This window comes from Lonsdalea britannica (assembly GCF_002111595.1).
GTDB lineage: Bacteria > Pseudomonadota > Gammaproteobacteria > Enterobacterales > Enterobacteriaceae > Lonsdalea > Lonsdalea britannica.
Window position 1 is genome coordinate 115,344 of sequence record NZ_LUTN01000004.1, and the last position, 174,821, is coordinate 290,164.

Here is a 174,821-nt window from a genome sequence, read left to right on the forward strand (position 1 = left end):
GCGGCGCGACGATTATGGCTTCGCCGGATGTTTTTGCCGAATTCACGCGTCAGGGCGGACTCGCCGCAGACGGAAGGTGTAAAGCCTTCTCCGACGCAGCGGATGGAACCGGCTTTTCCGAAGGGGCCGGCCTCATTTTGCTGGAAAGGCTTTCTGATGCGGTGAAATCAAATCATACCGTTCTGGCCGTGATTCGAGGGAGCGCGCTCAACCAGGATGGCGCTAGCAACGGGCTAACCGCCCCCAGCAGTTCCGCGCAGGAACAGGTCATTCGCCAAGCGCTGAATAATGCGGAGCTGACCGTCTCCGAGATTGATGTCATCGAAGCTCACGGCACGGGGACTTCGCTCGGCGATCCCATTGAAGCCCACGCGCTGCTCAATACTTACGGTAAACATCGAACCGACGATCAACCGCTGTGGCTGGGATCTTTAAAATCCAACATTGGTCACGTGCAACTCGCCGCTGGCGTCGCCAGTGTCATAAAAATGGTCTTGGCTCTCCAAAATAAGCAACTCCCCAAAACGCTGCATGCTGAGACACCGTCCTCCAAAATCGACTGGTCGCGCGGCAACATAAAGTTGCTGAATAGCGCCCGCCCTTGGCCTGATAACGAACGACCAAAACGCGCAGCGATTTCGGCATTTGGATTTTCCGGCACCAATGCGCACCTTATTCTCGAAGAAGCGCCCCCTATTTCGTTTTCAGCAGAGCCCGCAGACACTGAAAATACGTTTCCCGTTCCGGGCATTTCGCTGCCGCTGTCAGCGGCCTCACCTGAAGGATTATGCGCACAGGCCAGGCAACTTCGGTCGTGGATTATCCGGGAGGAAGCCCCCGATCTTAGCGCTGTCGCCTACTCGTTAGCCACCCACCGGACTCACTTTGACTACCGCGCCGTGGTAACCGCCGACAATTGCGACGGCATCCTCGACGCTCTCCAGGGGCTCGCCGAAAATCGTTACGCTCCCGGCATCGCTCAAGGTATCCGCTCCCGGTCGGGCAACGTCGCGTTTCTCTTTACTGGACAAGGCGCCCAGTGGCCAACGATGGGGCAAGGATTGTATCGCCTGTCGCCCGTCTTCGCCCGAACGCTCGATGAAGTCTGTCATCACATCGACCCTTTGCTGCCCCAACCGCTGAAAACCGTCATGTTCGCAGAAAAGGACACCCCGGACGCGGCGCTGTTGCATCGAACTGATTTTACCCAGGCGGCTCTTTTCGCTTTCGAGGTCGCCTTATGCCGGACCGTCATGCATCTTGGCGTACTTCCGGATGTGATGGTCGGTCACTCCATCGGCGAGATCGCCGCCGCCCATATCGCCGGCGTATTCAATCTGGCTGATGCCGCGACCTTTGTCGCCACTCGGGGGAGACTGATGCAGTCTATCGCCGCCGACGGCACCATGGTGGCGATCGAAGTCAGCGAAACAGACATCGCCACGTCGCTTGAGGGACATGAAGACCACGTCGCGGTTGCCGCAGTGAATACACCATCCTCTGTCGTGATATCGGGCGACACAAATAGTGTGTTGAACATCGCCGAAGAGTGGCACGATCGCGGTTATCGCACACACCGATTGAAAACCAGCCACGCATTTCATTCCCCCCACATCGATAGCATCATCGATGATTTACACGGCATGCTTTCAACACTGACACTTCATGCGCCCGCTATTTCGATCGTCTCCACGGTGACCGGCACGCAGCTTTCCAATGAACAAGCCTGCTCCGCTGAATATTGGGCGAATCAGGCGCGTCGTGCGGTGCGCTTCGACGCCGCCATCCAATGGCTACAGACACACAATACCGTTGTCTCGCTGGAAGTCGGCCCCGACGGCGTACTGACGGCATTAGGGCGTTCCTCTGCCGCAACAACAGCATCCGATCAGCTCTCCGCCGTGGTATGGGTCGCTTCCTTGCGCAAGGATCGGGAAGAATCGCGTCCCTTTTTCGCCGCATTGGCGCAGTTGTACGCGCAGGGACAACCGCTGGACTGGACGAAATTACTTCCCCCGGCTCCGCCCGTCACGCTGCCCACTTATCCATTTCAGCAGCGCCGGTATTGGTTGCAAGCCCCACAGGGACAGGCGACATTCGACGGTGGGCTCTTCACGGTTAACCATCCGTTCCTGCATGCGGGTATCAGTCTCGCTAATCAACAAGGCTGGATTTTCACCGGTCAGCTGGATGCGGCGAAGCAGCCGTGGTTATTGGAACACGTTGTTGGCGATGTCGCCGCCGTCGCCGGTACTGTGACGGCCGAATTGATGTTGTTCATCGGGGAACGGATCGGCTGCCAGCGCATGGACGATCTCTCTCTGCACACGATTTTACCGCTGGAGAGACAAGCCCCCGCTCACATCCAATTGCAAATCGGCGAACAGGATGCAAGTGGGGGACGCCAGGCCGAGGCCTATTTCTATATTCCCGATCCCACACAACCCTCAGACCTGACGCCTGCGTGGCAACGCTATGCGACGTGCCACCTCGTGCCAGATAACACAGCGACGCCTGAATGGCCGGATTTACATTCGCCAAACTGGCCGCCAGCAAATGCCGAACCGGTTGATTTCAGCCCTTTGTATGAACAACTTGCTGAAAAAGGCGTCGTGCTCGGTGACTCTTTTCAACAGCTGACCCACGTCTGGGAATATAACGACAACCTCTATGTCGAAGCGACGCTGCCCCCGATCCAGGGCGAACAGGGAGAGGATTTCATCCTGCATCCCACCATATTAGACGCGGGCCTGCAGGCGGCATTAATCGAAAAGCTAGACGTTGAGACGGATAACCATCAGCCCCGTTTACTTTTCTTCCTGAGCGGGATACGGCCTTACGCCAAGAAAGTACAACATCTGAGGGGACACTTGGTTCGTAAACCCTCCACATCAAGCGCTTTGGGCTACCGTGAGTATTCATTACGACTCGCCGATGATACCGGGCGTGCTGTCGCCGTCGTTGACTCAATGATATTGAAATCGTCAAGTGCACAGCAGAACCGCTCACCACAACGACCTCCTTTTTATCGTCTGCTCTGGCGTGAGGTTGAACCCATGGCGTCTCCTACGACTTCGGTCAAGCCTCTGTGGATTACTCAGCAGGAGACACGACTGCCCTGTTTATCCGATATCACGAAGGAAAAATCTCCCCATGCTGTCTACGCGGATATTCATCATGCATTGGAGTCCTTCGTTCCCGAGCCGGAATATGTGGCGATATTGATCGCACCAAAAGCTGACAACGGCGATACCTTTATCGATCACAATCCGACACACCATGTGCTCAGCGCCCTGCAAGCATGGTTGAAAGACACTCGAACCACCAACACGCCTCTGGTTGTGGTGACGCAAGGCGCGGTAGCAACCCGCGAAGATGAGGGCGTCCCCCATCTCGCGCAATCTCCGATCTGGGGCTTAGTCCGCACAGCGCAGCTTGAGTATCCTGGCCGCTTCTTCCTGCTCGATATTGACGATATTGAAAGCACGCCATGGTCATTGATAAGTACGGCTATTGATGCGCTTCCCCATACGCTGCAACTCGCGTTACGCGCCGGAGAAATACGCGCTCCACGCTTGAGAAAAGCGGCTGCCGACGGCGATCTTTCCGCTCATAATCACACTGACCCGCAGGAAAGCGTCTGCCGCAACCTTAATCCGGACGGCACTGTGTTGATTACGGGCGGCACAGGCGCACTTGGCAAGACTGCCGCCAGACATTTAGTGGAGCGCCACGGCGTTCGCCATCTACTGCTGGCGAACCGGCGTGGGGCAGAAGCGCCGGGAACCGATGCATTGCTTGAAGAACTTACCGAGCTTGGCGCGCAGGTTACGCTCATCGCTTGCGATGTGGCCGACCCGAAGGCGGTGGAATCATTGCTAAACGCTATACCCGAAACGCACCCGCTGACGGCGATTATTCACACGGCCGGTACCGTGGATACCGCAACGCTAGACAACATGACGGCAGAGCAAGTCGACAGTGTTCTACAATCAAAAGCCGTTTCTGCCTGGAACCTGCACCAACTCACCCTGAATAACGATCTTTCGGCATTCGTACTCTACTCTTCCGCGGTCAGTATTCTTCCGCAAAAGGCACAGGGTAACTACGCCGCCGCCAACGCTTTTCTGGACGCCCTCGCGCATTACCGACGCCATCTCGGCTTGCCTGCATCAGCAATGGCCTGGGGAATGTGGCTGAACGCTCGGAGATGGGGGAACAACTTGGCAACGACGATATCCAACGTATTATCGACACCGGTCAAAATCCGCTCTCACGCACGCAAGGATTGGCATTCCTTGACACCGTTGTCGGCACGGACGTCATCGAACACGCACCGTTACTGATACCGGCGCGTTTGAATCTGGAAGCACTACGCGATCAAAACTCCCCCTCACTTCTCACGGAGGTGCTACCGCGTCGATCAACATCCCAGAGCTCCCCGGCTCTCTCACTGCAACTCGCTGACATGCCTGAGGCAGAAAGACTGTCTTATATGCTTAACGTGATTATTCAATACGCGGGCGAAGTCCTGAACCATCCCGACCCGAAATCCATAAGACGCGACGAGGAATTTATCTCACTCGGATTTGACTCTCTTACTTCGGTGGAAATGGGCAGTCGCCTCTCACTGTCGCTTGGGGTTCGTCTCCCAGCCACAGCAATTTTTGAGCATCCAACACCACACGCATTGGCCCAATTCTTACTCAACTTGGCGTTCAAGAAAACGCAAGAATCTTCAGAAGAACCACAAATTGAGCAGCAGAAAAACAAAGGAGGCCTCTTTGAGCTTCTGCGAAAAGCCGTAGAGCAAGGCATGACGAATGATGGGCTGAGTGTGCTGGCAGGCGCTGCGCGCCTTCGTGAGCATTTCTCGCATTTGCAGCATGACCAGTATGCCCCTGAGGGGGTATGGCTGAGTCGAGATCGAGAAAAACCGCTGCTGATTTGCCTGAACTCATTCATCCCGGCCGCCGCTAACTTAACCTACCAGCGCTTGAACTCAGCGTTGTGCGATCGGTACAGCCTATTGACTATCCCCTTACCCGGATATGATGCATTTCCCCTACCGGCAACCGACTATGCGGCGGCGGCGGCGCTCGCCACGGCGGTGGAACGAGGCGCGGAAGGTCGCGACTTTACTCTGGTCGGCTTCTCAACAGGCGGGCTCGTCGCCCACGCCGTAGCACATCAGCTGGAAGCGAGAGGTCGGCAGGCCACATCCGTCGTGTTAATCGACAGCTTCCCGCCTTCGGCCATGAGTGAGGACGCGATGGGAGATGTGCTGGAAACCTGGTTCGCTGCAAAAGGGGAATTCTGGACAGGCGAGGACAATGCGATGATGGCGATGTCTTGGTATCTCGAACTCTTCGGCCTTCAGTGGACTCCCGCTCATTTGAAAACGCCGACATTGATGCTCCAGGCCGCGAATTACCCTGCGTCTGCACAGCCCGCATTGTGGGCAAATGAATGGCCCAATCTGCTGAAAAGCGTCATCACGCCGGGAAGCCACTTCGAACTGCTGACGGAACATGTCGCCGAAACGGCTGAAAATTTGTCCGCACTGCTAAGCGATTCCACGTCAAAAACTCGTGGAAAAAAGGGGAAGGCCAACCACAAACAATAGCGAAAGAGGCGCGAGTCGAAACAGCTATCGAAATCTAGTGATATGTCGAAAATGCATTCGGTATCGCCGTGATTTTTGCAGGAGGATGACCCTAATTGAAGCGCCCGACCTTGCAGGGCGCGCTCATAAAATCGCTCCCGACGGCGATGATAAAAGGGTCTACCGGCCTGCCACCCGTCACTGCACCCGCTGTGCTGTCGCTACTCACCCCCGCCGCAATCCCTGACGCCAGCGTCGCCAATGCGCTCAGGTTGTCTTTCTGTTGCGACGTCAGCTCTTTACTGTCCGATGTGCCGTACAATACCAAAGCTATCGCAGGAGCCGCCAACTCGCCTGTCGCCGCGCCTATGGTTCCCGCAGTGCCATTGCCACCGCTCAGCTCCGCTATCACGCCTCCCAGTATCGCATGTGCCATCAGGTTGTTCAGCTTCTGCGTTTCCGTCAGCGTGCTGTAATCCGTGTTATCCGTGGAGATTTCCTTCACCTTAACCGCCACTGGAACGGCCGATTCGGGTTATTAGCCAGTTACCTAGCTGCAAGAAAAAGCCGGTATCAGAGATGCTCGGCGCCGTGATGACTCTGGCAAAAAAGGCAGGAACGAACGGTTAATAAAAGGACATGATTTTTAACGCGCCAGCAATGAGTTCTCACCTCACTGCCGACGCTCACCACAGGCAACTAAAGAGTATAGTTACTATGGCTGATGCACATCATCAGTCAGAACCCTCCCCCCCAAGCCCACAAAAGCATTGTTGGCTATTGTCCCAACGGCGGCAGACCCAACCCGCTGCCGCAACTGACCCTCAAGGGACGCTGGCTGGAGCCGCTGGGATTTACCACCGGCCAGAAGATCGAGGTGATCACCGGACCCGGACAGTTGATTATCCGACTGGATGATAAAAGATAACAAGCTGACGTATAAAGTAAAATCCCGCCAACAAGGGCGGGATTTTTCTAATTACTCAGCGAGTAAGCTTTTGAAAAATCATTGTACGCTTCATGAAGATGATAGAATTTCGCATTGGGATCATCTTTTAATTCCTCATATCTGTCCATTAGCTTTTTGAATAAACCTTCTGGTACGGGATAAGGATCTGTCTCATTTTTTGCACAGTAAAAATAGAACATCGCTTTTCCAAGCTCTGCAATAGTTATATTGTATGCATTACCTTTTAAATACTCAAAGGCGTAAGACCACTGCTCTGACAACAATAAAAAATTTAGTGCCGAACCTTTGATAAAAACACCATCAATATTATTTGAATTAATTATTTTTTTACAAAAAAACAGACAACACTCCTGGTCTTTAACGAATAAATCACTGAGACACTCTAATGCATCATCCTCTGGATCATTAAAGGAATCAGGCTCTACATAGCCATTAGTCAAGTAGTTTTCCAAACCTTCAATATTTTTTTCGGTACTATTCACCTTTATCATTTGAATGCTCCCGTATTAACAGTTGAAAGTCTTTTCGTGCCATCAGGTAATATTGTCCATGTAGCATAAACCCTTACGTTACCGTTAGATCCTGATACAACAACAGATGTTTGTCTATTTGCAGACGTAGCACCCTGCGCAGAGTCCAATAACTTATCCATTATCATGCTGTTATTACTAACAGTATTCACTATACCTGCTTGATCTAATACACGAGCCATATCTTGAGAGCGCTCAATATTATGGATTTGTTTTTCTAGCGTTTCCATCTTTTTCGCATTATTTGGGTCTTTTGCAAATTCTTTTTGGCTGCTAATTTTTACATCTTTTAAAGAATTATATTCTTTTTGCAAAGACTCAAGGTCACCAGAAGCTTTTCCACGCATATATAGTTCAATCTTATCGACAGGTATTTTCGCATCACCTTTTACAGCAGTGATGTGATTTTTCCCATTAGCATCTGGAAGTGAGCTAACCTCAAAACTATTAGACAACCGTTGTTTAGCAGCCAGAGCCTCTATCTTACTGGCCGCAGCAGAACCTATTACAGGCGTCATCGAAGCAGCAACAATCTTCATCCCGTCATAAGTCGAGACATACTGCTCTGCTGTCGCCTTGTCCACGCCTAGCTGCTGCATGGCGTAGTTCACCATCGCATCCTTCACCTGCTGCTGATTCTGCGCATCGACACTGGTGATATTCAGCAGGTTCACTATCTTGCCGTAGCGTCGGCATACTGCTGGCTGGCTCTGGAGTTATAGTTGCCGGTGTTTTCGTACTCAGCTTTAAACTGATAAGCCTCAACTCTGGACGCTGCACAGGCGGCACTCCCGGCAGCACCATTACCACATGCCGCAAGCACAGAGCCGTCCCTTGAAATATCCAGTTCGGTTAACCGGGCAATATCTTTCTCGGCCTGCTCCCGCTCTGCCGGGTCTTTGCTGTTACGGAGTTTTTGCTTCGCTATCTCAAGCTCTGATTTCTCAGATACACTCAGATAGTTATTCTCCACCGCATTCTTACCCGCCTGCGCGCCCGTCACTGCACCCGCGGTGCTATCGCTGCTTACCCCCGCCGCAATCCCCGAGGCCAGCGTCGCCAATGCGCTCAGGTTGTCTTTCTGTTGTGTCGATAACTCACTGCTGTCCGATGTCCCGTACAACGCTAATGCTATCGCCGGGGCCGCCAACTCGCCTGTCGCCGCACCGACGGCCCCCGCAGTGCTATTACCACCGCTCAGCTCCGCTATCACGCCTCCCAGTATCGCATGTGCCATCAGGTTGTTCAGCTTTTGCGTTTCCGTCAGCGTGCTGTAATCCGCATTATCCGTGGTGATTTCCTTCACAATCCCCGCCAGATATGGCGCTGCTCCCTTCGCCAGCGCCGCTTTGATATCTCCCCCCGCCAAGGCCTGCAACGCACTAACTACCGCGTTCACTCCAGTTCGCACACTGCTGTCTGTTGCAGAATGCGTCGCTTTGGTCGATTCATACGTATTGTAAATATCCAGCGCCTGATTGCCGATATCGCTCACCAGCTGCGCCTGCTGAAGTCGTTTCTGCTCTTTTTCCTTGTTGAAAATCGGGTCGATGGCACCCGCATTCGCGTTTTCTGCATCGTGATTCAGCTGAGACACATCCTGTGACTGACCAGCCTGATGGCGGATGATCAGTCCCCCTTCGCTCACCGCCGCTTTTGTCGTTCCTTCTGCATGGCCACTGCTGTCTTCTCCGCTTATCGGCAACGCGCTCATGTTACTCATCAGATTCGCGCCTATCGGTCCGCCGCTGCTAAAACCTGCGCTCTGGTGCTCGGACTCGTATTCAGCCTGATTATGGATGTCGCTCCAGCCCAGCGTCCCCGTATCCAGCAGGTTCTTGTCCTTGTCCGCCGTGCTCGCTATCACGGAGCCATCAAGCTGGGTATGGTTGCCGACCGTAATGTTATAACCCCCCTGCCCGGCAAACAGCCCAGTCTGCTCTTTCACCGAGTCAAAGTTGCTGTTCACCTTGTCTCTGGACATGTTGATGCTGCCCGAGCCCGTCATTGAGCCAAAGGTGAAGCTGGCGCCCGCGCTCACGCTCTGCTGCTTGGCGTCATAGCTGTTGCTATCCTGCTCGCTCGTAAGCGTCAGGTTACGGCCGACATCCGCCGTGATCGTTTCGCCATTGACCTGCGCGCCCTTCAGGGTTGTATCGCGTCCGCTGGTGAGATTAATACCGCTACCCGCATCCAGCGTAGTTTCGTTGTGCGACAGTCCGTTGCCATTTTCATGACCTTTGCTGCTATTCACGCTGGCGGAAACGGTGATGCCATATCCCCCAGAACCAACGCCGATGCCTACGCCGACACTGCCGCCCTGACTACTGTTCTTACTGACGGTTTTCTCCGTGTTCTGGGCTGACAACAGATTGATATCTCTGGCAGCATCCAGCGTCATATCACCCGCCGCCTTTAACTGACTGCCGGCGATGGTGATGTCGCCACTCCCCTCACCGTTGTTCTTGCCTGTCGCCGTGATCGAGAGATTACGACCTGCGTTAAGCGTACTGCCCTGCGCCTGACTGCTTTCGCTATGCGTTTCGCTTTTCGACGACTGGCTACCGTAAGACAAGGTCACGCCGATAGTATTGGTAGAACCCTGTGCGGCTTTAGGATCGTCCGAAGACACGCCTGCCGCGGCGTTTTGCGCATTGGCAGATTCAGTAATCGCATTATCGTGATCCCAGGCCTGTGCTGCCTGGACACCGCTCAATGCCGCTTTCGTGCCCTGCAGTGCGCTGAGTCGACTATCGCTTTCCTGTCTCGATTTCTGTGCTGTGCTTACCGCCGTGTTCAGCGCACTACCTACCGTTCCGGATAACGCTAACGTAAAGCCGCTTTGTTTGGATTCGAACGTTTCATCGCGATTGACGTCGTCGCGGCCAGAGTCGATATCAACGCTGTCGCCGCTCAGACTGAGGTCTTTGCCTGCCACCAGATCGGCCCCGCCGATATGCAGTTTATCGCCCGCGGTAATGCTCACGTTCCCCTGACTACTGCCCACCGTGCTGAAGCTCTGATTCTGTAACGTTCCTTTTTCGTCAACCTCGTGGCGGGTCGACTGCTTACCGACGGTAAAGCCGATGCCGCCGCCGCTCATCAAACCGCTCTTGGTCTTTTCTTCCAGCAGATAATGAGACTCGGTTTCCGTGGCGGCAGAGATATCCACGTTATGTCCCGCCTGCAGTGCAACATCTTGGTCGGCGGCAATCGCCGAGCCGCTGACGGACAAATCATTTCCCGCATTCACGCTGATGCTGTTGCCGCTCAGTAGCGAGCCTCGCTCCGTCGTGAAGCTATCATCCTGTACCGTGGAGCTGGCGCTCTTGTTCAAAAAGCCTTTTTTCTGAGAACGCTCTTCAAGATGTTCAGACTCTTTTTCGGTTGCGCTGTTTATCACCACATCGTTTTTGGCCTGTAGCGCAATCTCGCCGAGTTCGCTGTGCAGCGTACTGCCGGTGACGGAGAGGTCGCCCTCGCGCGCAATGGCGGTGACGCCATCCTGACCACTCAAGGTGCTGCCGACGACGACATCGCTGGCGCTGTCAATCGTGCGCTGGCTTTGCGTCCGTCCGTCCTTTTTGTTTTCGCTATCGAAGGCGTTCGTTAACTGATGGGCCTCTTTAATCGTCACGTTATCCGCGCCGACGCGGACCCGACCTTCCGTACTGTCGACCTGAGCGCCTTCTGCAAGCAGATCCTGACCTGCGACCAAGGTGACGCCCTTGGCGCCGCTCAATGAGCTGAGCAGCAGACGATCTTCCTCACGACTGTTGCTCACTGACGACGTGCTGCTGTTGGCCTCGAGGTGCGTGGTGTTGGTGGATTTGTCCGCCAGCAAATTGATATCGCCGCCGGCTTGCACGCCCAGCTGGCCTCCCGCGCTGGCTTGGCTGCCGCGCAGTGTAATGTCTTGCCCGGCGTTGAGCACCAGATTTCCCCCGGCTTTCAGCTCGCTGCCCAGAGCCTGTTGCCACTCCCCGCTGAGGGTCGCCATGCGCTCACCGGCTTCTTCCATCCCGTCGCTGGTTCGATTGCCCATCGCGCCGGAAATGACCTGCAATCCATCAGACTTGAAGCTGCTTTTCGCCGCGCTGATATCCAGATTATCGCGGGCGCTCAGACTAAGGTTATTCGTCGCATCCAGCTTGGCGCCCTGCAAGTGAATATCGTTGCCGCTGAGGCTGATGTCGCTGGCGCTCATGGTGGCCTGACGCAAGGCGTCCTGAAGATTCGTGCTCAGGGTCAGGCTGTCCGCCTGAACATTAATGCTGTCCGCCTTGATATCACCGCCCTGATGCAGGAATTGCCCGGCATCAATGCTTAGCGCTTTATCGGCAAACAGATTGCCCGCATTCGTGATGCTGTCTGCGGAGAGCTGTAGCTCTCCACCGGCAATCAGTGCGCCATCGCCCGTCAGGCGCAGCGTAGATTGAGCGAGGTAAACCTTAGGCACCAGAACGGTTTGCGGACCAGCAGCCGTCTCCACCGTCTCGTCAACCATCCAGACAATATCTTGCTGCAGCGACGCAATCTGTTCCGGCGTCAGCGCCACGCCGGTGACCAGATGAAAGTCCTCCGCCACTTTGACGCCGTTGTTCATCAGGTTTTGGTACTGCGCCATCGCGTCTTCACCCTGAACGGACTGACGTCCTGTCAGGCTCAGAACCTGATCGCGCACCAAGCGCTGCTCATAGAATCCGTCGCCCAAACGCTTGTGGATCGTTGAAGGGTCGTACCCGACCTGCGAAAGCAGATAATCACTGCTGATAAACTGCGTGCGGCTAGTGAAACGTTCGTCGGTGACCACCAGATAAGGGCTGCCCGTCGCCGGATTCTGACGGAACAGACCATTGTCCGGAATCGACGTAGCGACGCTGCCGACGTGTTGCATGGCCGTTAGCGCCTGCTCGGCAGGAAGTAACGGTCGGCCCAATGAAGACGGACTACCGGCGGTCGCCTTGCCGCCAGGATCAAGCGCCACGTTAGCCTGCTGCCCGTCGACACCCTCAACGCTAAACGCCAGCGGGTTACGTTCCCACTCGGCCCTTTCCGCCTCGGCCGCTTTTAGCGCTGCTTCCACGCTGCTGATCTGCGCCTGATTCACGGTGGTATTGGTGATGTTCGCTGCGGTGATCGCGACCTCTCCATGACCGGAAATGATGCCGTCGATCGTCGTGAGCGCCGTGGTGGCATCGTAGTTCGTGGTGGGATACCAGTGCCGCGTGTCTCTGTCGTAGTGGTCGGCGATGACCTCGGTGCGATGTTCGTTGACGGAGTATCCCCGGTTATCAACATTCCCACTCCCTTCAATGCCCAGATTGCCATTTGCAGTAATCACGCTGGCGTCATTGAGCAAGGTGCCGTTGATGCGCAGCGACATGTCGCCGCCCGCCAGAATCCGGGCGCCGGTCCCTTCCGCAATCAGTCTGTCACGCGTGAGCGAGCCGGTCACCGTGCGCTCACGCAGGTTGTTGTAGTCCGTCACGTTCGGCGCGCTGTAAATATCGATGTGCTTTTCCGGATCCCACTGCTCCAGGCGGCCTCGGTTGAATTCACGCCACACGGTATTTTGGTAAGGCGTCGGCACCGCGCGCTGCCAGAACCCCGTGGTTTGATAAAACGTCATGGCATAGCTGCCATCCGTGTTCGGCTGCAGGGCAAGGTAATTGACCCACATGTCCGTTAACGTTCCAGAGGTGTTTTTCACGCGGACCTGCGCACGCTTTCCAGCCGCGTCAATCGCCAGAATGGTGCCGTAAGGGTTGCTTTGTGCCTCCGCGTCATTTTGATAAGACAGCGACTGTGTGACGGGCGCGACGGTGTTCTTGTCGGGATTGACCGTTAAGTCGTAGGAACGCCAGAAATAGTTATAGCGCTGCCATTTGTAATTACTGGACTCCGCATCGCGCTCAATGCTCAGCCCCACGCGCTCATTGGTTAACCGCTGAGCATCAATCGTCACATCGCCATCCGCCTCGATCGCGCTGGCCCGGTTCTCGATAAGATCGTTACTGCCCAACTGTAAGCTGCCGCCGCTGAAAATCAGCGCGCCATCGCGGTTAGTCAGACGTTCATTACCGCGTAGATTAAGCGACTGAGTCGCCGCCAGCACCGCCCCCGAACCGTAGTTATCAATGACGCGGCCGCGCAGGGTCACGTTATCGCCCATCACCGCATTCGGGTTATCCAACGTGTCGAAATCAAGCGTCATCGCGTCCGCTTCAATCCGTCCACGGTTGGTCAATTGCCCGGTCATGATCTGCAGTGACTTGCCGACCAGAGCGCCTTGGTTATTAAAGTGGGTGCTGTTGAGGGTCAGATCGCCGGGAAGCAGCCAGTCCGTCAAATTGGTTAAAACGCCACCAACGGAGAACGTAAGCGCGCCGTTGCTGCTTAACGTGTCGCCTGCACGCTGGGTATAGTCCTGCTGTACGCTGAGGCTTAACGCCTGCTGGCTCTGCAACGTACCGCCCTGATTGTTCAGTGACAAGGCATCGAGAACCATCGATGCCCCGCTCTGCATCACACCGCTTGGGTTCAAAACCGACAGCGCCGACGCCGAGCGCGACAGACGGTTGCCGATCGCGTTAATGCTGAGCGGCCCGTTCGCGATAACCCGCCCCTGACTGTTATCTAACTGGGTGAGTCCCATCAGCGTCAGCGCCCCGGCGCTTTGCAGGCGACCGGCCGTGTTATCCGCTTCACGCGCGGTCACCCCTGTACGCGTTGTCCCCAGGATCAGCCCGCCATCGCGGTTATTCACCGTGTCACTTTGAATATCCAGCGCGCCCTGACTGCTGATGGTGCCTTGTCCGCTATTGTTCAGCTGTGGGGCGTTGAGCGTAAAGTCTTGCGTGGAAACCAGCTGTCCCGCAGAGTTATTGACCTGATTGGCGGTCAACGTCAGCGCATTGCCGCTGTGGACTTTACCCTGCTGGTTATTCAGCGTATCGACGCGGTATGTCCCCGCGCCCTGGCTGATGAGCGTTCCGCCCGCGTTGTCCAACAGCGGCGCATTGACCGTCAGTCCGCCTTGGCTGCTGACGACCCCGTTCTGGTTGTTCAGATGTTGGGCGGTAATGCGCTGATCGCCGTTGCTGCGCAGTGCTCCGCCCTGATTGCTGAGCTCTCCCGACGCGTTCAGCACCAGCTGTTGCTGACTGTCTAATGTGCCGCCATCGTTTTGAAGGGATTGCGCATTCAGCGTCAGCGTTTCACCGCTTTGCAGCTTGCCTTGCTGATTATCGAGCTGTGTTCCCACATTGAGATCAAGCTGCTTCTGGCTATACAGCACACCGCCCTGCGTGTTATCCAGCTTTTGCGCCGCCAGACTGAAGCCTTCGCCTGCCAGCCAGTGACCGCCCGCATTATTCACAGCGCCGGTGCTCTCGTCCGCCGTATTGCCCCGCACATTCAGCTGATTCTGCGCGCTGACCTTACCCGCACGGTTATCGATATCGCCCGCCACCCTTAAGGCCATGTCTGAGGCTGACTGCAATGTCCCCTGATGGTTAGTCAACGCCGCTGCCGTCAGCTGTGCATTCTGCTGCGTCTGTACGCTGCCTTGCGTATTGTCGAAACGAGCGGCATTGGCGCGCCATTCCCCCTGACTACCCATCCACCCCTGATCGTTCAGGATGTCTTGTGCCGCCAGCGTTTGAGAGGATTGACTGAAAATGCGTCCGCTGCCGTTATCCAGCGTCTCCGTCAGTTGCATGTCCAAACTGCCCAACGCGTTGACCGCTCCCTGCGCGTTGTACAGATTAGCGGCGCGCGCCACGGTAGATCCCTGACTGGTTAACTGACCGCCCTGATTATCCCAGTCTGATGACAAATCGAAGGAAAGCGCTTGCTGCCCCAGCACCACGCCCTGCTGACGGTTAGTTACCCGTCCGCCGTTTAGCGCCAGATCGCCGCTACTTTGCAGTGAGCCGCCGTCGTTGTTCAATAAGCTGGTCGACGCTCCCTGCCAGTTGAGGTCGCCCTGAGCGGTCAACATCCCCGCCTGGTTGGTGACATCGGCCGTCGTGTTCAGTGATAACCCGCCGCCTGACTGAAGCCGCCCCTCGGTGTTATCGAGATTGCGGGCCGTGGCGACCACTCGGCTGCCGCCTTGCGCGATCCCGCCCTGATTGTTCCAGTCGCCTTCGGTCTGAACTTCAAGCTTATCGGCGGCTTCAAGCAGTCCGGCGCTATTATCCAATCCGCCCTGTACCTGCAAATTCAGATTTTGGCCCGCGATAACCTTGCCCTGCGCGTTATCGAGCTGTTTGGCCGTGACGTCCAGCCCGGCCGCGCTGGCTTCCCCGCCCCGATTGGTCAACAGACCGTCGGTATGAAGAACCAGTTTCTCACCTGAGGACAGCAGTCCCTGCGTATTATTCAACGCCTGCGCCGCATTCACCGCCAGCGAGCGCTGGCCTATCACCGACCCTTTTTCATTCGACAGACTCGCCGCGTCGACGTTAAGCGTCGTCGCGCTGATTTCCCCCGCCTGATTGTTGACTGCGCCTGCGGCGTCCAACGATAGACGATCGCCGGAAAGAAGCTTGCCGCTCCCGTTGTTCAGGTTATTGGCCGTCGCACTCAGCAACGTTTCGCTTTGCGCGGTACCGCCCTCGTTGTTCCAGTCACCCTCGGTCTGAATATTCAGATCCTGCCCGGCCCCAATAAAGCCCTGCTGGTTATCGAGCCCCTGCTGCGCGGTCAGTTGCAGATTCTGCTGACTGATAACCCGCCCAAGGTTGTTATTCAAACGTTGGGCCGTGAGCTGTAACTGTTCGCCGCCAAGAACCCCAGCGTCGTTATCGATATGTCCTGCCGACAGGCTGAGATCCTGGCTCGCCAGCAGCGTGCCGTGGTCGTTATCGACATCGCCCGCGCTGTCGATATGCAGCGCCGATTGGCTTTTAAGCGATCCAGCCTGATTCTTCAGCGCCCCGACATTGAGCGTCAGATCGCCATTGCTGCCCAGCACCCCGTCGCTATTATTCAGCAATCCTTCGACACCCCACGCCCGTGCCTGAGTGTCTAATGACACCAGTCGGCCACTTTGGTTATCGAGCGTGCCGGCAAAGAGGCTTAGGTTGTTCGCCTCAATGTTACCGCCAGTATTATCAAGTGCTCCGTTTAACTTAAATCGGCTTTCTCCGGTATCAGCCTGTACCCAGACCGCCTGCTGGTTGGACATATTGTTGCCGTCCACCGCCCAGGTCCCACCTTGACCTGCGCCTGCCGGGCATCAATATCTCCCGAGGTATCAATAGTGAACTGCTGGCTGTCGACTTTGGCTTGCTGCAATCCGACGCCGCCACTTTGTGCGGTAACCGTCGCACGCTTGGCGGCAAGCTGCGCCTGACTGATATCGACGCGCTTTCCGGTCAACGCGACATTTTTCTGACTCAACAGGCTACCGCTGCTGCGCACGTCGCCCTGGCTGGTCAGCGTGAGATCGGCATCATTGACCAACGTACTGTTGGCATCACTCCCTGCCAGCAGGTGCCCGGTATTTTCAATTCCCCCGGCAGCAGAAAGCTGAACATCTCCGGCCGCCGCCAGCGTACCGGACTGTTTAATCGAGCCCGCGCGGCTCTGAACATTCAGCGTGCCGCCGCTGTGTAATTTGCCGTCGTGCTCAATATCGTTGTTGGCCGTGAGGCTGATGGACTCTCCCGCCTGCGTCACCGCGTCCTGCTGAGCAGGCTGCCAGACCAATCGGCCTTCACTGCTGACGGTCAGCGTTTTTCCTGCCTGCAGTTGACCGCCCTGATTGCGGACGCCGACGCCCGCTTCCGTGCCGATCATATGAATCTGGCCGCTGTACATGCCCCCCATCTGGCCCATATCGATAGCCAGCTCGGGTTTAGCCTCGTCCGACGCCGCAGAAGGCTCGACGGTTCCACCGTCTGCGCTGACACGGTTGCGACCGGCGACAACGTTGATTTTCTCTTTGGCCCAGACGCCCGCATTCACCTCGAACGCACGGGCCAGAACATCGACATATTCCGTATCATGCCGGGAATCGCCATTCAGCCCGCCGCCTTCAATACGCACAACGCCGCGCTCAACCTGATAACCGGCCAGGCTGCCATCCGCATTGAGTTGGGGTTTACCGGTCGTCAGGGTCATGCGCCCCGCGTTGATCGTCCCACAACCGTCGCAGACGATCCCTGCGGGGTTAGCCACGATGACCTGAGCGCGTCCTCCCGCGACTTCCATATAGCCGCGAAGCTGGCTGGGATTGGTGCTACTGACTTCATTCAGGATGACTTTGGCGGGCGCGCTACCGCCATTCAGGTTGGGGTTGCCCTGAATCATCCCCGCCATCTGGGTAGAGGTCATTGCCGACGAGTTATTGAGAATCGCCCCTTTTTGATCGACATCGAACTGGCTGTACTGGTTGTGGGAAATCCCGGCCTGATTCGGCGCGGTGATATTAACCTGAGGAAGACCATTCTGCGTGGCGATGACGTCAGGTCGTTGACCCGCCGCCGCACCGTTATCCGCCACAATGCCCGCCGCCAGCGTCGGACCGGCGAACAACGCCAGCCCCAGCATCCATACCGCACGACGAACCGTCACCCACAGACGCGCGGAGCCCGGACCGCGGGTCTGACCCGGCTCGCTGCTGCAACTGCGCGCCAGTTCAGAAACAACGCGTAACTCGCCGTGCGTACGGCTAAAAATAAGACGGTAACAATGCTTGTTCATGACTTCCTTCCGTGAAAAAGGTTAATCCCTGGAATAACAACAAAAAAATGGCAGCGAACCTGATAGCGAGGATCACATTTCAACGTTGATGCTGAAGCCCGCCGTCGCGCCTGATGTGTGGAAAGCGTCTGGCTTCACGAGCGGTACGCCCGCGAAAAGGTCATAGCTGATATGCTGCCAAAGGGCGCCGCGGATCCCCACGGCCGAGCCAGCCAACTGATGCCCGACCAGATCGCGAGCGCCGGGACCGCCCACGCGCCCATAATCCAGCGCCAGATAGAGTTCATGTCCCCGAGAACCGATGTTCCAGCCTAATTCGTTACGCCAGACAATCCCCCGCTCACCAGACAGCATCTGCTCGCCATCAAAGCCGCGCACCGTGTAACGCCCGGCGATAGCCAGACGTTCCTGCGGGGTTAAGGCGTTCGCGCTCCACTGTCCGCGCACGCTGGTGTAGTAACGCAGAGGCTGATCGATAAAGGAGAACGGTTGATTGATACTCACGTCGCCCAGCAGCAATCCTGTCCGCGCACTGCCGCTATGCGTTTTCTCTTCAGGCGCAGGCGTCGCGCCATACGCGCCCGTCCCACGACGCCAGCTGACATTGGCGTCGACCGTGGTATCGCCGAAATAACTGCGCTGATTGACGCCCAGCTCCCAGCCCGCGGTGCGACGGCGCTGCTGTTCAATCTCAACGCCATTGACGGCGTTTGTGGCGTGTTTGCGGTAGGTCCGCAGGTTGAGCGTGGTTTTATGTGACTGATTGCGGAAGAGCAATCGTGAAACGGTCGCGACGACGTTGTCGCTTTTTCCGTTATAGCTCAGCACTTCATTCGCATTGGGAATATTTTGATGGTAGGTATAGTCGCTATAGTTCGCTGAAAACGCCCAGTAGCCCACCGGGAAGAAGTAATTCAGCGTATGCGAGCGATTGCCGTACGGCCCCTGAGCAAACATGTCCCTACCCATATTGGCGTAAAACAAATCGTTTTGTGCGAAAGGCGCATCGATAGCGAGCGTGGCGTTTCCCAGATAACGGCCTGTACTTTCAGAACCGCTGTCATCCAGCCCAAGACTCAGACGAATCGGACGCTTCCCTTGCCAATTGACCAACAAATCACTGGAGCCCTCCTTCTCTCCTGGCACAATCTGAATATCTGCACTGGCACTGGGGACGCGCTTGAAGTTTTCCAGTCCTTGCTCGACATCCCGCAAATTGAGAATATCGCCGCGCGATGCCGGGATGGCATTCCATAACCGCCCACGCCACGACGTCGGTTGACCGAAACGAATATCGCCGATGTGACCCGGCTGAAGGGTCAGTGTCAGAGTCCCTTGGGTTAAGTCCTGCTCCTGCGCCATCACTCGGGTGGTGACGTAACCTTCAGCAAGAATGGCATTCTGCACTTTGTTGATGGCAAGCATGATCCCCTGACTACCAAGACAACGGCCTTTGGCGTCATCGGCAGACGCCAACGCCCACTGGAACTGTTCGGAAGATTCACCCTGTAACGCGATGTGATTAATGGCAAAACAGGGAGTTTCGTGTGCCGGGTAGCCCGGTAACACGGCGTCAGGCATGCTAAGACGGACATCTGCCTGCGGGGTGTTCTGCTCTCGCAGCGCACGCTCTCGCTCTTGCTGGCGGAGCTGCTCGCGAGCATCAATAGCGGCGGTCCCTTGCATGGGCGCCTCGGTGATGCCTGCCGCCATCACCGAGGAAGCATAGGCAAGCACCGTTGCAGCTAACACTGGGGAGATTGACTTTGAATAAGAAAAACACATCAGAAAAATCCCTTTAATGAAAAGATTTCATCCATTAATCGTAAGATTGTGTAAATTTCGACGTATTATTCATTCGGCGGTATTAAAAGCAAGCATATTATGTGCGTCATACAGTCAATACCCGATGGTGTTTTTTTTATCCCCCTGAAAATCAGTAAGATCTTCTGATTCCCCTCAACGCAGCCCTTCCCCTCAGAACTCGCCTCTCGCTTTCCACCAAACTAATGTGAAGAAAATCACAAAAGCAGCATCCGATTTTCTGAGCAAAACCGCCTCGCCTGTTCGTCAAACGTTCTATAAACAAAACATATGTAAAACAAATAATTACTCGTCGTCATTAAAAGGCTTGAGTCAAAATAGCGTGACATCCATCACAAAATCAGAGGCTAAAACAGCCTGTCAAGCCTCGCCACCCGAGTGAAATGTTGCATAAGTGTGACATGCTCCAAAAAAATTAATCCCCCCGTCTCTACTATCGATCCCACAGTCACTGAGGAATATTCATCCGAGGTCAACCATGAGAATAGGATTGGTACTAAGCGGCGGCGATGTCAGCGGTATGAATAATTTTCTATTCCAGATCAACCGGATGACCGAATCTGACATGGTCATTTACGACGGCGGAATTAATGGGCTGATCGAAAATCGCTGCAAAGACATCGCGCGTCGCGATCTGATCGATCTGTCCCTCTCGTCAGTACCGCTGGTGGCGTCAGGACGAAAAGAGGATAAGTGCCGGAAATCCGACTACGAGAAAATCGCAAAGAACATTCGCCATAAAAAACTGGATTGTCTGATTATGGGCGGCGGCGATGGTTCTTTTCAGTTTTTGAAGACATTGAGCCGCTACGGCATCTGCTGCTACGGCGTGGGAATGACGATAGATAACGATATCGACGGTGACAGTTACACCATCGGATTTTCCACCGCCTGCGAACAGGTCATTAGTGAAGTCGCCAAATTGCGGAATACCGGGCGAGGCCTGCCGGGACGCATATTCATTATCGAACTGCTCGGCGGCTACTGCGGCGAACTGACATTGCAGGCGGCGTTAAAAAGTAATGCGGACATTGCGCTTATTCCAGAGTCCCTTTGGGATATTAATGTACTGGCGGAAACGATAAAGCAAAAAATCAAAATTCAGAACAGCGTCATTATTTTATGTTCTGAAGGATATACCAAAGAGTATACCCCCGGATTTCAGGGGGCGATTGATACCATGATTGGAAAAATAGAACACAAGGTAGGAATACGAATTCGAAAAACGATTCTGGGATACGGTTTAAGGAATGGCACGCCGACGGGAGAGGAGATCATTCAGGGCGCTATTCTCGCAGAAGAGGTCGTCAGATGTATTCACAGCGGCCTGACCAATAAAATTGTTGTCATCAACAATAACAATAAAGCCATACCGATAGATCTTGAAAACATTAAAAAACGATTGGTGGACGAAGATAGTTATCTCTACAAGCTCGCTAAAATAAATCACCTTATCTGAGGTAATATTATGCTGAATGTACTCTGCGTATGTGGCTGCGGTCTCGGTTCCAGTTTCGCTATTGAAATGAGCGCCAAGTCCGTATTACAAAAACTCGCCATTGATGCGAATATCGATCACACCACGGTATCGGAAGCATCATCCTACAAATACGACATTATTCTTACCCAAAAAATGTTCGCGGACATTTTAACTTCAGATGCCAGCGAAGAGGATAAGAAGAAAGTCATCATATTAAACAAACTCACCGACAAAAAAGAAATTGAAGAAAAAATCCTCGCATATCTGAAATCTATCTAAAAATGAGGTGACCTGTGGACGCTATTATTCATTTTATTGTGACTGATTTTTTAGGCCAGGCTTCGATATTAATTGCGTTAATCGCGATGATCGGTCTTATTCTGCAAAAAAAATCCATCGGTAAAACCGTGGAGGGTACGTTTAAAACCTTGCTGGGGTTTCTGATCATGATGGCGGGTATCAATATTATTGTAGCCGCCCTGACGTTCCTCAACGATATTTTCACCCACGGATTCGGTATGCAGGGCTATATCACGGATGTCGCGGCCATTGCCGGCGTCGCTAACCGTGAGCTGGGCTCCGAAGTCGCGCTCACGCTGCTGGTGATTTTCGCCGTCAACATCCTGATTGCGCGGATCACGCCATTCAAATATATCTTCCTCACCGGGCAGGCGTTGCTCTGGATGGCGACGATCGGCACCGTCATTGGCTACAAAGCGGGGCTGACGGGCGCAACGTTGATTCTGACCGGCGGGATTTTCGGCGGCATTATGGCCGTGCTGATGCCCGCCATCGCCCAACCGATCGTACGCAAGATTACAGACTCGGACGACGTCGCGCTCGGGCACTTCTGCACTATCGGCTACCTCGTTCAGGCCGCGGTGGCGCGGGCGATCGGTAAAAACTCGCGCTCCACGGAAGATCTGGAATTGCCCGATAACTTCAAGTTCCTGCAAGACACCTACCTGTCGATGGCCGTCATCATGGTGCCGATGTACCTCATTCCGGCCATCTTTGCCGGGTCGGCGTATATCGCGCAGTTCGCGGGCGAAACCAACTACATCATGTATTCGTTTATGCAGTCCATGCAGTTCGTGGCCGGGGTTTTCGTCCTCTACAGCGGCGTCCGCCTGTTGCTGAATGAGCTGGTGCCCGCCTTCCGCGGCATCGCCATGCGGTTAGTGCCTAACGCCAAACCCGCGCTCGACTGCCCGGTGCTATTCCCCTACGCCCCCAATGCCGTCATCGTCGGCTTCCTGGCCACCACCGTCGGGTCGATTATTGGGATGCTGGTCTTCCCACTGTTCGGGCTCGCCATGATCCTGCCCGGCCTGCTGACCAACTTTTTCGCAGGCGGCGCCGCCGGGGTCTTCGGTAACGCCATGGGCGGCAGAAAAGGCGCGATTATCGGCGGCGTGGTTCACGGTCTGTTCATTACCTTTCTACCGGCGATATTGGTGCCGCTGCTTGAAACCTTCGGCTTCAAAGGCGTGACGTTCAGCGATTCAGACGTCATCAGTACCGGCCTGGTGCTCGGGCATGCCTTCCAGCATGACTGGCCGTTCGTCATCGGCTTCATCGCCTTCGTCATCATCATCGTCTGGCTGGCGAACCGAAAACTGGGCAAGTAAGCGGTTAAATACGCGGGTTATCCCATCACGATGTGAGGAGGAACTATGTTCGCGAAATTAAAGCATCTCTTTCAGTCAGAAAAGACGCCGGAGAGACCGGTAAATGAAAACAGCGAAGAAGCGGAAAGTTTGCAGGCGGAAATCACCCGGCTGGAATCCGGACTACAGAACAACCCCGCGGATACCGGAATTCAAAAACAGCTGATGGTGAAATATACCCAGGCGGTGAAAATCTTCTCAGCCTATAAGCCATATCGACATCGGGTTGACGATATTTTCATGAGAATGGATGAGTTAAGAAATACGATCCGTAAAAATATATGAGGCCATATGACGATTAAATTATTTCTTGCTCAAAATCCCTATATTCAGGTCGCGTCAACGTTGACGCCTGGCAGGAGATTATCGAAAAAGCCGCAAAGCCATTAATTAAGGGTGGCTTTGTCACCGCGGAATACCCTAAAGCGGTCATCGATAATACGTTGGAATATGGTGCCTATTATGTTTTTGATGAAGGTATCGCCATCCCACATGCCAGACCGGAATGCGGCGTCATTAGAGACTGTTTCAGTATGATGACGCTCGCGACGCCCATATCAATTAACGGCAGCGAACCGGTCGATATTATCGTGATGTTTGGCGGAGTGAATGGAGACTCTCATATTACGGAAGGCATCGCCTCTATTGTCGGCCTTTTGGATCACGAGGACACATTAAGCCGCATCAGACACGCCACCACCGTCGATGAAATACTTGGATTACTATGAAAACACTGATTTTGGTTAATGGCATACCGGCATCAGGAAAAAGTCATGTTGCCAACCAGATTGCCGACTTTTTCAATTTACCAGTCTTAAGCATCGATGAAATTAAAGAACCCTTCATGGTGCAATTTGCCGACAGAATTGACAGGCCACTGAATCGCCAACTGGGTTATTCCGCTTATGCGGCGATGTTTAATATCGTAAAAGGTTCGCCATCGAATACGGTATTTATTTTAGATGCCTGGTTTGGATTTCGGGATAAATCTGTTTTAGCCGAATACCTTTCTTTGTGCGGCTGCGAATCCGTCATGGAAATATGGAATCAAATTTCCCCCGCACGAGTGGCGGCGCGTTATTCGCAGCGCTGTCACTGCCGCGTAAAAGGACACCCCGGCGAAGAATATATCCCCGAATTAACCGCATTAGCCGAAAAGGCGCAGCCCATGGCGTTCGGCCCGGTATTCACCGTGGATCAGGATGAAGACATCGAGACAGAACGTCTCATTTCCTGGGTCGACGAGCGCCTTAACCATCCTGAACCCTACTTCTTATCTCCTACGAGGAATTAATCCATGAACAAAATGACAACAGCAGAACGTCGTGGTTACCAAATGATTTGCGATAACACTGGCGCCATGATGGTGGTCGCCTGCGATCAGCGCGGCGGAATGAGAACGCTATTAGCCGATACGCCGGAAGAACAGGCGAACATCACCAATGAGACGCTGGGCAAAACCAAATACGACATTACGCAATATCTGGCTTCGGAGGCGGGCTGCGTACTGGTCGATCCGCTCTGCGCCGTTCCCGGCATCATCGATGAAGGCGTCGTGCCACGCAATACGGGCCTGCTGATCGGCCTCGACGCCTCCGGCTGGGACACCTCACCGGAAGGCTATCGCATTTCAAAAATGGTGGACGGCATCACCGCCCGGAAAGTCCGCGAACTGGGAGCGACCGGCGGAAAAATCATGATCTATCTGCGTATGGACACGCCGGAGGCCAACACCGCCAATCTGGCGACACTCCGCCACGTCATCGCCGATTTCGCTCGCGAAGACCTGTTTTTGGTCGTCGAATTCCTCACCTACCCGCTGGAAAATGAAAGCAAGGAAGCGTACCAGCGCAAGATTCCTCAACTGATCCAGGAAGGCTGTCGCGCCTGTATCGACTGTGGTTCAAAGGTGCTGAAAATCCCTTATCCGGGGACAGAAGAAGCCTGCGCCGCCGTCACAGAGATATGCGGAGACGTTCCTTGGGCCGTCTTGTCCGCCGGCGTCGACCACGAAACGTTCCTGCAACAGGTCGACGTTGCGCTGCGCAATGGCGCGTCCGGCGTAATCGCGGGTCGTTCACTCTGGAAAGACTGTATCTCTCTCGACCGCAGCGTCACTCGCGAAAAATTGACGACCATCGCCGTGCCCCGTTTACGGGACATCCAGCGGCTGCTGGTGAAATATCGGCCGCAGCGCATTAGCGCCTGATCGCCATTTTCAACGGCTGGCCGACGCCGAGAACGGTGTTCGGCCGCTTTTTGGAGAAGAAATCATGAAAGACAGAATGCCATTGATTATTTTCGACTGTGACGGCGTCTCGTCGACTCGGAGATTATCGGTATTGAGCTGACGGTCTCTTTGCTGAATGAGCAGGGGGTGGATATTGGGCGTGATGAGTTTACACATCGTTACAGCGGGCTGGCCTGGGATGAACTGATCGATCAGATCCGCACGGACAAAGGCGTCACTATCGCGCCCCATTTTCGTCAGGCATTCCATCCATTGCTGATGAATGCTTTCGCCGACAGATTGGTCAGTATTGCTGGCGTGCGGGAGACCCTATCCCAGATCGCCCTTCCCCGCTGTATCTGCTCCAATTCAAGTGCGGAACAGCTGGATTTTATGCTAACGAAAGTCGACTTAAAGTCGCTTTTCACGCCGCATATTTTCTCCGCGGTCGATGTGGGGCCGGGACGCGGCAAACCCTGGCCTGATATTTTTCTGCATGCCGCTCAAGTCATGAATATTGCACCGTCACATACGCTCGTCATTGAGGATTCCGTCCACGGCGTAACGGCGGCGAAAAAAGCGGGGATGTTTGTGGTGGGGTTTACCGGCGGTGCGCATACTACTCCGAGCCACCGAACACGGCTGTTCGACGCTGGCGCCGATCGGGTGATCGACGCCATGCCGCAACTGATTGCGGAGATACGCCGTTTCGAGCATTGTTCAACAAAGCGCCACGGCCGCCTTTAGGGACATATAACGCGCTTTACGAGATAAACGTCTCGTTTCCCCACGGGATAAGGAACGCTCCCGTTGGCCCTTGAAGAAACTGGGCGACATGGCTATTAGGCTGACGACACGATCAATATCAATCGATGTAGTGAATAAACGCTAATCGTTCCTCCAATATTTCCTTTTTTAGGAACTGATTAAGCGCAATTAATTTATCAGATTTCAAATTATTTCTTAGCCAGGAAAAATAGTAGCCCGCGCCCGTTTTGACCGCATAATTAAAGGGAAGGACTAATGTGCCGTTTTTAAGCTCTTTTTTCACCATGTTAATATCAACGATGGCGACCCCTAACCCTTGAAGTGCGGCACTTATCGCCAAATCCATCGAATTAAAATCTTGACGCTTTATAGCCGTAAGATGAATATCTTCGGGGACTTTTTCGTTCCATAACGACAGTTTTTCATCTGTTGTTGTGTAGCCTAACAACTCGATGTCCATCTTTGGTTTTCCGATATGCGGCGTTAATAGACCTGCGGCGCAAACTGGAACCACCCACTCATCCAGTAATAAAGTCGTCTCATGCTTATCGGAACGTTCCTCGCGATATAAATATTGAACTATTCCGTCAAAACCCTCTCTTTTTAAATCTTTAACATCGATGAAATCATCCCCGAACCTATGGCTATCCAGCACAATTCGAGGATAGTTTTTATCCAAATCCAATTTCCTTAATACGGCTATAAAGTAGCGGAGTGAAAAGGTCACTGGCGCACTGACTTTTAAAATTTCTTCGGTACTCGAAAATTGCTCACAAGCATGACATAGCGAATTAAACGCTTCATGAACTTCTCTGGCAAAACCGAGTCCATCAGAAGTAAGAACCACTTTGGGCCCATTGCGTTCAAATAATCGACGACCAAAAAAGTATTCGATCGTTTGAACATGCTTACTGACCGCGCTTTGACTTATGGACAGTTCGTCAGCCGCCAAGGTAAATGATTGATACCTGGCGGCTGATTCGAAGGCCTTCAAAGCGTATAGCGGAGGGGTTTTCAACCAATCCATAGTCTTATACCACCGTGTTATACAAAAAGAGTTCATCCCAAGCACAGGGGGACGATTGCACGAAAAATTTATTTCAAACGCACTGAAACTACAACAATAAAAATTCATAAAAGTCACTTAAGAGATAAATCTCTAATTCGTCAGTGATTACCTTGTCTCCTTCCCCATCATGATAAAGAATCATATTCCGAAAACTATTTTCCCTTTTCTCTAAAGCCACATCTACGATATAAAAAATCATTGTTAGCTTTCATCGACCCTATCACACTATGACAAATCATTTCGTTTTGTTTTTCTTAATGATTCTTAGTGGTTCCGAGTGGTATTGAATTAACGCTATTGTTTATTTCATGTCTTTTTATTAAACGTTTAAAAAAGAAGAGTATATTCCATAGCAGGAATAAAGAAACAACCGTAATCGAGCCCCGGCAGGCTCAATCATCAATATTACAAGAGATGATTTACAAAACATGACCACCAGGCTCCTCATCGATGAATATAAAGAGCCCTATAAAATAAACGGCTAACTTCACGTGAATGGATAACCATTCAGAACCTTAGCGTCATTTCCCCAAAATTAGTTGTATTAGTGAAATAAAAAGTATCAAACAATAAGTATTACCTCAGGATTATTATTTCTTTTTCAAGTTTGCGCCAAACACCATCGGGTTATCCGTATTAAGTCTTTTTGGTTTTATCAGGACGTCACCGCGACGTCCTGCTTATTCACACTGAACGTCATCTGTTAATCGGCTATATGGAGATACCACTTTGAACATTGAAGACACCCTGATCGGCATTCTGGTCGACGACCTTTTCATCAGTACTCCCCGCTCGGATATTGACCCGAACATCAACCTGCGAGACGGCCTCGGGCTGGACTCTCTGGGGTTCAGCGAACTCAGAGCGCAGTGCGAATACGCCTTCAACATCAAGATTGAAGATGAATACTTTACGCCGGAACACTTCCACTCCGTCAACACGCTAACGCAACTGGTCAAGCGCCTCACCTCTTCCTCTGTACAAGGGGAAAATGCCCAATGAACGAGATGACAACTCAACCGACAACGCCGTCTTCACGCGTCATGGGATTCACTGAACTGAAGCGCTGGCTGCGGCATCGCCATCCGATGATTTTCCTTGACCGCGTCACGGATTATCAGCCAGGGAAAAGTCTGACGGCCCTGATGGCCGTTTCCGGCCAGACCGACGCCATCGCCGGACATTTCCCTGAACGGGCCGTCTTTCCGGCCAGCCACATGATGCAGGCCATTTCCCAGGCCGGGATCATCCTGTTTCAAGTCTCGACCTCGCCGCTGCGGCAGGACGAAATCACGCTCGTCGGCTCGGTGAAGGCGAGATTCACCCGAGTCGTGGTCCCCGGCGACGTCCTGATCTTCAACATGCACTGCGACAGCTTGCGTGACGACTTCATGACGTTTACCTGCCAGGCCGAGGTTTCCGGCCAGGTGGTCGGCACGCTGAAAGGCTCTCTCGTCCGTAAAGACATTTCAGTGTTGGGAGAACAGCTATGGTAGACACGAGCTCGCCTGTCTGGGTCACCGGGATGGCGTGGTCAACGGCGCTCGGCTCAGAGCTGTACGCCGCGTGGGAATCTCTGCTCGCCGGCGAGTCCGGCATCGTGGAGATCGCTTCGCCGCTGCCTTTACGCACCAACTACGCCGCCGTTGTGCCCGAACTGCCGTTACATTGGCCGCCGGACAAACGTCAGGATTGCCTGACGCGCGCCACGCTGGCGCGCGCCGTCGAGGACGCCGGACTTTCTGCGGACGATCCCGGTCTACTGCCCGTGATCGGCACCAGCTTCGGCGCCCATCTCGACCAGCCGGAGCATACCGTTTCACTATCCGCGTGGTCCAACAGGGCGGCCTACGAAGCGGGCTGCATCAACGCCCCAGTGACGGTTTCCACCGCCTGCTCCGCCGGTGCTGACGCCATCCAGGCAGGACTGGCTCTGCTAAAGAGCGGCATGACGGAAATCTGCGTCTGCGGCGGCGCAGACACGCTCACGCTGGGCAAACGGCTTAGTCATTCACGACTCGGCACGCTGTCACCCGACCATCTGAATGCGTTCGACGTCAGCCACAACGGCACGCTACTCGGAGAAGGCGCCGCGTTTCTGGTGCTTGAAACCGCAGCGCATGCGCAAGCCAGAGGGGCGCAGCCTTACGGCATCCTCGCGGGCGCCGGTTCCTCGAATGACGCCGCCAGCGCCGTTGCACCGGATATATCGGGCCGAAACGTCGTATTGGCGGTCGAGCGGGCGCTGCAAAGCGCAGGGATCGCGCCGTCGGACGTTTCCATCATTAATGCGCATGCCACCGGCACGGCGACCAACGATCTGGTGGAAGCCCGCGCCTACGCCCAACTGTTCTCCGACGTGCCTCATCCCCCCACCCTTTTTGCGACCAAGGGCGCGCTCGGACACGCGCTGGGGGCGACGGGCGCTATCGAAGCCGTCGCAGTGTTGAAGGCGCTGGAAACCGGTCATGTACCACCGATTCAGGGGCTGAAAACGCCGATGCCTGAAGTCACGCTGCCGATGCCTGCGGGCGCCCCGATGCCGATACGTTATGGCTACGGGATCAGCGTGACGCTGGGCTTCGGCGGCTTCAATACCTGCCTCGTTTTCCAGAAATGGGAGGGTGCGACAGTATGAACGAACAGGATGTTATCGCCACATGCGGACTGCCCGCCGTCGGCTTTGGTCGCGCCGTTGCAGAGGATTTAGCCGCCATGAAAACCGGGCGGAAAGCATCGCTCTACGCCGATCCGTTGGCATGGCTGGTCTATGACGCGGTCGAACTTGCTCTGGAAGAGGACAGAGAGGCGATTTGCGCCGCCAAGCGCACCGTGGACATATCGCAATCAGCGACCAGTGTACGGCGCATACCCTGAGAGAGATCGGTGCCGTCATCGCGTCGGGGCGCATCTCTCCACTGCGCTTCTCCGGCGCCTGTCCTGGGCTGGTCTGCGCCCTTCCGGGCCAATTCCTCGGCTTTAACGGCCCGAGCATGGTGCTCTCGATGCCTGCGGAACAAGGACTTCCCGCCGCCGCTGCGATCGCCAAAACCTGGCTCAGTGAACACGCGGCCAGCCATGTGATCGTCACCTGTCACGAGGCGGACGCCGCCGGACATACGGTCACTAGCGTCATCTTCACCCACCAGGACGAGGGAGGAACTTACTGATGACGATCAAAAATATGACGCCTGAGGCGGCGCAACGCTTCTTGGATACGCTGGTGCAGGTGGATCGGTCTGAGGCCGTCCCCAACTTCTCCGAGGTGCTGGATAACATGCAGGATCTGGGGTTACAGCCCGGCGAGCCGGTGATGATCACCATCCCAAACAGCATCGAGTTCGTGACCATCGTCTTCGCCCTGCTAACGCTGGGCGCCGTTCCGGTACTGCTGCCCTCTTCCGCGCCGCCGTCTCGTATTTATCGTATCGCCGCCGTGCTTGGCGCCAATGCGCTGATTTCGCTGAATACCCCCAAGGGACTACCGCAGATCAGCGCCTACCCGCTGTCTGAACGCATCAAACTCAACTATCTGGACGATTTGAGCGTCCGATACTATCAGCCGGGAGAGGTGATCCTGCTGACGTCCGGCACCTCCGGCATCTTCAGCGGCTGTCTGTTCAGCCTCGACGCACTGTTACTCAACGGGTTACGCCACGCCGAAGCGATCGGACAAACGGCCGAAGACCGGGTACTCATTAATCTGCCCATGTACTACTCCTATGCCTTCGTCGCGCAGTTGCTGACGACGTTTTCACTCGGCGGCACCGCCATTATCGCCGGTCCGCCGTTCACGCCTTTGCACTATGAACGGACGATCCGCGACTACCAGATAGCGCAGTCCTCGCTGACACCGCTGATGGTGAATGCCTGGCTGCAATCTGAATCCGGCAAACTCCCGTCCCCCTTGCGTCGACTGACCGTCGGCGGCGATGCGCTCGCGCCATCCTCAGTGGAAGCACTCCTGACGCGTAATCCCGGCCTTGAGGTTTACCTAACCTATGGTCTGACTCAGGCCGGCCCTCGGGTAGCGACGCTGGCCGCCCACCTGGAGTCGCCCGAACGCTACGCCTCAGTCGGCGTACCGATGGAAGGCGTGAACATTTCATTGAAGAAAGAGCATCCCGACGACACGGTAGGTGAACTGATCGTCGAAACCGCCACAGGGATGAAACAGCGGTTAGGTCAGCACACTGAAGAAACGGAAACCAACGACGACGGTAAGCGCGTGATCCACACCGGCGATCTGTTCGAGATCGACCACGCAGGCTACCTCTTCTTCCGCCAACGGCAACCCAGCTATGTGATGAGCCGGCGGGGAGAAAGTATGCATGAAATCCATCTGCGAAATCGCCGAAACCCTTCCCGGCGTGGTGAGAGCGGAAGCCTGGGTACAGAACGGCGACGGCGAGGACGCGGCATTTACGCTCGACGTTTACTGCGAAGATGCGTCGCTGAAGGAAAACGACATTCGACGACAGCTCGGTAGCGTATTGCTGCGTAGCGAACAGCCGACGCATCTGGTGCTACATCCCGCCTCCAGCACCGGCTGGAGAAAAACAGCGCCCTAACCGGCCCCCGCCTCGACAAAAGGATGAGTCACATGAATTTGATGAATTTACCCCTGATCGTATCAGGCAACTCCCCCGATGCCCTGTCAGCCGCGGCCGACAGTCTGCTGACCGAGGTGAAAAAGGCCTCTTCCACCCAGGATCTGCACGCCCTTTGCGTCCGGCAACTTTCGCAGACGCATGGGCATCATCGAGGGGCCGTCTTCGCGAAGGATCACAACGAGGCGGAAAAAGGCCTTACGGCCCTGGTTTTGGGACGCGCCGCGCGCAATGTCATTAAAGGCGTCGCCGACGATCGCTGCCGCCCCGTCTTCGTCTTCCCCGGACAAGGGCCTCTCTGGCCGGGCATGACGGCGGAACTGATGGAACGTTACCCCGCTTATCGGGAACGTCTTCAGCACTATGCCCAAGCGGTACGCCGGCATACCGACTGGGATTTGGCGGCCGCCATCGTCGCCGAAGAACCGTTCACCCGGTTAGTACAAATTCAACCGCTTCAATTCGCACTCGCCTCGGCGCTGGCGGATGTGTGGCGCTCATTCGGCGTACAAGAAACGGCGGTCGTGGGTCACTCCGTCGGCGAAGCGGCCGCAGCCTACGCCTCCGGCTACCTGAGCAGCGCCGATGCCGCCCAGGTCACCTGCCTGTGGGGCAAGACGCTGACCCAGATCGAAGGCCAGGGCGCGATGGTGTCCATCGCCGCATCCGTCGACCGCATAAAACCGCTGCTGTCGCGTTGGGAAGGTCGGCTCAACATCGCTGCCATCAACAGTCCCCGAAGCGTGACCGCCAGCGGCGATCTCGCCGCCGTGGAGGAGTTGCTCGACGTCCTCAAGACGGAAGGCCTGTGGGCATGGAAAGTGCCGGGCGGCGAAGTGGCGGGCCACAGCCACCATGTCGACATTTTGCGCGACGCGGTGGTGGAGCAGGCTCCGAAAGCTTTCACCTCGCCGCGCATTCCCTTTTACTCGTCCGTCCTCGGTGAACCGTTGGCCAATAATCAGATGACGCCTGAATATTGGTTCAGCATTCTGCGTGAAACCGTCATGTTCGAGAAAAGTTTGCGCGCGATGATTCGTGACGGCTATCGCCTCTTTATCGAAGTCAGCCCTCATCCCGTCCTCACGGCGGTCATTGAAGAGCTGCTGCGCGAAGAAGGCGTCGCGGGCGCGGCGATCTCAACGTTGGAGCGCAGGAAAGGGGATGAACAGAGCGTCATCTTCGCGCTTACACATGCCTACCTCAACGGCGCATCGCTCGACTGGCCAGCCGTCTGCGAACGTTTTTTCCCTGACGTCACACTCACGCCCGACGCTCAGCATGCGCCCGCACATACCGATGTCGTAGTAGGAGAAACCCTCTCGCGTCCTTCTCCGCAGTCGGATGACATGATCGATAGCGCGGCATTGTTCGACCGCTCCCCGGCGGAGCAGAGGGAAGCCCTTCTGGAACTCATTGCCGCTAAAACCGAACTGCTGACGGAACAGCGCTTCGTCTCCGAGACGCAGGCCTTCCGCGACATCGGTTTTACCTCGCTGACCGTGGTGGAACTGGCTCGAGAGCTCTCCTCCGCGACGGGCCTCGAACTGCCCTCCACGCTGGTTTACGACCACCCCACGCCCCGCGCAGTCGCCGAGCATCTTCGTCAGGCGTTGGGCCTGTCCTCGGGTGAGGACGATCTGGAAGACTACGCGAAGGACGGCCATAACGACGAGCCTATCGCCATCATCGGGATCAGCTGCCGTTATCCCGGCGGAGTGAGCGATCCGGAATCCTTGTGGCGTCTCGTCGCCGAAGGCCGCGATGCGGTCGGTGATTACCCGTCTGACCGCGGCTGGGATACGGCCAATCTTTATAATCCGGAACCGGGCAAACTCGGCAAGATCTCTGCTCGCACCAGCAATTTCCTGTATGGCGCTACTGGATTCGATGCCGGTTTCTTCGGTATCTCTCCGCGTGAAGCCGTCACGATCGAGCCGCAGCAGCGCATGCTGCTGGAAGTGTCGTGGGAAGCGATCGAGCGCGCAGGCATCGATCCATCGACGTTGCACGGCACCCGCACCGGCGTCTTCGCGGGCGTGATGGGCACCGAGTACGGTCCGCACCTCCAGCAGGCCTCGGAAGACGTTTCCGGTTATGGCTACATGGGCACTGCCACCTGCGTGGCTTCCGGCCGCGTGGCGTATAGCCTGGGACTGAATGGTCCAGCCGTCACCCTCGATACCGCCTGCTCCTCCTCGCTGGTGGCGATCCACACGGCCTGCGAAGCGCTGCGCAGCAACGATTGCAAGCTGGCGCTGGCGGGCGGAGTAACGGTGATGCCCACGCCGGGCGTTCTGATCGACTTCTCCCAGCAGCGCGTGCTGGCTCCCGACGGCCGTTGTAAGGCATTTTCGGCATCGGCCGACGGCGTCGGGTTGTCCGAAGGCGTCGGTATGCTCCTGCTGCAACCGCTGTCGCAGGCGCAGGCCGACGGCCATACGATTTTAGGCATCATCCGCGGCAGCGCCGTCAATCAGGACGGCGCATCCAACGGACTGACCGCGCCCAACGGCTCGGCGCAGCAGCAGGTCATCCGCCATGCGCTGGCCAATGCCGGATTGCAGCCGGAGGACGTCGACGTCGTCGAAGCCCACGGCACAGGGACGCGTCTCGGCGATCCGATCGAAGCCAACGCGCTGCTGGCTACCTACGGACAGCGCCCGGCGGAACGCCCTTTACGGCTGGGGTCGATTAAATCGAACATCGGCCATACGCAGGCCGCCGCCGGGGTGGCCGGGCTGATCAAGATGGTGATGGCCTTTCAACATCAGCAATTGCCCCGCACGCTGCACGTCACCGCGCCTCAGAGGAGGTCGCCTGGTCGACCGGTTCGGTCGAACTGCTCACTGAAGCGCAGCCCTGGCCCCGCAGCGACGAACGTCCCCGCCGCGCGGCGATCTCCTCGTTCGGGGTCTCCGGCACTAACGGTCATCTGATCGTCGAGGAGCCGCCATTGGCACCGACCGTGCCGACGGAGCATCCCGTCGCGCCCGCCGAGATGATGTGGCCGCTGGCCGCGAAAACAGAGTCCGCGCTGCGCGATCAGGCTGCGCGCCTGCATGAATTGCTCCTGTCCCAGCCTGAGCTGGATCCGATTGACGTCGGCTACACGCTGGGCGTCTCCCGCAGCCGCTTCCCCTACCGTTCAGCCGTATGGGGCCCGACGCGCGACAGCCTGCTCAATGGCCTGTCGGCGCTGGCGGAAGGCGGCGATCATTCGTCGGTGCTCAAAAACACCGTGCCGCCGGCTGGCGCGGGAAAACGTGTCTTTGTCTTTCCGGGTCAAGGCTCACAGTGGCCGGGCATGGGCATGGAACTCTACGACGCGTTTTCCGTCTATCGCCAGGCCATCGATCAGGTCGCCGAGGCGCTGAAGCCTTATACCGACTGGTCGTTGATCGAGGTCCTGCGGGCGTCGCCGGACGCGCCGACGCTCGAGCGCGTCGATGTCGTGCAACCCGCGCTGTTCGCCGTCATGATCGCGCTGGCGCGACTGTGGCAGTCTTTTGGCATCGAACCTCATGTCGTGGTCGGGCACTCCCAGGGAGAAATCGCCGCCGCGTACATCGCTGGCGCGCTCACTCTGGATGACGCCGTGAAGATTGTCGCCCTGCGCTCCCAGCTAATGCTGACGATGTCCGGCAGCGGTGCCATGGCGATGATCGGCCTGTGTGGGGATGACGCGCGGACATTCGTCGAGAAGCTCGACGATACGCTGACGCTCGCCGTCTTTAACAGCCCCAGCGCCACCGTGGTCTCCGGTGGTACTGAAGCGATTGCCCGTCTCCTGCAACGCTGTAAGAAAGAGGGCATCCGGGCGAAGCGGATCGCCGTTGACGTCGCCGGACACTCGCCGGGCATGGATAAACTGCGTCCGATGCTGATGTCCTTATTTTCCGCCATAACGCCGCGCCCTACGCGTATCGCCTTCTACAGCACCGTCGAAGGTTATCTCGATGATACCCCGCTTGACGGCTCGCGGATGGACGCCAAATACTGGTGCGACAATCTCTGCCATCCCGTCCACTTCGTCGATCGCATCCAGTCGCTGACCCGCGCCGGCGCCATAACGTTCCTCGAGTGCAGCCCGCATTCCGTCTTGCTGCCGCCGATGGAAGAAACCGTCGATGACGCCGCCGCAGTAATCGGCACAATGAAGAAGAACCAGCCGTCCGTTGCCTGTCTGACTCAGGCGATGGCGAAGCTTTACGTCAACGGTCACGACATCAACTGGCGCGCCCTGCATCCCGGCGCGCGCGTCGTCGACATCCCTACCTACCCGTTTGAACACCGCTACTACTGGCTCAATCTGCTTGCCACCGGCGATGTCGCCACGGCGGGCCAGCGAACGGCAGAACACGCGTTGCTCAGCGCCGCTATCGACCTGCCGGACGATGAGGGCGTGTTGCTGACCGGCCGTATCGGCCTGTCTACGCACGCGTGGCTGGCGGATCATGCGGCGGCAGGCGTCGTGCTGCTTCCCGGCACCGCCTATCTGGATATGGTGCGGCACGCCGCGCTCATGGTCGGGTCTCCTCACATTCTTGAGCTGACGCTGCAGTCGCCCCTGATCCTGCCTGAACAAGGTAATCTGGACCTGCATCTGCGTGTGGGCGCGGAAGAAGAAGGCCGCCGCACCGTCACGCTACATGCCCGCCCCTCCTCGGAAAACGATGCCGAACCAGCGCCCTGGACGCTCCACGCGCAGGCACAGCTGGCCTCGGCGGCACCTTCCGCTTGGCCGACATTCGATACGGAGACTTGGCCGCCAGCCGGTGCCAAATCAATAAATCTGGCGCAATTGCGCAGCCGTCTTGTAGACGCAGGCTATGAATACGGCCCGGCCTTTAGCGGGTTGCAGTCAGCGTGGAGAAAGGGCAACGATATCTACGTGGATGCGCAACTGCCCGACGAGCTTGCGATCGCCGGCCACATTCTGCACCCGGCGCTGCTGGATGCCGTACTGCATGTCATCGCGTTGCCCGCAACAGACGACGGCGACGACAAGTTGCGCCTGCCCTTCGCGTTCAGCGACGTTATGCTCCACGACGTTCCGGCACGTCAACTGCGCGCGCGCCTGCGATCCACCGCCGCCGATACCCTTGCCATCACCGCCGTTGATGAGACGGGAACACCGGTATTGGCTGTCTCGGCGCTCACCCTGCGGGAAACCACCCGCGACCGTCTGCGGCAGTTGCTGAGCGAGCCGCCTCATCACGATCTGCTACGCACGACCTGGAGCCGCCTGCCCGACGCCATCGCCGCCGTACGCACTGCGCCCCCCGTGACAGACTGGGCGTTGCTGGACACGTCATCCGACGTCACTCAGGCGTTGTCCACGCTATCCGCTTATCCGGATCTATCCGCACTGACGGCAGCGACGACGGACACGCCGCCCGACGTCATTATCTGGCCGCTGCCGGTGCCCGAGCATGTCGACGACACGCCCGCCGCCGTGCGCGCGTTGACCGAGGACGTCACCACTTTCGTGCAAAGCTGGCTTAACAGCGAGCCGTTATCTCAAAGCACGCTGGTGGTCGTAACGAAACGCGCCGTCTCCACCGACGACCACGCGGCCCCCGATCTGATGCAAAGTACGATCTGGGGCCTGCTGCATACGGCCCAGAACGAATACCCCGGACGCATTGTCTTGCTGGATACCGATAGTCCGCTGCATAAGACGGAGTGGATTACCGCAGCGCTGGCCAGCGAGCGGTCGCAGTTAGCCGTGCGGGACGAGCAACTTTTCTACCCGATGCTGACCCGCAGCAGCACGGACGATCTACTGACGCCGCCGTCCGATGCGCCACTCTGGCGTATGGATATTTCGAACGCGGGACGCATCGACAACCTGATCCTCAAGCCTGCGCCAGAGGCCGCGGCACCGCTGGCCGCCGGGCAAATCCGCCTGAACGTACGGGCCGCAGGCGTCAACTTTTATGACGTGGTATGCGCGTTGGGACTGATCCCGCCGCAGCATGAATTCGGCACCGAAGCAGCCGGCGTGGTGGCGGAAATCGCCCCAGACGTCGATCGTTTCGCCGTCGGCGACAGGGTCATGGTGATGACGGAAGGCGCTTTCGGTCCGGTGACGATCGTCGATCAACGCACCGCCGTACCGATGCCAGATACGTGGTCGTTCGCCCAGGCGGCGAGCGTCCCCGTGTCGTTCCTCACCGCCTATCATGCGCTCGTCAATCTGGCGGATCTGCGGGCGGGAGATAAAGTCCTCATCCACGCGGCCGCGGGCGGCGTGGGTCAGGCGGCGCTCCAGCTGGCTCGCCATCTGGGGGCGGAGATCTTTGCGACCGCCCATCCGGACAAGTGGGACATTCTGCGCGGTTTCGATATTCCTGACGACCATATCGCCAGCTCCCGCAACCTCGACTTCGCCGAACATTTTCACGCGACTATGGGCGGCAACGGCCTCAACGTCGTGCTGAACTCGCTGACCGGCGAATTCATTGATGCATCCATGGCGTTGATGGCGGATCAAGGCCGCTTTATCGAAATCGGTAAAACCGATGTTCGCGACGAGCAGCGAGTGAACACCCAATATCCGGGGATCGGCTATCACTATCTCGAACGCCCCGACAGCAGCCCGGAAGCCACCGCGAAAATGTTGGGCGAGCTGCTGGAACTGATGCGGACCGGCGCGCTGCAACCGCTGCCCGTCACAGCCTACGGCATCCGCGAAGCCATACCGGCGTTCCGACTGATGCAGCAAGGGCGTCACACCGGAAAGGTCGTACTCACCTTTCCGCATCAGCTCGACCCTGAGGGGACGGTGCTGGTCACCGGCGGCACCGGGACGCTAGCCGCGATTCTGGCGGAGCATCTGGTCACCACCTATCACGTGCGCCATCTGCTGCTTGCGAGTCGCGGGGGCGAAACTTCCGCCAACGCGGCGCCGTTGAAGGCACGATTGGAAAGCCTCGGCGCGACGCCGCACATCGTCGCCTGCGACATCGCCAATCCGCTCGCGCTACGCGCCATGCTGGACGCCATTCCGGCCGAACGTCCGCTGACGGGCGTGTTCCACACGGCCGGGCTGCTGGCGGACTCCACGATGGCAGGGCTGACGCCGGAAGCCATCCAAAAAGTCTTCGCGCCCAAGGTCGATGCCGCCTGGCATCTTCATGAGCAAACGCGTCATCACGATCTGGCCGCCTTCGTGCTGTACTCCTCTAGCGCCGGTACGCTGGGGAGTCCGGGACAGGCAAACTACGCCGCCGCCAACGTCTTCCTCGACAGTCTGGCGCAACACCGCCACCGTCAGGGCTTGCCCGCCACCTCGCTTGCCTGGGGCTGGTGGCAACCGGTCACCGGCATGTCCAGCGCACTGAGCGACACCGACAACGCCCGAATCGCCCGCACCGGTTTTGCGCCGATTACGCCCGAACACGGCAACGCGCTGGTCGATGCGGCGCTGGATCTGCCGTATGCCGCGCTGGCCGCCGTACCGCTCAATCTACAAACCCTGCGCAACAACAGCCGTTCCGGCACGTTGCATCCGCTGCTGGAGCGTCTGGCCGGTCTGAGCGCCACACGTCGGTCCCGCGCCACGGCTGATGGCCCAGATCTGCGCAAAGAGCTCGCCGCCCTGGAGTCGGGCGCGCGTCTCAAGTATCTGCAATCCGCTATCGCGAAAAGTATCGCGGCCATTCTCGGCAAGGAGGACGCGACGCACATCGCGTTGGATGTCTCGTTCAAGGAAAGCGGACTGGACTCCCTGCTGGCGTTGGAGCTGCGCAACCGTCTGACGGCGGCTAGCGGTCTGCGGCTTCCCGCCACGCTGACCTACGACTATCCGACGCCCGAAGCACTCGCCGCCTTCCTGGGCGAACAGTTGCTCCCCGAAGTGGACGAGGCCCCGACGCCCGACGCCGCCGGAGACGACGACGAGCGGATCAGAGAGGCGATCAACGCCATCCCTATCGCACGACTGCGCAGCAGCGATTTGCTTGATGCGCTATTAAGGCTCGCTCATGACGACGAACCGCCCGCCGAACACGGTCACCCGGACAGCCCCGATGAGGACATCAGGTCGGCCAGTATTGACGAGCTGGTCGCCATGGCGCTGAACCCCGAGGAGGATTAAACCCTCAGGGAAAACGAAGACGTGCGGCAATAACCTCAGGCGCGACCTCGCCGTTAACCGCGGCGAGGTCGCTAAATAGGCTCAATTACGGGAAGGCATCGTCATGGTGAAGCCGTCATGGGTAGGCGGCGCTTATGACCACAAAGATGTCCTCTGACGTACCACTCAGAGAGAGGATGAATGGTGACCGCTCAAGGTTTACAGGTGTTTAACGATTCGCCGTTGTTCAAAGCGCTAGGGTTTCGCGTCATCGACTGCGATGAGCAACATCTCGTGTTGGAAGTCGGTGACAACAACCCCTGCCATCAGGGTGGGTTCGGTACTTTAAAGACGGTCGGTATCAACGGAGCCGTCATCAGCGCGGCGCTGGAGTGCGCCATCGGTCTGTGCGGATTTCACTCCTTCGGCGGTAGACCGGCAGGTGTGGTAGAGCTTTCGGTGAAGATGCTGCGGGTCATCCGGAAAAAACCCTGCCGCATCGATGCCGTAATCGACAAAAAGAGTCGTGATATCGCTTTTGTCTCGGCCGTGTTGTACAGCGCGCACGGGGGAAAATGCGCCACCGCGACCGGGATAGTTATGACCAGTCAGCGCGAAGAGAGCGTGAGCGAAGGCCAGTAACCCTCCCGCGCGGACATCACGGGTCACTGAAATGCACCAATAGGAACAATATCGTCCAACGGACTGTCCGCAAGGCGCTCACGCGACAGACGCGAGCCGGCCGACAATGCCTGCCGTGCAGGGCAGCCGTAGAGCAGTCAACAGGGAGTGAAGAAAATGGACCAGCATTTTGATATTCCGGAAACGATGAACGCTTACATTATCCGGCCCGAACGCTATGGCGAACCTCTCCATGCGATTCAACGGGAGATCGTCGCGATTCCGACGCTGTCGCCGAAACAGGTCCTGATTCATGTGATGGCGGCGGGACTTAACTACAACAATGTTTGGGCGGCGCTGGGCAAACCGGTGGATATCATCGCCGCCCGCAAGAAAAAGTCTAAAGACGCAGAGCCTTTCCATATCGGTGGTTCCGAGGCCGCCGGGATCGTCTGCGCCGTCGGTGCTGAAGTGACGAACGTCAAACCCGGCGATGCGGTCGTCGTCTCCTGTTCGGTTTACGACGCCACGTCGCTGGAATCCCGTCTCGCGCCCGATCCCATGTTTGTGCGCAGTCAGGAAATTTACGGTTACGAGAGAAACTTTGGCTCGTTTGCGGAATATACCCGCGTCGAAGACTACCAGTGTTTCCCCAAACCGGCGTTTCTTACCTGGGAAGAGAGCGCCACGCTGATGTTGAACGGCCCTACCGCCTACAAGCAGCTGACCCACTGGGTTCCAAACCACGTGAAGCCCGGCGATCCCGTCCTCATCTGGGGAGCCGCCGGTGGGCTGGGATCGATGTCGGTGCAGATCGTCAACGCGCTGGGAGGGCTTGCCATCGGCGTGGTGTCGAGCGCAGAAAAAGGAGACTACATTCGCTCACTCGGCGCGGTGGGCTATCTTTTGCGCAATCACTATAACTATCTGGGCCGCTTGCCCAATCTGGACTCCAGCGAGTACGCCGCCTGGAGCCGCGGTTTCGCGCAATTCCGACGCGACTATTTCAAAGCGCTCGGCAAAAAAGATCTGCCGAAACTGGTGATCGAGCATTCCGGTCAGGACACGTTTCCTACCTCGCTGCAGATTTGCGATCACTCCGGCATGATTGTCACCGTCGGCGGCACCTCCGGGTACAACTGCGATTTTGATGTCCGCCACCTGTGGATGCATCAAAAACGCATTCAGGGTTCTCACTACGCCAACATCAGGGAATGTGGCGAATTCCTGCATCTGGTCAATCAGAAACGGCTCTCCCCCACGCTGAATCGAGTCTTTGCATTCGACGATATCCCCCGCGCCCATCAGGAGTTGATGGAGGGCAAACTTCACGGCAATGCCGCGATATTGGTCAATGCGCCTTCAGCAGGGCTGGGAGCCGTGAAGGAACAAGAACAAAGAAGGAAGGCCAAGCCGCAAGCGGCCACATTGTGAACGCGTCATACCGTTTGGAGAGAAAACGCCAATTTATGACGCGCTTCAAACTTAAGGGAAGTTTGCCGATTTTTGATAGTGACATTCACTGAAGCGTCGCAACATGCCCATAGCCCGCGAGCGACAGCAGCGCCAAAACGCGGACAGATTCACGCGATTAATCTGTCCGCGGTGCGACCGATAAGAGTGCGGCCGCACAGGTGATCGCCGCCCCAACGCTCGCAGGGAAAACGATTCCGCATGTCTATCGCTATGCAGATGGGGTCTGAACTTATCCTGGAGGATTCACGTATGGAACAGTCAATATTCGAGCCCGATGCTCCGGTATGCCCGGCGCCTAAATTCGATATGCAATACGGTGTTTTTGCCTCATTGGATGAGGCGGTGAATGCAGCCGCGCAAGCGCAGAAGCAGCTGGATAATGTAGTGTTGCGGCAAAGAGTGATTGCGGCGATCCGCGAGGCCGGCGAGCGCTACGCTCAGGTGCTGGCGGAAATGGCCGTGGCCGAAACGGGTATGGGCCGCGTCACCGACAAATATGCCAAAAACGTCTCCCAGGCGCGCAGCACGCCGGGAACGGAAAGTCTGGCGGCCAGGTGCTCACCGGCGACAACGGGATGACGCTGATCGAAAACGCCCCCTGGGGCGTAGTGGCGTCGGTCACCCCTTCAACCAACCCGGCCGCGACCGTGATCAATAACGCCATCAGCATGATCGCCGCAGGCAATAGCATCGTGTTTGCGCCCCATCCCTCGGCGAAGAAGGTCTCTTTGCACACCATCAGCCTGCTGAACAGAGCGATAGTGGCCGCAGGCGGCCCCGAGAATCTGCTGGTCACCGTCGAAGACCCGAATATCGAAACCGCTCAGCGCCTGTTTTGTCATCCGGGCATTAGCCTATTGGTCGTGACCGGCGGCGAAGCCGTGGTGGAAGCCGCCCGCAAACATACGGACAAGCGTCTGATCGCCGCTGGCGCAGGCAACCCGCCCGTCGTGGTGGATGAAACCGCGGACATTGCCCGCGCCGCCCGCGATATCGTGCGCGGCGCGTCCTTCGACAACAATATTATCTGCGTCGATGAGAAAGTGGCGATCGTCGTCGACAGCGTGGCCGATGCGTTGCTGGCCGATATGCAGCGGCACCACGCGGTATTGCTGACCAACGAGCAAGTGGAGCAGCTACTGCCGCTGCTGCTGACCGATATCGACGAACACGGCAAAGGCCGCCCCAGCCGCGACTGGGTAGGGCGCGATGCCGCGAAGATCGCCGCGGCAATTGGTCTGGACGTTAGCGATAGCACACGGCTGCTGCTGGCGGAAACCCCGGCGGACCACCCTTTCGCCGTGACGGAGATGATGATGCCGGTGCTGCCCGTCGTGCGCGTGGCTGACGTGAACGACGCCATCGAACTGGCGGTGCGGCTGGAGGGCGGATGTCGCCATACGGCGGCGATGCACTCAACCAACATCACCCACCTGCACAAGATGGCCAACCGCATCAACACCAGCATTTTCGTGAAGAACGGCCCCTGTATCGCCGGGCTGGGATTCGGGGGCGAGGGCTGTACGTCCATGACCATTTCCACGCCGACCGGCGAAGGGGTGACGTCAGCTCATACTTTCGTCCGTATCCGCCGTTGTGTGATGGTGGATATGTTTCGCATCGTCTAGTTTTCGTATGCTAAATGCCTCTGCCGCTGGCACCCAGCGGCAGGGACGCTTGCCCATCGGATCATTGCGCCCTGCGCGGCGCAAAGGTTTTACCGGAGGAAACGACAGATGAAAACAGGCAATCACCTTCATCCGCATCAGCTCGACACCCAGCCGACACCTCCTGAAGCCGTCCAGGCGTTACTGAGTCAAACTCACCCGATGCACCAGCGTTACACGCAGGACGTTTACGCCCAGTCTCGCACCATCACCGCCTGGCAGCAGCTCTACGATCAGGTTTCCCCCGGTCATTTTCGCGGCGAGCTACAGGAACTGCTGTTGGACGGCATGCAGCTCTGTCACGAATACACCAACCTTGCTTTACGGCAATCCTGCATGACCTGGGCGGGCTCGGTGTGGTTCGGTATTCCCTCCACGCAGGAGAACATGGGATTTATCAACGCGCAGCCGCTGGACAAGTACGGCATTGCCGTCAGCCCCGGAGGGAAAGAGTTCGAGCTGTCGACGCCGGACGACTTTTCCATTCTCGGCGTCGTGATCTCGCACGAGGTGCTCCAGCAATACATCGGCGCGCTCAGCGATCCGCAGTGGCTGACCGAACGGCTAACACAGGGCTCCACGCTACAGATGGATCTCAGCAACAAGGAACAGCTGTGCGAGTACATCCGCCACGCGCTGTGGTACAGCGGCCATTTTCCGCAGGTGATGAAACAGCGCAACACGCAGAAGCTGTTAAACCATAATCTGCTCACGATGCTGATGTCGTTTCTGGAAAACGTCCAGCCGCCCACAGAACCGGCGCAGAATCACCATCACCGCAAGCTGATCGCCTTTGCGCGGGAGTATGTGCTGAGCCAAACCTCGGAGCCGGTCACCGTTCTGGATCTGTGCAACCGGCTGCACGTCAGCCGTCGTACCCTGCAAAACGCCTTCCAGAATGTATTAGGCATCGCCCCCAACGCCTGGCTTAAAATTATTCGCCTCAACGCGGTGCGGCGTGAATTGGTCGACCCCGACACCCCGCACCGTACGGTGCAAGATGCCGCGATGCAGTGGGGGTTCTGGCATTTGAGCCAGTTCGCCAGCGACTATCAGAAATTGTTTAACGAAAAACCTTCGCTGACCTTGCGGCGCCACTCCCCACACTGACGGCTGGCCGGGAGGCTCTAAGCCGCCCTCAAGAGGGGTCGCATCGGGGCGGCCCTCTCAGCGAGCCATCGATACAATGCGCTCGCCCCCTAATACGCGGCCTGAATGCCAGACTCTCTGACATCCGCCGTCACCGCATTTTCCACTCGCTTGGGCATCTCAACCTCGAACGTCCCGCGACATTCGCGGCAAAAGCCAGCGTGTTTCGCTGCTTTTCGGCCGTCAAAAAGAGAAAAAACTGACATGAACTATACTCTGACGACGTGAATGATGACGCGCCTTGTCGGGAGGAGCGCCTACCCGCATCAGGGTCCGTCGTCGGTGATAAAAAGCCGCAGCGTGGCGACGCATCCGCCGATTGTCCTGAGGCAAAAGCGCCCTCTTCCTGGTTCCACGGCGACGCGGCAGCGACATTGCGCTCCCGGCGTTGACCGCGCCATCCCCTATACCACCGGCTTGACACCCCTGGGTGTATAGCGACGTGTAAAAAACAGTACAAACACACTCTCACTGTGAGGAAAGTTAATATGTTCAATGATTTACAGGGTAAGGTGGCGATTGTCACTGGTGCATCGAAAGGCATTGGCGCGGCGATTGCCAAGCGTTTCGGGGCAGAAAAAGTCAACGTGGTCGTGTGTTACCGCTCGGACGATGACGGGGCGAATGAGGTGGCAAAATCTATCGAACAGAGCGGTGGGAAAGCCGTCCTCTTCAAAGGCGATATTAGTCTGGAAGCGCATACGCAAAAGGTACTTGAAACAGCCATCGACACCTTCGGACGTCTTGATATTCTGGTGAATAACGCCGGTATCGAGAAACAGATGCCCTCGCATGAAGCGACGCTGGATGACTGGAATCAGGTGATCTCCGTCAACCTGACCAGCTATTTTCTGACCGCCAAAATCGCCATCCAGTATTTCCTGAAAAATAACATTCAGGGCACCGTCATCAACATGTCTTCCGTACACGAGCAGATCCCGTGGCCAACCTTCGCCAGCTACGCAGCCAGCAAAGGGGGCGTGAAGCTGCTGACGCAGACGCTGGCGCTGGAATATGCGGACAAAGGTATTCGCATCAACGGGATCGGCCCGGGCGCCATCAATACCCCCATCAATAAAGAAAAAATGAACGATCCAGAGAAGCGCGCGGCGCTGGAAAAAATGATCCCGATGAAACGCGCGGGCGAACCCGAAGAGATCGCCAACATCACGGCCTGGCTCGCCTCTGAGCAAGCCTCCTACGTCACCGGCATTACGCTGTTCGCCGACGGCGGCATGACGCTCTACCCCTCTTTCCAAGGCGGACAGGGATAATTTTTCCGCGCCATCCGCCAACTCAGCTCCTTTTCTCTCCGCGCCACCGGCCGGAGGGAGGAGGAGATGTCGTTAATCCCCAAAGAGAGACATAGGCATGAACATAATGATCGCGCTGATCCCGGCGCTATTCTGGGGGATCCTCCCACTCGTGGTGTCCTCGATTGGCGGCTCGCCCAACAACCAGATCATTGGCACTACGCTGGGCGCTTTCGTCGTCGCTCTCGCCGTCGCGATCTTCGTGCCAGCGAATCTGGTATGGCCGGTGGTCATCGGGGGCGCCGGTTCGGGAATGTGCTGGGCCTTTGGTCAATATTTGCAGTACGTCTCCTTCACGAAAATCGATGTGTCGAAAGCCATGCCCGTGTCTACCGGGCTGCAACTGATTGGGACGTCCCTGTTCAGCGTATGCTTTTTCGGCGAGTGGAAAACCACCAAAATGCTGGGCTTTTTCGCCATCTTTCTGGTGATCGTCGGCGTGTATATGACCACCTACACCTCAAAGAAAAGCGCCTCGCAAGATCAGCATCTGCTGACCGGGGTAGGTATTCTGATCGTGTCGATGTTCGGCTACGTCGGCTATTCCGCCCTGCCCCGTATGTTTAATCTCAGCGGGTGGGACGCCTTTCTGCCGCAAACGGCGGGCATGGTGGTGATGTCGCTTCTGCTCTCAATCAAGCAGCTCGGCCGTTCACTCAAAGAGAAACAGACCTACTTGAGTATGCTGCCCGGGTTCATCTTTGCGGCAGCCGCGTTGGGGTATTTAATCTCCGCACAACGTAACGGGGTCGCAACCGGATTTACGCTGTCGCAGATGAGCGTGATTATTTCCACGCTGGGCGGGATTTTTATCCTGAAGGAACATAAAACCCGCCTGGAGCTGATCCTGACCCTTATCGGTCTGGCGCTGGTTTTGAGCGGCGGGATTATCATCAGTCAGATTTGACGCGTGCCATTGCGCCTGCGACCGCACTATCAGGAAGCGGGCCTGACGGTCGCCGGGAATATGAAGCCCAAAAAAGAGGGGGCGATGCCCCTCAGATGTGCGTGTTACGGTTTCTGCGTGACAACCTGTTCACGCTGGCTGCGGGGATAAAAACGCCCTTCTTTCAGAGAAGTTTCGATCTCTTCCAGACTGCGCCCTTTCGTTTCCGGCATCATGAAGTAGATGAAGACGAACCCCAGCAGATTCAGCAACGCGTAGAACCACATGGCGCCGCCGATGCCCAGCAGATTCACCATCGACAACGCGGTAGAGGTGAGCAGCAGGTTAGAGCCCCACAGCGTGGCCGCATGCAGGCTGCTGGCCTTTTCACGTACGCCTAACGGGTAAACCTCCGAGCCGACCAGCCAGCCGATGACCTGAATCCCGCCCGAGTTGAACACCATAAAGGCGAACAGACAGGCCACAATCAGCCAGCCGTGCTGACCGCCGTTGGCGTTCAATCGGAACATCAGCCCCAGCAAGGCCAGGCTAATGACAGCGCCGGGGATCATATAAAGCGTCAGCGTACGGCGGCCGATACGGTCGACCAACAGCTTACCCACGATAGTCAGCACCAGATAAATAGCCGCCACACCCAGCGCGGAATGCAGCGCCGTGTCCCGGCTGAAACCTGCGCCGGTCAGGAAAGTCGGCGTGTAGTAAATCATCATTTCGATGCCGGAGAGCTGGGTAAACGCGGCAATGCCCAATCCGACGATCAGCGCCGGGCGCAGCCACGGCTGCTTCAGGTCTTTCCAACTGCCGGTCGATTTGCGTTTGGCGCGTTCATGGACTCGCTGAATGGCCTTGATCTCGCGGCGCACTTCCCGTGCAGTCTCTCGCACCGTGTCCAGCGCGACGTGGGCTTCCTTCATGCGCTTCTTACCCACCAGCCAGCGCGGACTTTCCGGCAGCGGTAGCATGCCGATCAGTAGGATCACCGCGGGGATCGCCGCGACGGCGAACATCATGCGCCAGGACCACAGATCCTGTAGGAACGTCCCGACCAGCGCCGCGGTGAGAATGCCGATCCCGATTGAAATATTGAAGAACGTGACCAGACGACCGCGTTTCTCCGGCGGGGCCAGCTCGGCAATATAGACCGGTACAATCTGCGACGCGCCCCCGACGGCGAACCCCAGCACCAGCCGCGCGGCACCGAGATAATAGGCATTGGCGGACAAACCGGAGCCGATGACCCCCAGTGCGAAGATCGCGGCGACGATCATCACCGTGTACCGCCGCCCCAGCACGCTGGAAAGTTTACCGCAAGACAGGGCGCCGACGACGGCGCCGACTAATATGGCGCTGGTGACCAGCTCCTGAGCATGGGAAGAAAGCGAAAAGTCATGGGTGATTTGCAGCAGAGCGCCGGAAATAATCCCGGTATCATAGCCATATAAGAATCCCGCAATGGCGGCTATGGCAGTTGCTGTCAATAAAAAGGCATCAGCGCTTAAAAAGCTGTTATTTTCACTATCGGACGTGTCGGATAACTTTTCATTGTCAGCCGGTAATACCACCGGTGGTTTATCACTATATTTGTCGCTGTCGTCGTGTACATCAGACATAAATTTCCTTTATTTCAAGTGAGTGTTAATCGTGGCATATATATTTTTTCGAAAGGTGGTTGTTGATGATATATTCGGACATACCGTCTGGTGACGATATTATCGACCGTGAGATGCAGTATTTATAGATATAGCATAACATCCCGTGACTGTCACCCCTGAATAAAAATACACTTTACTGAAAAATTATTTCGTATCAGATCGATATATCACAAACACCTAAGCAGGAATAACGCCCACAGGAAATAAGGGTGATTTCATATATAAGCAATAGTTATGCGGCAGGTAAGGAAATATAATTTACCCTCCGAGAAATAGCGAAAAACCGACAAAAAACAACACGAAAAAAATAAAGCGTAACGTAGCAAAACGCGGCGCAATAAATATCACTCATAAGCGGCCAAGAATAACCAGAGTTAATGGAAGATCATTCACCCGCCAATGAGACATCATTGCAGACCACACAGACAAGGTGGTCTGCAGAGCGCGCACCGCGCTATGGACGGCGGGGAGGCGTCACCCCAAAATTAAAACGGTTGCAGTTGCTACACAGCCTTTTCAACGCCTGCGATCCGTCCATTTCCGTCAGCCTGACTTCAATCAACGTGAGTGACTTCGCATGCTCGGCGAGTTCCAGCGCGGCATCAAGCTGGGCGCCATTTTCGACTACCGTGCCGACGACATCCTCTCCGCCGCCCATAGCATGAAGCAGCTCGGTGTAGCGCATTGACGGTATCGTGTTGTAGAACGAGTTCTCCCCCAGGATATAACGCTCAATCGTGTCGCCGTTGTTGTTGAGCAGAAAAATAACGGGAGCCAGACCGAGACGCATTAACGTCGCCAGCTCATGACAGGAAATCTGAAAAGCCCCGTCACCGATGAAAAGCGGATGCCGCCGCTGCGGCGAACCGGTCAAATAAAGATATCCTGCTAAGCTGAAAAGTATCGTCTGCGTCGCTCCAAACCGGCACCGAGCGGGTCTGGAATACGCATTCGTCTTCCTATTCGCAACGTTTCAGAGGTGTTACGCATGAGCACGTTCAGAACGAAAGACGGTACTCAGCTGTATTACAAGGATTGGGGGAAAGGTAAGCCGCTGCTGTTCAGCCACGGCTGGCCGCTGGATGCGGATATGTGGGACAGTCAGCTGCATTTCTTCGCCGAACACGGCTTCAGGGCCATCGCCTTTGACCGCCGCGGCTTCGGGCGTTCCGACCAGCCGTGGAACGGATACCACTATGATACGCTGGCCGACGATATCCACGAATTGGTCGAACATCTACAGTTGGACGAGATAACGCTGATCGGCTTTTCGATGGGCGGCGGCGACGTTTCCCGCTACCTCCACCGCCACGGTTCTCATCGCGTCAGCGCACTGGCGTTACTCAGCGCAGTCACCCCGAAGCTGATGAAGTCGGGTGATTATCCGGAGGGCGTGGACCCACAGGTTATTGACGGTATCCGAGAGGGGATCGTGCATGACCGCGCGCAATTTATCAGTGATTTTGCGACACCGTTTTACGGCCTCAACAAAGGGATGCAGGTCTCAGACGGTGTGCTGACTCAAACGCTGAATATCGCCCTGCTGGCCTCTCTCAAGAGTACGCTCGACTGCGTCACCGCGTTCTCTGAAACAGACTTCCGCCCGGATATGCACAGCATCAACGTTCCCACGCTGGTTATCCACGGCGACGCCGACCAGGTCGTGCCGTTCGAGTCTACGGGCAAGGTGGCCGCAGAGATGATCAAAAACGCCCAACTTAAGGTCTATGAAGGTGCGCCACACGCCATTACCCAGACCCACCGAGATCGGTTGAATCAAGATCTGCTGGAGTTTATTCGGTCGGTCGACTAATGCCCCTCTCATTCGAGTCTCCGTCTGGGAGGCTCGTTTTCCCTGAAATAGGATGTCGCTTAATATTATAAATACACTGTATACGAACGATTATTATTTATTTTTTTCATTGAAAATAAATACATTCACAACTTATGCCCACCTAGCATTAATCCCCATCCGATAAGAATATATTTCCCTGGTGATGACACAAAGAGGATACAGCTAATAGTTTGCCTAGAAGCGTATTTAAGCTTTCGTTTTCCTTGCATAAAACCCGAATTAACCTAACCGATTCCCCCGAACGATGAATGAGTAAAAACCGCTCTTGTCACAAAAATTAATTTATGCTAAAGATCAGCGCTCGCCCGGATGCGACATAACCTTTATTAAAAAGCAGGAGCATAACAATAATGAAGTTAAATATTACCGACACTCCCAACCCTCAGGATGAGGAATTTGTTATTCAAAGTTTATTGCAACACAATAAACAATTTCAGGAAGGAGATATTCATCCTCTCTTTTTAACGTTCACCAACGACAATAATGAAATTATCGCCGGGCTGGTGGCAAGCACCTGGTGGGACGCGCTGGAAATCAAATTTCTGTGGGTCGGCGAGGCGTATCGTCAGGCCGGTTTAGGTCGCCAAATGATGCAGCAGGCCGAGGCGGAAGCGAAAAAACGCGGCTGTTATATGGCCTATGTCGATACTTTCAGTTTTCAGGCCAAGGGATTTTACGAGAAGCTCGGTTATCGGGAGTACGGCCACCTCCCCGGCTACGCTCACCAATTTACGCGTCATTATCTCCACAAGGAATTTCAATAAGTTATCAATTCGTCTTGAAAGGAGGCCAGGATGCCACCAGAAACAGAGGATATTAGTCGCTATATCGGCGGTCTGATTACCGTGATGGAAGCATTGCACGAACCCTGGGGAATCAAAGACCTGGCTTCGCGACATATTTATATGAATAAAGCCGCCCTGACGTATACCAATACGCCCGCCCATTTTGAGTTTGAGGGGAAACTGGATGCCGAATTCCCCGCCGAATGGGCGGAAATGTCGGAAGACTTTATAGAGCACGATCGACGAACAGAGCACAGCAAGAAAAGCGTCGCCGTCATCGAAACGCACTATTGGAATGGCGACCCGTTTCTCTCGCCGTTCGTCAGCGAAAAAATCCCTATTTTCGACGTCAAGAAACGCTGTATTGGCACCATGTGGAACGCCAAGCCCCTGACGACGCTCTCCCCTCTGGTTTATATCGATAAGAAGGCACCTTCCACGCTCATTACCCACGTCGAAAACAGTTTATTTACGCCCTCGGAACTGGAAATGATTTTTCTAATCCTACAGGGGTTTTCGGGAAAGGAGATCGCCAGAAAAACCAACCTCGCCTACAAAACTGTTGAAAATAGAATATATAGCATTTACCAAAAAGCCGACGTGCATTCACTGCATCAATTTAAAGCGTTTTGTTATCACACGGGATTGGATAAATACATTCCGCCCAGCCTGCTCGTGAAAGGCATCCAATATATTTAGCGCCAGACCGCATGGGGCGAGTTCACCGCTCGTGTAGCCCGGGATATGTAGATTGTCTCAGAGCGGAATGTCCCCCCACAACCGTTCGACGAGTCGGGACTCGTGTGTGACATTCGCTGACGTTAACCCGGACGCGCCTGCGGGAATGGGCGATTAACCACAAGGACCAAGGAAGACATGGAAAAAATAGACGATTACCCGGTGAGCCGGGTTCCCCTCTCGGCAAGACTGCCTTTTTTCAATATCGCGCTGGTGCACATCGGTATGCTGACCGCACTGGACCAGTTCATGCTCGGCGCCGTGCTAGGCCACTCAATGACGCTGGGGCAAGCCTTTACCGCTATCGCCATCGGCAGCCTCATTTTCGGTATTGTCACCGTCGGTCTGGGCTACGCAGGTATGCAGGAGGGACTGTCCGGCAGCCTGCTGGCGCGGTGGTGCGGATTCGGCCGATTGGGAGCGGTACTGATGGGCGTGGTCATTGCCATCAGCCTGCTCGGCTGGTTCGGCGTACAGAACGCGGTGTTTGCGCGGGCGCTCAACTTCGCGCTTAACGACAAGCTGGGCTTCGTCGGATCCGCCACCCTGTCGGGCGTAGCGCTGACGCTGCTGGTCGCCTTCGGTTTCAAAGCCCTGCGCTATACCGCCCGTATCGCCGTCCCGCTGTTTATTGGTATTGTCGCCTACATCTCCACCCAAACGCTGGCGGGCCATTCGCTTTACGCGCTGATTGACTCTATCCCTTCCGAGTCCGTCTCCATAAACGCCGGGGCGACGATGGTCGTCGGGGGATGTATCGTCGCCAGCCTGATTACGCCGGATATGACCCGCTATTCGCAGAAAGGCCGCCACGTTTTCTGGATGACCCTCCTGTCGATTATCGTCGGCGAATTTATCGTTAACGGTCTCGCGATTCTGATCGCCAGAGCGCTGAATACGGCAGATGTCGTGACCATTATGTCGCAGATGGCCGGTGGGATTGGGCTGATCGCCGTCGTGTTCTCCACGCTGAGAATCAACGATATCAATCTCTACTCCTCTTCGCTGGGGCTGGCGAACGCCATTGAAGGGATCACCGGCAAAAAGCTCAGCTACATGTCCATCACGCTGGTCATTGGCCTGATCGGCACGCTGCTGTCGGTGCTCGGTATTCTGGACCGTTTTGTCGATTTTCTGACGCTGTTAGGCGTGGTTTTCCCGCCGATTATCGGCGTCATGCTGGTGGACTATTATCTGCTGCGCAGCCATAGAACGCTGCTGGATGCCAGCCGCAAAGCGGGTCGGTTGCCGGATGCGGCCGCCACGCCAGCGGTCGGTTGGGCGGCTATCATCGCCAGTATTATCGGCAGCGGCGTGGGCCTGAACGTTGAATGGGGCGTGCCCGCCTTTAATTCACTCGTCGTCGCCAGCGTGCTTTACATCGTACTTAAGAAGGCGACGCGCCTGCCTTAAGCGCAATAGCTGATCTATTCTGCCGACGGCAAAAATAACGCCACGCCGTCGGTAGAATGACAATCTCTTCATCATGAGATAAATAGCATTTTATTTTATAGGAGCATATTGACTTCTCTCTTATCTAATAAAATTTCATTTCATTGTCCAGGCGATAAATAACATTCATTTTTATGTCATGTCGCATCCCTATATTCGCAGCACTTTTAGCACAAACGGCGATGATTAATGTTTTTACGTCATATTTTATTCATACCTTTATGCGTGATGCCTTTTCAATCTCAGGCGGTCTCTCTTTTCTGGAAACATGAATTCAGCGATGTCTCCCGAACCCGCAGCGATAAATGGGGTATTGAACATCGTTTCAGTCAGGGACTGGGGCTGTCCGCGGAGTGGGAAACGCATCCGCGTGAGTCGTCGGAGGTTCAGCCGGCAAGGCATTCAACCACTTGCGTAAAGATAAAACGGAGTTCGGCGTCGATTACGCGTTTGCGGTTTCCCCTTCGGTGACATTGACACCCGGCCTGACGTCGAGCATTTACGATGACAAACAAACCTGGAAACCGTCATTAAGCGCGGAATGGATTGTGGTCGATAATATTGCGCTTGCGACGCGTTATCGCTACGAAATAACAGATTACGATGACAAACCGACCAAGCACACTCACCGGATCGATGTCGGCGCAAAATATAAATTCAGCCGAGCGGCACTCTCCTATAAATATTCTCGTTATTTTAGCGATCAGCCTATTTTCGCTAAACGAAACACCGACTACGAACATGAGGTCGAAATGAAAATCAAATTCTTGACCCACTGGCAATACGTTCTTGAGGTGACCAATGAATCCGTGTCAAAAAGCAGCGATAAACGGCAAACGACTTACGCGACCGGATTTAAATACACGTTTTAATCATAAGGTTCATGATTCGCTATGACTATTTTCAAATGGGGCGCCGCCACGCTGGCGCTGATGACCACCTTTCCGTTGATGGCCGAACCCAAGACGCCATTTACGCTGGAGCATGTCGTTACACTAAGCCGTCACGGCGTCCGTCCGCAGACGGACACCGATGCCTTGAACAAAGCGACCGGTAAAACGTGGCCCGAATGGACGGTACAGGACGGTCATCTTTCCGGCCACGGTTATGCCGGTCTTCTCCATCAGGGCGCCTATCAGATCGCCCGCTGGCGTGAAGCCGGTCTGCCCATTGGTGCGCCATGTCCGCCGCCGGAACAGGTCTTTGCCTGGTCCAGCCCGTTACAAAGAACGCGCGCCACGGCGCAAGCGCTGCTCGACGGCATGTTTCCGGGGTGTGGACTCGCGGCGGGCAGCACACAGGAGAAGCGCGATCCGCTGTTTCAAAGCGTGGATATGGGCCTGAGCCAGCCAAATAAAGAGATCGTCAAACAGCAGATCACGACGCGAACCGGCGGTGCAGACGATCTGAATAAACGCTATCAGCCCGCCATCGCGCTGCTACGCGCGGCAGTCTGCGCGGACACGCCGTCGTCCTGCGAATTCCTCAACGCCCCGTGGAAGCTGGTGGAGAAAGAGCACGGCGTGTCGCTCAAAGGCCCACTGTCGCCGGGATCGACGATAGGAGAAACTATCCGATTGCAGTATAGCGAAGGGCTGCCGCTGTCCCAGGTGGCGTTCGGCCACGCTCGTAATGCCCGCGAGGTCGCGGCGTTGATGGCGCTGCACGCGGCTAAATACGATTTGGTCAGCGATACCCCCGAGCTGGCGCGACACGGCGGGACGCTGCTGATGTCTCAGTTGGCCGCGGCGATCACCGCGGGAACAACGGCATCCGCCCCCGAAAACCCTAGCCTGAAAGCGCCGCTGGTCATGTTCGTCGGCCATGACACCAATATCGCGCAGATCCAGACCATGTTGCAGATGAACTGGCAGTTGGGCGACTATCCGCGCAACGATATCCCGCCGGGGGGCAGCCTGGCGTTCGAGCGCTACCGAGACACCCACAGCGGTGAGCGTTATGTGCGGCTGACGTTTAGCGCCATGTCGCTGGATCAGTGGCGTCATCTCAGCCCGCTGACGCCAGACGCGCCGCCGCTCATCGAGGAGTATCACGATAGTCACTGCCAGCAAACCGCCGTCGGTTGGCTCTGCCCGCTGGACCACATCGTCGAGAAAATGACGCGCTCTCAGGTCGCGGGTATAACGTCTCCGCAACCGCTGTTCCACTAGGTTTGCACTCATCACGGGTGCTTTTCTCACCCGTGATCTCATCATTCTGGCTCTCTATCATCTCGTCATCACGACGAGGGGCTGAACGGCTCGGTATTAACTGCGCGGCGCGAGCTTACGACGCAGCTTTGCCAACTGAGTTCGAATGCGGTTACGTTTCAGATCGGACAGCTCATCGATCAGCGACAGACCGTCCAGATGATCGATTTCATGCTGGAGACACACGGCCAACGCCCCACCCGCCTCTATCGCCTGACGCACGCCATCCAGATCGGTATAAGCCACGCGTACGCGCTGAGCCCGTTCCGCAGGCAGCGGATGCTGCGGGATGGAGGAACAGAGTTCGAGATGCGAGGTCGTTTCCTCCGACCGTTCCACCACCTCCGGGTTGATCAGCGCCAAACGCTGGCGCACGCCGTGTTCGTCATCCATATCGATCACCACGATGCGCTGCGGGATCCCCAACTGAATCGCCGCCAGCCCTGAATCGTTCATGCTTTCGATAACGGCGAACATTCGCTCCACCAGCGCGTTGACGGAAGCATCGATGACCTCGACGTTCTGAGACACCTTTTTCATGCGCGGATCGTCAATCCACACCAGTTCATTGGCAGACATGATTTTCTCCATTGGTTGCCGCTTCACGCTGTAAAAGAAGCAGTTGGCGACGCAGTTCCGCGTCGTGAGCGTAAATATAGAGTCCATCAATCGCACGGGTCATCAGCACGTTGATGGCGTTGAGCATGATACGCACTTTTACCGCCTCGGCATCGTCGAGACGCCCGGTTCCCTGAAACGCCGCGCCGTCCTCATAACGGGACGGGTCGATGGCGATGTCACGGCGTTCTGCATCCCAGGATACCGACGGTCCCAGAATCAGCCCAACATAGTTGAGATCAAAGCCCTGCACCGTGTATACCGAGCCCACTTCGTCGATGGTATCTTGCCGCTCCGCCCACGGCTGGCGCTCGTTCGGCTTCGAGCGATCCCAGCGCAGCCGGAAAGCGCCCTCTTCGATGAAGTGATCCTGCCCGTCCAACCGATAGGGGTAATCATAGGTCGATAGCATTCGCGACAGTCCGCTGTCGGCGTTACGCTGCCGGATCGCCGTGTACATCGCCTGCGCGTCGTCGAAGATCTTTAGCTCAAACGGCGGCTCGCCGGGCGCAGCCACGGGTAAAGGCCGCAGTTCTCGCTGACAGAATTGGCCAATCCAGCGCTGCACCGACGTGGCGGCCTTCATCCTGAACTGATGCCGTAACAGATGGACTTCGTGCGGGCCGTGGGCGATCAGTCGCTCAAGATCGCCTTCTCGCCACAGACTTTTGGATTTCAGTACCTGCTGTTCGTCGAAAATCAGCACCACGCAGCGGGCGAGGCGCAAAATCTCTTCCAGATGATTGTCCTGAACAAAGTGGTTGTAGCGATCGCTGCGCGTCAGCAGCAAATGGGCTTCATCCACCAGCACGATATCCACCTTGTCTTCGCGTTTATGCAGGCGATTGATGAACGTCGTCGGGCGCTCATAATCTTTTTTGCGAAGGGCGGATTGCCCCTCTGACGCGTTTTTATAGGCTTTGAGCATTTCGGGATGATTGACGAGCAACACATTTTCGCTGCCGTACAACGGATGGTCTGGCCGCTGGCGCGCGTCACGCTGTAGATCGGCGAATAGCGCGTGCAGAAACACACTTTTGCCGGTACCCGCCTCCCCCTGAATCACGAAGCATGCCTGAGAGGCGCGACGATGCTGACAGAGAAAGGCTTCCACGCGCTGCTTGAGCGCAAGCTGCTCATCCGACAGCGTTTTTTCTGGCGAGAGCTTAAAGCTCGCCCGATTCATCTGAGACATAACGTTGGAATAACCTGAGAGTAAGTCGGCTCTTCACCCCGCGAAAAGCGGCAGAGGAGCGCCCGTCACTGGCATTGCCTAATTTCCAAAAGGAATAGAGCACGCTTGCCGTTGACGTCTAATGAAAACATGCTGGCAAAGGGGTGACAACCTCGAAGACGTCCGCCCCCGTTTCATCTCCCCCTTTCGAGGGAGCGTACGCTCAGCAACCGTTGTTAAGCGCGTCGCCGACAGCGTTCGCTGGCAAGGTGGAGGAGAACAGCAGGATCGCAAACAGGAACAGTAGCATGCCCGAGGCCGCCAGCAGCCCGGGCCGCAGCTTGGCAAACAACGGATGGCGCGCGCGCTGATACAAGGACGATGCCCGATCGCGCGAACGAATGACCCACGTCGCCAGCGCGCAAATCGCCAACGCCGTTCCCAGGGCCATCGCCATCACGCGCCCACGCCCCAGTTGAAGCAGCCGACCGCATTGGCAAACGCCAGAATCATTATCGCGCCGGTGCAGGGCCGAATGCCGATGGCTGCAATCATGGCCAGCGCCGACGGCAGGTCACGCGGCACCGCCGTCGAGTTAACGGCATGATGTCCGCAGCAGGCCGCAGGCTCGGCAGACAGGCGCGCATGAGGCCGCGCCAGCACGGACGACTCCCCCGAGGGCACAGGCGTACAACGATGGATGGTCGGACGAATTCGCCTTCCGCGTACGGCTTTTACGACCATCAAAACCGCAATCACCCCTATGTACAGCGCGCTGATTTTTTCCATATACCAGCGGCTTAGGCTGAGGTCGCCCATCGACACGTTCAGGAAAATCACCAACAAATACACGAAAAAGATAGCCACGAGGCCCTGCGTCATCGCGCCAAGAAAGGCAATGGTTCTGGCGGAAGAGGCGTTTTCATGAGAGACGCTGAGGTAGGTGGTGATGATGAATTTGCCATGGCCGGGGCCGACCGCATGCAGTACGCCGTAGGTGAAGCTGGCGGCCAGCAACAATACGCCATAGCCCACGTGTTGGTTCCCAAGCTGCAGTAGATATCCCACCAGATAGCGATGAAGAGAGATCTGTATCGCCAACATCGCGGAAAGGAAATCGGACCAATAACTCACGATCGTCGCGATCACTGCAATAAACAAAATGGCGGCGATACCGCACATCACCCGCTGTTTTCCTGACATCCTTATCAGCCTCCGCCTGAATTTTCCCGACGGGATCATAGGCCGATCGCCGCAAGAAATCACGTCAGAGGCAAAAAAGGCATGTCAAGACGGGGGCGGTCAGGCGTGCCGTTCTCGCGGCGGTGACCCGTTCGAAAACCGCGTGGCCATCACGACCGGGCCGGTCGCGATAGGAAACGGCACAGTATGGCGGACAGCGTGGTCCGACGATGACGTGACCTCATCACCGAGGTCTCGCCTTATTTATGACACTCGATGTTTTTATCTTCGATGACCTGTTTCAATGTCCCGTTATCGCCCTTGGTCCACCATTCGTAGACGTTGCCGACATAGCGGGCTCCGCTGGCCGCAGGCACGTTAACCATCAAGATTTTGCCTTTATCCGGGATATTAACCAGCGCCGCATGATTGGGCTCGTTACTGTAATACATCACCCCCAGTTTTGAACCGTCGTCACAGACATACATCTGTTTCGACACTTCCATCTGCTCATTGCCGGGCACCATGAACTCAGCGGGATCGTTGGAGTGGCAGGCGGTTAACGCCGCGCCGCCGACCAATGCCAAAATAATTGATTTTTTCATCATAAATTCCTTAGGAAGCCTGCAAAAAATATAGCAATTCCCAGGAAATACGCACAAAAAAGGCCGGATGACACAAGGACCCGATCGGCCACCGTCATCCGGCCAGAGCGACCGTATCCCGCCTTACGCAGCTAAGGCGTTAGAAGCTGAAGATAGAGGCACCCTGCTCGGCGCTGGATACCACCTGACGGAACACCGAGAACAGCTCGCGGCCAGACCCCAGATGCTCAGGCGCCAGCTCCGGATGCGTTTCCGAGCGCGCGGACAGATCGGCCTGAACGTCGATACGCCCCGCCTCCGCATCGACCCGAATAACGTCGCCATTGCTGATTCGGCACAGCGGGCCGCCACGTTGGGCCTCCGGCGAAAGATGGATCACCGCAGGCACTTTACCGGATGCGCCGGACAGACGACCGTCCGTCACCAGCGCAACACGCAGTCCAGACTTCATCAGGTTGCCCATCACCGGCATCAGCTTATGCAGCTCCGGCATACCATTAGCGGCAGGACCGTTATGGCGCACGACAATCACGACGTCTTGCGTAAACTCGCCGGCGTGGTAAGCCTTTTCCACATCGTGCTGAGATTCAAAGACACGGGCCGGGGCCTCGATGAAGCGATATTCCGGCGCAACGGCGCTGACTTTGATGACGCCACGCCCCAGGTTGCCATCCAAGACTTTCAGGCCGCCCTGTGCGCTGAAGTGAGTGCCAGGCAGGGAAATGACGTTGGGGTTGGAGGAGTCTGCCGCAGGTTCGAAAACCACTTCGCCATTCTGCAATCGCGGCGTTGAAAGGTAGTCTTCCATATGGCCATAGACCGGCGTGGCGTCCATATTCAGCAGACCGCGCTCCGCCAGCGCTTTCATCAGCGTTGGGACGCCGCCCGCCTGCTGGAATTCATTGATATCAGCCGGACCGTTCGGGTACATCTTCGCCAGCAGCGGCACGACCTGAGACAGTTCTTCGATGTCATCCCAGGTCAGGATGTAACCGGCCGCCGCGGCCACCGCCACCAGATGGATGGAGTGGTTGGTACTTCCGCCGGAAGCCAGCAGAGCGACCAATCCGTTAACAATGGATTTTTCGTCCACGACGCGCGACAGCGGTCGGTATTGAGTACCGTTGTCGGCCTGAGTGACGATATGCGCGGTAATTTTATCCGTCAGGGCCGCTCGCAGCGGATCGTTCGGCGCGACAAAAGAAGAACCGGGCAACATCAGCCCCATCGCTTCAAACACCAGCTGGTTCGTGTTGGCCGTGCCGTAGAACGTGCAGGTGCCCGGCGAGTGATATGCGTTGCACTCCATGTCCTGCAACGCGGCCTTACCGACTTCACCCGCGGCGTACTGCTGGCGTACTTTCACTTTCTCATCGTTGCTGATGCCCGCGGACATCGGACCGGATGGGACGAAAGCCGAAGGCAAATGGCCAAACGACAGCGCGCCGATCAGCTGGCCGGGCGCGATTTTGTCGCAGATGCCTAACAGCAGCGTCGCATCAAAGGTGTTGTGGCTCAGCGAAACGGCCGTCGCCTGAGCGATCAGATCGCGCGAGAACAGTGACAGATCCATACCATCCTGTCCCTGCGTCACACCATCACACATCGCTGGAACACCGCCGGCGATTTGCGCGCTGTGGCCCATTTCAGCCAGCGTTTTCTTCATCTTGTCGGGATAGTGCCGTATGGCTGATGGGCGCTCAACATGTCGTTATAGGCGGTGATGATGCCGACATTGACGCGGGTAAAATCCAGAATCGCGCCTTTCTGGCTGGTGGGGCAAGCGGCGACCGTATGCGCAAGATTGCCGCAGGACAGGTGGCTACGGGTTTTACCTTGCGCCGCCTGAGCTTCCGTTTTCGCCAGATAGCGGCGGCGAGACGCCTCGCTGCGCTCCAAAATACGACGTGTGACTTGCTCAATAACTTTATTGTTATTCATTCATTCCTCCGTTTAAGCACGGCACGCTCTCCCACGTACCGCCATGACGCAGCGCTTCACTACGTCATCAAAACTGCCATCTATACTGACCGTGATCACATCGGGTTCGTTGTTCCCCGGTACTTCCAAAGTATCGAACTGGCTCTTTAAGAGCGCCGCAGGCATAAAATGGCCTTCGCGGGCCATCATGCGAGCCAGAACCAGTTCGAAGGAGCCGGAAAGATGGATAAAGGTGACATGCTCGTTACCCGAGCGGATTTGATCACGATATTTCTTTTTCAGGGCCGAACAGACGATAACGCCGGTTTCATTTTTTCGTTCAAGGCTGAAGGCCGCATCGCGGATACGCTCCAGCCACGGGGCGCGATCATCATCATTTAGCGGGTCTCCCCCCGCCATTTTCAGGATATTATTGCGCGGGTGCAAATCATCGCCGTCGATAAACTTGGCGCCGATAGCCTTCGCCAGCGCTTCGCCGACTGATGATTTCCCCGTACTGGACACGCCCATCAGAATAAAGCTTTGACCCGCCATACTTCCTCTCCACCCATCGAATAAAAACGGTTATGTCAATAATCGTAGCACCGTTACCGGTAACATGTTACCGGTAACAATATAGAGTTGTGACAAAACGCTCAAAATGACCTGGAGAGGACTCGCGCGCCACAGAGGCGGTCCGCCGCGGCGAACGCGCCTGACCCTGTGGACGAGGGCTTGCGTGACGGTCAAACGTTGGCGCGCCAGGGGTTAGTGGTCTTTGTCCCGGCGCGACAGCTGGTCCAAATAGCCCATCACGAATGCGGACAGCACAAAAGTCAGATGGATAATTACGTACCACATCAGCTTGTTGTCGGCGACATTGCGGGCATCCATAAACACGCGCAGTAAATGGATAGAAGAGATTGCGACGATAGAGGCCGCCACTTTGTTTTTCAGTGAACCGGAGTCCATCTTGCCGAGCCAGTTCAGTTTCTCTTTGCCCTCGTCAATATCGAGGGCCGAGACGAAGTTTTCATAGCCTGAAAACATCACCATGACCAGTAAACCACCCACCAGTGTCATATCCACCAGCGACAGTAGCGTCAGGACCAGATCAGATTCCGCCACGGAAAAAATGTTGGGCAGAACATGCCAGATCTCCTGAAAAAACTTGATGGTCAGCGCCAGCAGTCCCAGCGATAAACCAAGATAAACCGGAGCCAACAGCCACCGGGCGGCGTACATCGTATTCTCAAGAAAACGTTCCATAGTACTCATCAGTCGCAGGTAGAAAGGAAGCATGATAGCGAAAATTCGCGTTTCGGTGTTACTTCCTTGTGAACGAATGTGCGCCTCTTGGGTGACCGGCGAATCACGATAGAGCGGCGCACCACTGGCATCCACCCTGGACTTCGCAGAATTAAGGCTAACAGAGAGAAGACGAGGGAGGAAAGGATAAGCGTTGAGCGACGAACAATCATGTTGCCGCGCCGCCAGATGTTTACGGCAACGCGGCAATATGATTGGCATGGCTAATGATATCGGGTCAATGGATCTTGAATGATATTTCCTTCATTCATTCCTACCTAAGTTCCCTGGTGTTGGAATTAGAATGACTCTGTCTCGAATAAAGAAATCACGGCAATAGTTATTTAATCAATAATGACTATCATAAATACATAACAGCATTATGCATCGTGAGTATCTATCTGAGCTTTTTAAACATTAACGCAGCAAAAAACGTTTAGTCAACAGATAAGTTGACGTAAAACGAGCTTTAGTGTTCACTTTTCAACAAACCAAAAATAATGACAGGGAGAGTGTGTCGATTAAGGCTTTTGTATGATGATTTAACCGCTGAATTCGACAAGAAATTACGCCCCTCTGGATGCGGACAAATGCTGTTTTAGCGTAAGATAAACGGGTAAGAGGTGTTATTGCGTAAAGGATGTCTATGAAAACAACGAATGCTCAACGTAAAACCAACATCATCAAGAATATTGAATATTTGATGCGGACTCGCGGGGAAACCAAAGCCTCATTTTCAAACCGTACCGGTGTGACCCGCACGACTATCTACAAAATTCTCGATGGGCGCGTGAACAACGTACAGCAATCTACCGTGAATCGTATTTCCGATTTTTTCGGCCTGTCGTGTGAAGAAATAGAAGATTACGATCTGGAAAAGATCGAACAGCTTAATAATACCATTTCCTACGAGGGTAATAAAAATCCGGCTGCGATTCCTATTATTCCTCAATCTGATTTATTAGCATCACAAGATAAGAAAATAGGTCAACTGGCGATTCAATATCCGCTCACTTATTTCTTTGGCGAAGAGTCAAATATGTTAGCGGTCAGGATTGAATCCGCTATCAATGACCAATTCTCACCGAACGATGTCATTATTATCAAGCGTCCGCCGGCCCTGGTAGTTAATACCCCCTCATTGTGCTATTCGCAGGCAGAAGGTTTTATTATTCAGCCACCAGAGGGAAACATATCCTTTGAAAGGAAAAGATCCAGCCATATAGAACTGCTGGGCTATATCATAGAGGAAAGACTGTAAATGGAATCCAACAGAAAGTTTAAACTACTGGGATTTAACCATAGCGGCGAATTGTCAGCCAATATCATGGTGCTGGCCACAGGCAAAACCATCAGCATGGATTTAAAAGAGCTCGTGGACAACGAAATCTCAGATGATTTCAGCCGTCATGAGCTCAATGCTTTATATAAAAAGCTCTACAACAGCAAAGACATCACGACCGTTTACGACATCAGCGACCGCAACGATCGCTCATGGCACGCCTATCTGCTGATCAGCATCGCGCTGAGCGTTATTTATATTTTCTCGACCATTGCCGGGGTGAAGCCGGTCTTCGTGCCCGCACTCAACATGGTGGTGCCGCCCGCCGTTTTCGTCTATCCCATTACGTTTATTCTCGTGGATATCCTTAACGAATTTTATGGGCTGAAGTTGGCGAGGCGAACGATCCTCATCACTTTTTTCGCCAACCTCGCGTTCGTTCTCGGCTTGTGGGTGACCAGCCTGATCCCGGGGCTGCCGCAGTGGGAATACGATCATACTTACAACGGTATCGTGCACAGCATCATGGCGGTGCTGGTGGCGTCTTCGCTCGCCTATCTGGTTTCTGAAAACGTTAACGCCTACGTTCTGTACAAAATCAAAATCATGACGAAGTCGCGCTATCTGTTCATTCGCGTCATCACCAGTACAATTACCGCATCAGCGGTGGACAGCGTTATTTTCTGCACCGTGGCATTCTATAATGTGCTGAGTTTTGACGTGATCAAAACCATGATCCTGTCTCAATTCATGATTAAAGTTGTTTATGCAGTGCTGGGCGTCGGCCCGATTTACGGCACGCGGAAACTGTTCAGAAGCTATATCAACGCCGCTCCGGCAAGGAAATGATCTTATGCATATCATGGAAAAAGATAAAATTACCCATCTTGGCGTTCGCTCCAGCTATCCCGATCAATACGATCCGGAACTGTTGGAAGCGCTGCCTCGTGCCAATGGGCGGGAGCTGGTCGGCCTGACCGACGCCGAGCTGCCTTTCACGGGCTATGACCTCTGGACGGCCTTTGAGCTGTCGTGGCTCAACAAGAAAGGCAAACCGATGGTTGGCGTTGCCGAATTCCACGTTCCCGCCTCTTCGGTAAACCTGATCGAATCCAAGTCGTTCAAGCTGTACCTCAACAGCTTTAACCAGACGCGCATGCGCGATATCGAAACGCTGTTGTCCACGCTGGTGACCGATCTTTCCGCCGCCGCGCAAGGCCAAGTTAAAGTCAATATTTATCCTGGGCTGACTGGCTATCCGGCGCAAATCGACGGTCTTCCGGGCACCGTCATTGACGATCTGGATATCGAAGTGAACGACTATTCATTCAACCCGGATTATCTGAAATACGCCGTTGCCGAAAATGCGCCGACGGTGAGCGAAACGCTGAGCTCCAACCTGCTCAAATCCAACTGTCTGGTGACCTACCAACCGGACTGGGGCAGCGTAGTGATAAAATATGAAGGAAAAAAAATCGATCCGGAATGCCTGCTGCGCTATCTGATCTCGTTCCGCCAGCACAATGAGTTCCATGAGCAATGTGTCGAGCGTATCTTTAATGATATTCAGCGCTACTGCCAGCCGCAGAAGTTGACGGTTTTCGCGCGCTATACGCGACGCGGCGGTCTGGATATCAACCCATTCCGCAGTAACTTCGAAGATAGCCATACGGTAGGCCGATTGGTCCGTCAGTGAGGCTCCTCGCCGCCTATCCTGACCGGAGAGGCGGCGTCATCATTTCCTATTCGCTTCCTCCTGGTTCGTGCTTCCTTCCTCCTGCCTGTTATTCTTTGATATACAAAAACCATTTCACGTTGTGGGTAAAACAGCCATACTGACTATTCACAGTCTAAGTAACTTCATGTCCTGACCTTATGGAAAAATGGAAACTTAACCTCTTCTCCGCTTGGGTAGGGTGCTTTTTTACCGGCATGGCCATGAGCCAGATCCTGCCGTTTTTGCCGCTGTATATCGAGCAACTCGGCGTTCACGATCATGCGTCTCTGAATCTGTGGTCTGGGCTGATTTTCAGCTCTTCCTTCATGATTTCCGCCATCGTCGCCCCCCTGTGGGGCAGTCTGGCCGACCGCAAAGGGCGCAGGCTGATGCTACTGCGCGCCGCCCTCGGCATGTCGATCGTCATGGGGCTGCAAGGGATGGCGACCAGCGTCTGGCATCTGTTCCTGCTTCGCGCCTTGATGGGGCTCACTTCCGGCTATATCCCTAACGCGATGGCGTTGATCGCCTCTCAGGTTCCTCGTGCCCGAAGCGGTTGGGCTTTGGGGACACTGTCGACCGGACAAGTCTCCGGCGTGCTGATAGGACCAATGCTGGGGGGATTCATGGCGGACCACTTGGGGTTGCGAACGGTATTTTTCGTGACGTCCGGCCTGCTATTTATCTCTTTCCTGATTACGCTGTTCGCCATTAAAGAGAATTTCGTCAAAGTCAGCAAAGCCGACCGACTGTCCGGCAAGGCGGTCTTCGCGTCTCTGCCCTATCCGATGCTGATTGTCAGCCTTTGTATCACCACCATGATGATACAGATGGCCAATGGTTCGATTAGCCCGATACTGACGCTGTTCATCCGTGAGCTGTCGCCCAACATTGAGAATATCGCCTTTATCAGCGGGGTCATTGCCGCCGTTCCAGGGGTATCGGCGTTAATGTCTGCGCCCCGACTGGGCAAGCTGGGTGACCGCATCGGTTCTCAGCGCATCCTTATCGTCGCGCTGTTGTTCAGTGCACTGCTGTTTTTCCTGATGTCGACCATTCAAAGCGCAACCCAGTTGGGGATCCTGCGCTTTATCCTGGGCTTTGCCGATGGTGCGCTATTGCCCGCAGTGCAGGCGCTGCTGGTGAAATACAGCAGCCAGCAGGTCACCGGACGCATTTTTGGCTACAACCAGTCCTGTATGTATCTGGGGAATGTCGTCGGCCCCCTGCTCGGCTCCGGCATTTCGGCCACCTTGGGATACCGCTGGGTCTTTTTGGTGACATCGCTACTGATTGTCATTAACGCAATTCAATTGATCTTCAGCTTCAAACGGCTGCCTAAAAACGCGAACTCCTGATGACCGACAGAACAAACGCCACTCATGTGCGTTCGTTCTGCCGTTTTTAACGCGTCCCGTCACAAACCCTTGGATTAATAGAGCAATTAATCATAACCATACTAATATCATGGTCTATCCCCATACCTAGCAGTAGGATCAGTTGCGTTGTCTGTCATCAAAAGGAGGCAAAAAATGTACACCGCATATGATCGATACAGAAACCCGCTCAGCACCGGTTGCCGAGTCATGCAAGATGGCTCCCGCACGGTCGGTACCATCGCCGCAATCCATGCGGAGAACTTAAAACGTGAAGACGTCCGTCAGGCCAAATGCGTTGAACTACAGGGCGTAAATGGCTTTTTTGCACCGGAAGAACTGATGCGACTGGGGCGTACCTGATCGTTCTCCATCGGGCGCATTTGACGCCCGATGATCGTTTAAAACTATCCCAACATGTATTCGCCCTCCGTTCAGCGAACTCTGCGAAACGTCAGGTTAAACCGATATTCTCCCGGCATGTCACTGGGTAATGGCCCCGGCTTCAGCGGCTGAATCGCGTGGTAAAATAACCGTGACTCCCCACCCCAGACCACCGCATCGCCATGAGAAAGTAGAACTCGCTGGCAGGGATCGCTACGCTCTCGTCCCCCAAACAGAAAAACGGCATTCAACCCCAATGAAAACGAGACGATAGGCTGCTCAAGATCGCGCTCGTCCTTATCCTGATGAAGCGATAAACGCGCGCCCAATGAGTATCGATTGATCAGACACGCATCGGGTTGAAATCCCGGGAAACCCGCCTCTTCGGCAGCGGCCGTCGCTAACGGATAAAAGAGAGGCGGCATATCGGGCCAAGGGTGGCCAGAAAGCGGATCGTACGCATCGTAACGATAACCTCGATCATCGCTCACCCATCCTAAGGGACCGCAATTGCTCATCGCCACAGACATGCTGTAGCCGCCCGGGGTGATCAGGTGTCTGAAAGGCGCGGAATCGCTCACCTGCTGGATACCGTCTAATAACGTGCGGGCTTCGTCCCAGACATAACCGCGCAGCACCACGGCTCCCGGCGCCAGTTTCTCCGTACGGCGCTCAGGTTGTTCATCAGCAAACAGATCGAAGTTCATGCGTATTCCTCTGTGAGTACAGCGTGGCTCTGCCCGACCTCCCGAGGACTAATAGAATCAGGCTTGAAATGAAGCGTAGACGTTAGCGCAGCACACGTGTTTTCAATGCCGGATGCACGCCACTACGATCATTTTATAGAAGAAAAAAGAAGATGTTAGGGGATAAGTAATAATGAAAATGCAGGGCTATAATGCGTATTTTTATTTTCTGGCGCATGTTCTCGCTTGATTTTATTTATTTAAATTAAACAAATTAATTAACTTAAATATTATTTTTCAGAGTACATCCGACTGAATTCTCGCCGAATGAAACAAGCCTATCGCTATTTTCCATGAAAACATGACGGAGATTAATAATAATGTGCCCCGCATACGTAGCACTCGTGGAAATAAAACCATAACATTGTAGCGTCTATTACTTTTGTCGCAGCACGAAACGCACCGCTCTAATGATAAAGACTGCGCAAAACACGCCGCCAGGGCGATAAAACTGAATGAATTCATAAACTATACGGCCTTAAGTGAGAAACCAATGTCGAATAAAACTTTTCATTACCAAGAGCCTTTTCCCCTCGGTAAAGATAAAACCGAGTATCGTTTGCTTTCCAAGGACTATGTTTCCGTCACGCAGTTCGACGGTCAGGACATGCTGAAAATCGCGCCGGAAGGACTGACGCTGCTCGCACAGCAAGCCTTCCACGATGCTTCGTTCATGTTGCGTCCCGACCACCAGCAGCAGGTCGCCGATATCCTGAGCGATCCGGAAGCGAGTGAAAACGACAAATATGTCGCACTGCAATTCCTGCGCAACTCGGAAATCGCCGCCAAGGGCATTTTGCCGACCTGTCAGGATACCGGAACCGCAATCATTGTCGGCAAGAAAGGCCAGAACGTCTGGACCGGTGTCAACGATGCGGAAGCGCTGTCGCATGGCGTTTACAACACCTTTATCGAAGACAACCTGCGCTATTCCCAGAACGCACCGTTGGACATGTATAAAGAGGTTAACACCGGAACTAACCTGCCGGCGCAGATCGATCTCTACAGCACGGAAGGCGAAGAGTACAAGTTCCTGTTCGTCACCAAGGGCGGCGGCTCTGCCAACAAAACCTACCTGTATCAGGAAACCAAAGCGCTACTGGCCCCAGGAAAACTGAAAAACTTTCTGGTAGAAAAAATGCGCACGCTGGGCACCGCAGCTTGCCCGCCGTATCACATTGCTTTCGTCATCGGCGGCACTTCAGCGGAAACCACCCTGAAAACGGTCAAGCTGGCCTCCACGCACTACTACGATGAACTACCGACTGAAGGCAACGAACACGGTCAGGCTTTCCGTGACACCGCGCTGGAGCAGGAATTGTTGGAAGAAGCCCGTAATCTGGGTCTTGGCGCACAATTCGGCGGTAAATACTTCGCGCATGACATTCGCGTGATTCGTCTTCCGCGCCACGGCGCATCATGTCCGGTCGGTATGGGCGTATCTTGCTCCGCAGACCGTAACATCAAAGGCAAAATCAACCGCGACGGTATTTGGCTGGAACAGCTGGAGCAGAATCCAGGCAAATACATCCCGGCACATCTGCGTCAGGCTGGCGAAGGCGAAGCGGTCCGCATCGACCTTAACCGGCCGATGGATGACATCCTCACCGAACTGTCTCAGTATCCGGTCTCTACGCGCCTGTCTCTGACCGGTACGATCATCGTAGGACGTGATATTGCTCATGCTAAGCTGAAAGAACGTATCGACAACGGCGAAGGCCTGCCTCAGTACGTTAAAGACCATCCAATTTACTACGCAGGCCCGGCCAAAACACCGACTGGCTACGCCTCCGGTTCTTTGGGGCCAACCACCGCGGGTCGTATGGACTCCTACGTCGACCTGCTGCAGTCTCACGGCGGCAGCAAGATCATGCTGGCCAAAGGCAACCGTAGCCAACAGGTCACTGACGCGTGTAAAAAACACGGTGGTTTCTACCTCGGCAGCATTGGCGGTCCTGCCGCAATCCTTGCGCAAAACAGCATTAAAAGCCTGACCTGCGTCGAATACCCAGAACTGGGTATGGAAGCGATTTGGAAGATCGAAGTAGAGAATTTCCCGGCATTCATCTTGGTGGATGACAAGGGCAACGATTTCTTCCAGCAGATTCAAGCTAAAGCCTGTAATCGCTGCGGCTGATAGTACTTTATCCTGACGCTGAGACAGGTCAGGCATTTCGGGGGGAAGCGTCTTGCTTCCCCTTATTCATCTTTTAGCGCTTATTGCTTCCTTTCCTTCTCTCACCTTCCTCTCCCTTGTTTTGACACTCTTTCTTCCGGCCTTATTCACAACCCAATCAATTAACGCATTCAAAATGCAACTTTATATTTTTCAATGTATCCCCCCCGATGTCATGGGGAATTCGCTATGTAATTGAGATCACTATGAACGCATTGAAATGCGACACGCAAACGCCGGAATGGCATATTGTCAGACGCAACCGACCACCTTCGAGCAAGAACATCTCGGCGATATTCGGGCCAGTGAGCATGATATCAATCTCGCCGACATTGATGATGCCGCGATATGATTTTGTCGACCGTCGTGTTTATGCTTATCGATCGTTACCTCATTCCGGCCATTATTCGGAATATGCAGCAGTATACTGTCGACAGGGGATAAAACCTGATTGTCGCAACGATGTCGACCGATGATTATTCCTGCCCTCAGCCCTTTTCATTGACGTTTAAAGAGGAAGAACTACGCCGCCATGACGAAGTATGGGAGATGGTGAAATAGCATCGGGATTCGGGGAGTTGCATAAAATGGGTGCGGATGAGAAGCATATCAAACTGCGTTTCGCCACGCTGCTCGGTCGCAAACCACATTGAAGACACTGCCGGGGACCCGCCCCGGCATAGCACAGACGCGATTAGCTGGCTTTCAGCTCGGTCGCTTTGCGGTAAGCCACCAGATCTTCGATAGTCAGAACCGGCATATCGTGCTGCTGACCAAAGGCGATCACCTCCGGCGCGCGCGCCATGGAACCGTCGTCATTAGTCAGCTCGCATAGCACCCCAAACGGCTTTAGACCCGCCAGCGTCATCAAATCGACTGTCGCTTCAGTATGGCCACCGCGAACCAGTACGCCGCCAGGCTGAGCACGCAAAGGGAAAACGTGACCGGGGCGATTCAGATCGCTGGCGCGGGCATCGTCGGCCGTCGCGGCACGCACGGTGGTCAGGCGGTCTGCGGCAGATACGCCGGTCGTCACGCCTTCAGCCGCTTCGATTGTGACCGTAAACGCCGTTTGATAATGGCTGGAGTTGTGCTCAACCATCATCGGCAATTCCAGTTTTTGTCTGCGCTCGTCAGTCAGGCACAGGCAAACAATCCCACTGCCGTGGCGAATGGTCAGCGCCATCTGCTGGACGGTCATATGTTCGGCGGAAAAAATCATGTCGCCTTCATTTTCACGATCTTCATCGTCAAGCACCATGACGCCACGCCCTTGACGCAGCGCTTCAAGCGCACGTTCAACGCGTTCAGTCGGTGTACCGTATTGAGAAAGCAAAGTCTGATTCATGGTAAAAAACCCTCACTATTTTCTATGGATTACCAGAATCAGGGCTAACTTGAGGAGTGGCATCGAAGGCATGGAAATACGATCAATGCTAAAAAAATAACGCGGGCAGGCTCAGCCTGACGGATACCGTTACTCTCTCCCATCCGGACTTTAACCGTCGGCCCCGGAATTTCACCGGATCTGCTGACCTCAAACCAAATATGACAGCCTGAGCGCTCGCGGGCTTCCAACCTCATACGTTGTATGGACTGGTTTACCGCCGGTGGGGAATTACGCCCCGCCCTGAGAATAAGCGGGTTTACTATAACGCTAACGATTTTGCAGGGCAACGGGTATAAGGGCTCTCATGAGCAATAACCGCTGCGCTGGCGCAGTTTAGGTTTATACAATGCCTGGCAGGCATTACACTTAGCTATTAGCAGCACTCTTTCCGTCTAACCCATCAGGAAAATCATCATGATTGACCCTAAAAAGATAGAGCAAATCGCCCGTCAGATGCACGAATCCATGCCCAAAGGGATTCGGGAACTTGGCGAGGATATGGAGAAAAAGATCCGTCAGGTTCTGCAGTCGCAGCTATCCCGTCTGGATCTCGTCAACCGGGAAGAATTTGATGTCCAGACACAGGTTCTGCTACGCACGCGTGAAAAGCTGACGCGACTGGAACAGCGACTGGACGAACTGGAAGCCAAATCCGCATCGACCGTAGAACCCAAAGCAGAGCCGCCGGTCGCGCAAGGTCAAGAATAGCTGCTCACCCCAAGCTTGAGAAAGAAACCAGAGTCGGTTTAGTTTTCCTGCTAACAACTGGCTGTCATGCGACCCAGGCAGATCCGACGCAAAGAAAAAGCCTCCGCAGGCGGAGGCTTTTAACTGTGTTTTTTAGCCAACACGGCAACGCTGAACCGTTAGTTGAGCACTTCGCGGATACGTGACTTATACACTTCAACCTTTTGCGGCGTCATCATTCGACGCTCATCGTCCAGCACCACGCCACCAACATCGTCCGCGATACGCTGCGCTGATTGCAGCATCAGTTTGAAGTTCTGATTGGCATCACCATATGACGGCACCATCATAAAGATGGACACGCCCGGCGTCGAAAACTCAGACATGTCGTCAGGATTGAAAGAGCCGGGTTTCACCATATTGGCCAGGCTGAACAGCACCGGTCCGCCGCCAGCTGGATTCACGTGGCGATGGAAAATATTCATCTCGCCAAACTGGAAACCCGACTGAAGAACGCTTTGCAACAGCAATTCGCCGCCGATAACGCCGCCCTGATGGGCCGCGACATGAACCACCAGAACCGCTTCTTTAGCCGCTGGCTCGTCATTGGCAGGAGCTGATTCTTCTTGCTCTTCCTGCAGGCTGGCCATTTTGGCTTCACGCTCTGCCACCGTTTCCGAATCGGAATGCGAGTCTGCCGCCAGCTCACGCTCGGCCACATCAATCCGCGACGGCTCAGCAGAGTTCGTTTCGCCCAGTAGCGGATCGTAATTTCCTGAAGCTGATTCCGGCTCATGAGACGTCAATGGAGGCTCGTCCACCGCGCGTCCTTGAACGCTCGCTGTCGGACGAGCCGCAGGAGGCGTACTTTTAGGGCGCACGGGCTTAACCCGTACTTCGCCAACGCCTTCATCCAGCGTTTCGAAAGGCGTTTCGTCCGGATCCTGCTTCAAACGCTTCACAGGACGATCGCGAAAAAGGGACGAACGCTCTTTACGGCTGGTCCACAGGCCGTGCAGCAGCAGTGCTATAATAGCGATCGCGCCAACAACGATTAATATCAGACGCAAGTCCTGCATCATTGCTATCCCAGTTATTCCAATACATTGCCACTATGGCATATACATATATCACTAACTGTATTTGCCCGTGTACACAAGTGCAAGTCTGGCCGACAGTTTATGACAATAAAGATGGCAAGTGCGCACTTTTTTGCTGTTTTTTCATGCAAAAACGGGCTAGCCAGCACAATATCGTCCCGATATGATGCCGCCATCTTCAAAGAACAATGAGAATAAGAGTATGCCTTACGCCCAAGAACGCCAGAACCTTCGCAGCGGTTTCCACTATTTCGTGCGAGGCTGGAAATTGCTTTCGCTGCCGGGAATCCGTCGATTCGTGGTCTTGCCGATGCTGGTCAACATTTTGCTGATGGGCGGCGCCTTCTGGTGGTTGTTCCAGCAATTAAACAGCTGGATTCCTCAATTGATGAGCCATGTCCCTAACTGGCTGCAGTGGCTGAGCTATCTGCTCTGGCCTGTAGCGGTCATTTCCATCCTATTGGTCTTTGGCTACTTTTTTAGCACAGTGACCAATTTTATCGCGGCGCCGTTTAACGGTCTGCTGGCGGAACAACTGGAAGCCAGGTTAACCGGCGTCGCGCTACCGGATAGCGGCATCTGGGGCATCGCTAAAGACACCCCGCGCATTATGCGACGTGAAGTACAGAAACTCGGCTATTATTTACCGCGAGCGCTGGTGCTGTTTTTACTCTATTTCGTACCGGGCATCGGTCAAACGGTAGCGCCTATCCTCTGGTTTATCTTTAGCGCCTGGATGCTAGCGGTGCAGTATTGCGATTATCCGTTCGATAACCATAAAGTCAGCTTCCCGGTCATGCGCCAGACTCTGCGGCAGCACAAAATCAGCAACCTGCAGTTCGGCGCGTTGGTCAACCTGTGCACAATTGTCCCAGTGCTCAATCTGATCATCATGCCCGTCGCTGTATGCGGGGCAACGGCGCTATGGGTAGATCGTTACCAGCATTTATCCAACGTGTTGAAAGCAAAATAAACCGCGCGGAACCGGGACAGGAAATAATGAAAATATATTTCCTAAGAACATAACGATATAGCGATTGCTTACTTCACTGGCTGTGTTGAAAAGGTATTCTCTCTAGCGTTCACAAAAATTACATACAGCTATTTAAAGGACGGGCTATGAGCAAGATCTACGAAGACAATTCTTTCACAATCGGCCATACGCCGCTGGTTCGGCTGAATCGCATTGGTAATGGACGCATCCTCGCCAAAGTGGAGTCTCGCAACCCTAGTTTCAGTGTTAAATGCCGTATTGGTTCTAACCTGATTTGGGATGCGGAGAAACGCGGTGTTCTGAAGCCCGGCGTAGAACTGGTTGAACCGACCAGCGGCAATACCGGTATCGCTCTGGCCTACGTGGCCGCCGCTCGAGGCTATAAATTAACGCTGACCATGCCTGAAACCATGAGCATCGAGCGCCGTAAACTTCTGAAAGCGTTAGGCGCCAATCTGGTGCTGACCGAAGGCGCGAAAGGCATGAAGGGCGCGATCGCAAAAGCCGAAGAAATCGTCGCCAGCGATCCTCAGCGCTACCTGCTCCTACAGCAGTTCAGTAACCCCGCGAACCCGGAAATCCATGAAAAAACAACCGGGCCCGAAATCTGGGACGATACGGACGGCGAAGTTGACGTTTTCATCGCGGGCGTTGGCACAGGCGGTACATTGACCGGCGTCAGCCGCTACATTAAAAATACCCAGGGCAAAGCTATTACGACTGTCGCGGTGGAACCCGTCGACTCTCCTGTTATTACTCAGGCCCTCGCGGGCGAAGAAATCAAGCCGGGTCCCCACAAGATTCAGGGGATTGGCGCAGGTTTCATCCCAGAGAATCTGGATCTCAAACTGGTAGACCGCGTAGAACGTATTAGCAATGAAGATGCTATCAGTACCGCACGTCGTTTGATGGAAGAAGAAGGCATCTTGGCGGGAATTTCATCTGGCGCAGCCGTCGCCGCAGCACTTAACCTGTTGAAAGAAGACGCCTTTAAAGACAAAACCATCGTGGTCATTTTGCCCTCTTCCGGCGAACGTTATCTGAGTACCGCTTTGTTCGCCGATCTCTTCACTGAGCAAGAGCTTCAGCAGTAACGGCTTGGCCTCGGATAAGTAATCGGCATGTTACAAAAAGCACTCTTCGGGGTGCTTTTTTGTGGGCCACGTCAAAGTTTGTAAGTATGGTGGATTGCATTTCCAGCCCAGGTTTAGTATTTAACCGGACAATTATTTTGATGCGTGAAATTAATATCCGTCTTCACCCCTGAAAATTTCATGATTGAGCTCAACGCGAGTCGAGTTGCCAAACGGTATTCTGATTCACCTGTGTGACAATGGTTGAAACGCTTGGGGTGGTTTACTGATATTGTATTCAAGGCAATGTTTATGCGTTCCTTGCCGCATCCCGGCCTGCCCCTGTAACATGCGCAGGGCGTTAACCAAACAGGCTAAAGTTCAGTCGATAAACTAGACTTTAGTTCCACAACATTTATCTAATCCAATAAGTTGGGGAAAACCGAATGTTCCAGCAAGAAGTAACTATTACCGCGCCAAATGGCCTCCACACCCGTCCCGCCGCTCAGTTTGTTAAAGAAGCTAAAGGCTTTGTTTCTGACATCACTGTCAACTCCAACGGTAAAAGCGCCAGTGCTAAGAGCCTGTTCAAATTACAGACCCTCGGCTTGACTCAGGGCACAGTGGTCACGATCTCCGCTGAAGGTGAAGACGAGCAAAAAGCCGTTGAACATCTGGTTAAACTGATGGCTGAGCTTGAGTAACAGTAGCCGGTCTCTTTAGTGCACATCAGTATTAAGTAAGGTAGGGTTATGATTTCAGGTATATTAGTATCACCCGGGATTGCTTTTGGTAAGGCGCTGTTACTGAAAGACGATGAGATCGTCATCAACCGGAAAAAAATCACTGCGGAACAGGTCGATCAGGAAGTCGAGCGTTTTCTGGCTGGCCGGGCGAAAGCCTCTCAGCAGTTGGAAGCGATCAAAAACAAAGCAGCGGAAACACTGGGGCCCGAGAAAGAAGCTATCTTCGAAGGTCACATCATGCTGTTGGAAGATGAAGAGTTCGAGCAGGAAATCATATCCCTGATTAAAGATGACCACGCATCTGCAGACGCGGCGGCTTCTTCTGTTATTGAAAACCAGGCCAAAGCATTGGAAGAACTGGATGACGAATACCTGAAGGAGCGCGCTGCCGACATGCGTGACATCGGCAAGCGCCTGCTGAAAAATATTCTCGGCATGAATATTGTCGACCTGGGCGATATTCAGGACGAAGTGATTCTGGTTGCTAACGATCTGACCCCGTCTGAAACCGCTCAGTTGAATCTGAAAAAGGTGCTGGGCTTCATCACCGATATCGGCGGCCGCACATCTCACACCTCCATCATGGCGCGTTCTCTTGAACTGCCCGCGATTGTCGGTACGTCCGATGCGACCAAACAGGTTAAAAGCGGTGACTTCCTGATTCTGGATGGCGTTAACAACACCATTTACCAGAACCCGAGCCAGGACATCATCGACAAGCTGAAAGAAGTTCAGCAGCAGTTCATCTCTGAAAAACAAGAGCTGGCTAAACTGAAAGATCTGCCGGCGGTCACGCTGGACGGACATCAGGTCGAAGTCTGCTCCAACATCGGTACCGTGCGCGACGTCGCAGGTGCTGAGCGTAACGGCGCGGAAGGCGTTGGTCTGTACCGTACCGAATTCCTGTTTATGGATCGCGACTCGCTGCCGACTGAAGAAGAGCAGTTCCAGGCGTACAAAGCCGTAGCAGAAGCCATGGGCGCTCAGGCAGTCATCGTTCGTACAATGGACATCGGCGGCGATAAAGATCTGCCGTACATGAACCTGCCGAAAGAAGACAACCCGTTCCTCGGCTGGCGCGCGATCCGTATCTGTCTGGACCGTAAAGAAATTCTGCATTCTCAGCTGCGCGCAATCCTGCGTGCTTCCGCCTTCGGCAAACTGCGTATCATGTTCCCGATGATTATTTCCGTCGAGGAAGTGCGTACGCTGAAAGCTGAACTGGAAATGCTGAAAGCGCAGCTGAAAGAAGAAGGTAAAGCCTTTGATGAATCCATCGAGGTCGGCGTGATGGTGGAAACACCTGCCGCAGCCACGATCGCCCATCATCTGGCTAAAGAAGTGGACTTCTTCAGTATTGGGACAAACGATTTAACCCAGTATACTCTGGCTGTAGATCGCGGTAATGAGCTGATTTCTCATCTCTACAATCCGATGTCCCCGGCAGTCTTAACCCTGATCAAGCAAGTGATTGACGCCTCTCACGCAGAAGGCAAATGGACAGGGATGTGTGGTGAGCTCGCCGGTGACGAACGTGCTACACTACTGTTATTGGGAATGGGTCTGGATGAATTCAGCATGAGCGCCATCTCAATCCCTCGTATCAAGAAAATTATCCGTAATGCCAATTACGGTGATGCGAAGGCGCTGGCGGAACAGGCATTAGCCCAACCGACGGCGGAAGAGTTAAGCAATCTGGTAAACCGGTTCATTAAAGAAAAGACGCTTTGCTGATCCGCCATGCTGGCCCAATATTAAAGCTTAGGAGAGAATCATGGGTTTGTTCGATAAACTGAAGTCTCTGGTTTCTGATGATAAAAAAGATACCGGCAGCATTGAGATCATCGCCCCGTTGTCCGGCGAAATCGTGAACATTGAAGATGTGCCTGATGTTGTTTTCGCCGAGAAAATCGTCGGTGACGGTATTGCTATCAAACCGAACGGCAACAAAATGGTTGCTCCGGTAGATGGCACCATCGGGAAAATTTTCGAAACCAACCATGCCTTTTCCATCGAATCCGACAGCGGCATTGAGCTGTTCGTTCACTTCGGTATTGATACCGTTGAACTGAAAGGCGAAGGCTTCAAACGCATCGCTGAAGAAGGCCAACGCGTCAAAAAAGGCGACACGATCATCGAATTCGATCTGCCGCTGCTGGAAGAAAAAGCGAAATCTACACTGACGCCCGTTGTGATCTCCAATATGGATGAAATCAAAGAGCTGACCAAACTGAGTGGTTCTGTTGTCGTCGGCGAAACGCCGGTGATTCGCATCAAGAAGTAATAACGACTCGGTTTATACATCAACGGCGCTTAGGCGCCGTTTTTTATTGCCTGCGATTAGGCCCCCCCTCGCCAAAGTCTTTGCCGAGGAAAATTTCCAGCAAGTCGAGCCCACCTCATTGATGCTCTCCAAAACCTGCGTTTACTTCGCCTACCGACTGCCTCTCCTCTTCATCGTATTTGATAATACCCCCTGTTCCTTTTCCGCCGTCTAAAACACGGCCGTCAGTCGGAGGCTTAGCCTCCTTCCTGTGACATTTAGCGCTCAATCGGACCACTTGATTAAGATGAAAGAAAACGGCGATGGGAAGGGATCCGCGAGGCAGCAGAATCAGGGAGTATTGGATTTCAGAGAAACGAGGCGGGCAGGAATCAGCCCCAGCAATAGCGGGGACTGATTGCCACGGCGGCAAGGAAACAGCAGCAAATAGCGTTTCTGGACGCCCCTATTTCCAGCGAGGCAGGCTGATACGAATCAGTAGCCCATTCGGCTCCCGATTCATCGCTTCAATACGACCACCGTGTGCCAGCACCGCTTTACGGGCTATCGCCAGCCCCAGTCCATAGCCTTTACCAGACTGTGGAGAGTCGATACGAATGAACGGATCGAAGATGCTGGACAGTTTGCCCTTCTCTACTCCCGGTCCGCTATCGGCAACATCGATAGACCATTCCCGCTCGCTTTGCTTCAAGGTGACGGTGACCGCCTGCCCCTGTGAAGAAAAACGAAGGGCGTTTCTGATGATGTTATCAAGCGCGCGGCGCATCAACTCCGCCATACCTTTGATGGTGTAATCTTCGTATTCTCCGGAGTGGAGAATAATCTCCACGCCCGGCACCTGCCCTTCATAGCGGGCATCGTTAACGACGGCATTCACCAGCCCCAGCAGGTCGAAGTACTCCTCATTGACGGCGGCATTTTCGGTACGCGACAAGGTCAGCAACTCGCCGATCATCTTGTCCATCCGCTCCGCCTCACGCTCAATACGTTGCAGACAGCTTTCCACATGACTGTCGTTTTGCCGCGCCAGACCGATCGCCAACTGCAGACGCGCCAACGGCGACCGCAGCTCATGCGACACGTCGTGCAGCAGTTGCTCCCTCGCGCTCACCAGCACTTCGAGACGTTCCACCATCGAGTCGAAGTCCCGCGCTACCTCGCTGATTTCGTCATGACGACGCCGCATTGCCGGCAGCAATCGCACAGAGAGGTCGCCCTGAGCGACTTGACCAAAGCCCGCGCGCAGTTGGTTCAGCGGTCTGGCCAGATTCCAGGCCATCATAGCGCTGAATAATAGCCCGCTGATGGCGCCAATCCACAATATTGGCCCCGGGATATGCAGATAGCGCTGTAGCGCGGGCGGAGCAAAGCGGAACTCTTTTCTTAGCTCTCCGATATCAAAACGCAGCAGGTAGTGTTCACCATCCGGACCGATCACCTGCTGTTCATCCATCGCTGGTTTGTCGCCCACCATCATGTCGTCCGGCAGCAGCGGTTCCGTATTATCATCTTGCGGTAACTCCGCCTCGGCATCATCCAGCGTAGAGGCAGAAATATAACCGCGTTCGCTCTCCGGCCAGCTCGACATCTCCTCATCCAGCGCGGAAACGCCCCCCCGTTGCAAAGCCTCGGACGCCAGCGTCATCTGTAAGGCGATGACGTGCTTACCCAACCTGATCTCAGGCGGTTCATTACGGTCACCGTAGAAAGAAAAGCCGACCCACAGCAATTGCGAAATCACAATCAGGGTCAGCCACAGCCCGACCAGGATCTTCCAGAAGAGTCTTCCCTGCATAATTAGCGGATCCGATAGCCGACGCTGCGCACCGTTTCTATCGTCAGGGTACTGCCCTCCAACGCGCTGAGTTTCTGACGAATATTGCTGATGTGAACGTCGACGCTGCGATCATACGCTTCGCGGCGGCGCCCCAGACATTTCTCCGACAGCTCATCTTTTGTCACCACACGGTCTGGCGAACGCATCAGCAGCTCCAGAAGATTGAACTCGGAGGCCGTCAGATCAAACGAAACGCCGCGCCATTCGCTGTCGCGGGTGGAGGTGTTCAACGTCAGTTCGCCGTAGGAGACCGAACCGGTATCGCTGATTTTTTCCGGTTTATCTTCATAACGCCGCAGGACGGCACGCAGTCTTGCGACCAATTCCCGCGGGTAACAGGGTTTGGGGACATAATCATCTGCGCCCATTTCCAGTCCGATAACGCGATCAATGTTGTCGCCTTTCGCCGTCAGCATGATGATTGGCAACTGCTGGCTACGACGAACCTGACGCAGCACGTCGATCCCGCTCATGTCCGGCAGCATGATGTCCAGAATCATGGCGGTGTACTGATTGGACATCGCGCCGTCAACGCCCTCTTTACCGGTCAGCACCTGCTCGGCGTTAAACCCTTCAGCCGTGAGGTACTCACACAGCATACTGCCCAGTTCGGCATCATCATCTACCAGTAAAATTTTCATCTTATGTTCCCGTATGTTCGTATGAAACCTATTTTCAGGTGTGCCAGTATCTTACGCAGCTGTATTTACAGATTACTTACTTTTCATTTAGACAAATATGACGTGGGGCTTTCGATAAATAGAGTAAATTGGTGACTTTACTATGCTTTATGTCTTCGGCCTTACTAAGGACACTGAAGTTTTGATGAAATTCCGTTTACGACCCGCCCGCTTAATTTTAATTATACTGCTCGCTATCCTTCTTGCCCTGCTCTCACTGTTTTTGCTACGTCCAGAAAGCAAAGTTAACTATATCACTACCCCTGTCGCCATTCGGGATCTGGAAAAAACCGTGTTGGCCGACGGCACAATTGAAGCGCAAAAGCTGGTTAGCGTCGGTGCTCAGGCATCAGGACAAATCAAAGCATTGCCGATTTCATTAGGCGATAAAGTCCAAAAAGGACAGCTACTGGCCGAAATCGACGACCTGACCCAGCAGAACGAGTTCAAGGACAGTCAGGCGGCGCTGAAAAACGTGCAGGCCCAGCGGACCGCTAAACTGGCGGCGCTAAGAAATAATCAGCTGAGCTGGCAGCGCCAGGAAATGCTGATGCGAAAAGGCGTCGGCGCGCAGGCAGACTATGACAGCGCCCGTGCGACGCTTGATGCCACTCAGGCCGAAATCACCGCATTGGACGCCCAAATCATTCAGGCGCAGATCGCCGTCAATACCGCGCAGGTCAACTTGGCCTACACCAAAATCACGTCGCCGATGGACGGCACCGTCGTCGCCATCCCGGTCGAAGCTGGGCAGACGGTCAACGCCGCGCAAAGTACGCCGACCATCGCCAAAGTCGCCAACCTGAAGACCATGACCATCCAAGCGCAGATCTCCGAAGCGGACGTAATTAAGGTCAAACCAGGCATGTCGGTGTGGTTCACGATCCTCGGCGATCCGGATAAGCGCTATCAGGCCACGCTGCGCGCTATCGAACCGGCGCCGGAATCGCTGAGTTCCGATACCTCAACCTCAAGCAGCAGCAGTTCCAGCAGCAGTAGTAGCAGCTCGTCGTCTTCCAGCACGGCGGTCTACTACAATGGCCTGTTCGATGTCGACAACCCCGAAGAAACCCTGCGCATCTCCATGACGGCACAGGTTTACATCCTGCTGGATACCGTCAAGAACGCGCTGGTTGTGCCGATGACGGCGCTGCATAACGAGGCAGGAAAAACGCAGGTGCAGGTCGTGGACGACAAAGGGGATATCCATGCCCGGCCGGTTACCACCGGCATCAGCGATAATGTCTTCGTCCAGCTCACTTCCGGCGTCATCGCCGGCGAAAAGGTCATCGTCAGCCAACAAGCCGGCACGACCGGCGGTCGGTCGGGCAGGCCGCCGATGGGGTTCTAAACCATGACAACGCCTTTATTACAGCTCAGCCACGTTTTTCGCCGTTTTGCTAACGGCGAAAAGACGGTCGACGTCCTGAAAGACATCAATCTCACGATCCAATCAGGTGAAATGGTCGCTATCGTCGGGGCCTCCGGGTCGGGAAAGTCTACCCTGATGAACATTCTTGGCTGTCTGGACAAGCCCAGTCAGGGCGACTATCTGGTGGCAGGAACCTCCACGCTGACGTTGGATAACGACAGTCTGGCCGCGCTGCGGCGAGAACACTTCGGCTTCATTTTCCAGCGTTATCATCTGCTGAGCGACCTGACGGTACAGGACAACGTGGAGATCCCAGCCGTCTATGCTGGTAAAGCGCGTAATGAACGCCAGCAACGCTCGCTCGCGCTGCTGACGCGTCTGGGGCTGGAAGAGCGTCTGAACTACTCGCCTAACCAGCTTTCCGGCGGTCAGCAGCAACGCGTCAGTATCGCCCGCGCCTGATGAACGGCGGGAACGTCATTCTGGCCGACGAGCCGACCGGCGCGCTGGATAGCACCAGCGGCAACGAAGTACTGACGATTCTGAAAGAGCTGCACCGTCAGGGGCAGACGATTATCATCGTCACACACGATATGCAGGTGGCGCAGCAGGCAGAACGCATTATTGAAATTCATGACGGTGAAATCATCGGCGACCGTCAATGCTCTCCCTCAAACGCTTCCGCCGTCCCCATTCCTGAACAGGCAACAGTCGCCGCCTACACCCCCTCGCCAGCCAGCCCTTCGTTCTCCCAGTGGTACGGACGCTTTACCGATGCGTTCAAAATGGCGCTGCGCGCGATGAGCGCCCAACGAATGCGTACCTTCCTGACGATGTTGGGCATCATCATCGGCATCGCCTCCGTCGTATCGGTCGTCGCCCTGGGGAAAGGCTCCCAGCAGCAGGTTTTGGACAGCATCAATGAGATGGGCACCAGCACGCTGGAGATTTTTCCCGGCAAAGACTTTGGCGATATGCGGTCCGGTGCGATCCAAACGCTGAGGGCCAGCGACATTAAACCGCTGTCGGCACAGCCCTACGTCCACAGCATTACCCCCTTGCTTTCCTCCAGCGTGACGCTGCGTTACCGCAATGTTTCGCTGACCACCACCGTGAACGGCGTCGGCGAACAGTTTTTTACCGTTCGCGGCTACACCCTGTCGGAGGGCGTATCATTTCCCTCCCACAGTATCGACACGCTGGCACAAGAAGTGGTGATCGATCAGAACACGCGGGATAAGCTGTTTTCGCATGGCGAAGATCCCCTGGGGCAGGTCATTCTGCTCGGCACGCTGCCGTGCCGAATTATTGGCGTGGCCACACGTCAGCAAAACGGGTTCGGGAGCGATGAAAGCCTGAATGTCTGGGTTCCTTACACCACCGCCATGTGGCGACTGGTGGGACAGTCCTATCTGCGAAGCATCACCGTCCGCGTCAAAGACAATGTCGATCTCAGCGTCGCCGAGCAAGGCATTACCCAGGAGCTGACGCGCCACCATGGCAATAAAGACTTCTTCGTAATGAACACCGACAGTATTCGGCAGGCTATTCAGAAAACCGGCGCCACGCTGACGCTGCTGGTATCGCTGATTGCGGTGATTTCACTGATTGTCGGCGGTATTGGCGTGATGAATATCATGTTGGTGTCGGTGACCGAGCGCACCCGGGAGATTGGCGTGCGCATGGCGGTAGGCGCGCGCACCAGCGATATTATGCAGCAATTCCTGATCGAAGCGGTGCTGGTGTGCCTGTGCGGCGGGCTGTTGGGCGTCGTGGTTTCGCTGCTTTGCGGCGGACTATTCGGCCTGCTGGTCAGCAGCTTTTCCCTCGTGTATTCGCCCGCGTCTATCGTCGCCGCGTTCGTCTGTTCCAGCCTGATCGGCGTGATTTTCGGCTTTTTCCCCGCCCGACGCGCCGCCAACATGCAGCCTATTTACGCGCTGGAAAGGGAATAGCCGAGAGAGAAAAGAGGCGGCGGTTAGTCGAAGACGCCGGTCGAGAGATAGCGGTCGCCGCGATCGCACACAATCGCGACGATATGACTTCCCGGCTCGGCAGCGGCGATCTTCAAAGCGCCAGCCACCGCGCCGCCGGAACTCACGCCGCACAAAAGACCTTCCTGTTGCGCCAGCAGGCGGGTCGTGGCCTCGGCCTCTTGCTGAGAAACGTCCAGAACGCGGTCAACCAGTTCAGGCGCATAAATTCCCGGCATATAGTCAGGCGACCAACGACGGATCCCCGGGATCTGACTGCCTGCCTGCGGTTGCAGGCCGACGGTGCAAATCGCGTCACGCTGACTTTTCAGATATCGGCTGACGCCGGTGATCGTCCCCGTGGTGCCCATACAAGAAACGAAGTGGGTCAGACGACCTTCAGTTTGACGCCAGATTTCAGGACCGGTGCTAGCGAAATGGGCTTGCGCATTGTCCGGATTATTGAACTGGTCGAGCACATAGCCTTCACCCGCCTCCGCCATCCGGCGCGCCCTGTCGCGTGCGCCTTCCATTCCCTCTTGCTGGCTCACCAGCAACAGTTCGGCGCCGTAAGCGCGCATGGCGGCCTGACGCTCCAGACTCATGTTTTCCGGCATCAGCAACCGCAAGCGGTATCCCTTCAACGCCGCCACCATCGCCAACGCGATGCCGGTATTACCGCTGGTCGCTTCAATCAACGTGTCGCCGGGGGTAATTGTCCCTCGCCGCTCAGCCTGACTGATCATGCTGTAAGCCGCGCGATCCTTGATCGACCCCGCCGGGTTCTGCCCTTCCAGCTTGACCCAGATTTCGCTCTCCGTGTGGCGAGCCAATCGCTGTAATTTTACCAGCGGCGTATTGCCGATGCAGTGTTCAAGCGCGTCTGTCTTCACGTCCTCTGCCTACCTTTCGTTATCGGGATCGCCTCGCGTCAGCCGTTACAATGCCTGCAACCACGTCAGCGACGGAGCGAAATAGTAGCTCCCGGTTACGGCACGGGTAAAGCGCAACATCTCGTCTCGCTTGCCGTCTCTATCGCCGAACATGCTCAGCAGTTGCTGTTCGATATTGTGCAGGCGAGAGCAGTAGGCCATGAAATAGAGTCCTTTTTTACCGCTCGCGGTGCCGTAAGGCAGGCTCTGGCGCAGAATTTTCAGCCCTTTGCCGTCCTCTTTAAGATCGACACGGCTGAGGTGAGACGTTTCCGGACGCTGATCGGACGGCAGCTCTTCGTTCTCCTGCTTAGTACGACCGATCATCTGTTCCTGTTTTTCCGTACTCATCCGCTGCAGCTGCCGCAGGTTATGCTCCCAGCGCTGTACGAAGACGTAGCTGCCGCCCGCGCCCGGCTGCCCATCGGGAATGATGGCGACGCTATGGCGATCTTCGCCCTGCGGATTTTCGGTACCGTCGACGAAGCCGCTCAGGTCCCGGTCTTCCACCCAGCGGAAACCGTGAGTTTCCTCTTCGACGTGAATGGCGCTGCCGAACGCGACCAGCGCCGCCTGAGCCAGGCTGAAGTTCACGTCATGACGCAGTGACTGAATATGGATCAACATGTCTCTCTGCGTGGCTGGCGCGAGTCCTTTCCCCAGCGGCGTAAACGGCTTAAGTTCAGCGGCGCTGTTCTCGCTATCCAACTCACGCCACACATCGTGACCAAAGGCGAGCGTCGCCCCCAGACCGGCATCAGGAAACTGCTGCTGTAACTCATTCAGAGACTGACAAAATTTCTTGCATCCCTGCCGGATGGCATCAAATTCTCCCTGAACTCTGGCTTCCATATAAATGGCAAAACGGCAATGCTCCAGCAAAATACCGCTTTGAATTGGTGTCATCACTCTCATTCCTCTTATTATTCAGTATGTTGTATCGTCATTATTGCCCTGAAGATACCCAGCGCGCTTATGATACCGGATGCAATACTGATTTTGCTTTGCTTCAACGCAAAATGTTTACGAGACCACACGGCTGCGGGGAGATAACGAGGAGAGTGAGTGTGTGGGAAACCCCACGGAAAAAGCGGAAAAGCATGGGCGGAGCCGCCCATGCTGAGGCGTGAATCAGCGACGCGGCTGAGCGTGCCAGATGATTTTGCTGACCTTCCAGCTTTGCAGAATATCGTCCGGCGGCATCAGTCCATCCGGACCACTCCAGCGACCGGTAAACAGATAGCTCACGTGCTGGCTCTGCGGCGCGACACATTCTACGTCGCGCGCGCTGTCGCCCTGACCCAGTTGGCAAGCCTCGAACGCCTTGCTGTAGAGCGAACTGAATTCATCGCCGATCTTGACGCCCCAGGCGCTGGCGGCCGATGCGTCCATCACATCCACCTGACTGACGTGACTCTTCGGCTCACCGTTGATCGTCACTTTGACCTGATCGTCTTTCAGCGCTTCATAGAACGCCACCAGCTTACCGTTATGCGTCGCCATACCGCCGCGCAGCCGGTAATTTCCGTCCAATGCTCGATCGAGCGCCGCTTCAGACATCGGCGTCCCCGCGGTAATACCGCCGACGCCCGTATCAGAGACCGTTAAAGAAGACCCGAACCAGTTCATTGGCGACAGGCTGGACCAGGATAAATGGGAAAGCGTGCCGCAGCCGGTCAGCAGCAGCGGAAGAGCCAAATATAGCGGGCGAACAGTGATCACAACCAACTCCTTAACAAAAAACGGCACCTGCCTGCATGCAGATGGCTATTGGAGTCTTCTGCGCGCAGAAAGTGCCGTAAAAATCGTTGGGGGATAACATGCCGCGCTGGCATATCATCCCGCGCTTAATACTCCTGATCTTCTATCAGGCGTTTACCGAGCGTGATGCAGTCTGCGGTTTGATAATCGAGTTTCTCGTACATGCCGATGACCGCGTCATTATCTTCGCGCACCATCAGATTGATTTTCGGGCAACCGCGCGCAATCAGCTTCTTTTCCAGTCGGCTCACCAAGGCATTGGCGATGCCGCGCCCGCGAAAGTCCGGATGCACGCCTAAGTAGTAGGCTGAACCGCGATGACCGTCATAGCCGCCCATCACTGAGCCGACAATTTCTCCGCCGACTTCCGCCACCAGGAACAGATCGGGGTCGTGATTCATCTTACGTTCGATATCCATTTCCGGATCATTCCACGGACGAAGGAGATCACAGCGGTCCCAAAGAGTGATCACTTCTTCAAAGTCATCTTGCTTGAATATGCGGATGTCCATCGCTAACGACCCATTATTGGTAAGTAAATGAGGTAAGTTCTGATTATCGCGTGATTCACGTCAGACGCAACCGTAAATTGCCCTCGCGGCTTGTGCGCCACGACGGCATTTATCAGCGCGGAAATCTCGTTATACTGACGGCTTTGCCACTGATGCCAAAAGGATCACGATGAGTTCTCCCGATATTGACGCGATTAAACGTTTTCTGCTCTCGTTGCAGGATACCCTCTGCCAACAGCTGGAACAGATGGACGGTGCGGAAACCTTCAGGGAGGACGCCTGGGAATATGCGACCGGCGGCGGAGGACGGAGCCGTGTATTGCGTCAGGGTCAGGTCTTCGAGCAAGCTGGCGTTAACTTTTCCCACGTTTCGGGCGCGTCTCTGCCGCCTTCCGCCAGCGTACATCGCCCGGAGCTGGCCGGACGCAGCTTTCAGGCCATGGGTGTCTCGCTGGTCATTCATCCGCTTAATCCGTATGTCCCGACCAGCCACGCCAACGTGCGCTTTTTTATTGCCGAAAAAGAGGGTGAAGCGCCGGTATGGTGGTTTGGCGGCGGCTTCGATCTGACGCCCTATTATGGCTTCGAAGAGGATGCCGTGCATTGGCACCAAACGGCGCACGACCTCTGTCAGCCGTTTGGCGAAGCGGTTTACCCTCGCTACAAAGCATGGTGCGACGAGTACTTCTTCCTGAAGCATCGCAACGAGGCGCGAGGGATAGGCGGCCTGTTTTTCGACGACCTGAATACGCCGGATTTCGCCACCAGCTTCGCGTTTATGCAGCGGTCGGCCAAGGTTTTGCCGAGGCCTACCTGCCGATCGTCCAACGTCGCAAAGATCTGCCTTGGGGCGAACGGGAGCGCGAGTTCCAACTCTATCGCCGCGGCCGCTACGTGGAGTTCAATCTGGTCTGGGACCGCGGTACGCTGTTCGGCCTGCAAAGCGGGGGACGCACCGAGTCCATTCTGATGTCGATGCCGCCACTGGTGCGCTGGGAATATCAGTACGCTCCGGAGTCTGACAGCCCGGAAGCCGCGCTATATCGAGACTTTCTGCCGCCGCGCGACTGGCTGGCCCCAAAAGATAGCAAGGAGAACCGCTGATGGCTGTTATCTGGGTCGATGCCGACGCATGCCCCGTCGTTATCAAGGAAGTCCTGTATCGTGCGGCAGAGCGCACGGCGACCACCGTCACCTTCGTCGCGAATCAACCGCTGAAAGTGCCGGCGTCCCCCTATCTGCGCACGCTACGCGTCGCGGCAGGATTCGACGTTGCGGACAACGAAATCGTCCGCCGTGTGACGCCCGGCGATTTGGTGATCACCAGCGATATCCCACTGGCGTCCGAAGTGCTGGAAAAACAGGGCGAGGCGCTGAACCCACGCGGAGAGCGATACACGCCAGACACCATCCGTGAACGGCTGACCCTGCGCGACTTTATGGATACCTTGCGTTCCAGCGGCATCCAGACCGGCGGACCCAACGCGCTGAGCCAGCGCGACCGCCAGCAGTTCGCCAATCAGCTGGATCAGTGGCTGCAACGACAGTCCCGCTAACTTCTGCGTCGTCCCGATCGCATCCACGCGGTCGGGTCATTCTATTACCCTATTATCTTCCTCCATCACAGTAATCAGAAAAAGCGCATGTCATTCTGTCCGGTACTGATGCAGGGTATGTCATCACCACCCTGAGTTTTCGTCGATCCGTTTCTTATCCCAGGAGTCATGCATGAACCAACTCGATGCCCTTAAGCAGTTCACCGTCGTGGTAGCTGACAGCGGCGATATCGACTCAATCCGGCATTTCGCGCCGCAGGATGCCACCACCAATCCTTCGCTGATCCTGAAAGCCGCCAGCCTGCCCTCTTATCAGTCGCTGTTTACCGATGCGCTGGACTACGCCCGCCAACAGGGCGGATCGCGCGAAACACAGCTGATTAACGCCAGCGACCAACTGGCCGTCAATATTGGCGCCGAGGTGCTGAAAAGCATTCCGGGGCGGATCTCCACTGAAGTGGACGCGCGCCTGTCATTCGACCGGGGCATGTGCGTCACCAAGGCCCGCAAGTTGATCGGACTGTATGAACAGAAGGATATTCCCCGTTCACGTATTCTGATTAAGCTGGCGGCGACCTGGGAAGGGATTCAGGCCGCTGAAGCGCTGGAGAAGGAAGGGATTAACTGCAATCTGACGCTGCTGTTCTCGTTTGCGCAAGCGCGGGCCTGCGCGGAAGCGGGCGTCTATCTGATCTCGCCGTTCGTCGGCCGAATCTACGACTGGTATCAGGCGCGGGAGCCGAACGCAGACTATTCGGCAGAACAAGATCCGGGCGTACAGTCCGTCAAACGCATCTACGACTACTACAAGCAGCACCGCTACGAGACGGTTATCATGGGCGCCAGCTTCCGCAAAATTGAACAGGTTCTGGCGCTGGCGGGGTGCGACCGGCTGACCCTATCTCCGCACTTGTTGGAGCAGTTGAAAAACAGCGACGCGCCGGTGGAACGCAAACTCAGCCCGGCGACGGAAGGCCTCTATCAGGCTTCGCCGCTCTCCGAAGCCGAATTCCGCTGGCTCCACAATCAAGATGCCATGGCGGTCGAGAAACTAGCGGAAGGGATCCGGCTGTTCGCTGCGGATCAGCAGAAGCTCGAAGACCTGCTTGCCGCACAGCTGTAACAAGAAACGATATTCTGCGGGGTGAATTCAGTGCCCCGCATTAACGTCCCATCATGACGACTCGCTGAACCAGCCTTGGATCTGAGCGTACTGCAAGAGCATGATGGTCTTGCCATCTTTGATTCGCCCGTCCTTCATCATGGCGACGGCCTCGGTAAAGGGCAGTTCGACCACTTCGATATCTTCATCATCAATCCCGCCCCCGCTGTTATCACGCAGCGACGCGTCGTACTGCGCGGCGAAGAAGTGGATGATTTCAGTCACTCCGCCCGGCGACATATAGGCTTCAAACAGTTTTTCAACATCTCTGACGACATAGCCCGTCTCTTCGATCGCTTCGTGCCGCACGCAGGCTTCAGGTGAGTGATCGTCCAGCATCCCGGCACAGGCTTCCAGCAGCATGCCGCTCTCATTGCCGTTCAGGTATGTCGGCAAACGAAACTGACGCGTCAGGACCACACTGCCCTTTTCTTGGTTGTACAACAGGATCGTTGCCCCATTACCCCGGTCATACACCTCGCGAACCTGCCGAACGGTTTCGCCATTTTTTCTTTTCAGGTCATAAACATACTTGTTCAATACGAACCAATGGTCGGACAGCAATTTCTGTTTGATGATGGTGATCGATGACGTCATGAAAGGCCCTCAGTCTTAAATTATGCCACTCTACAGCAAGACAATCTCTCATGATCCCGGCCATTAGAACATGTTGACCCAACGACCCAGACGCAGAATCATTTATCATGCGCCGAACGGTTCTTTATCACAAACTGTCTGAAGGCAGTGGATCCCCTCCCCGCCTCACGACTTTTTAGCCAAATCATCAGCGTATCGACTTCACCAATGTCGGGGTCAATAGCATGACGACGGATATCGAAACTCTGCTCGTACTGGCTGACCACGCTTTCCGGCAGGAGCGAGATCCCCATGCCCGACGCTACACAGCCAAGAATAGTCTGAAAAGATCCGAACTCCTGCGGTCCCGGCCCTTTGATGCCCTGTTGCCTGAGCCACTGCATAAAGCGGTAGCGATAATGACAGCCCACCCCCAATGCCAGCGGCCTTTTGATCCGCAGGTCGTTCGCCGTCACCACATCGGGGTGATCTTTGAACGTCACCAGCACCAACGTTTCTCGCCACACAGGAAGACTTTCCAGCAAATCTCGCGGGAGATGCTCATGGTCCGCGACAAACGCAATATCCAGTTTGCCATTCAGCACCTTATCAACCAGCTGACGCGTCGGGTGTGTTTCCAAACTCAGCTCCACCAGCGGTGTATCTAGACTAAACGAGGACAGCAAGGACGGTAAACGGACAGCCGCCGTGGTTTCCATGGAACCGAGGCGTAGCGGGCCGGAGGGGTTTTGAGCTTGCAAATTTCTCTCCGCCTCGTCCATTAACGCCAGGATTTTGTTGGCGTATCCCAATAAATATTCTCCTTCCGGCGTGATGTAGAGGCGATTTTTTTCGCGCCTGAACAGACAGACATTGAGGCTGGCCTCTAACCGCTTGAGCCGGGTAGTAACGTTTGACGAAACACAGTGCAACTGCTTTGACGCCTCTTTGACCGAGCCGCATTCGGCCACGGCTTTGAAAAGGCGTAATGAGTGACTATTCATCGCACACGCTCTCTTTTAGTGAACATTTAGCTAAATAATATTCACTTTTATTTATCATAATAACCGTCAGGATAGCTTCAACATCATTCCATTTATCTTCAGAAGAAAATGAACAATGAGTCATATTCCACCTACCCAGCCTTTTTTATCATCCGTTCGAACCGCGCTGTTCGGGACGGCGATATTGGCTTTGGGAATGGGACTCGGACGTTTTCTTTTCACCCCCATGTTGCCCGTCATGCTCAGCGAGAATCTGTTTACCTTCAATCAGCTCTCGTATCTTGCCAGCGCCAATTATGCAGGGTATCTGGTCGGCAGCCTGCTGTTTGCCTTCAGCCGTGTCATTCCTCCCGCATACACCCGCGCGACGCTGTTTGGCGCCGCTATCGCCACCGCGGCGCTGACTTTTGTAATGGCCCTGACCACGGACTTTTTGCTGACGTTATTGATACGCTTCACTGCCGGAATCGCCAGCGCAGGCATGATGATTTTCGGCTCATTAACCATTATGCGCCTCACTCATCATTTTGGAGCTATCGCTGCGCTTTATGCCGGCGTTGGCGTAGGGATTATTATGGGGAATGAGTATGTCGTCGCTGGTCAACGCTTCGCGCTGGATGCCGAGACGCTATGGTGGGGGGCTGGCCTGCTGTCCGCTCTGCTGCTGCTCGCCATGTGGCGGCTGACGCCCCGGCATTCCGCCGAATCTGTTGGCGTCGCACCCATGCCAGTCAAGCAGGAAAGTATTCTCTGGTGGCAATTGGCGCTGCTCTATGGGCTCGCCGGCTTCGGCTACATCATCATCGCCACCTATCTGCCCCTAATGGCCAAGACACTGGCGTTCCCGCTGCTGGCCAGTCACCTGTGGTCGCTGGTCGGTCTGGGCATCGTTCCCGGGTGTTTCATCTGGCTATGGGCCGCGAGCCGATGGGGGACGTTGCAATGTTTGACGGCGAACCTTTTCATGCAGGGCATTTGCGTTTTGATGACCTTGCTAAGCGACTCGCCCGTCATGTTAGTCGTCAGCAGCATCGGTTTCGGCGCGACATTTATGGGCACGACCACGCTGGTGATGCCTTTAGCCAAACGCATTCGTGTTCCACGCCACATCAATCTGCTCGGGCTGGTCACCCTGACCTACGGCATCGGACAAATCGCCGGGCCTTTACTGACCAGCATGTTGACAGCCGGTCCTCACGCGGTCGTCTCCTCCATTGTCTGCGGCGCTATCGCGTTATTTATTGCATCAGGAATGAGTTATTTCACTACAGGAAATCGTCAATGTTCGATTATTCAAAGGAGATGAGTTATGGCTCGAACTACCATCGCAATATTGGGCATGGGCCCAAGAGGATTAAGTATTCTTGAACGTGTAATTACGCTGTACCACCACTCACCCCATCCAGAAGGAATGGAAATCCTGCTCGTTGATCCCAATGAAATTGGCGCGGGCGCTCACAGTCGTCAACAACCCGACCACATGCTGGTGAATACCGTGGCCAGTCAAATCACGTTGTTCGGTGACGAGTCGGTCAAAAATACCGGCCCTGTTCGCCGCGGGCTTAATTTTTTCGAGTGGGCCAAAGCGCACGGCTACCGAAACAAGAATGGCACTGAAATTCAGGAAAACGATTATCTCCCCCGTCGCCTGCTGGGCGAATATCTTGTCTGGGGATACCATGAAATCACCCGCGATCTGCCACACGATCTGGTGATCCGCCATCGACCTCACCGCGCCACCAATCTGGCTCTACAGGACGACGGGAAAGCTCATATTTCGCTGCAAGGCGGAACAATGATTTCGGCCGATTTTGTCTTTATAACCACCGGACACGGTCGCAACATGCTGTCCATTGATGACCACGTGCTGCTGCAATTTGTGGCCGCCAATCAAACGAACAATCCCCATCTGGAGTATTTCAGCACGCCTTATCCAACCTCGATGCTGGATGACATCTCGTCGCAGTCGCGTGTGCTGATACAAGGTATGGGGCTGACCGCTTACGATGTGCTGTCGCAATTGACCTATGGCCGAGGGGGCGTTTTTACCGAAGAGGAAGGCCGGTTGCGCTACACGCCCAGCGGACGTGAACCGGCGATCGCCCTGTTTTCCCGTCAGGCACTGCCTTTCAGTAGCCGCGGCCGTAACCAGAAGGGCGTCGGAGGACAGTACCACCCCGCCTTCATTACGCTTGCCGCCTTAGATATTCTCCGGCAACAGAATCGCTCGGCTACGGGATCGTCAAAGCCGGATTTTGAAAAACAGGTTCTGCCTCTGCTGGTGAAAGAGATGTGCTACGTCTATCGCAGCACACTCGAACAGCACTGGCCGAATGCGGCGACCTATCAGGAAGATCCCGAAGATCGTCAGCGTATCCTTACGCTGTTTTATCCACATCAGGGCAGTCATTCACTTCGCTGGAGGACTACACCGCATTCTTTATGGCGCATCTGACCGACGATCTCCACGCCGCAGAGCAAGGCAATGTCGAGGGCGCGGTTAAGGCGGCCACCGATGTGATTCGAGACGTCCGCGATATCCTGCGCGGTGCGATCGATTTTGGCGGCTTGACCGGCGAGTCCCATCAGCGCCTGCTAGAACACTATTCCCCTATTTTTAACCGCATCGCGGTCGGCCCGCCGCTTGCACGTAATCGGGAATTGCTGGCGCTGATGGGGGCCGGTGTCGTCAAGCTTGCTGGGGGCCCCGCGTCAACATTGCTACTCAACGCCCGCTCAGGCTGTTTCGAGATGAACAGCACGTTTGCCGAGGCGAACAGCCGGACGGAATATGATGTGCTAATCAAAGCCAAGATCGACAGTTTCTCGGTGCTGCATGACGATTCGCTATTTATCCGCAATCTCATCGCACACGGTGTCATCCGCCCCTTCATCAACCAGGGCTATCATCCCGGTGGGATTGATATCGATCGCAACCAACATCCGATATCCAGGCAGGGAGAAACGCAGACCTCACTTTGGGCGCTGGGGATTCTGGCTGAAGGCCCGAATTTCTATACCTATGTGCTGCCGCGCCCGCAGGTTAACTCACGAGCGCTGCAAGATGCCGGGCGTTGCGTCATCGACATGTATCAGCAGTTGGAGCAGCTTTACGCTATCAATCATTCGAATGTCTTCTAGTCACTTGATGACCTGAAATGATTTTCAGGCCTGCACCGGAGGAAATCCATGCCATACGTCAATATCAAAATTACACGTGAAGGCGCGACTGCTGAGCAGAAAAAGCAGCTAATTGAAGGCGCGACCAAGTTATTGGTGGACGTTTTAAACAAGAATCCAAGTACCACCATCGTGGTCATTGAGGAAGTCGACACGGATAACTGGGGAATCGGCGGCGTCCCCGTCACCGAGCTAAGAAAAGGGAAATAACCCCCTCGTAAAGACGCGGCGCTCACAGCGCCGCGCTTTGTATCACAGGCCGAGCAGGCTTCCTATCAGCAGATAAAGATTCAGCGTCACGACCAAGGCGACGATGACCCAGCCAAAAGACTTCACCCACCGACCGTTGACTAAATCGCCCATCAGTTCGCGATCGTTCGTGAATGACAGCAACGGAACCAGCGCGAGCGCGATACCAAAGCTCAGCAGCACCTGACTCATGACGAGCACTCGGGTCGGGTCCATACCGCACAGGATGACGACAAATGACGGCAACATCGTCACCGCACGGCGCAGCCACAGCGGGATTCTGAAGCGAACAAACCCCTGCATCACTACCTGACCCGCCAGCGTTCCCACCACTGTCGAAGACAGGCCTGCAATCACCAGGCTCAGACCAAAAATCGTCGCCGCAGCCTGCCCCAGCAGGGGTTTCAGCGTTAAATACGCCTGATCCAAATCCGCGACATGGGTGTTACCGCTAAAGTGAAACGCCGCCGCTGCCGTCGCCATCATAGCCAGATTAACGAATCCAGCGATGGTCATCGCCACGGCCACATCAAACTTCGTCGAAGCATAGCGATCGCTGCGGGTATTATTTCCCTTGTGCTGCGTCAGGGACGAATGCAGATAAATGACGTGCGGCATAATAGTCGCCCCCAGCACGCCTGCGGCCAGCAGCACCGCGTCGGAAGTCGGCAGACTCGGAATGGCCATGCCACGCGCGATAGAAGCCAGTTCAGGACGAGAAAATATCAGCTCGACGATATAGGCCGCCGCGACGAACAGCAGCAATCCACCTATCACCATCTCCAGCGGCTTTTGTCCGCGCTGCTGTAACATCAGTATCAGGAACGTAGCGATACCCGTCAGCACCGCACCTTCCAGTAAAGAAACGCCCAACAGCAATTTAAATCCGATGGCGGCACCAATGAACTCAGCCAGATCGGTCGCCATGGCGATAATCTCCGCCTGCACCCAGTAGGCCCAAACGGCCGGGCGAGGAAAGCGATCGCGAATATGCTCGGCAAGATTTTTGCCGGTCGCAATACCCAGCTTGGCGGAAAGCAGCTGAATCAGCATCGCCATGAGATTAGCCCACACGACTACCCACAACAGCTGATAGCCGTATGACGCCCCGGCCTGAATATTGGTCGCGAAGTTACCGGGATCGATGTAGCCGATCGCCGCGATAAACGCGGGCCCCATCAGGGAAAGTTTGATCTTCCTAGATGTGCGGCTGACAGATGCGATAACACGACTCTCCGGCATAAAATTGACCCTTCTAAACATACTGTAATTATACTCTCGCAGACATGAGAATGGTTATCAAGTGCATTTAGGTCGGTAGGAATGATTATTCTGATAGGCAGAGATGATGATGTATTTCGACACAAAACCCTATGCGTTTCAGAAAACTAATATTAACAAAATATAAACAACATGCCGTTTTTTGGCTTAAAAAAAACCGGATCGGCATAAATCAGCCGAAAAAATGCATTTAGGCAAGGTATAGGAGAAAGGAAAAAAGGAGAGGAGATAGTCGGAGCAGGTCGTCACTTCACCTGCCCCGAAGTCAAGCCAGAAGAATTACTCTTTAGCTTTAGATACCGCAACCATGGCCGGGCGTAGCAAACGACCGTTCAGGGTGTAGCCTTTCTGCATAACCAGCATCACGTGATTAGGCTCGTGGTCGGCAGATTCCATCATCGTCATCGCCTGATGGATTTCAGGGTTGAACGGCACATTCACATCCGCCACCACTTCAATCCCGAACTTCTGCACGGCAGACAGCAAAGATTTCAGTGTCAGTTCGACCCCTTCGATCATGGCTGTCAACGCATCGTTAGACTTATCTGCTGTTTCCAGCGCACGTTCCAGATTATCGATCACCGGTAACATTTCACCGGCGAATTTTTCCAGCGCGAATTTGTGCGCTTTTTCGACATCCAGCTCCGCACGGCGGCGAATATTTTCGCTTTCGGCGCGAGAACGCAGCACGCTTTCGCGCTCACGCTGCTGTAATTCGCTCAATTGCGCTTCCAGTTCGGCGATACGTTCATCACGGGGATCAGCCGCTTCTGGCGTCTCAATAGAGGCGTCTGCTGCTTTCTTTTGATCCTGAACCTGTTCGTCCGGCGACTTCTGTTCTTTACTACTCATGAAATACTCCGCGGTTTTGGCATTCATCTCGCTTGTTCGCTTATTATGGGGATCAAAACGGGGGTTTCAAGGGAACCCTGACATATTGCTCGGCTGAAAACACGGAACGGCCTCTTCCCGTAAGGATTAACCGTCTAATGAATAAAACATTTAACTGTATCGGTATCGTCGGTCATCCGCGGCATCCTTCCGCACTGGCCACACATGAAATGCTCTACAAGTGGCTGACTGGTAAAGGATATTCCGTTATCCTCGAGCAACAGATCGCCCAAGAGCTTAACCTCTCAGAGGCCGTTACGGGCAGCCTGGCGGAAGTCGGCCAACAAGCCGATTTGGCCGTGGTCGTCGGGGGGGATGGAAATATGCTGGGCGCTGCGCGGGTGCTGTCCCGCTATGACATCAGCGTCATCGGCGTTAACCGGGGAAACCTCGGTTTTCTGACCGATCTCGACCCTGATCACGCCCAGCAGCAATTAAGCGACGTACTGGCCGGGCGATATATTCGTGAAAGCCGGTTTATGCTAGAAGCTCAGGTCTGCCGGGCCAATCATATGAACAGCAGCAGCAGCGCCATCAACGAAGTCGTGCTGCATCCCGGTAAAGTCGCGCATATGATCGAGTTTGAGGTCTACATTGACGATAGCTTCGCCTTTTCACAGCGTTCAGACGGCTTGATAATCTCGACGCCCACCGGCTCCACCGCCTATTCTCTTTCCGGCGGTGGCCCCATCCTCAGCCCATCGCTGGACGCCATCGCGCTGGTACCGATGTTTCCTCATACGCTCTCCGCCCGCCCGTTGGTCATCAGCAACAGCAGCACGATAAGGCTTAAATTTTCTCAAATAACCAATGACTTAGAGATAAGCTGCGATAGCCAGATCGCACTGCCTATCCAGGAAGGCGAAGAGGTGTTGATTCGCCGCAGTCCTCACCACCTGAATCTTATCCATCCTGAAAATTACAATTACTTCAATACATTGAGCAGTAAATTAGGCTGGTCGAAAAAATTATTTTAATAAGTCAACTCAACCACTTTACTGTATAAAAAACCAGTTTATACTGTATGCATTAACACTTGTTTTTACATACAGGAAAACATCATGCTGGCTCAACTCACTATCAGTAACTTCGCTATCGTACGCGAACTGGAGATTGATTTTCAGGCAGGTATGAGCGTCATTACCGGAGAGACCGGGGCAGGCAAATCCATTGCGATTGATGCTTTGGGTTTATGCCTCGGGAATCGCGCTGACGCCAGCATGGTCCGCCCCGGTGCGGCGCGCGCTGACATCTGCGCGCGGTTTTCACTGGCTGATACGCCTGCCGCACGAGAATGGCTGGAGCATAACCAGTTAGATGACAGCAACGAATGTCTTCTCCGCCGGGTCGTGGGGGCCGATGGGCGCTCCCGCGGGTTCATCAATGGCACTGCCGTGCCGCTTTCCCAACTCCGTGAACTGGGTCAGCATCTGATTCAACTGCACGGTCAGCACGCCCATCAGTTGCTGCTCAAACCTGAACATCAGCGGTATCTGCTGGACGCTTATGCGGACGAACCACACTTGCTGGCTGCGATGCGAGAAACTTGCCGTCAGTGGCACCAGAGCTGCCGTGAGCTGGCGCAGCACCAACAGGCGGCAATTGAGCGGGAGGCTCGGCGTGAACTGCTGCAGTACCAGTTGAAAGAGTTGAACGAGTTTGCGCCTCAAGCTGGCGAATACGAACAGATCGACGCTGAGTACAAACGTCTGGCCAACAGCGGGCAATTGCAGTCCCTGAGTCAACAGACGCTGCATATCCTGAGTGAAGGCGAAGAGCAAAACCTGCTTGGCATGTTGCACAGCGCTCGCCAGAAGCTGACCGAGCTGGTTGGGCTGGATGAATCGCTGTCAGGCATTCTGTCCTTACTCGACGAAGCCCACATCCAGATCAGCGAAGCCAGCGACGAACTGCGACATTACAGTGACCGCATGGAACTTGACCCTGTTCGTCTGTATGAACTGGAGCAACGGCTATCGCGCCAACTGTCGCTGTCCCGCAAACACCATGTGGCGCCGGAAGAACTACCGACGTTTTATCAGCAACTGCTGAATGAGCAACAGCTGTTGGACCAGCAGGAAAGCGATCATGAGGCCCTGAGTCAGGCGGTACATGAATACTACCAGCAGGCGCTGCATACTGCTGAACAGCTACATACCCGTCGTTGCCAACATGCCGAGGCGCTCTCCCGGTTAATTACTGAGAACATGCGCGAACTGGCGATGCCGCACGGTCATTTCTCCATCCATGTCATCTTTGCGGCGGAACATCTCAATATGACGGGGGCCGACCAGATCGAGTTTCGTGTCACGACGAACCCCGGACAGCCTCATCAACAATTAGCGAAGGTGGCATCAGGAGGCGAACTGTCACGAATTGCGTTAATTCTGCAGGTTATCACCGCGCGAAAAATGGATACGCCGGCGCTTATCTTCGATGAAGTGGACGTGGGGATTAGTGGACCGACTGCCGCGATCGTGGGGAAAATGTTGCGCCAACTGGGTGAGTCTACTCAGGTCATGTGCGTCACCCATTTACCGCAGGTCGCCGGTTGCGGGCACCATCATTACTTTGTTAGCAAACAGACTGACGGCTCAGAAACGGAAACGTTGATGGAGCCTCTGGGCAAACGCGCTCGCCTTCAAGAGCTAGCCCGCCTGCTCGGAGGAAGCGCCGTGACCAAGAATACGTTGGCGAATGCAAAAGAGTTACTTGCCGCATAAAAACGTTCAACTTTTTCAGGTTCCTGAGGTCTTACATGGGCCTTGCCGGTTTTCAAGACAGGCAAGGTCTATTATCATCGGCAACCTATGCCCTTAAGGAATGAACTCACTATGCGCTGTAAAACGCTAACTGTTATCGCTGCGGTAGTCGCTGTCATGTTGACCGCCGGATGCTCCACGCTGGAGAAGGTGGTTTATCGTCCGGATATCAATCAGGGGAATTACTTAGCTCCTGCAGACGTCGCCAAGATCCATAATGGTATGACAAAACAACAGGTTGCTTATTCTCTGGGAACACCGATGTTACAGGATCCGTTTGGTAGCGATACTTGGTTCTATGTATTCCGTCAGCAGCCCGGTCATGAAGCGGTGAAACAGCAAACTCTGACGCTGAATTTCGACAGCCAGGGCATCCTCACCAGCATCGATAACAAGCCAGCGCTGAACTAATTCGTTTGTGTTGTCGGATAGTCTGAAGGCTATCGGATCGAAGCCAATAAAGCCTGAGAAGCTCCCTTTTGCGAAAAAGCTTTTCAGGTTAGATCGGTTGATGAAAATCGTATGATATGAGCATGTATTTGAATGAGTCTAAACGAGCCCGACACAGATAAGCACCTAACGCAGCCGATATCGGGAAGACTCAGGAAACAAAGTTGAAGGTGAGTAGTGGCTAGCGTCTCTCGGAGTCTCAACAGCGAGTAAAACCAACTCCGTCGATGTTTTCGTCGCGATGACGATTTACCTGGCAGCCAAATTTCTCGGTCATTTTATTGGGTTACGTCGACTATCGTTTACTTTTAGAATGTTCTGCTCTTTGCCTGCGTAATTCTTTGGGATCGGCAGTTATCGGACGATAGATTTCAACGCGATCGCCCTCCTGTAGTGCTTCATCCAGCTTGGCGACGCGACTAAAAATACCCACTTTATTGCTAGTGAGGTCTATCTCCGGACGCAAGGTTAGTAACCCCGACGCTTTAATCGCTTGCTCTACAGTACTGCCCTCTTCGAGCTTTAGCGCACGGAGAAACTGACGCTCCGGTAACGCATAAACCACTGCCACTCGCATCTCAGGCACTGTAGACCTCTTTGGCTCGTTGAGTGAAAGCCTGAACCATGTTGTTCGCAAGCTCCTTAAAAACTTTTCCAAAAGCCAATTCGATCAGCGCATTTTTGAATTCGAAATCCAAGTCGAGCTCAACTTTACAGGCTTCTTCGCTTAGCGGAGTAAACCGCCAATCACCCTTTAATTCCCGGAATGGGCCATCAACCAGCCGCATTGAGATAGACTGGTTATCGGTCAGCGTATTCCGCGTCGTAAAGGTTTTGCTAATACCGGCTTTGGAAACATCAACCGCGGCGGTCATTTCCTCCGAAGAGGTCGATAAGACTCGGCTTCCTGTACAGCCCGGTAAGAAGGCAGGGTAAGACGGCACATCATTGACGAGCTTATACATTTGCTCAGCGCTGTAAGGGACTAACGCGGAGCGATTGATCTTGGGCATACCATTTTCCAAAAGTAACAAAATGCGCAAAATAATAGCATTTTAGGTCATCAGATAAAAACGCTGGGAAAGTTGCCCGAAGGCAGAACACAATGTCACTCTACACTTTGGCGGGGATTTCATTCCCTTAGACATCCAGTATAATGACGGCACTATGAAAAAGAAAAAAGCGTACAAACCCGGTTCCGCTACCATTGCGCAAAACAAGCGTGCTCGCCATGAGTACTTCATCGAAGAAGAATTTGAGGCTGGCCTTGAACTGCAAGGCTGGGAAGTCAAATCTCTGCGAGCGGGCAAAGCCAATATCAGCGACAGCTATGTGACCTTAAGAGACGGCGAAGCCTTTCTCTTTGGCGCCACCATTACACCGCTCAACGTTGCATCTTCACACGTCGTATGCGACCCCACTCGCACGCGCAAACTGTTACTCAACAAACGCGAGATAGAATCGCTCATCGGCCGAGTCAGCCGTGAGGGTTATACCGTTGTCGCCTTGTCGATGTATTGGAAAAATGCGTGGAGTAAAGTCAAAATTGGCGTCGCGAAAGGCAAACGAGATCACGACAAGCGCGATGATATCAAAGAACGCGAGTGGAAATTAGACAAAGCCCGTATCATGAAGAACGCAAACCGCTAAGCCGGTGGCTTTAGTCCGGTAAGTTCTGGTATACTGGCGAAAGTTTCTTGGGGCTGATTCTGGATTCGACGGGATTTGCAAAGCCAAGGTGCATGCCGAGGGGCGGTTGGCCTCGTAAAAAGCCGCAAAAAAATAGTCGCAAACGACGAAAACTACGCTGTAGCAGCTTAATACCCTGCGTATAGCCCTCTCTCCCTAGCCTCCGCTCTTAGGACGGGGATCAAGAGAGGTCAAACCTAAAAGAGATCGCGTGGATGCCTTGCCTGGGGTTGAAGCGCTAAATCTAATCAGGCTAGTTTGTTAGTAGCGTGTCTGTCCGCAGCTAACCGGCGAATGTAAAGATTAGACTAAGCATGTAGTACCGACGGTAGAGTAATTCCGGACGGGGGTTCAAATCCCCCCAGCTCCACCAAATTTTGTTCTATAGAACGCCAAAGAAGTCCACTAAGCCCGCATGGCACAAGCCCTGCGGGCTTTTTTACGTCTATTGGGCGCTGTGGCGATCTTGTGGCTTCCACAACTTTTAGGTACCTTCTTAGGTACCCGAAAGGCAGGTACCCATCTAGCGGGTACCTAAATGATGGAGGTACCTATGGCACGGTTAACAAAACCCCTCACCGATACGGAGATCAAAGCCGCCAAACCACAGGAGGCGGATTACACACTGCATGACGGCGACGGTCTGCAACTGCTCATCAAAAGCAGCGGCAGGAAAGTCTGGCAGATGCGCTACTACCGGCCTTTAACCAAAAAGCGCGCAAAACTGACTTTTGGGCCTTATCCCGAAGTTACTCTGGCCGACGCCCGGCAACGCCGTACAGCGGCCCGCGCCCTGCTGGTAAAAGATATTGACCCTTATGAACACCAGCTTTCATTGCGCAAGCAAGCGCTGGAAACCCAATCCAACACCTTTAAGGTCGTTGCCGAACGCTGGCTACAGCTAAAAAGGAACAGCGTCACCGCCGACTATGCCTCCGATATCCGGCGCTCCCTCGAAAAGGATATCTTCCCCGCCATCGGCGATATCAGCATCACGGATATCAAAGCGCGCACGCTGGTGCAGGCTATTCAGCCGGTACAGGCCAGAGGCGCGCTGGAAACGGTAAGACGATTATGCCAGCGGATTAACGAGGTGATGGTCTATGCCATGAACGTTGGTCTGATCGATGCGGCTCCCAGCGTCAATATCAGCAAGGCGTTCGAGAAACCGCAGAAAAAGCACATGCCCAGCATCCGCCCGGATCAACTACCGCAACTGATGCAAACAATGCGGCTGGCAAATATCGAGTTACCGACCCGCTGTCTGTTTATGTGGCAGCTTCTCACCCTCACCCGCCCTGTCGAAGCCGCTGAGACGCGCTGGCAAGAGATCGATCTGGACGCTAAAGAATGGCGCATTCCGGCCGAACGCATGAAAATGAAGCGGGTACATATCGTTCCGCTGTCAGAACAGGCGCTGGCGATTCTGGCGCTAATGAAACCCTTAAGCAGCCACCGGGAATATGTTTTCCCCAGCCGCATTAAACCGTTACAGCCAATGAATAGCCAGACGGTCAACGCCGCGCTAAAACGCGCCGGATTAGGCGGCATTCTGGTATCACACGGCATGCGATCCATTGCCAGTACCACGCTCAATGAGCAAGGCTTTCCGCCTGATGTCATCGAAGCCGCCCTCGCCCACGTAGATAAAAATGAAGTACGCCGGGCCTATAATCGCAGCGATTATCTGGAACAACGTCGCCCCATGATGCAATGGTGGGCCGACTTTGTGAAAGCGGCGGACAACGGCAGTGTGCTGGAAGGCGGGATCCGGGGACTTAAGGCAATTGGGTGATTGTATGAAGCCGTGTTTTCTCTCCCGCCTCACACCATAAGCAAGTGATGGTGTGAGGCGGGAGACGCGTTATTTTTCGCTCATCGTCAATGGACAAATCCTCAACCCCACGTCTTTAGTAACTCTTAAGATAAAGTCACTTAACGGATGCTAAAAAGGAAGAAATTAAAAATATGCCTTAGTCAGAACAAACAATTTCATCGCCTCTGACGGGCATCAACCTAGGTGACTTCGTATGATTGAACAAGACTGGCATCCGGCAGATATCATCGCTGGTTTAAAAAAGAAAGGCACAACGCTGGCTGCGGTTTCCAGAGACGCGGGACTCGCCTCTTCCACTTTGGCAAATACACTGACGCGCCATTGGCCTAAAGGAGAACGCTTAATCGCCGAAGCCTTGCATAAACGCCCTGAAGAGATCTGCCTTCGCGTTATAACAGCGGACAGCATCAACAATACCGAGATGGAACCTCGGATTAGCCACTAAAAATTTACAAAATTTTTTTCATCCTGGTAGTGGATTTAGACGCTCCTTACTGGATTTCTATGGAATAGAAATCCAGTAAGGAGCCAACAAGCGCAGCGCGTTAGCCGCTTGATATACGGATTTTGGCGCAGTAAATTATCAGTGCGATACCGCTGCTGCAAGCAGCACTCCCATGTTGCCACGACCTTGAAGGCAACGCGCAGGACTAACCTGTGTGGTCGATTCCCAACCCGCCCCGCTACCAGTTTGCGGGTGATCGCTGCGGCGATAGTAGCTACCTTATCCCAACGCCTTAGGGCTGCATCCTTTTTGCTCTTAGTGAAGCAACTGCTTTTTGTATACGCACTGATGCGTACAACAACCTTTATTGCTGGCGCAGCCGTCTGCGGTCTTTTGCTGCCTCAGTAAATGCATCCATGAGGCAGCGGCGTCACTTCATACGGCGGAAAGCCGTTGCAAGTGACGCCGCGAACAATCTCTGCGCCAGCCCTCGCGCCATAGCGCTTTGCGGCGCGACCTGTCATCTGACGCACATTTTCTGCGTCAATTCTCATCAACCCACTTATCAGAGGAGGACTGAACCGATACCTGAGGCGGGCTTTTAGCCTGAGGGGATTACCCTGCTGATGCAGGCGGCTGCACCGAGTGCATAACCGATATCCCCGCCATACCTCAACCGCTGCCGCTCCGGCGCGCAGGTATTGTTCAGTGCGGCACGGTAAATCCGTGTCGCAAATCGCCGTGCGCCGGAGAACAGAGGTTATTGAGGATGGGGGGATAACATATGTCACGATTAAGTCTGGAAATGCAGACGCTGGCCCGACAGGCCGGCGGCAGCCATAAGACGGTACATGACCGACTAAAAATTGCAGAGCGGCTTGCCAGTCACCTGCTGTCTTTGAATATTCAGATCCGCACGGTACAGCATCTGAAAGCAAAACATATCGAATGCTATATCGCCGAACGGTTAGAGCAGGGAATTACTCTGCGCACGCTGCATAATGAAATGGCGGCAGTGCGGGTAATGCTGCGCACCGCCGGGCGGGACAAGCTGGCGGATGCGGAACGGCTGAGCAATAAGACGTTAGGCCTGAGTGGCGCCAGCCGGGACGGTACGCGGCAAGCGATTACGCCGGAGCGCTATCAGGCGGCGCTGAAAGCCCTGCAACAGAAAGACGCTGGGCTGGCGCTGACGCTGCAACTGGCTCGAATGATGGGCCTACGATCACAGGAAGCGGTGCAGTGTTTGCAGTCGCTCCAGACATGGGCCAAAGCGCTGGAGCGAGGTGACGAGCAATTAACGGTGGTATTCGGCACCAAAGGTGGACGGCCCCGACAAACGCGGGTTCTGGATCGGGAAGCGTTAACGCAGGCAGTGTATCAGGCGCTGACGATTGCTGCTGCCCGCAACGGTCGGCTGATTGATAAACCGGATCTGAAAAGCGCCATTAATCGCTGGCGCTCGCAAACCGCTATGGCCGGACTAAAGGGGCAATATTCCCCGCACAGCCTGCGTTACGCATGGGCGCAAGATGCGATGCGCTATTATCGGCAGCAGGGATTCAGTAAACGGGAAGCCAGCGCGCTGGTGTCAATGGATTTAGGGCACGGGGATGGGCGTGGGCGGTATGTGGAGCGAGTTTATGGCTGATGGCCTAGATCAGGATTGGTACGAATGTCTTGGTAGGGAAAATATCTAAAGGTAAACGGTTCAGTTTGCCAGAATACTTACACGGGCAAAAAAACATTCCCAATCGGGGAAATGTCATTACCACGTTTATCTGCTGTTCAACAAAGATGCCTACTACTATTTGCGAACGATATGGAAAATTAATCTTACCTACGAACAGCCGGCACAGCTTTAAGCTAGATTCTAGATTTCATTTCCTCACTCAGTCACGTGCCTACTACTGCTGGGTAAGACCATGTCATTTATTAGAATAAAGAGAAGGATTGATGCACACAAGCTTATACGTTAAACTGACCAAGCCCTTTAGCGTTCAGACGGTTACGTCTAGTCGGGCGTTAAGCCAGACTCTAACTTATTGTGGGGTTTCGTGGTTGCGGTAGTCGTTCTTCGCATCCACTCCCCTAGTCGTGGATGCGAAGAACGACTACCGCATCCTTTAGTAAAGGGTTGTGGCAAACTGGAGCGTTCAGTTTGCCACGTTTTACTGGCTTTTTTGAATTTGCTTGAGGATTCTGCATGCGCCTTAACCTTTATGCGAAACTGATTGAAATTCAACCACGTAGTCGTAGGCAGATAGATAGATTTCTTGCCAATGCCCCCAATAAATACAAAGTATACACTATACCCAAACGAGACATTGGGGAAAGAATTATCGCCCAACCATCACGAGAGCTTAAGAAATTCCAACATTACATTATAAGTATTCTAGAATCTCTATTTGAAATACATACAAGTGCTATTGCTTATAGAAAGGGCACAGGAATTAAGCAGAATGCCAATATGCATTCTGCCAACCCTTATATACTAAAAATGGATTTCTCTAACTTCTTTAACAGCATCACGCCTGACCTCTTTTTTTTAGCATGTAAATGGAATAACTATTCCCTCAGTGCCGCCGAAGAGAGACTACTTACCAAAGCTCTTTTCTGGAATAAATCTAAAACGCAGGATGGTAGGCTCGCATTAAGCATAGGAGCCCCTAGCTCACCCCTTGTCTCCAATATTATTATGTATTTATTTGATGAGGAGTTTAATACGCTATGCAAAGACAATGGAATAGTATATTCACGATATGCCGACGACCTGACATTTTCTACCAGCCATAAAAATTTATTATTTTCCCTACCAGACAAAGTGAGAGCTTTTCTTTTCAAACATTATAATAATAGGATCACCTTGAATGAGCGAAAAACAGTATTCACTTCCAAAGCTCATAATCGCCATATTACAGGGGTGACACTAACTAACGAAGGGACTTTATCTGTCGGAAGGGAGCGTAAAAGGCTCATATCCTCTTTAGTTCATAAATATAAATTGGGTTTACTTGAACCTGATATGGTTTACTACCTTCAAGGATTATTATCTTTTGCCTCATACATTGAACCAAACTTCAGATTCAGACTGGCAAGAAAGTACTCTGCTGAAACCATTACTAAACTTATTAAACTAAGGAAAGCAGATGGAAAATTTAAAAAACAGTAAATTCAATAAGATCGAGGCAAAAGCTCGCAAGGGTGACATAGATGCAGCTTTTCAGCTATACAATTTTTATCTAAATGGTAAATATCTAGAGAAAGACTCAGAGAAAGCCCAAGAATACTTGGATTTAGTACTATCCCAATTTCGAGATCAAAAAATTAGAATTGCATCATTATCTTTGCTTAATTTTAGAATAGCCGAAAGATTATCGATAAGATTTAATAATGAACACACGCAAGTGCTTATTGGTAATAATGGTGCGGGGAAAACTACCGTACTAGACGCCATTTCACATAGCTTAAGCTGGCTTATCAGACGCATTGTCAATAGCGGAGGTAAAGGTAGGGATATTGATAAATCAGATATCACTATGGGGAATAATGATGGTTACAGCTCAATTATCACCAAGCTGACACTTTACAAAGATTATTCTCCTACTTTAGAGCTATGCGAAGTCGAAGAAGGCAGTATTGTGAAAAAGAAGAGTTATTACTCTGACTTCACACAACTGGGTAATTTATACAAGTTATCCTGTGATTCTGATGATAAATTTGAACTTCCATTATTTGCATACTACGGTGTTATGCGCTCTATGGATATTAATTCTAAAGATATGGTCGAATTTGACGAGACCACTGCAAATGAAATCCAAAATCGTTTCGATGGCTATAGTGGTTCAATAGCTGGTAAAGCTGACTTCAAAGCTTTTTTCCGTTGGTATAAGCGACTTGATGATCTGGTCAAACACGAGAATCAGAATGTTCCACAGACAGATTTGAAATTTATTTCAATGCTGGAAGAACTTGCTGATTCAGATCCTCAAGCAAAGAAAGTGCTTAATAAGTTACTTTCAAAAATGAAACCACAATCGGAACCAGAAGAAATAAGCTATGCAGCAAAAACTCAAAGAATTATAAATAAAACAATTCCTTTTTTTATGGACGGATTTAGTAATCTAAAAGTTGAGCTAAAACCTACCCTTCACCTTTCAATTGAAAAAGAAGGAATAAAAACCAATGTATTGCAGCTATCACAGGGTGAAAAATCATTACTTGCGCTAATACTTGATATCACTCGACGGCTAGCAGCGCTAAACCCTGACTCTGAAAATCCATTATTGTGTTCTGGCATAGTTTTAATCGATGAGATTGATTTACATCTTCATCCAGAGTGGCAACGAAATATCATAAAAAAACTGGAAACAGCGTTCCCAAACTGTCAGTTCATAGTTACCACTCACTCACCTCAAATTATCAGTGAAATAAAACATGATCAGATTTTTATTTTAGGGAAAGATGAAAGTGGAAATTTTAACTGTTTTTCTCCAGATCAATCTTACGGGCTGACATCAAATGATGTCCTCAATGAAATTATGAAAACTGGAGATAAAACTTTAGTTCGTTCCCCAGAGGTCCAGAATGGTATTGACGAAATTTTCTCTCTCATATCTAAAGGCGACTTAGAAAGTGCTAGCAGGAAGATTGCTGAAATGGAAAAGGAATTACATGGTGAAATCCCAGAACTGGCGAATGCCAAATTTGATATTGAGCTTCATGGCTGGGATAAAGAATGAGAGCGATTGAAAAAAGTCATGAGCCACGCTCTCTTGCACAATATCGAGTGAAAAACCGGGAATATGATGGGCCTAATTTTACCCCAATTAAAGTGGAAATTAGGACCTACCTACTAGCAGAACAGGGCTATCTATGTGCATATTGCATGAAAAGAATATCAACTGACTCAATGAAGATTGAGCATTGGGCATGCCAGCACGATCATCCAGAACTTGAATTATCATACAAAAATATGCTTGGATGTTGTATGGGTAATGAAGGCAAGCCAAAAAATCTACAGACTTGCGATACTCGCAAAGGTAGTGACTGTATAAAATTCAACCCATCCGAACCGAATCATCATGTGAATGATCTTATAAAATTTCATGGGGATGGTAAAATTTATTCAACTGATAGCGAATTTAATATTCAATTAGTCAAAGTGCTTAATCTAAACTCAGATAGACTTGTCCGTAACCGTACCCTTCTTATCGACTCCATACGTAAGGAGCTCAACGCCAAAAAAGGTAAAAGAACAAAATCAGAAATCAAAAAGCTCATTGCCGTTTATCTAGAAGTTGACACTGATGGGAAATTAAAGGAATACTATGCGTTGCCATTAATTACCTTTCAGCAAAAATTTAGAAAATTAATTATTCAACAAATTATACATAACAGCGACTCCCTAGAATTTTACTATGTTTTTTCATACAGCCTTGAGCCCCAACACTTTATACTAACATGTTAATAGGTAACATATAGTGGAAAGTTTTTCATTTTCGTAAATATGCCGTCTACTATAATATTTACTTCTATGTAATGATCATTACTGTTAATACAGTTTATTCGAAGATTAATTACCTTATCCAACAGCAAGAAGGAATCACATTTCCACAATAGCCCAGCGCAGGATATTTTTTCGAACGAGGTCAGCTGTAACACGTCAATCCTAGAAGCTAATTTCCTTAGCTTGGCATGTACTTCATTCAGGTTATCAGATGGAAGAGTAATTCCTTTAACCAGCGATAACTGTCAACAAAGTTGATAGTTATCGACCATATGAAGAAAGAAATTATTTTTCTAACTCGCCTGTAGTTGTCTCATGAAACTAAACACTTGCTAATTTGCGCTCATCAAAATGATGAAAAAATCTTAGGCACCTCATTAGGCACCAATATAAAATTAAATAAAATTTAATTATTTAAAATCAATGAATTACAACACAAATTCAACTCCCCCCAGCCCAATTTAGACATCGGTTATTACCAGATAAGGCCGATGAAGTACGAAAAGCCAGCACGGCGCAAGTCCTCCGGGCTTTTTTGCGTCTGATGGACATAGTGCAATCCTGTAACTTTCACAACGTCAGGTACCTTCTTAGGTCACACCCTCTGCGCAAAAATCCGACCAAATGTGGCCCAAAACAAACATCCTCCCCTTTCCCCCAATCCACCACCAACACATCCCTAAAAGTTATTGCGAGAGCAACCAGAGAAAACCACCGCCTGAATAATTCACTGAACTATTCGCATTTAACTAACCGTTTTTCAGCGTGATGAGCTAACATTCCAACATCCAACTTTCCCAAATTTTATGGATTTCCGATGCGTCGTCTGGTTGCTTTATTGCCCCTTATCGTGTTGCTGCAAGCCTGTAGCAGCAAGCCGGCCTCTTCCCTGCCTTCGGACACAACGATTAAGCCGTCTGGCGGTTTTTTTAATTCCCCCTCAACCGGCTTTTTAAACGGAGATTTCGCTCATAATCCGGACGTCGATCGCTTCATCGATCATATGGTGAATGAGTATGGGTTCGAGCGTGAAAATCTGCACCGCGTGCTGGGGCAAGCGCAACGGCTGGACAGCGTGATCCAACTGATGGATCGCCAGGCCCCCTCACCGACCACCGCGATTCCGTCCAACATCCCTAACGGCGCCTGGCTGCGTTATCGTAAGAAATTCATCACGCCCGACAATGTGCAAAATGGCGTGATGTTCTGGAACCAATATGAAGACGCCCTGAACCGGGCGTGGCAGATCTATGGCGTGCCGCCGGAAATCATCGTCGGGATTATTGGCGTGGAAACCCGCTGGGGCCGCATCATGGGGAAAACCCGTATTTTGGATGCGTTAGCCACCCTCTCCTTCGCCTACCCGCGCCGCGCCGCCTATTTCAAAGGCGAACTGGAACAATTTCTGTTGATGGCGCGGGAAGACGGGTTTGATCCGCTGACGCTGCGCGGTTCTTACGCCGGTGCGATGGGATATGGGCAATTCATGCCTTCCGCCTTTAAGAGCTATGCCGTGGACTTTAATGGCGATGGCATACCCAACCTGTGGGATCCCGTCGACGCCATCGGGAGTGTCGCCAACTATTTCAAAGCTCACGGTTGGGTTCGCAATGGTCAGGTGGCCGTAGCCGCCAACGGTCAGGCGTTGAGTCTGGATACCGGATTCAATACCCGCTACTCCGTGAATACGCTGTCCGCCGCAGGCCTGTCGCCGCTCGAACCACTAACCGGCAGCAAGGAAGTGAGTCTGCTGCGTCTGGATATGGGGAATCGCTACCAGTACTGGTACGGACAACCCAACTTCTACACCATCACCCGCTACAACCACAGCACCCATTACGCCATGGTGGTCTGGCAGTTGGGCGAGGAAGTGAAAATCGCCCGCAGAAGCCAACTCTGACTACGTTATCTGCCCGCCTGAGATGTTGAATCGACTGGCGGGGACTTAGGCGCTTAGGCGATAGTTTCTTCGCTTGCAACGTAAAATCGGATTTCCCGGAATGATTCCCTTGCGCCCAGTGACGTTGGCTGTTTTAGTGAGAAGCATCGATCAAGGCTGGGGCAAAGACCTCGCATAACGGAAAGAGTGATATGACTAAGATTCGAGTTGGCGTGGTGTTCGGTGGTAAATCGGCAGAACACGAAGTGTCGCTGCAATCCGCCAAAAACATCGTGGAAGCCATTGATAAGGATAAATTCGACGTCGTTCTGCTGGGTATCGACAAGCAGGGCGAATGGCATATTAATGATGCCTCCAACTATCTATTGAATGCAGACAATCCGGCGAAGATAGCTCTTAACCGTTCAAGTCAGCATGTCGCCTTGATCCCTGGTCAGGCCAACCACCAGTTAATCGATACGAAAAGTGCGGACGCCCTGTCCCAGATCGATGTGATCTTCCCGATCGTTCACGGCACATTAGGTGAAGATGGTTCTCTGCAAGGACTGCTCCGAATGGCCAATATCCCGTTCGTCGGCAGCAGCGTTCTGGGCTCGGCGGTCAGCATGGATAAAGATGTGACCAAGCGACTGCTGCGAGATGCCGGACTGCTGGTCGCCCCCTTTGTGACGCTCACCCGCGCAAATCGTCGCCGTTTCGACTTCACCACCATCACGGCTAAACTCGGCCTGCCGCTGTTTATCAAACCGGCCAATCAGGCTCTTCCGTCGGCGTTAGCAAAGTTAAAGACGAAGCGTCATTCCGACGCGCGGTCGATCTGGCGTTCAGCTATGACCATAAGGTGCTGGTGGAGTCCGCGATCGTTGGCCGTGAAATTGAATGCGCCGTCCTGGGCAACGATTTTCCGCAGGCCAGCGTGTGCGGCGAAATCGTCCTGCACGACGAGTTCTACTCTTACGATACCAAGTACATCGATGAAGACGGCGCAGGCGTCGCTATCCCGGCCCCGCTGCCGGAAGTGACCGACGAACGTATTCGGGCCGTGGCGCTGCGCGCTTTCCAGACGCTGGAGTGTCAGGGAATGGCCCGGGTCGATGTATTCCTGACGCAGGATGACGAGATCATCATCAACGAAGTCAACACGCTGCCCGGTTTCACCAATATCAGCATGTATCCCAAGCTGTGGCAGGCGAGCGGTATTGGCTATACCGCACTGATAACTCAGCTCATCGAACTGGCGCTGGAGCGCTATTCACAAGACAACGCACTACAAAGCTCAGTCCGCGACTGACGCTCATCGACATCGGGCAAGTTGATAACTCATCTTGCCCGATTCACCTTCTCGTTCCTGGCGATATCGCGCAAACAATCTCCGTTCCCCCTCATCTGGACTCAGCATTCGAGCCCCCAATGCCATCATCACGACGCTTATCCCGCAAGCGCATCATCTTGGGTCCTCTCTTCGTCGCTGGTCGCGCTCCTCAGGTAAAAAGCCACCGATTCATATTGTTGTAACTCGGCGATATACAGATGCTGACTGCCCAACAGCTCAAATCCGCTTTTCAGCAGCACCTTGCCAGAGGCGGTATTACCGTCTTTATGACAGCCATATAATCGGTCTAGGCCAAGTTGCCCAAACGCGAACTGACATATCGCCAGACAGGCTTCCGTGCTGTAGCCGTATCCCCAATATTCCGTCCCCAGCCAATAACCGACCTCCGGGTAAGCGCTATCCAGCGCCGACAGCGAAATCGCGCCTATGACCTGTCCTTCTGGTCGCAGACATAGGGCAAACGTTATGCTTTTTCCGCTTTGCCAGTTATCGTCCAGAGATGCAATCCACGATCTTATGAGTGACTGGGGGCAAGGATAAGGTATATGCACGGCCATAGCGGCGATGCACGGATCACTTTCCAGCAGTATGAACAACGTTTCAGCATCGGCATCCCGCAGCGGTCGAAGCGCCAGACGCGGTGTATCGATGAACGGCTGTGGCGGCTTTTCTTTTGTCATAATGTCTACCTTACGCGCGCTCCCCACAGAAATGAACGGGACAGTAAGGATTCAGTGGCGACACAGGAAAAAACAGTTCCCGTATTCGTCGCAAGGATGAACGTTTTCGCCGGACCTGTTATGATCCAAAAATGGTTCGTCTTGCTGTAACAATATTGCTACATACTGTCTGCAGTTGGAATTGAACAGATTTTTAAGACAACTCCGCGCGCAAACGGCTGTATAACGATCAGTCTTCGCGGTGATAAAACCCGCCCCACAAGGTAATTCGCTCAGCAATTGAAGGTTAAGTCATGATCACCACCGACGGTAATAACGCAGTCGCATCCGTGGCCTGGCGAGCTAATGAAGTTATCGCCATTTACCCCATTACGCCCAGTTCGACCATGGCGGAGCAGGCAGCAGCCTGGTCCAGCGAAAGCCGCCGCAACCTGTGGGGAGACACGCCGCGCGTGATGGAAATGCAGTCGGAAGCCGGCGCCATCGCGACCGTGCACGGCGCACTGCAAACCGGGGCCCTGGCGACCTCTTTCACATCGTCGCAGGGACTGTTGTTGATGATCCCGACGCTGTACAAACTGGCCGGTCAGTTGACCCCCTTCGTCCTGCACGTTGCCGCCCGAACGGTTGCAACCCATGCGCTGTCCATTTTCTGCGACCATTCCGATGTGATGGCCGTACGCCAAACCGGCTGTGCCATGCTGTGCGCCAGCAACGTTCAGGAAGCGCAGGACTTTGCGCTGATTTCTCAGATGGCCAGTCTGAACAGCCGCTTGCCTTTTATTCATTTCTTTGATGGTTTCCGGACCTCTCACGAAATCAACAAGATTGAACCGCTGAGCGACGAACAGATCCTGCGACTGCTGCCGCAGAAGTCGATTGATGAGCATCGTGAGCGAGCGCTCACACCAGAGCGTCCGGTCATTCGCGGAACGGCGTCCAATCCGGATACCTTCTTCCAGGCGCGTGAAGCGACCAATACCTGGTACAACGATGCCTATCAGCATGTTGAGCAGGCGATGGATGACTTCGCCGCCGCAACCGGTCGTCAGTACCATCCGTTTGAGTACTACGGACACCCGGAAGCGACCCGCATCATCATCCTGATGGGCTCCGGCGTCGGCACCAGCGAAGAAGTCATTGATACGCTGCTCACCCGTGGCGAAAAAGTTGGTGTGGTGAAAGTCCGTCTGTACCGCCCGTTCTCCGCCCAGCACCTGCTGGACGTGATCCCGCAGACCGCTCAGAACATTGCCGTACTGGACCGAACCAAAGAGCCGGGCGCGCTGGCCGAGCCGCTGTATCTGGATGTCATGACCGCCGTCGCCGAGGCTTTCTCACGAGGTGAGCGCCCACTCATGCCTCGCGTGATCGGCGGCCGCTACGGCCTGTCATCTAAAGAATTTACGCCGCAGTGCGTCGAAGCCATATTTAAAGAGTTAGCGCTCGCCAACCCGCGCCCGCGCTTCACGGTGGGTATCTACGACGACGTGACGAATCTGTCACTGCCGCTGTCCGACCTGCCGATGCCGACGCAAGCGTCGCACGAAGCGTTGTTCTATGGTCTGGGCAGCGACGGCACCGTGTCGGCCACCAAGAACTCCATCAAAATCGTCGGTAATTCCACGCCGATGTTCGTGCAAGGCTACTTCGTGTATGACTCGAAGAAAGCCGGCAGCCTGACCGTATCGCACATGCGCGTCGGCCCGACGCCGATTAATTCCGCGTACTTGATCGAACAGGCCGACTTCGTGGCCTGCCACCAGTGGCAGTTCATTGATAAATACAGCATGGTCGAACGTCTGAAACCGGGCGGAATTTTCCTGATTAACACGCCTTACAGCAGCGAAGACCTGTGGCATCGCCTGCCGCAGGAAGTGCAGGCGGGGCTGAATCAGCGTCAGGCGCGCGTCTACTGCATCAACGCGGCCAAGATCGCACGTGATTGCCAACTGGGCGCGCGCATCAATACCGTCATGCAGATGGCCTTCTTCCACCTGTCGCAGATTTTGCCGGGCGAAGATGCGCGAGAAAAACTGCGCACCGCCATCAACAACAGCTACGGCAGCAAAGGCGTGGAACTGGTCGAACGTAACTGGCGCGCGCTGGACGCCACGCTGGAAGCGCTGGCGGCCGTGCCGCTGGAGCCGGTCAACCCGAGCAGCCCGCAGCGCCCGCCGGTCGTCTCCGACGCCGCGCCCGACTTCGTCAAAACCGTGACCGCCGCCATGCTGGCCGGACTGGGCGACACCCTGCCCGTTTCCGCGCTGCCGCCGGACGGCACCTGGCCAACGGGCACCACCCGTTGGGAAAAACGCAACATCGCGGAAGAAATTCCGTTGTGGAAAGCCGACCTGTGTACCCAGTGCAACCATTGCGTCGCCGCCTGCCCACATGCCGCCATCCGGGCCAAAGTCGTCCCGGCGGAAGAGATGGAGAGCGCGCCCGCGTCCCTGCAATCGCTGGATGTGAAGGCCCGCGACATGCGCGGCCAGAAATACGTCTTGCAGGTCGCGCCCGAAGACTGCACCGGCTGTAATCTATGCGTGGAAGTGTGCCCGGCCAAAGATCGTCAGAACCCTGAGATCAAGGCCATCAACATGGAGCCGCGTCTGGAGCACGTCGAGGAAGAGAAGACGCATTACGACTTCTTCCTGAAGCTGCCGGAAATCGACCGCAACAAGCTGGAACGCATCGACATTCGTACGTCGCAGCTGATTACACCGCTGTTTGAATACTCCGGCGCCTGTTCCGGCTGCGGTGAAACGCCGTATATCAAGATACTGACCCAGCTGTACGGCGACCGTCTGCTGGTCGCCAATGCCACGGGGTGCTCGTCGATTTACGGCGGTAACCTGCCAACGACGCCGTGGACCACCGATGCCAACGGCCGCGGCCCGGCTTGGGCTAACTCGCTATTCGAAGATAACGCCGAGTTCGGTTTAGGCTTCCGTCTGAGCGTGGATCATCATCGCCAGCGCGCCCAGCGCCTGCTGAACCAGTTGGCGCCTCAGTTATCCACCGAACTGGTCGCGTCTCTGCTGGAAGAAAATATTAAAACCGACGACCGTCGCCAGCAGATCGAGCAGTTGCGCCAGCAGTTGGCCACACTGACAAGTCATGAGGCCCGTCAGCTGGCGGAAGAAGCCGATCATCTGGTCGAGAAATCTATCTGGCTGATCGGCGGCGATGGCTGGGCTTACGACATCGGCTATGGCGGTCTGGACCACGTCATGAGCCTGTCGGAAAACGTCAATGTTCTGGTGTTGGATACGCAGTGCTACTCCAACACTGGCGGCCAGCAGTCCAAGGCGACCCCGCTGGGCGCGGTGACCAAGTTTGGCGAGAACGGCAAGCGTAAAGCGCGTAAAGATCTCGGCATCAACGTCATGATGTACGGACACGTCTATGTCGCGCAGATCTCGCTGGGCGCTCAGCTCAACCAGACGATAAAAGCCATTCAGGAAGCTGAAGCATGGCCGGGTCCGTCACTGATTATCGCCTACAGCCCGTGTGAAGAGCACGGCTACGATCTGGCGTTCAGCCACGATCAGATGCGTCAGTTGACGGCGACCGGCTTCTGGCCGCTGTATCGCTTTGACCCGCGACGCACCGCGGAAGGCAAACCGGCCCTGATGACGGACTCGCGTCCGCCTTCCGCCAGCCTGAGCGATACGCTGCTCAAAGAGCAACGATTCCGCCGCCTGAATACGCAGATGCCGGAAGAAACGGCCCTGCTGTATGAAGAAGCCGAGCTGGATCTGCGCCGACGCTATGACTTCCTGAATATGATGGCGGGCAAAGCCGAGAAAAATACGCAGGAATAACAGCTAGTAAGGCAATCGCTACGCCCTGTGCCGACACTCCGGCGCAGGGCGTTTTTTATGGCGGGCAGGCTTATCGACCGCATCACCCCCATCTAACGTCATCCCGGTCAGGAAGACATCTCGGTCACTTTTTCATGCCAAAAACGAGCCGCCGCGCTTGTGGGCTTCAAAAAATGTGATTAGTTACACATGTTGTTTCCCAATTAAGACGATCTGCCCATATAATGCGCACAGGTCTCTATTGACCCCAATAACCATTTCCGCCGGTATGGCTTCACACTCAATTAAGATCCCAACATGAGTATTCGTGCGATTCTGACGTTCGTTTTGGCTGCTGCCAGCTTTAGCCAGGCAGCTCTGGCCGTAGTCTATCCTCTGCCTACCGGTAAAAGTCGGTTGGTGGGTGAAAACATTCACTTTACTATCCCCAGCGATAGCACCCAGCCTCTTGAGCATTTCGCCGCCCAGTTCCAGATGGGGCTGAGCAATATGATGGAAGCGAATCCGGGGATTGATGTTTACCTGCCCAAACCCGGCAGCGACATGACGATCCCGCAGCAGCTGATCCTCCCGGATACGCCGCGTCAGGGGATTGTTATCAACAGCGCAGAGATGCGTCTGTACTATTACCCGAAAGGCACCAATACCGTCGTTGTACTGCCGATCGGCATCGGCGAGTTAGGTAAGGATACTCCGATCAACTGGGTGACCTCAGTACAGCGTAAGAAAGATGGTCCGACATGGACACCGACTGCCGCCATGCATGCTGAGTATGCCGCACGCGGTGAGACCCTGCCTGCCGTCTACCCGGCCGGTCCGGATAACCCGATGGGCCTCTATGCGCTGTATATCGGGCGCCTGTATGCCATTCATGGTACCAATGCCAACTTCGGCATTGGCCTGCGCGTCAGCCACGGCTGCGTACGTCTGCGTGCCGACGACATCAAATACCTGTTCGATCATGTGCCAGTCGGCACCCGCGTGCAGTTCATCAATGAACCGGTGAAAGCGACGACGGAACCCGACGGCTCGCGCTACCTCGAAGTTCACCACCCGCTGTCACGCACCGTGGAAGAATTCAATGCCGACACGCCGGTTCCGCTAACGCTGACGCCTGCCGTGACCCAAATTCTGGCTGATGCCAGCGTGAACGAAAGCACGGTTAATCAGGTGATTCACGATCGCCTGGGCATCCCGCTTAAAGTGAACGGCCCGGCCAACGATCCTGTTTCACCGGCTGAGCCACAGAACGCCGCGCCAGTCGCGCCGCAGACCGTACAGCAGGCCGCGCCGGAAGCCGCGACGCCTGCCGCGCCAGAGGCCAATCCTCAGGAAGCGCAGCCGCAGTCTGAAAACGTGCAACCGGAAACGACTACGCCGGATGCGACAGCAACACCGGAAGAGAACGACACGGCAACGGCGCCTTCAGAGCAGCCAAGCCAGTCTTAATACCAACCACAGGGCGGCGCACAGCCGCCCTGTTCTTCGCGTTACCCCTTTCTCTCCTTTCAGGTTCTACTGACTCGATACAGCCAACGCTGTACGGGCTCAACAGACTGTGCACGAAGGAAAGTGCGCAAAGCGGCCATCCCTTATTGAATGGCCGGTATTCAGGATAAGCATGGTTAGATAAGCGCAGCCTGCTTCAGCTCACTCTTCAGATAGGCGTAATAGATAGGGGCGGCGATCACGCCGGATAAACCAAAAGCGGCTTCAAACACCAGCATCGCCAACAAAATTTCCCAGGCATGAGCTTTGATCCGCGTTCCGACGATCTGCGCATTCAGGAAATATTCCAGCTTGTGGATCAGCATCAGGTATAGCAGAGCGCTCAAGGCCGTCGGCAGCGAGATTGAAAGCGCGGAAATGAACACCATCGCATTAGAGATCAAATTTCCGACCACTGGCAGCAGGCCGAAAACGAACGTCAGCACGACCAGCGTTTTTGAAAACGGCAGATGGACCCCAAAGGCCGGCAGGACACCCAGTATAAAGATGGCGGAAAGGATCGTATTCACCAGCGAGATTTTCACCTGCGCGAAGACGATATTGCGGAATGACGCCGATAGGAGTGCGATCCGATGAAGCAGCTCCATTTTAAGCAATGGCTTGTCCACACGATGATCAACGTTATACAACGAGATGATCGCCCCCAGGATCATGCCTATCAGCATCGTCACGAAGCCGTGCAGGAAGCTTTTCCCTAAGTTCTGCAAAATCGCCACGTGCTGTTGTAGCCACTGGATCACCTCTTGCTGAAGTTCTTCAACGCTGACCGGCAGGTAACCTGGCAAAAATGTCATAATCTGGGATTGCACATCACCCAGAATGTACGCGATACGCGCATTGAACACGCGGGTGTCCCTCATCTCCTGCATTAACAACCCCACCAACGCAGCAAACGTGACGCTGAGCAAGCTAACAACCAGCGCGCTGATCACCGCGACAACCGCCAAACGGGCTCGCTTGCCGCTGATGACCTTCTGAAAATGAGGGGTCAGCAGGTTGATGATTTCGTACACCAGAAAACCGGCGATAAAACAAGCCAGTAAACGCAGCTGAATCAACAGCAGCAATCCTCCCATGATAAAGACAAAACTTAACAAGCGGGCTTGTTTCAAATTCAACAACTGCATGATGGCGTCCTGTGTCCGTAATGCTGCGTCAAAAGCATCGCCTTCCTCTGTTCACTGATACAGAGAACCCCCAAGAAAGAGCGACGATCTGACAATGAAATGCTTTTTCCGCAATTATTCTTAGCGTTTTACCTCAGAAACACCAGCGGCAATTTGCCGCCGTTCCTTGCCTAACGTCCGATCGAGGCTGACTACGCTGTCAATGCGGCAGACGCCTGCGCTGGCTCTCCTCGCCATCATCTTACCCTTACCGGTCACCCGCCTTATTAAGCCACTACGATAATTAATATCACTGGTAATATTAGGGTTATTAGTCTCTAGGGAATAACGATCAATTCATTAAAATATCAATTCATTTTTACACGTTGTAATAACAGGATTGCATCTCCCGGAATCATTTGACCCAATAATTAGGGATATGCCTTCGCTAACTTAATGAATAATAGAGGGGCGAGAGGGGTTAGCTCAGAAAGTATTATTCTAGACGTAGACGATAACGAATAAGAACATGAGAGATAAGTAAATATTATTTATGAGATATGGCATAGAAATGTCTAAAGGCAGCGTGGTCAACTCCCTCTACTTACTTATTAAGTTCTCTAATTAGAAATAAAATTTTCATAAAACGTAGGTATAAATTTCCCAACGGGCGGACGACAGCGATACAAAACGTATATCTGTCGTTCCCACGAGAAATGCCACGAGGAGTCTGAGTCAGGAAGCCAGACCCGGCTTCAAGAACACACCGCCATGATTAAGGATGATCAACGACAACACACGGCTTTCCACATTTAGCTTGGAGAAGGTCAGCGTGCTGATCGGCTTTTTCATAAAGCCGTCCGCAAGCAGGTCACAGCTGACATGCGTGCTCAGCATATGCTTATCGGCGATGAAGTCCTGGAAGGCAAACTGCACGTTGATAGGCAGTATTTCGTCAATCGACGCCGGATTGCTGGCATTCGGACGCAGGCCAAAATGGGCGTTAAATGCAGCATTGGCGCAGAGAACCTTGCATTTTTCGTCAATGATAGCGACCGCCCGGCGGTCATTATGGATCGGTGTACTCAATATGCCGATGATGTCATTCCGCCCAAATATCAGACTCATTGTTTCCTCTGCTCGATATCAAGCTGTATAGAAAATGATAAAGCCAGGCATCAGTTCGGCCAGACAGAGATGGTCACCCTGATGATGGCAATCCTCAACCCGTCAGAAAACTTTCCGACAGATGAAAAAACAAACCGTGCCAAAAATAGCATCAAGCCTCTGAATTATGTAGAGCGAGTTCTACCATTCATTCATTGATTCTTTGTGCTTATTTATAATGAATTAACAAATTGTTTCTGAGCTATTCCTTAAAAGAATACTCATATGTTTATTACTAAAGCGAATTGAATATAGCTATCTTGATCATCGATGAAGCCTTTTCTATAAGCCCCTACCCGACGAACCAAATATATACCACATTCCGTTAACTCGATCCGTTCATAAGTCAAGACTGCGGCACTATACCTCAATTCCTTTAAATCTAATCGGCCAAATAGGCGCGATCTTTACCCCATTTGATCGCATACGCCGATCAAATTCTTATTAAGAATAGTTTAAATCAATGATTGTTAGGCAATGTAGCTTTTTAATTACAGGAGTAAAAAAATCATCTTTGTATTCAATGAAATGTGATGTTGGTCACTATTTTTAAATCCCTTTTAACGATCTCTTTTCTATTGTCATCGATTTATTTTGGTTTCTGAAACATTAATCGTAGTTGAGTAATCCGTGATCCTCCGCCCAAAAAGCAAACAAATTCGATCCTCAAAATGCATTTAACCATTTGTTGACATATTGTTAACACAAAGACAAGGGAGATGCACGATGAGCCAGCACAAACACTATCCTGTCTCCACCCACATCGCGGACAAGGCGCTGATCGACGCTGAACGCTACCGTCAGCTGTATCAACAATCCATTGACGATCCCGATTCTTTTTGGCGCCAGCAAGGAAGGATAGTCGATTGGATTAAACCCTACCAGTCGGTTAAAAAAACCTCATTTCATCCGAGCCATGTCGATATTCGCTGGTTCGAGGACGGCACGTTGAACGTGTCAGCGAATTGTCTGGATCGCCATCTACCGCATGCCGCCGACCAAAAGGCGATTATCTGGGAGAGTGATGACGGCAAACGCACCCGAAGCCTGACCTATCGGGAGCTCCATCAGGCGGTCTGCCGATTTGCCAACGTATTGAAAGCACAGGGGATGGGTAAAGGCGATGTCATCACCCTCTATATGCCGATGGTGCCGGAGGCGGCCATCGCGATGCTGGCCTGCGCCCGCATCGGCGCGATTCATTCCGTCATCTTCGGCGGCTTCTCGCCGGAGTCCATCGCTGGACGACTGCTCGACTCCGGCAGCCGAATGGTGATCACGGCGGATGAAGGACGGCGCGCCGGTAAAACGATCCCGCTAAAACAAAACGTGACCGACGCGTTAAGCAATCCGCGGCTCAGTCAGGTAAAGCGGGTGATCGTGTTTCAGCATACCGGCAACGCCGTAGTGTGGGAGGACGATCGCGATTGCTGGTGGCACACGTTAATGGATCAGGCGGACGAGGACTGTCCCCCGGTAGAGCAGAAAGCCGAAGATCCGCTGTTTATTCTCTACACTTCCGGCTCAACCGGCACGCCCAAAGGCGTGCTGCATACCAGCGGCGGCTATCTGGTCTACGCGGCCCTCACCTTCCAATACGTGTTTGACTATCATCCCGGCGATATTTACTGGTGTACCGCCGACGTCGGATGGATCACCGGTCACAGTTATCTGGTGTACGGACCGCTGGCCTGTGGAGCTACCTCGCTGATGTTTGAAGGTATTCCCAACTGGCCAGATGCCAGCCGTATGGGACAGATCGTCGACCGGCATCAGGTCAATATTCTATATACCGCGCCCACCGCTATTCGCGCGCTGATGGCGGATGGCGATAAAGCCATACAGGGATCAACGCGCCGAACGTTGAAGACCATCGGATCCGTCGGGGAACCGATCAATCCTGAAGCCTGGGAGTGGTATTACCATAAAATTGGCAATGGCGACTGCCCGGTCGTCGACACCTGGTGGCAAACGGAGACCGGCGGCATCATGATTACCCCGCTGCCGGGCGTGACCGATCTCAAACCCGGAGCCGCCACTCAGCCTTTTTTCGGCGTCAAACCCGCGTTGGTCGATGGTCAGGGTCAGATGCTGGAAGGCGAGTGCGAAGGCAATCTGGTCATCACCGACTCCTGGCCGGGACAAGCCCGTACCCTATTCGGCGATCATGCACGCTTCGAGGAAACCTACTTTTCTACCTTCAAAGAGTGTTATTTCAGTGGGGACGGCGCACGGCGCGATGAGGACGGGGATTACTGGATCACCGGCCGCGTGGACGATGTGTTGAACGTTTCCGGCCACCGGCTGGGGACAGCGGAAATCGAATCCGCGCTGGTCTCTCATCCTAAAATTGCCGAAGCCGCCGTCGTGGGGGTGGAACATAGCGTGAAAGGACAGGCGATTTATGCCTACATCATGCTGAATCACGGCGAAAAACCGACGGCGGAACTGCATGAGGAGGTGCGCGCGTGGGTGCGTAAAGAGATTGGCACGATCGCCACTCCCGACGTTTTACACTGGGCGGAAGCCCTGCCAAAGACACGTTCCGGCAAAATCATGCGTCGCATCCTGAGAAAAATTGCCAACGGCGAAGGCAATAAGCTGGGCGATATCTCCACGCTGGCGAACCCCAGCGTCGTCGCACAGCTGCTGGAGGAAAAACCGCTCCCGGATGCGCCACTCTGATGAAACACCCCATGACGCTCGCTCTCGCGCCACGGGGATATCCGGCCTAGACCTTCTCGATCAACACCGCTTCCAGCAGATCCAGCTCACGCAGCATCTTTTGCAGCGTTTCATTGCTGATCTGCTGTGTGGCGCGCAGATGATAAAGTTCGGCGCGCTCCGCGTTGACGGCCGCCAGCCGGAAACGGCGCTCCAGATTTTCAATCGCTATACTGGCTTCCAGCTCATCATTGCCGGTCACTCGCCGACGCAGCATCCCGATGACCTGCGCACAGACCTCATTCAGCACCTGTTCATCGATATTATCCTCACGATCGGCGGCTAGACGCTCCTGCATTTTCAACAGGCTGTCGATGGCGACTTTGGCCATCGCCGTGCGAGCCAGGCGTTCCTCTTTTTTATGCGAGCTTTTGTCCGTCATGACAATGCCTTTGAGCAACAACGGCAGCGCAATGACCCCGCACATCAATGAAAACAGGATGACGCCGGTCGCGATAAAGACCAGCTGATAACGTGAGGGGAAATCACTACCGTCGCTCAGCAACAGCGGGATGGACAGAACACCGGCCAGCGTGATGGCGCCGCGCACCCCGGCAAAAGAGACAATCCATAGCTCACGAGAGGTATATTCCGCGAACACCATCGGGCGTTTGTTCTGGATATGCAGGCTGTAATGCTTCATCAGCCAGACCCAACTGAAGCGCAGCAGCAGCAATGCGCCGTAGATGATGGCAATATCGGTAAACAGCATCCAGGTTTCAATCGTCGGGTCTCTCTGCGCCTGAACGATCGACTCTTCCAGCACGCTCGGCAACTGTAACCCCAGCATCAGAAACACCATGCCGTTAAACACAAACTCCAGCATGGACCAGACGCTGTTGGCCCGCAGACGCATGTTCAACGGCGCGCTGCGCATCATGCCCGAGCGGCTGATCGTCATTCCCGAAGCGACCGCGGCCAAAATCCCCGACACGCCCAAATGTTCCGCAATCAGATAAGAGGCGAACGGCAACAGGAGCAGCAGCACAATTTGCGTCGCGGCGTCGTCATCGCTCCAGCGGCTGATCAGCCCCAGCGATTTACTGTAAACCCAGGTAATGGCGATCCCCGCCAGCAGGCCGCCGAGAGCCACCTGCAAAAATTCCAGCGTGGCGCCGTGCACGGTAAACACCATCGTGCCCATGGCGATAGCAATGGCGAATTTGAGCGAGACCAGACCGGACGCATCGTTCATCAACGCTTCGCCCTGGAGGATCCCCATCAGTTTTTTCGGGATGCGGTCCTCGCCGACGATGCCGGACAACGCCACGGCATCCGTCGGCGACAACACCGCCGCCAGCGCGAATGCGGCCACCAGCGGCATATCAGGCACCATCCAATGAATGAGATAGCCCATCCCGACGACGGTGATAATGACCAGCGCCAGCGCCAGCCCGAGGATCTCTCGCATATGGCGCAGAAATTCTCTCGTTGGCGTCTTCCAGCCGTCGGCGAACAACAGCGGCGGGATGAACAACACCATGAACAGTTCAGGATTGAAATCGACATGCAGACCAAATTTAGGCCAGGCCAACATCGCCCCAAGGGCAATCTGCATGAGTGGCAACGGTATCTGAAAGGGCAGAATACGCGTGATAACGCCGGACAAAGAAACCACCAACGTCATAATCAGGATGGTGAAAAATATTTCCATGCTTTCCTTAATGCTTGCTGTAACCGATCAACGCGCTAACACCGGTGAATTGACGTGACATGTTTCTGGCGGGGCCGCGTAAGGAACAGGCCTTAAGCGTCGTTCGAGCGATGTCGTCATCGACCTAAGAAAATAATAACAGATGGAATGCGATGAAAAGGCACCGAAAAAGAAAAAACGGAAATGAACCTGTAAAAAAGGGGAACCTCATGTTCCCCTCTGGGTATGACGTTGTCTGAAACAGTATTACAGCGCCCAACCGCCGGCGTAGAACACCACCAGTGCAATGGCGATGATCACCGTGCCGACGTTCAGCTTGCGCCATTCGCCGGAGAAAACACGGCCCAGTACCAGCGAGCCGAAGCCCAGCATGATGCCGGTCACGATATTACATGTCAGCACGATGAAGACGGCGCAGACCAAACCGGCCATCGCGTCGACGAAATCGTTGAAGTCCAGCTTGGACACGTTGCTCAGCATCAGCAGACCGACATACATCAGCGCAGGCGCGGTTGCATAGTTCGGCACCAGATAAGAGAGCGGAGACAGGAACAGCATCAGCAGGAACAGTACGCCAACCACCGTTGCCGTCAGTCCCGTACGGCCCCCCGCCGCCGTACCGGCCGCGGATTCAATGTAAACTGCCGCTGGCGAGGTCCCCATCAGGCTGGAGAAAATGCTGCTTACGGAGTCCGCCGTCAGCGCACGACCACCGCTGATAATCTGACCATCTTTATCCAGCAGGTTTGCCTGCCCCGCGACAGCGCGGATCGTACCGGTCGCGTCAAAGACCGCCGTCATCACCAGCGCCAATACACTTGGCAGGACGATAGGCTGCAACGCGCCTTTGATATCCAGATTGAAGAACAAGGACTGACCGGAGGCATCACTCAGGCTCGGCAGCGCGAACAAACCGTGGTAGGTCACGTTCGGATCAAAAATCAGGCCGAGTGCGGAGATGGCGATAATCACAATCAGAATACCGCCGGGAACGCGGCGTTTTTCCAGACCGATGGTCGCCGCCAGACCCAGCAGCGACATCGCCACCGGAAACGACGTGAACTGGCCCATCGCGACCGGCAGACCGGCGCCCGGATTTTTCACGACCAGACCGATGCCGTTGGCTGCGATGATCAACAGGAACAGGCCGATACCGATACCCGCACCGTGCGCCACGCCCTGCGGCAGGTTACGCAAGATCCAGGAACGGATCCCCGTCGCGGAGATAATGGTAAACAGCACCCCCATCATGAAGATGGCGCCCAGCGCGACGGGCACGCTGATATTCTGTCCCAGCACCAGGCTGAACGCAGTAAACGCGGTCAGAGAAATCGCGCAACCAATCGCCATCGGCAGGTTAGCCCACAGGCCCATCAACAAAGACCCTACCCCTGCGACCAGACAGGTGGAAACAAACACCGCGGCAGGCGGGAAACCGGCTTTGCCCAGCATGCCGGGGACAACGATAACCGAGTAAACCATCGCCAGAAACGTGGTAAGACCCGCCAGTATTTCCTGACGTACGCTGCTGCCTCGTTGATCGATTTTAAAGAAAGCATCGAGTGCGCCACGCGGACGGGCAGCCTCATCAGCCTGACGAGAAGAATTGGACATGGTGGTATCCCTTGCTAAGTCATTATTATTAAGCCTCTGTGCATCCAGACAACACGGTCATTCGGACCGGCCAGCATGGAAAGACGCAGAGACTGAGCCAGAATTTAGCTAACGTCATGCCGTTTATCCCTTGCCTAAGACAAACAACATGGGCCATCACCAGCGGCAGAAACGTCCCCTTGAGCCCCGACAACGGCGGGGCAACGTCTGCTACCGTAAAGTAAGCCTGCGATTATCCCGTTTTTGGGATAAGAATTTCAAAAACTATTTATTTATCGCACCGACATTCTTTCACGATCAAAGACGGGCAACCGCCATGAGCGGTTGCCCGTCTTTGTATTGATGAGGCCATTAGAGGTAGAGCGAGGCTTCTCCCACCGGTCGCGTTTTAAAACGGCGATGCAACCAGAGGTACTGTTCAGGCGCGCGCATAATCTCCTGCTCGATCACACGGTTCATGTAGCTTGCCGCCTGAGTTTCGTCGTCTTGTGGATAATCCTTCAGCTCGGGTTGAATCACCAGCTGGTATCCCTTGCACTTGGGTTTGCGGATCAAGATGGTGGTCACCATCGCCGGCTGATTAGCCAGTTTGCTAATCGTAAATGTTCCGCTGGTCGTCGCCGCCTTCGGGACGGCGAAAAACGGCGCAAATACGCTGCCGCGCGGGCCATAATCCTGATCCGGCGCGAACCAGACCGCTTCGCCGCGTTTCAACGCCTGCACCATGCCGCGTAAATCTTTGCGGTCGATCATGGCTTTATTAGAGCGGGAGCGTCCCCAGGTTTGTACCAGCTCCATCACTTTATTATTGTGAGGCCGGTACATCGCCATCATGGGTCGGCATAATCCCATCGCCCTGCCGCCCAGTTCCAGGGACATGAAATGTACGCCAATGACCATCACGCCACGCTGTTCACGCCCTGCCTGCTGCAAATTCTCCAGCCCGATAACTTCGCACCAGGCGCGTACGCGGCGATCCGACCAAAACCAGGCCATACCGGTTTCCATGAGCGCCATGCCCAGTGAAGCAAAGTTTTCTTTGACGATCGCTTCGCGCTTTTGCGGCGACATCGTGGGAAAGCACAGTTCGAGATTGCGGCGGGCGATGCGGACCCGGCGTTTCAGGAAGAAACGCGCGGCGTTGCCCATGCTGCGTCCGGTGTACATCAGCAGCGGGTACGGCAACTGTACCAGGAGATATAAAAGGGCCAGACCAAACCAGACGAGCCAATAACGGGGATGGAGTAAATCTTTGGTGAATTTTTTGGTGGTGCTCATTGCTATCATCTCGTAACGCCATACTGGAATGACAGCCGTTCTCAGCCGAACCATGCCAGAAATGACAAAAAACCGTTAATTCTTTACCACGCCGACCGGCAAATCCGATTCAAGCAGAATGGTAACAGCAGAGAAAACACTCGAACCCAGGCAGGCCAACCATTGTTGGTAAAACTATATTACCTGAAAATAGTCCGCGCCGACGCACAACTTAACGCCATAACAAAGCCTGAAACGATAGGGATATCGACTGTTAGAAGGAGAATGCGCCCTTTGGGTCACATTTACACTATGACTGCCGCAGCCAGTGTAACATGCTGACCTGACGTGACGGCGTTCATTCCTATCAGAATAATCCGCAACCTAGGAGAAGCCGGAGGCTAATGTCTTATTCTCTACCATTCACGTCCTCTCGCATAACACGTTGAGTCTAGACAAAATGACCCGACGTAATCCAACGTCATCCCCTTTTGTCCGATTCGACAACACCGCACGTTTGGGGTTCTACTTTCTTTATTTGCATATTGCTGATGCCGTCTCGGGGATGAAATCACACGGGCCGCGACATGAGGATGAAACTTCAACGTCCGGATCATCGGGTGAACTCATTCGGCATAGCCATTCCCGATAGGCGTTGTCGGCCGATCACGACCTCGTCATCAAACCGTCACTGTTCCGCCATGCGGATGCAGCATTGCCCCCTCAGGATAACCGCTCAATTTTCATCGCTGACGACGGTAAACCTCATGCGTAGTCACTGGTTGCCTTGGCTCATTCTGTTGCCTTCACTGCTGTTTCTCGCTCTATTCACCTACTTTCCCTTATTACGGTCGGTCTACGACAGCCTGTTCGACACGCGTATGACCGGCGATAACGCGCCGTTCGTGGGGTTAAGCAATTTTACGCGGCTGCTGGACGACCCCGTGTTCTGGCGCGCGCTGGGGAACAATGTGTTGTACATCCTGTTGACCGTCATCCCTGGCGTGATATTGGCGTTGATGCTCGCCCTGGCGCTATGGCAAAACACGGCGGTGAACCGCTGGCTACGCACCGCTTTTTTCTTTCCCATGATTATCCCGATGGTGAGCGCCGCTGCGCTGTGGCTGTTTATTTTCATGCCGGGAATGGGGTTGCTGGACTACCATCTGGCCAAGCTGTTCGGCCCCATGAACAACAATTATCTCGGCCGCAGCAATAGCGCGCTGCTGGCCTTGAGCCTGATTGGCATCTGGAAGTTCGCCGGCTACTACATGCTGTTCTTCCTGGCTGGTTTGCAGGGTATTCCGGCCTCCGTGCGCGAAGCTGCCGTCATGGAAGGCGCATCACCGATACAGGTGTTTTTCAACGTCACGCTGCCGCTGCTGCGCCCGACGCTGAGCTTTGTGCTCACCACCGCGCTGATTTACGCCATTACCCAGATCGATCACGTTGCCGTCATGACGCACGGCGGACCGGATAACGCCACCACGGTGCTGCTTTACTACATCCAGAATCTGGCATGGGACACCCATGACTTCGGTAAAGCCTCCGCCGCCACCTTTATCACCCTGCTCGCCCTGTTCCTCTTCTCGCTCATCAACCTGAAAGTTTTGGAAAAAGGAGCGCACTATGAGCGTTGAATTAACGCCCATCTATCAGGCGAAGACCGCCGCCCGTCCAACGTGGCTACGTTGGCGCCAAAGCGGACGCATCACCCTCAGCGCGCTGCTCATCTGCGCCGCGCTGCTTTGGATAGCGCCGTTCATTTGGATGCTGTCGGCGGCATTCAGCCCCAGCACGTTTGGCCCCGGCATGGCTTCCCTGCTGCCGAGCTGGCCGCTGACGCTGGATAATTTTCGCGACGCCTGGTACAGCGCCGACTGGCTCCGCCTGTACGCCAATACCGCCTTTTTCGCCTTCGGCACCCTGCTCGTGCAACTGCTGACGATCACCACCGCGGGCTATGTCTTCGCCTGCCATGAATTCCGCGGCAAACAGACGCTGTTCATCCTGTTTTTAGTCCAGCTGATGATTATGCCGGTCATGATGATGGTGCCCAATATGATGACGCTGCAGCAGTTCGGTCTGCTCAACACCCTCACCGGCGTCATGATGCCCTACTTCACCTCCGCCTTCGGCGTATTCCTGATGCGCCAGGCGTTTATGAACATTCCCAAAGAGATCGAAGAAGCCGCTCTGATGGAAGGCTGCCGCTGGTGGCAGGTCGTGTATCGCGTCCTGCTGCCGATGTCGTGGCCCTCCATGATGGCCTTCGCCACCGTCAGTCTGACCTACCACTGGAACGAGTATTTGTGGCCGCTGATGATGCTTAACGATCCGGACAAACAGGTACTCACGGTCGGACTGGTGTCCTTTGCGATGGGCGCGGAGTCCGGCGGTCAGTGGGGCACCATCGGCGCCGGGACGCTGATGGTTTGCCTGCCGCTGATGCTGGCTTTCATCCTGTTCCAAAAACAGTTCCTGAAAAGCTTCGGCTTCTCAGGAATAAAATAACGGAGTGACTCATGCTGTTAGCGCATATTTCAGATACGCATTTTCGTCATCAGGGACAAAAGCTGTATGGATTCATTGATGTCAATGCGGCCAACGCGGACGTGGTTTCCCAGCTCAACGCGCTGAGGGAACGACCGGACGCGGTGATCGTCAGCGGCGACATCGTCAACTGCGGCCAGGCGGCGGAATATCGCATGGCGCGCCAGACGCTGGGGGCGCTGGACTACCCGCTGTACCTCATCCCCGGCAATCACGATGACAAAACCTATTTTCAGGAATACCTGCACGCGATCTGCCCGCAGATCGGCTTCGATCCGCAAAATATCCGTTACGCCATCGACGACTACCCGCTACGCCTGCTGTTTATCGACTCGAGCCAGGCTGGATCGTCTAAAGGATGGCTGACGGAAGCGACATTGCGCTGGCTGGAAGAGCAGCTCAGCCTCGACGACAAGCCTACCGCTATTTTTATGCATCACCCGCCGCTGGCGCTGGGATCCGCTCAAATGGATCAGATCGCCTGTGAAAACGGGCACCGTCTGCTGGCGCTTATCGAGCGCTTCCCGGCCCTTGTCAGGGTTTTCTGCGGCCATAACCACTGCATGATCTTCACCCACTATCGTCAGGCGATTATCGCGACGATCCCCGGAACGGTGCATCAGGTGCCTTACCATCATGAAGATGCGCGCCCTTATTACGATATGTCGCCCGCCGCCTGTCTGATGCACCGTCTGGTGGACCATCAGCTGGTCAGCTACCTGCATCCGCTGTCGCACTATGCCGGACCGTGGCTGTATAACGCGGCCATCAGCTGCCCGATGGATGACGCGTGATGAGCCTGATACGACTACAGAACCTCGGCAAACGCTTCGAGGGTAAACCGGCGCTGAAGTCGGTCTCCTTAGAGATCGCCTCCGGCGAGTTTCTGGTGCTGGTCGGCCCTTCCGGCTGCGGAAAAAGTACGCTGCTGCGGCTGCTGGCCGGTCTGGAAAGCGCCAGCGAGGGCCATATTTGGCTTGAGGGAGAGGATGTCACCGCCACGTCGCCGCGGGAGCGTAATTTCGCCATGATTTTCCAGAACTACGCGCTGTTTCCTCATTTAACGGTCAGAGACAACATCACCTTCGGTATGCGAATACGCCGTGAGCCCAAGGCGACGCGACAGGCACGATTGGACGAAGCGGTCCGCTTGCTGCAACTGGAGGCCGTACTAGACCGAAAACCGGGCCGACTGTCGGGCGGACAACGTCAACGGGTCGCCATGGCGCGCGCTATCGTTCGCAACCCACGTCTGTTTCTGATGGATGAGCCGCTGTCGAATCTGGATGCGCGTCTGCGCACCGATGTCCGGGACGGCATCATGGCGCTGCATCGCCAGTTAAAAACCAGCACGGTTTATGTCACGCATGATCAAATCGAAGCGATGACGATGGCCGACCGCATTGCGGTGATGGATCGCGGCGAGCTACAACAGGTCGGCACCCCGGAACAGCTTTACGCTTATCCCGCCAATGTGTTTGTCGCTGGGTTTATCGGTTCTCCCGCCATGAATCTGGTCCGACTTTCCTGTCACAACGGCAACGTCGCACTGGATGAAGGCACGCTAACGCTTCCCACGCACGCCGCTCAGATCCCCGAGATCGTTTTCGGCGTACGACCGGAACACCTCACCGATCACCCCGAGCACGGCATTCATACCTTTCAGTTGGCTGGGCGTATCACGCAGCGAGAGCTGCTGGGTGGTGAGTACTTGCTTCACGTAGAGACCGCCATCGGCATGCTGCGCTACTGCCGTAAAAATCGGGGCGACGTTCCCGAACGCGGCGACCCCGTCCGTCTCGGCATCGAGTCTACCGATATTCATCTTTTTAATGCCGCTACCGGGCAAAACTTATTCCAGGAGATTCCCCATGCGTAGTTTTAAAATGCTGGCGTTCGGACTGGCGATGTCATTCACCGACGGCGCACTGGCCAAACAAAACATTGATTTCATGTTTCCTGCGCCGGTCGACGGCAAATTGACGATGGAAATGACCCGCATTATCCGGGATTTTAACCAGTCGCAGCAGGAGGTAGAGGTGCGCGGCATCTTCACTGGCAATTACGACACCACCAAAATCAAAGCGGAAGCGGCGGCTAAGGCCGGGCAACCGCCCGCGTTGGTCATCATGTCAGCCAACTTCACCACCGATCTGGCGCTGAAGCAGGAAATATTGCCGATGGACGAACTGTTCAAATTTGGCGATCGCAAAGCCTCTGCGTTCCTGCACAGCGAGTTCTGGCCCGCCATGCATCGGAATGCTCAGGTGATGGGCGTCACTTATGCCATCCCGTTCCATAACTCGACGCCGATTCTGTATTACAACAAAACCCTGTTCGAACAGGCCGGTATCAAACAACCGCCGCAGACCTGGCAGGAGATGCGGGAGATCGCTCAGAAGTTGACGGACCAGAGTAAAGGCCAATGGGGGATCATGCTGCCCTCCACCAACGACGACTACGGTGCCTGGTTACTCTCGGCGCTGACGCGCGCCAACGGCGGTCAGTACTTTAATCCGGACTACCCCGGCGAGGTTTACTACAACGCGCCCTCGACGATAGGCGCGCTCCGCTTTTGGCAGAACCTGATTTATCGCGACAAGGTGATGCCGTCCGGCGTGCTTAACTCCAAACAAATCAGTGCGGCGTTCTTCTCCGGTAAGTTGGGAATGGCGATGCTGAGCACCGGTGCGCTCGGTTTCATGCGGGACAACAGTCAGAACTTCGAACTGGGCGTGGCGATGTTGCCAGCGCACCTGCAGCGTGCGGTGCCGATCGGCGGCGGCAGTTTGGTGAGTTTCAAAGGTATTTCGGAAGAGCAGAAAAAAGCAGCCTACCAGTTCCTGACCTATCTGGTCAGTCCGCAGGTTAATGGCCGTTGGAGCCGCTTTACTGGCTACTTCTCGCCACGTAAAGCCGCCTATGAGACGCCGGAAATGAAAGCTTATCTGGCAGCAGATCCACATGCCGAAACGGCGCTGCAGCAGCTAACCTATGCTCATCCGTGGTATGCCACTTACGAAACGGTGGCGGTTCGCAAAGCCATGGAAAATCAGCTAGCGGCCGTGGTGAACAGCGAGAAGGTCACGCCGCAGGACGCCGCTAATAATGCGCAGCGGGAGGCGGATAGCCTGATGAAGCCCTACGTGGACCAAACCGCTTTAGAAGACGTGAAGTAAGCTTTTGGGCGCCAGAGCGCGGCAACCCGAGGGAGGCAACTCCGTGACGACTAACAGGTCACGGAGTTGCGGTATCAGCGCACGCGATCGCCCGCGCCTTTCCCCACCACGGTGAGGAGCAAATAGCGAAAATAGTGTTTCACCGTCATGGTCTGAATCATTCGCTGATCCCATTCTGCCAACGTCTGCGGCGTAGACATGTCGATGGCATTAATCTGCGCCAACCCGGTAATGCCGGGCAGGACCTCGAATACGCCACGAGACTGCCGTTCGTCGATGAGTTCCTGCTGGTTAAACAAACAGGGGCGAGGCCCCACCAGACTCATCTCGCCGCGAGCCACATTAATCAGCTGCGGCAGCTCGTCCAGCTTGGTTTTACGTAAAAAGGCGCCCAGACGGGTCACGGCATGACGGTTAGCCAAATGGGTGGCGACGGACTCGGTTGCGACCGCCATCGTGCGGAATTTAATCAGATTGAACGGCCGTTGGTGCCGCCCTACCCGCTGTTGTACGAACACCGGCGACCCGGTATCAAACAGCCCGATAAGATAAATAACGCCCATCACGGGCCATAAACAACAAAGTCCAACCAACGCGAGCGTGAGATCAAAAAAACGAAACATAATGTGCATTAAACCTTGGTTTATCGATTAATCCGTAGCGTTGCGCTCAGCCTGATAGGCGCTGGCGGTCAGCGCAAGCGCCTGAGGATAAGCCACAACAGGCCGCCATCCCAGACGGTCGCGCGTATGACTAATATCAACCTGCAACGATCCCAATAATCTTTCCGCCACGGGCGCTTTGCCTAACGCCCTCGCCGCCCACAGCAAACAACGCGGAGACAGCGGCCAGAGGCGGCTTGGGACGCCCAAAGCCTTCGCCATATCGGCAAGCAGCTCGGCGGTAGAGACATCATGATCGTCCGACACCAAAAACGTTTCGCCCGCCGCCTGCGGATGATGAGCGCACAGCAAGATGAGATCCACCAGATTATCGACGAAAACCAGGCTACGTTTGTTGTTCACGGCCGCGAGCGGCAGGGGTAAACCTTTGCGGATCCAATTCATCATCGTACGAAAATTCGCTCTGACTCCAGGACCATAGACCAGCGGCGGGCGAATCACCGTCACTTCAAGACCTGTCTCATGGGCGATCTGCCACAGGCCCAGCTCAGCTTCATATTTACTCAAACCGTAGGGATCTTGCGGGGACTGTGCGACATAGGGGGTGAAAGGATGGTGAACCGGGCTCGCTTCTCCGTTGACCTTGATCGAACTGAGAAATACAAAGCGTTTTACCCCGGACTCCGCCGCCTGGCGCGCCAGCGTTAATGTTCCCGCCACGTTGGTCTCGCGGTATAGCGACAGCGAATCGCGCTGCGCGTCCTGCATCTGGTGAACGCGTGCCGCGCAATGAATGACGGTATCAACCCCGTTCAGGGCCTCACGCCAGTCTGCGTCGGCCGACAGATCCTGGTAGACAGTGCCTTCCTGAACCGGAATGCCCGGCTTTTGGCTACGATGGGACAGGCATTCCATTCCCTGCACATCAGCCAGTTCAACGACACGGCGTCCAATAAACCCACTACTACCTGTCACTAATAGTTTCAAAATGTATTACCTTTCCAAGGCCGACACTCGTATGATAGCGGTCATCATCGTACACATATTAACCTCACGTTCCGAGTGGCTATACTTCCCGCTAGCTAATAAAAAATCGGGTGTCTACAATGATTGAGAATAGTAACAACAAAACCCATTTCCATCATCTGACATCCAGGCTTTAGATGTTTAACCCCATTCATGCTTTGCTTAACGCGCCAAGAAAAAACAAACGTATCGTTACCGTTCTGTATGATGTGGCCGCGATTATATTTTCGCTCTATCTGGCGGTCGCTTTTCGCCTGGGCACCTACACTTTTCATGTTGGCTTATCAGAGATAGCCAGCCTGCTGGTGACGCTGGTGATCACCATTGCGGTCTTTATTCGCTGCGGCATGTATCGCGCCGTACTGCGCTATATGATGCTACCGGCGTTGGGCAACGTGTTTTTCGCGGTGATTTTATCGACCTTGACCCTCGCCTGAGTAGCTTTTTCTTCCAGTCATTTGTGCCGCGCAGCGTACCCTTTATCTATGCGGGTCTGGCCATTCTGACGTTGGGTAGCCCACGCGTTTTTATTCGTAGCTTCTACTATCACTATTACAAACGCCAAAAGCCCAATGTCTTTATCTACGGTGCCGGAGCGACTGGGCGAGATCTTGCCTATGCCTTAACGCAAGGTGATGAATTCCATCCAGTCGTGATCCTGGATGATGATGAACGCAAAGCAGGCCAAATAATCTGTGGTATTCGCGTCCACTACAGTGGTGAATTTGATACGCTGCAAAAGTTGTATCAACCGGTCAAATTACTGTTAGCCATCAATAATATTAAGCGAGGATTGCGACTGAGACTGTTGGAGAAACTGTCTCACTGGCCTATCGAAGTGCAGTCTGTGCCCTCCATGGAAGATATCGTCGCAGGTCGAGCCCAAGCAACCGAAGTCCGAGATCTAGAGGTGGCAGACCTATTAGGACGTGCGCCCGTAGACCCAGATCTAACACTGCTGACGAAAAATATTTTTGGCAAATCCGTTATGGTCAGCGGAGCCGGCGGCTCTATCGGATCAGAACTCTGTCGCCAGATTATCGCGCTTAAACCCCGTACGCTGGTGTTGTTTGAGCTAAACGAATATAACCTCTATACCATCGATCAGGAGTTACAGAGCATCAAGCAGCGTTTGAGGCTGGAAACACGCATCGTCACCACCCTCGGCTCCATTCAAAAACAAAACCGCTTACTCAGGGTGATGCAAGATAATCGGGTAGAAACGGTCTATCACGCTGCGGCATACAAACATGTGCCATTGGTCGAAGACAATGTCATTGAAGGCATCCGCAATAATGTGTTTGGCACACTCGCCTGTGCTGAGGCCGCTATTGAGGCGGGCGTCAACAGTTTCACCCTCATTTCTACAGATAAAGCAGTGCGCCCCACCAATATTATGGGGGCGAGCAAACGCTTAGCTGAGCTGGTCCTACAAGCGCTAGCGGATAAACATAGTCAGACCATATTCACCATGGTGCGCTTCGGCAACGTACTGGGATCGTCGGGATCCGTAGTTCCATTATTCAAAAAACAAATCCGCCAGGGCGGTCCAGTGACCGTCACACATCCGGATATTATCCGCTATTTCATGCTGATTCCCGAAGCCGCCCAACTGGTGATCCAGGCAGGGGCTATGGGTAATAACGGTCAAGTTTTCGTGCTCGATATGGGAGAAGCGGTAAAAATTCTCGACCTGGCGCGCCGAATGATTCATTTGATGGGAATGAAAGAGTATATCGAAGGCTCAGGAGAAGAAGGCGATATCCCTATCAAATTTACCGGGTTGCGCCCGGGTGAGAAACTCTTTGAAGAGCTACTGATTAGTGAAAATGTGGAGGGCACTTCCCATCCAAAAATCATGACAGCCTTGGAAGACAAGTTGAGCTGGAAGGAAATGGAGGTTTTGCTAAAAGTATTAGATTTCGCATGTCACCATTTTGATGTCGAAGGGGTTAAGAAAATTTTACTAGAAGCGCCGACAGGCTATGTAAAAAGTGCGCCATAAAGAACTAGATAAAAAAATACTCCCCCAATAGCTTTTTGGGGGCTGATGACAGAGAACATAGGATTACCTATTCATCTAGCACTGTCAGAAACGTTTCTATTGTCCATCACCTCGTGGTAAAGATCTATGTAACTTTGCCCCATTCTCTCGGAGGTGAATAAACGATTAAAGCGCGCTAACGCATTTTCGCCATACTCTTTTGCTAACGAAGGATTGTCCCAAAGAGTAACCATTGCCTTTTTTAGCGCATCTGAATCTTCTGGAGGAACGACAATTCCAGTTTCATCATCAATATTTATATATGTTGTGCCTGTACCAATCTCGCACGAAATAAGAGGTTTGCCATACATAGCGCCCTCAAGCAGCGTAATACCAAAGGCTTCAGAACGAAGGTGAGAGGGAAATACAACGGCACAACAGAGTTGTAGTAGTGCAATTTTATCTTCTTCTGACAGTAACCCAAGAAAATGTGTATTCGTTAGCCCCAAATTATTGGCTTGCTGTTTAAGTTCGGATTCCAATGAGCCAATTCCGACGATAGCCAATGGATAGTTTTTTCCTTCCATTGCATTTAAAAGCACATCCAGTCCTTTATAATATCGAAAAGCGCCAACAAAGAGAAAGAAGCGTTCGCCGAGTCGATCTCGCCAATAATCCAATCGTTCGGTATTGACGGGTTGATATAGTTTTCTGTCTAATCCATAAGGTATTACTTTTACCTTAGATGAAAACTTTTGCAATGTAGAACTAGACGCCAGATAATTTGGAGATGAAGCAACAATATAATCAACAGAACTTAAAAATTTATTCATTAGCGGCGTATAAATTTTTAATGCGCTCTTCTGTTTTACGATATCAGAATGGTAACTGACTATACTGGGTTTTTTGACACCTGAAATAAAATACAGAATATCCATAAATGGATAAGGGAAATGATAATGAATAATATCAGCCTGTCTGGCTAATTCTCTAAACTTCTTTATGGCATTGAAAGAAAATGGCGTAGATGCGATTTCAAAACTTGTTTTTGAATAGTAGGATGAATGAGAACCCACCTTTCCATCATCGATGTTACCGCGGGGGCTTAAAGTCAGTGTTGTTACCGCAATATCATGCCCATTGACGGCTTCACTCAATTGAAAAATTACCTGTTCTACTCCTCCGAATGTATCCGGATAATAGGTTTTATAAAAGTGCAAAACTTTCAACATAGGAAATCTCAAATTTTCTGGTAAGCCTGAATCGTCTTTTGTGCACAACGTTGCCATGAGAACAGCGCAGCGCGTGTTAAACCATCTGATTTAGCCTGATCGCGCCACATATCATCTTCGATACTTTTTTGAATTAACTTAGTCAGTGATTCTACATCCATGGGGTCGCACATTAATGCACAATTGCCAACCACTTCAGGGAGAGATGAACTATTTGAACAGACCACTGGCACACCTGAGGCCATAGCCTCTAGCACCGGTAAACCGAATCCTTCATAAAGAGAAGGAAAAATAAAACTACGCGCGCCTGCAAATAAGTAGGGGAGATCAACAGACTTCATATAGCCTAAATAGTGTAGCCACCCTGCACGTTGCCCCTGCTCGAAACGTTGATGCAATGCATCACTGCTCCAACCCTTAAAGCCACAGACAACCAGTGGATAGCTCCGTCGCAATGAAATTGGCAGTCTTTCATAGGCATCAAGAAGCGTTTCAATATTCTTACGTGGCTCTATAGAGCCAGTGAATAGGCAATAGTTGCCCTCACTGAGCCCATATTCTCCAATCACTGTCGTGATAGCTTGTGACTCTCGTGGATAAAAGTCTCCACTACTGGCCAAATGAGCCGAGTAAACTCTATCCAAAGGAAAATTGAAATAATCCGCGAGTTCCTTACGCGTAAAATCTGAGTCAGTAATTAGAATATCCGCTCTTTTTATCGTTAACAGCAATTCTTTTTGCATAAATCGAATACGAGCTTTCGGATGGCATTGAGGCCACGTAAAAATGGAAAGATCGTGAAACGTCGCCACACTGGGGCCCACTTTGGGAGGCAAATAAAAGTTTGGGCTATGGTAGATCGCATCCGGATGCTTCTTGAGTATTTGTGATTTTAGAGAAGGCACCGTATGACGGTAGATCTCTGAAACTAATCGACTCTTCAGCAAGACTCGACGAAGGCTAAACCCTGATGATATTGTTTCTTTGGCAACAGGAATATGATGAGATAATGTCCGCCCTCGAAGAAAGAAAAGCTCAGAAATCTCTGAGCTTTTTTCTAAACAAGTCGCTAATTCGTAAGCATATCGACCAATTCCAGTTAATGGGTACCTAATCGAATCCGTACCAAATATGACTTTCATTTATTCGCTTTCCAGCATCCAACGTAGAGTTTCTTCAAGGGCCGGTGTATCCCATGCACCAATGATCGAACGTAATTTGGTGGCATCCCCACAAAGTGTTTTAACTTCATTTGCCCTAACAAAGGCGGGATTAACTGAAATCGTTAAAGTGTGACTCGTTATTTTTTCGCACAGATTGATGACGTCACGGATCGAATAGACTTTCCCAGAGCAAACATTAACCGTTTCTCCTACGGGTTTGCTCTCTAACAACCCTAAATAGGCACGGCACAGCGCACGTACGTCCGTAAAATCACGCCACACATCAATATTGCCAAGTTCTAAAGTGGATGCTCGTTGTTTAAAATGCTTAACGATTTTCGGCAAGAGAAAATTATCTGCCTGCCCCACTCCGGTATAGTTAAATGGACGAGCGATGATAATAGGTAATTTATCCACCCATAAACTTGCCATATATTCCATGGCTAATTTACTGACAGCGTAGTCATTGGCTGGATTAACCTGCGTATTCTCACTGAGCGTCCCTTCAGTGCTATTGCCATACACGTTAGCACTGCTGGCAAGCAATATTGCATCGAATTGACGGCCCGACGAATGCAAAGCCTGGAGTAAATTTCGCGTTCCCAACAGGTTAACGTTATAGAATGCATTAACGTCCCCATGCCCCACAAATGCGATAGCAGCAAGATGCACTACTACATCAGGCGCGATCTGGTCAATGGCGTTGCTTAAAGCATCGAGATCAAGCAAATCTACCTGATAGTAATCGGCTTCTTCCGATGGCATGGAACCAATGCCGAATACCCGGAATCCGGCAGCGGATAACTCCGCTGCCATGTACTGGCCAGTGAACCCATTGATCCCGGTAATCAGGCACGTTTGCCAGTACCAAACATCAGAAAGAAAACCCTTGCTGATTACGGCGCAGATCTTCCTCAACCATCATTTGGCATAACTCTTCCAGAGACGTTTTCGGCTCCCAACCTAACACTTCTTTTGCGCGCTCAGGGTTACCAATCAATAGCTCAACTTCCGCAGGACGGAAATATTTAGGATTAACGCGAACCAGTGTTTTACCAGTAGCAACATCCACACCAATCTCGTTTTCATCCTTCCCTTCGAAGCGCAAAGTATAACCCGCGGCTTTGAACGCCATTTCAACAAAATCACGCACTGTCTCGGTACGATTAGTGGCGAGAACAAATGTATCCGGTTTGTCAGCTTGCAGCATACGCCACATCCCTTCGACATACTCTTTGGCAAAGCCCCAATCGCGTTTAGCGTCCATGTTGCCGAGTTCTAAGACATCCAGTTTACCCAATTTGATTTTGGCAACAGAGTCAGTGATTTTGCGCGTCACGAACTCACGTCCTCTCAAAGGAGATTCGTGATTGAACAGAATCCCGCTGGACGCAAAGATGTCATAACTTTCGCGGTAGTTAATCGTCATCCAGTGTGCATACAACTTGGCGACACCATAAGGACTACGAGGGTAAAAAGGCGTATCTTCTTTCTGAGGAATAGCCTGAACCTTACCAAACATTTCTGAAGTGGAAGCCTGATAGAATCGAATCTTTGGATTAACGATACGAATGGCTTCGAGTAAGTTGACTGGACCAATACCCGTGATTTCGGCAGTTGTCAGTGGCTGTTCAAACGAAACACCAACAAAACTTTGGGCTGCCAGGTTATAAACCTCTGTAGCTTTGGTTTGCTGCAGCAAACGAATGCTGGCCGAGAGATCGGTCAGATCATATTCGACCAGATGTAAATTAGGATTTTTATCAATCCCCAGTTCTTCGATACGCCAAAAGTTAACTGAACTGGTGCGACGGTAAGTTCCGTATACTACATAACCTTTATCCAGCAGCAGCTCAGCAAGATAAGCGCCGTCTTGGCCTGTGATACCGGTAATTACTGCAGTTTTCATACTCAATCCTATATATTAAAAATTATTTTAATTTAGCAATGGGAAGTTGTTCCAGCAATTGTAGAGTACTTTCTTTCCACGTAAGCCAAGGAATAGCCTTCGACTGAATCGTCGTGCCGTTCTTATCCATCTTCATCCATTCTTGTATCGCCACAACGATATCTTCTGGCTCATCACCACGAAAATAAAGGGCATTTTCGGCAGCAACTTCTCTTAACACGGGAATGTCTCGAGAAATGATCGGCAAACCGTTCTGAGCAGCTTCGATAACGGGTAATCCGAAGCCCTCAGCCAGTGACGCAACAATCAGTGCCTGAGCATTAGCATAAATATCGGTCAAAAATTCATCGCTAATCCCATTCAGCCAAAAAAGTTTCTCATTGAGCTGATGATGGCCCGTTATTTTATTAATTAGGGCGTCAATGTCCCACCCTTTTTTACCAACAATGACAAGATTACAGTCAACGCCAAGTTCCCAAAGCTTGTCAAAAGCGGCAATGACTTGGGCATGACCTTTGCGTGGCTCGATAGTACTCACCATCAGAAAGGTTGTTCTCTTCCTAATTTTTGACAAAATTTCGTCAGAATCAGCCGGCCGGCCCATCGAAGGGAGGCTGGCGGAAAGATCCGCGCCTAAATGAAAATGTTTAATTTCCAGGTAGGGATTGATGGTGTATTCATCGGCATGCTCGAACAGCCATTGTTTCACCTCATTAGCCACGCTTTTTGAAATGCAGACTAAACCATCAGTGTGGCCAGCTAGCGATTCAAGCCATACGGGAAACGCGGCTTGAATCCCTTCAGAGCACCATTGGGGATTCAATAAAGGAATAATATCGTAAACAACATAATAAACTCGAGCACCGGCTTTCCGCGCATCTTCCAACTGCCTAGCAAGGAATGGGAACAAGTGAGCCGTAAGATCCAAGCCCAAGAGGATATCATCCTTTGCAAACAGAACCGGGACATCACCTTCTTCATTGTTAATACCAAATTTCTCTGCGATGAAGGTATTGGCATAGCGGAATACTCCGCCGTAAGTGCAGTAAACAGGCCTGATACGATAACCTGGAATATCTAGCTGAAGCAGGTTCGATAATACACTTCGTACCACTCGTTGAATGCCTGTAGCCGCATCCACCTCGACCAGAACCGATATATCGACCAAAAGCTCTTTATGGTGGCTTTGGTAGCAGTTCCGAGCCATCGCCCAGGCAACCCCCAGTCGATCGACCTCGTTCAACTCTTCATTCGAGAGTTCACGGACACTAGCTAATGCCTGCTGGTAAGTATTTTCAGGGGTAACTTGCTGGCGCTCTACTTGACAGTTTGACACGCTTTTTTCAAAAGCCTGTAGCGCTATTCGCGCCGTCTTGTCCCATGAAAACTCTTTGGCCTGACATAATGCATTTTCACGAAGTGCCTGGTAGAACTTGCTATCCGTCAAAGCACGCATCATCAGCCGAGTCATATCGCCAACATCTCGAGGATCAAACATAGACTCAGGCCACCCCATAACTTCAGGGAGACTGCTGGTATTAGATGCAATCGTAGCAGCACCGCAGCTCATGGCTTCAAGTGGCGGTAAACCGAACCCTTCATGAATGGAGGGGAAAACAAATAACTTACAAGTATTATAAAGCCCAACAAGCTCATCATCAGGAATAAACCCTGTAAAGACAATATGATGCTCAGGAAGATCGTATTTCGCAGCTATTCCTAATAGATGTTCTTTGTCATGAGGTTTGATTTGACACGCGAGCAAAAGAACGTATTTTTCCTTAAGATCAGCAGGCAATGAAGAATAAGCCTGGATCAAAGCCTCGATATTTTTACGAGACTCTACGATACCAATCGTCATGATAAATTCTGAAGGAATATGGTATTTTTCCCAAAGAGATTTTCTATTTTCTTCAGAAATATTTACAACTCTAAAGTTCGAACTCGACGCAGAAGATATGTTAGTGACTTTGCTATGATCTACCTGCGTATGTGTTTTAACCTCACTTGCAGCCGATTCGGAAATAGCTAACAAACCATCGGCTTTTGGCAGTTTTTCCAACAACCCCATGTAGAATTGTTTATAATCAACAGAAGTTAGATACCTATCTGGATATATAAATGGAATGAGATCGTAAATAATAGTGAAATGACGAATCGAAGTTGGGGTATCTGGATAGGATACGATGTAATCGCCATGATATCCCTCAGTGAACCCCATGTTGCATACGACATCAGGATTAATGTTAGCGATAGCTAACTCACGGCATATTTCTGCAGCTCGAGTTCGCCCTTTATTGCCATGGTCGACTTGAGCCGTTGGCCCATAAGCTGAAAACGTATATATATCTTTCTCTGCAACTAAATGTAAGAATTCTTTTTTAACTGTATTCGTTAGATCATTAGGATAGAGACCACTCAATAATAGGCTAACTTTATGTCCAGAGGCATTATTGATAATTGATTTTGCTAGCATCAAGGAATAGCGACCAATCCCTCGTAACCTACTCTCTGTCTGGCAACTTTGTAGGTCAATAAGAATATGCACGTTGTTTTTCTCCATCAAAATTTATTTTTTTATTTTTTGGTAGATCTCATTCACTTCGGGAGGGAGATCGTCTCGAACTTCCAGTTGACGTTCCAAATGTGAATGTTGCTGTATGATGTCTTGTTGACATGCTCTATGAGCAGGATTTAGTCGTTGATACACTCTCAATGCATAGGGGTACAGACCTGTTCTATGCGTAAGATTAATAGCAAATATTTTCATTCTAGGATGCGAGCGAAGGAACGAAAATATTTTATTTAAAACCCTTTTAACTAAATGTTTACCGCGTTGGGTCACACCGAATTTCCGTAGCAGGTGGATCTGCAACCCAATATAACGATAACCTGCCGTCATACGCCAAGATCGACTTGAGAGTATAGCCTGAGTTTGCTGTTGTAAAACAACATTCTCTTCTGTCAATTTATTTATTTTTCGTTCTGCTTCTTGAAGCAAAGCATTTTCAGCGGCTAGCTTCTCTAATTGCTGCTCGATCCTTTGCAATTCGCACCGCTGCAGCTCAATATTTTCTGATGTCAACCTTTGGACCTCTTCCTCAATTCGACGTAACTCACATTGCTGTAACTCTAAATTTTTTGAGGTTAAATTATTAATACGGATCTCTATTTGCTGTAATTCGGCATTTTCCGAGGTGAGATTATCGACGGTTCTTTCAGTCAAATGTAATCGCTGCTCTAATTCTTTTTTTGCCTGATCCAGCGAGGTTATTAATTGCTCGTTTAAACTCGTAATTTGTTCTGGAACACTCTGTTTTAACAAAACAAGTTTATTCTTTAACTCATCACGATAAACGTCCAGCTGCTGATTACTATGTTCCAGTGCAGTACTGAACCTATGATCCAAGTGCGTTACGGCATTGATGAGGTTATTAAGTTTAGACTCAACCTCCTTCAATTTTTCCTGCTCAAACACCATCATTTGTTCTTGTGCAGTAATCCAGCTCTCAGAGCCAGAAGCCAATTCATCAAACTCGAGTAGATTTTCTTTGTCATGAAACAAGTCATTTAGCAGGCCGAAACTCCACTCAGCTTGAGGAACCTTCCAAAATGCATAAAGCCAGTTGGCGTACAATCTTGGAAGCTTAAACGGGCTAATCATGACAGGTCGAATAAAAGCGGTGCGAGCTTGTTCGGGAAGAAATATTTCATTGACTAAGATAAAAAACGACTGAAAAATGTTCCCTGGCCATGCACAATCTTTTTTAGCATTCGATATGGAACCATAATCGATGAGATTGACCTGTTGATCATCTGAAATCATGATATTCCAACTTCTCACGTCATCATGATACAAACCAATATTTTCTAATTCAACAAGCTGTTTTAATATTTGACTAAAGAAAGACTCATAATCAATGATCTCTCTATTTTTTAAGCGCTCCATCAATAAATTGCCTGGTAAACGCTCCATAACCAACCAACTTTCAACCTCATTTTCATCACTGAGAAATAATTTAGGCGTTGTCATATTGGGCAATGAAGAACAGCTTAAGAATTCGGCCTCAGCTTTTAACTCGGCGGCGTTACGTTCACCCTCAACCTCTGTAAGTTGGCCATTGACAGATTTGTGCTGAAATATTTTACATACATATTCGTCTGAAAAATAATAACGACGACTGCCTTTATGAATGTTGCGGTCTGCCGAATAGGGATTATCGTACCATTGCAAAAAAGGTTGGCAAAAATCGCTTAATGCAACATAACTATTACTGACAAAATACATTGGACGAGATATATCAGACAAATGAGTAGGGAAGCTAGCTACCTGATGATAAAAATGGCACTGTTCTACCAGTTCCCTTGGGTCATCCGGTTGAGCTTCTCCCCAATATAAAGGCTCTTCCTTTACTGCTAATTCAAGAACAGTTACCTTAACACTCTCAGCTAGCTTAAATAGCCATTCTTTGACTTGAGGAATACCATGTTGATAAACAATATGGTGAAAAACACTTAACCCAATGACAAAATCGTAGTCATCAGGATTTAGATGCTGAATAGTATCTTCAATTCTACCAATAGTGAAAGTCACGTCTAAGCTTGAATTTTCTTGCGCCAATGCTTGGCATACATCAATATTTTCTTGCAAAAAATCAATGCCAGTTACTGTAGCACCACGACTTGCTAAATTAAGACTGAAAAAGCCTTGTGCGCAACCTAGATCTAATACACGCAACGGGCGATCAAGTGTCTTAGCTAAAGCATCATACTGCTTATTAATAATTAGCAAACGTTCATTACAATCGCGCGACGCTTCCTGGTTCCATTCAGCATGACCATAAATCGGTTGATAAACCTCTGGCAATGCCGATACAAGATCTTGCAAAGTCATACTCATGATACCTTCAATTATAACTTTCAAATTTAGATTTCAAATCGACAATACCCCAAAACTCCATGCCTTTATGCACATGAAGAATAATAGAGTCATATCGGCGATCCAGAGGAATCATTTCTGATTGAGCGCTTCCTGAAGAAATACCAAAAGAGAGCAAGTAGTCTCCTTGATTTAAATTGAGGGGGAAGCTAAATTTGAAAATGTGCATATCTCCTCGCTGGACACTCATATTACTTCGACCTTCAGAAGCCAAAAATGAGTTTGTTCCGTAAAGAAATATTCCATCCAATGTTTTTATTAATATGCCAGGAACGACATTTTCAAAGTCATATTCGAATTTTACCTTGAAGTAAAATTCAGTAAGTTTATTACTTTCAATGCTACTGGGGTAATGGGTTTCATCGACTAAAATATCATAGTCAATTATTTTTGCCCCACCTTGTCCCCATCGGTATTCTTCCGGACGATAACCCGGGTGGGTATGAAACACATCCTCGCTATTATTTAATAACAAATCACTACCTGATGAAGCTTGTTGATCATTTTTTTCAGCCGAAGAATTTTTTTCAGATTTACCGAAAAGTTCATCGAGATACCGATTCGTCACATCTCGCGCTGTTCCATCCATCGCCACTGTGCCATCTTTAAGAAAAATAGCTCTGTCACAATGTTTTACTATATCGCCCGCACTATGGGAAACCAGGAGTAATGTGGTTCCTTGCTTTTTGAACTCGGAAATTCTCGCATAACATTTAGCCTGAAAACGCGTGTCTCCGACGGAAAGCGCTTCATCGACGATCAATATGTCCGGACGCGATGCCGTTGCAACAGCGAATGCCAACCGCATTTGCATACCGCTGGAGTAAATACGCACAGGTTGTTCAATATAATCACCGATATCAGCAAACCTTTCGATATCCGGCATTAATTTGGTTATTTCTTCCCGGCTCAACCCCATCATTAAACCCGCCATGTAAACATTTTGGCGACCCGTAAAATCAGGATGAAACCCCATACCTAGCTCAAGAAGCGCGGCAATCCGCCCCTGAACTTTTATCTCCCCTTCAGTAGGTTTAGTAGTACCTGTTAATAATTTTAATAAAGTACTTTTCCCTGCGCCATTGACACCAACAATGCCAACTGACTCACCTTCCTTGATAGAAAAGTTGATATCTTTTAATACCCATTTTTTCGTATGCTTTACTGATGAGTCCGGAAGAAGCTTTTCAAGTAAACGAAGCCACTTGGAGGCGTAATATTTGTAACACTTCCCAAGTTGGTTAACTGAAATACATGTCATTACAATTCATCCACAATATCAGCCGAGTGTTTTTTAAACATCTTCCACCCAAGTATAAATAAGACAACAGCAATCAAGGTTACCGGCCAAAGCGAATTCCAATCAGGCGCACGGTGGTAGAGCATCACACTTTGGTAGCCCTCAATCAAATTAGCCATCGGATTATATTTCAGTGCATCGCGAGCCCATTCAGGAATGGTTGAACTGACATAGACTATTGGTGTAAACCAAAACCAAAATTGCAGCAATATACTGACAAACTGACCAATATCTCGGACAAAAACATTCATGACACCCAGCAGAACGCCTAACCCCACGGAGAATAACATTTGTATTATCAGTAGAGGAATAATGCTGAAAAAGATCCACCCAGGGAAATTACCCGAGAAAACCAAAAATAATAAAAATAGCGAAAATATAATCAAGAAGTTGATAAAAGCAGAGCTGGCGACAATGATAGGGAGACAGATTCTAGGAAAGCTAAGTTTCTTCAATATATTAGCATTAGCAATAAAAACATTGACTAATCCATTCAACGTCTCTGAAAACAACCCCCATGTTAATACGCCTGAGCAAAGATAAATACTGTAGGCATAGGGGCCTGACATGTCAGACATGCGCGCACGCATCAGCTCAGAAAATATCAACGTATAAACAGCGATCATCGCTATTGGTTGAAAAATTAGCCATAGCGCCCCAAGAAAACTACTTTGATAACGGGACTGAAAGTCCCGTTTGATACTATCAAGAATAAAGCCACGATAACGGGATATCGCCTTAATAAGACCGCGTAACATGAATTATTCACCACCCAAAATATCAAGGATCTCATGCGTTTTTCGGTGCATTACAGAAGCGTCCTGCTTAGATTCAACATTCAAACGCACGACAGGTTCTGTATTTGAAGTTCGTAAGTTAAAACGCCACTCAGGATATTCGATGCTGATACCATCGGTGAGATCAACATTCGCAGCGTCAGGTTCATAAATAGCACGGATTTTTGCAATCTTCTGGGTTGCATTCTCCAGCTTGCGATTGATTTCCCCTGAAGCTGGGTAAGCAAGCAGACGGTCCCCGACCTGTTGACTCAGCGTTTTACCTTTAACCGCCACCAGCTCAGCGACCAACAGCCACGGAATCATGCCGCTATCGCAGTAGGCAAAATCACGGAAATAGTGATGGGCGCTCATTTCTCCGCCGTAGATGGCATCTTCTTTGCGCATACGCTCTTTAATGAAAGCATGCCCAGTTTTCGACATCACCGGAATCCCCCCGGCTTTTTTCACCACATCAATGGTGTTCCAGGTCAAACGCGGATCATGAATAATCTTGGCGCCCGGCTGTTTTTGCAGGAACGCTTCCGCCAGAAGGCCAACGATGTAGTAACCTTCGATAAACTCAGCATGTTCATCGAACAAGAAGCAGCGATCAAAATCGCCATCAAAGGCGATGCCCATGTCTGCGCCATGCTCACGTACAGCATCAGCCGTGTCTTTACGGCATTCCGGCAACAACGGATTAGGGATGCCATTAGGGAATGTGCCGTCAGCCTCGTGGTGAACCTTGATGAATTTAACCGGCGCTCCCGCCTGCTGGAAACGCTTTTCAATTTCATCAATAACATGGCCTGCAGCACCATTGCCTGAGTTAATCACCAATTGCATCGGGCGTGTGAAGTTGGCCAGGTCGACATACTCCATCAGATGGTCGACATACTCGTTCAAAACCGAAATCTGCTTGTAACTGCCACGTCTGGATTCGTCGACCGGTGCAAAGTCATTCGCTTCGGCGAGACGCTGAACATCACGCAATCCAGTATCGCCGCTAATCGGTTTAGCGTTTTCGCGTACCAGCTTCATACCGTTATAATTCATCGGGTTATGACTCGCAGTGACTTCAATACCACCATCAATACCTAGATGAAAAGTCGCGAAGTAAATCTCTTCGGTACCGCTCATGCCAATATCCAGTACGTCCGTCCCCGCATCCTGCAGGCCTCGCGCCAACGCCTGCTTCAGCGTTTCGCTTGTCAAACGAACATCACCGCCCACGGCAATGGTCTTTGGTTTTAAAAACTCACCATAGGCTCTGCCGATGCGATAGGCGATATCTTCATTCAGCTCCTGACCTAATTCACCGCGAATATCGTAAGCTTTGAAACACGTTAATGCTGACATAAATCCCTTCTAAACGTTTCAGTTACTGGTTATTGGCTACATCAATAAAGTCATCGTCGCCCAAGTAGGAACCGGATTGAATCTCAAGGAGTTCCAGTGGTATTTTGCCTGGGTTTTCAAGCGTATGTTGTGAACCAATAGGAATAAAGGTCGATTGGTTTTCCGTTAACAGCAGCGTTTTATCTTGGATAGTCACTTTTGCCGTTCCCGAAAGAATGACCCAGTGCTCCGTGCGGTGGTAGTGCATCTGCAGCGGGAAGGACTCGCCGGGTTTGACCGTAATGCGATTAACGTTAAAACGGTCGCTCTGAACCACCAGATCGCAACGCCCCCAAGGCCAGTAAGTTTCGCGGTGGCGACGATATTCACTACGGCTATTCGCCTTCAGAAACTCCACGACGCGTTTAACGTCCTGAACTTCGTTTTTATTGGCAACCAATACGGCATCTTTTGTATTGACAATAACCAGGTTGTCCACGCCAATGGCGGCCACCAGCTGATCGTCGGTATTGATGTAACAATCCTGTGTGTTGTGCAGGAAGGTATCCCCTTGAAGGGAGTTGCCCTGTTCGTCTTTTTCATTGACTTCCCACAGCGCAGACCAAGAGCCGACATCACTCCAGCCGGCATCCAACGGGATAACCACGGCATCATCCGTCTTCTCCATGACCGCATAATCCACGGACTCGTCCGGGCAGTTCATGAAGCAGTCTTTGTCGATTTTGATGAAGTCGCTTTGTTTATCTACGCTGGAGATTGCAGCCTGACAGGCTTCCAGAATATCAGGCCGGAACTTCTCCAGTTCCTGTAAATAGCGCTTGGCATGGAACATAAACATGCCGCTATTCCAGTAGTATTCGCCGCACCGCAGATAGTCTTCCGCAGTTTTGAGGTCCGGTTTCTCTACAAAGCGCTGCACGCGGAAAGGCGCATTTTCGTCACCCGACACCTGTTCGCCACGGTGAATATAGCCATAGCCCGTCTCTGGGCCCGTAGGGATAATGCCAAAGGTGACCAAACTGCCTGCTTTAGCATGAGGAATCGCATTTTCAACCGCCGTATGAAAGGCGGCTTCATTTTCCATAATATGGTCTGCGGCAAGGACCAGCAGGATGGGATTATCGCCTGCAGAAACCGCATTCAGCGCTGCCAGCGCAATCGCTGGAGCCGTATTACGGCCCACAGGTTCCAGGATAATGTTGCTGGAGAGCTTGTTGATTTGCCGCAACTGCTCTGCAACCAGGAATCGATGTTCCTCGTTGCAGATAACCATCGGGTCGCGCGTTTGGATGCCATCGAGACGATTTACCGTCTCCTGCAGCATGGAGTTTTTCCCATGCAGGCAAATGAATTGTTTGGGGTAAAGTTCACGAGAAAGTGGCCATAAACGGCTTCCGGTTCCACCGGCCATAATCACTGGAAGTAGCATTTTGCGTTGTAACCTTTTATATATCTTGGAATTATTTATATAATTTTATGCAGAAAATAATCAAACACGCTTTCTACTCTCATTGATCTTTCTCCGCGCAGATTCCAACCTTTGCTCTTTGGATTGGCGCAACGCCCTGCGCGAACAGGGAAAGATCGTATCAACAAGCATAGTCACTACTATCCGAGACCGACAACGTCGAAAGACATTATTGGATCCTGTTTTATCAATAAATAAACACTTATAGCTTAACCTCGCGACACAGTGCACGAACAGTACAATATGAAGAGAGATTAAGGCTCTTCAACCCTATATCCACACAACAATTTCACGTCAAAACAACGATATAAAAACAACTTAATCACAAACTCTACAGCAGAACGTTTTCCTTGAGCGTTTTCGCCTGTTCATCTTTTGCGGACAACACGACATTCCCATTCTGGATTGGCCAGTCGATACCAATAGCGCTGTCATTCCACAAAATGGAATGTTCCGCGGCAGGGTTGTAGTAATCGGTGCATTTATAGACGAATTCAGCTTCCTCGCTAGTCACATAGAATCCATGCGCAAATCCTTCCGGCACCCAGAGTTGGCGTTTGTTTTCAGCGGAAAGCAAAGTGCCGACCCATTGGCCAAACGTCGGCGAGTCTTTACGGATATCGACCGCGACATCAAACACTTCCCCTGACACCACACGAACCAACTTACCTTGCGTATTCTCCGTCTGATAATGCAATCCGCGCAGGATGCCCTGTTTGGACTTGGAATGGTTGTCCTGCACAAATGGGCAAGGCCGTTTGGCGACCAGATCTTCGAATTTTTTCTGCTGCCAGGTTTCCATGAAGAATCCCCGCTCATCACCGAATACCGCGGGCTCAATAATTTTCACATCAGGTATAGCCGTATCGATTATTTTCATAAGATCACTTATACGCTTGAATGTTGTTGAGGGCGGACTGCCAGTCGCTGGGGACAATACCAAACTGTCGCTGGATCTTCTTACAATTGAGTCGGGAGTTGGCCGGGCGTTGGGCGCGAGTAGGATAGTCGGAAGTCGAAATAGAGGACAATGTTGGCAGGGCCGGGAGTAATGCCGCCTTGCCCGCCTGCTCGAAAATAGCCTGCGCGAACTCGAACCAACTGACGTACGGCATACCGGAGAAGTGGTATACGCCCCACTCAGGCGTATTGCCAGCTTCAATAAATTCCACCATACGAATCAACGCCGCGGCAATATCCCCTGCGTAAGTCGGACCGCCGACCTGATCGCCCACGATGCTGAGCGCATCGCGCGTTTCGCCCAGACGCAGCATCGTCTTGACGAAATTATTGCCATGTTCGCCAAACACCCACGCGGTACGCAGGATCAAATAGCGATCGGCCAGTTCAGCCACCGCATACTCCCCCGCGAGTTTGCTTTTGCCATAGATCCCTTGCGGCCCTACGGGCATCTCTTCACTGTAAATCTGGTCGCTTTCACCATCGAAAACATAGTCGGTGGAGATATGCAGTATTACAGCGCCGACATGTTTCGCGGCCTCAGCCAAATAGGCTGGGCCATCGCGGTTGATGGTATAGGACGGCGCGATTTCATCCTCAGCCTTATCCACTGCCGTATGTGCTGCGGCGTTGATAATGTAGTCCGGTTGAAACTGTTCCACTTTACGCATGACGGCATATTGGTCGGTAATGTCCAGTTCTTCGCGGTCGACGGCCAACAGCTCGGCCTTACCCTCTAGCTGAGCGACCAGGCTCTGCCCTACCTGTCCCCGACTGCCGGTAATCAAAACTTTCATTCTGGCTCCTGAATATCCGGTCAGTTAAGTAGGTTCATGAGGTAGCGACCGTACTGATTTTTCATCATCGGGTCCGCCAACGTCGCCAGCTGCTGATTGGAAAGCCAACCGTTGCGCCATGCAATCTCTTCCAGACAGGCCACCTGCAGGCCCTGCACATTCTCGATAGTCTGCACAAAGGACGATGCGTCGTGCAGGCTTTCATGCGTTCCCGTATCCAGCCATGCGAAACCGCGCCCGAACAGCTCGACATTCAGCGAGTCATCCTCGAGATACATCTGGTTAATCGAGGTGATTTCCAGCTCGCCGCGATGGGAAGGCTTGACCTGCTTGGCGAAATCCACCACACGGTTGTCGTAGAAATAGAGCCCGGTAATGGCGTAGTTAGATTTAGGCTGAGTCGGTTTTTCTTCGATGGAAACGGCTTTCATATTCTTATCGAACTCCACCACGCCGAAACGCTCAGGGTCTTTTACCTGATAGCCGAACACGGTCGCGCCATGTTCTTTAGCCGCGGCATTCGCCAACATGCGGCTGAAAGATTGACCGTAGAAGATATTGTCGCCCAGCACCAAGCTACAACGATCATCTCCGATAAAGGATTCACCGATGATGAACGCCTGTGCCAGGCCGTCCGGACTCGGCTGGACCGCATAGTCGATGTGGATGCCAAAATTGGAGCCGTCGCCCAGCAGGCGGCGGAAGGCCTCGTTATCTTCCGGCGTCGTGATAATCAGGATTTCCCGAATGCCCGCCAGCATCAGCGTGGAGAGCGGATAGTAGATCATCGGCTTGTTATACACCGGTAGCAGCTGCTTCGACACACCGCGCGTCAGGGGGTAAAGACGCGTGCCGGACCCGCCGGCCAGAATAATACCTTTCATGATGCCTCTCCCATACCCAAGCGCTCACGCGCATAAGAGCCATCCTGAACGCGGCTCCACCACTCCCGATGAGTCAGATACCACTCCACCGTTTTACGAATTCCGGACTCGAATGTTTCCTGCGGCTTCCAGCCCAGTTCGCGCGCGATTTTGCTTGCGTCAATGGCGTAGCGAACGTCATGACCCGGCCGATCTTTCACATAGGTAATCAGGTCCTGATACTGCTTGATGCCATCCGGTTTGTTCGGCACGCGTTCTTCCAACAGGGCGCAGATAGTCTTCACCACGTCGATGTTGGCTTTCTCGTTATGGCCCCCGATGTTGTAGGTCTCCCCTACTTCACCGGTGGTCACGACGGTGTAAAGCGCTCGGGCATGGTCTTCCACAAACAGCCAGTCACGGATCTGCATACCGTTGCCATAAACTGGCAGCGGTTTGCCTTCCAAGGCGTTGAGAATCATCAGCGGGATGAGTTTCTCTGGGAAGTGATAGGGACCGTAGTTGTTGGAACAATTCGTGACGATAGTCGGGAAGCCGTAGGTCCGCTGCCAGGCCCGCACCAAATGATCGCTGGAAGCCTTCGAGGCGGAATATGGCTGCTAGGCGCATACGACGTCGTTTCGGTAAACAGATCGTCCACGCCTTCCAGATCGCCATACACCTCATCGGTAGAAATATGATGGAAACGGAAACGAGATTTTTTCGCTTCGTCGAGCGACAGCCAGTAAGCGCGGGCAGCTTCAAGCAGCGTGTACGTCCCGACGATGTTCGTTTCAATGAACGCCGCCGGACCGTCGATAGAGCGGTCAACGTGCGATTCTGCCGCCAGGTGCATGACCGCATCAGGGCGGTGGGTCTGAAAAATATCGTCCAGCGCGGCGCGATCGCAGATATCCGCTTGAACAAAGACATAACGCTCGTGATCTTCAACGTCTGATAACGATTCCAGATTCCCAGCGTAGGTCAGCTTATCGACATTAACCACGGCATCGGAGGTGTTGCTGATGATGTGGCGAACGACGGCAGAACCGATAAAGCCTGCACCGCCTGTAACCAATATTTTCATAGTAAGAAATCCCAAAAAGAAATGACTAACCTTAGCGATTGCAAGGCTATGAAGCCGACGATCCATGAATTTTAGGCACGCTACCGCCCTTAGGCTTTCCCCTAAAAGACATCACTTGCCGCTCGACTGTTTTCTTCCTGAGACTCTTTTTCGCGCAATATGACGAGTAAAAGAGTGGTCGCATTCTACATGCCCTAATACCCAAGGTGTAGTAGCTCCCGCAGGAAGACCGCCAAAAACAGTCAATTTTTTATCTCCTTCACATTCACCCTTCTGTTGGCAAGAATCGACTCTAGCAATGAATGGCAAAGGCAATAAATAAGCATTCTCTGTAATTGCATACCAAGGGAATATTAACGCGCCTCAGCCATCTACAGGCGGCCTGTGCAGAAGATCCACCATACATCATAGTGGATAGAGAGAAAGGGCCGCTGAAAGGACATTTACCAGGGGAAACCCGGCGTTCGTCGGGTTGACAACCGCGGACATCATCCCCAGCGAGCGCGGGCAGCCGTCTTGGAACCACGACGAAGAGAAAAGGATAAGCAGGAAATGCCCGCCCGATGAAACAGACCTTCGGGCGGGCCGGGCAACAAAAGCGACTATCGGCGTAGCACCTCGCTCAGCGCCTGAACGCAGGGCGACTCAAGCAGCGTAATATGATTGCCCTCGCCATAGCCTCCCTGCAGCGTCGGCACCACCGCCTGCCACTCCGACAGTTGCTGTGGGGAAGCCTCCTTCTCCATCACCAAATAGGGCGCTATCGAAGGCAACGCCGTGGGGCGATAGGCGGTACGGATATTGGTGGAAAAGACACGATAAATACTCGCCAGCGCCTCCACCTTCGTCTGTTGCGGGAATATTTCCTGAGCGATCAGACGCTCCAGCATGACCTCTAACCGACGAGGCAACGTCAGGCTGGCGAGGTACTCCTCGGTGAGTCCCAGAGAACTTCCCCTCATTTCGAAGAGCCTGATCAATAACATCAGCGCCTGCACGTCCGTATGTTCTCGCGCCGCGGGCGCGGGGGCATCGGAATCAACCAGCACCAGCGATGTGAGCAGGGTTCCCGCGCTCTCCAGTCTGGCCGCCATTTCCAATGCGACCCAGCCGCCGAACGAATGCCCCAAGAGATGCACGGTTTCCGTCAAAGGATAACGGCTTAGCGCTTGCTGATAGCACGCAGCAGCCGACTCTACGCTCGAGTGGGGCACCTCATTGCCCCACAGCCCACGCGGCTGCAATCCCAATACCGTCCAGTCGCCGGGCAGCGTCTGCACCAGTGCGTTGAAAGCAAAAACATTATCGCCCGCGCCGGGAATACATAACAAAGTCGGTCCTGCCCCGCTCCCCGCCTGCAGTACGACCAGTGGATCGTCGCTGCGCGCCCTTTCTGCGCGGCAAGTCTGCAACGCCGCGCTAATCGCCTGACCCACCTCCTGCACGTAAGGTTCCGAGACTAAGCGCCGATGATCGCCGGGAACCGGAATACGGTGAATGGCCGACGTCGGTAACAGGCGATCCCAGCCAAGATAGCGCCCGCCCTCGGTGGGCTCATCCTGAGCGATAAACAGATCCAGCGTCAGCGGCAATGTCGGCGCCCGATACTGCGCTCGCAGCAATGCCAACCGATGACGCAGCCAGCCACGGTAATAAGCAGGCGACCAGTTCGCCGGGAAAATTCCCGTCTCGCGCCCAAGATCATAATGATCTTCCAGCCGTCCTCGCCGCGCCCGCGCAATGGCATCCGGGTTGACGGCAATGGCGCCATGAGCGATAGCATCCAAATCGCCGCGGACCAGAAACGCCAGCATCTCCTCCTCGTCAGTCATCGCCAGCAACTCATCCAGCGAAGCGACGAAGCCCTGCGGCGAGTCTGGCCACCGGGTGTCCAGCATACCCAGAAATTCAACCTGTTGATCCTGACCCAACAGCTGCGCCGCGATTTCGTACGCCAGCGTACCGCCAAACGACCAGCCAAGCAGCCGATAAGGCCCCTCGGGCTGAGCCAAACGGATGATGCGGACATAGCGTGACGCCGCGGCCTCCAGCGTCATGAAAGGCGGCTGGCTGCAATCCGGTCCTGGCAAGCCGTAGACCGGAATCTCATCGCTGATACAAGCGGCCAGCAACGGCCCATAGAACAGTTCGCCGCTCGCCTCCGGCACAATGAACAGCGGTCGCTGCTCTCCCGTCGCACGAAACGCAACGGCCGTCTCGCCGCCGCGCTCCACCTGCGGGCTTTGGCTCTGCTCTGCCAGCGCCTGCAATTGCGGCGCTGCAAACAACGAGGACAGCGTCAGATGTATACCTGCTTGTCGCGCTTGATTGACAAGCTGCAAGGCCAGCAGTGAATGTCCTCCTAACGCAAAAAAGTCGTCGTGACGGCTCACCTGCTCCACGCCCAGTAAGCGTTGCCAGATCTCCGCCAGCACGCGTTCGCTATCTCCCCGCGGTGCCTCATAACCGCATCGCGCTCGCGCGCTGTCGTCCGGCGCAGGCAACGCGGCGCGGTTCACTTTCCCATTGGGAGTTAGCGGCATAATATCCAACTGCACATAGGCGGAAGGCACCATATAGGCGGGCAGGCGTCCGCCCATTAGCGCCTGTAGCGAGGCAATGTCGACTTCCGGTCGGGATGCGGTGAAGTAGGCCACCAGCTGTTTTTCCTGAGTGGCCGTCGTCCACACCATCACCACGGCCTGCCGCACTTCGTCCAGCGCCTGCAGTGCCGCCTCGACCTCCTCGGGTTCGATGCGGAAACCGCGAATCTTCACCTGAAAGTCGTTGCGTCCCATGAACTCGATGGTGCCATCGGGCAGCCACCGCCCCAGATCGCCCGTCCTGTACATCCGCGCCCCCGGTTCAGTGGCGAAGGGGTCTGGCAGGAAGCGCTCGGTCGTCTGCTCGTCAAGGTTCAGGTAGCCGCGCGCCACGCCGGCACCGCCGATATAAAGTTCGCCGCTCACGCCGACGGGAACCGGTTGGCGATAACGATCGAGGATGTAAATCGTGGTATTGGCGATCGGTCGACCAATCGGCATGCTTCCCATTTCAGGAGCCGCGTCGTTCATGCGGAAAGCCGTAGCGTAGGTGGTGGTTTCCGTCGGCCCATACATATGCAGGAAGTTCTGCGGCGGCCCGACGCGCAGCACCCGACGCACAAACGTCAGATCGAGCGATTCGCCGCCGACCATCAGGTAACGCAGGCGGGGAAGCACCGGTTGCAGCGTGTCGGCATATTGGTTGAACAGCGCAATGGTCATAAAGACGATACTGACCCGCTGCCGTTGGATCTCTGCCGCGAAGCGCACGGGATCCAGCACCGTATCCTGACTGAACAGCACGATACTGCCGCCGTTAAGCAAAGGTCCCCATATTTCCATCGTACTGGCGTCGAACGCCGGATTGGCAAGGCAAGCCACGCGATCGCTCCGTCGGAAATCCGCATATCCGTTGTTGATGGCTAGCTTCGCAATATTGCGATGCTCCACCATCACGCCTTTCGGCCGCCCGGTGGAACCGGAGGTGTACATGATGTAGGCGAGTTGGGCCCCGCCGCACGCCACGGCCGCGCTGCGATCACACTCAGCGTCGCCAGCCGCGTTCGGCGGCGGACAATCGACGTTCACCACCGCACACTTATGCTCGATACCGTCGAATGCATGGCGCGTTTTCGAATCCGTTATCAACACCTCGGCAGCGCTGTCGCGCAGGATAAACTGCAGATGCGCCTGCGGATAGCCGCTATCCAGCGGCACATAAGCGCCGCCGGCCTTAAGCGTCGCCAATATCGCGACGATCAGCTCCCCGCTGCGCGCCAGCGCGATAGCCACCCGGCTGCCGGGCCGCACGCCAAGCGCCGCCAACCGCGCAGCCAGTTGATTCGCTCTCGCGTTTAACTCGCCGTAACTTGCCTGTTGCTCGCCGCAGATGAATGCCTGCGCTTCGGGATGCCGTAACGCCCGGGCCTCAAACAGCGCAGGCAGACTCTCACGCATCGGGTATACCGTCCGCGTCTGGTTGACGTCGACCAACACCCGCTGCCGCTCGCCAGAAGAGAGCAGCGACAACGCCTGCACCGGTCGATTCGGCTCGGCCACCATGCCTCGCAGCAGCCGTACCCAATAGCGCACATAACGCCGTACGGTGGCCTCATCGAACAACGCGGTCGCATAATTCAGATGCCCCGCCACGCGATCGCCCTCCTCACGCAATTCCAGAATGAGATCGCACTGGGCGGTCGCTGTTTCGTGATGTAACGGCGAAAGCGTTAGCCCGGGCCACTCGGCAGATTCAACGGGCAAATTTTGCCACGCCAACATCGCCTGAAAGACCGGTCCATGCGACAAACTGCGAGCCGGAGCCAACGCCTCTACCACCTGTTCGAAGGGGATCTCCGCATGCGCCTGCGCGGCCAGCAGCGTTTCCCTAATCTGCGCGATGAGCGCGACAGTATCGGGATCGGCGGACATATCGACGCGCAGCGCCTGAGTATTCACAAACATGCCGATGAGCGGCTCAAGCTCGCGCCGGTTACGCCCGGCAATCGGAGTGCCGATGACCACATCGTCCTGTCCTGACAGCCGGCTCAGCAATGCGGACCAGCCTGCCAGCAGCGTCATAAACAGCGTCCCGCCGCAGCGCTGGCTCAAGGCTTTCAGCGACTGCGTCAGCGCGCTATCCAGTTCCACCGCCGTATTGGCGCCGCGGTAGTCTTGCACCTGAGGTCGGGGGCGATCGCCTGGCAGCGTCAGACAATCCGGGATCCCCTGCAACTGCGTCACCCAATAGGCCTGCTGAGCCTCAAATCCCTCGCTCTGCATCTGTTCGCGTTGCCACTCGGCGTAGTCGCCGTATTGGATCGCCATCACCGGCAGCGGGTCGGGTTGGCCCTGTATAAAGGCGGCATACAGCGTGCGCAGTTCATTCATCATCACGCTCAGCGACCAGCCGTCGGCGATAATATGGTGCAGCGCCAGACGCAGCCAATGCTCCCGCGCCGATACCCGAATCAGCTGCCCTTGCGCCAGAGGACCAGCCGTCAGATCGAATTCAGGCATAAACGACGAGTACAGATCGTGCTGTTCGTTCGCCGTCGTTATCTGCAACGGGAATCCCCGGTCTTCCGACTCCACCACCTGTACCGGCTCGCCATCGCGGCACTCGATGTGCGTCCGCAGCGCCGCATGGCGGGCAACGATACGATCGAGCGCACGCTGTAGCGCCAAGACATCAAGCGTCCCCGCCAGTTTAATCCCCCCGGCAATGACATAGGCCGCGCTGGCGTTGGCATCCCGCTGCGTCAGGAACCAGATTCGCCGTTGAGCCAAAGACAGCGGCGGCGCGTCTTGCGTCCTGCGCGGAATAATGGGCGTCAGATCGCTCTGCGTCGTCGCGTCCAGCACGGCGGCGACCTCGTGCAACGCAGGACGCGCAAACAACGTCGCCAGAGACAGCTCGCGCCCCAGCTCGTCACGCAGTCGCGAAATCAGCTGCACGGCCAGCAAAGAGTGTCCGCCCAGCGCGAAGAAATCGTCGTATCGGCTGACCTTTTCCACGCCCAGCAGCGACTGCCAGAGCGCCGCCAACGTGGTCTCCCGTTCGCCCTGCGGCGCGGCATAGGGCTGATGCGCAAACGCGGTTTGATCCGGGATCGGCAACGCTTTGCGATCGACCTTGCCGTTCACGGTGAGCGGCATCTCCGTCAGCGCCATCCAGGCCACCGGCAACATGTATGACGGCAGTCGGGCGCTGAGCCGTTCACGCAGACTGTCCGCGCAGATCCCCTGCGGATCGTCGCTGGTGTAGTAGGCGACCAACCGTTTTTCCTGCGTCTGTCTCGTCAGGGTCACGGCGTCGACCACCGCTTCGCGGATCCCTTCGCAGGCCAGCAGCGCCGATTCGATCTCCCCCAACTCCACGCGAAAACCGCGGATCTTCAACTGGAAGTCATTGCGTCCGAGGTAGTCGATCGTCCCGTCGCTCCGCCAACGGCCCAGATCCCCGGTGCGATACATTCGCGCTTCCGCCTCCTGCGCAAACGGATCGGGCAGGAAGCGTTCGTCGGTCAAATCCGGACGATTGACGTACCCGCGAGCAACCTGCGCGCCGCCGATAAACAGTTCGCCGCACACTCCCGGCGGCACCGGCTCCCCCTGACCGTCCAGAATATACACATGGGTGTTGGCGATAGGCCGCCCAATATGCAGCGCCGGCTCGTCTTTGCGAATGATCCCTGAAGTGGCGACAACCGTGTTTTCCGTCGGGCCGTAGTTGTTGAACAGGGTAAATCGCGCTCCGGCGGGCGGGCGGCGTTTCAGCCTGTCGCCACCGACCAGCAGCGTCCGCAGCGCAGACGGCGCCATATCACGCGCGAAGGCTAACTCAGCGACGGGCGTCGGCAAAAAGCTGACGTCCAGCGGCTGTGCCGCCCACCATGTCAGCAGCCGCTGCGGATCGCGTGAGATCTCCGGCGTCGGCATCACCAACCGGGCTCCGACCGACAGCGGTGGCCAGATCTCCCAAGCCGCGGCGTCAAATCCCAGTCCCGCCACGCTGGACGACATATCTTGCGCCCGTAGATCGAACGCCTCTTGGTGCCAGTGAACCAGATTGACGACATGCCGATGTTCAACCATCACGCCCTTCGGCTGGCCGGTCGAGCCGGAGGTGTAGATGAGATAAGCCGGATGATGAGGCGTCAGCCCCAGCGTTTGCGTCGGCAGATCGTCCTGCGGCGACTGCGCCCAAGGTCGATGTTCCCCTTCCAGCAAGACCCGCGTCACGGCGGATGGCAGCGCCCCTAAACGATCGTGGACATCGCGACTGCTCACCAACACCTGCGGCGCGCTGTCTTTTAGAATATAACTCAGTCGTTCCATCGGCAGCGCCGGGTCCAGCGGCACATAAGCGGCCCCGGACTTCAGCGCCGCCAGCAGCGCGACGATCAGATCGCAACCGCGATCCAGCGCGATCGCAACCCGGTCACCCGGACCGACGCCCTGAGCGTTAAGCCAGTGCGCCAGCTGATTGGCCTGCGCGTTCAATTCGCCGTAACGCAGGCTAAGGCCGCCGCAAAGCACCGCCTGCGCGTCCGGTTGACGGGCCGCCTGCGCCTCGAACAGGGCATGCAGACAGCCGCCGGTGGGATAGTCGGCGCGCGTGGCGTTGAAGTCGCACAGCACCTGACGACGTTCCTCCTCGGACAATAGCGGCAACGCCGTTACCGGCGTCGTCGGCGAAGCCACCATGCCGGCGAGCAGCCGCTGCCAGTAGCCGAGATAACGGCGTACCGTGCTTTCATCGAACAGCGCCCGGGCGTAATACAGCCCTCCGCTGAGCGCTTCGCCTTGTTCGCTCAGAACCAGACTGAGATCGAATGGAGAGACCGTCGCCTCATCTTGCAGCGGCGTCACCGTCACACCCGGCAACGTCAGCGCCGCTTCCGGCATATTCTGTAGCGTCATCATGACCTGGAAAATCGGGCTATGGGACAGGCTACGGGATGGCGCCAGCGTCTCTACGACCTGCTCGAACGGAATGTCGGCGTGCGTCTGCGCCGCTTGCGCGGTCGCTTTCACCTGTGCCAGCAGCGTGATGGCGTCCGGTTGCGCCGACAGATCGACGCGCAGCGCCTGCGTGTTAACGAACATGCCGATCAGCGGCTCGACCTCGCGGCGAGGGCGGCCTGCGTTAGGTGAACCGATCACCACATCCTCCTGACCCGACAGTCGGCTCATCAACGCCGCCCACCCCGCCATCAGCGTCATATACAGCGTGGCATTCCCACGCTGGCTCAGCGCTTTCAGCGACGCCGTCAGTCCGGCGTCCAGCGACACCCTCACCCGGCCGCCGCGGTAGTCTTGCTGCTGCGGTCTGGGGCGCTCGGTCGGCAACGTCAGACATTCAGGCACGCCGCGCAGCTGTTCTGTCCAATAGCGCTGCTGCGCCTGCATCCGGTCGCCGCAGAGAGACTGCCGCTGCCAGGTCGCGAAGTCCCCGTACTGGATCGGCAGCGCGGGCAAAGGATCGTCTTTTTGCTGATGAAACGCGGCATACAACTCGCCGATCTCCTTCATCAACACGCCGATAGACCACCCGTCGGCGATGATGTGGTGCAGCGCCAGCCTTAGCCAGTGCTCTCCTTCAGACACCGTGACCAGCTGCGCCAGCGCCAGCGGTCCTGCCGTAAGATCGAACGTCGGCGAGAAGCTTGGTGGATTGCGCGGATCGTCGACGTTAACGACGCTGAGCGGAAAACCTCGCGTCTCTGTCTCAATCACCTGCGCAGGATGACCATTGCGTACCTCGATATGCGTACGTAACACGGCATGCCGCGCATAAACGCGATCCAGCGCCTGCCGGAGCGCCAGCACATCCAGCGCCCCCTCGAACTTCACGCCGCCCGACAACACATAGGCCGCCCCCGCCGCCGCATCCATCTGGCTCAACACCCAGATTCGGCGCTGCGCCAACGACAGCGGCGCGTCTTCACCGGCTTTCAAAGGGGGAATATCGGCCAGCGTTTCCTGCGATGCGGCATCCAGCGCCGTAGCCAACTCGCCGATCGTCGGATGGGCGAACAACGTCGCCAGCGGCAGCGCCCGACGCAGCGCGTCCTGCACTTGGGCCACCAGTTGCATCGCCAGCAATGAGTGCCCGCCTAGCGCAAAGAAGTTGTCGTGACGACTCACCTTCTGCACGCCGAGCAGCGACTGCCAGATCGCCGCCAGCGTCGCTTCCGTCTCCCCCTGCGGCGCTGCGTAGGGCTGCTGCGCATAGGCTGACGCATCCGGGGCGGGCAACGCCTTGCGATCGACCTTGCCGTTCGGCGTCAGCGGCACACTCTCTAACGCGACCCACGCGGCGGGCACCATGTAGTCAGGCAGACGCGCGATCAACGTCGTGCGCAGTTCATCACCGGTGAGTACGCTATCGGCCTCGGCCACGTAGTACGCGACCAGTCGCGCTTCCTCGCGGTCTCCGCTGATCGCCGTCACCACCGCCTCGCGTACGCCTTTGCAGGCCAGTAACGCCGACTCAATCTCGCCCAGCTCGATGCGAAAACCCCGGATTTTGACCTGAAAATCGTTACGCCCCAGATATTCAAGCGCGCCGTCGGAGCGCCAGCGTCCCAGATCGCCGGTTTGATACAGGCGGGCATCGCCATCGTCGCAAAAAGGATCGGGCAGGAAGCGCTCCGCCGTCAGATCGGGACGCTGGAAATAGCCCAAACTGACGCCATCGCCGCCGATATAAATCTCCCCCGGCACGCCGGGCGGCACCGGCTCCCCTTCCGCATCCAGCAAATAAATTCGCGTATTCGCAATGGGATGACCAATCGGTATCGACGCATCCTCAGCGCCGATACGCCACGTCGTCGACCAGACAGTGGTCTCGGTCGGACCGTACATGTTCCACAGTGCATCGACGCGCGGCAGCAACGCCGCCGCCAACGTCGGCGAAAACGCCTCACCGCCGATCAACCCCGTCAAGCCGGAGGCACCCTGCCAACCGGCCGCCAGCAGCAGCTTCCACGTGGCGGGCGTGGCTTGAAATAAAGAGATCCCCTCTGCGTTCAGATAATGCCCCAGCCGCTCGCCATTCCGCCGCAGATCGTCGTTCGCCAGATGCAGCTGACCACCCGCGATCAACGGCAGGTAAATCTCCAGAACGTGAATATCAAAGGAGACGGTGGTGACCGCCAGCAGCCGGGTCTGCGACGAAGCCTGATGCTGACGCCGCTGACAGTGCAAAAAATTCACGACGGCCCGGTGCGGCACCGTCACGCCTTTAGGGCGGCCGGTCGAGCCGGAGGTGTAAATGAGGTAAGCCGGATGACGCGCCGTCACCCCGCGATCCTGTGGGGCCAGATTGGCCTCGGAACACCGCGTCCACGGGCCAGCGTCATCGTCACAGGTCAGTAGCGTGGCGGAGTCAGGCAGATCGCCCAAGACTCCGCGAGTGGTCCGCGAGGCGATCACCGCCACAGGCGCGCAGTCATGCAACAGCGTGCTGAGTCGCGCCTGCGGCTGCGCCGGGTCCAACGGCACATAGGCGGCTCCCGACTTAAGCACCGCCAGCAGCGCGGCGATCAACGCGGGACCGCGCGGTAGCGCCACGACGACGCGGGTCTCCGGGCCGGCCCCATGTTCGACGAGCCAGTACGCCAGTTGGTTAGCCCGCCTATTGAGCTCACCGTAGCTCAGCGCCTGACCGTCGAATACCACGGCGATCGCGTCAGGCCGCGCGGCGGCCTGAGACTCGACCAACTCATGCACGCAGCGTCGCGAGGATAATCCGCCTGCGTCGCATTGACCTCGTCCAGCCGCTGCCGCCGTTCATCGGCGGACAGTAGCGGCAGTGACGTCACCGCACGGTCCGGCTGCGCCACCATACCGCGTAGCATCCTCACCCAGTAGCTCAGATAACGCCGTACGGTGCCTGCATCAAACAACGCCGTCGCATAGCACAGCGTCCCCTCGCACCGCCCTTCGGTTTCCGTCAGCGTCAGATTCAGATCGACCTGCGCCATCGTGCTTCGCCCTCCAACGGCAAAGTCACAAGGTCGGGTAACGTGAATGGCTGCCGAGGCGTATTTTGCAGCGACAGCATCACCTGAAACACCGGGCTGTGGGACAGACTGCGGGTCGGCGCGACCGCTTCCACCACCTGCTCGAAAGGGATATCCGCGTGACGCTGCGCCGCCAGCGCCGTGTCCCGAATCTGCGTCAACAGCGCGGGCGTGTTCAATGGCGACGAGAAATCGACCCTCAGCGCCTGGGTGTTGACGAACATGCCGATCAGCGATTCGACTTCACGGCGATGACGCCCGGCCGTCGGCACGCCGATGACGATGTCGTCCTGTGCGGACAGGCGGCTCATTAACGCCGCCACCCTCCCAGCAAGGCCATGAACAGCGTACCACCGTGGCGCTGCGCCAGCGCTTTCAGCCCGTTCACCAGCGGCGCCTCCAGCGTGACCGCCGCACAGGCCCCATCGACATCCTGCATGCGCGGACGCGGGCGATCGCTCGGCAACGCCAGACACGTCGGCGCCCCCTGAAGCTGCGTCCGCCAGTAGCGACGCTGGACCTCCAGCCTCTCGCCGCTCAGCTGCGCCTGCTGCCACACGGCATAGTCGGCATAGTGAATCGGCAGCGGCGACAAAGGGTCAGGCAGCCCCTGGCTGAAAGCCGTATAGAGGACGTTCAACTCCCGCAGGAAAATCCCGAGCGACCATCCGTCTGCGATCAAGTGGTGCAACGCAATACGCAGCAGGTGCTCGTTGTCTCCCAGATACACCAGCTGCCCGCCGACCAGCGGTCCTTGCTCCGGCTCCGGCCGAAACGTGAAAGGCGGTAGAGGTTCCGACGCATTCGATAACGTGCGTATTTCCAGTGAGAATCCGATGTCGGCAAGGCCGATGTGCTGACGCGGCGTACCCGCCGCGTTCACCACCCGCGTCCGTAACGCCTCATGACGAGCGACGATACGGTCCAGCGCCGCCCGCAGAGCGACAAGATTGAGCCGACCGCGGAGGCGATAGGCTATCCCCAGAAGATAGCGTTCCGGCGCCTGCGACTCCATTTGCGACAGAAACCATAGCCCGCGCTGAACGGGCGCGAGCGGCATCCCGCCCTCGACGCGCGGCGCGGGAAGGAGGGATTCTCGCTTGCCTGCGGCCTTCGGCTTCATCCCTTTGGCTTTCGCCAGCGCCAGCAGTTTGGCCTTTTGCTCCCGAGACAGGGGCGGGACCGTTGAGGGGGTGCCTTCCGTATTCTGCATTATTCTTCTCCTTCCATAGAGGCCGCCATGTCCAGCAGCTCAGCGATATCAAACTGTTCGATGCTCAGGTCCAGAATCCGCTCGCTAAGCGCGCTCAGACTCGGATGGGCAAACACCTCGGCTAACGGCACGTCGACATCCAGCTCAAGCCGGAGTCGAGAGACCAGCTGCACCGCCAGCAGCGAGTGCCCGCCCAGCTCGAAAAAGTTGTCGTGACGACCGATACGCTCGACGCCCAGCAACGCCCGCCAGATAGCCGCCACGGTTAACTCGGTATCGTCCTGCGGCGCCTCGAACGCCGCACGAGCGAAGGCTGCGTCGTCGGGCTCCGGCAGGGCATGACGGTTCACTTTGCCGTTCGGCGATAACGGAAACTCCGCCATGGCTACCCAAGCTGCTGGCACCATATACGCGGGCAAGTGCGCCACGAGATGAGCGCGCATGGACTCGATATCCGCACCTCCCCGGAAGTAAGCCACCAGCCGTTTTTCTCCGCTACATTCGCGCGGAACCACCGCCGCCGCCTCAACGCCCGGACATCCACTCAGGCAGGCTTCCACCTCGCCCGGCTCGATGCGGAACCCGCGGATCTTGATCTGATCGTCGTTGCGCCCCAGATAGTCGAGGACGCCGTCCTTGCGCCAGCGCCCCCGATCGCCGGTTTTGTACATGCGGGCATCCAGGTCTGTGGAGAAGGGATCTTTCACAAACCGCTCGGCGGTTAGCGCCGGTTGGTTGAAATAGCCTCGCGCCACGCCGACGCCGCCGATATAGATCTCCCCCGTGACGCCGACAGGCACAGGCTCCCCTTTTTCATCCAGAACATAGAGTCGGCTGTTGGCGATGGGACGCCCGATGGGCGGCTGGGACACGCCATTTGATAAGGTCGCCGGACAGACGAATTCGCTCGTCACATGCGTTTCCGCCGGACCGTACTGATTGTGCAAGCGGACATTCGACGATCGTTGGAACAGCGCGCGTACATCCGGACCGAGGCGCAGCGCCTCACCGCTGGCGATAATGTCCATCGACGGCGGAACGCGTCCCGAACTGCGGTACATCTGCGCCAGCGCAGGCAATACCGAAGGGGGAATGAAGGCCCGCTCGACGCGATGCTGCTCCAGCAGATCCGCCAGTCGCGGCATATCGAGCCGCACGTCGTCCGGGACAACGACCAACCGCCCTCCGCCCGTCAACGCGCTGAGGATCTCCTGGCTCGCGACATCAAAACCGAAAGAAGCGAACTGCAACGTGACGCCGACGGGGCGCTGGTTCTGCCAATGGATCATATTGACCAACGCAGCGTGCGGCATCGCCACCCCTTTGGGGCGGCCGGTCGATCCAGAGGTATAAATGATGTAAGCCAGGTGACGCGGAGACAGCCCGATCGCATGCGGATCAGGATTACTACACGCTGAAGCGGCCCACGCGGGTTCATCCGCACTCAGATCGACCAGCGGCGGCAGCGCGGAACAGGATGACAGCGCAGATCGCCCTGTGTCGTCGCACAGAACCGCCAGCGGCGCGCAGTCGGCGATCATATGAACCAAACGCTCGGTGGGATAAAGAGGATCAAGCGGGACATAAGCGCCGCCTGCCTTCAGAATGCCCAGCAGCGCCACAACCATGTCGGCCCCCCGCGCGACGCAGATCGCCACACGATCGTCCGGACGCACGCCCTGATCCATCAGCCAGTGCGCCAACCGGTTGGCCCGCTCGTTCAACTCGCCATAACGCCATCGCCGCTCGCCGCAAATGAGCGCCGTCGCCGTCGGCTGCCGACGTGCCTGCATCTCGAACCGTTCATGCAAACAATGGTCGGCTGGATAGTCGGATTCCGTGGCATTGAACGCCGTCAGCACCCGCTGCCGCTCGGCGGCAGAAACCAGCGGCAGTGTCGTGACCGGCTGCATCGGCGATGCCGCCATTCCTCGTAATAGCCGCAGCCAGTAGTCCAGATAACGTTGCGCGGTGTCCTCATCAAACAGCGCGGTGGCGTAATACAGCGTCCCTTCCAGCCGCCCGTTCGTCTCACGTAATTCCAGATTCAGATCGAACTGGCAGGTCGCCGTCTCGTTAGGCAAAGGCGACAGCCGTAACCCCGGTAGCTCCAGCGTCATCTCCGGCAGATTGTGCAGCGCCAACATCACCTGGAAGATCGGGCTATGAGACAACGTACGCACCGGCGCGACCGCTTCGACCACCTGTTCGAACGGAATATCCGCCTGGCTTTGCGCCGCCAGCGTCGTGCTCCTAACCTGCGCCAGCAGCGCCGCCGTGTTCATCTCGGGCGTCAAGGCGACTCGCAGCGCGAGGGTGTTGACGAACATCCCGATCAGCGGTTCGATTTCCTGTCGATCGCGCCCGGCGATCGGAGAACCGATGACGATATCGTCCTGGCCTGAAAGGCGGCTCATCAACGCTGACCAGCCGGCCAACAACGTCATGTAGAGCGTGCACCCATGCCGCTGACTCAACATCTTCAACGCCTGAGTCAGATTGGCGTCCAGCGTCAGGGTTTTATACGCCCCGGCAAAGCTCTGCACCGGCGGACGAGGCCGGTCCGTCGGCAGCGTCAGATGGTCAGGCGCGCCGCGCAGCTGCTCGACCCAGTAGCGTTGCTGCGTTTGCATTCTCGCCCCCTGCAAGTGCCGCCGCTGCCAGACGGCATAGTCGCCGTACTGCACGGGCAGCGGCGGCAGCGGATCGGCTTGCCCCTGACTCAATGCGCGGTACAAGGTACACAGCTCGCGGATCAAAATACCGACTGACCAGCCGTCAGCGATGATGTGGTGCAGCGCCAACCTCAGCCAGTGTTCCCGCGAGGAAAGACAGACCAGTTGTCCCTGCGCCAGCGGACCGGCCGTGATAGACATCGACGGCATGAACGGTTCCGGTCGCGTCTGGCTGTCGCTCATCTCAAGCCGCTGCAGGTGAAAACCGCTCTCCACAGGCCCTATCGCCTGCACATCTACACCGTCTCGGTGAACGATGTGCGTACGCAGGGCCGCGTGACGCGCCACGATACGATCCAATGCCTGTTGCAAGGCGGCCTGATTCAGATGACCCTGTAGCCGGATGCCGCCGGTGATCATATAGGCTGCGTTTGCCGCCGGATCCATCTGCACCAACAACCACAGGCGTTGCTGCGCCAGCGACAGCGGAGGTTCAGCCGCCGTCTGAGAAGAAATCGCCGGAAGTGGCGGCACTTTCCTGTCGCCTAGCGACGCCGCCATCTCGCACAGTGTGGGATGCATAAACAACGTTTTCAGGTCCAGTTCTCTGTGCATATCGCTGCGTATACGTGAGATCAACTGCACCGCCAGCAACGAATGCCCGCCCAGCAGGAAGAAGTTATCCCGACGTCCCACCGTCTCCATGCCCAGCAGCGCTTGCCACAGGGCGGCCAGCGCCGGTTCTACCCTGCCCTGTGGCGCTTCATAATGCTGCCTCGCAAACGCGCTTTCATCCGGCGCAGGCAGCGCAAGCCGGTCCACTTTGCCATTCGCCGTCAGCGGCAGGCTTTCCAGCGCGACCCAGGCCGTCGGCACCATGTATTCAGGCAATCGCGCCAGCAGCTGTTCGCGCAGCGTGTCGATATCAGGCGCCTTCGCACGATGATCCACAAGGTAGTAGGCGACCAGCCGTTTCTCCTGAACGGCAGTCGCCTGCGCGACGACGATGGCTTGCTGGATGCCGTCGCAGTGCAGCAAAGCATCTTCGATCTCGCCCAGTTCGATGCGAAAACCGCGGATCTTGACCTGAAAATCGCGACGTCCCAGAAATTCGATCGTGCCATTCGCACGCCAGCGTCCCAAATCACCGGTACGGTACAGCCGCGCATGCGGTTCGGAGGAAAATGGATCGGGAACGAAGCGCTCAGCGGTGAGTTCTGGACGATTGAGATAGCCTCTCGCCACCTGTGCGCCGCCGATATACAACTCCCCGCACACCCCTACTGGCACCGGCTGCATCCGCGCATCCAGAATGTAGGTTTGGGTGTTGGCGATAGGACGACCAATGTGCAACAACGGCTCATCGGCGCTGATTTCTCCGGAGGTCGCCACCACGGTATTTTCGGTCGGTCCGTAGTTGTTCATCAGGGTGAAGCGCGCGCCGGCATAGGGCTGGCGGTTCAGACGATCGCCGCCGACCAGCAGCGTGCGCAGGGTGGCAGGCGCCACCTCGCGAACAAACGCCAGCTCGGCGACGGGCGTCGGCAGAAAACTCACGTCAAGCGGCTGTGCGCTCCACCACGCCAGCAACTGATCGGGATCGCGCGAGATCGCCGGCGACGGCAATAACAACCGTGCGCCTACCGACAGCGCGGGCCAGATTTCCCACGCCGCCGCGTCAAACCCCAGCCCCGCCAGGCTGGAGACGCGGTCCCACGGCCGGAGGCAAACGCCGCGCAGTGCCAATGCACCAGATTGATGATGTTGCGATGCTCGACCATGACGCCTTTCGGACGCCCTGTCGAACCCGAGGTATAAATGAGGTACGCCAGATGACACGGCGTCAACCCCAGCGCCGCCAACGGAATATTTTCCTGCGAGCAGCGCGTCCACGTGCGGGCATCGCCGTCAATGACCAGCGTATGAGGGTCGTGCGCCCGTGCGCCGAGTCGGCGGCACAGCGCATGGCCGGTGATGATCGCCTGCGGCCCGCTGTCTTGCAGCAGATAGGCCAGACGTTCGGTCGGCGTCGCCGGGTCAATCGGCACATAGCGCCCCCGGCCTTGAGGGTCGCCAGCATCGCGACGATCAGATCGCAGCCTCGCTCCAGTACGATCGCCACTCGGCCGTCCGGGTGAACTCCCCGTTCGATCAGCCCATGAGCCAGCTGGTTAGCGCGTCGGTTCAGCGCTCCGTAACTCAGCCGCTCTCCGTCGCACTCCACCGCCGTCGCGTCGGGCTGTCGCTCCGCCTGCCCCTCAAAGAGCAAATGCAGGGCATCGCCGACCGGGTAGTCGGCCCGGGTGGCGTTGAAGCCGAACAGCAGTTGGCGACGCTCGGCATCGGTCAACAGCGGCAGCGTCTGCACCGGCTGGTGCGGATCGGCCGTCATGCCCCGCAACAGCGCATGCCAGTAGTCCAGATAACGTTGGGCCGTCGCAGCATCAAAGAGTGCGGTGGCAAAGTAGAGCCGTCCTTTGATCCGACCGCCGACCTCACGAAGATCCAGGCTGAGATCGAATTGGGCCGTCTCTACGTCTTCCGTCAGCAGGGACGTCTTTAGTCCCGGCAGCGCAAACGCAATGTCCGGCGTATTCTGCAACGCCAACATGACCTGAAATACCGGGCTGTGGGCCAGACTGCGGGCGGGCGCGAGCATCTCCACCACCTGTTCGAATGGAAGATCCGGATGCCCTGCGCCGCCAACGTCGTCGCTTTCACCTGCGCAAGTAGCGCGACGGTATCCGGCTGTTCCGACAGATCGACGCGCAGCGCCAGCGTGTTGACGAACATACCGATCAGCGGCTCTAACTCTTGACGATCGCGACCGGCTACCGGGCTGCCGATCACGACATCCTCCTGACCGGACAAGCGACTCATCAGCGCCGACCAGCCCGCCAGCAACAGCATAAACAGCGTCGCGCCGTGATGCTGACTGAGCGACTTCAAATCCTGCGTCAGCGACTGATCCAGCTCAATATCCACGCTGGCGCCGCGATAGTCCTGCATCGGCTGACGAGGTCTATCGCTCGGCAGCGTTAGGCAGTCCGGGATCCCGCGCAGTTGCTGCGTCCAATAAGCCTGCTGGCTCGTAAAACATCGCCCTGCATATGGCGCTGCTGCCAGGCCGCGTAGTCACCGAATTGGATCGCCAGCGGCGGCAACGGATCGCCGTTTCCCTGACTGAACGCGGCGTACAGACTTTGCAGCTCCTGAAGGAAAATGCCGACCGACCAACCGTCGGCGACCAGGTGATGAAACGACAACCGCAGACGGTGCGACTGTGGGCCGACCGCCGTTAATTCGCCGTGCGCTAATGCTTCCGTGACCCGTTCAAAGGCCGTCGGATCGTCTGCCGTTATCCATCGAAGCGGGAACCCACTCCCTGCCGAGGCGATAACCTGCACCGGCGTGCCGTCACGCTCGGCAATGCGGGTGCGCAGCGTGGCGTGCCGCGCCACGATGCGATCGAGCGCCTGCGTTAACGCCGCGACATCAAGCGCCCCCTGTATCTGGATCGTGAATGAGATAACGTAGGCCTCCCGCGCGGTTTCATCCATTCGCGAGAGGAACCACAGCCGTTGCTGAGCCAGAGACAGCGGAGGATGAATGCCCTCCGCCACCGGTACGATGTCGGGCAAACGGCCGGTCGGCGCGAGGTCTAACGCCGCTGCCAGCTCATGCAACACTGGACACTCAAATAGGGCCGCCACCGGCAGTTCCCGCTGCAGTTCGCTACGCACGCGGGAAATCAACTGCACCGCCAGCAGCGAATGACCTCCCAGCGCAAAGAAGCTGTCATGGCGCCCGACCTGCGCCACGCCCAACACGGAGCGCCAGATCGCCGCCAGCGTCGTTTCCGTGTCGCCTTGCGGCGCTTCATATGCCTGATGTTCAAAGGCATCCCGATCCGGCGCGGGCAGCGAGCGGCGGTCCACTTTGCCGTTCGACGTCAGCGGCACCGCGTCCAACGCCACATACGCCGACGGCACCATAAAGGCCGGTAAGCCTTTACCGAGCTGAGCCTTGAGCGCATCCGTCGCCAGAACCTGTCCGCGCCGATCCGCCACGTAGTAGGCGATCAGTTGCTTGTCCTGCGTTTTCGTGCTCATGGCCGTCACCACGGCGTGTTTTACCCCGTCGCAGGCTTGTAGCGCAGCTTCGATCTCCCCGAGTTCGATACGAAACCCACGGATCTTGACCTGAAAATCGTTACGCCCGAGGTACGCTACCGTGCCGTCTTCCCGCCAGCGGCCCAGATCGCCGGTGCGGTACATACGCGCGCCTGCCTCTCCGCAGAACGGGTCGAGCGGGAATCGCGCTTCCGTCAGCGCAGGCTGATTCAGATAGCCCCGCGTCACCCCGGCGCCGCCGACATACAGCTCGCCCGTCACGCCCAGCGGCACCGGCTCGCCATGACCATCCAGCAGGTATAACCGCAGGTCCGGCAGCGGCTTGCCTATCGGGCTTTCCCCCGCAGGCATCTCTGCCGACAGCGGACAGTGCGTCACATGCACCGTCGTTTCGGTGATGCCGTACATGTTCACCAGCTGCGTTTCCGCCTC

The 174,821-nt window shown here is 54.4% G+C and carries 122 protein-coding genes, 1 other RNA gene, 15 pseudogenes and 1 riboswitch (1 of these 139 only partly in view); of the genes and pseudogenes, 76 read left to right on the top strand and 62 right to left on the bottom strand.

Translation table 11 applies throughout. The annotated features are described in order from the left end of the window. Positions 1 to 4,346, top strand: the 3' portion of a protein-coding gene (locus tag AU509_RS04840) for a type I polyketide synthase (RefSeq protein WP_254901519.1). Its footprint begins 751 nt before the window's first position; 4,346 of the gene's 5,097 nt are visible here — the last part of the coding sequence; the start codon falls outside the window, past its left edge; its stop codon occupies positions 4,344 to 4,346. Between the two features lie 149 nt (positions 4,347 to 4,495). Next, a complete protein-coding gene (locus tag AU509_RS18515) occupies positions 4,496 to 5,626 on the top strand; it encodes an alpha/beta fold hydrolase (protein WP_254901520.1) in 1,131 nt (376 codons plus the stop codon). A gap of 91 nt (positions 5,627 to 5,717) precedes the next feature. Here AU509_RS18515 and AU509_RS04845 read toward each other — a convergent pair whose 3' ends face one another. Beyond that, positions 5,718 to 6,110 carry a VENN motif pre-toxin domain-containing protein gene (locus AU509_RS04845; RefSeq protein ID WP_244201025.1) on the bottom strand — a complete coding sequence of 131 codons (393 nt, stop codon included), beginning with the start codon at positions 6,108 to 6,110 and terminating at the stop codon, positions 5,718 to 5,720. 212 nt (positions 6,111 to 6,322) lie between these two features. Here AU509_RS04845 and AU509_RS04850 point away from each other — a divergent pair. After that, positions 6,323 to 6,533 (top strand): annotated as a pseudogene (locus tag AU509_RS04850) (SymE family type I addiction module toxin). A gap of 47 nt (positions 6,534 to 6,580) precedes the next feature. Here the strand turns inward: AU509_RS04850 and AU509_RS04855 are convergent. The 5 genes from AU509_RS04855 to AU509_RS04870 all read right to left on the bottom strand — a co-directional run bounded on the left by AU509_RS04855 (position 6,581) and on the right by AU509_RS04870 (position 19,534). Continuing rightward, a complete protein-coding gene (locus AU509_RS04855; protein WP_094117786.1) occupies positions 6,581 to 7,066 on the bottom strand; it encodes a hypothetical protein in 486 nt (161 codons plus the stop codon). After that, positions 7,063 to 7,779, bottom strand: coding sequence for a hypothetical protein (locus AU509_RS04860; RefSeq protein ID WP_094117787.1), 717 nt, complete (start codon positions 7,777 to 7,779; stop codon positions 7,063 to 7,065). Before AU509_RS04860 ends, AU509_RS04855 begins: the two co-directional genes overlap by 4 nt. Further along, a complete protein-coding gene (locus AU509_RS04865) occupies positions 7,779 to 16,316 on the bottom strand; it encodes a hemagglutinin repeat-containing protein (protein WP_409359746.1) in 8,538 nt (2,845 codons plus the stop codon). Before AU509_RS04865 ends, AU509_RS04860 begins: the two co-directional genes overlap by 1 nt. After that, positions 16,241 to 17,821 carry a two-partner secretion domain-containing protein gene (locus tag AU509_RS19025; RefSeq protein WP_409359747.1) on the bottom strand — a complete coding sequence of 527 codons (1,581 nt, stop codon included), beginning with the start codon at positions 17,819 to 17,821 and terminating at the stop codon, positions 16,241 to 16,243. The genes AU509_RS04865 and AU509_RS19025 overlap by 76 nt, the downstream gene beginning before the upstream one ends. A 72-nt stretch (positions 17,822 to 17,893) precedes the next feature. After that, entirely contained in the window at positions 17,894 to 19,534 is a 1,641-nt protein-coding gene (locus tag AU509_RS04870) for a ShlB/FhaC/HecB family hemolysin secretion/activation protein (RefSeq protein ID WP_244201043.1), read from the bottom strand. A 589-nt stretch (positions 19,535 to 20,123) separates the two neighbouring features. Between AU509_RS04870 and AU509_RS04875 the strand changes: the two genes are divergently transcribed. From AU509_RS04875 to AU509_RS04910, 8 genes and pseudogenes are all read left to right on the top strand, one after another. After that, a complete protein-coding gene (locus tag AU509_RS04875; protein WP_085653617.1) occupies positions 20,124 to 21,104 on the top strand; it encodes a 6-phosphofructokinase in 981 nt (326 codons plus the stop codon). Positions 21,105 to 21,113: 9 nt separating this feature from the next. Beyond that, the gene (locus AU509_RS04880) at positions 21,114 to 21,404 is read left to right on the top strand and encodes a PTS sugar transporter subunit IIB (protein WP_026738698.1); all 291 of its coding nucleotides are present in this window, start codon (positions 21,114 to 21,116) and stop codon (positions 21,402 to 21,404) included. 14 nt (positions 21,405 to 21,418) lie between these two features. Continuing rightward, a complete protein-coding gene (locus tag AU509_RS04885; RefSeq protein ID WP_094117789.1) occupies positions 21,419 to 22,756 on the top strand; it encodes a PTS sugar transporter subunit IIC in 1,338 nt (445 codons plus the stop codon). A gap of 45 nt (positions 22,757 to 22,801) precedes the next feature. Then, positions 22,802 to 23,080 carry a hypothetical protein gene (locus AU509_RS04890; RefSeq protein ID WP_085653615.1) on the top strand — a complete coding sequence of 93 codons (279 nt, stop codon included), beginning with the start codon at positions 22,802 to 22,804 and terminating at the stop codon, positions 23,078 to 23,080. Between the two features lie 6 nt (positions 23,081 to 23,086). After that, positions 23,087 to 23,523: pseudogene (locus AU509_RS04895) on the top strand (PTS sugar transporter subunit IIA). After that, positions 23,520 to 24,089 (top strand): AAA family ATPase, encoded by a 570-nt coding sequence (locus tag AU509_RS04900; RefSeq protein ID WP_094117790.1) that lies wholly within the window; start codon positions 23,520 to 23,522, stop codon positions 24,087 to 24,089. The pseudogene AU509_RS04895 and the gene AU509_RS04900 overlap by 4 nt, the downstream one beginning before the upstream one ends. Positions 24,090 to 24,092: 3 nt before the next feature. Beyond that, a complete protein-coding gene (locus AU509_RS04905; RefSeq protein WP_085653612.1) occupies positions 24,093 to 25,004 on the top strand; it encodes a tagatose-bisphosphate aldolase in 912 nt (303 codons plus the stop codon). A 120-nt stretch (positions 25,005 to 25,124) separates the two neighbouring features. Then, positions 25,125 to 25,772, top strand: a pseudogene (locus AU509_RS04910) (HAD family hydrolase); the annotation flags it as partial. A 118-nt stretch (positions 25,773 to 25,890) separates the two neighbouring features. On the opposite strand, the gene AU509_RS04915 reads toward AU509_RS04910, so the two are convergent. After that, entirely contained in the window at positions 25,891 to 26,820 is a 930-nt protein-coding gene (locus AU509_RS04915) for a LysR family transcriptional regulator (RefSeq protein WP_162896340.1), read from the bottom strand. A gap of 771 nt (positions 26,821 to 27,591) precedes the next feature. Here AU509_RS04915 and AU509_RS04920 point away from each other — a divergent pair. From AU509_RS04920 to AU509_RS04975, 14 genes and pseudogenes are all read left to right on the top strand, one after another. Beyond that, on the top strand, positions 27,592 to 27,864 hold the full coding sequence (locus AU509_RS04920; protein ID WP_085653149.1) for an acyl carrier protein: 273 nt from the start codon (positions 27,592 to 27,594) through the stop codon (positions 27,862 to 27,864). Next, positions 27,861 to 28,358, top strand: a complete 498-nt coding sequence (locus AU509_RS04925; protein WP_205756452.1) for a 3-hydroxyacyl-ACP dehydratase FabZ family protein — start codon at positions 27,861 to 27,863, stop codon at positions 28,356 to 28,358. The genes AU509_RS04920 and AU509_RS04925 overlap by 4 nt, the downstream gene beginning before the upstream one ends. Further along, positions 28,352 to 29,500 carry a beta-ketoacyl-[acyl-carrier-protein] synthase family protein gene (locus tag AU509_RS04930; RefSeq protein ID WP_094117793.1) on the top strand — a complete coding sequence of 383 codons (1,149 nt, stop codon included), beginning with the start codon at positions 28,352 to 28,354 and terminating at the stop codon, positions 29,498 to 29,500. Before AU509_RS04925 ends, AU509_RS04930 begins: the two co-directional genes overlap by 7 nt. Then, positions 29,497 to 29,739, top strand: coding sequence for a hypothetical protein (locus AU509_RS18260; RefSeq protein ID WP_217809647.1), 243 nt, complete (start codon positions 29,497 to 29,499; stop codon positions 29,737 to 29,739). The genes AU509_RS04930 and AU509_RS18260 overlap by 4 nt, the downstream gene beginning before the upstream one ends. Then, positions 29,676 to 30,032, top strand: a complete 357-nt coding sequence (locus AU509_RS04935) for a hypothetical protein (protein WP_217809648.1) — start codon at positions 29,676 to 29,678, stop codon at positions 30,030 to 30,032. The genes AU509_RS18260 and AU509_RS04935 overlap by 64 nt, the downstream gene beginning before the upstream one ends. After that, positions 30,032 to 31,351, top strand: a complete 1,320-nt coding sequence (locus AU509_RS04940) for a class I adenylate-forming enzyme family protein (protein WP_254901521.1) — start codon at positions 30,032 to 30,034, stop codon at positions 31,349 to 31,351. The genes AU509_RS04935 and AU509_RS04940 overlap by 1 nt, the downstream gene beginning before the upstream one ends. A 114-nt stretch (positions 31,352 to 31,465) precedes the next feature. After that, positions 31,466 to 34,411 carry a type I polyketide synthase gene (locus AU509_RS18520; RefSeq protein ID WP_254901522.1) on the top strand — a complete coding sequence of 982 codons (2,946 nt, stop codon included), beginning with the start codon at positions 31,466 to 31,468 and terminating at the stop codon, positions 34,409 to 34,411. Beyond that, positions 34,315 to 39,576 (top strand): type I polyketide synthase, encoded by a 5,262-nt coding sequence (locus AU509_RS18525; protein WP_254901528.1) that lies wholly within the window; start codon positions 34,315 to 34,317, stop codon positions 39,574 to 39,576. Before AU509_RS18520 ends, AU509_RS18525 begins: the two co-directional genes overlap by 97 nt. Before the next feature lie 180 nt (positions 39,577 to 39,756). Beyond that, the gene (locus AU509_RS04950) at positions 39,757 to 40,197 is read left to right on the top strand and encodes a PaaI family thioesterase (RefSeq protein ID WP_085653155.1); all 441 of its coding nucleotides are present in this window, start codon (positions 39,757 to 39,759) and stop codon (positions 40,195 to 40,197) included. Positions 40,198 to 40,353: 156 nt separating this feature from the next. Then, complete coding sequence (ccrA, locus tag AU509_RS04955; protein ID WP_094117794.1) at positions 40,354 to 41,610, top strand: crotonyl-CoA carboxylase/reductase; 1,257 nt, start codon at positions 40,354 to 40,356, stop codon at positions 41,608 to 41,610. A 348-nt stretch (positions 41,611 to 41,958) separates the two neighbouring features. Further along, positions 41,959 to 43,280: pseudogene (locus tag AU509_RS04960) on the top strand (aldehyde dehydrogenase family protein). A gap of 108 nt (positions 43,281 to 43,388) precedes the next feature. Beyond that, positions 43,389 to 44,429: an HTH-type transcriptional regulator EutR gene (eutR, locus tag AU509_RS04965; protein WP_085653157.1), complete on the top strand. Its 1,041-nt coding sequence runs from the start codon at positions 43,389 to 43,391 to the stop codon at positions 44,427 to 44,429. Between the two features lie 527 nt (positions 44,430 to 44,956). Further along, complete coding sequence (locus tag AU509_RS04970) at positions 44,957 to 45,742, top strand: glucose-1-dehydrogenase (RefSeq protein ID WP_094117795.1); 786 nt, start codon at positions 44,957 to 44,959, stop codon at positions 45,740 to 45,742. A 97-nt stretch (positions 45,743 to 45,839) separates the two neighbouring features. After that, entirely contained in the window at positions 45,840 to 46,688 is an 849-nt protein-coding gene (locus AU509_RS04975) for a GRP family sugar transporter (RefSeq protein WP_085653160.1), read from the top strand. 104 nt (positions 46,689 to 46,792) lie between these two features. Here the strand turns inward: AU509_RS04975 and AU509_RS04980 are convergent, their stop codons facing one another. Together AU509_RS04980 and AU509_RS04985 are read right to left on the bottom strand one after the other, a co-directional pair. Then, positions 46,793 to 48,298: a sugar porter family MFS transporter gene (locus AU509_RS04980; RefSeq protein WP_094117796.1), complete on the bottom strand. Its 1,506-nt coding sequence runs from the start codon at positions 48,296 to 48,298 to the stop codon at positions 46,793 to 46,795. 496 nt (positions 48,299 to 48,794) lie between these two features. Then, the gene (locus tag AU509_RS04985) at positions 48,795 to 49,214 is read right to left on the bottom strand and encodes a thiamine pyrophosphate-dependent enzyme (protein ID WP_162896339.1); all 420 of its coding nucleotides are present in this window, start codon (positions 49,212 to 49,214) and stop codon (positions 48,795 to 48,797) included. 114 nt (positions 49,215 to 49,328) lie between these two features. Between AU509_RS04985 and AU509_RS04990 the strand changes: the two genes are divergently transcribed. The 6 genes and pseudogenes from AU509_RS04990 (at position 49,329) to AU509_RS05015 (ending at position 55,341) form a co-directional block, all read left to right on the top strand. Then, positions 49,329 to 50,153, top strand: a complete 825-nt coding sequence (locus tag AU509_RS04990; protein ID WP_085653167.1) for an alpha/beta fold hydrolase — start codon at positions 49,329 to 49,331, stop codon at positions 50,151 to 50,153. A gap of 392 nt (positions 50,154 to 50,545) precedes the next feature. After that, the gene (locus AU509_RS04995; RefSeq protein ID WP_094117798.1) at positions 50,546 to 50,959 is read left to right on the top strand and encodes a GNAT family N-acetyltransferase; all 414 of its coding nucleotides are present in this window, start codon (positions 50,546 to 50,548) and stop codon (positions 50,957 to 50,959) included. 30 nt (positions 50,960 to 50,989) lie between these two features. Further along, positions 50,990 to 51,679 carry a helix-turn-helix transcriptional regulator gene (locus tag AU509_RS05000; RefSeq protein ID WP_085653170.1) on the top strand — a complete coding sequence of 230 codons (690 nt, stop codon included), beginning with the start codon at positions 50,990 to 50,992 and terminating at the stop codon, positions 51,677 to 51,679. Between the two features lie 177 nt (positions 51,680 to 51,856). Continuing rightward, on the top strand, positions 51,857 to 53,131 hold the full coding sequence (locus AU509_RS05005; RefSeq protein ID WP_085653171.1) for a cytosine permease: 1,275 nt from the start codon (positions 51,857 to 51,859) through the stop codon (positions 53,129 to 53,131). A gap of 443 nt (positions 53,132 to 53,574) precedes the next feature. After that, positions 53,575 to 54,042 (top strand): annotated as a pseudogene (locus AU509_RS05010) (oligogalacturonate-specific porin KdgM family protein); the annotation flags it as partial. 21 nt (positions 54,043 to 54,063) lie between these two features. Continuing rightward, the gene (locus tag AU509_RS05015; protein ID WP_085652223.1) at positions 54,064 to 55,341 is read left to right on the top strand and encodes a histidine-type phosphatase; all 1,278 of its coding nucleotides are present in this window, start codon (positions 54,064 to 54,066) and stop codon (positions 55,339 to 55,341) included. A 96-nt stretch (positions 55,342 to 55,437) separates the two neighbouring features. Here the strand turns inward: AU509_RS05015 and def are convergent, their stop codons facing one another. The 8 genes and pseudogenes from def to AU509_RS05055 form a co-directional block, all read right to left on the bottom strand. Next, positions 55,438 to 55,959 carry a peptide deformylase gene (gene def / locus AU509_RS05020; RefSeq protein WP_162896337.1) on the bottom strand — a complete coding sequence of 174 codons (522 nt, stop codon included), beginning with the start codon at positions 55,957 to 55,959 and terminating at the stop codon, positions 55,438 to 55,440. Next, positions 55,946 to 57,193, bottom strand: a complete 1,248-nt coding sequence (locus tag AU509_RS05025) for a DUF2075 domain-containing protein (RefSeq protein ID WP_094117800.1) — start codon at positions 57,191 to 57,193, stop codon at positions 55,946 to 55,948. Before AU509_RS05025 ends, def begins: the two co-directional genes overlap by 14 nt. Positions 57,194 to 57,395: 202 nt before the next feature. Further along, positions 57,396 to 57,632 carry a hypothetical protein gene (locus tag AU509_RS05030; protein ID WP_176223450.1) on the bottom strand — a complete coding sequence of 79 codons (237 nt, stop codon included), beginning with the start codon at positions 57,630 to 57,632 and terminating at the stop codon, positions 57,396 to 57,398. Further along, positions 57,629 to 58,375, bottom strand: coding sequence for a nickel/cobalt transporter (locus AU509_RS05035; RefSeq protein ID WP_176223451.1), 747 nt, complete (start codon positions 58,373 to 58,375; stop codon positions 57,629 to 57,631). Before AU509_RS05035 ends, AU509_RS05030 begins: the two co-directional genes overlap by 4 nt. Positions 58,376 to 58,614: 239 nt before the next feature. Continuing rightward, the gene (locus AU509_RS05040; protein WP_176223452.1) at positions 58,615 to 58,959 is read right to left on the bottom strand and encodes an MliC family protein; all 345 of its coding nucleotides are present in this window, start codon (positions 58,957 to 58,959) and stop codon (positions 58,615 to 58,617) included. Between the two features lie 139 nt (positions 58,960 to 59,098). Beyond that, positions 59,099 to 60,900, bottom strand: a pseudogene (edd, locus tag AU509_RS05045) (phosphogluconate dehydratase). Between the two features lie 12 nt (positions 60,901 to 60,912). Further along, complete coding sequence (locus AU509_RS05050) at positions 60,913 to 61,434, bottom strand: gluconokinase (RefSeq protein ID WP_085652229.1); 522 nt, start codon at positions 61,432 to 61,434, stop codon at positions 60,913 to 60,915. Positions 61,435 to 61,647: 213 nt separating this feature from the next. Further along, positions 61,648 to 62,148 (bottom strand): TIGR00645 family protein, encoded by a 501-nt coding sequence (locus AU509_RS05055; protein ID WP_085652267.1) that lies wholly within the window; start codon positions 62,146 to 62,148, stop codon positions 61,648 to 61,650. 685 nt (positions 62,149 to 62,833) lie between these two features. Here AU509_RS05055 and AU509_RS05060 point away from each other — a divergent pair. From AU509_RS05060 to ydfZ, 5 genes are all read left to right on the top strand, one after another. Next, complete coding sequence (locus AU509_RS05060) at positions 62,834 to 63,448, top strand: helix-turn-helix domain-containing protein (protein WP_085652230.1); 615 nt, start codon at positions 62,834 to 62,836, stop codon at positions 63,446 to 63,448. Then, positions 63,449 to 64,318 carry a queuosine precursor transporter gene (locus AU509_RS05065; protein ID WP_085652231.1) on the top strand — a complete coding sequence of 290 codons (870 nt, stop codon included), beginning with the start codon at positions 63,449 to 63,451 and terminating at the stop codon, positions 64,316 to 64,318. A gap of 4 nt (positions 64,319 to 64,322) precedes the next feature. Then, positions 64,323 to 65,165 carry an NADPH-dependent 7-cyano-7-deazaguanine reductase QueF gene (gene queF / locus AU509_RS05070; protein ID WP_094117803.1) on the top strand — a complete coding sequence of 281 codons (843 nt, stop codon included), beginning with the start codon at positions 64,323 to 64,325 and terminating at the stop codon, positions 65,163 to 65,165. A gap of 179 nt (positions 65,166 to 65,344) precedes the next feature. Beyond that, a complete protein-coding gene (locus AU509_RS05075; RefSeq protein WP_085652233.1) occupies positions 65,345 to 66,544 on the top strand; it encodes a multidrug efflux MFS transporter in 1,200 nt (399 codons plus the stop codon). A 174-nt stretch (positions 66,545 to 66,718) separates the two neighbouring features. Further along, positions 66,719 to 66,925 carry a putative selenium delivery protein YdfZ gene (gene ydfZ, locus AU509_RS05080; protein ID WP_085652234.1) on the top strand — a complete coding sequence of 69 codons (207 nt, stop codon included), beginning with the start codon at positions 66,719 to 66,721 and terminating at the stop codon, positions 66,923 to 66,925. A 71-nt stretch (positions 66,926 to 66,996) separates the two neighbouring features. Here ydfZ and alkB read toward each other — a convergent pair whose 3' ends face one another. Beyond that, positions 66,997 to 67,653, bottom strand: coding sequence for a DNA oxidative demethylase AlkB (gene alkB / locus AU509_RS05085; protein WP_094117804.1), 657 nt, complete (start codon positions 67,651 to 67,653; stop codon positions 66,997 to 66,999). A gap of 532 nt (positions 67,654 to 68,185) precedes the next feature. On the opposite strand from alkB, the gene fumA reads away from it, so the two are divergent. Both fumA and AU509_RS18530 read left to right on the top strand, forming a co-directional pair. Next, a complete protein-coding gene (gene fumA / locus AU509_RS05090; RefSeq protein ID WP_094117805.1) occupies positions 68,186 to 69,829 on the top strand; it encodes a class I fumarate hydratase FumA in 1,644 nt (547 codons plus the stop codon). A gap of 411 nt (positions 69,830 to 70,240) precedes the next feature. Continuing rightward, a pseudogene (locus AU509_RS18530) lies at positions 70,241 to 70,429 on the top strand (hypothetical protein). A 133-nt stretch (positions 70,430 to 70,562) separates the two neighbouring features. Here AU509_RS18530 and ribB read toward each other — a convergent pair. Beyond that, positions 70,563 to 71,216 (bottom strand): 3,4-dihydroxy-2-butanone-4-phosphate synthase, encoded by a 654-nt coding sequence (ribB, locus tag AU509_RS05100; RefSeq protein ID WP_085652238.1) that lies wholly within the window; start codon positions 71,214 to 71,216, stop codon positions 70,563 to 70,565. Between the two features lie 127 nt (positions 71,217 to 71,343). After that, a riboswitch (FMN riboswitch) is annotated at positions 71,344 to 71,510 on the bottom strand. A 162-nt stretch (positions 71,511 to 71,672) separates the two neighbouring features. Between ribB and ubiK the strand changes: the two genes are divergently transcribed. Beyond that, complete coding sequence (gene ubiK, locus AU509_RS05105; RefSeq protein WP_085652239.1) at positions 71,673 to 71,966, top strand: ubiquinone biosynthesis accessory factor UbiK; 294 nt, start codon at positions 71,673 to 71,675, stop codon at positions 71,964 to 71,966. Positions 71,967 to 72,124: 158 nt separating this feature from the next. On the opposite strand, the gene zipA is transcribed toward ubiK, so the two are convergent. After that, positions 72,125 to 73,027 (bottom strand): cell division protein ZipA, encoded by a 903-nt coding sequence (gene zipA / locus AU509_RS05110; RefSeq protein WP_176223453.1) that lies wholly within the window; start codon positions 73,025 to 73,027, stop codon positions 72,125 to 72,127. A gap of 220 nt (positions 73,028 to 73,247) precedes the next feature. Between zipA and cysZ the strand changes: the two genes are divergently transcribed. The 5 genes from cysZ to crr all read left to right on the top strand — a co-directional run bounded on the left by cysZ (position 73,248) and on the right by crr (position 78,142). Further along, positions 73,248 to 74,018, top strand: a complete 771-nt coding sequence (gene cysZ / locus AU509_RS05115) for a sulfate transporter CysZ (RefSeq protein ID WP_085652240.1) — start codon at positions 73,248 to 73,250, stop codon at positions 74,016 to 74,018. 146 nt (positions 74,019 to 74,164) lie between these two features. Continuing rightward, positions 74,165 to 75,133, top strand: a complete 969-nt coding sequence (cysK, locus tag AU509_RS05120; protein ID WP_085652241.1) for a cysteine synthase A — start codon at positions 74,165 to 74,167, stop codon at positions 75,131 to 75,133. A 425-nt stretch (positions 75,134 to 75,558) separates the two neighbouring features. Further along, a complete protein-coding gene (gene ptsH, locus AU509_RS05125) occupies positions 75,559 to 75,816 on the top strand; it encodes a phosphocarrier protein Hpr (protein WP_026738658.1) in 258 nt (85 codons plus the stop codon). Between the two features lie 48 nt (positions 75,817 to 75,864). Next, entirely contained in the window at positions 75,865 to 77,592 is a 1,728-nt protein-coding gene (gene ptsI / locus AU509_RS05130) for a phosphoenolpyruvate-protein phosphotransferase PtsI (RefSeq protein ID WP_085652242.1), read from the top strand. A 40-nt stretch (positions 77,593 to 77,632) separates the two neighbouring features. Then, on the top strand, positions 77,633 to 78,142 hold the full coding sequence (gene crr / locus AU509_RS05135; RefSeq protein WP_085652243.1) for a PTS glucose transporter subunit IIA: 510 nt from the start codon (positions 77,633 to 77,635) through the stop codon (positions 78,140 to 78,142). 445 nt (positions 78,143 to 78,587) lie between these two features. Here the strand turns inward: crr and AU509_RS05140 are convergent, their stop codons facing one another. Together AU509_RS05140 and AU509_RS05145 are read right to left on the bottom strand one after the other, a co-directional pair. Then, a complete protein-coding gene (locus AU509_RS05140; RefSeq protein ID WP_094117806.1) occupies positions 78,588 to 79,937 on the bottom strand; it encodes an ATP-binding protein in 1,350 nt (449 codons plus the stop codon). A 2-nt stretch (positions 79,938 to 79,939) separates the two neighbouring features. Then, a complete protein-coding gene (locus AU509_RS05145) occupies positions 79,940 to 80,620 on the bottom strand; it encodes a response regulator transcription factor (protein ID WP_085652245.1) in 681 nt (226 codons plus the stop codon). Between the two features lie 184 nt (positions 80,621 to 80,804). On the opposite strand from AU509_RS05145, the gene AU509_RS05150 reads away from it, so the two are divergent. Both AU509_RS05150 and AU509_RS05155 read left to right on the top strand, forming a co-directional pair. Then, complete coding sequence (locus tag AU509_RS05150) at positions 80,805 to 82,010, top strand: efflux RND transporter periplasmic adaptor subunit (protein WP_085652246.1); 1,206 nt, start codon at positions 80,805 to 80,807, stop codon at positions 82,008 to 82,010. 3 nt (positions 82,011 to 82,013) lie between these two features. Further along, a pseudogene (locus AU509_RS05155) lies at positions 82,014 to 83,986 on the top strand (MacB family efflux pump subunit). A 23-nt stretch (positions 83,987 to 84,009) separates the two neighbouring features. Here AU509_RS05155 and cysM read toward each other — a convergent pair. The 4 genes from cysM to AU509_RS05175 all read right to left on the bottom strand — a co-directional run bounded on the left by cysM (position 84,010) and on the right by AU509_RS05175 (position 87,209). Next, positions 84,010 to 84,897, bottom strand: a complete 888-nt coding sequence (gene cysM / locus AU509_RS05160) for a cysteine synthase CysM (protein ID WP_085652249.1) — start codon at positions 84,895 to 84,897, stop codon at positions 84,010 to 84,012. Between the two features lie 45 nt (positions 84,898 to 84,942). Further along, positions 84,943 to 85,842, bottom strand: coding sequence for a Dyp-type peroxidase (locus AU509_RS05165; protein WP_085652250.1), 900 nt, complete (start codon positions 85,840 to 85,842; stop codon positions 84,943 to 84,945). Positions 85,843 to 86,067: 225 nt separating this feature from the next. Then, positions 86,068 to 86,658 carry an RpoE-regulated lipoprotein gene (locus AU509_RS05170; RefSeq protein ID WP_099045390.1) on the bottom strand — a complete coding sequence of 197 codons (591 nt, stop codon included), beginning with the start codon at positions 86,656 to 86,658 and terminating at the stop codon, positions 86,068 to 86,070. A 125-nt stretch (positions 86,659 to 86,783) separates the two neighbouring features. Continuing rightward, positions 86,784 to 87,209: a GNAT family acetyltransferase gene (locus AU509_RS05175; protein ID WP_085652251.1), complete on the bottom strand. Its 426-nt coding sequence runs from the start codon at positions 87,207 to 87,209 to the stop codon at positions 86,784 to 86,786. 247 nt (positions 87,210 to 87,456) lie between these two features. On the opposite strand from AU509_RS05175, the pseudogene hemF reads away from it, so the two are divergent. From hemF to tal, 3 genes and pseudogenes are all read left to right on the top strand, one after another. Then, positions 87,457 to 88,313, top strand: a pseudogene (hemF, locus tag AU509_RS05180) (oxygen-dependent coproporphyrinogen oxidase). Continuing rightward, on the top strand, positions 88,313 to 88,765 hold the full coding sequence (locus AU509_RS05185; RefSeq protein WP_085652253.1) for a YaiI/YqxD family protein: 453 nt from the start codon (positions 88,313 to 88,315) through the stop codon (positions 88,763 to 88,765). Before hemF ends, AU509_RS05185 begins: the two are co-directional and overlap by 1 nt. Positions 88,766 to 88,937: 172 nt before the next feature. Beyond that, the gene (tal, locus tag AU509_RS05190; RefSeq protein WP_085652254.1) at positions 88,938 to 89,888 is read left to right on the top strand and encodes a transaldolase; all 951 of its coding nucleotides are present in this window, start codon (positions 88,938 to 88,940) and stop codon (positions 89,886 to 89,888) included. A gap of 51 nt (positions 89,889 to 89,939) precedes the next feature. Here tal and nudK read toward each other — a convergent pair whose 3' ends face one another. Both nudK and AU509_RS05200 read right to left on the bottom strand, forming a co-directional pair. Further along, positions 89,940 to 90,524 carry a GDP-mannose pyrophosphatase NudK gene (gene nudK, locus AU509_RS05195; protein WP_085652255.1) on the bottom strand — a complete coding sequence of 195 codons (585 nt, stop codon included), beginning with the start codon at positions 90,522 to 90,524 and terminating at the stop codon, positions 89,940 to 89,942. 98 nt (positions 90,525 to 90,622) lie between these two features. Then, positions 90,623 to 91,507 carry a LysR family transcriptional regulator gene (locus AU509_RS05200; protein ID WP_085652256.1) on the bottom strand — a complete coding sequence of 295 codons (885 nt, stop codon included), beginning with the start codon at positions 91,505 to 91,507 and terminating at the stop codon, positions 90,623 to 90,625. Between the two features lie 115 nt (positions 91,508 to 91,622). Here AU509_RS05200 and AU509_RS05205 point away from each other — a divergent pair, with 115 nt between their 5' ends. Genes AU509_RS05205 through AU509_RS05215 form a run of 4 tightly spaced genes read left to right on the top strand, consistent with a single transcriptional unit; the run spans position 91,623 to position 94,897 of the window. Then, positions 91,623 to 92,813, top strand: a complete 1,191-nt coding sequence (locus AU509_RS05205; RefSeq protein ID WP_094117807.1) for an MFS transporter — start codon at positions 91,623 to 91,625, stop codon at positions 92,811 to 92,813. 3 nt (positions 92,814 to 92,816) lie between these two features. Continuing rightward, on the top strand, positions 92,817 to 93,962 hold the full coding sequence (locus AU509_RS18535) for an FAD/NAD(P)-binding protein (RefSeq protein ID WP_254901523.1): 1,146 nt from the start codon (positions 92,817 to 92,819) through the stop codon (positions 93,960 to 93,962). Further along, on the top strand, positions 93,950 to 94,648 hold the full coding sequence (locus AU509_RS18540; protein ID WP_254901524.1) for an FAD/NAD(P)-binding protein: 699 nt from the start codon (positions 93,950 to 93,952) through the stop codon (positions 94,646 to 94,648). The genes AU509_RS18535 and AU509_RS18540 overlap by 13 nt, the downstream gene beginning before the upstream one ends. Positions 94,649 to 94,678: 30 nt before the next feature. Then, complete coding sequence (locus AU509_RS05215) at positions 94,679 to 94,897, top strand: tautomerase family protein (protein ID WP_254901529.1); 219 nt, start codon at positions 94,679 to 94,681, stop codon at positions 94,895 to 94,897. 42 nt (positions 94,898 to 94,939) lie between these two features. Here AU509_RS05215 and AU509_RS05220 read toward each other — a convergent pair whose 3' ends face one another. Both AU509_RS05220 and grpE read right to left on the bottom strand, forming a co-directional pair. Beyond that, positions 94,940 to 96,178 (bottom strand): Nramp family divalent metal transporter, encoded by a 1,239-nt coding sequence (locus tag AU509_RS05220; protein WP_094117808.1) that lies wholly within the window; start codon positions 96,176 to 96,178, stop codon positions 94,940 to 94,942. 318 nt (positions 96,179 to 96,496) lie between these two features. Then, positions 96,497 to 97,069: a nucleotide exchange factor GrpE gene (grpE, locus tag AU509_RS05225; protein WP_094117853.1), complete on the bottom strand. Its 573-nt coding sequence runs from the start codon at positions 97,067 to 97,069 to the stop codon at positions 96,497 to 96,499. Between the two features lie 137 nt (positions 97,070 to 97,206). On the opposite strand from grpE, the gene nadK reads away from it, so the two are divergent. The 3 genes from nadK to bamE all read left to right on the top strand — a co-directional run bounded on the left by nadK (position 97,207) and on the right by bamE (position 100,281). Then, positions 97,207 to 98,085, top strand: coding sequence for an NAD(+) kinase (nadK, locus tag AU509_RS05230; protein WP_094117809.1), 879 nt, complete (start codon positions 97,207 to 97,209; stop codon positions 98,083 to 98,085). Positions 98,086 to 98,169: 84 nt separating this feature from the next. Then, positions 98,170 to 99,831 carry a DNA repair protein RecN gene (gene recN / locus AU509_RS05235; protein ID WP_094117810.1) on the top strand — a complete coding sequence of 554 codons (1,662 nt, stop codon included), beginning with the start codon at positions 98,170 to 98,172 and terminating at the stop codon, positions 99,829 to 99,831. Positions 99,832 to 99,942: 111 nt separating this feature from the next. Beyond that, positions 99,943 to 100,281 carry an outer membrane protein assembly factor BamE gene (gene bamE / locus AU509_RS05240; protein ID WP_085652263.1) on the top strand — a complete coding sequence of 113 codons (339 nt, stop codon included), beginning with the start codon at positions 99,943 to 99,945 and terminating at the stop codon, positions 100,279 to 100,281. Positions 100,282 to 100,615: 334 nt separating this feature from the next. On the opposite strand, the gene AU509_RS05245 is transcribed toward bamE, so the two are convergent. Continuing rightward, positions 100,616 to 100,897, bottom strand: coding sequence for an RnfH family protein (locus tag AU509_RS05245; protein ID WP_409359748.1), 282 nt, complete (start codon positions 100,895 to 100,897; stop codon positions 100,616 to 100,618). Between the two features lies 1 nt (position 100,898). Beyond that, positions 100,899 to 101,333 carry a type II toxin-antitoxin system RatA family toxin gene (locus tag AU509_RS05250; protein ID WP_094117812.1) on the bottom strand — a complete coding sequence of 145 codons (435 nt, stop codon included), beginning with the start codon at positions 101,331 to 101,333 and terminating at the stop codon, positions 100,899 to 100,901. A gap of 154 nt (positions 101,334 to 101,487) precedes the next feature. Between AU509_RS05250 and smpB the strand changes: the two genes are divergently transcribed. From smpB to ddlA, 11 genes and pseudogenes are all read left to right on the top strand, one after another. Next, a complete protein-coding gene (smpB, locus tag AU509_RS05255; protein ID WP_085652266.1) occupies positions 101,488 to 101,970 on the top strand; it encodes an SsrA-binding protein SmpB in 483 nt (160 codons plus the stop codon). 49 nt (positions 101,971 to 102,019) lie between these two features. After that, positions 102,020 to 102,382, top strand: a transfer-messenger RNA (tmRNA) gene (gene ssrA / locus AU509_RS05260). Positions 102,383 to 102,562: 180 nt separating this feature from the next. After that, on the top strand, positions 102,563 to 103,804 hold the full coding sequence (locus tag AU509_RS05265) for an integrase domain-containing protein (RefSeq protein WP_094117813.1): 1,242 nt from the start codon (positions 102,563 to 102,565) through the stop codon (positions 103,802 to 103,804). A gap of 235 nt (positions 103,805 to 104,039) precedes the next feature. After that, positions 104,040 to 104,284 (top strand): annotated as a pseudogene (locus AU509_RS05270) (helix-turn-helix domain-containing protein). A 791-nt stretch (positions 104,285 to 105,075) separates the two neighbouring features. Further along, positions 105,076 to 105,942, top strand: coding sequence for an integrase domain-containing protein (locus AU509_RS05275; protein ID WP_094117814.1), 867 nt, complete (start codon positions 105,076 to 105,078; stop codon positions 105,940 to 105,942). 85 nt (positions 105,943 to 106,027) lie between these two features. Beyond that, positions 106,028 to 106,105 (top strand): annotated as a pseudogene (locus AU509_RS18545) (YagK/YfjJ domain-containing protein); the annotation flags it as partial. Between the two features lie 392 nt (positions 106,106 to 106,497). After that, positions 106,498 to 107,463: a retron St85 family RNA-directed DNA polymerase gene (locus AU509_RS05285; protein WP_094117815.1), complete on the top strand. Its 966-nt coding sequence runs from the start codon at positions 106,498 to 106,500 to the stop codon at positions 107,461 to 107,463. Beyond that, entirely contained in the window at positions 107,441 to 109,033 is a 1,593-nt protein-coding gene (locus tag AU509_RS05290; protein WP_094117816.1) for an AAA family ATPase, read from the top strand. Before AU509_RS05285 ends, AU509_RS05290 begins: the two co-directional genes overlap by 23 nt. Next, positions 109,030 to 109,761 carry a retron system putative HNH endonuclease gene (locus AU509_RS05295; protein ID WP_094117817.1) on the top strand — a complete coding sequence of 244 codons (732 nt, stop codon included), beginning with the start codon at positions 109,030 to 109,032 and terminating at the stop codon, positions 109,759 to 109,761. The genes AU509_RS05290 and AU509_RS05295 overlap by 4 nt, the downstream gene beginning before the upstream one ends. An 856-nt stretch (positions 109,762 to 110,617) precedes the next feature. Next, positions 110,618 to 111,700, top strand: coding sequence for a lytic murein transglycosylase B (gene mltB / locus AU509_RS05300; protein WP_094117818.1), 1,083 nt, complete (start codon positions 110,618 to 110,620; stop codon positions 111,698 to 111,700). Between the two features lie 191 nt (positions 111,701 to 111,891). Beyond that, positions 111,892 to 112,991: pseudogene (ddlA, locus tag AU509_RS05305) on the top strand (D-alanine--D-alanine ligase). Positions 112,992 to 113,128: 137 nt separating this feature from the next. Here the strand turns inward: ddlA and AU509_RS05310 are convergent. Continuing rightward, on the bottom strand, positions 113,129 to 113,713 hold the full coding sequence (locus AU509_RS05310) for a GNAT family N-acetyltransferase (protein ID WP_094117819.1): 585 nt from the start codon (positions 113,711 to 113,713) through the stop codon (positions 113,129 to 113,131). Positions 113,714 to 114,006: 293 nt separating this feature from the next. On the opposite strand from AU509_RS05310, the gene nifJ reads away from it, so the two are divergent. Next, entirely contained in the window at positions 114,007 to 117,540 is a 3,534-nt protein-coding gene (gene nifJ / locus AU509_RS05315) for a pyruvate:ferredoxin (flavodoxin) oxidoreductase (protein ID WP_094117820.1), read from the top strand. 297 nt (positions 117,541 to 117,837) lie between these two features. After that, positions 117,838 to 118,989 (top strand): L,D-transpeptidase family protein, encoded by a 1,152-nt coding sequence (locus AU509_RS05320; protein ID WP_085651337.1) that lies wholly within the window; start codon positions 117,838 to 117,840, stop codon positions 118,987 to 118,989. 176 nt (positions 118,990 to 119,165) lie between these two features. Here the strand turns inward: AU509_RS05320 and AU509_RS05325 are convergent, their stop codons facing one another. Beyond that, entirely contained in the window at positions 119,166 to 120,176 is a 1,011-nt protein-coding gene (locus tag AU509_RS05325) for an AI-2E family transporter (protein WP_085651336.1), read from the bottom strand. 714 nt (positions 120,177 to 120,890) lie between these two features. After that, positions 120,891 to 121,283, bottom strand: a complete 393-nt coding sequence (locus tag AU509_RS05330; protein ID WP_085651335.1) for a transcriptional regulator — start codon at positions 121,281 to 121,283, stop codon at positions 120,891 to 120,893. 765 nt (positions 121,284 to 122,048) lie between these two features. On the opposite strand from AU509_RS05330, the gene acs reads away from it, so the two are divergent. Continuing rightward, positions 122,049 to 124,007, top strand: a complete 1,959-nt coding sequence (gene acs, locus AU509_RS05335; RefSeq protein WP_094117821.1) for an acetate--CoA ligase — start codon at positions 122,049 to 122,051, stop codon at positions 124,005 to 124,007. Positions 124,008 to 124,053: 46 nt separating this feature from the next. Here acs and AU509_RS05340 read toward each other — a convergent pair whose 3' ends face one another. The 3 genes from AU509_RS05340 to lpxP form a co-directional block, all read right to left on the bottom strand. Next, entirely contained in the window at positions 124,054 to 125,700 is a 1,647-nt protein-coding gene (locus tag AU509_RS05340) for a Na+/H+ antiporter (protein ID WP_085651333.1), read from the bottom strand. A 246-nt stretch (positions 125,701 to 125,946) separates the two neighbouring features. Further along, positions 125,947 to 127,314 carry an NCS2 family permease gene (locus tag AU509_RS05345; RefSeq protein ID WP_094117822.1) on the bottom strand — a complete coding sequence of 456 codons (1,368 nt, stop codon included), beginning with the start codon at positions 127,312 to 127,314 and terminating at the stop codon, positions 125,947 to 125,949. A gap of 351 nt (positions 127,315 to 127,665) precedes the next feature. Next, the gene (lpxP, locus tag AU509_RS05350) at positions 127,666 to 128,592 is read right to left on the bottom strand and encodes a kdo(2)-lipid IV(A) palmitoleoyltransferase (protein WP_085651331.1); all 927 of its coding nucleotides are present in this window, start codon (positions 128,590 to 128,592) and stop codon (positions 127,666 to 127,668) included. A 746-nt stretch (positions 128,593 to 129,338) separates the two neighbouring features. Between lpxP and AU509_RS05355 the strand changes: the two genes are divergently transcribed. Genes AU509_RS05355 through AU509_RS05375 form a run of 5 tightly spaced genes read left to right on the top strand, consistent with a single transcriptional unit; the run spans position 129,339 to position 134,303 of the window. Beyond that, on the top strand, positions 129,339 to 130,211 hold the full coding sequence (locus AU509_RS05355; RefSeq protein ID WP_094117823.1) for a carbohydrate ABC transporter permease: 873 nt from the start codon (positions 129,339 to 129,341) through the stop codon (positions 130,209 to 130,211). Next, positions 130,201 to 131,085 (top strand): carbohydrate ABC transporter permease, encoded by an 885-nt coding sequence (locus AU509_RS05360; RefSeq protein WP_094117824.1) that lies wholly within the window; start codon positions 130,201 to 130,203, stop codon positions 131,083 to 131,085. Before AU509_RS05355 ends, AU509_RS05360 begins: the two co-directional genes overlap by 11 nt. An 11-nt stretch (positions 131,086 to 131,096) precedes the next feature. Then, positions 131,097 to 131,918 carry a phosphodiesterase gene (locus AU509_RS05365; protein WP_094117825.1) on the top strand — a complete coding sequence of 274 codons (822 nt, stop codon included), beginning with the start codon at positions 131,097 to 131,099 and terminating at the stop codon, positions 131,916 to 131,918. 5 nt (positions 131,919 to 131,923) lie between these two features. After that, a complete protein-coding gene (locus AU509_RS05370; RefSeq protein WP_085651344.1) occupies positions 131,924 to 133,003 on the top strand; it encodes an ABC transporter ATP-binding protein in 1,080 nt (359 codons plus the stop codon). Further along, complete coding sequence (locus AU509_RS05375) at positions 132,996 to 134,303, top strand: ABC transporter substrate-binding protein (protein WP_094117826.1); 1,308 nt, start codon at positions 132,996 to 132,998, stop codon at positions 134,301 to 134,303. Before AU509_RS05370 ends, AU509_RS05375 begins: the two co-directional genes overlap by 8 nt. A 74-nt stretch (positions 134,304 to 134,377) precedes the next feature. Here AU509_RS05375 and AU509_RS05380 read toward each other — a convergent pair whose 3' ends face one another. Continuing rightward, positions 134,378 to 134,926 (bottom strand): sugar transferase, encoded by a 549-nt coding sequence (locus AU509_RS05380; protein ID WP_094117854.1) that lies wholly within the window; start codon positions 134,924 to 134,926, stop codon positions 134,378 to 134,380. Positions 134,927 to 134,953: 27 nt separating this feature from the next. Then, on the bottom strand, positions 134,954 to 135,913 hold the full coding sequence (locus AU509_RS05385; RefSeq protein WP_094117827.1) for a UDP-glucose 4-epimerase family protein: 960 nt from the start codon (positions 135,911 to 135,913) through the stop codon (positions 134,954 to 134,956). A 176-nt stretch (positions 135,914 to 136,089) separates the two neighbouring features. Between AU509_RS05385 and AU509_RS05390 the strand changes: the two are divergent. Next, positions 136,090 to 137,957, top strand: a pseudogene (locus AU509_RS05390) (polysaccharide biosynthesis protein). Between the two features lie 71 nt (positions 137,958 to 138,028). Here the strand turns inward: AU509_RS05390 and AU509_RS05395 are convergent. From AU509_RS05395 to AU509_RS05505, 22 genes and pseudogenes are all read right to left on the bottom strand, one after another. Continuing rightward, positions 138,029 to 139,168 carry a glycosyltransferase family 4 protein gene (locus AU509_RS05395; protein ID WP_094117828.1) on the bottom strand — a complete coding sequence of 380 codons (1,140 nt, stop codon included), beginning with the start codon at positions 139,166 to 139,168 and terminating at the stop codon, positions 138,029 to 138,031. An 8-nt stretch (positions 139,169 to 139,176) separates the two neighbouring features. Next, positions 139,177 to 140,310: a glycosyltransferase family 4 protein gene (locus AU509_RS05400; RefSeq protein WP_094117829.1), complete on the bottom strand. Its 1,134-nt coding sequence runs from the start codon at positions 140,308 to 140,310 to the stop codon at positions 139,177 to 139,179. Continuing rightward, positions 140,311 to 141,147, bottom strand: coding sequence for a GDP-mannose 4,6-dehydratase (locus tag AU509_RS05405; RefSeq protein ID WP_094117830.1), 837 nt, complete (start codon positions 141,145 to 141,147; stop codon positions 140,311 to 140,313). A gap of 58 nt (positions 141,148 to 141,205) precedes the next feature. After that, complete coding sequence (gene gmd / locus AU509_RS05410; protein WP_094117831.1) at positions 141,206 to 142,240, bottom strand: GDP-mannose 4,6-dehydratase; 1,035 nt, start codon at positions 142,238 to 142,240, stop codon at positions 141,206 to 141,208. A 22-nt stretch (positions 142,241 to 142,262) separates the two neighbouring features. Continuing rightward, positions 142,263 to 144,803 (bottom strand): glycosyltransferase family 4 protein, encoded by a 2,541-nt coding sequence (locus AU509_RS05415; protein ID WP_244201022.1) that lies wholly within the window; start codon positions 144,801 to 144,803, stop codon positions 142,263 to 142,265. Between the two features lie 6 nt (positions 144,804 to 144,809). After that, positions 144,810 to 147,134, bottom strand: a complete 2,325-nt coding sequence (locus AU509_RS05420; RefSeq protein ID WP_162896334.1) for a methyltransferase domain-containing protein — start codon at positions 147,132 to 147,134, stop codon at positions 144,810 to 144,812. Between the two features lie 13 nt (positions 147,135 to 147,147). Further along, positions 147,148 to 148,440 (bottom strand): ABC transporter ATP-binding protein, encoded by a 1,293-nt coding sequence (locus AU509_RS05425; protein WP_094117833.1) that lies wholly within the window; start codon positions 148,438 to 148,440, stop codon positions 147,148 to 147,150. Continuing rightward, the gene (locus tag AU509_RS05430) at positions 148,440 to 149,237 is read right to left on the bottom strand and encodes an ABC transporter permease (protein ID WP_094117834.1); all 798 of its coding nucleotides are present in this window, start codon (positions 149,235 to 149,237) and stop codon (positions 148,440 to 148,442) included. The genes AU509_RS05425 and AU509_RS05430 overlap by 1 nt, the downstream gene beginning before the upstream one ends. Positions 149,238 to 149,240: 3 nt before the next feature. Further along, a complete protein-coding gene (gene cpsG, locus AU509_RS05435) occupies positions 149,241 to 150,617 on the bottom strand; it encodes a phosphomannomutase CpsG (RefSeq protein ID WP_094117835.1) in 1,377 nt (458 codons plus the stop codon). Positions 150,618 to 150,639: 22 nt separating this feature from the next. Then, entirely contained in the window at positions 150,640 to 152,046 is a 1,407-nt protein-coding gene (locus AU509_RS05440; protein ID WP_094117836.1) for a mannose-1-phosphate guanylyltransferase/mannose-6-phosphate isomerase, read from the bottom strand. A 370-nt stretch (positions 152,047 to 152,416) separates the two neighbouring features. Continuing rightward, positions 152,417 to 152,965, bottom strand: coding sequence for a dTDP-4-dehydrorhamnose 3,5-epimerase (gene rfbC / locus AU509_RS05445; RefSeq protein WP_094117837.1), 549 nt, complete (start codon positions 152,963 to 152,965; stop codon positions 152,417 to 152,419). Between the two features lie 4 nt (positions 152,966 to 152,969). Further along, positions 152,970 to 153,842: a dTDP-4-dehydrorhamnose reductase gene (rfbD, locus tag AU509_RS05450; protein WP_094117838.1), complete on the bottom strand. Its 873-nt coding sequence runs from the start codon at positions 153,840 to 153,842 to the stop codon at positions 152,970 to 152,972. A gap of 20 nt (positions 153,843 to 153,862) precedes the next feature. Next, positions 153,863 to 154,726: a glucose-1-phosphate thymidylyltransferase RfbA gene (gene rfbA / locus AU509_RS05455; protein ID WP_094117839.1), complete on the bottom strand. Its 864-nt coding sequence runs from the start codon at positions 154,724 to 154,726 to the stop codon at positions 153,863 to 153,865. Continuing rightward, positions 154,723 to 155,792, bottom strand: a pseudogene (gene rfbB, locus AU509_RS05460) (dTDP-glucose 4,6-dehydratase). The gene rfbA and the pseudogene rfbB overlap by 4 nt, the downstream one beginning before the upstream one ends. Positions 155,793 to 156,394: 602 nt before the next feature. After that, on the bottom strand, positions 156,395 to 166,075 hold the full coding sequence (locus AU509_RS05465; protein ID WP_094117840.1) for a non-ribosomal peptide synthetase: 9,681 nt from the start codon (positions 166,073 to 166,075) through the stop codon (positions 156,395 to 156,397). Next, positions 166,000 to 166,329, bottom strand: a complete 330-nt coding sequence (locus AU509_RS05470) for a condensation domain-containing protein (RefSeq protein ID WP_094117841.1) — start codon at positions 166,327 to 166,329, stop codon at positions 166,000 to 166,002. The genes AU509_RS05465 and AU509_RS05470 overlap by 76 nt, the downstream gene beginning before the upstream one ends. After that, entirely contained in the window at positions 166,311 to 166,679 is a 369-nt protein-coding gene (locus AU509_RS05475) for a condensation domain-containing protein (RefSeq protein WP_094117842.1), read from the bottom strand. Before AU509_RS05475 ends, AU509_RS05470 begins: the two co-directional genes overlap by 19 nt. Further along, the gene (locus tag AU509_RS05480) at positions 166,679 to 167,581 is read right to left on the bottom strand and encodes a condensation domain-containing protein (RefSeq protein WP_094117843.1); all 903 of its coding nucleotides are present in this window, start codon (positions 167,579 to 167,581) and stop codon (positions 166,679 to 166,681) included. Before AU509_RS05480 ends, AU509_RS05475 begins: the two co-directional genes overlap by 1 nt. Further along, the gene (locus AU509_RS05485) at positions 167,581 to 172,002 is read right to left on the bottom strand and encodes a non-ribosomal peptide synthetase (protein WP_176223455.1); all 4,422 of its coding nucleotides are present in this window, start codon (positions 172,000 to 172,002) and stop codon (positions 167,581 to 167,583) included. Before AU509_RS05485 ends, AU509_RS05480 begins: the two co-directional genes overlap by 1 nt. After that, positions 171,897 to 172,915 (bottom strand): annotated as a pseudogene (locus AU509_RS05495) (AMP-binding protein). The gene AU509_RS05485 and the pseudogene AU509_RS05495 overlap by 106 nt, the downstream one beginning before the upstream one ends. Beyond that, complete coding sequence (locus AU509_RS05500; RefSeq protein WP_322788423.1) at positions 172,816 to 173,382, bottom strand: condensation domain-containing protein; 567 nt, start codon at positions 173,380 to 173,382, stop codon at positions 172,816 to 172,818. Before AU509_RS05500 ends, AU509_RS05495 begins: the two are co-directional and overlap by 100 nt. After that, on the bottom strand, positions 173,295 to 174,821 hold a 1,527-nt coding region (locus tag AU509_RS05505), incomplete at its 5' end, for a condensation domain-containing protein (RefSeq protein ID WP_139824022.1). The genes AU509_RS05500 and AU509_RS05505, both read right to left, overlap by 88 nt.

Excerpts from the sequence above, each read along its gene's own strand:
- AU509_RS18515 (WP_254901520.1), top strand. The coding sequence starts at position 4,496 with ATGCTTAACGTGATTATTCAATACGCGGGCGAAGTCCTGAACCATCCC.
- AU509_RS04855 (WP_094117786.1), bottom strand. The coding sequence starts at position 7,066 with ATGATAAAGGTGAATAGTACCGAAAAAAATATTGAAGGTTTGGAAAAC.
- AU509_RS19025 (WP_409359747.1), bottom strand. The coding sequence starts at position 17,821 with ATGAACAAGCATTGTTACCGTCTTATTTTTAGCCGTACGCACGGCGAG.
- AU509_RS04870 (WP_244201043.1), bottom strand. The coding sequence starts at position 19,534 with ATGGCGGCAGGCATCACCGAGGCGCCCATGCAAGGGACCGCCGCTATT.
- AU509_RS04875 (WP_085653617.1), top strand. The coding sequence starts at position 20,124 with ATGAGAATAGGATTGGTACTAAGCGGCGGCGATGTCAGCGGTATGAAT.
- AU509_RS04880 (WP_026738698.1), top strand. The coding sequence starts at position 21,114 with ATGCTGAATGTACTCTGCGTATGTGGCTGCGGTCTCGGTTCCAGTTTC.
- AU509_RS04890 (WP_085653615.1), top strand. The coding sequence starts at position 22,802 with ATGTTCGCGAAATTAAAGCATCTCTTTCAGTCAGAAAAGACGCCGGAG.
- AU509_RS04900 (WP_094117790.1), top strand. The coding sequence starts at position 23,520 with ATGAAAACACTGATTTTGGTTAATGGCATACCGGCATCAGGAAAAAGT.
- AU509_RS04905 (WP_085653612.1), top strand. The coding sequence starts at position 24,093 with ATGAACAAAATGACAACAGCAGAACGTCGTGGTTACCAAATGATTTGC.
- AU509_RS04915 (WP_162896340.1), bottom strand. The coding sequence starts at position 26,820 with ATGGATTGGTTGAAAACCCCTCCGCTATACGCTTTGAAGGCCTTCGAA.
- AU509_RS04925 (WP_205756452.1), top strand. The coding sequence starts at position 27,861 with ATGAACGAGATGACAACTCAACCGACAACGCCGTCTTCACGCGTCATG.
- AU509_RS04930 (WP_094117793.1), top strand. The coding sequence starts at position 28,352 with ATGGTAGACACGAGCTCGCCTGTCTGGGTCACCGGGATGGCGTGGTCA.
- AU509_RS18260 (WP_217809647.1), top strand. The coding sequence starts at position 29,497 with ATGAACGAACAGGATGTTATCGCCACATGCGGACTGCCCGCCGTCGGC.
- AU509_RS04940 (WP_254901521.1), top strand. The coding sequence starts at position 30,032 with ATGACGATCAAAAATATGACGCCTGAGGCGGCGCAACGCTTCTTGGAT.
- AU509_RS18520 (WP_254901522.1), top strand. The coding sequence starts at position 31,466 with ATGAATTTGATGAATTTACCCCTGATCGTATCAGGCAACTCCCCCGAT.
- AU509_RS04950 (WP_085653155.1), top strand. The coding sequence starts at position 39,757 with ATGGTGACCGCTCAAGGTTTACAGGTGTTTAACGATTCGCCGTTGTTC.
- ccrA (WP_094117794.1), top strand. The coding sequence starts at position 40,354 with ATGGACCAGCATTTTGATATTCCGGAAACGATGAACGCTTACATTATC.
- eutR (WP_085653157.1), top strand. The coding sequence starts at position 43,389 with ATGAAAACAGGCAATCACCTTCATCCGCATCAGCTCGACACCCAGCCG.
- AU509_RS04970 (WP_094117795.1), top strand. The coding sequence starts at position 44,957 with ATGTTCAATGATTTACAGGGTAAGGTGGCGATTGTCACTGGTGCATCG.
- AU509_RS04975 (WP_085653160.1), top strand. The coding sequence starts at position 45,840 with ATGAACATAATGATCGCGCTGATCCCGGCGCTATTCTGGGGGATCCTC.
- AU509_RS04980 (WP_094117796.1), bottom strand. The coding sequence starts at position 48,298 with ATGTCTGATGTACACGACGACAGCGACAAATATAGTGATAAACCACCG.
- AU509_RS04990 (WP_085653167.1), top strand. The coding sequence starts at position 49,329 with ATGAGCACGTTCAGAACGAAAGACGGTACTCAGCTGTATTACAAGGAT.
- AU509_RS04995 (WP_094117798.1), top strand. The coding sequence starts at position 50,546 with ATGAAGTTAAATATTACCGACACTCCCAACCCTCAGGATGAGGAATTT.
- AU509_RS05000 (WP_085653170.1), top strand. The coding sequence starts at position 50,990 with ATGCCACCAGAAACAGAGGATATTAGTCGCTATATCGGCGGTCTGATT.
- AU509_RS05005 (WP_085653171.1), top strand. The coding sequence starts at position 51,857 with ATGGAAAAAATAGACGATTACCCGGTGAGCCGGGTTCCCCTCTCGGCA.
- AU509_RS05015 (WP_085652223.1), top strand. The coding sequence starts at position 54,064 with ATGACTATTTTCAAATGGGGCGCCGCCACGCTGGCGCTGATGACCACC.
- def (WP_162896337.1), bottom strand. The coding sequence starts at position 55,959 with ATGTCTGCCAATGAACTGGTGTGGATTGACGATCCGCGCATGAAAAAG.
- AU509_RS05025 (WP_094117800.1), bottom strand. The coding sequence starts at position 57,193 with ATGTCTCAGATGAATCGGGCGAGCTTTAAGCTCTCGCCAGAAAAAACG.
- AU509_RS05035 (WP_176223451.1), bottom strand. The coding sequence starts at position 58,375 with ATGTCAGGAAAACAGCGGGTGATGTGCGGTATCGCCGCCATTTTGTTT.
- AU509_RS05040 (WP_176223452.1), bottom strand. The coding sequence starts at position 58,959 with ATGAAAAAATCAATTATTTTGGCATTGGTCGGCGGCGCGGCGTTAACC.
- AU509_RS05050 (WP_085652229.1), bottom strand. The coding sequence starts at position 61,434 with ATGGCGGGTCAAAGCTTTATTCTGATGGGCGTGTCCAGTACGGGGAAA.
- AU509_RS05055 (WP_085652267.1), bottom strand. The coding sequence starts at position 62,148 with ATGGAACGTTTTCTTGAGAATACGATGTACGCCGCCCGGTGGCTGTTG.
- AU509_RS05060 (WP_085652230.1), top strand. The coding sequence starts at position 62,834 with ATGAAAACAACGAATGCTCAACGTAAAACCAACATCATCAAGAATATT.
- AU509_RS05065 (WP_085652231.1), top strand. The coding sequence starts at position 63,449 with ATGGAATCCAACAGAAAGTTTAAACTACTGGGATTTAACCATAGCGGC.
- queF (WP_094117803.1), top strand. The coding sequence starts at position 64,323 with ATGCATATCATGGAAAAAGATAAAATTACCCATCTTGGCGTTCGCTCC.
- AU509_RS05075 (WP_085652233.1), top strand. The coding sequence starts at position 65,345 with ATGGAAAAATGGAAACTTAACCTCTTCTCCGCTTGGGTAGGGTGCTTT.
- ydfZ (WP_085652234.1), top strand. The coding sequence starts at position 66,719 with ATGTACACCGCATATGATCGATACAGAAACCCGCTCAGCACCGGTTGC.
- alkB (WP_094117804.1), bottom strand. The coding sequence starts at position 67,653 with ATGAACTTCGATCTGTTTGCTGATGAACAACCTGAGCGCCGTACGGAG.
- fumA (WP_094117805.1), top strand. The coding sequence starts at position 68,186 with ATGTCGAATAAAACTTTTCATTACCAAGAGCCTTTTCCCCTCGGTAAA.
- ribB (WP_085652238.1), bottom strand. The coding sequence starts at position 71,216 with ATGAATCAGACTTTGCTTTCTCAATACGGTACACCGACTGAACGCGTT.
- ubiK (WP_085652239.1), top strand. The coding sequence starts at position 71,673 with ATGATTGACCCTAAAAAGATAGAGCAAATCGCCCGTCAGATGCACGAA.
- zipA (WP_176223453.1), bottom strand. The coding sequence starts at position 73,027 with ATGATGCAGGACTTGCGTCTGATATTAATCGTTGTTGGCGCGATCGCT.
- cysZ (WP_085652240.1), top strand. The coding sequence starts at position 73,248 with ATGCCTTACGCCCAAGAACGCCAGAACCTTCGCAGCGGTTTCCACTAT.
- cysK (WP_085652241.1), top strand. The coding sequence starts at position 74,165 with ATGAGCAAGATCTACGAAGACAATTCTTTCACAATCGGCCATACGCCG.
- ptsH (WP_026738658.1), top strand. The coding sequence starts at position 75,559 with ATGTTCCAGCAAGAAGTAACTATTACCGCGCCAAATGGCCTCCACACC.
- ptsI (WP_085652242.1), top strand. The coding sequence starts at position 75,865 with ATGATTTCAGGTATATTAGTATCACCCGGGATTGCTTTTGGTAAGGCG.
- crr (WP_085652243.1), top strand. The coding sequence starts at position 77,633 with ATGGGTTTGTTCGATAAACTGAAGTCTCTGGTTTCTGATGATAAAAAA.
- AU509_RS05140 (WP_094117806.1), bottom strand. The coding sequence starts at position 79,937 with ATGCAGGGAAGACTCTTCTGGAAGATCCTGGTCGGGCTGTGGCTGACC.
- AU509_RS05145 (WP_085652245.1), bottom strand. The coding sequence starts at position 80,620 with ATGAAAATTTTACTGGTAGATGATGATGCCGAACTGGGCAGTATGCTG.
- AU509_RS05150 (WP_085652246.1), top strand. The coding sequence starts at position 80,805 with ATGAAATTCCGTTTACGACCCGCCCGCTTAATTTTAATTATACTGCTC.
- AU509_RS05165 (WP_085652250.1), bottom strand. The coding sequence starts at position 85,842 with ATGACACCAATTCAAAGCGGTATTTTGCTGGAGCATTGCCGTTTTGCC.
- AU509_RS05175 (WP_085652251.1), bottom strand. The coding sequence starts at position 87,209 with ATGGACATCCGCATATTCAAGCAAGATGACTTTGAAGAAGTGATCACT.
- AU509_RS05185 (WP_085652253.1), top strand. The coding sequence starts at position 88,313 with ATGGCTGTTATCTGGGTCGATGCCGACGCATGCCCCGTCGTTATCAAG.
- tal (WP_085652254.1), top strand. The coding sequence starts at position 88,938 with ATGAACCAACTCGATGCCCTTAAGCAGTTCACCGTCGTGGTAGCTGAC.
- nudK (WP_085652255.1), bottom strand. The coding sequence starts at position 90,524 with ATGACGTCATCGATCACCATCATCAAACAGAAATTGCTGTCCGACCAT.
- AU509_RS05200 (WP_085652256.1), bottom strand. The coding sequence starts at position 91,507 with ATGAATAGTCACTCATTACGCCTTTTCAAAGCCGTGGCCGAATGCGGC.
- AU509_RS05205 (WP_094117807.1), top strand. The coding sequence starts at position 91,623 with ATGAGTCATATTCCACCTACCCAGCCTTTTTTATCATCCGTTCGAACC.
- AU509_RS18535 (WP_254901523.1), top strand. The coding sequence starts at position 92,817 with ATGGCTCGAACTACCATCGCAATATTGGGCATGGGCCCAAGAGGATTA.
- AU509_RS18540 (WP_254901524.1), top strand. The coding sequence starts at position 93,950 with ATGGCGCATCTGACCGACGATCTCCACGCCGCAGAGCAAGGCAATGTC.
- AU509_RS05220 (WP_094117808.1), bottom strand. The coding sequence starts at position 96,178 with ATGCCGGAGAGTCGTGTTATCGCATCTGTCAGCCGCACATCTAGGAAG.
- grpE (WP_094117853.1), bottom strand. The coding sequence starts at position 97,069 with ATGAGTAGTAAAGAACAGAAGTCGCCGGACGAACAGGTTCAGGATCAA.
- nadK (WP_094117809.1), top strand. The coding sequence starts at position 97,207 with ATGAATAAAACATTTAACTGTATCGGTATCGTCGGTCATCCGCGGCAT.
- recN (WP_094117810.1), top strand. The coding sequence starts at position 98,170 with ATGCTGGCTCAACTCACTATCAGTAACTTCGCTATCGTACGCGAACTG.
- bamE (WP_085652263.1), top strand. The coding sequence starts at position 99,943 with ATGCGCTGTAAAACGCTAACTGTTATCGCTGCGGTAGTCGCTGTCATG.
- AU509_RS05245 (WP_409359748.1), bottom strand. The coding sequence starts at position 100,897 with ATGCGAGTGGCAGTGGTTTATGCGTTACCGGAGCGTCAGTTTCTCCGT.
- AU509_RS05250 (WP_094117812.1), bottom strand. The coding sequence starts at position 101,333 with ATGCCCAAGATCAATCGCTCCGCGTTAGTCCCTTACAGCGCTGAGCAA.
- smpB (WP_085652266.1), top strand. The coding sequence starts at position 101,488 with ATGAAAAAGAAAAAAGCGTACAAACCCGGTTCCGCTACCATTGCGCAA.
- AU509_RS05265 (WP_094117813.1), top strand. The coding sequence starts at position 102,563 with ATGGCACGGTTAACAAAACCCCTCACCGATACGGAGATCAAAGCCGCC.
- AU509_RS05275 (WP_094117814.1), top strand. The coding sequence starts at position 105,076 with ATGTCACGATTAAGTCTGGAAATGCAGACGCTGGCCCGACAGGCCGGC.
- AU509_RS05285 (WP_094117815.1), top strand. The coding sequence starts at position 106,498 with ATGCGCCTTAACCTTTATGCGAAACTGATTGAAATTCAACCACGTAGT.
- AU509_RS05290 (WP_094117816.1), top strand. The coding sequence starts at position 107,441 with ATGGAAAATTTAAAAAACAGTAAATTCAATAAGATCGAGGCAAAAGCT.
- AU509_RS05295 (WP_094117817.1), top strand. The coding sequence starts at position 109,030 with ATGAGAGCGATTGAAAAAAGTCATGAGCCACGCTCTCTTGCACAATAT.
- mltB (WP_094117818.1), top strand. The coding sequence starts at position 110,618 with ATGCGTCGTCTGGTTGCTTTATTGCCCCTTATCGTGTTGCTGCAAGCC.
- AU509_RS05310 (WP_094117819.1), bottom strand. The coding sequence starts at position 113,713 with ATGACAAAAGAAAAGCCGCCACAGCCGTTCATCGATACACCGCGTCTG.
- nifJ (WP_094117820.1), top strand. The coding sequence starts at position 114,007 with ATGATCACCACCGACGGTAATAACGCAGTCGCATCCGTGGCCTGGCGA.
- AU509_RS05320 (WP_085651337.1), top strand. The coding sequence starts at position 117,838 with ATGAGTATTCGTGCGATTCTGACGTTCGTTTTGGCTGCTGCCAGCTTT.
- AU509_RS05325 (WP_085651336.1), bottom strand. The coding sequence starts at position 120,176 with ATGCAGTTGTTGAATTTGAAACAAGCCCGCTTGTTAAGTTTTGTCTTT.
- AU509_RS05330 (WP_085651335.1), bottom strand. The coding sequence starts at position 121,283 with ATGAGTCTGATATTTGGGCGGAATGACATCATCGGCATATTGAGTACA.
- acs (WP_094117821.1), top strand. The coding sequence starts at position 122,049 with ATGAGCCAGCACAAACACTATCCTGTCTCCACCCACATCGCGGACAAG.
- AU509_RS05340 (WP_085651333.1), bottom strand. The coding sequence starts at position 125,700 with ATGGAAATATTTTTCACCATCCTGATTATGACGTTGGTGGTTTCTTTG.
- AU509_RS05345 (WP_094117822.1), bottom strand. The coding sequence starts at position 127,314 with ATGTCCAATTCTTCTCGTCAGGCTGATGAGGCTGCCCGTCCGCGTGGC.
- lpxP (WP_085651331.1), bottom strand. The coding sequence starts at position 128,592 with ATGAGCACCACCAAAAAATTCACCAAAGATTTACTCCATCCCCGTTAT.
- AU509_RS05355 (WP_094117823.1), top strand. The coding sequence starts at position 129,339 with ATGCGTAGTCACTGGTTGCCTTGGCTCATTCTGTTGCCTTCACTGCTG.
- AU509_RS05360 (WP_094117824.1), top strand. The coding sequence starts at position 130,201 with ATGAGCGTTGAATTAACGCCCATCTATCAGGCGAAGACCGCCGCCCGT.
- AU509_RS05365 (WP_094117825.1), top strand. The coding sequence starts at position 131,097 with ATGCTGTTAGCGCATATTTCAGATACGCATTTTCGTCATCAGGGACAA.
- AU509_RS05375 (WP_094117826.1), top strand. The coding sequence starts at position 132,996 with ATGCGTAGTTTTAAAATGCTGGCGTTCGGACTGGCGATGTCATTCACC.
- AU509_RS05380 (WP_094117854.1), bottom strand. The coding sequence starts at position 134,926 with ATGTTTCGTTTTTTTGATCTCACGCTCGCGTTGGTTGGACTTTGTTGT.
- AU509_RS05395 (WP_094117828.1), bottom strand. The coding sequence starts at position 139,168 with ATGTTGAAAGTTTTGCACTTTTATAAAACCTATTATCCGGATACATTC.
- AU509_RS05400 (WP_094117829.1), bottom strand. The coding sequence starts at position 140,310 with ATGAAAGTCATATTTGGTACGGATTCGATTAGGTACCCATTAACTGGA.
- AU509_RS05405 (WP_094117830.1), bottom strand. The coding sequence starts at position 141,147 with ATGGCAGCGGAGTTATCCGCTGCCGGATTCCGGGTATTCGGCATTGGT.
- gmd (WP_094117831.1), bottom strand. The coding sequence starts at position 142,240 with ATGAAAACTGCAGTAATTACCGGTATCACAGGCCAAGACGGCGCTTAT.
- AU509_RS05415 (WP_244201022.1), bottom strand. The coding sequence starts at position 144,803 with ATGGAGAAAAACAACGTGCATATTCTTATTGACCTACAAAGTTGCCAG.
- AU509_RS05420 (WP_162896334.1), bottom strand. The coding sequence starts at position 147,134 with ATGACTTTGCAAGATCTTGTATCGGCATTGCCAGAGGTTTATCAACCG.
- AU509_RS05425 (WP_094117833.1), bottom strand. The coding sequence starts at position 148,440 with ATGACATGTATTTCAGTTAACCAACTTGGGAAGTGTTACAAATATTAC.
- AU509_RS05430 (WP_094117834.1), bottom strand. The coding sequence starts at position 149,237 with ATGTTACGCGGTCTTATTAAGGCGATATCCCGTTATCGTGGCTTTATT.
- cpsG (WP_094117835.1), bottom strand. The coding sequence starts at position 150,617 with ATGTCAGCATTAACGTGTTTCAAAGCTTACGATATTCGCGGTGAATTA.
- AU509_RS05440 (WP_094117836.1), bottom strand. The coding sequence starts at position 152,046 with ATGCTACTTCCAGTGATTATGGCCGGTGGAACCGGAAGCCGTTTATGG.
- rfbC (WP_094117837.1), bottom strand. The coding sequence starts at position 152,965 with ATGAAAATAATCGATACGGCTATACCTGATGTGAAAATTATTGAGCCC.
- rfbD (WP_094117838.1), bottom strand. The coding sequence starts at position 153,842 with ATGAAAGTTTTGATTACCGGCAGTCGGGGACAGGTAGGGCAGAGCCTG.
- rfbA (WP_094117839.1), bottom strand. The coding sequence starts at position 154,726 with ATGAAAGGTATTATTCTGGCCGGCGGGTCCGGCACGCGTCTTTACCCC.
- AU509_RS05470 (WP_094117841.1), bottom strand. The coding sequence starts at position 166,329 with ATGGCGCAGGTCGATCTGAATCTGACGCTGACGGAAACCGAAGGGCGG.
- AU509_RS05475 (WP_094117842.1), bottom strand. The coding sequence starts at position 166,679 with ATGAGCCGCCTGTCCGCACAGGACGACATCGTCATCGGCGTGCCGACG.
- AU509_RS05480 (WP_094117843.1), bottom strand. The coding sequence starts at position 167,581 with ATGCAGAATACGGAAGGCACCCCCTCAACGGTCCCGCCCCTGTCTCGG.